At 47.4% G+C, this 230,686-nt stretch carries 199 protein-coding genes, 1 tRNA gene and 1 riboswitch (2 of these 201 running past the window's edge); of the genes, 158 read left to right on the forward strand and 42 right to left on the reverse strand.

The genetic code is table 11. The features are described 5' to 3' along the window. On the reverse strand, nt 1-762 hold the 5' portion of the coding sequence (locus MKY28_RS01155; RefSeq protein ID WP_047841308.1) for an MFS transporter. It extends 414 nt beyond the left edge of the window; 762 of the gene's 1,176 nt are visible here — the first part of the coding sequence; its start codon is at nt 760-762; its stop codon lies off the left edge, out of view. 190 nt (nt 763-952) lie between these two features. Here MKY28_RS01155 and MKY28_RS01160 point away from each other — a divergent pair, with 190 nt between their 5' ends. From MKY28_RS01160 to MKY28_RS01210, 11 genes are all read left to right on the forward strand, one after another. After that, nucleotides 953-1,435, forward strand: a complete 483-nt coding sequence (locus MKY28_RS01160; protein WP_174806458.1) for an ATPase — start codon at nt 953-955, stop codon at nt 1,433-1,435. An 18-nt stretch (nt 1,436-1,453) separates the two neighbouring features. Further along, nucleotides 1,454-2,599 carry a transglutaminase domain-containing protein gene (locus tag MKY28_RS01165; protein WP_253503187.1) on the forward strand — a complete coding sequence of 382 codons (1,146 nt, stop codon included), beginning with the start codon at nt 1,454-1,456 and terminating at the stop codon, nt 2,597-2,599. A 105-nt stretch (nt 2,600-2,704) separates the two neighbouring features. Beyond that, a complete protein-coding gene (locus MKY28_RS01170) occupies nt 2,705-4,741 on the forward strand; it encodes a peptidoglycan D,D-transpeptidase FtsI family protein (protein WP_076328974.1) in 2,037 nt (678 codons plus the stop codon). 395 nt (nt 4,742-5,136) lie between these two features. Then, the gene (locus MKY28_RS01175) at nt 5,137-7,086 is read left to right on the forward strand and encodes a peptidoglycan D,D-transpeptidase FtsI family protein (protein ID WP_340934473.1); all 1,950 of its coding nucleotides are present in this window, start codon (nt 5,137-5,139) and stop codon (nt 7,084-7,086) included. Nucleotides 7,087-7,322: 236 nt separating this feature from the next. Further along, entirely contained in the window at nt 7,323-8,267 is a 945-nt protein-coding gene (locus tag MKY28_RS01180; protein WP_340934476.1) for a metal ABC transporter solute-binding protein, Zn/Mn family, read from the forward strand. A gap of 30 nt (nt 8,268-8,297) precedes the next feature. Next, entirely contained in the window at nt 8,298-9,119 is an 822-nt protein-coding gene (locus tag MKY28_RS01185) for a metal ABC transporter ATP-binding protein (RefSeq protein WP_235193917.1), read from the forward strand. A 3-nt stretch (nt 9,120-9,122) separates the two neighbouring features. Then, nucleotides 9,123-10,082: a metal ABC transporter permease gene (locus tag MKY28_RS01190; RefSeq protein ID WP_017692397.1), complete on the forward strand. Its 960-nt coding sequence runs from the start codon at nt 9,123-9,125 to the stop codon at nt 10,080-10,082. Continuing rightward, complete coding sequence (locus MKY28_RS01195; RefSeq protein ID WP_340934481.1) at nt 10,082-10,954, forward strand: metal ABC transporter permease; 873 nt, start codon at nt 10,082-10,084, stop codon at nt 10,952-10,954. The genes MKY28_RS01190 and MKY28_RS01195 overlap by 1 nt, the downstream gene beginning before the upstream one ends. 689 nt (nt 10,955-11,643) lie before the next feature. Next, nucleotides 11,644-12,393 (forward strand): Cof-type HAD-IIB family hydrolase, encoded by a 750-nt coding sequence (locus tag MKY28_RS01200; protein ID WP_047841303.1) that lies wholly within the window; start codon nt 11,644-11,646, stop codon nt 12,391-12,393. Between the two features lie 54 nt (nt 12,394-12,447). After that, entirely contained in the window at nt 12,448-12,888 is a 441-nt protein-coding gene (locus MKY28_RS01205) for a DUF456 domain-containing protein (protein ID WP_047841365.1), read from the forward strand. 61 nt (nt 12,889-12,949) lie between these two features. After that, on the forward strand, nt 12,950-14,578 hold the full coding sequence (locus MKY28_RS01210; protein ID WP_340934484.1) for a putative polysaccharide biosynthesis protein: 1,629 nt from the start codon (nt 12,950-12,952) through the stop codon (nt 14,576-14,578). Nucleotides 14,579-14,777: 199 nt separating this feature from the next. Here MKY28_RS01210 and MKY28_RS01215 read toward each other — a convergent pair whose 3' ends face one another. Next, the gene (locus MKY28_RS01215; protein WP_340934486.1) at nt 14,778-16,064 is read right to left on the reverse strand and encodes a DUF2515 family protein; all 1,287 of its coding nucleotides are present in this window, start codon (nt 16,062-16,064) and stop codon (nt 14,778-14,780) included. Between the two features lie 142 nt (nt 16,065-16,206). Here MKY28_RS01215 and MKY28_RS01220 point away from each other — a divergent pair, with 142 nt between their 5' ends. From MKY28_RS01220 to MKY28_RS01245, 6 genes are all read left to right on the forward strand, one after another. Beyond that, nucleotides 16,207-16,551, forward strand: a complete 345-nt coding sequence (locus MKY28_RS01220) for a thioredoxin family protein (protein ID WP_017692403.1) — start codon at nt 16,207-16,209, stop codon at nt 16,549-16,551. Nucleotides 16,552-16,850: 299 nt separating this feature from the next. Beyond that, nucleotides 16,851-17,789 carry a COX15/CtaA family protein gene (locus MKY28_RS01225; RefSeq protein WP_036605745.1) on the forward strand — a complete coding sequence of 313 codons (939 nt, stop codon included), beginning with the start codon at nt 16,851-16,853 and terminating at the stop codon, nt 17,787-17,789. A gap of 165 nt (nt 17,790-17,954) precedes the next feature. Then, the gene (locus tag MKY28_RS01230; RefSeq protein WP_340028399.1) at nt 17,955-18,671 is read left to right on the forward strand and encodes a Cthe_2314 family HEPN domain-containing protein; all 717 of its coding nucleotides are present in this window, start codon (nt 17,955-17,957) and stop codon (nt 18,669-18,671) included. Between the two features lie 129 nt (nt 18,672-18,800). Further along, nucleotides 18,801-18,942: riboswitch (SAM riboswitch) on the forward strand. A gap of 126 nt (nt 18,943-19,068) precedes the next feature. Continuing rightward, entirely contained in the window at nt 19,069-20,103 is a 1,035-nt protein-coding gene (locus MKY28_RS01235) for a methionine ABC transporter ATP-binding protein (RefSeq protein WP_340934490.1), read from the forward strand. Next, nucleotides 20,104-20,763 carry a methionine ABC transporter permease gene (locus tag MKY28_RS01240; protein WP_036673326.1) on the forward strand — a complete coding sequence of 220 codons (660 nt, stop codon included), beginning with the start codon at nt 20,104-20,106 and terminating at the stop codon, nt 20,761-20,763. It begins immediately after the preceding gene. A gap of 74 nt (nt 20,764-20,837) precedes the next feature. Further along, the gene (locus MKY28_RS01245) at nt 20,838-21,677 is read left to right on the forward strand and encodes a MetQ/NlpA family ABC transporter substrate-binding protein (protein WP_036605748.1); all 840 of its coding nucleotides are present in this window, start codon (nt 20,838-20,840) and stop codon (nt 21,675-21,677) included. 118 nt (nt 21,678-21,795) lie between these two features. On the opposite strand, the gene MKY28_RS01250 is transcribed toward MKY28_RS01245, so the two are convergent. Then, entirely contained in the window at nt 21,796-22,704 is a 909-nt protein-coding gene (locus MKY28_RS01250; protein ID WP_340934491.1) for a DUF2167 domain-containing protein, read from the reverse strand. Nucleotides 22,705-22,813: 109 nt separating this feature from the next. Between MKY28_RS01250 and MKY28_RS01255 the strand changes: the two genes are divergently transcribed. Next, nucleotides 22,814-23,593 (forward strand): SDR family oxidoreductase, encoded by a 780-nt coding sequence (locus MKY28_RS01255; protein ID WP_076328983.1) that lies wholly within the window; start codon nt 22,814-22,816, stop codon nt 23,591-23,593. A 138-nt stretch (nt 23,594-23,731) separates the two neighbouring features. Here the strand turns inward: MKY28_RS01255 and MKY28_RS01260 are convergent, their stop codons facing one another. Beyond that, entirely contained in the window at nt 23,732-23,977 is a 246-nt protein-coding gene (locus MKY28_RS01260) for a NifU family protein (protein ID WP_017692412.1), read from the reverse strand. A 78-nt stretch (nt 23,978-24,055) separates the two neighbouring features. Here MKY28_RS01260 and MKY28_RS01265 point away from each other — a divergent pair, with 78 nt between their 5' ends. Then, nucleotides 24,056-24,310 carry a YuzB family protein gene (locus MKY28_RS01265; protein WP_076328984.1) on the forward strand — a complete coding sequence of 85 codons (255 nt, stop codon included), beginning with the start codon at nt 24,056-24,058 and terminating at the stop codon, nt 24,308-24,310. Here MKY28_RS01265 and MKY28_RS01270 read toward each other — a convergent pair. Both MKY28_RS01270 and mqnE read right to left on the reverse strand, forming a co-directional pair. After that, nucleotides 24,307-25,368: an NAD(P)/FAD-dependent oxidoreductase gene (locus MKY28_RS01270; RefSeq protein WP_036605751.1), complete on the reverse strand. Its 1,062-nt coding sequence runs from the start codon at nt 25,366-25,368 to the stop codon at nt 24,307-24,309. The two genes, MKY28_RS01265 and MKY28_RS01270, sit on opposite strands and share 4 nt — an antisense overlap. Nucleotides 25,369-25,602: 234 nt before the next feature. Further along, complete coding sequence (gene mqnE, locus MKY28_RS01275; RefSeq protein ID WP_036605752.1) at nt 25,603-26,709, reverse strand: aminofutalosine synthase MqnE; 1,107 nt, start codon at nt 26,707-26,709, stop codon at nt 25,603-25,605. A gap of 630 nt (nt 26,710-27,339) precedes the next feature. Here mqnE and MKY28_RS01280 point away from each other — a divergent pair. The 9 genes from MKY28_RS01280 to MKY28_RS01320 all read left to right on the forward strand — a co-directional run bounded on the left by MKY28_RS01280 (nt 27,340) and on the right by MKY28_RS01320 (nt 33,856). Continuing rightward, on the forward strand, nt 27,340-27,696 hold the full coding sequence (locus MKY28_RS01280; protein ID WP_036605753.1) for a HesB/IscA family protein: 357 nt from the start codon (nt 27,340-27,342) through the stop codon (nt 27,694-27,696). 225 nt (nt 27,697-27,921) lie between these two features. After that, nucleotides 27,922-28,563 carry an NAD(P)-dependent oxidoreductase gene (locus MKY28_RS01285; protein WP_047841293.1) on the forward strand — a complete coding sequence of 214 codons (642 nt, stop codon included), beginning with the start codon at nt 27,922-27,924 and terminating at the stop codon, nt 28,561-28,563. Between the two features lie 285 nt (nt 28,564-28,848). Continuing rightward, the gene (locus MKY28_RS01290; protein ID WP_340934496.1) at nt 28,849-29,214 is read left to right on the forward strand and encodes a hypothetical protein; all 366 of its coding nucleotides are present in this window, start codon (nt 28,849-28,851) and stop codon (nt 29,212-29,214) included. Between the two features lie 99 nt (nt 29,215-29,313). After that, nucleotides 29,314-29,859: a 2'-5' RNA ligase family protein gene (locus MKY28_RS01295; protein ID WP_339195418.1), complete on the forward strand. Its 546-nt coding sequence runs from the start codon at nt 29,314-29,316 to the stop codon at nt 29,857-29,859. Nucleotides 29,860-30,005: 146 nt separating this feature from the next. Continuing rightward, nucleotides 30,006-30,527 (forward strand): hypothetical protein, encoded by a 522-nt coding sequence (locus MKY28_RS01300; protein WP_340934499.1) that lies wholly within the window; start codon nt 30,006-30,008, stop codon nt 30,525-30,527. Between the two features lie 129 nt (nt 30,528-30,656). After that, nucleotides 30,657-31,541, forward strand: a complete 885-nt coding sequence (locus MKY28_RS01305) for an AraC family transcriptional regulator (RefSeq protein WP_340934500.1) — start codon at nt 30,657-30,659, stop codon at nt 31,539-31,541. A 173-nt stretch (nt 31,542-31,714) separates the two neighbouring features. Continuing rightward, nucleotides 31,715-32,293, forward strand: coding sequence for a hypothetical protein (locus tag MKY28_RS01310; protein ID WP_340934502.1), 579 nt, complete (start codon nt 31,715-31,717; stop codon nt 32,291-32,293). A gap of 150 nt (nt 32,294-32,443) precedes the next feature. Next, a complete protein-coding gene (gene rarD / locus MKY28_RS01315; protein WP_340934503.1) occupies nt 32,444-33,322 on the forward strand; it encodes an EamA family transporter RarD in 879 nt (292 codons plus the stop codon). A 192-nt stretch (nt 33,323-33,514) separates the two neighbouring features. Next, complete coding sequence (locus tag MKY28_RS01320; RefSeq protein ID WP_340934505.1) at nt 33,515-33,856, forward strand: hypothetical protein; 342 nt, start codon at nt 33,515-33,517, stop codon at nt 33,854-33,856. A gap of 9 nt (nt 33,857-33,865) precedes the next feature. On the opposite strand, the gene MKY28_RS01325 is transcribed toward MKY28_RS01320, so the two are convergent. The 3 genes from MKY28_RS01325 to MKY28_RS01335 all read right to left on the reverse strand — a co-directional run bounded on the left by MKY28_RS01325 (nt 33,866) and on the right by MKY28_RS01335 (nt 36,554). After that, on the reverse strand, nt 33,866-34,321 hold the full coding sequence (locus tag MKY28_RS01325; RefSeq protein ID WP_076253233.1) for a hypothetical protein: 456 nt from the start codon (nt 34,319-34,321) through the stop codon (nt 33,866-33,868). Between the two features lie 608 nt (nt 34,322-34,929). Next, on the reverse strand, nt 34,930-35,979 hold the full coding sequence (locus MKY28_RS01330) for a glycoside hydrolase family 53 protein (RefSeq protein WP_445670879.1): 1,050 nt from the start codon (nt 35,977-35,979) through the stop codon (nt 34,930-34,932). A 347-nt stretch (nt 35,980-36,326) separates the two neighbouring features. Then, entirely contained in the window at nt 36,327-36,554 is a 228-nt protein-coding gene (locus tag MKY28_RS01335) for a hypothetical protein (protein WP_017692425.1), read from the reverse strand. A gap of 248 nt (nt 36,555-36,802) precedes the next feature. Between MKY28_RS01335 and ppk1 the strand changes: the two genes are divergently transcribed. Then, nucleotides 36,803-38,884 carry a polyphosphate kinase 1 gene (ppk1, locus tag MKY28_RS01340; protein WP_340934509.1) on the forward strand — a complete coding sequence of 694 codons (2,082 nt, stop codon included), beginning with the start codon at nt 36,803-36,805 and terminating at the stop codon, nt 38,882-38,884. On the opposite strand, the gene MKY28_RS01345 is transcribed toward ppk1, so the two are convergent. Then, nucleotides 38,844-40,373 (reverse strand): Ppx/GppA phosphatase family protein, encoded by a 1,530-nt coding sequence (locus MKY28_RS01345; RefSeq protein WP_047841288.1) that lies wholly within the window; start codon nt 40,371-40,373, stop codon nt 38,844-38,846. The genes ppk1 and MKY28_RS01345 overlap by 41 nt on opposite strands. A 26-nt stretch (nt 40,374-40,399) precedes the next feature. Then, on the reverse strand, nt 40,400-40,654 hold the full coding sequence (locus tag MKY28_RS01350; protein WP_017692428.1) for a hypothetical protein: 255 nt from the start codon (nt 40,652-40,654) through the stop codon (nt 40,400-40,402). Nucleotides 40,655-40,892: 238 nt separating this feature from the next. Here MKY28_RS01350 and MKY28_RS01355 point away from each other — a divergent pair, with 238 nt between their 5' ends. After that, nucleotides 40,893-41,552 (forward strand): YheC/YheD family protein, encoded by a 660-nt coding sequence (locus MKY28_RS01355; RefSeq protein WP_076253234.1) that lies wholly within the window; start codon nt 40,893-40,895, stop codon nt 41,550-41,552. 355 nt (nt 41,553-41,907) lie between these two features. Beyond that, on the forward strand, nt 41,908-42,051 hold the full coding sequence (locus MKY28_RS01360; protein ID WP_017692430.1) for a sporulation histidine kinase inhibitor Sda: 144 nt from the start codon (nt 41,908-41,910) through the stop codon (nt 42,049-42,051). A gap of 21 nt (nt 42,052-42,072) precedes the next feature. Here the strand turns inward: MKY28_RS01360 and MKY28_RS01365 are convergent, their stop codons facing one another. Then, nucleotides 42,073-42,324 carry a hypothetical protein gene (locus MKY28_RS01365; RefSeq protein WP_076319806.1) on the reverse strand — a complete coding sequence of 84 codons (252 nt, stop codon included), beginning with the start codon at nt 42,322-42,324 and terminating at the stop codon, nt 42,073-42,075. A 76-nt stretch (nt 42,325-42,400) separates the two neighbouring features. Continuing rightward, entirely contained in the window at nt 42,401-43,375 is a 975-nt protein-coding gene (locus MKY28_RS01370; protein WP_207765610.1) for an NAD(P)/FAD-dependent oxidoreductase, read from the reverse strand. Nucleotides 43,376-44,029: 654 nt separating this feature from the next. Here MKY28_RS01370 and MKY28_RS01375 point away from each other — a divergent pair. Then, nucleotides 44,030-45,223, forward strand: a complete 1,194-nt coding sequence (locus MKY28_RS01375) for an NAD(P)/FAD-dependent oxidoreductase (RefSeq protein WP_036605766.1) — start codon at nt 44,030-44,032, stop codon at nt 45,221-45,223. Beyond that, the gene (locus MKY28_RS01380; RefSeq protein ID WP_036605767.1) at nt 45,220-45,474 is read left to right on the forward strand and encodes a hypothetical protein; all 255 of its coding nucleotides are present in this window, start codon (nt 45,220-45,222) and stop codon (nt 45,472-45,474) included. The genes MKY28_RS01375 and MKY28_RS01380 overlap by 4 nt, the downstream gene beginning before the upstream one ends. Before the next feature lie 334 nt (nt 45,475-45,808). On the opposite strand, the gene hemQ is transcribed toward MKY28_RS01380, so the two are convergent. Continuing rightward, nucleotides 45,809-46,555, reverse strand: coding sequence for a hydrogen peroxide-dependent heme synthase (gene hemQ / locus MKY28_RS01385; RefSeq protein ID WP_036605768.1), 747 nt, complete (start codon nt 46,553-46,555; stop codon nt 45,809-45,811). Between the two features lie 451 nt (nt 46,556-47,006). Here hemQ and MKY28_RS01390 point away from each other — a divergent pair, with 451 nt between their 5' ends. Beyond that, nucleotides 47,007-47,300 carry a YuiB family protein gene (locus MKY28_RS01390; RefSeq protein ID WP_036673352.1) on the forward strand — a complete coding sequence of 98 codons (294 nt, stop codon included), beginning with the start codon at nt 47,007-47,009 and terminating at the stop codon, nt 47,298-47,300. A gap of 384 nt (nt 47,301-47,684) precedes the next feature. After that, nucleotides 47,685-49,220 (forward strand): helicase DnaB, encoded by a 1,536-nt coding sequence (locus MKY28_RS01395; RefSeq protein WP_036605770.1) that lies wholly within the window; start codon nt 47,685-47,687, stop codon nt 49,218-49,220. Between the two features lie 230 nt (nt 49,221-49,450). Here the strand turns inward: MKY28_RS01395 and MKY28_RS01400 are convergent, their stop codons facing one another. Together MKY28_RS01400 and MKY28_RS01405 are read right to left on the reverse strand one after the other, a co-directional pair. Beyond that, a complete protein-coding gene (locus tag MKY28_RS01400) occupies nt 49,451-51,097 on the reverse strand; it encodes an RNA polymerase sigma factor (RefSeq protein WP_076319804.1) in 1,647 nt (548 codons plus the stop codon). A 616-nt stretch (nt 51,098-51,713) separates the two neighbouring features. Then, nucleotides 51,714-52,199, reverse strand: a complete 486-nt coding sequence (locus MKY28_RS01405; protein WP_076319803.1) for a hypothetical protein — start codon at nt 52,197-52,199, stop codon at nt 51,714-51,716. Between the two features lie 292 nt (nt 52,200-52,491). Here MKY28_RS01405 and MKY28_RS01410 point away from each other — a divergent pair, with 292 nt between their 5' ends. Continuing rightward, a complete protein-coding gene (locus MKY28_RS01410) occupies nt 52,492-54,069 on the forward strand; it encodes a class I adenylate-forming enzyme family protein (RefSeq protein ID WP_076319802.1) in 1,578 nt (525 codons plus the stop codon). A gap of 145 nt (nt 54,070-54,214) precedes the next feature. Here MKY28_RS01410 and MKY28_RS01415 read toward each other — a convergent pair whose 3' ends face one another. Next, a complete protein-coding gene (locus tag MKY28_RS01415; protein WP_340018457.1) occupies nt 54,215-57,037 on the reverse strand; it encodes an endo-beta-N-acetylglucosaminidase in 2,823 nt (940 codons plus the stop codon). A gap of 212 nt (nt 57,038-57,249) precedes the next feature. Between MKY28_RS01415 and MKY28_RS01420 the strand changes: the two genes are divergently transcribed. Both MKY28_RS01420 and MKY28_RS01425 read left to right on the forward strand, forming a co-directional pair. After that, nucleotides 57,250-59,079 (forward strand): sensor histidine kinase, encoded by a 1,830-nt coding sequence (locus MKY28_RS01420; protein ID WP_445255452.1) that lies wholly within the window; start codon nt 57,250-57,252, stop codon nt 59,077-59,079. A gap of 1 nt (nt 59,080) precedes the next feature. Continuing rightward, entirely contained in the window at nt 59,081-60,595 is a 1,515-nt protein-coding gene (locus MKY28_RS01425) for a response regulator transcription factor (protein ID WP_340018456.1), read from the forward strand. Here MKY28_RS01425 and MKY28_RS01430 read toward each other — a convergent pair. Further along, a complete protein-coding gene (locus MKY28_RS01430; RefSeq protein WP_340934514.1) occupies nt 60,566-60,706 on the reverse strand; it encodes a hypothetical protein in 141 nt (46 codons plus the stop codon). The two genes, MKY28_RS01425 and MKY28_RS01430, sit on opposite strands and share 30 nt — an antisense overlap. 170 nt (nt 60,707-60,876) lie before the next feature. Between MKY28_RS01430 and MKY28_RS01435 the strand changes: the two genes are divergently transcribed. The 9 genes from MKY28_RS01435 (at nt 60,877) to dnaI (ending at nt 78,661) form a co-directional block, all read left to right on the forward strand. Beyond that, nucleotides 60,877-62,349 carry an ABC transporter substrate-binding protein gene (locus MKY28_RS01435; protein ID WP_340934515.1) on the forward strand — a complete coding sequence of 491 codons (1,473 nt, stop codon included), beginning with the start codon at nt 60,877-60,879 and terminating at the stop codon, nt 62,347-62,349. Between the two features lie 77 nt (nt 62,350-62,426). Next, complete coding sequence (locus MKY28_RS01440; protein WP_036605780.1) at nt 62,427-63,356, forward strand: ABC transporter permease; 930 nt, start codon at nt 62,427-62,429, stop codon at nt 63,354-63,356. A gap of 23 nt (nt 63,357-63,379) precedes the next feature. Next, the gene (locus MKY28_RS01445; protein WP_340018455.1) at nt 63,380-64,300 is read left to right on the forward strand and encodes a carbohydrate ABC transporter permease; all 921 of its coding nucleotides are present in this window, start codon (nt 63,380-63,382) and stop codon (nt 64,298-64,300) included. 36 nt (nt 64,301-64,336) lie between these two features. After that, a complete protein-coding gene (locus MKY28_RS01450) occupies nt 64,337-66,691 on the forward strand; it encodes a glycoside hydrolase family 3 N-terminal domain-containing protein (protein WP_340934517.1) in 2,355 nt (784 codons plus the stop codon). Nucleotides 66,692-66,695: 4 nt separating this feature from the next. Next, entirely contained in the window at nt 66,696-69,902 is a 3,207-nt protein-coding gene (locus MKY28_RS01455; RefSeq protein WP_340934519.1) for an alpha-mannosidase, read from the forward strand. Nucleotides 69,903-70,159: 257 nt separating this feature from the next. Continuing rightward, nucleotides 70,160-71,479 carry a glycoside hydrolase family 125 protein gene (locus MKY28_RS01460; RefSeq protein ID WP_340934520.1) on the forward strand — a complete coding sequence of 440 codons (1,320 nt, stop codon included), beginning with the start codon at nt 70,160-70,162 and terminating at the stop codon, nt 71,477-71,479. Beyond that, on the forward strand, nt 71,476-74,655 hold the full coding sequence (locus tag MKY28_RS01465) for a beta-galactosidase (RefSeq protein ID WP_340934521.1): 3,180 nt from the start codon (nt 71,476-71,478) through the stop codon (nt 74,653-74,655). Before MKY28_RS01460 ends, MKY28_RS01465 begins: the two co-directional genes overlap by 4 nt. Next, entirely contained in the window at nt 74,652-77,447 is a 2,796-nt protein-coding gene (locus MKY28_RS01470; protein WP_036605786.1) for an alpha-mannosidase, read from the forward strand. The genes MKY28_RS01465 and MKY28_RS01470 overlap by 4 nt, the downstream gene beginning before the upstream one ends. A 263-nt stretch (nt 77,448-77,710) precedes the next feature. After that, nucleotides 77,711-78,661, forward strand: coding sequence for a primosomal protein DnaI (dnaI, locus tag MKY28_RS01475; protein WP_036605787.1), 951 nt, complete (start codon nt 77,711-77,713; stop codon nt 78,659-78,661). 180 nt (nt 78,662-78,841) lie between these two features. On the opposite strand, the gene MKY28_RS01480 is transcribed toward dnaI, so the two are convergent. After that, nucleotides 78,842-78,997 carry a hypothetical protein gene (locus tag MKY28_RS01480; RefSeq protein ID WP_017692450.1) on the reverse strand — a complete coding sequence of 52 codons (156 nt, stop codon included), beginning with the start codon at nt 78,995-78,997 and terminating at the stop codon, nt 78,842-78,844. A 266-nt stretch (nt 78,998-79,263) separates the two neighbouring features. Here MKY28_RS01480 and trxA point away from each other — a divergent pair, with 266 nt between their 5' ends. Both trxA and uvrC read left to right on the forward strand, forming a co-directional pair. Then, nucleotides 79,264-79,581, forward strand: coding sequence for a thioredoxin (gene trxA / locus MKY28_RS01485; protein WP_036605788.1), 318 nt, complete (start codon nt 79,264-79,266; stop codon nt 79,579-79,581). Nucleotides 79,582-80,056: 475 nt separating this feature from the next. After that, nucleotides 80,057-82,144, forward strand: a complete 2,088-nt coding sequence (gene uvrC, locus MKY28_RS01490) for an excinuclease ABC subunit UvrC (RefSeq protein ID WP_036605789.1) — start codon at nt 80,057-80,059, stop codon at nt 82,142-82,144. Here the strand turns inward: uvrC and MKY28_RS01495 are convergent. Continuing rightward, entirely contained in the window at nt 82,113-83,810 is a 1,698-nt protein-coding gene (locus MKY28_RS01495) for a CPBP family intramembrane glutamic endopeptidase (protein ID WP_315370502.1), read from the reverse strand. The genes uvrC and MKY28_RS01495 overlap by 32 nt on opposite strands. 521 nt (nt 83,811-84,331) lie before the next feature. Here MKY28_RS01495 and MKY28_RS01500 point away from each other — a divergent pair. Together MKY28_RS01500 and MKY28_RS01505 are read left to right on the forward strand one after the other, a co-directional pair. Further along, a complete protein-coding gene (locus MKY28_RS01500; protein WP_076329071.1) occupies nt 84,332-85,651 on the forward strand; it encodes a TrkH family potassium uptake protein in 1,320 nt (439 codons plus the stop codon). Between the two features lie 54 nt (nt 85,652-85,705). Beyond that, complete coding sequence (locus MKY28_RS01505) at nt 85,706-86,377, forward strand: potassium channel family protein (protein ID WP_017692455.1); 672 nt, start codon at nt 85,706-85,708, stop codon at nt 86,375-86,377. Between the two features lie 54 nt (nt 86,378-86,431). On the opposite strand, the gene MKY28_RS01510 is transcribed toward MKY28_RS01505, so the two are convergent. Continuing rightward, entirely contained in the window at nt 86,432-87,361 is a 930-nt protein-coding gene (locus MKY28_RS01510) for a LysR family transcriptional regulator (protein WP_036673385.1), read from the reverse strand. Nucleotides 87,362-87,656: 295 nt separating this feature from the next. Here MKY28_RS01510 and MKY28_RS01515 point away from each other — a divergent pair, with 295 nt between their 5' ends. From MKY28_RS01515 to MKY28_RS01540, 6 genes are all read left to right on the forward strand, one after another. Then, the gene (locus MKY28_RS01515) at nt 87,657-88,325 is read left to right on the forward strand and encodes a succinate dehydrogenase cytochrome b558 subunit (RefSeq protein ID WP_036605792.1); all 669 of its coding nucleotides are present in this window, start codon (nt 87,657-87,659) and stop codon (nt 88,323-88,325) included. Between the two features lie 43 nt (nt 88,326-88,368). Then, complete coding sequence (gene sdhA / locus MKY28_RS01520; protein WP_036605793.1) at nt 88,369-90,111, forward strand: succinate dehydrogenase flavoprotein subunit; 1,743 nt, start codon at nt 88,369-88,371, stop codon at nt 90,109-90,111. A 535-nt stretch (nt 90,112-90,646) separates the two neighbouring features. Next, entirely contained in the window at nt 90,647-91,411 is a 765-nt protein-coding gene (gene sdhB, locus MKY28_RS01525) for a succinate dehydrogenase iron-sulfur subunit (protein WP_036605794.1), read from the forward strand. A 175-nt stretch (nt 91,412-91,586) separates the two neighbouring features. Then, entirely contained in the window at nt 91,587-92,561 is a 975-nt protein-coding gene (locus tag MKY28_RS01530; RefSeq protein ID WP_340018448.1) for a metallophosphoesterase, read from the forward strand. A gap of 57 nt (nt 92,562-92,618) precedes the next feature. Beyond that, nucleotides 92,619-93,350 (forward strand): metallophosphoesterase family protein, encoded by a 732-nt coding sequence (locus MKY28_RS01535; protein ID WP_340018447.1) that lies wholly within the window; start codon nt 92,619-92,621, stop codon nt 93,348-93,350. A 168-nt stretch (nt 93,351-93,518) separates the two neighbouring features. After that, entirely contained in the window at nt 93,519-94,151 is a 633-nt protein-coding gene (locus tag MKY28_RS01540; protein WP_053061418.1) for a GNAT family N-acetyltransferase, read from the forward strand. Between the two features lie 473 nt (nt 94,152-94,624). Here MKY28_RS01540 and MKY28_RS01545 read toward each other — a convergent pair whose 3' ends face one another. After that, nucleotides 94,625-95,434 carry a histidinol-phosphatase gene (locus MKY28_RS01545; protein WP_338706964.1) on the reverse strand — a complete coding sequence of 270 codons (810 nt, stop codon included), beginning with the start codon at nt 95,432-95,434 and terminating at the stop codon, nt 94,625-94,627. 30 nt (nt 95,435-95,464) lie between these two features. Beyond that, on the reverse strand, nt 95,465-96,367 hold the full coding sequence (locus MKY28_RS01550) for a LysR family transcriptional regulator (protein WP_036605798.1): 903 nt from the start codon (nt 96,365-96,367) through the stop codon (nt 95,465-95,467). A 457-nt stretch (nt 96,368-96,824) separates the two neighbouring features. On the opposite strand from MKY28_RS01550, the gene MKY28_RS01555 reads away from it, so the two are divergent. The 5 genes from MKY28_RS01555 (at nt 96,825) to MKY28_RS01575 (ending at nt 101,699) form a co-directional block, all read left to right on the forward strand. Further along, nucleotides 96,825-97,283 (forward strand): chemotaxis protein CheX, encoded by a 459-nt coding sequence (locus MKY28_RS01555; RefSeq protein WP_340018446.1) that lies wholly within the window; start codon nt 96,825-96,827, stop codon nt 97,281-97,283. A 56-nt stretch (nt 97,284-97,339) separates the two neighbouring features. After that, nucleotides 97,340-98,113 carry an SDR family NAD(P)-dependent oxidoreductase gene (locus MKY28_RS01560; RefSeq protein ID WP_047841269.1) on the forward strand — a complete coding sequence of 258 codons (774 nt, stop codon included), beginning with the start codon at nt 97,340-97,342 and terminating at the stop codon, nt 98,111-98,113. A 212-nt stretch (nt 98,114-98,325) separates the two neighbouring features. Beyond that, a complete protein-coding gene (locus MKY28_RS01565) occupies nt 98,326-99,699 on the forward strand; it encodes a DEAD/DEAH box helicase (protein ID WP_047841268.1) in 1,374 nt (457 codons plus the stop codon). Nucleotides 99,700-99,726: 27 nt separating this feature from the next. After that, nucleotides 99,727-100,479 (forward strand): ABC transporter ATP-binding protein, encoded by a 753-nt coding sequence (locus MKY28_RS01570; RefSeq protein WP_036605802.1) that lies wholly within the window; start codon nt 99,727-99,729, stop codon nt 100,477-100,479. A gap of 2 nt (nt 100,480-100,481) precedes the next feature. Beyond that, nucleotides 100,482-101,699, forward strand: coding sequence for an ABC transporter permease (locus MKY28_RS01575; RefSeq protein WP_340018445.1), 1,218 nt, complete (start codon nt 100,482-100,484; stop codon nt 101,697-101,699). Between the two features lie 169 nt (nt 101,700-101,868). Here MKY28_RS01575 and MKY28_RS01580 read toward each other — a convergent pair whose 3' ends face one another. The 3 genes from MKY28_RS01580 to MKY28_RS01590 form a co-directional block, all read right to left on the reverse strand. Then, complete coding sequence (locus MKY28_RS01580) at nt 101,869-101,997, reverse strand: hypothetical protein (protein ID WP_017692471.1); 129 nt, start codon at nt 101,995-101,997, stop codon at nt 101,869-101,871. A 217-nt stretch (nt 101,998-102,214) separates the two neighbouring features. Next, on the reverse strand, nt 102,215-103,513 hold the full coding sequence (locus MKY28_RS01585) for an aminotransferase class I/II-fold pyridoxal phosphate-dependent enzyme (protein ID WP_036673403.1): 1,299 nt from the start codon (nt 103,511-103,513) through the stop codon (nt 102,215-102,217). A gap of 178 nt (nt 103,514-103,691) precedes the next feature. After that, nucleotides 103,692-104,309, reverse strand: a complete 618-nt coding sequence (locus MKY28_RS01590) for a pyridoxamine 5'-phosphate oxidase family protein (protein WP_221820993.1) — start codon at nt 104,307-104,309, stop codon at nt 103,692-103,694. Nucleotides 104,310-104,482: 173 nt separating this feature from the next. Between MKY28_RS01590 and pdxR the strand changes: the two genes are divergently transcribed. Further along, nucleotides 104,483-105,922 carry a MocR-like pyridoxine biosynthesis transcription factor PdxR gene (gene pdxR / locus MKY28_RS01595; protein ID WP_340934528.1) on the forward strand — a complete coding sequence of 480 codons (1,440 nt, stop codon included), beginning with the start codon at nt 104,483-104,485 and terminating at the stop codon, nt 105,920-105,922. 178 nt (nt 105,923-106,100) lie between these two features. Next, entirely contained in the window at nt 106,101-106,886 is a 786-nt protein-coding gene (locus tag MKY28_RS01600) for an AraC family transcriptional regulator (protein ID WP_036605807.1), read from the forward strand. Between the two features lie 347 nt (nt 106,887-107,233). Here MKY28_RS01600 and asd read toward each other — a convergent pair whose 3' ends face one another. Both asd and MKY28_RS01610 read right to left on the reverse strand, forming a co-directional pair. Beyond that, entirely contained in the window at nt 107,234-108,025 is a 792-nt protein-coding gene (asd, locus tag MKY28_RS01605) for an archaetidylserine decarboxylase (RefSeq protein WP_036605808.1), read from the reverse strand. Between the two features lie 85 nt (nt 108,026-108,110). After that, entirely contained in the window at nt 108,111-109,241 is a 1,131-nt protein-coding gene (locus MKY28_RS01610) for a YheC/YheD family endospore coat-associated protein (RefSeq protein ID WP_340934529.1), read from the reverse strand. 515 nt (nt 109,242-109,756) lie between these two features. On the opposite strand from MKY28_RS01610, the gene MKY28_RS01615 reads away from it, so the two are divergent. Beyond that, nucleotides 109,757-114,970, forward strand: coding sequence for a WIAG-tail domain (locus MKY28_RS01615; protein ID WP_340934530.1), 5,214 nt, complete (start codon nt 109,757-109,759; stop codon nt 114,968-114,970). A gap of 170 nt (nt 114,971-115,140) precedes the next feature. On the opposite strand, the gene MKY28_RS01620 is transcribed toward MKY28_RS01615, so the two are convergent. Further along, nucleotides 115,141-116,706 carry a M4 family metallopeptidase gene (locus MKY28_RS01620; RefSeq protein WP_047841259.1) on the reverse strand — a complete coding sequence of 522 codons (1,566 nt, stop codon included), beginning with the start codon at nt 116,704-116,706 and terminating at the stop codon, nt 115,141-115,143. Between the two features lie 758 nt (nt 116,707-117,464). On the opposite strand from MKY28_RS01620, the gene MKY28_RS01625 reads away from it, so the two are divergent. From MKY28_RS01625 to MKY28_RS01770, 30 genes are all read left to right on the forward strand, one after another. Next, nucleotides 117,465-118,430: a glycosyltransferase family 2 protein gene (locus tag MKY28_RS01625; RefSeq protein ID WP_235193921.1), complete on the forward strand. Its 966-nt coding sequence runs from the start codon at nt 117,465-117,467 to the stop codon at nt 118,428-118,430. 41 nt (nt 118,431-118,471) lie between these two features. Continuing rightward, entirely contained in the window at nt 118,472-119,584 is a 1,113-nt protein-coding gene (locus MKY28_RS01630; protein WP_340934533.1) for a glycosyltransferase family A protein, read from the forward strand. After that, complete coding sequence (locus MKY28_RS01635) at nt 119,584-120,357, forward strand: glycosyltransferase family 2 protein (RefSeq protein ID WP_340934535.1); 774 nt, start codon at nt 119,584-119,586, stop codon at nt 120,355-120,357. Before MKY28_RS01630 ends, MKY28_RS01635 begins: the two co-directional genes overlap by 1 nt. After that, nucleotides 120,354-121,085 carry a sugar phosphate nucleotidyltransferase gene (locus MKY28_RS01640; RefSeq protein WP_036605812.1) on the forward strand — a complete coding sequence of 244 codons (732 nt, stop codon included), beginning with the start codon at nt 120,354-120,356 and terminating at the stop codon, nt 121,083-121,085. Before MKY28_RS01635 ends, MKY28_RS01640 begins: the two co-directional genes overlap by 4 nt. Before the next feature lie 866 nt (nt 121,086-121,951). Beyond that, nucleotides 121,952-122,599, forward strand: a complete 648-nt coding sequence (locus MKY28_RS01645) for a GT-D fold domain-containing protein (RefSeq protein ID WP_340387463.1) — start codon at nt 121,952-121,954, stop codon at nt 122,597-122,599. Nucleotides 122,600-122,664: 65 nt separating this feature from the next. Beyond that, nucleotides 122,665-124,392: a glycosyltransferase family 2 protein gene (locus MKY28_RS01650; protein ID WP_340934537.1), complete on the forward strand. Its 1,728-nt coding sequence runs from the start codon at nt 122,665-122,667 to the stop codon at nt 124,390-124,392. A gap of 352 nt (nt 124,393-124,744) precedes the next feature. Continuing rightward, nucleotides 124,745-125,023, forward strand: a complete 279-nt coding sequence (locus MKY28_RS01655) for a glutaredoxin family protein (protein WP_036605813.1) — start codon at nt 124,745-124,747, stop codon at nt 125,021-125,023. Between the two features lie 323 nt (nt 125,024-125,346). After that, nucleotides 125,347-126,690 (forward strand): LLM class flavin-dependent oxidoreductase, encoded by a 1,344-nt coding sequence (locus MKY28_RS01660; protein ID WP_340934539.1) that lies wholly within the window; start codon nt 125,347-125,349, stop codon nt 126,688-126,690. Between the two features lie 172 nt (nt 126,691-126,862). Then, on the forward strand, nt 126,863-128,506 hold the full coding sequence (locus MKY28_RS01665; RefSeq protein WP_340934541.1) for an ABC transporter substrate-binding protein: 1,644 nt from the start codon (nt 126,863-126,865) through the stop codon (nt 128,504-128,506). Nucleotides 128,507-128,547: 41 nt separating this feature from the next. Continuing rightward, complete coding sequence (locus MKY28_RS01670) at nt 128,548-129,480, forward strand: ABC transporter permease (RefSeq protein ID WP_340934543.1); 933 nt, start codon at nt 128,548-128,550, stop codon at nt 129,478-129,480. 60 nt (nt 129,481-129,540) lie between these two features. Continuing rightward, entirely contained in the window at nt 129,541-130,458 is a 918-nt protein-coding gene (locus MKY28_RS01675; protein WP_253503051.1) for an ABC transporter permease, read from the forward strand. Between the two features lie 123 nt (nt 130,459-130,581). After that, nucleotides 130,582-131,130, forward strand: coding sequence for an NADPH-dependent FMN reductase (ssuE, locus tag MKY28_RS01680; RefSeq protein ID WP_100529736.1), 549 nt, complete (start codon nt 130,582-130,584; stop codon nt 131,128-131,130). Between the two features lie 69 nt (nt 131,131-131,199). Then, nucleotides 131,200-132,072 carry a LysR family transcriptional regulator gene (locus tag MKY28_RS01685; RefSeq protein WP_076253264.1) on the forward strand — a complete coding sequence of 291 codons (873 nt, stop codon included), beginning with the start codon at nt 131,200-131,202 and terminating at the stop codon, nt 132,070-132,072. 54 nt (nt 132,073-132,126) lie between these two features. Beyond that, nucleotides 132,127-133,188, forward strand: a complete 1,062-nt coding sequence (locus MKY28_RS01690) for an LLM class flavin-dependent oxidoreductase (RefSeq protein ID WP_100529735.1) — start codon at nt 132,127-132,129, stop codon at nt 133,186-133,188. 50 nt (nt 133,189-133,238) lie between these two features. Beyond that, nucleotides 133,239-134,465 (forward strand): amidohydrolase, encoded by a 1,227-nt coding sequence (locus tag MKY28_RS01695; protein WP_340934548.1) that lies wholly within the window; start codon nt 133,239-133,241, stop codon nt 134,463-134,465. 332 nt (nt 134,466-134,797) lie between these two features. Further along, nucleotides 134,798-135,658: a diaminopimelate epimerase gene (locus MKY28_RS01700; RefSeq protein ID WP_340934550.1), complete on the forward strand. Its 861-nt coding sequence runs from the start codon at nt 134,798-134,800 to the stop codon at nt 135,656-135,658. A 43-nt stretch (nt 135,659-135,701) separates the two neighbouring features. Further along, the gene (locus MKY28_RS01705) at nt 135,702-136,499 is read left to right on the forward strand and encodes an SAM-dependent methyltransferase (protein WP_340934552.1); all 798 of its coding nucleotides are present in this window, start codon (nt 135,702-135,704) and stop codon (nt 136,497-136,499) included. A gap of 56 nt (nt 136,500-136,555) precedes the next feature. After that, on the forward strand, nt 136,556-137,851 hold the full coding sequence (locus MKY28_RS01710) for an opine metallophore biosynthesis dehydrogenase (protein ID WP_340934554.1): 1,296 nt from the start codon (nt 136,556-136,558) through the stop codon (nt 137,849-137,851). 226 nt (nt 137,852-138,077) lie between these two features. Then, a complete protein-coding gene (gene cntA / locus MKY28_RS01715) occupies nt 138,078-139,706 on the forward strand; it encodes a staphylopine-dependent metal ABC transporter substrate-binding lipoprotein (RefSeq protein ID WP_340934557.1) in 1,629 nt (542 codons plus the stop codon). A gap of 13 nt (nt 139,707-139,719) precedes the next feature. Further along, nucleotides 139,720-140,652 carry a nickel/cobalt ABC transporter permease gene (gene opp1B / locus MKY28_RS01720; protein WP_340934558.1) on the forward strand — a complete coding sequence of 311 codons (933 nt, stop codon included), beginning with the start codon at nt 139,720-139,722 and terminating at the stop codon, nt 140,650-140,652. Beyond that, the gene (gene cntC, locus MKY28_RS01725; RefSeq protein WP_340934561.1) at nt 140,652-141,548 is read left to right on the forward strand and encodes a staphylopine uptake ABC transporter permease subunit CntC; all 897 of its coding nucleotides are present in this window, start codon (nt 140,652-140,654) and stop codon (nt 141,546-141,548) included. The genes opp1B and cntC overlap by 1 nt, the downstream gene beginning before the upstream one ends. After that, complete coding sequence (gene cntD / locus MKY28_RS01730; protein WP_340934563.1) at nt 141,529-142,338, forward strand: staphylopine uptake ABC transporter ATP-binding protein CntD; 810 nt, start codon at nt 141,529-141,531, stop codon at nt 142,336-142,338. The genes cntC and cntD overlap by 20 nt, the downstream gene beginning before the upstream one ends. Further along, complete coding sequence (locus MKY28_RS01735) at nt 142,339-143,091, forward strand: ABC transporter ATP-binding protein (RefSeq protein ID WP_340934565.1); 753 nt, start codon at nt 142,339-142,341, stop codon at nt 143,089-143,091. It begins immediately after the preceding gene. Nucleotides 143,092-143,105: 14 nt separating this feature from the next. Further along, the gene (gene cntE / locus MKY28_RS01740; protein WP_340934567.1) at nt 143,106-144,299 is read left to right on the forward strand and encodes a staphylopine family metallophore export MFS transporter CntE; all 1,194 of its coding nucleotides are present in this window, start codon (nt 143,106-143,108) and stop codon (nt 144,297-144,299) included. Further along, nucleotides 144,296-145,561, forward strand: coding sequence for a staphylopine family metallophore export MFS transporter CntE (cntE, locus tag MKY28_RS01745; RefSeq protein WP_340934568.1), 1,266 nt, complete (start codon nt 144,296-144,298; stop codon nt 145,559-145,561). Before cntE (MKY28_RS01740) ends, cntE (MKY28_RS01745) begins: the two co-directional genes overlap by 4 nt. 235 nt (nt 145,562-145,796) lie before the next feature. Next, nucleotides 145,797-146,993 (forward strand): GTP-binding protein, encoded by a 1,197-nt coding sequence (locus MKY28_RS01750; RefSeq protein WP_127547089.1) that lies wholly within the window; start codon nt 145,797-145,799, stop codon nt 146,991-146,993. A gap of 53 nt (nt 146,994-147,046) precedes the next feature. Continuing rightward, on the forward strand, nt 147,047-147,316 hold the full coding sequence (gene rpsN, locus MKY28_RS01755; RefSeq protein WP_036605831.1) for a 30S ribosomal protein S14: 270 nt from the start codon (nt 147,047-147,049) through the stop codon (nt 147,314-147,316). Nucleotides 147,317-147,430: 114 nt separating this feature from the next. Continuing rightward, nucleotides 147,431-147,766, forward strand: a complete 336-nt coding sequence (locus MKY28_RS01760; RefSeq protein ID WP_076253275.1) for a DUF3024 domain-containing protein — start codon at nt 147,431-147,433, stop codon at nt 147,764-147,766. A 280-nt stretch (nt 147,767-148,046) separates the two neighbouring features. Continuing rightward, nucleotides 148,047-148,523, forward strand: a complete 477-nt coding sequence (locus MKY28_RS01765) for a DUF2975 domain-containing protein (RefSeq protein WP_340934571.1) — start codon at nt 148,047-148,049, stop codon at nt 148,521-148,523. Between the two features lie 9 nt (nt 148,524-148,532). Further along, the gene (locus MKY28_RS01770) at nt 148,533-148,766 is read left to right on the forward strand and encodes a helix-turn-helix domain-containing protein (protein WP_036605834.1); all 234 of its coding nucleotides are present in this window, start codon (nt 148,533-148,535) and stop codon (nt 148,764-148,766) included. Between the two features lie 79 nt (nt 148,767-148,845). Here the strand turns inward: MKY28_RS01770 and MKY28_RS01775 are convergent, their stop codons facing one another. Continuing rightward, entirely contained in the window at nt 148,846-149,697 is an 852-nt protein-coding gene (locus tag MKY28_RS01775) for a helix-turn-helix transcriptional regulator (protein ID WP_083669919.1), read from the reverse strand. A 181-nt stretch (nt 149,698-149,878) separates the two neighbouring features. Between MKY28_RS01775 and MKY28_RS01780 the strand changes: the two genes are divergently transcribed. Continuing rightward, a complete protein-coding gene (locus MKY28_RS01780) occupies nt 149,879-151,951 on the forward strand; it encodes a beta-galactosidase (RefSeq protein WP_340934574.1) in 2,073 nt (690 codons plus the stop codon). Between the two features lie 144 nt (nt 151,952-152,095). On the opposite strand, the gene MKY28_RS01785 is transcribed toward MKY28_RS01780, so the two are convergent. After that, nucleotides 152,096-153,139 (reverse strand): helix-turn-helix transcriptional regulator, encoded by a 1,044-nt coding sequence (locus MKY28_RS01785; RefSeq protein ID WP_339195279.1) that lies wholly within the window; start codon nt 153,137-153,139, stop codon nt 152,096-152,098. Between the two features lie 237 nt (nt 153,140-153,376). Here MKY28_RS01785 and modA point away from each other — a divergent pair, with 237 nt between their 5' ends. The 21 genes from modA to MKY28_RS01890 all read left to right on the forward strand — a co-directional run bounded on the left by modA (nt 153,377) and on the right by MKY28_RS01890 (nt 170,908). Continuing rightward, nucleotides 153,377-154,249 carry a molybdate ABC transporter substrate-binding protein gene (modA, locus tag MKY28_RS01790; RefSeq protein ID WP_047841236.1) on the forward strand — a complete coding sequence of 291 codons (873 nt, stop codon included), beginning with the start codon at nt 153,377-153,379 and terminating at the stop codon, nt 154,247-154,249. After that, on the forward strand, nt 154,246-154,932 hold the full coding sequence (gene modB / locus MKY28_RS01795; protein ID WP_340934577.1) for a molybdate ABC transporter permease subunit: 687 nt from the start codon (nt 154,246-154,248) through the stop codon (nt 154,930-154,932). Before modA ends, modB begins: the two co-directional genes overlap by 4 nt. Nucleotides 154,933-155,205: 273 nt before the next feature. Next, entirely contained in the window at nt 155,206-155,538 is a 333-nt protein-coding gene (locus MKY28_RS01800; RefSeq protein ID WP_017692504.1) for a hypothetical protein, read from the forward strand. Between the two features lie 315 nt (nt 155,539-155,853). Beyond that, on the forward strand, nt 155,854-156,675 hold the full coding sequence (locus tag MKY28_RS01805; protein WP_036673581.1) for a transporter substrate-binding domain-containing protein: 822 nt from the start codon (nt 155,854-155,856) through the stop codon (nt 156,673-156,675). Nucleotides 156,676-156,698: 23 nt separating this feature from the next. After that, nucleotides 156,699-157,436: an amino acid ABC transporter permease gene (locus MKY28_RS01810; RefSeq protein WP_340934579.1), complete on the forward strand. Its 738-nt coding sequence runs from the start codon at nt 156,699-156,701 to the stop codon at nt 157,434-157,436. 32 nt (nt 157,437-157,468) lie between these two features. After that, complete coding sequence (locus MKY28_RS01815) at nt 157,469-158,179, forward strand: amino acid ABC transporter permease (protein WP_076319761.1); 711 nt, start codon at nt 157,469-157,471, stop codon at nt 158,177-158,179. Next, the gene (locus MKY28_RS01820; protein ID WP_340934581.1) at nt 158,176-158,928 is read left to right on the forward strand and encodes an amino acid ABC transporter ATP-binding protein; all 753 of its coding nucleotides are present in this window, start codon (nt 158,176-158,178) and stop codon (nt 158,926-158,928) included. Before MKY28_RS01815 ends, MKY28_RS01820 begins: the two co-directional genes overlap by 4 nt. A gap of 121 nt (nt 158,929-159,049) precedes the next feature. Continuing rightward, nucleotides 159,050-159,337 (forward strand): hypothetical protein, encoded by a 288-nt coding sequence (locus tag MKY28_RS01825; protein WP_017692509.1) that lies wholly within the window; start codon nt 159,050-159,052, stop codon nt 159,335-159,337. A 23-nt stretch (nt 159,338-159,360) separates the two neighbouring features. Beyond that, nucleotides 159,361-159,702, forward strand: coding sequence for a hypothetical protein (locus MKY28_RS01830; protein ID WP_017692510.1), 342 nt, complete (start codon nt 159,361-159,363; stop codon nt 159,700-159,702). Continuing rightward, nucleotides 159,699-159,998, forward strand: a complete 300-nt coding sequence (locus MKY28_RS01835) for a hypothetical protein (RefSeq protein ID WP_340934582.1) — start codon at nt 159,699-159,701, stop codon at nt 159,996-159,998. Before MKY28_RS01830 ends, MKY28_RS01835 begins: the two co-directional genes overlap by 4 nt. A gap of 1 nt (nt 159,999) precedes the next feature. Beyond that, entirely contained in the window at nt 160,000-160,341 is a 342-nt protein-coding gene (locus MKY28_RS01840) for a hypothetical protein (protein WP_051446920.1), read from the forward strand. A 441-nt stretch (nt 160,342-160,782) separates the two neighbouring features. Further along, nucleotides 160,783-161,877 (forward strand): CgeB family protein, encoded by a 1,095-nt coding sequence (locus tag MKY28_RS01845; RefSeq protein ID WP_340934584.1) that lies wholly within the window; start codon nt 160,783-160,785, stop codon nt 161,875-161,877. Nucleotides 161,878-161,937: 60 nt separating this feature from the next. After that, nucleotides 161,938-163,077, forward strand: coding sequence for a CgeB family protein (locus tag MKY28_RS01850; RefSeq protein WP_076319759.1), 1,140 nt, complete (start codon nt 161,938-161,940; stop codon nt 163,075-163,077). 45 nt (nt 163,078-163,122) lie between these two features. After that, entirely contained in the window at nt 163,123-164,769 is a 1,647-nt protein-coding gene (locus tag MKY28_RS01855) for a glycosyltransferase (RefSeq protein ID WP_340934586.1), read from the forward strand. 14 nt (nt 164,770-164,783) lie between these two features. Then, nucleotides 164,784-165,875, forward strand: coding sequence for a non-hydrolyzing UDP-N-acetylglucosamine 2-epimerase (wecB, locus tag MKY28_RS01860; RefSeq protein ID WP_036605946.1), 1,092 nt, complete (start codon nt 164,784-164,786; stop codon nt 165,873-165,875). After that, a complete protein-coding gene (locus MKY28_RS01865) occupies nt 165,868-166,854 on the forward strand; it encodes a polysaccharide biosynthesis protein (RefSeq protein WP_017692517.1) in 987 nt (328 codons plus the stop codon). The genes wecB and MKY28_RS01865 overlap by 8 nt, the downstream gene beginning before the upstream one ends. Further along, nucleotides 166,851-167,678: a dTDP-4-dehydrorhamnose reductase family protein gene (locus tag MKY28_RS01870; protein ID WP_036605842.1), complete on the forward strand. Its 828-nt coding sequence runs from the start codon at nt 166,851-166,853 to the stop codon at nt 167,676-167,678. The genes MKY28_RS01865 and MKY28_RS01870 overlap by 4 nt, the downstream gene beginning before the upstream one ends. After that, a complete protein-coding gene (locus MKY28_RS01875; protein WP_340934588.1) occupies nt 167,660-168,601 on the forward strand; it encodes an NAD-dependent epimerase/dehydratase family protein in 942 nt (313 codons plus the stop codon). Before MKY28_RS01870 ends, MKY28_RS01875 begins: the two co-directional genes overlap by 19 nt. After that, nucleotides 168,598-169,314 carry a glycosyltransferase gene (locus tag MKY28_RS01880; RefSeq protein WP_340934590.1) on the forward strand — a complete coding sequence of 239 codons (717 nt, stop codon included), beginning with the start codon at nt 168,598-168,600 and terminating at the stop codon, nt 169,312-169,314. Before MKY28_RS01875 ends, MKY28_RS01880 begins: the two co-directional genes overlap by 4 nt. A 96-nt stretch (nt 169,315-169,410) precedes the next feature. Next, nucleotides 169,411-170,127, forward strand: a complete 717-nt coding sequence (locus MKY28_RS01885) for a glycosyltransferase (protein WP_047841229.1) — start codon at nt 169,411-169,413, stop codon at nt 170,125-170,127. Nucleotides 170,128-170,377: 250 nt separating this feature from the next. Next, nucleotides 170,378-170,908: a GNAT family N-acetyltransferase gene (locus MKY28_RS01890; protein WP_340934592.1), complete on the forward strand. Its 531-nt coding sequence runs from the start codon at nt 170,378-170,380 to the stop codon at nt 170,906-170,908. A 144-nt stretch (nt 170,909-171,052) separates the two neighbouring features. Here the strand turns inward: MKY28_RS01890 and MKY28_RS01895 are convergent, their stop codons facing one another. Both MKY28_RS01895 and MKY28_RS01900 read right to left on the reverse strand, forming a co-directional pair. Continuing rightward, nucleotides 171,053-171,223 (reverse strand): hypothetical protein, encoded by a 171-nt coding sequence (locus MKY28_RS01895; RefSeq protein WP_179086550.1) that lies wholly within the window; start codon nt 171,221-171,223, stop codon nt 171,053-171,055. After that, complete coding sequence (locus MKY28_RS01900) at nt 171,220-172,458, reverse strand: glycosyltransferase family 4 protein (RefSeq protein WP_340934594.1); 1,239 nt, start codon at nt 172,456-172,458, stop codon at nt 171,220-171,222. Before MKY28_RS01900 ends, MKY28_RS01895 begins: the two co-directional genes overlap by 4 nt. A 186-nt stretch (nt 172,459-172,644) precedes the next feature. Between MKY28_RS01900 and MKY28_RS01905 the strand changes: the two genes are divergently transcribed. Next, on the forward strand, nt 172,645-173,004 hold the full coding sequence (locus tag MKY28_RS01905) for a hypothetical protein (RefSeq protein ID WP_036673468.1): 360 nt from the start codon (nt 172,645-172,647) through the stop codon (nt 173,002-173,004). Between the two features lie 218 nt (nt 173,005-173,222). Continuing rightward, nucleotides 173,223-174,752, forward strand: a complete 1,530-nt coding sequence (locus tag MKY28_RS01910; protein ID WP_340934598.1) for a DHA2 family efflux MFS transporter permease subunit — start codon at nt 173,223-173,225, stop codon at nt 174,750-174,752. Nucleotides 174,753-174,817: 65 nt separating this feature from the next. Here MKY28_RS01910 and MKY28_RS01915 read toward each other — a convergent pair whose 3' ends face one another. After that, nucleotides 174,818-175,891: a glycosyltransferase family 4 protein gene (locus MKY28_RS01915; protein WP_340018413.1), complete on the reverse strand. Its 1,074-nt coding sequence runs from the start codon at nt 175,889-175,891 to the stop codon at nt 174,818-174,820. 473 nt (nt 175,892-176,364) lie between these two features. Between MKY28_RS01915 and MKY28_RS01920 the strand changes: the two genes are divergently transcribed. The 9 genes from MKY28_RS01920 to MKY28_RS01960 all read left to right on the forward strand — a co-directional run bounded on the left by MKY28_RS01920 (nt 176,365) and on the right by MKY28_RS01960 (nt 184,942). After that, nucleotides 176,365-177,498, forward strand: a complete 1,134-nt coding sequence (locus tag MKY28_RS01920; protein ID WP_340937798.1) for an ABC transporter ATP-binding protein — start codon at nt 176,365-176,367, stop codon at nt 177,496-177,498. Continuing rightward, entirely contained in the window at nt 177,495-178,211 is a 717-nt protein-coding gene (locus MKY28_RS01925) for an ABC transporter permease subunit (RefSeq protein ID WP_017692528.1), read from the forward strand. The genes MKY28_RS01920 and MKY28_RS01925 overlap by 4 nt, the downstream gene beginning before the upstream one ends. A gap of 4 nt (nt 178,212-178,215) precedes the next feature. Next, nucleotides 178,216-179,610, forward strand: a complete 1,395-nt coding sequence (locus MKY28_RS01930; protein WP_340934600.1) for a GldG family protein — start codon at nt 178,216-178,218, stop codon at nt 179,608-179,610. After that, nucleotides 179,607-180,623 (forward strand): DUF4340 domain-containing protein, encoded by a 1,017-nt coding sequence (locus MKY28_RS01935; protein WP_340934602.1) that lies wholly within the window; start codon nt 179,607-179,609, stop codon nt 180,621-180,623. Before MKY28_RS01930 ends, MKY28_RS01935 begins: the two co-directional genes overlap by 4 nt. 275 nt (nt 180,624-180,898) lie before the next feature. Next, the gene (locus MKY28_RS01940) at nt 180,899-181,888 is read left to right on the forward strand and encodes a YhcN/YlaJ family sporulation lipoprotein (protein WP_051449926.1); all 990 of its coding nucleotides are present in this window, start codon (nt 180,899-180,901) and stop codon (nt 181,886-181,888) included. A gap of 357 nt (nt 181,889-182,245) precedes the next feature. Then, nucleotides 182,246-182,854: a type IV toxin-antitoxin system AbiEi family antitoxin domain-containing protein gene (locus MKY28_RS01945; RefSeq protein ID WP_340934605.1), complete on the forward strand. Its 609-nt coding sequence runs from the start codon at nt 182,246-182,248 to the stop codon at nt 182,852-182,854. Beyond that, a complete protein-coding gene (locus MKY28_RS01950) occupies nt 182,854-183,774 on the forward strand; it encodes a nucleotidyl transferase AbiEii/AbiGii toxin family protein (RefSeq protein ID WP_340934607.1) in 921 nt (306 codons plus the stop codon). The genes MKY28_RS01945 and MKY28_RS01950 overlap by 1 nt, the downstream gene beginning before the upstream one ends. Before the next feature lie 172 nt (nt 183,775-183,946). Further along, a complete protein-coding gene (locus tag MKY28_RS01955) occupies nt 183,947-184,171 on the forward strand; it encodes a helix-turn-helix domain-containing protein (RefSeq protein WP_017692532.1) in 225 nt (74 codons plus the stop codon). A gap of 231 nt (nt 184,172-184,402) precedes the next feature. Further along, nucleotides 184,403-184,942 (forward strand): DUF4303 domain-containing protein, encoded by a 540-nt coding sequence (locus tag MKY28_RS01960; protein WP_340934609.1) that lies wholly within the window; start codon nt 184,403-184,405, stop codon nt 184,940-184,942. A gap of 242 nt (nt 184,943-185,184) precedes the next feature. Here MKY28_RS01960 and MKY28_RS01965 read toward each other — a convergent pair whose 3' ends face one another. Next, nucleotides 185,185-185,436 (reverse strand): hypothetical protein, encoded by a 252-nt coding sequence (locus MKY28_RS01965; RefSeq protein ID WP_243391337.1) that lies wholly within the window; start codon nt 185,434-185,436, stop codon nt 185,185-185,187. 209 nt (nt 185,437-185,645) lie between these two features. Here MKY28_RS01965 and MKY28_RS01970 point away from each other — a divergent pair, with 209 nt between their 5' ends. From MKY28_RS01970 to MKY28_RS01985, 4 genes are all read left to right on the forward strand, one after another. Further along, nucleotides 185,646-186,509, forward strand: a complete 864-nt coding sequence (locus tag MKY28_RS01970; RefSeq protein ID WP_100527773.1) for a MurR/RpiR family transcriptional regulator — start codon at nt 185,646-185,648, stop codon at nt 186,507-186,509. Between the two features lie 9 nt (nt 186,510-186,518). Further along, nucleotides 186,519-187,247: a glucosamine-6-phosphate deaminase gene (gene nagB, locus MKY28_RS01975; RefSeq protein ID WP_340937800.1), complete on the forward strand. Its 729-nt coding sequence runs from the start codon at nt 186,519-186,521 to the stop codon at nt 187,245-187,247. Continuing rightward, nucleotides 187,244-188,464: an N-acetylglucosamine-6-phosphate deacetylase gene (nagA, locus tag MKY28_RS01980; RefSeq protein ID WP_340934612.1), complete on the forward strand. Its 1,221-nt coding sequence runs from the start codon at nt 187,244-187,246 to the stop codon at nt 188,462-188,464. The genes nagB and nagA overlap by 4 nt, the downstream gene beginning before the upstream one ends. A gap of 164 nt (nt 188,465-188,628) precedes the next feature. Beyond that, complete coding sequence (locus MKY28_RS01985) at nt 188,629-189,000, forward strand: hypothetical protein (RefSeq protein ID WP_101314274.1); 372 nt, start codon at nt 188,629-188,631, stop codon at nt 188,998-189,000. 606 nt (nt 189,001-189,606) lie between these two features. Here MKY28_RS01985 and MKY28_RS01990 read toward each other — a convergent pair. The 3 genes from MKY28_RS01990 to MKY28_RS02000 all read right to left on the reverse strand — a co-directional run bounded on the left by MKY28_RS01990 (nt 189,607) and on the right by MKY28_RS02000 (nt 194,381). Continuing rightward, on the reverse strand, nt 189,607-191,193 hold the full coding sequence (locus MKY28_RS01990; RefSeq protein ID WP_340934613.1) for an oleate hydratase: 1,587 nt from the start codon (nt 191,191-191,193) through the stop codon (nt 189,607-189,609). 156 nt (nt 191,194-191,349) lie between these two features. Continuing rightward, complete coding sequence (locus MKY28_RS01995; protein WP_340934615.1) at nt 191,350-192,057, reverse strand: TetR-like C-terminal domain-containing protein; 708 nt, start codon at nt 192,055-192,057, stop codon at nt 191,350-191,352. 968 nt (nt 192,058-193,025) lie between these two features. Continuing rightward, on the reverse strand, nt 193,026-194,381 hold the full coding sequence (locus MKY28_RS02000; RefSeq protein WP_340934617.1) for a dipeptidase: 1,356 nt from the start codon (nt 194,379-194,381) through the stop codon (nt 193,026-193,028). Nucleotides 194,382-194,596: 215 nt separating this feature from the next. On the opposite strand from MKY28_RS02000, the gene MKY28_RS02005 reads away from it, so the two are divergent. The 7 genes from MKY28_RS02005 (at nt 194,597) to MKY28_RS02035 (ending at nt 207,356) form a co-directional block, all read left to right on the forward strand. Continuing rightward, nucleotides 194,597-197,002 (forward strand): AraC family transcriptional regulator, encoded by a 2,406-nt coding sequence (locus MKY28_RS02005; protein ID WP_340934619.1) that lies wholly within the window; start codon nt 194,597-194,599, stop codon nt 197,000-197,002. Nucleotides 197,003-197,349: 347 nt separating this feature from the next. Continuing rightward, nucleotides 197,350-198,264 (forward strand): ABC transporter permease, encoded by a 915-nt coding sequence (locus tag MKY28_RS02010; protein ID WP_340030256.1) that lies wholly within the window; start codon nt 197,350-197,352, stop codon nt 198,262-198,264. A gap of 12 nt (nt 198,265-198,276) precedes the next feature. Continuing rightward, nucleotides 198,277-199,164 carry a carbohydrate ABC transporter permease gene (locus MKY28_RS02015; protein WP_017692544.1) on the forward strand — a complete coding sequence of 296 codons (888 nt, stop codon included), beginning with the start codon at nt 198,277-198,279 and terminating at the stop codon, nt 199,162-199,164. Nucleotides 199,165-199,182: 18 nt separating this feature from the next. Beyond that, complete coding sequence (locus MKY28_RS02020; RefSeq protein WP_340028509.1) at nt 199,183-200,688, forward strand: extracellular solute-binding protein; 1,506 nt, start codon at nt 199,183-199,185, stop codon at nt 200,686-200,688. A 239-nt stretch (nt 200,689-200,927) separates the two neighbouring features. Further along, nucleotides 200,928-204,269: a glycosyl hydrolase gene (locus tag MKY28_RS02025; protein WP_340028510.1), complete on the forward strand. Its 3,342-nt coding sequence runs from the start codon at nt 200,928-200,930 to the stop codon at nt 204,267-204,269. Nucleotides 204,270-204,299: 30 nt separating this feature from the next. Next, nucleotides 204,300-205,121 carry a polysaccharide deacetylase family protein gene (locus MKY28_RS02030; RefSeq protein ID WP_340028511.1) on the forward strand — a complete coding sequence of 274 codons (822 nt, stop codon included), beginning with the start codon at nt 204,300-204,302 and terminating at the stop codon, nt 205,119-205,121. A 90-nt stretch (nt 205,122-205,211) separates the two neighbouring features. Then, nucleotides 205,212-207,356 (forward strand): glycoside hydrolase family 88/105 protein, encoded by a 2,145-nt coding sequence (locus MKY28_RS02035; RefSeq protein WP_340028512.1) that lies wholly within the window; start codon nt 205,212-205,214, stop codon nt 207,354-207,356. A 190-nt stretch (nt 207,357-207,546) separates the two neighbouring features. On the opposite strand, the gene MKY28_RS02040 is transcribed toward MKY28_RS02035, so the two are convergent. After that, nucleotides 207,547-208,422 (reverse strand): DUF72 domain-containing protein, encoded by an 876-nt coding sequence (locus tag MKY28_RS02040; RefSeq protein WP_340028513.1) that lies wholly within the window; start codon nt 208,420-208,422, stop codon nt 207,547-207,549. Between the two features lie 232 nt (nt 208,423-208,654). Between MKY28_RS02040 and MKY28_RS02045 the strand changes: the two genes are divergently transcribed. From MKY28_RS02045 to MKY28_RS02065, 5 genes are all read left to right on the forward strand, one after another. Then, nucleotides 208,655-209,398 carry a class I SAM-dependent methyltransferase gene (locus MKY28_RS02045; RefSeq protein ID WP_340028514.1) on the forward strand — a complete coding sequence of 248 codons (744 nt, stop codon included), beginning with the start codon at nt 208,655-208,657 and terminating at the stop codon, nt 209,396-209,398. 27 nt (nt 209,399-209,425) lie between these two features. Then, on the forward strand, nt 209,426-210,409 hold the full coding sequence (locus tag MKY28_RS02050; RefSeq protein ID WP_340028515.1) for an MBL fold metallo-hydrolase: 984 nt from the start codon (nt 209,426-209,428) through the stop codon (nt 210,407-210,409). Between the two features lie 198 nt (nt 210,410-210,607). Next, complete coding sequence (locus MKY28_RS02055) at nt 210,608-211,024, forward strand: hypothetical protein (RefSeq protein WP_036605873.1); 417 nt, start codon at nt 210,608-210,610, stop codon at nt 211,022-211,024. Beyond that, on the forward strand, nt 211,021-212,064 hold the full coding sequence (locus MKY28_RS02060) for an FAD:protein FMN transferase (protein WP_340028516.1): 1,044 nt from the start codon (nt 211,021-211,023) through the stop codon (nt 212,062-212,064). Before MKY28_RS02055 ends, MKY28_RS02060 begins: the two co-directional genes overlap by 4 nt. A 36-nt stretch (nt 212,065-212,100) precedes the next feature. Next, entirely contained in the window at nt 212,101-212,754 is a 654-nt protein-coding gene (locus MKY28_RS02065; RefSeq protein WP_340934631.1) for a ferric reductase-like transmembrane domain-containing protein, read from the forward strand. Nucleotides 212,755-212,914: 160 nt separating this feature from the next. Here the strand turns inward: MKY28_RS02065 and MKY28_RS02070 are convergent, their stop codons facing one another. After that, entirely contained in the window at nt 212,915-213,481 is a 567-nt protein-coding gene (locus tag MKY28_RS02070) for a phosphatidylglycerophosphatase A family protein (protein WP_017692570.1), read from the reverse strand. 272 nt (nt 213,482-213,753) lie between these two features. Between MKY28_RS02070 and MKY28_RS02075 the strand changes: the two genes are divergently transcribed. The 9 genes from MKY28_RS02075 to MKY28_RS02115 all read left to right on the forward strand — a co-directional run bounded on the left by MKY28_RS02075 (nt 213,754) and on the right by MKY28_RS02115 (nt 223,954). Further along, entirely contained in the window at nt 213,754-214,809 is a 1,056-nt protein-coding gene (locus MKY28_RS02075; RefSeq protein ID WP_340934633.1) for a GerMN domain-containing protein, read from the forward strand. A gap of 118 nt (nt 214,810-214,927) precedes the next feature. Then, the gene (gene rph / locus MKY28_RS02080; protein WP_017692572.1) at nt 214,928-215,683 is read left to right on the forward strand and encodes a ribonuclease PH; all 756 of its coding nucleotides are present in this window, start codon (nt 214,928-214,930) and stop codon (nt 215,681-215,683) included. A 1-nt stretch (nt 215,684) separates the two neighbouring features. Continuing rightward, the gene (locus MKY28_RS02085; RefSeq protein WP_017692573.1) at nt 215,685-216,308 is read left to right on the forward strand and encodes an XTP/dITP diphosphatase; all 624 of its coding nucleotides are present in this window, start codon (nt 215,685-215,687) and stop codon (nt 216,306-216,308) included. Between the two features lie 350 nt (nt 216,309-216,658). Beyond that, entirely contained in the window at nt 216,659-217,501 is an 843-nt protein-coding gene (locus MKY28_RS02090) for an STM4015 family protein (RefSeq protein WP_100527760.1), read from the forward strand. A gap of 21 nt (nt 217,502-217,522) precedes the next feature. Next, entirely contained in the window at nt 217,523-218,773 is a 1,251-nt protein-coding gene (locus MKY28_RS02095; RefSeq protein WP_340934642.1) for an STM4014 family protein, read from the forward strand. Next, nucleotides 218,766-219,551, forward strand: a complete 786-nt coding sequence (locus MKY28_RS02100; RefSeq protein WP_074096266.1) for an STM4013/SEN3800 family hydrolase — start codon at nt 218,766-218,768, stop codon at nt 219,549-219,551. The genes MKY28_RS02095 and MKY28_RS02100 overlap by 8 nt, the downstream gene beginning before the upstream one ends. A 47-nt stretch (nt 219,552-219,598) precedes the next feature. After that, complete coding sequence (locus MKY28_RS02105) at nt 219,599-220,987, forward strand: STM4012 family radical SAM protein (RefSeq protein ID WP_340934644.1); 1,389 nt, start codon at nt 219,599-219,601, stop codon at nt 220,985-220,987. Further along, nucleotides 220,984-221,844, forward strand: a complete 861-nt coding sequence (locus MKY28_RS02110) for an STM4011 family radical SAM protein (RefSeq protein WP_340934645.1) — start codon at nt 220,984-220,986, stop codon at nt 221,842-221,844. Before MKY28_RS02105 ends, MKY28_RS02110 begins: the two co-directional genes overlap by 4 nt. Nucleotides 221,845-222,256: 412 nt before the next feature. Then, on the forward strand, nt 222,257-223,954 hold the full coding sequence (locus tag MKY28_RS02115; RefSeq protein ID WP_340934646.1) for a methyl-accepting chemotaxis protein: 1,698 nt from the start codon (nt 222,257-222,259) through the stop codon (nt 223,952-223,954). A gap of 147 nt (nt 223,955-224,101) precedes the next feature. Here the strand turns inward: MKY28_RS02115 and asnB are convergent, their stop codons facing one another. Beyond that, nucleotides 224,102-225,946: an asparagine synthase (glutamine-hydrolyzing) gene (asnB, locus tag MKY28_RS02120; protein ID WP_036673522.1), complete on the reverse strand. Its 1,845-nt coding sequence runs from the start codon at nt 225,944-225,946 to the stop codon at nt 224,102-224,104. Between the two features lie 192 nt (nt 225,947-226,138). Here asnB and MKY28_RS02125 point away from each other — a divergent pair, with 192 nt between their 5' ends. Beyond that, nucleotides 226,139-226,438, forward strand: a complete 300-nt coding sequence (locus MKY28_RS02125; protein ID WP_017692581.1) for a hypothetical protein — start codon at nt 226,139-226,141, stop codon at nt 226,436-226,438. A gap of 31 nt (nt 226,439-226,469) precedes the next feature. Continuing rightward, nucleotides 226,470-226,826, forward strand: a complete 357-nt coding sequence (locus MKY28_RS02130) for a hypothetical protein (protein WP_076211283.1) — start codon at nt 226,470-226,472, stop codon at nt 226,824-226,826. Nucleotides 226,827-226,997: 171 nt separating this feature from the next. Here MKY28_RS02130 and MKY28_RS02135 read toward each other — a convergent pair whose 3' ends face one another. Continuing rightward, nucleotides 226,998-227,291: a DUF4870 domain-containing protein gene (locus tag MKY28_RS02135; RefSeq protein WP_339185932.1), complete on the reverse strand. Its 294-nt coding sequence runs from the start codon at nt 227,289-227,291 to the stop codon at nt 226,998-227,000. 292 nt (nt 227,292-227,583) lie between these two features. Here MKY28_RS02135 and MKY28_RS02140 point away from each other — a divergent pair. The 3 genes from MKY28_RS02140 to MKY28_RS02150 all read left to right on the forward strand — a co-directional run. Continuing rightward, nucleotides 227,584-227,657: transfer RNA gene (locus MKY28_RS02140), tRNA-Arg, on the forward strand. A 201-nt stretch (nt 227,658-227,858) separates the two neighbouring features. Beyond that, complete coding sequence (locus MKY28_RS02145; RefSeq protein WP_340934650.1) at nt 227,859-228,644, forward strand: class I SAM-dependent methyltransferase; 786 nt, start codon at nt 227,859-227,861, stop codon at nt 228,642-228,644. A gap of 381 nt (nt 228,645-229,025) precedes the next feature. Continuing rightward, nucleotides 229,026-230,686: the start of a S8 family serine peptidase gene (locus MKY28_RS02150; RefSeq protein ID WP_340934653.1), read on the forward strand. The gene runs 2,299 nt beyond the window's last position; the window shows 1,661 of its 3,960 coding nt (coding positions 1-1,661); its start codon is at nt 229,026-229,028; its stop codon lies off the right edge, out of view.

A 230,686-nucleotide genomic window follows, 5' to 3' on the forward strand; every position in this document is an offset into this window, starting at 1 on the left:
CCCAATACTTATTATAGAGAACAGCAGTCCGGTAGACATGATGGACGATTGTCCTCCGCCCCGCAGGGGTAATTCGAAGAAGAGAATCCCTTGGGCACAGGCAATCACCAGAGGCAAGGCAAAGTATCGCCAGGACACCGGCAGGAATGCGCTTGTGGCATCTGCTGGTGAAGCGTCAGGTTTAGCAGGTTCAGTTACTCTCTCCTGCTGTTTGACGATACCACGGGGCATCGTCATGAAAGCAATGACACCTGTGAGAATAAGCAGATAGCCCAAACCTGAGAATGTAGCAGAGAATCCCATGGAACCCACAATGATCGCACCGGCTGCTGGTGATACGACAGATGCAAGGGTATGCACTACCCCATGACCCGACATATACTTCCCCTGTTTCACCGGATCGCTGGATAACTGTGCAAGCAAAGCGAGACATGCAGGAGACAGGAAGGCCAGTACAAAACCGCTGATGGAACGCAGCGCCAGCAGTTGCCATGGTGTCTGGACATAGGCTTGTAAGAGCAGGATGAATCCTGCACCGAGCAGACTGAATACAATGTAGCGGCGACTGCCATGTTTATCGATTTGTGTTCCAGCAATCAGATTGCCAGGAAGATGTGTTAAGGAATAGATGCCCATCATCCAGCCAATGAAAGTAGGGGCGGCTCCCAGCGAGATGGCAAAAGGGGTCAAAATGGGATACTGGGCGTGCAAATCAAATACGGCAAGGAACAAAAACAGGTATAGCCAGATGGCCGTTTTCACATAAGCCCCTCCTTGTTAAGCGATGCATGTTCAAACTACAGGTCTTGAACGTGTTCCCCGTTCTCCCGGCAGAACCTCATGGTACTACTTGTACGCCCGGCGGGACGAACTTAGACCGTTTATTTTTAAGGGAGAGGGCTTAGCTGACAGCAGCTTCGGAAATCATGTATAATATTCGGGAGTGTTACGAATGAATTCTAATACGGAAGGTGTAGTCATGAACATAGAAGTAATCAAAGAGTTTGTGATGCAGAACTGGCTGGTGATCGTGGTTGCATTGATCATATTGTTCTTTGTTCTAAATGTGGTCAAAACCGTATTGAAATGGGCGATTGCCATCATCATTATTGCGGCTCTACTGATATACAGCGGCATCTCCATTGATCAGATCAAACAGACAGTGACAGACGTACAATCCAGCACGATGGACACATTGAAGAAGGAAGCAACCAGCATGATGCTTAAGGAGGCTTCCAAAGCGAAATACGTCAAAGGACAGGATGGAGCGTTCACCATCACAAGTCCCAATGTGGAGATTAAAGGCAGAACTCAATCGGATAAAGTTGATGTGACCTTCCGCGGAATTTCACTTGGCGAATGGAAACTCGACAATGAAACTATACGTACGTTTGTCGAACAGGCACAGGAGAACAAAACAGCACCAGCATCGTAGTAAAGGGGGAATCGGTACGTGCTGCAGAATTGGCTGGACAGCCTGAAGGAATTGAATGGCATCACGATTATGCTGTTGCTGATTGTGGCTGCTTCATTATTGCAGGGTTGGTCCAGAGGGGCTTCACGTTCAGCAGGCAGACTCTTTGGGTTCCTGATGGATGGCATTATGGCGGTCATTGGTATTCTGTTGTCGATCGGTTTAACGTTGTGGCTTGCGCCATATGTACAGCAGTGGCTGTCTGAGTATGCTTCAGCCATGCCTAACCGTGAGTTGAACCGGTGGGAACAGATGTATTATACGTTGGTTACGGCGATTGCAGATTTTCCGCTGATGCGGTTCGCTGTATTATTTGTACTTAGCTATGGACTCATCCGACTGATTCTCGGGTTTCTCTCTTCATTTATTTTTAGCAGCAGGCAGAGGTCAGCCGAGGAAAGTGCGCCTAAAGGTATGTTTAGTCGCTTGACGGGTGCATTCATTGGCACGATCATAGGCTCCGTCCGCGGAATGATTGTCATCGCAGTTTTGTTCATGATTGTCAGTCTTTACCCTGGAAGCATGTTCAGCCGATATGTGGAAGCATCCCCGATCTATATGCAAGGGGCCAAATCGGTTATCGAACCGTTGTCTGGCACGTTCATCAAGGACAAGCTACCCGTCTTTACGCAGGCTGTGCAGAAGGAACTGGGCGGCATCCTGCAACGCAAATATGAAGTCATCGACCACAATATTCCGACGGACATTGAATCAGCAGCGAGTGAGATTGTCAAAGGCCAATCGACAGATAAAGCCAAAGCAAGAGCGCTATACGACTGGGTAGGTTCACGTATTCAGTATGACTATGGTAAAGTGGATGACTATGAGCAAAAGGGCATATGGCATGAACAAAATCCACAGAATACATTTGATACACGCAAAGGCGTATGTATTGATTATGCCCGTCTTTACGCCGTGATGGCCCGTTCACAAGGACTTGAAGTCAAAGTTGTTACTGGACTTGGTTATAACGGCCAGGGAGGGTACGGTCCGCATGCGTGGAATGAGGTGTATTTGAGTGATTCCGAGAGCTGGGTTCCGCTTGACCCGACATGGGCGATCAGTGGAGACTGGTTTAATCCTCCGAATTTTGCCGACACCCATCTAAAGGATCAATCAGCTTAGCAATACAACGGACATGGGTCCGGAATATGACGACGTTGCCAGGTTATCATGCCGCGAAGAACCAGTTTGAGCGGTATGCATCAAGTCATGAAAGAGGTAGGATGGATGAAAAAACATTCCAATGAGAAGGATGAACTTACGGACAAACGGCGCTTCAGTTACCGAATGAACGTATTTTTCTTCGCTTCCTTTGTTATTTTTAGCGTTATTATTGTACGCTTGGCCTTTTTGCAATTCGTGGAGGGCCCTGAACTTAGTCAGGAAGAAGCAAGTAACATTACCAAGGATGTACCACTTCCTCCTGTGAGAGGCACGATCTATGATTCTACAGGTGAGGTGAAGTTGGCTTACTCCAAGCCCATTCAGTCTCTCTACCTGACACTTTATAAAAACTATGGGGATGTTGATGGGAAACCAAGTCCTAACATAGGGGAAGTGCAGGATATTGCAACCCGGTTGCATGATGTGTTTGAACAGTACAAGCTGAAGGATTCAGAGTCACTTACAGTGGAGAAAATTATTGAAGAGATGGACTTGAACTCCCGTAAAGCGAACGGTTTTATGCCGCGTCTGATCAAGAGTGATCTGTCCGAGGAAGAAGTTGCTTATTTCCTACAGCACAAGGACGAGTTCAAAGGTATTCAGATCGTCGAGGAGAGTGTGCGATTCTACGATCCGGATACGGTAGCGGTTCAGACCATCGGTTATCTGAAGAAGTTCAGAAGTTCGAAGTCCTTGAACAAATACAAAGAGGTGGATGAGGCCAATAAAACGCAAACGGATCCGGGCCTGGTGTATACAGAGAATGAATTTGTAGGCTTTGATGGACTGGAACTGCAATATCAGGATGCTCTCCGCGGCAAAAGCGGATATACATCCGTTGATGTTGATTTGCGTAATTTGCCTGAAGGTGTAGCAGGTTCTACCCCGCCGCAGAAAGGTTACGACCTGATTTCCAGCATTAACAAGAACGTTCAGGTGAAAACAGAACAGGCCATTCTGGATCAGTTGAGTTGGCTTCATAGGAATCAGGTTTCCGGTCGATTGCATCCAAATGCCAAGACCGGGTTTGCGGTTGCGATGGAAGTGGATACGGGGAAAATCGTATCTGCTGCCAGTATGCCTGATTATGATACCAACATCTGGAGAACAGGCAGTATCACAAATGATCAGTATGATGATATCAAATATGTGTATCAAAATGGTACGATTCGTTCATTCCCTCCGGATGACTCTAAAAAGCGAGCTGAATCGATCGTGCTACTCGGTTCCACCATCAAACCGCTTAGTGTCTTGATTGGTTTAAAAGAAGGTTTCTTCACTACCAATACGGTTTATTCGGATAGAGGTTCAACGACCTTTGGTGGGGACAATCGCAGAGTGCAGAACTCATCAGGGCATGTGTATGGTGCAATGTATCCTCGTGATGCGATTCGTCATTCCTCGAACGTATTCATGATTGATGAGATCGGGAAGAAGATGTACTCAAAATACGGTGCGACCGGAATTGACAAATGGGATGAATACATGAAGCAGTTCGGCCTTGGGGTATCTACAGGGGTTGATCTGCCGAATGAATTCCTGGGCATACGGGATTACATGAACGACACGGAAAGCTCGCTGACTCGTCTCGTGTATGGTTCCTTTGGACAGCAGGGAAAATACACAACCATGCAGTTAGCACAGTACACGACAATGCTGGCGAACAAAGGAAAGCGGATGGAGCCACAATTGGTTAGAGAGTTCCGGGATTCGGAAGGCAACGTGGTCGAGAAAGTAAAACCGAAGGTACTCAGCACGGTGGAGTTTAACGATGCCTACTGGAATGAAGTACAACGAGGCATGGCAACCGAGGTATCTGCATTTAGCGGATTCCCTTATGACTTTGCTAGAAAAACAGGAACATCGACACAGGTAGTAGGCGGTAAACTGGTGGATAACGGTGTATTTATCGCCTATGCACCACGTAATAATCCAAAGCTTGCTGTCGCTGTGGTTATCCCCGAAGGGGGCTTTGGATCGAGCAGTGCGGCTCCGGTTGCACGTGCGATCTTCGATGCCTATGACGAGGAATTCGGTCTCGACGGTGTACCGAAAAAGGACAAAAATAAAGATTCAGATTCGGAATCAGGCACACAGTAATGTGAGGCATTGGTTACAGAGGGGACCCTTCGGGGGTCCTCTTTTTGTTTTTACGTGGAGAATGGATCGAGGAAGTGAACTAATTAGTTGCATTAATATGTAACCATATGAGCTGTACCACGTTTATATAAGGGAAGGGTAAACGCGATCTGGAGAGCGGGACAACGTTGATATGTCAGTGTTTACATTGGAATCGGTAGATGGGGTAGTGTAACGGTTCTGTTTACGAAAATGTAACCAAATATTGAAAGACGTGACAGCTAACCTTTGGTAGACTTGGTTGAGAAAGGATTAAATATCGGATTGAACACGTTCACAAGACGGATTAAATATTTTATTTTTATAGAGGAACGGGAGAGGCTTAAAACATGTTTAACCGATTGAGGAAGAAACCCATGACTGAGGAAGATACACCCGTCAACAAGCCTTCCACCGCAAGGCTGAATCTGTTTTTTTTCGCGGCATTTGTCATATTCAGTATCCTTATTTTCAGATTAGCCTTTGTGCAGTTTGTGGAGGGTCCTGAACTGACGTATATGGAAACGAGTCGTAATACCAAAGACATTCCACTCGCACCTGTTCGTGGTCCCATCTATGATGCGACAGGGGAAGTCGCGCTCGCTTATTCCGAACCTGTACAGTCCCTGTATGTGCTGTTATATGAGGATTATCGGAATGATGAACGTAGACAGGAAGCAGAGGAACTGGCTCATGATCTGGCGGCTGTGTTTAAGCAGTTTAATCCAGGGGACAAGGAGCAGCCGGACGGGGAAGAGATCATCAAACGATTGGATCTGGATTACCAGAAAACGTTTGGGTATGTGCCGAGGCTTGTGAAGTCGGATCTATCGACCAAAGAAATTGCCTTTTTCATGGAGAAAAAAGCGGAATATCCGGGCGTTATGGTGCTGGAAGAAAACATAAGAAAATATGACCCGGATGGTGTAGCCGTTCAGGTTGTGGGTTACACAAGAGAGTTCAAACGGGCACCAGATTCCATTGCCAAATATAAGGCCATCCGTGAGGGGGCAAGTACCCAGCGTGATCCTGGTCTTGTGTACCATGAAGAAGAGAAGGTTGGCTTCGATGGGCTGGAGCTTCAATACCAGGAAGAACTCCGTGGACGAAGCGGATATCAGTCCATTGATATTGACGCACGTAATCTCCCAGATGGGACGATGTTACAAACACCACCGGAGAAAGGCTACAGTCTGGTCTCCACCATTAACAAGGAAATTCAGATGGCCGCACAAGAAGCAATAACGGACGAATTGCGCAGACTCCCTAAGGCAATTACCGGATACGCAGTAGCCATGGAAGTGGATACGGGGAATGTGGTGGCTATGGCGAGTATGCCGGATTATGATCCGAACGATTGGGATTATGACAAAATCAAATATGTGTTCCGGAATGGAACCACCGAGTCGTTCCCACCGAATGATGCCAAGCCTAGTCGGGCCGAATCTGTTATACTTCTTGGATCAGTAATCAAACCGCTAAGTGTGCTTATTGGATTAAAAGAGGGATTATTTACAGCAGGACAGACCTATCATGATCAGGGATATGCGGTTTTGGGGAAAGACGGACGACAAGTGAAGAACTCGCATTCTGCTTATAATGGTTCTATCACGGCGAGAAGAGCGATTGAGAAATCCTCCAATGCCTTCATGATTGATATGGTGGGGAAACGTTTGTTAAGTAAATATGGCTCAGAGAAAGGTATCGATGTCTGGCATAAACACATGCAGGAATTTGGCTTGGGTGTGTCCACTGGTGTAGATCTGCCTAATGAATTTCTGGGTAGGCTAGAATATACTAATGAAGACGAATCAGCTCTAACACGTTTGGCATTTGCCTCCTTTGGACAACAAGCCAAGTACACCACGATGCAACTCGCCCAATACACGACCATGCTTGCTAATAAGGGCAAACGGATGGAACCACATCTGGTGAAGGAAATCCGTGACGCGGACGGCAATGTGGTGAAAGAGATCAAACCTAAGGTGCTCAATGAAGTTGATTTTGCCGATGCTCACTGGAATGAAGTTCACAAAGGTATGGTTACCAAAGTAAGTTCATTTGACGGTTTCCCCTACGATTATGCACGGAAAACAGGAACATCAGAGCAGGGGACAGGACCGAACAAAAAAGAGAATGGTGTCTTTATTGCCTTTGCACCAAGAGATAATCCGAAGCTTGCTGTCGCTGTTGTTGTACCGGAAGGTGGATTCGGGTCAGTCAGTGCTTCACCAATAGCACGAAAAATTTTCGATGCATATGATGAAGTGTATGGTCTCGATGGAACGCCGAAAGGTAAGAAAGACGAAGGGAAAGACAACGAGTAATACAAAAGAACGTCTCGGAAGTTAGCTCTTTTACCATCGTGACCGAAAGGTTTATGAAGTGAATTAAATATATTTGGACAGGCAGGGGAAATAATCCCTTGCCTTTTTTTTTGGCTTCGGATAAAATTTGCACAAGGGAAACATTATTAGTCTTGATTAAAACTTAATACCTTGTACAACAAAATTAGATGTAGACAAGTATTTTAGGAGAGGGAAAGGGGTCGGTTGAATTGTTAATGGTGAAAATGAGGAGTATTCAGAGGGGGGTCATTACGCTAGCGGCTCTGGTTCTGGTTGTTGTACTTACGGCATGTTCCAGTGATGCAGAGACGAGCAGTGGTGGCAAGTTACAAGTAACCGCTACAACGGGAATGATCGCTGACGTAGCACGTGAGGTAGGCGGGGCATATGTTGATGTTACCGGGCTAATGGGCCCGGGCGTTGATCCCCACTTGTACAAGGCATCCCAAGGTGATATTCGTAAGCTGGAACAAGCAAAAGTCATTTTCTATAATGGACTGCACCTTGAAGGCAAAATGACAGACATTTTGGAGAAAATGTCCTCAAGCAAGCTGGTTACTGCTGTTACAGAGACTATTCCAGTTGAGGAGTTACACTCAGGCAAAGATACAGGCGGCACCGAATATGATCCACACGTCTGGTTTAACGTCAGCCACTGGATGCACGCGGCAGAAGCCGTACGCGATACGCTCGTGGAGGCGGACCCGGACCATGCTGAAGAGTACAAGGCTCAGGCAGAGGCGTATCTGGCGAAGCTCGAAGTACTGGATGCCGAGGTGCGTGAGAAGATTCTGGAGATTCCGGAAGCAAGCCGGGTATTGGTTACGGCGCATGATGCATTTGGATATTTCGGTCAGGCTTATGGCATGAAAGTGATGGGGCTTCAGGGCATCAGTACTGCAGCCGAATACGGCGCAAAAGATGTTAGCGAACTGCGGGATTATCTCGTAGATAACCATATCAAAGCAGTATTTGTTGAATCGAGTGTGCCTGCAAAAGCGATGGAAGCCATCATTGCCGGAGCAGCTCAAAAAGGACATACGGTCAGCATTGGCGGAGAACTGTTCTCGGATGCCATGGGGGCTGAGGGAACGGAAGAAGGCACATACATCGGTATGATTCGCCACAATGTTGAGACGATTGTAGAAGCACTGAAATAATGAATCACATGAAGAGAGGAGTACAGGATTATGGAAGATACAACTTTATTGAAACAAACTCCTACGAAACTGAACAATAGCCACTTGCAGGGAACGCAGCCAACATCGGCTCCTCTTAGTGTGAGGGATCTGGCTGTTGCGTATCACAAAAAGCCGGTGCTTAGCAGCGTATCCTTCGATATCCCAGAAGGACAACTCATCGGAATCCTCGGACCGAATGGCGCAGGGAAATCAACACTAATCAAAGCCGTTCTGGGACTGGTACCGAAGATGCATGGAGAGGTACGGATCTTCGGACAATCGTACAGGGAACAACGTCGCCGCATCGGTTATGTGCCCCAACGGGAATCGGTGGACTGGGATTTTCCAACGCATGCACTCGATGTGGTGATGATGGGACGGTATGGTCATCTAGGATGGTTCCGTCGTCCGGGGAAAAAGGAGCGAGACCTGGCGGCACACTGCCTGGAGCAAGTCGGCATGGGTGATTACATGTACCGCCAGATCAGTCAGCTGTCCGGTGGACAGCAGCAGCGTGTCTTTCTGGCGCGGGCACTCGTGCAAGACGCGGATCTGTATTTCATGGATGAGCCATTTGCAGGTGTCGATGCCACCACGGAGAAAGCGATCATTTCGCTTTTGGAACAGTTGAAGAAACAAGGCAAGACCGTACTGGTTGTTCACCATGATCTGGCGACAGTCGAGGAATACTTCGACCATGTGCTGCTGCTCAATGGACGACTGGTGGCAGGTGGGCCGACAAGTGAAGTATTTGTACCGGATACACTGCAAGAGACGTACGGAGGCCGGATTGCGATGATCGGAAGCCGGACGGAGAAAGGCCAGGTGTAGTGCATGTGGAACTGGATCGTTGCCATCTTATCTGACCCCAATACACGTTGGATATTGCTTGGCTGTCTGTTGTTAGGATTCAGTAGCGGAATTATTGGCTCCTTCACCTTTCTTCGTAAACAGAGCCTGATGGGGGACACCCTTGCTCATGCTGCTCTGCCTGGGATCTGTATTGCATTTATGTTGACGGAAACGAAGTCGGTCGGATTATTCCTGTTCGGTGCTCTGGTGGCTGGCATTGTTGCTACCTTCGGAATCTCGTGGATTACGCGCTACTCCCGAATCAAGCAGGATGCGGCGATGGGAATTGTGCTGACCGTATTTTTCGGGGTTGGTGTAGTGATGCTGACGCGCATCCAGCATGGGGCGAGCGGAAGTCAAAGCGGACTCGATAAATATTTGTTTGGGCAGGCGGCATCCATGGTCATGACGGATGTGTATGTCATGGGTGGCGTATGTCTCGTATTACTGATTGCCTGTCTTGCCTGGTTCAAGGAATTCAAACTGGTGAGTTTTGACCCGGGATTTGCACGTGGTATGGGACTGCCAGTTGCCATGTTGGAGCAGCTCATCCTGCTCTTAACGGTAATCGCGGTGGTGGCCGGAATACAAGCCGTTGGTGTCGTGCTTGTTGCGGCCTTGCTGGTAACCCCAGCAGCAGCGGCACGTTGCTGGACCGACTCACTCGCACTGATGGTGGTATTGGCTGGCATATTTGGTGCATTGAGTGGTGCAACAGGGACTATCTTCAGTACGCTTGTACCTAATCTGCCGACAGGACCTGTAACCGTTCTTGCGGCTACGGTGTTGTTTGCCGGGTCAGCCTTACTGGCTCCGCGTCGTGGATTATTAGCTCGACGTTTGCGTAGTATTCAGGCAAAATCGGCGTATATGCGTGAAGAGCGGGCTACACTCCAGACTCTCGCCACACAACGAAATCAGCAGGAACGGGGGGAGATGTAATGGCAACGTTTTGGATTATCTTAACGGCCGTATTGGTTTCTTCCGCCTGCGCCATCCTCGGTTGTTTTCTGATTCTGCGGCGAATGGCTCTGGTCGGTGATGCGATCAGCCATGCGGTCCTCCCTGGTATTGCGATTGCTTTCCTGTGGAGTGGTTCCAGAGATTCGTTATGGATGCTACTTGGTGCAACGGTGTTTGGACTACTGACGGTGTTCTTCATACAGAGTTTACAGGCGGGTGGACTCTCGTCTGATGCCTCGATCGGAATTGTGTTCACAGCACTCTTCGCAGTAGGGGTCATTCTGATTAGTCTGAACGCCCAGCATATTGATCTGGATCTGGATTGTGTCTTGTTTGGTGAGATCGCTTATGTACAGTGGGATACGCTAACCCTTGGGGGTACGGATGTCGGGCCGAGGGCGGTCTGGATGCTAGGTATCACTTTACTAGTCATCCTCGTCGTCATTGGGCTGTTCTACAAACAGTTCAAGCTATGTGCCTTCGATCCGGCGCTGGCTGCGGCCTGCGGCATTCCAGTAGTGTTGTTCCACTATCTGCTCATGGGACTCGTTTCGATGACGTCCGTAGCTTCATTTGAAAGTGTTGGTTCGATTCTCGTTGTGGGCATGTTGATTGTACCTGCGGCAACGGCTTACCTGCTCACAGATCGTCTGGGCAAAATGATTCTGTATGCCGTCCTAATCGGAGCAGCATCCTCGGTTGGAGGTTACATCATGGCATACGCCCTGGATGCTTCCATTGCGGGCTGTATGGTAGCTGTTGCTGGAATTCTGTTTGTTCTTGCACTGCTGCTGTCACCGAAACATGGCATCGTACTCCGTTACGCTCGTCGCAAATTCGCGGCAAGGTAATGGAAGTTTAAGTAGATAACAGGTGAATAAACAAAATTTTAAGAAGCCGTCTGCATCGCAGGCGGTTTTTGCGTGTCTGGTCGTATTACTTTTACAAGGGCAACCGGATATAAGATATACAATATAAATTGATAATGTAGCGTCATCTTGCCGATTACGGGTTATTTTGTTGCATACAGATGATCTGTGGTAAAATGTCGTTAGCTGTGACGTCCGGAGCGTCCGTTGTTACGGGTGCCGGGCGATCTTGTTGTGAAAGAATGTTTAAAATAGATAAAGAGAACCTTTAAGTTGAACTGCAGAACCATTGTGGAACGGAGAGGGCAGAAAGGATCTAGAGAAGGGAAATTTGTTTATGAATTTTCTTTCTTGAAGATAGGTGTTATGAGGTCTAAATACACAGGTGATGTAGTGAAGGGGGCGGAATCGATCTGAAGAAGCGATAGCGTTCGCCTTTGTCTCCGAATTTCTAACCTTTAAGAAGAGAGAATCTAGAAAATTTGGAGACAACAGCGATCGGAAGACGATCCGTACACGTAACGGTTACCTCGTATAATCTCAACACACTAAAGAAAAAGGTAATTCTAAAACAAAGATACTACGACTCGAAAGGTTTTCTGCCCGCGTAGTGCCTGAATGGATATCCATGAGTTCAACTTGGAGAGAGACAACCTAGGAGGAAATACTGTATGAGTGAACTGAAATACAAATTGCTTGCATTGGATATGGATGGAACATTACTTAACGATAATCATGAAATTACACAGGAGACCGCCAAGTGGATTCAAATTGCCATTCGTCGGGGTGTACATGTGTGCCTTTCCACAGGAAGAGCCGTATTCCACGCCATGCCTTATGCGGTCCAGCTTGGGCTGGAGACACCGATGGTTACTGTTAATGGTAGTGAGGTCTGGAAAGCCCCGCATGACCTGCATATGCGTCATCTGATGGACCCGGCATTGATTCGCAAAATGCAGGAAATTGGTGAGAAATATAACAGCTGGTACTGGGCATACTCCGTGGAAGAACTCTTCAATCGTGACCGCTGGACGGACAATATTGAAGGTCTGGAATGGTTGAAATTCGGCTTCAATACGGAAGTGGATGAAGTGCGTCACCAGATCATGATGGAACTGCAACAAATGGGTGGTCTGCAAATGACCAACTCCTCACCCGTTAATATTGAGATCAACCCTGCCGGCGTATCCAAAGCCAGTGGTGTAGCTGAAGTCTGCAAGCTGCTGGGCATCGAGATGTCCGAAGTTGTTGCTGTCGGAGACAGTTTGAATGATCTGGCTGTCATTGAGGCCGTGGGTCTTGGTGTAGCGATGGGTAATGCGCAGGAGCAGGTGAAGGAAGCGGCTGATCTGATCGTAGCGAGTAACAATGAAGACGGCATCGTCGAAGTGATCCGTGAACATATTTTGAAGGGGGAGTAACCTTTGCTCGCAACCGTTGCCTGGATTTTAATTGTGCTGCTGTTTGCAGTGGGGATGGCTGGAACAGTATATCCCATACTGCCTGGTGCTGTAGCGATTTTCTTCGCGTTTCTGGTCTACGGCTGGTTCTTCAGCTTTGATCCGTTTGGTGTGTGGTTCTGGATCATTCAGATTCTGATTGTTGTTGTGTTGTTTGTGGCTGATTATGTCGTCAGTGCATGGGGCGTGAAGAAGTTCGGTGGCTCCAAGTTATCAACAACGCTGAGTACCATTGGTGTTATCATTGGCCCATTTGTCATTCCGGCATTTGGACTGGTGCTGGGACCATTTATCGGTGCATTTATCGGGGAACTGATCGGAGGGTCTTCACCTTCCAAAGCGTCGAAAGTTGGATTTGGTTCCGTTGTGGGGCTATTTACGAGTACTGTGATGAAAATTATTTTGCAAATCGTCATGATTGTTCTCTTTATTATCTGGGTGGTAAGATTCGCCTAAACGTTCAGGATTAGCTTCAACGGGATGCACGTCCGGTGTGGAGGAAAGAAGGGGAATTCGTTTGTCTAAGAAAGAAACATTCATTAGGGGTACGCTCATTCTGGCGGCCGCTGCGCTGATCGCAAGAGTACTCGGATTGGTCCAACGGGTGCCGCTGGAGCATATCCTCGGCGATATCGGTAACGCATCGTTTACCATCTCCAATACGGTATATTTAATGCTGTTAACTGTAGCAACGGCGGGCATACCGAGTACACTTAGTAAAATGGTATCGGAACGTTATGCGCTCGGACGCGCGAGTGAAGCCCAACAGATCTACCGTGCAGCCCTGATCTTTGCCGCTGTGGCCGGGGTAGTCATGTCTGCTTTGTTGTGGTTCGCGGCACCTTATTATGCTACGTATGTGTCCAAAGTACCGGAGTCGGTCAGCGCCATTCGCGCCTTGGCTCCAGCGTTACTACTTTTCCCGGCTATTGCGATGATGCGTGGATATTTCCAAGGACGCGGCAACATGACAGCGGGTGGTATTTCACAGATTGTGGAACAGTTCGCCCGTGTAGGTACAGCCGTTATCGTGGCTTATGTCATGCTGCAATGGAATTATGATGACCAGACGATTGCTGCGGGTGCTTCATTTGGTGGGGTATTAGGAAGTGTGGGTGCCTTTGGTGTCATGCTGTACTTCACCTTGAAGCTGCGTCGTAGCGACCGTGCGGCCCAATTGAATTACGAGCGTGCAGAGCAGTTACCGATGCGAGGTATCTACAGTGATATCTTCAAGCTGTCTATTCCAATTGTACTGTCTTCACTTGCGGTGCCAGCCATTAACTTCATCGATTCATCCCTTGTGGTACCACTGCTTAGTGGTCAGATCGGGCTCGAAGAAGCGACAGGCGTCCTTGCGATCCTCGGGGCGAAGGCCCAAAGTATTGCGGGGATTCCTCCGATTCTGGCTATCGCTTTGAGTCAATCGTTGGTGCCTGTCATTTCAGCAGCATTTGCCCGCAAGGATGAAGCGCATCTGAAGAGTCAGGTTACACTTGCGTTGCGCATTTCGATTCTTACAGGTATGCCGATTGTCATTGCACTTTGTGCGGCAGCGTATTCTGTTAACGGATTGCTGTTTACCAATCTGGATGGAACGCCGATCATTGCCTTGTTAACATTCGGTACCATTTTCCAGATTACGATGATGACCACCAACTCTATTTTACTCGGGGTAGGGAAACCGCGGATTACGATGATCAGTGTCGCAGCAGGTGTTGTGATCAAACTGATCGCAAGTCTGATTCTGGCGCCGATCTTCGGCATTTACGGCATCATTATTGCAACGGCCCTCTGCTTCTTGGTCATCACGTACCTGAATCTGCGGGTCCTTCGCAAAATCGTTGATTTCTCCATCATGGGAGATCGTTGGAAAGGATTTATCATTACAGTGTTGCTTGCAGCAGGTGTAGGATTTGCAACGAACTGGATTGGCAATACGATCTTTGGACTGTTCCTGCCAGCGCGTGTATCCTTCTTGCTTACCTGCCTTGTGGTTGGTTTGCTTGTTGTGGTGGTGTATCTGGTTCTCATGGTTGTGCTGCGTGTACTGCGCAAGGACGAGCTGGGCAGTTACCCCCGTATTCTGCAAAAAATTCTTCGTCCACTTATGCGTCTTCAACGTGGAGCTGGGCAAAGAGGTTAAACATGCAAGGAGCATCATTCATGCTCCAATATTTTGTGAAAATAGGATACAAGCTCTGTCTGCTGTTAAGCGGACAGGGCTTTTTGTATAGTTAGGGAATGCTAAGCGACTGAACTCGACATTAGCCCCGCAAGTGAGGATTAGCGGTACATCGGGTATCACATCATCCGTCTTTGCCGACTCTATGTGTCCTTTAGCATTAGTGTGTGATGGCTTTAGCATCATGAGCCAGTGCTGTTTTCAGCATGCCATACCGGTGTTCGTGACTCATCTCAAACAGCCATGGGCGACGCGGTGCCGTCAGATAACCGAGACTATCCCGAGTCTGAAGCCAGTCATGTCTGGTAATCGGTTCATAAGGCGTGTCCCCCCATACGGAGAGCAGTTCCGGACTATATAATCGTTGCCCTTCTGGAAGCCATTCCTCATCCAGTAACGCCTGAGCGTATAATGTATGTTCACCCGCCTCGTCTTCACGATTGGTAAACAGGTCAGGCCAATATTCAGCGCGCGAGCCACGATGGGGAACCAAACGTGCGAACTCCAACACTTGTGTGTGTACTTGCTCCACGCCAAACAACAGAGCATATAGGCCTTTGCCAAACATGATTCGCTCATCCAGTTTGCCAAAATGTTCAATGACGCGTCCTGCGAGTCCTGCTCCCCGTCCAAGAGGAAAGACGATATGATTCAGACCGGCCAGATTATGCAGATGGAATGCGGGTCTGGATAGTACCTCTTTTTGAAAATAAGGATGCTGCACCACCCGGCTCTCGATATAGTTCTGCTCATTAATAATTAATGCCACACTTAGCAGTGAACTGCATCGTTCCAGCCAAAAGCGTTCCCAAAACGGCGTCATAAACGTCGATACGTGAAAGTGCGACAAGAGATGGAAACAGCTACGTCCGATCCGGCGACTGTTCATATACAGCAGAAGCTGTGGATATGCATCCTGGAAAATGAGTGCATTGCACCGCTCCAGCAGCCGATACATATGCTCGCGATCGCTTTGATTTTGTAGATTATGCATTAAGTCACCCTGAAGATCTGTCATGTGATATCCGCCGTTGCGAGAGACCATATGGGCCAGTAGTGCCCAATGCAGTTCGGGATATTGCTCATAACATTCCAGATAAGCTGCCGTGCGAGTAATATTACTCCGATTGTGCTCTTGAGTCAGTGTCTTAATCTCTTCCAGAATGATGCAATCTTCTTCGCAGACGAGTGCGCTTTGAACCTGGTCCGTGCGTGCAAAAGATTTGTTGCTGGCAGGTAACAAACGCTCCACCTCAGACTGTAAGGCAGCTGCCGTATCTGTATCCCACTCGATGTCACGCAAAGGGTGACGAAGCTGTGCAGAAGCTTGCCATGCAGCCTGTTTGCCACGCCAGATTTCCCGGGCAGCACCCGGAATGGAACGGACCATCTGCAGGAGGGACCCGTGATGTTGTTCGCTGGAAGAATCGGTTCTGGTGGAAGTCATGATGTGACATCCTTTCATGATGTTCTGGGTTTAATTTCACAGACCATGTGGTTTATTCTAAGTATGCGCTGATTATTTGACTTCCACTCGCCAATTTGCTTCACTTAGGGTAAGACAAGGTACAGAAAGGGAGATGAACCGAATGGAACAGATTACTTCCAAACCGGCTTTTGATGTAGCCATCCAATCCCCACGTTTGACGATTGCAGTATTCAAGGCAGACTGGTGTGGTGACTGCAAATACATCGATCCGTTTATGCCTGAGGTTGAAGAGAAATATGCACGTGAACTGACCTTAATTGAGGTCGACGTGGATCAGGTTGGAACTGTTAGTGAAGAGCAGAATATTCTTGGCATTCCGAGCTTTGTGGCGTATACAGATGGCCGCGAACTCGTACGGTATGTGAACAAGCTGCGCAAGTCGAGAGAAGAGATTGAGCAGTTCCTGGATCGCGCAGTTGAGGTGTACAACACGATCCATAAATGATAATAAAAGTATGACAGGTTCATGTTGTAAAAGGGTATAATAAAAAGAACGCCATTTCTCTTGAAATAGGGAAATGGCGTTTGTGTGTTCGACACGTTCTATGTAAGAAACGTTTCTGTACATATCCCAAATGACCTGTGGGTCATTATTTCACCAGACGTTAACATTTTGTCACAAAGCGCGACGTCAATGAACATTTTATCCGGTATAATGAATTTAGTTGTGAAATAAGTGTCAAAGTACCGAAACAAGCGGAGAATATTCTTCGCCATCTTAAACCAACAGCGGGTGAGAAAAAATTGAAACACTTAACTTTGTTTAAATGGTTAACCGTATTAACCTGTCTTGTCATGTTTCTGGCCACTTTTGGTGGAGGCATCGTAACCAAAACGGAATCAGGCCTTGGCTGTGGAACAGAATGGCCTTTATGTAACGGAAAACTCGTTCCCGCACATACTGTGGCTTCACTCATTGAATATTCCCATCGCGCTGTAAGTGCACTGGCTGGACTGTTGTCCATTGCCTCGTTTGTTGCTTTTCTGCGGTTTGGCAAGTCACGCCGTGACCTGCAATTGTTTTCTTTCTTAACTCTGGTATTTGTTATCGTCCAGGGAATCATGGGGGCTTTTGCCGTTGTCTTCTCCCAATCTTCAGCAGTCATGGCACTGCATTTTGGTTTTGCACTGATTGCTTTTGCGAGTTCTCTAATGATGGCGCTGGGCATAAGGCAGGAGGCCAAAGATGGCGGATTGGAGCGCCTGAATAAATACCCTCGGGTTAGCAAAAAATTCAGGAATCTGGTCTGGTTCTCCACCATTTACACATATCTCGTGGTATACACAGGTGCATTTGTGAGTCACACGGATTCTGCCGGTGGATGTTCTGGATTTCCTCTTTGTAACGGTCAGATTATTCCTGAGCTTTCGGGTGGGGTAGCGGTTGCTTTTGCTCACCGTGCAGCAGCTGCGTCGCTCGTGATTGTTATCGCAATCCTGGGTCATTTCGCTTACCGTAATCATCCGGACAACAAGGAAATGCGTACTCTGGGTGTGGTATCCGTTGTTCTTATTCTGATGCAAGTAGTCATTGGTATTTTCATGATGGTGACAATGAACCGTCCGGAAGTATACATGTTCGTAGCTCTTGCTCATATGCTGGATATCGCCATATTGTTCGGAGTCTTAACGTATATGAGTTTCCTGGTGTACAAGCTACATCGCCCGGCTAATCGTTTTTAAATATGAAAGTCCACCATCCAGTGATGTACATCATTGGACAGGTGGACTTTGTTTGATGTCAGAGGGATCAGGGCAACCTATGGCAAGCAGCAATTACACGGAATGGATGATGTGTTACGTTTACGGTGATGAATTCTTGTTGATTTGGAAAAGAGGAGGTTAGATATGCTGCGAACGTTGTTGGGGGAAAAGCCACGTATAAACGAAGGTAAATTGAAGGCAGCGATGGACGCAATGGCGCATACGCTTGAGCTATTTCAACGACAAATGCATGTGGACCATGATCCCACGCATGACTATCGGAAACTGTATGTGTGGACTCAGGGACTCATCTCCTCACTGGATGAACTGGAGCAAAGCTGTTTCGCTGCTGCTCATTTTCGTAAAAAGGTCGTTGCAGGATCAACGGATGATATGACGCCGACTGAAAAAGCCGAGTATGCTCGGTATGTGTATTTCTACAAAGATGGCTTTATCCGCTGCTTTGCCATTCTGGATAAAGTCGGCACGGTATTAAATGAAATATTCCAGTTGAATACTTCAAATACCAAAGCGCATTTTTCTTATTTTACGGTGTTAAGGCAGTTCGACTATGCGAGGGAACATCATGATCTTGCGTTGCTATTAATACAGATCAAGGACTCTTATCGTGAACCGATGAGCAAGCTGCGCAAACGACGTAATATGGAAATTCACTACATGAACTCAGAAATGCACGATGACCTGTGGCAGTTACATCAGACCTTGCAAGGTAAAGTGAAATTGGAGGATCTGAATCAGCATGTGCAGGAAATGCGTCAGGGCGTCGATATGGTCTGTGAAACGTTAACAGCCTCTTATAGTTATATCAATAAAATATGGAAAAGAAATAATTCCCTTTGACAAATCGGAATACTTGGAATATACTGAGTTTCAATCGAATGTTACACGGATATAATTGATATTTCAAAAGTTACGTTCACATTATAAAGCATAAACTACATGAACTTATAAAATCCTACAACAACATATTTCTTATCGAGAGCGGCGGAGGGACAGGCCCGATGAAGCCCGGCAACCGATTTGTAACGACATGATACATGTATCATTCGTTATAGATGTTAGGTGCTAATTCCTACAAAATGGTGCAAGACACGATTTTGGCAGATGAGAAGGTATATTCTTTCACGTGAAGAGCCCTCTTTGTATCTGCAAAGGGCTCTTTTTTTGTACTTTAAGGGGAGTTTTCCTTTAGATCGGGTAAAGATACATGTAGGTGGTTGGAAAGGGGCAAGTGCGATTGATTGAATTAAAAGGTTTAACGAAAACGTACGGCAAAGGGAAAAAATCTACAACAGCGTTATCCGAGCTGAATTTGAGCATCCAAAAGGGTGAAATCTACGGTGTGATTGGCCATTCTGGAGCGGGCAAAAGCACATTGATTCGCTGCATTAATTTGCTGGAACGGCCTACGGAGGGTGAGGTATGGGTCGACGGAATCAACTTGACTGAACTGAGCAAAACCGAATTGCAGCAACAGAGACGCAAGATCGGGATGATTTTTCAACACTTTAATCTGTTATCTTCGGCAACGGTATATGACAATGTAGCTTTTCCACTAAAGCTTGTGAATACACCCAAGGAAGCTATTGATCGCAAAGTGAAGGAAATGCTCGCACTGGTTGGTCTGGAGCACCATAGCAGCAAATATCCGGCTCAATTATCGGGTGGACAGAAACAACGTGTAGGGATTGCGAGAGCACTTGCAAGTGATCCAAATGTACTTCTCTGTGATGAGGCTACTTCGGCACTTGATCCGCAGACGACAAATTCAATCCTGAAGTTATTGCTCGACATTAATGAAAAGTACAACCTTACGATTGTGCTGATCACACATGAGATGCATGTCATTCAGAACATCTGTGACAAGGTGGCTGTCATTCATCAAGGTGGCATTGTGGAACAAGGACCTGTAACAGACGTGTTCCTGAAGCCGCAGCATGCGATTACGCGGGACTTCATGATGCGTGACCATGAAGCTGGACTTGCTCTGGAAGAGACCGCTCTGGCAAATGCAGGCGTTGAATTGCAGGCAGGTGCTGCTTCCAAACTTGTGAAGATATCCTTTCTGGGTAACAAAACGTATGAAGCGATTTTGTCTAGAACGGTACGTAAAACAGGCGTGGATTTTGCCATCCTGCAAGGTACAATCTCTACGATCAAACAGGTTCCTTATGGGCAGCTGACCGTTCGGTTCGAGGGTGATTCAAATGCGATTGATCGGACGATATCAGAATTAACCGCTGAGGGACTTGATGTGGAGGTGCTTCGTTAGATGGATTTTTCAACCGTACGTTGGGAAGAGGTTGGTAAAGCTTCCATAGAGACACTGCAAATTTTGGGTGTATCAGGCTTGTTTACCGTTATCTTAGGTTTACCGCTCGGAGTACTGCTGTTCATGACAGCCCGATCTGCTTCGATTAAGTCACGGGCAGTGTACACTATACTATCCCTGATTGTGAATATTTTGCGCTCAGTCCCATTTATCATATTGATTGTTGCTCTTATTCCATTCACTCGTATACTCGTCGGTACAGCTACGGGGGTGCTCGGCGTTATACCTCCTTTGGTGATTTCAGCAGCTCCTTATTTTGCTCGATTGGTGGAGACGACGTTGCGAGAAGTTGATCGTGGTGTCATTGAAGCGGCACAGTCGATGGGTGCATCGACCGGACAGATTGTAAGACGGGTGTTACTGCCTGAGGCACTGCCTGGACTGCTTGCTGGTATAACGATCACCATTGTTACGCTTGTCTCCTATACGGCGATGGCGGGCATGGTTGGCGGTGGAGGTCTGGGAACACTGGCAATCAACTATGGATACTTCCGTTATCAAAATGAAATTATGATCATATCCGTAGTGTCGATGATCATTCTAGTGCAAATTCTCCAGATGGCTGGAGATCGCTTGGTTACATTTTTCACCAGGAAATAACACATAGATAACATGATGGATATGCATTAATGCAGATGCCACATGACAAAATGATTAGAGAAGGGGTTTTACACATGAAAAAATGGTCTTTTGCTCTACTTAGTCTTATGTTGATTGCGGTTCTCGCAGCTTGCGGAAACAACAAGGACGCCGATAGCGGCGCAGACAATTCAGCAGGTGCACCTCGTACAGTTGAATTGAAAGTTGGAGCTTCACCTACACCACACGCAGAGATTCTGGAAAGCATCAAGCCTGAACTGGAAGCACAAGGTATCCGTCTGCAAGTCGTTACGTTCAATGACTATGTACAACCCAATCAGCAACTTGCTGATAAAAAATTGGATGCGAACTTCTTCCAGCACCAGCCTTATCTGGACACAGAGAATAAAGAACGTGGATTCAACCTCGTTTCTGTAACACCTGTTCATGTTGAACCTTTTGGTGGATACTCCAAGAAGATTAAGTCTTTGGATGAATTGGCTGATGGAGCAAAAGTAGCAATTCCAAATGACCCATCCAATGGTGGACGTGCACTGTTGTTGCTTGCGAAGGAAGGTATCATTACGCTGAAAGACAACACGAATATTACATCTACGATTCAAGACATCACAGCCAATCCGAAGAACCTGGATATCATTGAGCTGGATGCAGCCATGATGCCTCGTCAATTGGATGAAGCGGATCTGGTATTCATCAACGCTAACTATGCGCTCGAAGCGAACCTGAATCCGGCGAATGATGCTTTGCTGATCGAAGATCTGCAAGGTAACCCATACGCAAACATCCTCGTTTCCCGTGAGGACAACAAGGATGCAGATGCAATCCAAAAACTGGCTGCTGCTTTGCACTCCGAAGAAGTGAAAACATTCATCAAAGAACGTTATAAAGGTGCAGTTGAACCTGCAACTGAATAATTCACGATATGTATGATATGATGTGAAGCTATTAAGAATAAGCCGTATATCTCTTCTGAAGAGATATACGGCTTATTTTATGTTTCCTAATCTGTGCTGACGTGGGGATCAACACAAGTCAGAGTTTTTCCGGTTTATCCGCGTTGGATGGATGCCCAGATTGGCGGTAGTAGGATAATTCATTCTGATCAGCATACTGCTGTTCATCGGCTTCTTGCAGGTACGTCCTCTCGGAGGGAGAGAGTTTCTCTTCTTCTCCGTGTGAGCTTTTGATTTTGTATCTGATCCAACCGATCAGCCCAAGGACGACAACCAGGATCAAGGCCCATCCTTTTTTAAGCAAAAGAAGAGCACTAAATTTCTGGGAAGCCGTGTACCCGATCCCGCCCATCAGAAGACTGTTGAGCCCTATGGTGGATGTTTTGTCAGTCGAAGCATTGTACTCCTCATAGGTGTATCCTGCATTGATGCTAAGCTTATGAAGTACGGTTTCCTCGAATGCCTGACGGCTCTGTTGAAAGTTGGCCGTATCTGTAACCAGAATGGCTGTGATGTATCCTTCGCGTGTCAGGAGTTTTACATTGTAATTGACCATGGCTTGCTGATCAGCATTCTTGAAACCAAGGGAGTAAACCAACTGGTGTTTGGTACTGTCATATGCCGGTTCGATTTCCCACCCCGTTATGTACGTTCTATATTCAGGATCAAGTTCTCTGTTATCTTCTTCTGTGCCTCGGATATAACTGCTTAACAGTTCTTCGGCATTCAAATTTTGATCGTCATCGTGGATGTGACCTGTCTTCACGTACTCGAACACTACATACCACGAGCCGAATTCGCTATTGCTGGTTAGGCTTCCGATTTCATTCCCGTTAGGCTTTCCATCACTGTTAAGTATCGATCGTTGGGTATTGGGCTTATCCAGATAGGAATGGCTTTCAGGGACTTCCAGGGTGACCTTACCGTCCAAAGAGACAGATGCTGGTCCAGTAATCCAATCGTACTCATCAGTTGCTTGCTCAGTCAAAATATATTTGGAATCAAAGGTGGATAATCCCTTGTGGATAAGCGAGTTGTAGGAGGACGATAAATCTTTTATACTGGATAGTGACTGCTCTTTGAAGAGGGGGATGAACGTGAAGGGAAAGATTGCCCTCATAACGGGAAGTGCCAAAGGTCTTGGTAAAATGACGGCCCTCAGTCTGGCAGATCAAGGGTGCCATATTGCCCTGAACTATGTACACAGCAGAACAGAAGCTGAGGCTTTAAAGGCTCAGATTATAGCCAAGGGTGTGCGGTGCATTGCCATCCAGGCTGATATATCCAAGGTGGAAGATATCTCTTCATTGGTTGAGCAGGTGGAAGGTAACCTTGGCAGCATTGATATTTTGGTGAATAACGCAGGTCCATTTGTCCGTGAACGACGATTATTTGCGGATTATTCTGAAGCTGAGGTCCAGATGCTTGTGCAAGGAAATCTGTTGGGACCGATGTTACTGGATCAACGTGTATTGCCAGAGATGAGACGCAAGCAATGGGGACGCATTATCCATTTTGGCTTCAGTCATGCTGGAGAAGCGAGATCTTGGCCTCATCGCGCCGTATATGCGGCTGCCAAGGTGGGTCTGGTTTCGTTCACAAAGACACTCGCGGTTGAAGAAGCCCCGTATGGAATTACGGTTAACATGGTATGTCCAGGTGACATTCGTGGTGCGAACAAAGAGAAAACGATTGATGAAATGGCAGGCATCATCGACGAGGAAACACCAAGAGGGCGTCCAGGCAGCGGTGAAGATATTGCACGAGTGATTACGTATCTGTGTCTTGATCATTCCGATTTTATAACAGGCAACATTATGGATGTATCTGGAGGACTTGATCCGATTCGTCCGACTATACAGCGCGAGGATACTTAAAAGGTGAATTGAAGGATTGTACGTGGAAACGGGTCAAGGTGACTGTGAACATGGACTCTCTGCATATGCACACAAAAAAAGAGCCCTCCGCTTCATGCGAAGCGAAAGGCTCTTGAGGTTTATTTCGTGAAGGATTGATTAGAATACTTGTACGACTTCTTGTACACCCTCAACTTCTTCGAGAAGGGCACGTTCAATCCCGGCTTTTAAGGTAATGGTGGAGCTTGGGCAACTGCCGCAGGCACCGACCAGTTTCAGCTTAATAATGCCGTCTTCCACGTCGACCAGTTCCACGTCACCGCCATCGCGTTGCAGAAACGGACGAAGTTTGTCAAGCACATCAATTACTTCATCATACATGGTGCTTTGTGCGTTTTCGCTCATTTTTTTCAACTCCTTTCCCCTATATTATATTACAAATGGCCACAAATTAAAATGGTCAAACAAAGCAGGTGAACCTATATGAGACCGATTATTGAATTTTGTGCCAATAATATGCATTTTGGCACAGATGAAGTCATGGATCAACTGGAAGAAAATCCAGACTATGACGTGATTGAATACGGCTGCCTCACCAACTGCGGCCAATGTTCTATGACTCCATTTGCACTGGTGAATGGCGAAGTTGTCATCACGGACAAAGTGGAAGATCTATATAACGCCATTCTGGCCAAAATTGGCGAAGCCGATGCCTGGGACGAGCTCGATCTCGACTAACCGAGATGGCGCTTGGACATCCAGAGCACACCACTTTTCAAAATACGAGGTACACGTCCCATCATGGACGTTTTGCCCATCAGCCCAAACCCAGACTTCTTGCCGAGTGCACCCAGTGTGCCACGAAGCTTGAGTGGATGTGGATTGGGCTTTTCGCCTTTCCAGAGGGCATGCTGAATATGGGCGATCTGCTCACCCTGTACTTCCGCAGCTTGACCACTAGGTGCATAAGGTACACTGGCACAGTCACCAACGACATACACATCGGTATATTCCGGGATTTGGTAGTATTCATTCAAGACGACACGTCCTTGAGGGTCTTTGGTTACGTCCAGATCCTGTACCACTTTTACTGGCTGAATGCCTGCAGTCCATACGACAGCATCTGTTAGAATCTGTTCATCCCGGTTATAGATGGCATTAGGTTCAACGCGTGAAATGGCGATATGCCCGCGTGTCTCTACCTGATGTTCGTTGAACCATTCATGCACATACACGGATAGACGTTGCGGGAAAGCGGATAATACACGTTCACCACGATCCAAAATGCTGATGTTCAGATCCGGTCTGCTCTCACGAAGTTCGGCTGCTATCTCGACACCACTTAATCCGCCACCTACGATATGCACATTGCCATAGGCTTTGACTTCATTAAGGCGCAGGTAGGTCTCGCGTGTTTTGCTAAAGCTCTGAATGGTACAGCTGTAGTCTTCGGCGCCTGGCGTGTTGTGGAAACGGTCTGTACAACCAAGTCCAATGACAAGCTTGTCGTACACGAGCGGGTCTTGGCCTTCAAATTCAATCTGACGCTGTTCCAGGTCAATCGAAGTAACTTCTCCATAACGGTAAGTGACTTTATCGCTCACTGGAAATTGGATACGCAGGTCATAATCAGATACGGTTCCTGCTGCGAGTGCGTAATATTCTGTCTTTAATCCCTGAAAGGGGCTGCGGTCCACCAAAATAATTTGTGTATCGGATGGAATTTTACCTTCCAGAAGTTCCTTGATGATGGTGAGGCCGCCATAACCGCCTCCAAGAATGACGAAATTTTTCATGACTCGGCTTCCTTTCTGCATCAGTCCCACTGAAATGGGGCTGTAAACTGTGGAGCAGCTATGCAATAACATAGCTGCTCCTTTTGTTATGATTTGAATAATTGAAAAGTAGACATTGAAAATTGAAGATATTATTCAGCAGTTTGCACCACTCGAATTCAAACGTCTCCCTATAATGAAAGCTGCGTTCTGGAGTGGTGCTGGTGCAATATTGGTTGTGAATGGAATTATATCCTATTCGTACACTTGAATTTCATTGTAGAACGTATCACGTTCTACCGGAATACGTCCTGCACCTTTAATGAGCCATATGAGCTCTTTACGTGTAAGGCCTTCAGGTGTGAGTGCACCTGCCGCATGACTAATCCGTTCGCGAACGATTGTGCCGTGTGCATCCGAAGCACCAAATCCAAGAGCAACTTGAGCCAGCTGTGGGCCGATGTTAATGAAGTATGCTTTGATATGATCGATGTTATCCAGCATCAGACGGCTGATCGCAATTGTTTTGAGATCCTCATAAGCCGAGTTACGACGCATAATGCTTGCGTTTTTACTTTTTGGCTGCATGGAAAGCGGGATAAAGACCATGAATCCGTTGGTCTCGTCTTGCAATTCACGGATCTGCACCATATGGTTGACGCGGTCCTCATAGGATTCAATTGATCCATACAGCATCGTTGTATGGGTACGCATGCCCAGGTTATGAGCAGTACGGTGCACCTCAAGATAACGATCCACGTTCGCTTTGTCTACACGCATTTTTTTGCGATATTCATCCGACAGAATCTCAGCGCCGCCACCAGTCAATGTTTTCAAACCTGCTTTTTGCAGCTCTTGCAGGACTTCTCTGATACTGAGTCCGCTAATCCGGGTGAAGAAATCAATCTCGGCTGCCGTGTAGGCTTTCAGCGTAACATCCGGATATTTCTCGTTTAAAGCACGCAGGGAATCGACATAATACTGAAAAGGAACATGGTTGTTATGTCCGCCTACGATATGGAACTCACGTACGCCTGGATGAATATGCTGTTCCACATAATCGATCATTTCCTGACCGGATAATGTATAGGAGCCTTCTTCACCCTGGTCTTTGCGGAAATTACAAAAAGCGCAGTGGGCTTCGCATACGTTCGTAAAATAAAGACTCATGTTTTCGATGAAATATACTTTCTTACCATTTTTCCGCAAGTTGGCCTCATTGGCCAGCTGGCCCAAAGTCAGCAGATCATCTGTTTCATACAGATATACGCCGTCTTCTACGTTCAGCCTTACGCCGTTCTGCACTTTCTCAACGATTTCAGCCATTCTTTTGTCTGTGAACGGTGTTACCAATGTAGACATACTGTTTCCTCCTGTTCTTAACCGGATTTGAGTTGTGTGTAGGATCTGCATACAGAACTACATAGCAAAGATGCGGTCAACTGCCGCCTTCTTATATGGACTAACTCTTATTTACCCGGTGCAGCGTGTGCTGCGTACGTAAAGCTAATTTTTTCATTAAAGTGAGTCTTGTGACTCTATATGCATTGGGGACTGCGGACAGTCTCGAAATGTGAAAAAAATTACAACTCTATATATGATCGTCACCTGAATAAGTCATGGCAAAATATCGACATTTCAGTGCGACCACCTATTCATTATAAACCTCGTGTCGCGGGGGTTCAATACACTGGGAAGAAAAAGGAGTAGAGGGGGAACGCGGAAAGAGGCAAACATGACTTGAGACCCTTGACGGGGTGGAGTATAATTTAAAGAAGAGTTAATGAAAGGTAGTTCAAAAAGTCCGCTTTTGATTACGAAGGATGCCTAGCGGCATCTCAGCGTCGAATATGGGATTCAGCCGAAATGTCCGTTGCTCACGTAGTTTTGCCTACGCTCCGCTACTCCATTTCTATCTTCATCCCATCTTCTTGGTACTGAAAAGCGCCCTTTTTGAACATGATTTTATATGAAAAAGGAGAGTGACCTGGCATGATTAACATCAGCGAAACGGCTGCTGACAGATTGAAAGAGATGCTTGCACAGCAAGAGACACCTGGTATGTTCCTGCGTCTTGGCGTAGCACCGGGCGGTTGCACCGGATTTTCGTACGCCATGGGCTTTGACGATAAAGAGTCCGATGAGGACCTGTATATGGATATTCAGAGCATGAAGGTTGTAGTCGAGAAGGAAAACCTGAAGTATCTGGATGGTCTCGAAATTGATTTTGAAGAGTCCGGTATGACGGGTGGGTTCACCATCCATAATCCGAACGCGGTAGCCACTTGTGGCTGTGGATCTTCTTTCCGTACGAAGGAAGACGCGGGTGTGCCTGATAAGGATTGTTAAGAAACTGAGTTGTACAGCGGTTTCCCGATTCTGTTTTGAAATAAGCAGTTTGCAATCCCTTTAATAGATAGCCTCTGAATTGTATCCGTTTAGCACGGGCATGATATCAGGGGCTTTTTTGCGTGTACTGATTGTGCATGGTTGACAAACTAAGTTGTAACAACTATAGTTACAATATAAAGTTCAAACATAAACAATATCGATAATTACAAAGGAGAGATCATGATGAACATTGCAATCATTGGTGCAACAGGCAAAGCAGGAAGTGTAATTTTGAAAGAAGCAGCAGACAGAGGGCATAAAGTAACGGCAATCGTTCGTAATGCATCCAAATTGGAAGATAAAAGCCTGAATACGCTGGAGAAAGATGTATTTGATCTTACAGCTGAAGATGTTAAAGCGTTTGATGTGGTTGTAAATGCATTTGGTGCCCCAGCGGGTAAAGAAAACCTGCATGTGGAAGTAGGACAAGCGTTGATCAACATCCTGAAGGATGCACCAAACACTCGTCTGATCGTGGTGGGTGGAGCAGGAAGCCTGTTCACAGACGAGTCCAAAACATTGCGTGTCTTTGAATCCCCAGGATTCCCGGATGCTTACAAAGCAACTGCAACGAACCAAGGCCAAAACTTGCAGGATCTGCAAGCATCTTCGGGTATTCAATGGACATTCCTGAGCCCAGCTGGATTCTTCAATCCGGAAGGCGTACGCACGGGCAAATACCAAGCGGGCAACGATGTTATTCTCGTGAACAGTGAAGGAAACAGCTACATCAGCTATGCAGACTATGCGATTGCTTTGGTTGATGAGATCGAGAATCCACAACACAAAAACGAGCGCTTTACCGTTGTTGGTGAAGTGAAGTAACACTTTTAAATGATAATATGGAACATACAAACGGACGCTGATCTCCACAGATCGGTGTCCGTTTTTTTATGTTATCGAAGAGGGATGTTCTGCAATAACGTTAGACAGGTTAGATGATTATCGTTCAACTTCCAACTACTCCTTTGAATCTATGTTATATTATTCTAAAGATGGGAAGGAAATGTGATTATGTGAGAACCATCATCTCTTCATTGGAATTGCTGCGAGTTCAAAAGTATAAGGGAGTGAACAGTTGTGAAGATGTATTCCAAAGGAGTTATACTATTGATCTTTGCGGTTTTTATGATTAGTGTATCGAGTGGTTCAGGGTTATCCCAATATACAAACGTTAAAAATAAGATGAATCAATTTCACATCACTTCTTTTTATCCGAAAAATAAGAATGGACAGACATATGGTTCTGCCGCATATGCGACTTCTCCAGAAACGGAACCTGATTTAATCTTGGCTACTGGTGTGGATGGTACAGACGGATATCTGCTGAAAAAAGAGATGGATGGCGAGCAACCCAAAACACCTGAAGAAGCTATTGCGATACAGAACAGCAGATCACCAGATGGTCGTGATATTCCACTGTATGACAAGGATGGTGAAACCGTAATCGGTGTGTTTCATGTTGGAGGAAAGTGAAACGTTACTGAAATGAACACCATTCGGCAGTTGATCAAAAGGGTCGGCTGCTTTTTGATTTTAAGCTTTATTTAGTTTGGTAAAGGACGTGAAGGTAATATGAAATACTTCATTGGAATTACCCCTCCAGATGATTATAAAGAAAAGATTGTGGCATTTCGTGATCGTTGGGCAAGTAATCGTCTTAATGATGTAGTCGAGCCTCATATCACTGTAAAAGCGCAGGGTGGTCTTACCGTTGATCTTCATTGGTTAGAAAGTGTGAGACAGACATGCTCTTTAATGCCAAGTTTTCAATTATCATTATCAGAACCGGGATCGTTTGGAAGTGCTGTTACATTTCTTAGTGTTGAAACGAGCAATATCATTGAGTTACATCGAAATTTGGTAAAAGCGATTTCTCCATCACAAGAACTTTTAGACCGTTACTTTGAAATGGATAAATATCATCCTCATTTAACCTTGGGGCAAACCTATTGGGGTATGAACGAGACTGAGATAGAAGAAATGAAGCTCTTAACAATTAAGGAATTGGCTCCTTTTCCAACCTTTGCTGTCAATTATGTACACGTATATAAAGAAGTTGAACTGAATAAATACGTACCATTTGAAGACATCCAATTGGGAACTGAAAAAGAGAAGTGATTCAAATAACAGGACAATAAAACAAGGAAACTCCTGATCAAAGGAATTGGCTGTTTCCTTGTTTATGTAATGGCAGAATAACGCAACTAGTTAATGAACGAATCGTCAAAATGATGAATATACTTCTGCACATTGGAGGGAACTTGATGTATTTTAAACCTATCCGTATTGTAATGGGGCTAGTTTTTTTTATCATTGCTGGGTGCAATAACGAGGTCACGATGATGGGTACAGATGAACTCACGATTACAGGTGATCAAAAGACTGCCACAGAATATGTTAAGGCAAAAGGTTATAAAATTTCTTCGTACGATGGTCAAGTTCAGAAATACACTCTAAACAAAGACAAACTACTCTACGGGATAACGGAAACGATACCATATAGACAGACCTGGGGGGTTCAAAAAGTAGAACCCGAACAGTATTTCGGGATGGAAATATCGGTATATAGCTTTACAGTAACAAACCATCCTCTGGGAACGTTTAACGATAGTAAATCCAAAGTTTCAATATTACTTTGTGAAGGCAAAGTTATAGGGGGGACATCCTTCCCAAATGCAGCAATGGATGGGGCACCATATTCGTTGGATGGAAAAACATTGGAAGAAGTAACGGGAAAAAGTTTTCAAAATTGGAGTGAAGAATGGAAAAGGAAATACGACACTTAAAAATTCAAAGCTAACGGAAAGGATATTTACAACATATATCTTTCCGACGGGTACGAAACTTAATTGCGCACAAATAGTTGCGATACGAAAACCTAACGAAACTATACTTTTGTTGAGAGGAGGGATGAGATGGATTGGCTTATGAGGATGAATCGGGCATTGGATTATATTGAAATGAACTTGGTCGGCGAGATCGAGTTGAAGGAAATTGCTCAATGTGCTTATTGTTCTTCACATCAGTTTCAGAGAATGTTCTCGTTCATTACCAATGTTCCACTTGCGGAATATATACGAAGAAGACGGCTGACTCTCGCTGCAATTGAATTGCAGAATAGTGATAGGAGAGTTGTTGATATTGCCATAAAGTATGGGTATGAATCACCGGTATCATTCGCAAGAGCTTTTCAATCATTGCATGGTGTTAATCCAGCGATGGCTCGTGAAGAAGGGACTGCCCTCAAAGCCTATCCTCGGCTTTCCTTCCTTATTTCAATTAAAGGGGAAGAGCCTATGAACTATCGTATCGAAACAAAAGAAAGCTTTGAAATATTTGGAATAGAGAAAGTGTTCCAATTAAATGGGGTAGAGACACCAGCAGAATTATGGAAGCAAAGCCACGAAAATGGCGATGTTGAAAGACTTGCTACAAATGCCGGTGATCTACCAAACTCTTTGAATTCGAATTATCATAAAGTGCATGCTGTGTGTAGCTACAAAAAAACTGGGGAAGATACTTTCCCATACATGTTGGGTGTATTTAAAGGTGAAACAAGTAAACCCGATGGTTACACAAGTATAACGATACCAGCACATACGTGGGCGATCTTTTCCTCTGATCCCTTTACATGGGATAAATTCGATGCAACCATTGAAACCTTATATAGACGATTCTTTTCTGAATGGCTTCCTACTACAGGATATGAACAGGTCGACGGAATGGAATTTGAAATTACTGGAGTTAAAGATGGACTGAATTTTGTTGAGTTATGGTTTGCTGTAAGAAAAATATCTTAGTTTTATTTCTTTTAGATTAGTCTTGAATAATAACTTAATAAAGACAAATGGAGCAAACAATTGTGTCCGATTGGTTGCTTCTTTGTTCATTCACCTAATGGCCAGGAAAAATGCAACATTTTTCCTGTTAAACAGGTCAATAAAGATGTACCAATTAACATTATGAGAAGAAGGTGGAAAAACTGAAGCTTCGTATAATCACGTTAATTTTTTTTATATCTACCGTGTTCTTTATCTCAAATGCACAAGATGTTAACGCTTTGTCATGTGTTGAATCGGGAAGCCCCCAAGAAGAGTTAGAAATATATGATGGAGCTGTATATGGTGAAGTAAAGCAAGTAAAGGTAGACTTGAAGCAAGAGGGGTTTACGGGAACCAAAGAGAAAATCAGATATATTTTAGTGGAAGTTGAGAGGAGTTGGAATACTGAAGTTGACTCTCAACTAATTATCGCAACCAACTTCACATGGGGATTTGATTTCAAGGAAGGTAACAAATACTTAATATACTTTAGCGAAGTGGATGGTGAATTAAGTAGTAGTCCGTGCAGTTCAACCATCGAAATGAACAATATTAATCAAGCAACTGAACTATTCGGGGAAGGCTTTCCACCAAAACAACAAGTAAACTTAGAACACAAAATGTGGTTTATGTTTGAGCAAGATATTGATTTGTTTATCGTAGGTGTGGTCGTATTTGCGGCGATCTTTACCTTCATCATGAGAGTAAGAAAGAAAAAGCACAAAGTATAATTTGGTAGCGCTAAACGGGGAATTTTGCTCAAACAAAAAGTCATTTGAACTAGGCATGGATTCCTGTATGACCTATTACCCCCTTTACTTAAAAGAGGATCGAGGCGTATAATCCGTTGAGATATCAGAGCAATAAGAGGGGATACAGTTATGAATAGTGGATTAATCAACGCGATCATTGCGTATATCATGTGGGGAGTTCTCCCGCTGTATTGGAAGTTGTTTGAAAATGTACCGGCAGGCGAGATTTTATCGCACCGGGTTGTCTGGTCATTTGTCTTTATGGGGATTTTCGTTGCCGTCCAACGTCGTTGGAGTGACATGAAGCGCATTCTGACCAGTCGTTCGACCCTGCTGTCCCTTACCGCGAGTGGGCTGCTAATAGCTATTAACTGGCTTATCTTCATTTGGGCGGTTAATAACGGTCATGTCGTTGAGACAAGTCTGGGCTATTATTTGAACCCGTTGCTGAACGTGTTACTGGCAGTTGTCTTCCTTCATGAAAAGCCAAACCATGGACAGTGGCTCGCGATTGCCATCGCTGGTGTCGCGGTGCTTATCATCGCTATCGACTACGGACGTTTCCCATGGGTTGCGATCTCATTGGCCGTGTCATTTGGCTTGTACGGTCTAGCGAAGAAGAAGATCAAGCAAGACGCTTCTGTGGGTTTATTTTCGGAGACAGCTGTAGTTCTGCCCGTCGCACTCGGCTACTGGATCTACTTGGCCGTTGTAGGAAAAGCAACGGCATGGACGTTGCCTGCACCGATGTTCTTCGAACTGCTGCTTTCCGGTGTGGTGACGGCGCTGCCACTGCTGTTCTTTGCACGGGCGGCTGCCCGAATGTCATTGTCCACACTAGGCTTTGTGCAGTATATTGGGCCAACAATCATGCTGATCCTGAGTGTGTTTGTGTTCAAGGAAACGGTCTCGCCAGTTCTGCTTGTTGGTTTCGCACTCATCTGGACAGCGCTCATCGTATACGCTGCCGCAACGATACGTGCTACGAGACTCGCTAAGGTAAGCTGAACAGAGGTATCTTAATCGTTATAAATGCCCTTTCTGCCAATGAGGTGGAGAGGGCAATTTTTTGTTTGTGGGGAGCGATAGGTCGATAAAAACTAAAAAGGAAGGCTGATCAACGTTATGGTAAAATACAGGAGTAGTAATCAAAAATAGTAACCAAAAAGAGTAATAGAAAAACGAGGAGGCGACAGATATATGATGGTTAATAACCGTTACCGCAAACGTGATCCATTCTTTGTAAAGAATGCTGTAGTTCAGATACTATTTCAGTTTGCAGTTTCAGCGATAATCGGTAGTATATATGGGTTCATGATGGTCAACGAGACGATAGGTGGATATATTAATAAACTATTACCGAGCACGGATGGTCCGGATCTTCATTTATATCTGCCCGTGGTGATAACGGTGTTCATCTACTCGTGTTTAATTCAGAAGAGACAACGGATTTTACTAGAAAAAATCTCATTTAGTTTTCTCCATATTTTGGTTGCCCTGCTAGGCTGTATTTCTTCAGTTGTTGTGTTATTGGTGATCTAATCCAAATCCCTACGTATCCACACCTTCAGCCCCATCAACTGCATCGATGATACCGACAGCGAGTGTTGTTACCGCAGCAGCAGCTAAAAGATTCTTGGCACCAAGCTTCACTCTGTCCTTATCTTCCTCTTTCATGCCCACCACAACATCTTTACCGCTGTTATATACATACTTGGCTGATATCGCTACACCTTTTGCAGTATTGGTTACAGCACCTCCAATATCGGCAAGCCCCGCGTCTATGGCGGTATCATCTTTTCGAATTGCACCACTGGCAAGATCATATGTGCCACTAGCCAGTTGTCCAACGGTTTTGCCTGTATTAATCGTTGCTTTCTCTACGCCGTTTCCGATTTCTTTGATAAAGGGGCTTCCTGCGATCTCACCAACAACCCTCACGCTGCCGCCCAACACTTTTCCTGTAACTTCCCCAGCTAACTGACCTAGCCCTTTTAAAAAACTCATGCTTATGCCTCCTCTCCTATAAAAAGTTGATCCTATGTGTTATCTCAATAAACTTATTATATTCATATGTAAGCCAAAAGAACATCAGTCTCCAGCCCGAGTGGTGCACCCCTCCTCAATTGATCGCGACACGCTTTAGAAGTGCCTCATAGAGCAGCAACGTAGTGGAGGGGGCGGAATCGATTCTGAAGAAGCGAAGCGTTCGCCTTTATCCCCGGATTTTCCCCTTATCAGGGGAATTCATAAAAATCTGGGGATAACAGCGATCATAAGAACGATCCGCCCCCGGAACGCCGACCACGCTGCCCCCTCAACGCACTTCATCACCAAAAGGCGCTAATCCCCCCGGGAACAGCGCCTCAAGCTCTTGTTTTACTTTACTACTTACCATTTGACTACCCACGGTTTTAGAAGTGCCTCATAGAGCAGCAACGTAGTGGAGGGGGCGGAATCGATTCTGAAGAAGCGAAGCGTTCGCCTTTATCCCCGGATTTTCCCCCAATAAGGGGAATTCATAAAAATCTGGGGATAACAGCGATCATAAGAACGATCCGCCACCGGAACGCCACCACGCTGCCCCCCAAAGCCCGCACTTCTACCCAACGTACCTAGTCAATAAATCCTTCCATGACAACAGTTGGCATCATATTCGACTGCCAAGCGCCCTTACCATATCCACTGTTATAACCTGGTGTAGCCTGAGGCTCCCAGTAGAATACACCTTTACCTTTGCCATTTGGCAGATTGCGGATTTGGTTTTTCATCGCAGCAACAAAACTTTTACCAGCGGCTGCCTGGTTATTGTCCATGCCAATTTCGGAGATGATGATCTCTTTACCATAACGGTTAATCATATCCTTGGCGTTGTTTACCGTATTTGTCACAGCAGTATTCCAGCCGGAAGCTGAAGGATAGAGGGACATGGCGATCATGTCAAAGTTAGCTCCGTTATTAATCAGACCACCAATATTCCATACATAGAGGGCGTTATCATCTCCACCTGCCAGATGCACAATGGTTTTGGTGCCGCTGCTCAGGGACTTCACTGCGTTATGGCCTGTGTTCACCAGCCACGCATAGTTTTTCATGTTGGTGGATGCTTTGCCATCTTCCCATAACATACCGTTGCTTGTTTCATTACCGATCTGTACCCAGTCAGGGGTAACGCCTTTGCTTTGCATCGCCGTCATAACTTCACGAGTGTGGTTCCATACCGCATCCATGAGCTGTTGGAACGTATAGTTTTTCCAGGCAGCAGGTTTGGTTTGCTGACCAGGGTCTGCCCAGGAATCGCTGTAGTGCAGGGTAAGCATCACACCCATGCCAGCATTCTTGGCACGTTGTGCGAGTGCAGCCGCACGATCCTTATTCATGTAACCGTTCCCATAATCATTCGAAGGATTAACGAATACCCGAATGCGAACGGAATTGATTTGATAGTCTTTTTTCAAAATATCAATGATGTCGCGCTGTACGCCGTTTTTATCTTTCCATTTGTAACCTTGGGCTTCCATTCCGGGAACCCAACTGATGTCAGCTCCTTTCGCGAAATTTGGTGCTGCGCTGGCATGCTGACCTGCGGGCAACATGATGGAGGTGAATAACAAAACAAAAACCAACATGATGGATGTCTTGAAACCCCTTACATTTTTGAACATTACAAGATGCCTCCTCGGATTTAAGTTGAGTTGCATCCTAATTATAGCCATCCTGGTTTGCTCTACTAAAGGGTCCATTTCCAATATTTTGGGTGTTTTCTCAACCTCTCTACAGAAAAAGAGAAAACAAAAAGCCGTCCGAAGACGGCTTTTCTACCCGTGGCGCTTTTTGAAACATTGATCCGTATCCCGCGCCTCCACCAGACTCTTTTAATTTGAGCTAGTGGATCGGGTAAGGGACACGTTCAACATGACATTAGAAATGTTGACGCACCTCCTTTCCTTGTGGCAAGAGTATACAACACCTTGTTTCGAAAAGCTAGTCTTTTTTACGTATTTATGCAAAATTATTTTTCAGTCTGGAACATCGTGATATCTCGTGCATAATGGCTCTTGGTTCCGTCATTGTTTCGAATGCGCACACTGTCTTCACTGATCCGCTCCACAATGCCACAACCGACCTCGCAATAGACGCCAGCCGGGTCTTCCTGCCATGCGCTTACCATACATTGGGATAATGCAGCCGTGAAAAACTCTATATTTTTTTGTAACGTTCTAGGTTTGTTGGATTTCATTATATACTCCTTTGATCAACTATATTTGGAATGAGAACAAGCAACCGGACCAAATCACACTGTACTTCACTTTACTCTGTCTATTGACCTTTGTAAAGGGATGGAAAAAGTTGCGGCCATGAGGTATCATTTACATAAATTTTACGTAGCGTTTACACTGCGCTGACGCTTGATGTTGATTACGAATAGTACAATTATATGAGAACTTCTAACCAAGAATAGATATGCAACACATTCGGAGGCCATACATGCATAGAGACGTCAAAACAGGTAACTACGTTAATCGTGATTTGAGTTGGGTTGAATTTAATCGGCGCGTACTTCAGGAGGCCCAGGATCCAACAACGCCTCTGCTGGAACGCATGAGATTTCTCGGCATTGTCGCTAGTAATCTGGACGAGTTCGTCAGTGTAAGGGTGGCAGAGACAAAAGAGAAGATCAAGGCCGGATTCACGCAAAAAGATTTTACAGGATACACGCCTTCGGGATTGTACCGCAGATTGATCAAACGAACCGGGACTATGGTCGCCGAACAGTATAAAACGTATCGTGAACTCATCCGTCTACTCGCCAAAAAAGGCGTGAACATTCAGGAATATACAGATCTTAATGTGACACAGCAGCGCGCAATGGACCAGTACTTTCATGAAATTATTTTTCCGGTACTCACACCGATGGCGATTGACCAGAGTCGTCCGTTCCCACTGGTACACAACAAGTCTGTTTATCTGTCCGTGATGTTACAGAAGGAAGGGGAGCAAGAGGGCGAGCCGTTTATGGCTATTGTTCAGGTACCTTCCAATCTGCCGCGGGTAGTTCAGGCTCCCATTCGGGCAAATAGCAAAAAGAAAACATTTATACTGATTGAAGACCTTATCAAACATCATATCCATACGCTCTTCAGCGGATATATCTCGCTTGCTGCACAGGAATTCCGAGTGACCCGTAATGCGGATCTGTTCATTAATGAAGAAGAAGCGGAAGATCTGCTTGAGGCTATTGAAAAAGAATTGCGCCGCAGACGCCGCGGGGCTCCTGTACGACTGGAAGTGTGCAAGGATTTTCGTCCGGATGCCTTATTGGAATTGCAGGATGAATTTGATATTCAGGACCCGGTATATGAAATTGATGGACCACTTGATCTGAGTTTTCTGGCGGGATTCGTGGATAGCCTGGAAAGTTTCTCACATCTGAAATACAGTCCGGTGAAGCCAGTCTACCCACTGGAGTTTCTGCCAAGAGAAAGTCATTTTGAGCTGCTACGCAAACGCGATGTACTGGTGCATCATCCGTACGAATCGTTTGAACCAGTCACTGATTTTATATTGGAGGCTTCGGAAGATCCAAGAGTTCTGGCCATCAAGATGACATTATATCGGGTCAATGGCGATTCACGCCTTATTCCGGCACTTGCACTTGCCGCTGAGAGTGGTAAGCAGGTCACGGTGGTGGTGGAACTGAAAGCCCGGTTTGATGAAGAGCGCAACATTGCTTGGGCCCGTAAGCTGGAGAAGGCCGGATGTCACGTGGTATATGGACTGGTTGGACTGAAGACCCATGCCAAAATCATTCTTGTCGTACGCAGGGAACAGCAGGGGCTGAGACGTTATGTCCATGTAGGAACCGGTAACTATAATGAGAGTACAGCCAAAGTGTATACGGACGTAGGACTGTTCACCTCTAATCCGATTATTGGGGAAGATGCATCCGAATTGTTCAATGAGATTACCGGATACTCCGGTCCGAAGGCATTGCAGGCGTTCCGCGTAGCTCCAGATGGTATGAAGGATGAGCTGTTTGCGCTGATTCGTAGAGAAACGGAGCATGCGTTGAAAGGCAAACCTGCCAGAATCATTGCCAAGATCAACTCCTTATCCCATCAGGAAATGATTGATGAATTGTACGAGGCTTCTCAAGCCGGCGTGCAGATCGATCTGATTGTGCGTGGGGTATGTTGTCTGCGTCCGGGGGTAGAGGGGCTCAGTGAGAATATTCGGGTCATTAGCATTGTGGATCGTTTTCTGGAGCATTCACGGTTGTTTTATTTTGAAAATAGCGGCAACCCGGATGTATTCATCTCCAGTGCAGACTGGATGACACGTAATCTGAATCGAAGAATTGAACTGATGTGTCCTGTATTTGATCCAGAGCTGAAAAAGATGCTAGTGGATATCCTTAATCTGTCCCTTATGGATAATGTCAAAGCCAGACAACTTATGCCTGGTGGCAATTATGTATTTGTAGAAAATGAAAAGCCCCCGCTGAGAAGTCAGACGGAGGCCATGGGTATTATCCCTTGGAAGCCTGCTGAATGGAGTGCGTTAACGTAACTCCCCAGGCTTCCTTCAGATCCTTGACGGCCTCTTCCAGGCCATCAAGTTCCAGTAACGGCTCAGCTGTACAGGTGAATTGCACCTGCAGCGAGTCGTTTTCTTTTGTTGCTTTGATCGCAGCGATGCTCTCGGATCGATTGATGGCTTCAGCTACGCGCAGCAGAGAGCCTAAACGATGAGCATGCCGCTCATCCGAGTTTTTCAGAATGTCCCGGTGCTTATTCAGCAGCTGGGGCGTTCTTTTTTTGGGATGATAATCAGCTGCACTGGCACTTAGAATGGTCTCTCGATGAGAAAGTCCATAAATGCTCGAATTCATAATCCAATAGGCCGAGTGCTGTGTATAACGGAAATAGTTAATCTGTTTACCTGCCATGTGCAGCATGGAGGATGCATACAGGATTCGGGCATCTGCTTGATCAGGAGGGGTACCTTGTAATGCCGTATACAGGGTAACCATATCCTGATGAATCCGTTGCAGACGTTTCTCTGGAATAGGCGGACCAAAATGGATAAAGTTGCGGATACTGTCCTTCAGCGCGTCTGGAACGACCGGCTGACCTCCAGCCATGTAATCACGCAACAACCCGTCTCGTAGACCCGCGCCACTAACCACATAACGATCTCCCTGTATTATCTGGAAGACAGTTCGTAGGATCAGTACGCCGGGCACAATGATGTCAGCGCGATCTTTGGCGAGCCCAGGTACCTTTTTGCGCTGTGCCGAGGTGAGATGTGGTAAGGAGCGAGCGATATTCTCCATCGCTTCCTCACTGATCTCATAATGATGGCTGACAGGCAAAGAATACTGGGTACGCTTCTGTTCCACTTTGGCGAGTGTACGCATTGTGCCGCCAAGTCCGATGAGTGGCAGACCAGGATGCTCACGAATCCAATCCTGTCCACGGAGAGCCTCAGTGACTTCGTTGCATAATGCATTTGCATTCTCCTCAGTCCACTGATCTTCGCCCCCGTAACGGGCATGTGAATTCACAGCACCAATAGGGAGGGAGATGCTATGTAACCTTTTCCGATCCCGAAAGACCGTGATCTCTGTGCTGCCGCCTCCAATATCCACGACGTAACCGTCTGCCAGATCAATGGATTGAGTGACACCAAGGAACCCATAATAGGCCTCCCGATCTCCCGATACACATTCAATGGTAAGCCCCGTCTCGGTCTCCAGCCATTCGATAATCTCCAGGACATTGCTTGCATTACGAATAGCTGCGGTAGCTGCTGCGCGAATCAGTTTGGTCTGGTACGCTTCACAGGTCGCTTTGAATTGACTCAAGATGGTGATGGCTTTATCCAGAGAATGGCGCAGAATGGTTCCATCGGACTCAACAACGCTGCTCAGACGAGCGGCATATTTGTCTTCATGAATGATGCGATAGGCTTCGTCCTGATCCAGTTCATAGATAACTAGACGAATGGAGTTCGAGCCGATATCAATAATTCCTAAGGTTTCATTAGTACGTGTCATAAGCATCTCCTTCTACAGAGGTTCAACTACCCGAAGTGAAGAAGGGCAGCCATGGCTTCCGGTGAACCCGGCGGTGTGGCAGAGAAGGGCGTAGTTAACATAACAACAATGATAAAGACGATGAAACAGGCAAATATAAGACAACTCACGGCAAAGCCGCGATTACGCTTTTGCATAAACAGTCGAATACCTGTGACAAAGAGAAGTACCGTAACAGCTACCAGAACGATCGACATTGCAAAATAGGCTACGCCATAAAGTGATTTGAAAAATGCTTCCATTTGTTCTTAACGCTCCTTAGATCCTCATATTTAAGCCCTTCCAAGCCATTCCTTAGTAGCATACGACAGATTGACTTGTTTGAAAAGTAAACCGGGCGCTTGTTCCCGTTTCCGCCATCACCCCTGGGACAGGTTACATGGAAAAGGGGCCTTTGCCGTGGACAGACATCCAAGAAAGCAAGGCTTCTGTTGAGTATGTATAAGGAAGGACTATTGTTTCAAGGAAGGAGATCAACCCATGTCGAGACAACTTGCAAGCAAATGGCGGAAGACAGCGGCTCTGATGAAATACCCGGTAGCTGCTGTCCATATCCCACAGACCAAGGCATTCAACTCGGGTAATCTGCTGCAAATGCTCAGTCGTTATGGAATGGTGTATGTCAAACCTATTGTAGGAGGCGGAGGTTACGGTGTTATCCGGGTATCGGCCAGCGGTGGGGCTTATCGATACACCCATATGAAAACGACCCGTTCTTTCGCCAGTTTCAGCCAGATGTATCGCTCTCTGGTGCGTGTAAAGGCTAGACGCAAGTACTTGATCCAGCAAGGCATTCATCTGGCAACAATTCAAGGGAGACCTGTTGATTACAGAGTCAAAGTTGTCAAAACCCAACGAGGCTGGGTATTCCGTTCATTAGTAGGGCGACTCGCTCGTCCCGGACTCTGTGTGACAAATCTGAGCAAGGGTGGCACCATGTTATCAGGAAGGCGAGCTCTTGGTTTATCCCTGCCACATATATCCGGTCGGCACAAACGCCGGGAGATGCGTTCACTTACACTGACATGTACGTACATTATGGAAAGTCAGTTCCCTGGTGTAGGTCAGCTTGGATTTGATTATGGACTGGATTATTCAGGCAAGATCTGGATTCTGGAAGTGAATACCAGACCCCAATAGAAAATGAATGGGAAAACTCAAGAAAATTCAAGAAAAACCGATAATATATAAAAGAAAACGGTATGAAAACCGTTTGAAATTTTACATTACCGGGTAATTTACTCGCAACAAGTCTTGAAACTATGAATTTATTCCAAAAAAAATACGCTGATAAACGTTCTGACAGTAGTACAAACTCCCTGTGCATAAATATTGTCCACACTATACACGTTGATTACTCTACATTTTTTCCAATTATCAACAAACTATGCACAGGATTTCCACATATCGTTGTGGATAACAAGAACGCTTGTTCTCTATATGAATCTCTGATATGATAGTTTTGAGGAAAAAAAAGGAAAGGTTGTGGCGGGAAATGGCTATGTTATCCGATGAGATGTTGTTGGATTCCTACCATAAAGCGATTGAGTTGAATCTCGAACGAGATTTCATCGCACTGCTGTTGGCAGAAATCCATAAGCGCAAACTGGGTACCGACGTATCTGCCATTCTTCACTAGAGATCCTCATTGCAGGCAATGTTACAGGTTTCCGGACAAGTCCCATAGTGAGACTGGCCATGGCGTGCTCGTCTGACAATGGTGACAGTACATCACATGATTGCAAACGTTTTCGACTTCGTCTGCCGTGTCAGAGGAAGTTTGGAATACGTAGGGGCTGTATGGTCCGGTGTAATCATCCAATTTGCCGCATTCTAACAGTCCCTGAAGGCAGTGGGGGCAAGCCTGCTCCGGTACAACCAGACCGTTACACAGCGGGCATATATAAGACAAGGGTATCCCTCCTGATATGGATTCACTCAGGAGTAAGATACCCTTTTTTGTATCAATATATGTTATTTCAGCAAAACTAGCGTTTCATGTTACTGCTGTGTCCTGGGGACAATTTGGCATCCGGATCGAAGTATACCTTCGCATTGTTGACGGCTGTTGGAGCTTCGCCGAATCCGACAGCGATCAGCTTCAGTTTACCCGGATATGTTGTGATATCTCCGGCAGCGAAGATTCCTGGAATGGATGTTTCCATGCGGGAATCAACAACGATGGAGTTGCTGTCAATTTCGATACCCCACTCGGCAATCGGTCCGAGAGAAGAGACAAATCCGAAGTTAACGATCACGTCATCTACTTCGATTTCCTGAGTTTCTTTGGTTTTCACATGAGAAAGGGTTACCTTGGTAATCGTGTCATCCCCATGAAGTTCCGTGATTTCGGTCGGTGTAACGACATTCACCTTGGAATTCATCAGGTTTTCGACACTGTGCTCATGTGCACGGAACTTGTCCCGGCGATGGATCAGTGTCACTTGCTCAGCGATAGGCTCCAGCATGAGTGCCCAGTCTACCGCGGAGTCACCGCCGCCACTGATCAGTACTTTTTTGCCAGCGAAGGCATTCAGATCACTGATGAAGTAGTGCAGGTTGCTCTTCTCGAACTTGGCAGCACCTTCAAGCTCCAGGCGACGTGGTTCGAATGCACCTACACCAGCTGTAATAATGACGGCTTTGGCATGATATTCATTCTCATCCGTCTTCACGACGAAATGTTGCTCATCCTTTTTCTCCACCGATACAACCTTTTCTTCAAGGCGGATGTTCGGGTTAAAATGATTCATTTGCTCAACCAGGTTATTCACCAGTTCCTGAGCTGTTACTTTCGGGAATCCGGCTACATCATAGATGTATTTCTCCGGGTAAAGAGCGGCAAGTTGTCCCCCAAGCTGTGGCATACTTTCAACCAGTGTAACGGATGCCTGACGCATCCCACCATAAAACGCGGCGAACAGACCCGCAGGGCCTCCACCGATAATAAGTAAATCAGTCATATCATGACTGGAATTTTGTGCAGTCAAGAATCAACAACACCTTTCATATTTTAATAGGTAGTTAACAGAAAGAATGTGCAGGCTACGGATCGTAACCGGCATGGGTGCTGAACTGTCTTTCCTATTATAAACGGTGTATTCAGGGTTGCAAAGTTAGCGGCGTCACGAAACTGGGAACAATTGATGAAGATCAGATGAGAATAGGATGAAATTGGAAATGAAAGGTTATGAAAAATAACAAAAAAAACCTTGATCTTTACTAGAAATACAGATATCCTTGACCTGTACTATGTGTTTTTTTGTCTAATTTAGAGTCAATATGTAATATGAAGACAGATCCCGTGTTTTGTAGAATCTTGTGGTTAATTTCACAACTTGAAACGATAACTTGCGTGCAAACGTATCAATTTCATAAACCCTTTAGTTGCTTCAATCAAGTCTAGATATAGATCAAAACGGTGCGATATGTCGATATCTAGTTTCATAAAATCCATTTTTAGTGAGTTATGAAATTGATGCAAACGTTTAAATAAATTCGCGAAGTTAACATTTGTCGTCATAATGGGCAAGACCTCATCAATATTTGTAAGTATGTGCATTTTGCATCTCACCCAAGATCGGGCTGATGCAAGTGAAACCGGAAGGGGTATAGACATGAGCAGTATTCCCAAAATCGTCATCCTCGGCGCGGGCTATGGCGGGATTCTGACAGCCCAGCGGCTGCAGAAGGAATTGAACTATAACGAGGCCGACGTCACACTGGTGAATCGGCATGATTATCATTATATTACTACACATCTACATATGCCGGCAGCCGGCACGGATACCATTGAGCATGCAAGAGTGCCCATTTCCAAGCTGATTGATGAGTTCAAGATTGATCTGGTCAAGTCTTCCGTGAAGGAGATTCGTCTGCAGGATCGGAAGATTATTCTGGAGGACGGCACGTTATCCTATGATTATCTGATTATTGGACTAGGCGGAGAACCTGAGACCTTCGGGATTCCGGGGATGCTCGATCACGCGATGACAATCCGCAGCATTAACTCGGTCAGACTGATTCGAGAACACATCGAATATCAATTTGCGATGTACAAAAACGATAACAAACGAAATCGTATTCGGTTTGTCGTAGGTGGAGCGGGTTTCAGTGGTGTTGAATTCGTAGCTGAACTTGCAGATCGTATTCCACAGCTGTGCAAGGAGTTCGACGTGAATCCGAAACATGTGCACATCTATAATGTAGAGGCAGCGCCTTCGGCCTTGCCTGGATTTGACCCGGAATTGGTAGAACATGCAATGAATGTGCTCAAGAAAAAGGGTGTTACTTTCAAAATTGGTGTTCCAATCAAGCAATGTCTCCCGGACGGGGTTATTGTGGGTGAAGGTGAAAAGCTCGATGCAGCTACAGTCGTATGGACCGGCGGTATTCGCGGTAACTCACTGCTTGAACAGGCAGGTCTTGAAGTGATGCGAGGACGTGTGAAAGTAGACGACTACTTGCGTGCTCCAGGGCATGAGCATGTCTATGTCATTGGTGATAATTCACTTGTCTTCAACGCGGAAGGACGGCCTTATCCGCCAACAGCCCAGATTGCGATGCAGCAGGGTGTGAACTGCGCTAAGAACGTCGTGGCATCCATTCGCAAGAAACAGCCACAACCTTTTGTATTTACGAGCAAAGGCACGGTTGCATCACTTGGTAAAGGTGAAGCTATTGCCGTTGTGGGCGGCAAGAAATACAAGGGCTGGAAAGCGGCTCAGTTGAAGAAGCTGGTAGATCTGCGTTATCTGTTCATCATTGGTGGTATTCCGCTAGTCCTGAAGAAAGGGCGGTTTTTTGGATGAGACATTGCAGTGTTCAGGTCCGGGGACTATTAACACGTGAAGAGCTGGATCGTTACAACGCCCTGATGCAGGTCGGTGGTTATCTCGAGGAACAGGATCAGTATGATCTGGCCTACATCGTGCAGAAAGAAGTGGATATTCTCATTATGCCTGCGATTGAGCGGCTTAAAGAGAAGGGGCGTGACCGTGATCGGGCCACAGCCGAGTTCCTCGAATCGCTGAAAGCGGTAGATGATGAGGACGAGGATTAGAGACGATATAAGTTGAACTAAAGATGTTTACACATACACTTCAATGACAGAATAACCTTCCAATCGCTGTTATCCCCAGATTTTTTTGATTCCCTTTTGTTAAAGGGAAAATCCGGTGATAGCGTATGCTTCCGATGTAGCTTTCTTTCAGAAAGCTTGTAGCTTCGCTTTTTCAGGTTTTTTCTGTCCTTTCCGTTTTTGTGTAAATAAATAGTTCAAACAATATAGATCTAAATCAAGCTTGAGGTAGTAGAATATAGATAGATAATAAAGCACCGCAGACAGTATCCTTTACAGGAGATGTCGCGGTGCTTTATTGTGCTTTGTGCTGTTTCTACAGCTTAAGCATGTCTTCCAGTGTTCCTTCGTTCAACAGACTTCCCACATAGAACGAACCGAATTCGCCATAACGGGCGCTAACTTCATCGAAACGCATCTCATAGACGAGTTTTTTGAACTGAAGTGCGTCATCCGCAAATAGCGTAACGCCCCATTCCCAATCGTCGAAACCGACAGAGCCGGTAATGATCTGTTTTACTTTACCCGCATAGCTGCGGCCAATCATGCCGTGACTGCGCATCATGGTGCGACGCTCGTCCATGGACAGCATGTACCAGTTGTCATTCAGCTCACGTTTTTTGTTCATCGGATAGAAGCAGATGTATTGCCGTTGTGGCAGAACAGGTTTCAGACGGGCGATAATATCCGGATTCTGCATCGGGTCTTCGCCTTCTTTGCCAAGATAGTTGCTCAGTTCCACTACACTGACGTAGGAATACGACTTAGTTGTGTATTGGGCAAACATCGTTTTGTTAAACGCGTTCTCAACAGCCTTCAGATCTTCCAGCGTTTCACGCAGGTGCATCATGACGAGGTCTGCTTTTTGACCTACAACCGTATATACAACGGTACTTCCTTTGGATGAATCCTCGACTTCTTTCCATTCTTTCCAGAATTCCTGAAGCTCGTCCAGTGCTACAGCGCGTTCTTCATCATCTGCTGCTTTCCAGGCGGCCCAGTTAATCGAGCGAAAATCATGCAGGGCATACCAGCCCTCCAGTGTTGATGCGGCTTCGTTCATTGGTTGTGTTCCTCCTGCAAGGTATATTTCCAAATCCCTATAAGAGGTTGTTCAAAAAGTCCGCTTTTGATTACGAATCATGCCTGGTGGCATCATCAGCATCGAATATGGCATTCAGCCGAAATAAGTGGGAGCCTTACGAAGTATGTTTCCTTAGGAAACATTGTAGCTGCTCACGTAGCTCTATCTACGCTCCGCTACTCCATTTCTAACTTCATTTCATCTTCTCGGTACTGAAAACCAGTCTTTTTGAATACGCACTATAAGGGACGGGTGATTGCTTTATCGTTTACATTGTATCCCAACATGAAGCAGAAGGGCAAATGAACAGAGTATAAATATAGGGAAATTTGTCCAGAAAGTTCGTTGCTTCGCCACATTTTTTGCGGTACACTAACTACTATCCAGAAGTGAAACCTGAATGTGTGAAAGAAGAGGTGAATGTCGCCCGATGCAATTTATACCTGTGTTGGTATTGATGGTATTATTTTTCGTTATGATGTTTGGTATCGGTTTCATTCTGAACATGCTGATGAAGACAACTTGGTTTCCTTCCTATCTGTTCATTATTGTAATTCTGCCTATTGTTGTGTACTCTCTATGGGATCAGTCGTCATCTCTGATGTCACATCTGGGTTCTTTCCAGCTTGTAGACTATATGACGGGCATCGCTGGACTGGCTGGTGCGATAATCAGTGGCTGGACGATCCAGAAGTTGCGTTTGGGTGGGTACAGAATGTTTTAGATTGTTGGAAAGAGGCAACACATGCCACTGTAATCGCGTGAAAGTCTTGTCTTTGTCGTAAACGCTTACGAGTACAAAGGGAAGGCTTTTTTGCTATTCATTTATATTAGAAGGATTATTGTACACTTGTACTTCATATACATCTGGAGAACATTCTCTTTAGATATTCCCTTGTATTCTGCGGCTACAGCTTTTATAGTATTCTAGCGGCTCTCGACATTTTATTTTAGAAATTTGCTGAATTCGGCGAAAACGTGAATGATGTCGACCTAGGACGAAACGGAACGAGAACAGGCCATCTTTTTACCTGTTTTTGAGCATTTGAGGATCAGACATTTATGATAGAATAGATAAACATACTTTTGGGGAGAAGGAGATCAGGCTATGCGCATGAAGAATCTGCACCATTATACTGAACATCATCGCTACTGCGTATACAGGGAGTTTGGACTTAGCGCCCTGGATGACCGTATGCTTACAGGAGCATATCAGCCCATGGTAGGTGCTTTTGCGGTTGGCTTGTATCGGCTGTTGTTTCAGCATCTTCCCGGTGAACAGGTCGGTTATTCGCCGCTTGAACAGCAACGGAGGCTGTTCATGACGCTTGGCTTGGAGCCAAGTGAGAAAGGGCGCAAATATTTGTTAGAGCAGACATCCAAGCTTGAGGCAGTGGGGCTACTTCAGACATCACGTCTATATATACCGGAAAATGATGATTACATCTACGAATATGAGCTGCAACCGCCGCTCTCTCCGGCAGAGTTTTTCCGGACACAGCATTTGACACTGCTGCTTCGTGACAAGATTGGTAAATTCGCAGTTCTTTCCCTGCGTTCCGGTTTCTCGGCAGTGGAAAATGGGGACGCACCTTATCCGGCAGCCAATAAAGAGAATATTTCCGTTCCCTTTTACGATATATTTGAATTGAATACCCATGTAATTGATTACGAGTTGGAGCAAGCATTGTCGGAAGTATCAACTACGGCCCAACGGACAGGCACGAATGATGCAGCGGAAGAAAATAGTTTGAACTATGCCGACATTATTTTGCGTTTCCCGCGGGAGTCCGTCAATCGCCGTCATGTAGAACAGCTGCGGTTCGACCATGAACAACTAGGCATTGTAAATTATGTAGTGAACAAGTTCAACCTCAGTGTGCAGGATGTATGCCGACTGCTGGACGAAGATGATATCTTCAGTCCGCAGGGCCAGCTGATTTTGGATGATCTCCAGCATAAGGCGAGCATGCAGTTCAGGCAGACGAAGAAGCGTCATGAGCAACAGACCGTACAGGCGGCCAAGGTCGTGGCGCTGAGACAGCATATGGAGGAGCCAGAGCGGAAAGAAGACTCCGGTGAACCACCTGTTGAGCATGGAGTGCAGATGGAATATTACGTCGAAGTACCTCCGCAATTTATGACCAAGTGTGATATTCATCAATACAATATGATGTTGCGTAATGAGCCATACACACGTCTGTTGCAGACATTTTTCCCGGGTGCAGTACCAGACAATCTGATCGATATATTTGAGAAAATTGATCTGAGCTACAAGTTGCCTGGTGAAGTCATCAATGTATTGATTCATTATTTGATGGCATTGCTTGTATCCGGCGGCGAGCAGCGGATTAACCGTAACTTCGTTGAGGCGATCGCCTCCAACATGTTGCTCAAGCAGGTGAACTCTTACGAGAAAGCTGTTCAATATATTCGTGATCAGGCCAAGGTCAAAGGCAAACAGGCTGCTGGTGCAGCTGGAACCCGTACCCGTACATACGGCAAAGGAACCAAAGCCAAGCCCGAAATTCCGATTGTACAAGACATAAGCACCGATGGAGACGCCGTATCCGAGGAAGAGTTCGAAGAGATGATGCGATTTGCCCAGCAGATGCAGGCGAGTAAGCAAAAAGGCACTTCTTAAATATTTTTAATAAAGCCAAAAAGACGAGTCCTCCGATTAATGGAGACTCGCCTTTTTGCTATATAAGTTGAACTGAAGAAACGTATTTTACGTTTAATCATTTCCATACGTTCAGGAGGGGGCCGTGTGAAATAGCGATGTCCTAATCACTTCGTTGGACAGACAGAGTTTTGTGTAAAAACGGCCACCATCCGGGAACGGCTATTCTTCGTATACATTTCTGAACTGACTTACTTGACCGGCCCCATCCAGGTTGAAATCGTCTTCTGCTGGTGCGGCAACGGCGGTTTTAACTTCCCGTTATCGATCAAATGCTTCAAAATATAAGCGACAAGCCGGCCTCCGCCGGTGTTGCCTCTCACCATGTAAGCAAGCTGCGGCTCCAAATGCTTCGGCTGATTTTGCAGGAACAGGTTGAGCATTTTGTCGTAGAGCTTGCCGACAGCAGGCGCATACAGAGCGGACAAATCCGGCATTGCTTTGTTCAACCGATCCAACGTTTGCGGAGAGTCCATCCAGACCGCATTGAACTTGTACCCCTCCTTCGTCTTGCGGATGTACCCCTTCTCCAGCAGGAACGAATATTGCTCAGCGTTCTCTTCGTTGTCGGGCAGTTCCCCTTGTTGGAACGCATGACAAATCTCGACATTCCGATATTCCAGCAAACGCCAATCCATCTGGCGGTCGCTCCAGTACGTATTGAATTGCCACAAGTATAAAGGAGAGTCTTCGACGTAGCGGAGCGACGGACCGAAGGTGACGTAACTACTCATATCAAAACCCGGATCGGCATAGTGGCTCCGATTTAACGCCGCATAGGCAATATATTGACCTCCGTCCTTTCGCATTGGTGCGACCGCATCGAAGTTTTCGCCAGCCGGCATGCTCCGCCAAGATTGCTCCTCGATGTTCTTGGGCAGCAAGGTCCAGAGCAGGAAATTATAGTCGCCGTCCGGAACGTAAACTCCGCTATCCTCGACTTGCCGGCGAACTTCCATTATTGCGTCGAAATGAACATCGGCCACTTCGGCGGCGCAATCTTGCCAGAATTGATGACCAGCTACGGCTAACTCGAAGAGGTCCCAGACGATGGTATTGCTTTGATATTTGCCGGGAGAGGTTTGGATGAGAAAATTGTAATCGGCCAGGTGCCGGACTTCGCCTTCCAGCAAAGACGGCGGCATTCCGAGCTCCTCCGCGATTTGATGTACGGTACGCGCCTTATGATAAGCCGCGTAAACGATATTTTGCGCCAAGGCGCGTCCAAGAAAATCGTTGGTTTCGCCCAGGCTGCCGGCCGAACCGGAATGGCCCATTTCCCCCATGCTGACCGGATTGACACTTAAAGTTCCTGTTGCACGCATACGTTTCATCCCTTTCCGTAACTTCTTTTTGGCCTCGCTCAAATGCCACTTCACCGTGTTGACAGGAATGTTCAGAGCAATCGCGATATCGCCGATTTTAAGCTCGTCGTAGTAATGCATGACCACGATCCGGCGATGGATGTCGGACAGAAACGCGACTTCTCGGCGGAGCTCGCGGTAAGCTTCGGTTACCAGCAACCGGTCAAGCGGTTCCCGAGAAGGGGCGGCCGACAGTTCGGACATGCCGTTGATTTCGATCGCTTGGGGAGCGTGTGCACGCTTTTTCAACCAATTCACCCAAGTGTATCGAGCAACCGTCCAGACGTAAGCGTCAAGGCTTCTAATGTCCCGCACCCCAGAGAAGGATTTCAACAACTGCAGCATAATCTCCTGAGCCAGATCCTCCGCCTCGGCCCGCTGCTTGACCCGGTTTAATGCAAAACCGAAAATCGGTTTGACATAGCTCCGAATTGCTTCCGCTGCTTCTTTTCCGTTTTTACCAATTGAATCCATCTTTTGCCTCCATAGTTGCATCTGTAATTCCTGACAATTATATAGTGTGCCAGGCGAAATAAAGGTTGGGATTATTTTTTTAAAATTTGGACGTCCTAACGGATCGCTCATACATGTATAATTACAAACATCAACATCATGAGTAGGTTATTTAAATGGTTAAAGAGACGTTATGAACTTTTTGTTAAACGAGATGAAGATTACTTTAGATGTAAAGGTCTCACTTTTAGTATATAAAGATACTTCTTTTCCGTTCAACTATGGGAGGATACAAACTAGGAGCACGAGCCGAAGTTCTTCTTCGGGTACTTGGGGTACTCCTTCGTTCCGTAGTTAACCAGGAGTGGTCTCGATTAATTATTCAAACGCATAATTGAAATTCATTATACTAACGAGAAACGTTAGCTTAATGCTCAAAGAATCGACGTAATCAACTGCGGTTTAGAACTAACGGATGACAATAGGGATCGTGCAAAAATGCTAACAATCCTTATTGGTATACCTTTAGGGGGGATGTACTCCAGAAAATACGGACAAAAAAAAGCCCAAAAGGGCTACTTCGATAATTGTCATAGTAAACTTTTCCTAGTACTCTCACTGGAAAAAAATTATATCCTTAACTTTCCCTTGTAGGAGTATGAGTAGCAACTTTCCATTTACCTTCCTCATAGGTTAAAGTTATTTTTGCAGAGAGCGACCCCTCATTGGCACGATACTTACTGACCTCTATGGCAATGTTATTATCTGATTGCTTCTCCTGCTTTTCAATTTTCAGTAAAATCCCTTTTAGCGTATTATCAGACCGTTCAGACAGTCCTTCTTCAATCAATTCTTCATAGGTTAGGTTATAAATTTTTACGTTATATTTGCTGTGAAGGTAATCGTCAATGCTTTTCTTATCAGAATCCTTTAATGAAATTCCTTTATCAAAATCCAATGAGATATACTCCATGTTTTCATTAAGAGCCGTATCTGTTGAAATTAACTCCTCCAACGCCATACGATAAGGTTCACCTGGTTCATTCTGCTGGCTAGAGCCAGTAACACCACCTGCGCAAGCTGATAGTAAAAATAACGCTACAACACTGAAAATAAAATGCATTGTCTGTACTTTTATGACAATCCCCTCCTGGGTACTCGTTTCCTAAATAAACGTAATGATAAACAGAAATGTTGTATTTCAGTTTAGAAAGAAGCCAAATTTGATCTGCCTAATTAAGCTAGCAAGTAGGTTAACGGCAAGGATCGTCTGTGAGCAGAACTGTAATATCAGGAGAATTTATGGTTTTAATAGAGGATAATGATTACTTATTATTCCAGATATATGCTACTCTCTTTTTATTCCATAGTTTTCTTAACGGAGAAATGGAAATTTAAATGTTGGGGGTAATTGCTTGCTTCTATCCGAACGATTGCCAATTGCAGCAAGTCTGTACCCTGAGGAACCTGCGTTAATGAGACATGGGCAAACGATGAGTTATGGGGAGCTTTACGGTCTGGTTGAAAGATTCAGTCATACCCTGTATGTTGAAGGACTCCGGGCCGGTGATCGTATTGCCCTTTTAGGTGATCCAGATCCCCAGCTTGTTGTTGCGTTTTATGCAGCAGTTGGGATCGGCGCTATACCACTCGTTCCTTCTCCTATGCTAACAGTACCTGAACTCGCTGCCATATTTCAGGATGCAGAACCACATATGGTTATTCATGATGACCAACATGCTAAAGTAGCTATTGCCACGGTAAAGCTTCTTGGGTATTGTCCAAAACTGTTCACGATAGACGAAGAAGGGACGAATAGCAGTTCGCTCGCTGCTCTTTTACAGCAGGAACCTGCGTTCTCTCCAAAAGACCATTCCAAACGAAGTTTAGACGATACGGCAGTCCTGATTTATACGGGTGGGACAACTGGTCGGCCAAAAGGGGTCATGCATTCGCATCGTGGTATGGCTGCTTGGAATCAACTTACGCCTTCTGCAGGCTTCGGTCATGATCTCAAGCGTCGTGTGTTAGTGCTCAACTTATCCCATCTGGTAGGTCAGTTCCAGCTGTGGGCGACCATGGCTGCCGGAGGCTGTCTTGTATTTCTAGACGAATACCCGGCGGATGTACACCGCATTATGGAAGCTATTGAACGTGATCAGATTACACAACTCAGCACAGTAGGCCAACTGCTTCGTGATCTTACCCGCGAGGCATCCGTAGGAGGTAGAAACTTGAAGAGTCTATCGCTTATTGGCTGCGGAGGGTCCATTATTTCCCCGGATACACTACAGGAGGTTGTATCGCAATTTCCTGAAGTTATCATTGTGAACAACTACTCACAAGCGGAATGTGGAATGTCCATAAGCCGCCTTTTTCCTGCTCAGCATATGGGCGATCCCCATCGCCTTCGATCCGTAGGTCGTCCTGCTGACTTGGCTGCCCAAGGTGAGCAGGCCTTCGAAGTTCGGATATTAGATACGGACGGAAGTGAGACAGTTACGGGCGAGGCTGGAGAAATCGTTGTTCGAGGTCAACAGACCATGCTGGGGTATTGGCGCCAGTTGGAGGCTACTGCCGAGACCATGTCCGATGGTTGGATTCGAACTGGGGATGTCGGTTGTCTGGATGCCGAAGGTTACCTTTATGTGTTTGATCGCTTGAAGGATATGATTATTGTGGACGGTTCCAATGTGTTCTGTGCCGAAGTGGAGCATGTTATTGTGAGCCATGAGTCGGTAAGCGAGGCGGCCATAATCGGACATCCTCTTCCTGACGAAGGCGAGGAACTTGTCGCTTTCATCGTGTTACAGGATGGTGAAAGTATGGATCTGACGCAGGTGCGGGCGTTTTGTGAGCCACACCTTGCTCCGTACAAATGGCCGACTCAACTGTTCATTGTGGATACTTTGCCGAGAACAGCCGTGGATAAAATAGATAAAAAGCAGTTGCGCAAGCATCTATCCTCAATTTCATCCGAAGGACTATGCTAACGGGAATGCTGTTTAATAGCTGTTGGGTTGAATATTTATTGTTAGATCAACAAAAACAGCCCTTCAACTTCCTTTTGGAAGTGAAGGGCTGTACGTTTTTATCTCAACTGTTATGCAGACGAGAACAAAAAAATACTTTGCAGTATTATCTCAAAATCGTAGCGGCCTGATTGCCTGCATAATCCTCAATGACCAGCTTCAATGAGCTGTTGCTGGACGCTGGCGTGAAGGTCAGTTCACTCAGCTTTGTTCTTCCCCGAATGATATACGGGAATTTTTGCGATACGTAAGTGACTCCGAACTCGCGTGGCACCCCATTTTCATATACATAGATCTTGTACCAGTCCTCCAGATCCGGGAGGGCCAATGTGTACTTTCCATCTTTTACCGTGACCTTTTCCTTGACGTATGGTGTAATCTGAAGATCTGCGAGCTGTCCGGTATGGGTTACCGGGTTCTGCCCGCCAATGGCGATGTTCAGCACGTAATGCTCACCGTTGGTCGGAAGTCCGGTCAGGACGGCAGATTGTTTTCCTTTTTTGACCTGAAGCGACTTGGTGAAAGGCTCTTTTGTGTATTCTGTTTCTAGTGTGAGTTGAATAGACTCGTTGCCTTTTCCTTTGTCTTTATTTTTATCCTTGTCCTTATCCGTATTCTTATCTTTATCTTTGCCTGAATCTTTCGCTTTCTTCGGGTTTTTCCAGCTTACAATAGCATCGCCATTCTTTTTGAATTTCACATCAATATCCTGAACGGCTGCATTCAGATCGTAAGGCAGGACGGTTGCTTCACTTTCGGTACCATCTGCACCAACCGCACGGATAGACAGTTCACCAGATGGCTGTTTTAGTGATTTGATATAAAAAGTGGAATCATACACGCCGCCTACATAGGCGCCATTTTCATATAAATTGTATTGTTTGACCTCTGAATAGTCCTTCATGTCCCATGCAACAACCAGTTCATCGGTGCTGGTCAGTGCTTTGGCAATATGGAATCCGGTCGGTGCATCCGGTACAGCCGCTGAACCGTCGGAAATGCGGATCTCGCCAATGTTCATCTGGTAATTCTCAATTGCTTTGCCATTCGGGTCAAAAGATAATCCCATAGCGGCAATGGTTTTGCCTTGATAGGCACTCAAATCCAGCGAAGTTGTCTTCCAGCCTTCTGTATGCTGGCCTACATTAGGCACATTTACGTTGACCACGTTGGATGGATCATCTTCGAAGATCAACCCAACATGCAGGGAGGAAGCGTCACTAGTCGACGGTTTGTTATACGTCAGTTCCAGTTTCGATTGCCCGTTGACGGACAGGTCGGTCTTGTACAGGCGCAGGAAGTTCTCCGCGTTCAGTGTGCCGTTCACCACGAGAGAGCTGCCGCCATTAAACGCGCCAATGGAGTCATAGTTGTACCTTGCGCCTTTCTCATAAGAGGGACCATAGTCAAAATCAACACTGAGCTTGTCGCCTTCACTATCCATCCACCATTGCCAAGTGACAGGGATATCCTGAATGTTGATATTGGACCATTCTTTATCGTTCGAGACAGCACCGTCTTCATAATATTTCAGGCCGTGGCCCGTATTGAAGTTGGTCGCAAAATTGGAGCCGTTGATGACGGATCGCTCGGTAAGATAAGCGGCGATTCCATCCCAATTTGCACCGGAAGCATACATATCCGACAGATCGGCAGACGCATTACGACGTGCATCTGTCGGGTCTTGATTTGGACCAGACCACCAGGCACGATCACGTACAAAGGTCATCCACTGGTAATCATCTTCCGCACGATGATTGGTGCTGCCATCGCCCATCTCTTCATCCAGAGCGTTGTGGGTGAAGTCGGCACCTAATGTCGCGATGCTGTTCATGGGTTGACCGTTCTCATCCAGGTTATGGCGCAGGTCATAGGATTGCTTCCAGCGGCCGAATTTGTCATGTCCACCTTCGACACCAGCAAATACGGTTTCCAGTGGATCCAGTCCCAGGCTAAGGGCATGATCACGGGAGTCGCGGAGCATCTTGTGGTTCCACACATAGTTCAGGAAGATGGAATCCGAGACTCTGCCGAGAACGGAATCTTGTACAAAGGGGCTGTTGAGCCCATTGAATTGGTTCTGGTATTGAATTTTGCCTGTTGTATTGATGGTGGAATCATACCACTGAACGTACAGGCCTTTATCTCTTAGATATTTCATGAATTTCTTGTAGGATGCGATATCTTCAGGGGCTACACCCCGGGCAACTTCTTCCTGATTGAAGAAATATCCATCATAGTTGTAGTATTCTGCCATCTCGGCCAATTTCTCGGCCACAGGAAAATTACCGTTTTCATCCTGGATCAGCATTTGTTTATAGGTTTGTGGGCCACGGTCATTGTCCGAGAAAAAGATGTTAGCAATGGACTTAACGCCGTTCTTGTGGGCTGCATTGGTGTAGGCCGGATTCGGAATGTTCAAAATGCCAAACTCGAAGTATTTCTCCGTCCACTCTTTACTCGGATCGTACAGCTCCTCAGGTACTCCCGCAGAGGCCATGCCGTGCCAATAGCTGTAGTAGTCTGTATATTGCCAATAATTAAATAGATACTGGCTGAATTCATTGGTATAAGGTGTGCTATCGAAGAATGCATTGCCGTAATCGCCACTCATTGTGAATAACTGGGTGTCCGGACTAAGCTCAGGATAAGCCTGTGTGGCAGCGAACGCTTCATTACGGGGCTGCAAGGGAACATGGGCACGAAGTAAATCGCCATGGATATCACTTTCCGGTGTCCAGTTCAGAATCTGGGCCGAGGTGTATCCATGTTGATAGGGCTGATTCACCCCTTTGGCACTTTCACCGGTGTAAGGGAGCGTGTCTCCGGCATAAACGGATGATGCAACAACTTGTCCAAGCAGAGCCGTAGTCAGGACCATGGCGGTTACCTTGGGTATGATGCCTTTTGCTTTGAGTTTGCGTGTCATGCTGTTCCTCCTTCAAGTGGAATGAATGTAAGGTATTCTTTTACACAAAGCTAAACTTATGGTTAACGATAGTGGATGAAAGCGTTTTTAAATAGGGTGAAATTAAAGAAACACAGATATAAACTAAAGAAAAGTTGCAGGTGACAAGTTAATGTCAGAAGCCTGATGGTATAATTCAAGTCAGGAAAACAGCATCGGAGGGAACATGCGAATTGAAAATTGTTAGCGTTTACAATAATTTCTTCAAAAATAATATGTTTATGAAAATGCTCCTGATTTTCTCGATGATATCCATTGTCACGATTATTACATTGTCTTATATCATCTTCCTGTCGGTGTCCGACTCCACGATTCGCCGGGAACTGGCGATCCAGAAAGCGGCGATGGAACATGTGGATCGGTACATTCATCAGCAGTATGAATCGGTACAAAACATGGTGAGGGATATGCATCAGAATGAGGCGCTGTCCGCCAACATTACTTATCTGATGAATCATTCGTACGCTGAATATGTTCAGCACATGACGAATGGATATTACGCCAATCAGGACGATTATTCGGCCGATGTGTTGAAACATTTTCAGAACATTATGGATCGCAATTCGCAGATTAATCAACTCATGTTATATAGCGCTGAGCAGCAGGATCTGTCTACCTTCAATCAACACAAGCAGTTCCGCAAGCTGGACGCGAATGTAGCTCATTCCTATATTCCGGACGTGATGGCGATGGAAACACCCAATATCAGTGCACCCAATTACTGGATACGCAAAGAGATTAATCAATGGGACCCTGCGCTCTACTCCATCCGTGTACCAATTAACAATACACAGACTCTTCGGAATCTGGGCCAATTTCTTGTCTTCTTTGACTCGGAGGGAATCGGTAACGCGCTGGATAACTACGAGAGTAATCTCAAGGGAGAAATCGTGGTGTTATCGGCGAAAGGGACAGTGTTATTTGACTCCAACAATCATTATTACGGGAAGAAGTACCCCTACGTGAATGTGGCCGATTCCCTGTTTGATCAGACGGATATGGATTCAATGAAAAAGGAGCAGAACATGTACGTGAACAAGTTTGTCTCCGCGGATCAGGGTTATGTGGTCATTGGCACCGTTCCGGTAGAAGAGATGGCTGAAACCTATGCGGGCATTCGCAATACCATTATCTCGATCAGTATTGTGTGTATTCTGTTTGCCGTGCTGGTTCCGGCGTTTTTCATTATTAACTTTGCCAAACGAACCCGTCGAATTATTCGCTTCACCCAAAAAGTGAAATATGGCAACTTAACGGCTCGCATCGACGATCCGCGTGATGATGAACTGGGGCAGATCTCACATAGCTTCAACGATATGTTGGACGAGCTGAATCTGTACATTGAACGGGTCTACAAAGCCGAGATCAAACAGAAGGAGACCGAGCTGGTCGCATTACAGGCGCGTATCAACCCTCATTTTCTCTACAATACGCTTGAAGTGATTCGGATGAGGGCCATATCCCAGGGGGCGAGAGATGTCGGCGAGATGATCTATAGTTTATCCGTATTGTTCAAGAGCCTGGTACAGCAAAAGAAAAATTATACGCTGAAGGATGAGATGGAAGCTTGCCGCTTGTATCTGGAATTATTCCGAATCCGCTACAAGGATATTTTCATATATACGATCCAGATCGATGCTGCATATTATCAACACCCTGTGGTCAAACTTTCGCTGCAACCCATCATTGAGAATTATGTCGTACACGGCATTCAGACAGAACGTTCGGATAACCGATTATCGATTGTTGTGGAAGAGACAGATGATGTGGTGCAAGTGGAAGTCAAAGATAATGGCAAAGGCATTGATCCGGCACGCCTGACGGAAATCCTTGAAGAACTGGAACGTCCTGAAGAGTCTGGTCAGATGTTTGGGCTGCGCAGTGTCCATAGTCGATTGCGCTTCCTGTATGGGCCAGAGTTCGGTATCACCATAGAGAGCACCCTCGGAGAAGGAACACGAATCAGGGTGCGTTATCCACATTCAGAAGGGACAGGTGTGTAATATGTACAAGGTGTTTATTGTGGACGATGAGCCATTCATCATTGAAGGTTTATACGATATTGTGGATTGGTCTTCATTTGGTATGGAAATTGTGAGCCATGCAGGTAATGGGCAAGCAGCGTTACAGGCGCTCTCTTCTCAGCCTGTGGACATTCTGATTACGGATATATCCATGCCACTCATGAATGGTCTCGATCTGATTCGGGAAGCAAGGCGAGTGCAACCTGAGCTTAAGGTCATTATCCTCAGTGGTTTCAATGAGTTCGAATATCTGAAGGAAGGCATGCAATTGGGGATCGAAAACTATCTGCTCAAACCGATTAATGTAGAGGAACTGGAATCCACGCTGAGCAACACGGCGTCCAAGCTAGATCATACGGTATCACCTCAAGCCGATGATGCGTATGGCATCCAGATTCTGAAAGATAACATTCTTCATCGATGGCTTACGGGACAGATTGCAGCTACTGAATTTGAAGAACGTGCCCAGTTCATGAACCTTTCGCTGGATGCACCGGACGTTGCTGTGGCCATTCTGCGTGACAAAGGGCAAGTACCCGGCATGTTTGAACGTGTAGAAGAGATGCTGAGAGACAGACGCCATCTGAACGTATTTCATGATATCGATGGAGACATCGTCATTATTGCTAACATTCAGGGTACGAGTGACGAGGAACAGAAGTTGATGGATGGTCTGCAGGCAATATCTGATGAGATAACCGTAACCCATCCGGCGGCACGCATTGGAGCAGGCAGATTGATGAAAGGGTTATACCATGCGCCGACCAGTTATGCCGAGGCCAAAAAAGCACTCCAGTATGTGATGATTTATCCCGACCTTAAAGTCATCGATCATGCCATGCTGGAAAGGTGCGGAAATTCAACGGCGACCTTTTTCATTGAATGGAGGGAGTATGCCAAACTCATTCTATCCCGCAATACAGAACAACTTGCCGACCGGATTCGCATGGATTTTGAACAGCATCGCGATGGGCTTACACCTGGGGAGTTACAGAATACCGCACTGGAAGTTGTGATTCGCTTCAAGATGGAACTGGAGAGCATCAAACACTCGGATGAGTCTGCCATATACCAACAAGGGCTTCAACTTGTACTGGACAGTGGTACTTTTGATGAACTCGTGCGGGCGCTTCAGCAGGTTGGGTCGCAGACGATCCAATCCCTATTGCAGGATCTGAAAAATCCAATTGTAAACCAAGTGCTTCAGCATATCGACAAACACTACGCAGAAGAGCTCTCCTTGAAGCTATTGGGTGCCCACTATCATCTGCATCCGGTGTATTTGGGACAATTGTTCCATAAGGAGACCGGGGAGACGTTTGCCGAATATATCAACAAATACCGGATTGAACGTGCGAAGGAGCAACTACGCAATTCCAATCTGAAGGTACATGAGATCGCCCGAAATGTAGGGTATTGGGAGACGGGGTATTTCTATAAACAGTTCCGCAAATATGTAGGGATTTCACCGACTGATTTCAAGGTGTTTGGTTAATTCGGTGACGGGTAGATCCAACCATGCGGACAGAGAGCCAAGAGACATATCGGGAACAGGAATGGCATGGTAGAAAATCATGGCATACGTTACCCGGCATGTCTCTTTCATGTAAGCGATTTATTTAAATAGGTACAAAATAGATGCCCAAGGAAGATTTCTCTTTAATTTGTACCTCGAAAACTTAAGTTTATCTTCTTTTTGTAAATGCTTTCATTCGATAAGGTTAAAGCAGTTAGTAAGTAGAGCCTAAGGGAACACGAAAAGGGAGGATCAAAGAAATGAGTAAACAAAGAAAACGCTTCTCACTCGTTCTTGCATTGTTAATGGCCGTTACACTTGTTCTTAGTGCCTGTGGAGGAAGCAAAGATGCTTCAGAATCCGGGGGAGCTGGAGATGACGCGGTAGAGTTGATCTGGTATACCATTGGTACCCCTCAGAAAGACGTCAATAAAGTGATGGAAGAAGTGAGCAAGTATACCAAAGAGAAAATTAATGCCACGGTAACGATGAAGATGGTTGACTGGGGTGACTACCCGCAGAAGATGCAGGTTAACGTAGCATCCGGTGAGCCAATGGACATTCTGTTCACTTCTTCTGGTGGATTCGATTATGTACAAAATGCCAGAAAAGGTGCATTCCTTGAACTGGATGACCTGCTTGCTGAATACGGTCAGGATCTTACCAAGACCATTGATCCTGCGTTCCTCAGCGGTTCCAAAGTAGATGGACACAATTACGGAATTCCAGCCAACAAAGAGCTGCCACAACAAGAGGTATGGCGCTTTAACCAAATGCTGGTTGATAAATACAAGCTGGACATCTCTGGCGTTCGTACGTTAGAAAGTCTGGAGCCTCTGCTCAAAACAATTAAGGAAAACGAGGCGAGTGTAACACCATTTGCCATGGATAAAAACTATGTTCCTTACGTGCCTTATGACTATGTCATTCAGAATCTGCCAATGGCAATCAAGCTGGATACAACAGACTATAAGCTTGTAAACATACTGGAAACACCTGAAATGAAAGAAGCACTTACCACGATGCACAAATACTACAAGGCTGGTTATGTATCGGCAGAAGCGGCAACAACAGGTTCCACGAACGACCTGACAACATCGGGCAACTGGTTCCTGGATCGTGCACAGACTCAGCCACTCGCGGACAATCAATGGTCTGCAAGTTACGGTTATCAAGTCGTTTCAACACCTGCAAGTGAAGCAATTATAACGAATACATCTGTACAAGGTTCCATCATGGCCATCTCGGCCAACTCGGAATATCCGGAGAAAGCGATGGAATTCCTGAACCTGCTCAATACAGATCCTGTGCTGCGTAATATGGTGGACTCCGGTATTGAGGGCACACACTACAAAAAAGTGGATGACACACATATGGAAAATCTGCCTGAATCGAAAAACTACGATATGCCTTCATACTCCCTTGGGAACAACATGCTGCTCTATCTGAACAGCAATGACCCGGATAACAAATGGGATGAGTTCAAGAAGTTTAACGCTGAAGGTGTCAATTCCCCGATCCTCAGCTTTAACTTTGATGCAAGCAATGTATCGTCCGAACTGACGGCGGTACAGAACGTGAAAGAGCAATATTGGGCAGCACTGATGACAGGTACACTGGACCCGGCAGCCAATCTGGATCAAGTGATTGAGAAGTTCAATCAAGCCGGACTGGAGAAAGTAATGGCTGAAGCCCAAAGCCAGCTGGATGCCTGGAGAGCGGAAAACAAGTAACAGTACATCGTAAGGATCGGGCGGCTGCTTATCGCGTCCGGTCCTTTTTCATTCAAGCCTGAAGGAGGATCTCCACAATGACTACATTTTTGAAAAACCTGATTAGAAACCGAGTCATGTTGCTCATGGTGCTACCAGGCGCCATCTGGTTCTTCTTCTTCTCCTACTTACCACTTGTGGGCACAGTGGCTGCTTTCAAAGAATACCGATTCAGCCGTGAAGGGTTCTGGGCAAGTCTGATGAAGAGTGAATGGGTTGGCTGGGACAATTTCAAATTCCTGTTCAGCACAAGTGACGCATGGCTCATTACACGCAACACCCTCTTTTATAACATCGCCATTATCTTCCTGGGACTGGTATTTGCTGTGGCATTGGCAATCCTGCTCTCGGAACTAGTGAATAAACGACTCGCCAAACTGTATCAAACCGGTATGTTTCTGCCGTATTTTCTATCCTGGGTTATCGTTGGTTACTTCGCATTCAGCTTCTTGAGCATGGATCGCGGGATGTTGAATCAGATTATCGGCTGGTTTGGGATGGAACCAATTCAATGGTACTCCGAGGCGAAATATTGGCCGTATATTCTGGTATTCGTAGCGCTATGGAAAACCATAGGTTATAGCAGCGTTGTCTATCTGGCTTCCATACTGGGGATTGATAAATCACTGTATGAAGCAGCCATGATTGATGGAGCAAGCAAATGGCAGCAGATTCGCAATATTACGATTCCGTTGCTGTCGCCCATCATCACGATTATGACCTTGCTGGCCGTAGGCCGCATTTTCTATGCCGACTTTGGACTCTTTTATCAGGTGCCAAGGGATTCGGGTACGCTTTATTCCGTGACCAATGTTATTGATACGTATGTATATCGAGGTTTGAAAACTAGTGGTGAGATCGGCATGAGTACAGCAGCGGGATTGTATCAATCCGTGGTGGGCTTTGTGCTTGTTATTATCTCCAACTATGTTGTTCGCAAAGTAGATAAAGACAGCAGCCTATTCTAGGACAGGGAAAGGAGTGAACCACTATGGCTCAAGCAGGGCTTGTTAAAAAACGCGACTTCCACCACGTATCCAACGGCTGGAACGTGATCATGAACATCATCGCAGGTCTATTCGCTCTGATCTGTGTATTTCCTTTTATATTTGTAGTCATCATCTCGTTTACAGACGAGAAAGCACTGGCCCGTGATGGGTATCGTCTGATTCCGGCAGAATGGAGTCTCGCGGCATATCAGTTTGTCTGGCAGAGTGGGGACACGCTGCTGCGGGCGTATGGAGTTACCATCTTGGTGACGGTACTTGGTACCATCATCAGTCTGATTCTCATGTCGCTGTATGCGTATGCGGTTTCCCGCAAGAGCTTCAGATATCGGAGATTTTTCTCCATCTTTGCAATTCTTACCATGCTGTTCAACGGCGGGATGATTCCAACCTATATGGTCGTATCCCAGCTGCTTGGAATGAAAGATACGTTATGGGCACTGATTCTGCCGCTGGCGATGAACGCCTTCTATATTATGATCCTGCGTACATTCTACTCCACCAGTGTACCGGATGCAGTCATTGAATCGGCGAAGATTGATGGCGCCGGTGAGTTCTATACCTTTATGAAAATCGTGGTTCCACTTTCCTTGCCGGGACTGGCAACCATCGGGTTGTTCAGTACACTCGGTTACTGGAATGATTGGTTCAATGCGCTGTTATATATCGATAATCCGAATCTGGTACCGCTGCAATCCATGCTGATGCGGATTGAGTCGAGCATCCAGTTTATCCAGCAGAACTCTGCTAACAGTTCGATGAGTCTGGCAGCCATGCAGTCCATTCCGCAGGATACGTCCCGAATGGCGATGGTTGTGCTTGCTACGTTGCCGATTATATTCGCCTATCCGTTCTTCCAGCGTTATTTCGTACAGGGTCTGACGGTGGGCGCGGTCAAAGAATAACCGGATCACGTTATAGGATTGGAGAGATGCAGATTGATGACTTATAAGGACCAAAGCAAATCCTTAGAGGAACGGGTACAACACCTGCTTAGCCTGATGACTACGGAAGAAAAGGTAGGTCAACTTACGCAGCCATTTGGCTGGCAGACATATACGAATGATCAAGGGAACATCACGTTAAACGAATCCTTTAAACAGCAAGTGGAAAATGGGGGCGTCGGCTCCCTCTATGGTGCACTTCGCGCAGATCCGTGGACGGGCGTTACGCTGGAAAATGGACTATCCGCCAGAGAAGGCGCTGAGGCGGTCAATCTGATTCAACGTTATGCAATAGAACATTCCAGACTGGGGATTCCCATTCTGATCGGGGAAGAGTGCTCGCATGGTCATATGGCTATTGACGGAACGGTCTATCCTGTCCCTCTTTTACTGGGGAGCACCTGGAATGTGGATCTGTATCGGGAGATGTGCCGGGCAGTAGCACGGGAGACACGTGCTCAAGGTGGTGCGGTCACCTATTCTCCGGTACTGGATGTTGTGCGTGATCCGCGCTGGGGACGTACGGAGGAATGTTTCGGTGAAGATCCGTTTCTCATTGGAGAGCTGGCAGTTGCTTCCGTAGAAGGGCTTCAGGGTGAAAGTCTTGACCGTGGAGATACAGTAGCGGCAACGCTGAAACATTTTGTTGGTTATGGCAGCTCAGAAGGCGGACGTAATGCAGGGCCTGTACATATGGGCTGGCGCGAGCTGCTGGAAGTGGATCTCTATCCATTCCGCAAAGCGGTGGAAGCGGGCGCTGCGTCGATCATGCCAGCATATAACGAAATTGATGGCACGCCTTGCACCGTGAATACGGAATTGCTGGAAGATGTTTTGCGTAAGGATTGGGGCTTTGACGGTCTGGTCATTACGGATTGTGGTGCGATCAACATGCTGGCAAGTGGGCATGATGTGGCGGCAGATGGAATGGAAGCTTCCGTACAGGCGATTGAGGCAGGCATCGATATGGAAATGTCCGGTGAGATGTTTGGGCAATATCTGGTGCAGGCGGTGGCAGAAGGCAAGCTTGATATGCAGGTTCTGGATCAGGCTACCTCTCGCGTGCTGGCGTTGAAGTTCAGACTGGGCTTATTCGAACAGCCTTATGTGGATGCCGATCGGGCAGCAGAAGTAATTGGAAGTGAAGCGCATATTCAACTGGCACGCCAGTTGGCTGCGGAAGGGGTTGTACTTCTCAAAAATGAGGCTGACACGTTACCTCTCTCGTTAGCAAATGTGGGCCGGATTGCCGTGATCGGCCCAAATGCGGATCAGGCCTACAATCAACTGGGCGATTACACATCTCCGCAACCGAAGTCGAAAGTGGCGACGGTACTGGATGGGATTCGCATTAAGCTGGCTAATCATGTGGATGGGCAAACGGAGAAGAGTTCTGTTGGTGCTTTGACTGGTGACAGCAGTACAGATCAGGTTCTTTATGCACCAGGCTGCCGGATCAAAGGTGATTCGAAAGAAGGATTCGAGCGTGCGATCGAAGTTGCCAGTCAAGCGGATACGGTCATTATGGTGGTTGGCGGCTCCAGTGCACGTGACTTTGGAGAAGGAACAATTGATCTGAAGACGGGGGCTTCCAATGTGTCGGATAACTCATGGAATGATATGGAGTGTGGCGAAGGGATCGACCGGATGACGTTGGGTCTTGCCGGAGTACAGTTGGAACTTATTCAGGAGATTCACAAGCTCGGCAAGAAGCTTGTCGTTGTTTACATTAATGGTCGTCCCATCACTGAACCTTGGGTGGATGAACATGCCGATGCAATTCTGGAGGCGTGGTATCCGGGTCAAGAGGGCGGTCGTGCCATTGCAGATATTTTATTCGGTGATGTGAATCCGTCAGGCAAATTGACGATCTCCATTCCGAAGCATGTCGGCCAATTACCGATCTATTATAACGGCAAACGTTCCCGAGGCAAACGTTACCTCGAAGAGGATCTGGAGCCACGTTATGCATTTGGATACGGACTGAGTTATACCACATATGAGTACAGTGAACCGCAGCTGAGTGCTGCATCTATGACAACTGATGATTCAGTTACGGTATCGGTGAACGTGACCAACACCGGCCGTTATGCAGGTGCAGAAGTTGTACAGATGTACATCTCTGACGTGGTCAGCTCACTAACTCGTCCGGCCAAGGAACTGAAGGGGTTTGCAAAAGTGAACCTGGAGCCGGGAGAGACACAGACCGTGGAATTCCACATCGGGGCCGAGCAGCTGCAGTATATTGGTCGTGATTTGAAGCCTGTCGTTGAACCGGGACAATTCCATATTCATATCGGCAGCAGCGTAAACGATACGCAAATAGCGGAACTGACCGTAAGGGAGGCGTAAGACGTTGGAACGTATCAGACGATTTATTCGCGAGTTGTCCGAACATCAGTGGCTGGAGCAATTACAGCTACGCAACTGGGACATTACCCGCGCTTATTATAATGTGCCAGGACAGTATGAGGATCAGGGTGAGTACCCCGAAGGGCAAGATTTTGAGCGTTTTCCGAGCAAACAGGGAACGACTTATTTTTTCAGAACACGTTTGGAGATTCCTGCTACATGGCAGCAAACACCTTATGGGCTTGTATTTGAGACAGGCGGAGAAGGCTTGCTTCGGGTAAATGGGAACTCTTATCAGGGCCTTGACCGCAATCATACCTACGTCACGCTTGATCCATCCAAAGTCGGAAACGCTCCAGAACTGGAGATCGAGATGTTTGATCCGGTACCTGAACCTGTAGACCCGTTGAATCAACAGGCGGTTATTCAGCCGCCAATCACATCAATTACGAGCTTGCTGGTGAGACCCAATGAAGCGGTTCGTAGTTTGATGTATACCGTCATTATTGTCCGTGATTCGGCTGTGTTGCTACCGGAAAGTGACTTTCGGCGGGTTCGCCTGTTAGAACTGGTGTATCGTGCGATGGATCAATTTGTAGGCATGTCAGCAGAAGAGATTGAGCAGGGAGAGGGTATTCGTCAGATTGAGAATAATCTGAAGCATCATGTGCGTGAGATTGGCGGAAACGCGGAAGGTCTGGAGCATATGGTGGGACAGTCCCATATTGATATTGCCTGGCTGTGGCCTGTACGTGAGACGGTACGCAAAACGAGTCGTACTTTCTCCACCGTGGATGCACTCATGAATGAATATCCGGACTATGTTTATTCCCAGAGCCAACCCTTACTATATGCGTTTCTGAAGGAGCATGATCCCGAGCTGTACGCACGGGTGAAGCAGCGGATTGTAGAAGGCCGCTGGGAACTGGTTGGCGGCATGTGGGTTGAGCCGGATCTGAACATCCCAAGCGGGGAGTCCCTGATTCGCCAGATGTTATATGGTCAGCGTTTCTATATGGAGGAGTTTGGCAAGACATCACAGATTGAATGGTTGCCGGATACGTTTGGGTATTGTGCCTCCCTGCCACAGATTTTGAAGCATGGCAATGTGGAATATTTCATGACAACAAAGCTCGGATGGAATGACACAAATGTGTTTCCATACGATCTCTTCCATTGGGTGGGTATTGACGGCACACCGATCCTGTCCTACCTCAATCATGGGGTTAACGAACACACACTGCCGAAGGACATTCATGATCACTGGCAGTCCTACCGTGAGAAAGCAGCACATCCGGAGCACATGCTTCTATACGGACACGGAGATGGCGGCGGTGGCGTAACACGCGAGATGCTGGAGTATGTGGATCGCGCAGACCTGATGGTTGGACAGCCTGCGAGCCGATATAGCACAGCTGGAGCTTTCTTTGCCGGAATTGAAAAGGAGCAACCTGTACTTCCGAAGTGGCATGGCGATCTGTATCTGGAGTTACATCGGGGAACCTACACGACCCATGCGCGCAATAAGCGCAACAACCGGAAAGCGGAGGTTCTGTATCGAGAAGCTGAGCTGTGGAATACACTCGCTCTGCCAGATATGGAGGCAGATGCAGAAGCTGAAGTGCGTTTAGCACTGCATGAAGGCTGGAAATTAATTTTGCTGAATCAATTCCACGATATTATACCGGGCTCGGCAATTACGGAGTCCTACGTCACTTCGAATGAGGAATATGTACAGGTATTTGAATTGGGCAGAACCGGACTGGATCAAGGCATTGCTGCATTGACAACGGGTATCAACACAGATGGACCGGAAGGTTCAGTAGCCTATGTTGTATTCAACAGCCTGGGCTGGAAACGGAGTGCAGTCGTTCAACTTCCTGTTCAGGATGGCTTGGATCGCTACGGCATCGATGAAAAAGGCCAGCGCTTGCGGATGGATCGGGAGGATGGCAACATGTCTATTTTCGTGACAGACATTCCGGCGTTTGGATATAAAACGATTTGGCTGGTACCGGAAAATACAAGGGAAACGAATGTACGGGAAATGAAGAACCTTGCCGCACAAACAACCTTTAATGATACATGGGATACTGCCTTTTATCATGTGCAGTTCAACGAACGTGGGGAGATCACCCGTCTGTGGGATAAAACCGCAGAGCGTGAGATGCTGAAGCCGGGTGAACGAGGCAATCAACTTCACTTCTTCCACGATCGTCCAACGCTCTGGGATGCATGGGATATCGACAGTCGTTATGAGGAACAGATTGCTGGCGAAGTGGAACTGTTGGAGAAAAAGCTGGTGCTTGCGGGTTCAACGAAAGATGTCCTGCGCTTCCGCTGGAAGCTACATCAATCGGAAATCACACAAGATATCGTCTTTTATCATGACTCACGGCGAATTGACTTCCAAACACAGGTTAACTGGAACGAAAATCACAAACTTCTGAAAGTTGGTTTCCCGATTGATGTGGTGACCTCCAAGGCTACGTTTGAGATTCCATTTGGCGCACTGGAACGCCCAACACATCGCAACACAAGCTGGGAACAAGCCCAGTATGAAGTCTGTGGACATCGCTTTGCAGATGTATCCGAACATGGATACGGCGTGAGTCTGCTCAATGATTGCAAATACGGGTACGACGTGCAGGGAAGCACTATTCGTTTGTCCTTGCTGCGTGCTCCAAAATGGCCTGATCGCACAGCCGATCTGGGAGAACATGAATTCACCTATTCCCTGTATCCACACGACGGAGACTGGAGAAACGCACACACCGTACGTCAGGCCGCCGAGTTAAATCATGAGGTGACGGTACAGCAGGTGAACCAAGTGCAACAAAAGGGTCAGATACAACAAGAGCACCAGATAGAGCAGGTACAGCCAAGCACAGGGACTGGAGTCGATCTAATTGCAGATACAACTGCAATTGAGGCACCTGTAAGTCCAGCAACAGGCTCCTGGATTAACTTTAATAGTAATCACGTCATTCTCGATACGGTCAAAATGGCAGAGGATGGGCACGGAACAGTCCTTCGTTTCTATGAATCATCAGGCAAACGCGAAAACATCACATTGCAATGGCCACATGCCTTTGAGCAAGCCTATCACTCCAACGCGCTCGAAGAACCGGTCCAACCACTGGCCCATACCAATGGCCAGATTACACTATCTTTTAAACCTTACCAAATACAAACCGTGCTACTGCGGTAAACCTTTTTGAAATATTTCGAGCTATATATGTCCAGCTCTTTATTCACACGTTAACGGAGAGGACAGAAATAACCAGAAGAAGCGAAGCGTTCGCCTTTATCCCCAGATTTTACCCTTTAGAAAAGGGAAACAAAAAAAATCTGGGGATAACAGCGATCGGAAGGTTATTCTGTCATCGTAGTGGTCTAGTGTGAATGTTCTCAGCTTGATCTTGTATAGCTACACCATTCAATTTGTTTAAGGAGTTGCACTCATCCATGGAACAGTTCAGATTACCCAAAATACCCATGCCACCTGTTGCTTTGCCACAATCCATTCAGGCCGTGCTCGAAGAAGCAGAACAGAAACTGGCTCACCGACCAAAACTGCTTCAATTATTCAAAAACTGCTTCCCCAACACTATAGAAACAACAACCAAGTTGATGGAGGACGGTACGACTTTTGTTATCACAGGAGATATTCCGGCTTCCTGGCTGCGTGATTCCGTGGAGCAGGTAGTACATTACATTCCGTTTGCAAAAGAAGACGAGGACCTGCAACGCATTATTGGTGGGCTGATCAAACGTCATATCCAGTATGTTCACATCGATCCATATGCCAATGCCTTCAATGAGACTGCTAACGACTGGCATTGGAACACCACGGACGAAACCGAGATGTCGCCTTGGGTGTGGGAACGCAAATTCGAGATTGATTCATTATGTTTCGTTGTACGCCTGGCCTATTTATATTGGAAGGAAACCGAGCTGACCGACATTTTTGATTCAAGCTTCAAAGCAGCGATGCGTAAAATTGTGGACCTGTTCAAAGTCGAACAGCATCACATGGAACAATCTCCATATCGCTTTACTCGTAATAACGGCATCCCAACAGATTCCCTGCGCAATCACGGAAAAGGTATGCCAGTCAACTACACGGGTATGATCTGGTCCGGTTTCCGTTCCAGTGATGATGCGTGTGATTTCCACTACAATATCCCTGGCAACATGTTCGCGGTTGTAGCTCTGCGCCAAATGCAGGAGTTTGCCGAGTGGGTGTTCCGGGATATGGAACTTTTGCAGGAATTGAAGGATCTGGAGCAGGACGTGGATCACGGCATTCAGTTGTACGGGATTTATCGTCATCCGGAATTTGGACCGATCTATGCGTACGAGACGGACGGTTATGGCAACCACTGTCTCATGGACGATGCGGGTACACCAGGACTCATGTCCATTCCATATCTGGGTTACGTCACAGCAGATGATCCGATCTACCAGAATACGCGCCGTTTTGCCCTGAGCAAAGAGAACCCGTTCTATTATGAGGGCAAGGTTGCCAAAGGGATCGGAAGTCCGCACACCCCACCAGATTACATCTGGCATATGGGATTGTCCATGCAAGGACTGACTGCGCAGTCTGCCGAGGAGAAACTGGAGATTATTCGCATGCTCGAAGCGACAGATGCAGATACAGGTTATATGCATGAAGGCTTCCACGCCGATGATCCAACGATGTTTACACGAAAATGGTTTGCATGGTCCAACAGTCTGTTCTCCCAGTTGGTCTATAAATCCATGAAGGATGGCCTGTTATGAGTATGCAACCTAATGATAAAAAGCTGATTATCTTCGCTGATCCTGCGTTTCCAATGGAAGGTGCTTCTCCAACTCATGAGGCTCTGAATACATGGAAAGCAGTTGAAGAGATCACCGTTGTAAACGCCGAAGAACTTGCAGAGGTTTTGAAGACCACAGCTGGTGAAGGATGTCTGGTCAATCTGCACGCACCCTATTTCCCCAAATCCGCTTGGACGGAGATTGCAGCTTATTTGCATCAGGGAGGAAGCCTGATCAGTGTGGGGGGCGCACCCTTCGAACGTCCGGTTCGATATGAAAATGGGGCATGGGTTGTAGAGTCCGAGCAGACCGCGTATCATCAGGAACTCTATATTCATGAGGCACTGAACGTATCTTCTGCCAATGTGCAATCGTACACTTCATCCGAACAGATCCCGCTTCTCACTGGGAAAGAGGGGCTGTTCGAGAAGGCAGATACATGGAATTTGGTTCCACATACAACCAAAACAAGTGATCTGCCCCACCAGATGGGGTCATCAGGACCGATGAGTACGCAGATTTATCCATTGCTTCGTGGCATGAGTAAAGACGGGCGCAGTGTCGCCGCTCCGGTCGTTCTGTGGGAAAACTCGCGCGGGACTTTCGTAGGTTCACGCTGGATGTTTGTACATCTGCCGCTGACCACCTCATTCTGGACGCAGGATGGCGCTGCCGAGATTGTGAAATGGGCGCAATTCTGTGCGCAAGGTGTAACCGAGTTATCCCTCAAAACGAATTATGCTTCGTATGAGCCAGATGAGCGGGCTGTACTCACACTTCAAGGCCAGATTTTACAGCGAGCAGGCAACAGACTTACCGAGTCCGAGCTGTGGGCATTCGACATAACAGTCGAGCATGAGAATCGCACAAGTGGCACGACGGAGAAGGTATGGAGCCATCGACTGGAGATGGAACTTTCTGGTGAGCAGCGTTTCGAACGTATACTTCTCCCGGTTTCCATTAAGAGTGGGCTGTATCGGATCATATGCCACGCGCAGGCTCCTGACGGTGAAGTTCGAATCTTGCGTCAAGGCTTCTGGGGACAGGATGCTGCACTGCTGGCAGAAGGGGAAGTGATTACCCGCAGCAGGGATTATTTTGTAAAAGACGGACGTCCTCTCCCTGTTGTGGGTATGACCTACATGACCTCCGATGTGGCACGGAAATTTTTATTTCTGCCCAATGCGGATGTCTGGGATCGAGACATGGCTCAGATGGCAAAAGCCGGCATCAACTGGATTCGGACGGGAATCTGGACCGCCTATCGCAACATGATGCAGGTGGACGGACATATGGCAGAGGATGTGCTTCGTGCCATTGATGCATTTATTTTAACGGCGAAACGGCATGGCTTACAGGTCACGTTCACCTTCTTCTCCTTTACACCGGAGACATGGGAAGGAACGAATCCGTATCTGGACCCGCAGAGTGTCGAAGCACAGAAACGTTTCATCCGCAGCATCGTCAGTCGTCACACGCATACAACCCATGTGGACTGGGATCTGATTAATGAGCCATCCATGTTTGATCCGGTGCGCATCTTCTCAGCTGGCCCGCGCTCAGCGAGAGATTCGTATGAACAGCAGGCTTATATCGCTTGGCTCCAACAGCGTCATGAGACGATTGAGGCGTTGCAGGAGGCATGGAACATGTCACCGAAGCAGCTTCCGAATTTTGCAGCCGCGGTGATTCCGGAGGCGGAAGAGATTAACTTTGATGTACAGGACATGCACAAGGCCAAAAAGGGAACACGCTGGCTCGATTACTGTCTCTTCTCTATGGAGATGCACAATGTTTGGGCAAGAGAGCTTGTAGGTACGATCAAAGACCTGGTTCCCGATCATCTGGTTACCGTGGGACAGGACGAAGCCCTTGGTGCACAGCGTCCTTCTCCGTTCTTCTATGAACGTGAGGTGGATTATACAACCGTGCATTCCTGGTGGTTAAACGATGATCTGATATGGGATGGCATTTTCGCTAAAACGCCACATAAACCAAATCTCATTCAGGAGACGGGCATCATGTATGTGGAAACCCCGGATGGGAGAGCCAAACGTACGGAAGAAGAGCTTCGTGGTATTCTCGAACGCAAGTACGCCTATGCGTTCTCGACAGGCGGCGCAGGAGCGGTGCAATGGATCTGGAACACCAACTTTTATATGGATAATGCCAATGAGTCTCATATCGGAGCCCTTCGTGCAGATGGTACGGAGAAACCCGAGGCGGATGTGTCTTATGATTTTGGCCGATTCATGCATGGCATTCGTGATCTCTTTGAAGACCGCGAGCTGGAGGATATTGCAGTCGTGTTCCCGTATTCCAATGACTTCTCCAACCGTGCCCTGGCCTATGATGCCACAACAAAGCTGACTCGTGTAATGTCCTATGATCTGAAATTGCCATTCCGTGCGTTATCCGAATATCATCTGGAAGCTTTGGAGCAGCAGCCACCGAAACTGATCATCGTACCGAGTCCGCATAATATGGACAGCGATGCACTTCAACAATTGCTCACGTTTGCGGAGAAGACAGGTACAAGTCTGCTCATCACTGGACCACTGGGACTGGATGCATACTGGAAGGCAACTGACCGGGCAGATCATATTGTAGGCAAACGCAGTCTGGGTAACGTGCAGCGGGAAGAACTGCTGAATATTAATGGCGTGAATCACCGTGTGACCTATGGACGGCGTCGTATCGCCGAGGTGGCAAAGGAGACGTTGCTTCATGGGGATAAAGGTACAGCAGATGAAGTAACCGTTTTGCCTTTGGGTAAAGGGAAATTAATCTGGACTCCACTGCCACTCGAGTTAAATGGACGGGACGAGCCACTTGCTGAATTGTATCGTTATGCAACCGAGATTTCGGGCATCGAACAGGAGTTGGAATGGATATCTGGCGGAGATATCGCAGGGATCTATGGCCGGAAGCTGAGTTTTCCAAAAGGAAATCTGTATGTATTTGTATCGGAATTTGCCTTGAACCATGAAGTTCACGTGAGAGATCAACGTACAGGTGTATCGTACTCGTTCCAATTGGAGAAAAATCGTTCGGTGTTATTTGCCACGGATGCTTCCGGAAAGCTGATTGCGGTGTATCGCCCTGATGAGGTTGAGATTGTACAACAAGAGGAAAGAGGTGGCATAACGCAATGATCAAACGGACAAACAAGTCGAAGAGAGCACATATTATTTCGCATACCCACTGGGATCGGGAATGGTACTTGCCGTATGAGAAGCATCATATGAGTCTTATTCAGCTCGTCGATTCACTGTTGGATCAGCTTGATGAGGGATCGGACTATAAAAGCTTTTATTTGGATGGACAAACGATTATTATCGATGATTATCTTCAGGTTCGCCCGGAGCAGAAGGAAAGACTGGAGAAGCATATCCGCAATGGGCGGATTGTGATTGGACCATGGTACATTTTGCAGGATGCGTTTCTGACGAGTGGAGAAGCCAATGTGCGCAACATGCAGGTTGGACATAAGGACGCCAAACGTTACGGCACCCCTTCGAAAATTGGTTACTTTCCCGATACATTTGGATTGGTCGGACAGACTCCGCAGCTGATGCAACAATCAGGCATTGATAATGTGTTTTTTGGACGTGGTGTGAAGCCTACCGGATTTAATAATACGGTATCGGATGCCGGATATGAATCAAGCTTCTCGGAGCTGATGTGGGAAGGACCAGACGGATCAAAAGTACTCGGCGTATTGTTTGCCAACTGGTACTCCAACGGAAATGAAGTTCCAGTAGACGAGGAATCGGCCCGCAAGTTCTGGGAAACCAAGCTTGCAGATGCCGAGAAATATGCATCGACCAATGAGTTGTTGTACATGAACGGATGTGATCATCAACCAATTCAGCGAGATCTGCCAGAAGCGATTCGCATGGCTGAACAATTACATCCCGATATCGAGTTCATTCACTCCAACTTTCCGGATTATCTGGAAGCTTTGAGAGCATCGTCTGAACATGAACTGTCCACGGTCAAAGGCGAATTGCGCAGTCAGCGTACCGATGGCTGGGGAACTCTGGTGAACACCGCCTCGGCTCGTGTGTATCTGAAACAGATGAACCAGCTGGGCCAGACTATGCTGGAAAAAGTGGCTGAACCCCTGGCATCCTACGCCTATCTGCTTGGACATGCCTATCCACATGATCAACTGACGTATGCCTGGAAAACGCTGATGCAAAATCATCCGCATGACAGCATCTGTGGATGCAGTGTGGATGAGGTGCATCGCGAGATGGTGACACGGTTTGATAAGAGCCGTCATGTAGCAGAGGCTTTAATTGAAGAGAGCACCAGCCAGATTACTACAGCTGTCGATACCTCCATATTTGAGCGTTACGGCGAGCAGGCTCGACCTGTTGTGGTATTTAATACAACGGGTTGGGAACGCAGCGGTGTAGTTCAGATGGAACTGGACGCGGCTCGGTTGTATTTCCGGGATGGACATACATTGGAGGAAATGGCGGCACAGATGAAAGCCGTTGACCTGTCAGATCGCATACTGGTAGATGAAGATGGTAACCACATTCCATGTACGGTGGAGGATCTGGGTCTGCAATTTGGCTATGATTTGCCGGATGATCGCTTCCGCCAGCCGTATAGCTGTCGGCGCGTTCGTATTCGTTTTGAAACAGAGAATGTAGCTGCATTTGGCCTGAAAACCTATGCATTGGTCAACGTTGCGGATGATGCTGAGAGTGGTACTCCGTCGAAAACGACTACGTTGTTGCGTGGTGAACGTGGCATGGAAAATCAACATATGATCGTCACGATTGCAGACAACGGTTCATTCACACTCACAGATAAACGAACAGGTCGGACTTATAAGGACCTTGGGGTGTACGAAAATGTGGGTGATATCGGTAATGAATACATGTTCAAGCAACCAGAGAATGAAGTGGCGCGAACAACACACGAGCTTCAGGCCGAGATTCGGGTCCTTGAGGATACATCATACTCTGCCTCGTTCGAAGTTATTCATCATTGGGAAATACCGGAGTCAGCGGATGAGATGCTGGATCAGGAACAGCGAGAACTGATTTATTATCCACATCGCAAAGCCCAGCGTTCAACTAAAATGATTCCGCTCCAGATTCGTACAGTGATATCACTGAGTCGTAATGGAAAAGGAGTACAAATGGAAACAACCTTCAACAATCAGGCGAAGGATCATCGGGTGCGTGCTCTTTTCCCAACGGATCTTGTATCTGCTGTTCATCATGTGGATTCCATGTTCGAAATTGCAACGCGTGATAACAAGCCTGCACCGGAGTGGCAAAATCCAAGCAATACACAGCATCAACAGAATTTTGTGGATGTGAGTGAAAAAGAGGCGGGATTGGTCGTAGCCAATCTGGGTCTGAATGAATATGAAGTCCTTCAAGATGGACGTAACACCATCGCCGTAACGCTGCTTCGTGCTGTGGGCGAACTCGGAGACTGGGGTTTGTTCCCGACACCGGAAGCACAATGCCTTGGTGAACATACATTTCAGATCGAGATCATTCCGCATGATGGAAATGGTGCAGCATCAGGTGCATATATTGAGGCGTATCAGTTCCAGGTTCCTTGGACGCTGGCACAAACCGAAGTACACACGGGTTATCTGACACCTAACAACACACCGTTTGCATGGCAAGGGGAAGGATTGGCGTTTTCTTCACTCAAGGTAAATGAGGATTCCGGCGATGTCATGCTACGCTGGTTCAATATGACCACCGACTCTGCCACGTTGAAGCTTGCAACATCACAAGCGAATCCGCAGCCATTCGAAACGGCATACAAAAGCAACATCCTGGAGGAAGAGGGCGAAATACTTCATCTTAACAGCATAGAAGAGGCATCAACATTATCATTTGCCACCAAGGAATGGAACATACAGACAGATTCATGCGAGATCGTTACTGTCGGCTTGCGCCGCTGATCAAAGTTGTTTAAAGAGTCGAAAAACAGACTTTTGAACACACACTAAAAGGTACAGGACTGCAAGTGTACTATAAACTAGGCATTACGTACGGTGGCAGAAGGGTTACGCTATTTACCAGATCTATGAGTTGAGTTATTGGTTGTTTTTCTATAGAATGAACAGTAGAATTGCAAATGATCGAAAGTTCCTATGCCATCAAGATGGTCAGGGGTACACTTCATTGTTCATTCTATATTGAAACATTAAGGGGGCTTGAAGCCATGGAATCCTTGGGAGGACTGCTTCAGCAGCTGAACCCTGCCTTTCGTGAGCAATCGCGGCGGATTGCGGCGGAATTGATGGAAAATCCGTATGTACGTGAATTCCGCGCAGGTCATCCTGAACTGCAAGATGCACAGCTCATGACCGATCTGAGCAAGCTGTTTCAGTACGCCAAAGACTCTAAGAACTGTGCGAATTGCCCAGGACTCGACAACTGCCCTAACGATTTTCAGGGCCACTTTTGCAAACTGGAAGTAGAACATTTTAACGGTAAACCCGAAATCATAGATATAAAAGCACCTTGTTCCAAACATATCGCCCGGCAAAATGAACATATTATTAAGCAACGCATTCGCAGTTTCTATGTGGACGAGCGTGCGCTCAGTGCCGGATACAACGATGTGGAGATTATGGGCAAGGATCGGATGCGTGCTCCGGCAGTGAATCAGGTGCTTCGGTATATTAGCGAGACCAAGGAGAACGGATTATCTCCGCAAGGACTGTTTCTGGAAGGAACATTCGGGACGGGCAAGACGTTTCTGATGTGTTACCTGTTGCATGAACTGGCGGTTGCAGGCCACACGGGTGTCATTATTTATATGCCTGACTTTGTGGAGGATCTGAAATCCATGATCAGTGAAGGGCAGAAGCTGAAGGAAATGACGGATATTTTGAAAAGTTGTGATCTGCTCATCTTTGATGATATCGGGGCAGAGAATCTGAACCCTTGGGTTCGGGATCATGTGATGGGGTCCATTTTGAACTATCGGATGAATCGCAAACCAACGTTCTATACGTCCAATTACAATCTGGATGGGCTAGAGAAACATCTTAGTTTCACCAATCGGGACGGCGAGGAAATGAATAAAGGCCAGCGTCTCATGGACCGGATTCGTCCATTTGTGGATGTTATCTCCGTTCGGGGTGAGAATCAGCGCGGTAAACGTTAAACCGATCTAATTGAACCAAAAGGTTCTGGACAAGGTTAATCTTCAAATTATCGGTGGAGCTTACGATTTAGAAGCTGAGCTGATTGTAATCAAAAGCTAAAGTAGTCCCAAAAAAAGCCTGGCTTTCGCATTGTCGCGAAAACCGGGCTTTTCTGGTCCTGCGTGAGACCTGTGAGTGTCCTATTCGGTGAGGAATTTGAAGATAACCATACCGAAAAAGATCACTGTCATCAGGCCAGCCATGCCGGCAACACCCGCGATCAGATCAAATAGATCGTTGCGGGGTTCCTCGTTCACATGTTCACGCGGGTCGCTGATCCGCACATTTGCATCCATGTTATTGCCTCCTTATGGGGAAACAGCTTGCCCGTATGGGAGGGGCTGAAACCCGGAGTAATTTTAGTATACTTGGAAAAGAAAGCGTTTGTAAAGATTTTGCAGTTAGTATGCTACATCCTGTAATTGTGAAGATTTGATGTTGGGAAGATGAACATTGCAGCGTTCAATTCACAAGTTTGACGTACCTGTGTTATACTGGAAGTGTCGTTCACGACGTTACAGGTTAAAATAAAACCGTAAGTATATATAAGGAGGACAATTTCATGGCTATTGTTAACGTATCCGATCAATCCTTCAACGCTGAAGTAGAAGGCGAAGGAACGGTTCTTGTTGATTTCTGGGCGCCTTGGTGTGGTCCTTGTAAAATGCTCGCTCCAATCCTGGAAGAGCTGTCCACAGAAGTTGGCGATGCAGTGAAAATTGCTAAAGTTAACGTGGATGAAAATCCGGAATCAGCTTCCCGCTTTGGCGTAATGAGCATTCCAACTTTGATCTTCTTCAAAGACGGTCAACCGGTAGATAAAGTGGTTGGTCTGAACTCGAAAGATGCGCTCAAAGGAATTATCGAAAAACACCAATAATTTACAGGTTTACACATACGCCTCCGGTTTACATGCCGGGGGCGTTTTGCGTCGAATACCTTTATATAGGACAATATAAAGTAAAAATATTTTTTACACTTGAATGTAGAGTACAGAACCGATCTGGAGAAGCTAAGTGCTCGCGTTTATCCCGGATTCATCTCTGATATATAGTTGGAACTAATTATTTACACAGTAACGGAGAGGACAGAAAAAACCTGAAAAAGCGAAGCGTGCCCCTTTATCAACAGATTTTTCCCTTGAGAAAAAGGGAATGAAAAAAATCTGGGGATAACAGGGATTGGAAGGTTGTTCTGTCATCGTAGTGTCAGTGTGAATTATCTTTAGTTTCTTCTTATAAAAAAAGGTGACTCAGAGACAATCCGATAACGGATTGGAAGACGGTACTGTAATCAGAATGGCTTAGTGTAACCTTTTATTTATACTTTCTTCGGGAAGGAGGATTCACCGAATTATGGATCAATTCATCAATGATTTGCAGGATCAGGAGAAGGCATTGGAGCAGATTCGCCACAAGCTCGCTTTGCTGCCAGACATGTCTGGATGTTACCTGATGAAGAACAGTGAAGGCACCATTATCTATGTTGGTAAGGCTAAAGTGTTGAAGAACCGCGTACGCTCTTATTTTATCGGCAGTCATAACGGAAAGACCCAGCGTCTGGTGTCTGAAATTCGTGATTTCGAATATATCGTGACGGGCAGTAACATGGAAGCACTCATTCTGGAGTGTAACCTGATCAAGAAACATATGCCGCGGTACAACGTGTTGCTTAAGGATGACAAGACATTCCCATATCTTAAAATTACAAATGAAAAGCACCCCCGGCTGGAAGTAACCCGGCGTGTGCTGAAAGATAAAGCCAAATATTTCGGACCTTATCCGAACTCGTATGCGGCACACCAAACGAAAAAATTGCTCGATCGCATGTATCCACTGCGCAAATGTGGTGTAATGCCCAAAGAAGTGTGCCTGTACTATCACATGGGACAGTGTCTTGCCCCTTGTGTGAAGGAAGTTGAGAAGGAGCAGTACGACCAGATTTCCCAAGAGATTGGTTCATTTCTGAGCGGTGGTCACGAAGAGATCAAGAAGGATTTGCAGCGTAAGATGCAAGAGGCTGCGGAGGATCTTTATTTTGAACGTGCCAAGGAGCTGCGCGATCAGGTAATCGCCATTGATGCGATGATGGAAAAACAGAAAATTACGATGGCCGATGCCAGAGACCGTGATGTATTTGGTTTTGCCATTGATAAAGGCTGGATGTGTGTCCAGATTCTATATATGCGTCAGGGTAAAATGATTGAACGTCACGTATCAACCTTCCCGTTTTACGGTGAGGCGTATAGTGACTTCATGTCCTATGTAACACAGTATTACAGCGATAATCCGGCATTGCCACAAGAAATTTTGTTGCCGGAAATGCCCAAGGATCTTGCAACAGATAATGATAGTGTTGATACGGGTTCTGATACTGATGGATCGGTACCTGCCGCAGTTACGGTAGAGTTCGATCAGGCGGGACAAGTGGAGCATAGTAACGCTTCCCAGCCACTGGTTGCTGAGACTCGTGCAACTTACGGAGCTTCCGCTGAGGCAGAAGGTGAACAACCTGACAGTATGCAAGAGGATGCTCTAATAATGGATACAACTACTTCAACTGAAAAGCTTCCATCAGGACTGGAAGACCCAACTCAGGTTGCTGCTGCTTTACAGGAGTGGTTGGAGATCAAAGTGCTCATTCCGCAACGTGGATTGAAACGCCAGATGATCACGATGGCTGTGGATAACGCACGTGTGGCATTGGAAGAGAAGTTCCGTTTGATTGAGCGAAATGAAGAACGTACATCCAAAGCTGCCGAAGGACTGGGACGTTTTATTGGATTGGATCAGCTTCACCGTATTGAAGCGTTTGATAACTCGAACATTCAGGGTACAAACCCGGTATCTGCCATGATCGTATTTACCGATGGTAAACCGGATAAGAAGGAATATCGGAAGTACAAGGTCCGTTCGGTTGAAGGGCCGGATGATTATGAAACGATGAGAGAGGTCATCCGTCGCCGTTACGAACGGGTATTAAAAGAAAACCTGACCCAGCCTGACCTGATTGTGGTTGATGGTGGTAAAGGACAGATCTCGGCTGCGGTCGATATTTTGGAAAATGAGCTGGGGCTGTTTATTCCGGTATGTGGTCTGGTGAAGGATGCGAAGCATAAGACTTCGCAGTTGATGATCGGTAATCCACCGGAAGTCATCTCCCTGCCACGGGATAGTCAGGAATTTTACTTGTTGCAGCGGATACAGGAAGAGGTCCACCGTTTTGCGATCTCGTTCCACCGGGAACAGCGTGGCAAATCGATGGTCACGTCACGTTTGGATGCCATTCCGGGTATTGGAGAGAAGCGGCGTAAGTTGTTGTTGAAGCATTTTGGCTCTTTGCGCAAAATAAAAGAGGCCAGCGTTGAAGACTTCCGGCCTCTATCTATTGGTGACAAACTGGCAAATCAGATTATTGCAGCACTTCGGGATGAGGAGTCGTAACATACGGCTTCTCTTTTTGTTTTGGATTGAATTTGTAGACCACATATCCAACAATGGCCGGGAGTACAATCCAGAAGAGTCCGGCTGTCATATTCAGGGCATCACCCATAAAGACCAAGCTGAGTCCCATCAGCAAGCTGTCGAAGATCACATGGGCGAATACAACGGCAATGAAGCCGTGACGTAGCATGATCAGACTGAACAGCAATCCAATCACCATCAGCTCAATGGGACGGGTGATTACTGGATAGATCGGATACAATGTGTGTCCAAGTGCCCAAATGATGGTTGGAATCAGACAGGCAATAAACGTGTTACGCACAATCTTTTGCATCATGCGAATGCCGAACAGTCGATAAACAGTTTCTTCACCAATACCGGCCATCCAGGCCATGATCGGGAAGAGCCAGGCATAGGTCATATTAAAAGTAGATTGATCTGCTGACGTCGTTGACCATGTGCCGATGCTTCGCTCCAGAATGAAGAACAGGATGGATTGCACACCCAGTAGAATGAATGCCCACAGGTAACCAGCAACCATGCTGTGAAGTACATATTTTCCATATCCGGGTTCTTTGGCACGAGGCCATGGGTTCAGACCTATTTTGCGCCACATGCCGTCACCAGCAACAAGGGACAGATAGATGGTTGCACTCATGACCAGTGTAATTCCCGCCTGCATTAACATCAGGAACGCTAACATGAAGCTGGAGAGCCCTTGTGCCTGAAAGAGTGGTATCATGTTCAGCGTACCAATTACCGAAGCTGCGAAATACACCAGCGAGAGGATGATCCCGCGTTTGAAAGACGTATGTGCTCGGGTCAGAATGCTATAGATGATTGCCAGCACGCCCAGAACAAAGGTCAGGAATGCATAACCGCCATAAGTCATCCAATTGGCTTGGCGCGTTTGATCTTTCACATAATCAGTATGGGATTCCGGGACAGAGAATCCAGGATCGAAGGATCGTACCGCACCCTCTTCAAACGTAAAATTCAATTCAAGCTTAGAGTCTCCAATGGCTTTTTCAGAATCCACATACTTCAGTCCCGCTTCACCATCGCGAGTCTCCAGTTGAAGTGCCGGCACTTCATAACCGAATTCGGTCAGAACGCCAGCCGCGAGCTGTTGTTTCTCGTCCAGAGATATATTGCCTTCAGCAAGTACTTGCGATGTGGTCACTCGTCCACTAACCTGCTCCGCCTCAATGGCGGTATAGAGTGAAGAAGGCAGTTCCCGTTTGAAGCCGACGACTTTTCCTGTTTTCATATGTACGTCAACATTAAGATAACCGCCCTTGTCTTGATCAGGCAAACGAACGCGGAATACATCGTAAGGATAGCTTGTTTCCCATTTCTGGTTATAGGTATCAAGTTGTTTGGTTTTGGCCATATATCCGTAGATATCGGAATGTGTCTGGTAGGTGACCAGGGTTTTTGCATCATCATTTGGCAGTGTATAGTCATTCACAGAAGCTGCGAATGATCGTGCGGATTGCTTCGCCTGCTCCTTGGTTATGAAGGACGTAGACGAAATTTCTGTCGTTTGCGATGAGGTAGCAGGAAAGATCTGAAATACAAAAAATAGAATCAGGCCAATCGCCGCAAGCAACCCCAGCCGCTTGAAGTTAGCCTTGAGTTGCAAAGGCTGCCCTAAGGGATTCATGTAATGGTGTTCCTCCTTTATTGATAGAGGTAGTTCAAAAAGTTTCTATCTTCATCCCATCTTCTTGGTACTGAAAACCGCCCTTTTTGAACACGCACTAATATGGATATTAAAGTTAACATAGCACAGGCCAAGCACCGAATGCCAATGATGTAACGAAAACAGGTGTAAATCCTTGAAAATGAATGAAAAGGACCGAAAGAATCTGATCCATCCGTCGCCATATCTGAGTTCTTCCCTTTTTGGCTGAATTCGATCCGATTTCCACAAAAAACGTTTTGTCTACAAACGTCGCAGCGCTTATAATTTTGAAACAAATGTGCAATGATTCGCATGTCTTTCGCCCAACAAGGGAACGAATAGGATATATTCCAACTTCATTATATATGTCGTTTTAAACTGAATCATACTTGTTTAACGTTTGGCAACAGCATTTCAAATGAAGAAGGCTCCACGGGTGTGGAGTTATTTTCATTTTAGAAGAGGTGGAAGATACTCAAGTGAAACTGAATGTGCAATGGATGCGATTATCGCCACCCCGTATTCTTGTGTTAGGGTTTGCTGGCATTATATTGGTAGGCACACTGTTGTTAATGCTTCCGGCATCCAACCGTAACGGTGACAGTCTTGCATTTATTGATGCGCTCTTTACAGCAACTTCGGCTGTTTGTGTCACTGGTCTGGTTGTGGTCGATACAGGGACTCATTTCTCGGTGCTGGGTCAGGTTGTAATCGCGATTCTGATTCAGATTGGCGGACTGGGCTTTATGACAATGTCCACATTGGTTGCCATTGCGTTCAAACGGCGGATCTCGCTCAGGGAAAGGTTGATTCTACAGGAAGCGATGAACCAGAGCACGATGGAGGGCATCGTCCGGCTGATCCGTAAAGTTGTGATCTACTCACTCATTATCGAAGGCATATGTGGCACACTGTTTGCCATCCGCTGGTCGTTCGACATGCCAGTCGGACAGGCGATCTATTACGGCTATTGGCATGCGATCTCGATGTTCAACAATGCGGGCTTTGATATGTTTGGGGATTTCCGCAGTTTGACCGGTTATGTGTATGACCCGTTGGTTAATTTTACAGCAATGTTCCTGATTGTCTCTGGTGGTATCGGTTTTGTGGTGTTGTCAGACCTGGTGGATTACCGCAAAACGCGGAAGCTGTCTCTGCACTCCAAAGTTGTACTGTTAATGACTGGATTGTTAATTGTGTTTGGTGCACTTGTCATTTTCGTATTTGAATTCAGCAATCCACGGACACTGGGTGGCCTGAACTGGGGTGGCAAAATTCTCGGTTCATTCTTCCAGTCCGTTACGCCGCGAACAGCAGGAGCCAATACGGTAGATATTGCCGGGCTGAGACAGGCAACACAGTTCTTTATGATCATTCTGATGTTCATTGGTGCTTCGCCGGGTTCTACCGGAGGCGGGATCAAAACAACGACATTTATGATTATGGCTGGAGCGGTCATCGCCATGATGCGTGGACGTGAAGATATCGTGTTTTTCCGCTATCGGCTTGTACAGGAACGGATTTTCAAGGCGCTTACCATTACATTGCTGGCGCTTTTGTTCATCATAGCTGTAACGATGGCACTGAGTACCACAGAAGACGCCAGTTTTATGATGATCTTATTTGAAACGACATCGGCCTTTGGTACTGTAGGATTATCGCTTGGACTAACGCTGAAGTTGACTACATTGGGCAAACTCCTGATTTGTTTTACGATGTTTGCTGGAAGGCTTGGACCGATTACATTAGCGTATGCACTTGGGCAGAAAAAGGGTAAAGAGTTATACAGGTATCCGGAAGGCAAAATGATTATTGGATAAATCTATTTTTAGTGAGTTTTGAAATTGATTTGGATAAGGGGTTCGTGAAGAACAATGAAAACACAGCAGTTTGCGGTGATTGGGCTTGGGCGGTTTGGCTCCAGTCTGGCACAGGAATTAATGGAACTCGGCTACGAGGTACTCGGGATCGATAAAAATGAAGAAGTCGTCGAAGACATTAGTGAATTGGTCACCCATGCCGTTGTAGCCGATGCCACAGATGAGGAAGTGCTACGCTCCCTGGGTATTCGAAATTTTGACTGCTGTATCGTTGCTATCGGGGATGATATTCAGACGAGCATTCTCACCGCGATTCTGTTAAAAGAGCTGGGCGTCAAGACGGTCGTGGCCAAGGCCATATCCGTCCTTCACGGACGCGCATTGGATAAACTGGGGATTGATCGTGTCGTTTATCCTGAGCGGGATATGGGCATTCGGGTTGCCCACCAGCTGGTTACCCCGAACTTGCTGGATTACATTGAATTATCCAATGATTACAGTATTGTCGAGATGAAGGTTCCCGCCTGTCTGCACAACAAAACCCTTTCAACCCTGAATGCACGTGTACGTTTTGGTTGTAGCATTGTGGCGTTACAGAAAGAAGCTGGGGTCATTATCGCTCCGACGGCACTGGATTCGCTTCAAATGGGGGATATCATGGTCATTATTGGTAATAATGCAGATATCGACCGATTTGAAGAAGAGGTTATCAGCCAAGAGAGCTGATAATTATCATGTGTTAAATATGGAAGCCAGACGTTAGAGCCTGGCTGTTTCAGATCAAGGCAAAGGCGTCGTAGCCCTCCGTGAGGGCAATGGCGCCTTTGCTGTAAAGAGTGCAGCCGTCTCCTTGACCCATTGTCTGGAAGTCTCGCTGAGGTCCTCTTTTTCCCCATAGATCATACAAGTTGTTCTGCGGGTCTGCTGTAATTGAGGCAAATGAACAGAAACAAGATCATTGTCCGCGAGCAATTGTGGACGAAGATATGACTTGGGCAATAGAGCAGCAGCTTTGGCGGAAGGCAGAAGTCGGATGATCGCTTCGAAGGAATCAATCTCCATGCGAATATCCGGCATCACGGCACAGCGCTGGAAGAGGTCGTCCGTTAATTTGCGATACCAGGTGCCTTTGGAGAACGTGATCATCGGCAGATCCTGCAAATGCTCCATCCCGGCTTCCTTACCGGACAAGGGGTGTGTAAGCGGTACAACCAGTTCCAGGTGATCGTCAAAGAGCGGCACACAGTTAAGCCCCACTTCGCTGATGGAGGAGGCGACAATGCCTACATCGGCTTTTTTGTCACGCACAAACGAGACAATCTCATGTGTTTTACCCGTCAACAGTTTCAGTTCGGCATTTGGATGTTTCTCCATAAAGGCATTGACGAGAGGTGGTAACGTAGTTTGAAGCGTCGTCAGACTGGCTCCGAGTGTAATGGTGCTCTGTTCTTCGTCTTTATACTGGGCCAGCATAGTGAGGAACTTCTGTTGTTGCTGCTTCTGTTCTACAGCATAGGTATAGGTGAACTGGCCCACACTGGTTAACTCCAGCCGTTTGCCACGGCGGTGGAACAGGGCAACCCCGAGTTCATCCTCCAATTTGGCAATTTTGCGTGAAAGTGCGGGTTGGGACAAGTTCAGTAACTTGGATGCACGGTTGAGGCTGGACTGCTCCACGACCGCTGCAAATGCATTTAACTCCTCAAACATGAACAATAACCTCTTTTCCATGAATGTGATTCTTGCCCTTGCTCAATCGTTTTCCATGTTGTATAGCCTGTAAACCCAATGTTTCACTGCTTATACCTATAGGTTATAACATTTAATAATTATATTGCAATTCCCTTATAAGAAAAAAAGGAGTAACATGAACCGTGACACAAGTTGTTCACACCTGGGGAAAACGGAACAATTTGTCGAACCTTTTCATGGAAAAGGATTCGTGTCATGATAAGTGAAATCATTTATGAAAACGTTGTATTTAGCGAAAGGGGATCGACATTTTATGAAAGGGTTTTACTCCAGAAAGCTGCACTCCTTGCTTGGCGTCATTCCGCTCAGTTTGTTTTTTGTTGAGCATTTGGTGACGAACTTCACGGCAGTTGAAGGCGGCAAAGAAGCTTTTTACGGTGCCGTTGCATTTCTGAACGGTTTGCCTCTTGTTATTGTAATTGAGGCATTACTTATCTGGTTGCCGTTGTTCTATCACGGTGTTTATGGTCTTTACATTGCCTATCAGGCCAAGCCTAACGTTGGGCGTTACGGTAATGAGCGCAACTGGCGCTACACGTTACAGAGGGTAAGCGGTATTATTACGTTTGTATTCGTCATCTGGCACGTATGGGAGACGCGAGTACAGATTGCGCTGGGTAATGTATCCCATGAAGAGATTGGCGGCGTTATACATGATGCGGTGACGAATCCGATAACCTTTGCGATATATATGATCAGTGTGGTTGCGGCGTCATATCACTTTGCCAATGGTCTGTGGTCGTTCCTCGTTAGCTGGGGAATTACAGTTGGTCCGCGTGCGCAACGTGTATCCTCTTACGTATGTATGAGCTTGTTCGCTATTGTTTCCATCATGTTTATTGCTTCACTATTTGCTTTCCGGAGCATTGATTTCCAGACAGCTACTTCGATGATTGACGCAGTAAAAACAGTTCTAATTTAAGCATTTAGCGTATAAATGCTGACTTATAAGGGAGTGAACAGCAATGGCATCAACGAATGTAATTATTGTGGGCGGCGGTCTCGCGGGATTGATGGCGGCGATCAAATCGGCTGAAGCCGGAGTCCATGTTCATTTATTTTCACTGGTTCCTGTTAAACGATCCCACTCTGTATGCGCACAAGGCGGCATTAACGGAGCGGTAAATACCAAGGGTGAGGGTGACTCCCCATGGGTACACTTTGACGATACGGTATACGGCGGTGACTTCCTTGCGAACCAACCTCCTGTTAAAGCGATGTGCGAAGCAGCACCTGGCATCATTCACTTGATGGACCGTATGGGCGTAATGTTCAACCGGACACCGGAAGGTTTGCTTGATTTCCGTCGTTTCGGGGGAACGAAGCATCACCGTACGGCATTTGCCGGAGCGACAACAGGACAACAATTGCTCTACGCATTAGACGAGCAGGTACGTCGCTGGGAAGCAGCTGGCCTGGTTACGAAATATGAGAACTGGGAGTTCCTGCAGGCAGTTTTGGATGATGAAGGCGTATGTCGCGGGATCGTGGCTCAGGATCTGAAAACGATGAAGGTACAGACCTTCCCGGCAGAAGCGGTTATTCTGGCGAGTGGTGGCCCGGGGATCATCTTCGGTAAAACGACCAACTCTGTAATTAACACAGGTACAGCAGCAAGTGCGGTGTATCAGCAAGGTGTAAATTACGCAAACGGGGAGTTCATTCAGATTCACCCAACAGCCATTCCAGGGGATGACAAGCTACGTCTCATGTCTGAATCCGCGCGTGGTGAAGGTGGACGGATCTGGACGTACAAAGACGGAAAACCTTGGTACTTCCTTGAAGAAAAATATCCATCCTACGGTAACCTTGTTCCACGTGATATCGCGACTCGTGAAATCTTCAGCGTCTGCGTGGATATGGGTCTGGGTGTGAACGGCGAGAACATGGTTTATCTCGATCTGTCGCACAAAGATCCGAAGGAACTGGATGTTAAACTCGGCGGAATCATTGAGATCTATGAGAAGTTCATGGGTGATGACCCGCGTAAAATCCCAATGAAAATCTTCCCGGCAGTCCATTATTCCATGGGCGGCATGTGGGTAGATTACAACCAAATGACTAACATTCCGGGGCTGTTCGCAGCTGGTGAATGTGAATATCAATACCATGGTGCGAACCGTCTGGGTGCAAACTCATTGGTATCTGCGATCTATGGTGGTATGGTGGCTGGACCAAAAGCGGCTGAATATATCAAAGGACTCAAAAAGTCGTCCGCTGATATCCCATCTTCCGTATTTGAGAAACACACCAAACAACAAAGCGACAAGTACGAAGGCATCTTGAAAATGCAGGGCACGGAAAATGCCTATGTCATTCATAAAGAGCTTGGCGAGTGGATGACAGCCAATATGACGGTTGTGCGCTACAACGACAAGCTTGAAGCCACGATTGGCAAGATCAAGGAATTGAAAGAGCGTTATGGCAAAATCAACATGTATGATAGCTCTGGTTGGAATAACCCGAGCGCAGCATTCACTCGCCAACTGTGGAACATGATTGAACTGGCAGAAGCAATGACTCTCGGTGCTCTACTCCGTAACGAAAGCCGCGGCGCGCATTACAAACCGGATTTCACGGAACGTAATGATGAAGAGTTCCTGAAAACGACCATCGCAAGCTGGTCGAAGGAAGGCCCGAAAATCTCGTACGAGCCAGTAGACGTATCCTTGATCCCACCACGTATCCGGGATTACTCCAAGGATTAAATATCACGGATTTATTTATAAAGTTAAATATTAAGCACCTGAACGAAGAGGCAGGACAACTTTGGAGAAGCAAAGCTTCTTCAAAGTTACTGCCATCAAAGTGAAGGAAAGACCCAGAAGAAGCAAAGCCCTAGCGATGCTTCAGAACTTCAATACTGCCTCCAGCATGAATGGAGTGCAGTTTTCCAGCAAAGTTACCCAGTGCACGACATAGCGGAAGAAGCGGAAATACCCAGAAGAAGCAAAGCGCCTTAGCGATGCTTCAGAACTTCAATACTGCCCATCCAGCATGAATGGAGTGCAGTTTCCAGCAAAGTGACCCTGTGTGCACGACGTAGCGGAGGAAGCGGAAATGCCCAGAAGAAGCGAAGCGCTCGCCTTTATCACCGGATTTTAACCCTGGAAAAGGTTGATCAAAAAAATCCGGGGATAACAGCGATCAGAGGGGCATTCCGCTGACGAAGCGTCTCCCGTGCACCAAACCATTTTGCGCATCAGCAATACAATCATCGTCACCAGAGGAGGGGACTACGATATGGCGGAACAAGCTACAGCCAACAAAACCGTCAAGTTTATCATCACCCGTCAGGATAGCCCGGAGTCATCTTCGTACAACGAAGAATTTGAGCTTCCGTACCGTCCCAACATGAATGTGATCAGCGCCCTGATGGAGATTCAGCGGAACCCGGTCAATACAGATGGCAAATCCATTGCTCCCGTGTGCTGGGATTCCAACTGTCTCGAAGAAGTCTGCGGTGCCTGCTCCATGGTCATCAACGGCAAGCCACGTCAAGCATGTGCAGCCCTGATCGACAAGCTCGAACAGCCTGTTCGTATCGAACCGATGAAGACATTCCCAGTGGTTCGTGACTTGGTCATCGACCGTAGCCGGATGTTTAGCGCCCTGAAACGAGTAAAAGCATGGATTCCGATCGATGGTACCTATGACCTCGGTCCAGGTCCACGGATGCCTGAGAAGAAGCGTCAGTGGGCATATGAGCTGTCCAAATGCATGACATGTGGTGTATGTCTGGAGGCATGCCCGAACGTCAATGAGAAAACAGACTTTATCGGTCCAGCAGCACTGTCTCAAGTGCGTCTGTTCAACGCTCACCCAACAGGGGAGATGAACGCCGACGATCGTCTGGAAGCGTTGATGGAAGACGGAGGCATCGAGGGCTGTGGTAACTCACAGAACTGTGTGCAATCCTGTCCAAAAGGCATTCCACTGACAACCTCCATTGCCGAAATGAACAAACAAACGACCAAGCATATGTTCAAACGCTGGTTGGGTGTATAATCTCGTCATAACATGTGCAGAAGTGTAATCTGCAACTTAGAAGAAGTCGTGATCCCGTGCAGCAACATGCCGGAGATCCCGGCTTCTTTTTGTAATGAAGCAGAGGAACCGGGCTACCCATGCAGAATATGATATACTAAGGGGATGGATTAAGAGCGTAGAAGGAGGGGGAGATATGGCAGAGACACCGCGTCAGGGCAGCAACAACTCGCCGTCCCAGCGCTCGCACAAAGCATCAGGTGCAGAAGAGTCTGTGTTTCCTGGGGAAGAAAAGGATCATGATCCCTCTCGCCGAAGTTTCTTATTGCGCATGGTTTTGATGACAGCGGGTGCCAGTTTGCTTACAGGAGGTTATGCCTGGTTATGGGAACCGCGTCGTCTGGAGATCAAGCAAGTAGAGCTGAAACTTCCGAAGTTTCCAAAGGCATTTGAGGGTTTGCGTGTAGTTCAGTTCAGCGATGCCCATCTTGGTTTTCATACCGGGGTGAAAGAGCTGAAGAAGCTGGCAGCAACGATTGAGGAGCAGCGACCGGACTTGATTTGTTTTACCGGAGACATCGTCGAGAGGGAAGCAGAGCCGATGCGTGAATGTATTCCGGTACTCGCCTCCATGCAAGCGAAGTATGGCAAATATGCTGTTTTGGGGAATCATGATTATCGGGGTGGACAGCAGAATGAAGTGACAACCATGTTCCGTGAAGCGGGATTCACTTTGTTACGGAACGAACATGTGGTGATTGAACAAGGGGGCGAACGTCTGGCTATAGCTGGTCTGGATGACGCACTTACAGGCAGGCCTGATCCTGCCCAAGCCATCAAGGGTTTGGATCATGATGTGTGGAAATTGTTACTTATGCATGAACCGGATTATGCCGATATTGCCACTCCCTATGGTTTCGGATTACAACTTTCCGGTCATAGCCATGGTGGACAGGTACGTTTTCCTTGGATCGGGGCACTGACAACTCCGCGAGGTTCACACAAGTATGTTCAAGGGTTGTATTACACGGATGTCCAGGGGGTATATTACACCACCCAGACACAGATGCCGGTGTATGTGAATCGTGGTTTTGGCATGACTCAACTGCCCATTCGTTTTCTGTGCAGACCAGAATTAACGGTGTTTGAGCTTAAAGGATCAACCACATAAAAGAATATAAGATGAATTTAAAACATAAAGGGTTGAACATGAATGGAGGTTATCCAGATGGAAAGAATTGCGATTGTATCCGACATTCATGGCAACATGACTGCCTGGGAAGCAGTGTTAAAAGATATCCGAAGTCGTGGCGTGGAGCGAATCTTTTGTCTTGGTGACCTCGTGGGCAAGGGGCCAGAACCGGTACAGGTTGTGGATCAGGTGAGAGCGACGTGCGAACTTGTTATCCGTGGCAATTGGGATGAACTGGTTGCGGTTAACCAAGACAACGAGAACTTTACGTGGCAAGCAGAGCGGCTGGGTGAGGAACGATTGGCGTACTTGGCGGGCCTGCCCTTCAGTCATCAATTTCAACTGAGCGGTCGCACCATCCGTCTGGTCCATGCTTCACCTCAAAGTGTATACCATCGTGTACAGCCGTGGGACGCGATGGAAAAGAGGTTGGCAATGTTTGATCCTCCGGCTGATGAGCCTGAGCAAGGTGTTGCAGATGTTGTAGGTTATGGGGATGTGCATAACGCATACTTGCAGTATATGAACGGCAAGTTACTGTTTAATGCAGGCAGTGTTGGTAATCCACTCGATCTTCCCCAAGCTTCCTACTGTATTCTGGAGGGTGAAGACAGCAACGATAACAATCCCCCGTTCAATGTTCAATTCGTGCGGGTGCCTTATGATATTGAGCGAGAAGTACAGGTTGCACAGTCGGCGAATGTTCCTGCATTGGATTTCTATATTCGTGAGATTCGTACGGGTATCTATCGCGGGCTGCAGGAGTAGTCAGCATCTGGACCTTTTAGCGTGATGAATTGAATGATGCAATATATTAATACTAAAATGCGAATACTAAAGTTCGTGGATCAGTTCAAATGGTATTACGCCGGATCATCATCAGAGCATGCTTGTCTTACCGGACTAGAGCCCGTTTAGGCAAAAGGAGCGATTGTCATGCTTACCCGAAAAATGCTGGTTCAAGGTCTGCCGGCTTTGTGGACAGAGCGTCTTGTCCTGCGATCATTACGTCAAAGTGATTACAGCACATTATCGGAACTCTTTTCCGATCCTCAAGTCATAAGATATGTGAATAGGGGAAGCCAGCCCACGCCAATCCGAGCGAGACGGTTATTGAACCAGATACGGAGCAGCAGCGCCAAGCTGGATTCGTTACATTATGGGATCTGCTGGAGAGGCAAGGAACAAGTTATTGGGATCACCTCATTCCAGCACTGGAATGATCAGAATGGTACCGCACAGATTGGTTATATCCTGAACAGGTCCTGTTGGGGCAGGGGTGTGGCTACCGAGGCGGTACAGCGGCTGCTGCAGTTTGGATTTGACGATCTTCATCTGGGGAGGGTGGAGGCACGTTGTTATGAGGCCAATGTATCTTCACAACGGGTGCTAAGCAAAATAGGGATGTCCTATGAGCGGAGTCTTCCCTCGTTCGGACTGAATGATGAGGATGACGAGGGATCAGAATCCCTGATGGATGTTAAAGTGTATAGCATGTATCGGGAACAATACGTACGCCCGCTTCAGGAAAAAGACCTGCAAACCCTGGTATCTGACAAGCCGCAATGACATAGAGTAAGAGTAGCCAAACGTGAATGAATCGAACTTCAATCATTTGTTACACAATTGAAATATAGCTGCAATTGAACTCTAACAGACAGGGGGTAAACTTATCTCATGACCCCCTTTTTGATAATAGATAATGCTGTTGGGACCCGCGCGAGCGGGTTCATTTTTTTTGTCCATATAAGTTAACTGTGGAATATTTACACTGGCCACTCCGATGACAGAATAACTTTCCGATCGCTGTTATACCCGGATTTTTTTGATTCCCATATTTTAGAAGGGGAAATCCGGGGATAGCGTATGCTTCCGATGCAGCTTTCTTTCAGAAAGCTTTTAGGCGACCGCTTCGCTTCTTCACGTTATTTCTGTCCTCTCCGTTATCGTGTAAAATATAATTATATTTCCTTATATAGGGCAATAAAAGGCCCCCACGGCGTGAACAAGCGCGCTGTGGGGGCCTTTGTGTTTGCTATTTTTTACAGTGGTACAACCTGCATCTGTTTCTGCTTGAAGTATACCCAGTCGGTGAATCCGATCTCCTTGAGACGTGTACGAACGTCATCCAGCTCGTCTGCAACCCGCTGTGGTTTATGAGCATCCGATCCAAATGTCACCTTCACTCCATAATGATGGGCGCGTTCCAGAATGGCATCCGAGGGATACCAGCCACCGCTGAGTTTGGTTTTGCCAGATGTGTTAATTTCGATCGCTACGTTGGATTCTGCAATGACCTGCAACGTTTCATCAATGGCCTGATCAGCGATAATATCGGAGAAAGGTGGATAGTTTCCTTTCATCGCATCAATATGTCCAAGAATCTGGAACATACCGCTGCGAGCCGATTCCCGAATTAATGAATAATAGCTTTCTTTCACTTCAACTTTGCGAGCATTGCTTAGGCCATTCCACCGGGTTTTGTTGAAGATACTCACATCCTCGGTATGATGAACTGAACCAATAATATAGTCAAAAGGATACTGTCCCAGTGTGGTACGGTACAATTCTGCATGAACAGGGAAGTAGTCGGATTCAATGCCGAGCAGCACATCGATTTTACCAGCGTACTCTTCTTTCAAAGCAAGGACTTCTTCCACATAATGCTGCAATTCCGACTTGCCCATTGCGATCCGGGGAAATGCCTGCTCAAGCTCACTGCCAAAGTACGGCGTATGATCCGAGATACCGATGGCCTGAAGTCCTGCCTTAATACCTGCCTCTATATAATCGCGGATGTTGCCGTCTGCGTGACCACAACGAAAATGATGTGTATGAAGATCAAATTTCATATGGAATCCTTCCTTTCTCATGGCTCATTGTCATTCTGAACTGATGAATTGGGTTTCCGGCATACCTTTGAGGTCACTTATGAATTGTTGCATTGCTGAGTTAAGGTATCGACTGGACTTATAGATGACACCAACAGGGTGACTGACCTCCAGCTCACTTAAGGGTATCATTCGCAATGTACCTTGACGCAACTCATGCGCAACAGATTGTTTGGAGATGACAGCTGCCCCGAGATCAATCTCGACCATCCGTTTCACTTCTTCGCTGCTCGACAACTCCATTACAATGTTAGGTTCAATATTATGTTTCTTGAAGATAGTTTCCGTAAACCTTCGTCCTACGGTATCAGGGGACAGCAGAATCAATGGTGTACTCCGGAGCACATCCACTGCAGCATGTTTTTTCTTTGCCAGCGGATGGGAAGGAGATACCACGAGTTCAAATGTGTCATAGTAGAGCACAGATGTATTCAGGTTGGGATTACGCTCCGTGAGATAACCGATACCAATATCAACCAGACCATTTTCGACCTGGGTATAGATCTGTGATGAAGGAAGGGACTGGATACTGGTTTTGATCAGCGGGAATTGATCTTGGAAATAGGATAACACCCTTGGCAAGATCTGAATAGCAATGGAAGTTGTTGTGCCTAATACGATACGTCCCTGAGGCGTTTCATCAAGATCGGACAATTTTTGTTTCAACTCATCAACGATGTCGAGCATCCGTTCAGCGTGCTCCAGGAATACCTGTCCACGGTCTGTCAGGGTAACAGGTTGGTTCCGATCCACAAGAACGGTGCTGAATTCGTCCTCCAGACTTTTGATCTGGGCCGAGACGGCAGGCTGGGTCAGGTTCAGAAGTTCTCCCGCTTTGCGGAAGCTCATCGTTTTGGAAATGGTAATTAGTGTCTCCAGTTGGCTTATGTTCATAGGTGACCTCCTTGCAGGCAAAATTTCTTGATTATGTAGTGTTTAGTGTGATGTAATCCCGTAACTGGTTATTGTTCCGTTATCTTAAATTATAGGTGATTCAGGACAGCAGAGCAATGAAGGTGATTATCAGGATCAAAAGTAGTTCAAGAGACTGTGAAAAAAACGCGAATACAAGAATTTGATTTTTTTTACAGTTGCGAGAAAGCAGTAATAAAGTCCTAAATGCCCTTTGCCACGCACGATGATCGAAATGCTTTCTTCAAAAGAAGTGAAAAGCGCTGTTTATTCGCTAGAATCAGCTATAAACATTTGCCCCACGGATGACGATAAATTATAGTACACATGGTTTAACGAATTCTTAATGAATTCTTGTACGTGATAAAGTATAATAAATTTAATGAATATGGGACTTTTGGTGTGTGACCAATAACCCAGTGCGAGGGGGACATAGACAGTGAAAGCGGAAGTGATTAATCCTTTCCTGGAATCGGCACGGAACGTATTCGAACAGCTCATCCAGGTTTCGCCTTCCACCGGGAGTCTTGGCGTGAAAAATGTAGAGTACATTGCAGACCATGTCTGGATCGTGATCGGAATGACCGGACAACTTAGCGGAAACATTGTATTTGGAATTAATGAACAAGTTGCATTGAAAATTGTATCTGCGATGATGGGTGGTTTTGTCATTACAGAAATGGATGAAATGAGCAAAAGTGCGATTTCCGAACTGGGGAATATGATCAGTGGTAACGCCAGCACGATCCTGTCAAACCAGGGTGTTGTGGTCGATATTACACCTCCACAAGTGATGAAGTCCGAATATCTGACTACATTTAGTGCAACGAAAGCACTGAGTATTCCTTTACTGATGGACGGCATTGGTGAGATGGATATTCAGGTCATGATCTCGTAGAATAGAACCATACGCCTCAAAAGGCAATATGTGTTCAATACGGGAGGACATCACGGATGCTGAAAGATCAGGTAGTGTTTATCACAGGTGCATCGAGTGGTATCGGTGCGCTGTGTGCGCAGATGCTGATAGAAGAAGGAGCCATCCCAATTCTGGCTGCCCGTTCACGGGACAAGCTGGAAGAGATTGGTGCCTCGCTGAAAGGGCCGCATGAATTACTCACACTTGATGTTACGGATAGTGAGCAGGTTCAGGCAGCTGTGGATGCGATATTGCATAAATACGGACGAATCGACATTTTGCTGAACAATGCAGGTTACGGGAAATTCGCAGCGATGACAGAGATGTCTGTACAGGAATTCGATGAGATGATGGACGTTAATTACATGGGCATTGTACGTTGCACCAAAGCAGTGCTTCCACAAATGCTGGAACGTGGCAAAGGTCAGATTGTGAACGTGGCCTCCATGGCTGGCAAAATCGGTACAGCCAAATCCGCTTCCTATACGGCTACGAAACATGCTGTCCTCGGATTTAGTAATGCGCTGCGTCAAGAGCTTCGCAAGACTGGCGTCATGGTGACAACGATTAATCCGGGTCCGATTGATACACCATTTTTCCATCGGGCTGACCCTTCTGGCAATTATGTGAATAATGTACGCTGGATGATGTTGAAACCGGAAGACGTTGCGGGTCATATGATTCGGGCGATGAAAAAGCGCAAGGAAGAAGTGAATCTGCCAAGACTTGCTTCTGCTGGCATATGGCTGTACCAGCTATTTCCTCGTCTTGCAGATCGATTGTCGCACGGTGTAATGAATCAGAAGTAAATGTGATACGAGGCATCATATACGGAATGAAAGAAAGGCTCCGCCGAGGGGCTTTTCTTTTTTTTGGCGTGTATACATACAATTCTGGAATAAGATTTGGTACACGGGCTTTTTTCGCATATAATGAAAGGTAATGTGATGACAGGCTTCGGTTTATATCCGTACAAGCAAGGCTAGCATCAAAATGAATAAATTTAAAAGGATGGACATACATGACGAATCAAACATTTGCTTCAATTGGCGTGGAACAGGATCTGGAGGCCGTTTTGGCGAAACATGGCATTAACGAACCTTCACCTGTACAGGCTCAGACGATCCCGGTTATTTTGGAAGGCCGAGATGTCGTATCCAAATCCCAGACGGGAACAGGAAAAACGCTGGCATATCTGCTGCCACTGTTACAATCCATCAAAATGGATATCAAAGGTACGCAGAAACTCATTATTGCACCTACGCAAGAGCTGGCGATGCAAATTGTACGTGAAGCGCAGCGTTATGCGGAAGAACGTAAGATTGGCGTATTGGGTCTAATTGGAGGCGCAGCGGCTAAACGTCAGATCGAGAAGTTGCGTGAGCATCCACAATTGGTTGTGGGTACACCGGGACGACTGAAGGAATTGATTACACTCAAAAAACTGAAAATGCACAACGTCTCTACGATTGTTATCGATGAAGCAGACCAAGTGTTCCAACTTGGCGGCGTAAGTGACGTGAACTTTGTACTTAAGAGCGCATTGCGGGACCGTCAGCTGATCTTCCTGTCAGCAACCATTGATGAGCATACAGCTGGACTCGCAAAGCGTGAGATGAAAGAGCCTGTGCAGATCGGAATTGAACCGGATCGAGCTACGGCTGCGGGCCTTGAGCATTATTATTTTGTAGAAGAAAACCGTAACAAAATTGACATGCTGCGTCGTCTGGTTAGACAGTACAATCCGGATCGGGCAATCGTATTTGTGAATGCAACCGAAGATATTGGTGAAGTTGAAGCAAAAATGAATCATCTGGGCTTGTCCGCTGCTGCGCTGTATGGAGATGCTGACAAAGTGACCCGCAGTAACGTATTGTCTGCCTTCCGTAATGGCAAACTTCAGTTGCTGATTGCCAGCGAAGTGGCTGCCAGAGGACTGGATATCGAAGGTTTGCCAATGGTCATTAACTATGACCCTGCCTTTGACTCGGAGCACTATGTTCACCGTGCAGGTCGTACAGGCCGGATGGGACGCTCGGGTATCGTTTTGTCCATTGTGGATGAAACACAGATCTTTATTATGCGTAAATTCGCACGCGAACTTGGAATCGAACTGTCAGAACGTGTACTCTTTGGCGGTAAAGTACTGGAGGCTGACCCGCGTCCGGACACGCGGCCTGAGGGACATTCGTTCTCCAGAAAACCAGGACAATCCAGAGATCGCAAACCAGGTCAGGGCAATCGTAATGGGGGAACCCGAGCTACAATCTCCAATTCGCGTCCAGCAGGTAGCAAACCAACGGGTAATACAGGCCGCACGGAGCGCGACCAGGATCGTAAAAACAAAGGAGCACCCAAGTGGAGTAAAGATAAAACGCCACGCTCCGAAGAATAGAATCTGACGAAAGGGGTGCAGGGATAGATGGAAAACGTTCAATCGCCTGTTCTGCAAATCAGCGGGTTAAGCGGAGGTTATAGTGCCAAACGGCCCGTCCTTCACGGCATCGATCTGGAAGTTGGACGTGGAGAGATGGTCGGACTAATCGGCTTAAACGGTGCTGGCAAAAGCACAACCATGAAACATATCCTCGGCTTGATGACCCCTCAACAGGGCGAAGTGCGAGTGATGGGCAAGAAGCGGGACGAGGATGCGCAGATCTACCAATCGGCTATGGCATTTGTACCGGAATCACCTGAACTGTATGATGAGATGACGGTGATGGAGCACCTGGAGTTTACGGCAAGAGCGTACAATGTGTCGGAGGCTGATTTCAAACAACGTACGGAGAAACTGTTGGAACTGTTCCGTATGAATGAGAAAAGTACAAGTCTGTCGACCCACCTGTCTAAGGGGATGCGGCAAAAGGTCATGATTATGTGTGCTTTTGTGGCCGGACCACCACTGTACATCATTGATGAGCCTTTCCTGGGATTGGACCCGCTGGGTATTCGCTCTTTGCTTGATTTTATGCTGGAGATGAAAGCTTCAGGATCATCCATCCTGCTCAGTTCACACATTCTGTCCACGATTGAAAATTACTGTGACCGTTTTATCGTTCTGCACCGTGGGCAGGTTATTGCTCAAGGTACGCTGAATGAACTGCGCTCCCAATTCGGGGAATCGGATGCCACGCTGGAGCACATGTTCTATTCCCTCGTACAAGGCAGGGATTGAGCATGGATCTCAAGCAGCTATGGAAGCAAAGACGCACAGGATTCTGGAACGGAATTCTTCCTTATCTGGGTTATGTGATCCAGAGCGGTGTAGCTATGGTTTTTTTATTTCTCGTCATTGCGTTCTCCGCCTGGTATACATCGTTTGTCCAGAACATTCCGGCGGAATTTCCGATTCGCTGGGTTGCATTGCTGCTGCTGGCACCACTAGTGCTGTTTAGCAGTTATCGTACATATCTGCTTCCGGCAGATATTGTGTTCCTGCGACCACAGGAATACCGGATGCAGGAGTATTTGAAGAACAGCTTTGCCCGGGGCATCATCTATAAAACTCTGGGCTTGCTGCTTGTATTTGTTACACTGTGGCCGCTCTATGTCAGAGCAGATCTGGATGCACGGCCATTTGGCTGGTTCATCGTATTCCTGTTGCTGTGGAAAGGGTTGTCCAGTTATGGAGCGTGGCAAGAGCTAAGAATGGTTCAGGTCGGTGCGGCAAGAGGATATCGTCTCTTGCGATGGGCTCTGGCAGTGCTGGCGGTTGGCGCATGGCTGTGGCAGCCACCGCAGCGCAGCGTCTGGTTCCTGCTGTTGCTGGCTGTTGTCTACATCGTCGCCTTGCGTATACCGGTGAAACATCGGGTAGCGTGGGAACGACTGATCCAGGTAGAGCAGGGTCAGGCTGGCAGGGTTATGCGTACGCTTGGCTGGTTTGTGGATGTACCTTCATCCGGACAGAAAGTAAGTTCGCGTCGCTGGCTTAGCAAATTGGGGAGCGGTCTTCCCTGGAATGCAGGGAAAGCTTACCGTTACTTGATAACCAAAACGTTTATTCGAACCGAAGTGTTTTCAATCGTGTTACGCTTAATTGTACTGGGCATGTTACTATCCTGGTGGACAGCAGGCAGCTACTTTGGTGTCGGGGTGTATCTGTTCTTCCTGTTGCTTGCAGGTGTTCAGTTAGGTGCGCTGCGTCGCAGTCATAGTGAATCGTTCTGGATTATGATCTATCCAATCTCGGGTGAGAGTCGTCGTTCTCAGGTGTTGGGATTCATATTCCATCTACATGCACTGGCTGCGTTACTCATGTGGCTGCCTATGCTGGCTGCCGGAGCAAGCGGACTGACTGTCACCGGAGTAGCACTTATTTTGGGTATACTGGTGATTGTGATCATGCGGCGTTCGCAAGGTAACAAGTGGTTGAAGGAAGAAGAGGACGAGTAAACGATCGGACACCTGACCAACTCGGATTATTACATTGGGCTCATCAGTGAGAGGTACAAAAGATAACAAAAGAAGGGTATTCCGGGCTGTGTCCCGGTATACCCTTCTTTGTGCTGTAATGGAATCATGCAATCAGATCACTTGGTTCTCGCGTAAGTGTGTATTGGTACTAACAGAGGAACGATTTAGTGATAATCACGAGCAAGATGAACAGAACGAGAATGGCACCTGTGTTTGTAAATCCTCCGCCGTAACCGCCGCATCCATAACCGCCTCTTGTATCTTCAACTCCAGACATGGTCATTCCCCTTTCAAGTGGTTGTTTGGCACGCCCTTGCGTACATCGTATATTATGTGCCATGGGGGTAGGCTGATTGGGCCGATGCCCGGTAAAGCCAGAAATTAAAGCTTTTGGGCTGATAAAACACAAAAGAACCCTTCGTATATTCAGTGACATGAAGCGTCGCCGTTATACAAAGGGTTCTTATAACATTCAGGGTACAGGTCTGTGTTAACTAAGTCGTCCGCAGATCCTGAACTCCACGATAGATGGTTTCATACAGATCTTCCAACCCGGATTCTTCAATACAGGAGAAGGCGATTCGAAGATCCGATTCACCCAGCGCGATTGTACCCACACCATATTTGTGCAGCAAATGGCTTCGAAGTTCTTCAGCGCCAACTTCTTTCAGCTTCAGGCACATGAAGTAACCGGAGTTGAACGGATAATAGTCCCATGCATCTCCATACTTGCCGCTATCGAGAATGGCTTTTACCTTATTGGCGCGGCCTTTCATAATCTCGAACTTCTCCTGTTTCTGTGCTTCAAACTCCGGTGCTTTGAGCGCATCCAGCACAAAAGTCTGGGAAGGATGCGGGCCACTGGAGATCGTTGCCCGGATAATACCAAGTGTTTTTTGTTCCAATGCATGCAGAACGGCTGCATCTTCATGAGCATACGTAATGAATCCAACGCGGAAGCCCCATACAAACTCCTCCTTGGTTGCACCATCCACTTTTACAGTCAACACACGTGGATGAATGTTGGCAAGTTTGCCAAACAGGGATTCATGAATGGAATCTTCGAAGAACAGTCCAAAGTACGCATCATCTGTTACAGCAACCACGTTAACGCCGGCTTCAGCTGCCTGAAGAATCGTGTTCACAATGGCATCTGCTTCTTCGGCTCCAGGCGTATAACCTGTTGGGTTATTCGGGAAGTTGAGCAGAACGATCGCTTTACCTTTGTCCTTTTGATCAAGCAAAGCCTGAAGCAGACCCTCACTGTTGAAGTTCAACTGATCATCGAACAGGGGATAATGAACCAACTGGCCATGACGACGAATTCCGAAGGTCAGCTCGTAATTTTCCCAGTTTTTATCCGGATATATGACAGCGTCCCCTTCATCGGCGAACAGGTCGGCTACGATACTTAGTCCATGGGTTAATGCATTGGTTACAATTGGATTGCCAAACGTTTTGCCTTCCAGAGAAGGTGTTTCCTTCAGCATCTTGTCTCTCCAAACGGTCCGCAATTCAGGTTTGCCTGCAGGTGGAGCGTAAGGATACAGATCCTTTGGTTGGAATGCAGACAGCTTCTCCTGAATAACCTGAAGATGCATCGGCACACCACCCTCCAGGGCGATACCAATCGTGGCATTATGGGTCTTGGCCAAGCTTGCTGCTTCAGCAGATTGACTCAAAATCCCCTCTTTAGGAAAATAAATTTCTTTGCCAAGCTGTGACAGCATGGAGTAGACGTGACTGCTGCCTGTCTGAATACTTTCGTTCAACTGTTCAGCCAGTGGATTCATTCTTTTCATCCTTCCAAGTCTTTGTGATTCAACTGCCTAACATTATATCACCTTGACATGCCCCCGTCACGGAAATTACGCAATATGACAGTTATATCACTTTACCGCGTTGTTGCAGAGGGTTTTCGGGTGGGTTATCGTTGTATTCGACCTTGGAGTAATCCTCAAGAAATGAAACTTATTGCTGATGAAATGGACAGTATTTCCGCATCATTTCAGCAGTTTCGGCATCTCTTCCTTCATTGCGCTGTTCCAGTTCACCACTGATATGATCGAATCGTTCACTCGAGAGGTTTTGTCCAAATTTAAACTTGGCGCTGATCCGTTCAGGACTAATTCGGACTACGGCTACAGCTTTGAGGTTTCCTGTGTAACGCGAGTCAGTAGCGTCAATGGGTACATATCCGCCTTGCGGCTGGAGTTTTTCCATAAATCGTTGCAGTACCTTACCTTTGATGTCCAGATCTTTAACCGGTTCAGCCTGACCAAAGGCCATGACACTTTTGAAGAAAGAAGTTGCCGGACAAGCCAGCTCAGGATCACTGAAATAGGATGGAATCAGGGAGAACTCTTCAGCTACTGTGAAACTGACCGACGAATCCTGTTTGATCTGTTTCATCTTCTCACCAGCCAGACTGCCGTGGAAGTAAAAGCAACCGTCCATATATACAAAATTCAGCGGTGTAACCCGTGGTTGTCCGTCCGGGCTGACCGTTCCCAGAAACCCGAAGGAGCACTGATCCAGAAATGCGGTAATTTCCTGTTCTTCATCTACTGTGAATTCTTTCCGTCTCATGTGTAATCCCCCATCATTGAATGTGTAATAGAACGCCATATCTTATGGATAACCATAGTTCATACATTGACAATGAAATAGATCCAATTTACATTCACTTTAGTAGGCCAATTAGTCAGGGATCACAGATGAAGACAAATGAAGAGAGGTGCATGATGGAATTGTGGCTGCCGATGGATACCTATGAACTTCAGCATCGATACAAGTATGAGGCACTGTACCATGCGTTACGTGATGCCATTCATGCAGGCACATTGGTGGGAGGCACGCGGCTTCCTTCCACCCGTGAGTTGGCAAGGCAATATGAGATGTCACGTGGTTCGGTAGCTCAGGTATACGACATGCTGCTTGCGGATGGTTATGTCCATGCACATCGGGGAAGAGGTACATTTGTCACCGAAACATTATCCACTCAGGAAAATGAAAAACAGGAAGCCGTTCTCAAGTTGTCTCCCTGGGGCGAACGAGTACAGAGGTTGAATACGCAACATGAAATCCTGCGGACTCAGATGTCTTCACCGAAGCCGTCCGTCATTAATTTTCAAATGCAGCGCATGCCTGCAGAACATTTCCCGTTAGGGGAGTGGAAGAGTGCACTCGCTGCGGTTCATCGCAGTGGTTGGCGAGAATCAAGCGGTGTAGCCGGTGATCCGGAGCTGCGTGAGGCCATCGCCTCCCATCTCAGATGGACACGTGGTATCCAGGCTGAACCCTCTCAGATTGTATTGTTCAGTGGTTCAATGCAAGGCATCACCCTGCTATCTCAACTGCTGATTACGGAGAATACAGCAGTTGTATTGGAGAATCCGGGTTATCCAGGCATCGCCCATGCCGTCAAGTCCTGTGGTGGGCATATCATCCCGGCAGAGGTGGATGCCGCAGGCATTATTCCTCAGCCTTGGGAGGCACAGACGTTATTTGTCACCCCTACCCGGCAGTTTCCAACAGGGGCCGTGCTGGGATTGGACAGAAGACGTGCCTTGCTTGCTTGGGCCACGAAGCGGAATGCGGTCATCATTGAAGATGATTATGACAGTGAATTCCGATGGGGTGGAAGGCCTATTGAACCCCTCAAAGTGCTTGATCGTGAACAGCGCGTCATCTATGTTGGTTCATTCTCACAAACGATGGTTGCTTCGTTTCGACTTGGCTACGCCGTACTGCCACCTGGTCTGGTAGAACCTCTGCTTGCCGCCAAGGCGTTGTATGAACCGGTACCTCCGGCGCTGTTAGAGCAGCGCGCACTGGCAAAATTTATGACCAGAGGAGGTTACCTGAGGCACTTACGACGGTTAACCCGGTTATATGGGGAACGGCATGATTTTTTTGTCCGAGAGATGGAACTACAGTTGCCGGAGGCATTCACGATGCAGCTTGGTGATGCAGGACTGCATATCTACGCTACCTGGAATGGCGATGTGGACAGTTATCAGCGATTTAAAAAGCTTGCTCAGGAGGATGGCATACTGTTCCGTGATGCAGAGCGATATCGGCTGACTTCAGGTCATCCGGCGGCCTGTTTTGCTTTTGCACATCTGGAGAAAGAAGAGATGACAGAGGGAATCCGGCGAATGCGGCTAGCCTGGGAGAAGTGCACATTTTCGTTTCGGTGAATTCCGCTGTATAATGGGATAAGACATTTCGCTCCTGTAGGGGCAGAGATTATATATGAGCAAGTTGTATTTAATCATGCAAGATACTGAAATACATATGGCCTGGATTGAAGAAGTGAGATTCAGATCAGAATGATGCCATATGCAGAGAGATTAACTATCAAGGGGGAGTGGCGACATGCTGCAGGCATCGCCGTCATCATTTGTTATTTTGCCCGCTGTCGCCAAAATTGTCTGTGAACCGGGCTGGAAGTGGCAGAAACGGGAAAAACCGATGCAAAACTATGATTTATTTTATGTATGGAGTGGTGAAGGAACGCTTGTATTGAATGACCAGTCGTATGAAGTTGGCAAGGGGAGTTGTTTTTTGTTCAGGCCAGGAGATCATCCTACTGCAACACATAATAAGCAAAAACCGTTGGTACTTACGTATATTCACTTTGATGTGGACGTGCCTGTTGCTGACGTTCCCCAGTCCTATCGCGAGGTACAGGAAACGGTGGAGTTTGAGCATTTGCTGGCACGTTATGTAAGACTGTTCTTATCGGATGTGTACGGACGTGATGAAGAGAGCCGATTGATTCTGAAACAATTGATGATTCATCTGCTGCGTGCCGATACGGAAGAACCTGTGGAGAAAAAGGTAAGTAACCAGTTGTCCGATGTGATCCAGGAGGTCGCCAATTATGTGCGTCAGCATCCGGGGATTACGCATCGGGTGGAAGATCTGGCTGCGCGGGCTGGCTTATCGCCCCGATACTTCTCGATCAAGTTCAAGGAACTGGTGGGATCATCGGTGCAATCTTATATTATCCGCATGCGTATTGAACGGGCGGAACATCTGCTGGTGCATACCGGCATGAATGTGACCGAAGTGGCGGATGCTCTGGGCTACCGGGATATTTTCTTCTTCAGTCGTCAATTCAAGCAGTATACCGGCAAAAGCCCGTCCGAGATTCGTTAAAATTCTGATGAGAAAAACAGGACACCGTTTCAAGTCTGGAACGCAAGGGTAATTATCTAGCATTCCAGATGACCAAAAGGGGGAACTTGTGATGAACGGAAAACGTCGGGTCCGCAACCGGGGATGCTCTACGAAGGGATGCAATATTTTCCGGAACCGTCTGCGTCGCTTCAAACCGGCAGAGGACTTGCAAGATGTGTGGTTTTGAGGAGAACTCAGCAGACCAATAACGACGGAGCGAAGCTTCGTATTGCATGTATATATGGATGAATATGAATTCATAAAGAGGATGGCGCAATACCTGGTTACAGGTGCTGCGCCATCCTCTTTATTTGCGTATGGACTCATTAGTTCTTCGGTTTCAAACGACCAAGCAATGCACCCATTTTGACCGAATCGCCTGGCTGTAAGCCCGGGTTTGGTTCGAATGTGCCACTCTGCGTCAGCAGAACAACGGTGGAACCGAATTCAAAATAGGCCAGATCATCGCCTTGTGCCCAGGTACTTATGTCCGTATCAGCATATTGTATGCTACTCACGTTCATCGCACCTACTTTGACAACCGCCACTTCACCGTAATCATGTGCGATATACGTAATGAGTCGTTCGTTTCGACTAAGCACGGATCTCATATGGGTCAGGCCAAAGTCATTCACGGGATAAACTTTGCCTTTGATGTGTTCGCTCTCTATTTTGCGGCCGCTGACAGGTGCATGAATGCGGTGATAGTCGCGAGGGCTGAGATAGAGGACGAACCCGTACCCGTGCTTGTACTTCTCCAGATGGGGAGAATGGTTTAATAATTCAGCAAGTGTATAATTTTGTCCCTTAACATTCAGGAGTGTCCCTGCAGATATTGGACCAGCTGCCGTAATCTTGGCATCTACCGGGCTGATCAGTGCATGCTCTGAAAGTTCCAACGGGCGCATGCCCGGCTTTAATTTGCGGGTAAAGAAATCGTTCAGTGAACGGTATTCCTTCCAGTCTTTCTCGGCCTCCTGAACAGGGATGTCGTAGGTCCGGACAAAATAAGGGATAAATGCCTTACTTCCCCGGCTTTTGGAGAAGGCTCCCACAGTCCGGGAGATCCATTTGCGCGAAGAAAGCTCGGTCATTAATCGCAACAGCGTTTTTGCCATGAATATCCCCCTTAGGGTTAATGCGAACTTCAAGGCCGGCAAGACCGGCCGTTCTGCATAATATTGACACAGAATGCACACGAAATCAATATAGTCTCCTATCGTATGTCTGCGGTTGTCTCGGAATTCTCGAATTCTGTTCCAGCAGCAGACGCCCATAAGCCATCGGTTTGCTGTACGTTGCCTTCCAGTGTTCCGACATTCCCGCCTTGCGAAAACCGTAACGCTGATCCCGTCCATTGCATTCAATAAAATAGATCTGGCCGCTGCGCGTTATCCCGAGATCAAGACCCAGATCAGCCAGATGTGGCAGACTGGCCGACAGGTTCTGAGCAATTCGAAGTGCAACGAGTCCGATTCTGTATTCCAGTCGAGCCAGGTCGAAGCCAGATTCTCCTAATCCAAGAGCCTCTGCGAGCTTCATGACTTTACCGCCCTGGGCGATATTGCTGACAAACGTATGGGCAGGAGCCGCTTTGGCAAACATGCCTGTTATTCCCCAAAGACCATCGCTGCCCCGTTGTACAGATACCCGCAAATCTACCGGCCTGCCCTCATAACGTACCAGTGGGATACGCTCTTCAATGAGGTAGGCATGGCGAAAGATCCGCCTTAGGGTGGCGGAAGGAAGCTGTCCTTTGCTCAACCGGAAGGTAGCCCACCCTTTGCGTGCAGCCTTCGTCTCACAGGTTAGTTTCCACTGTCCATCTCGCTCAAAGACTCGCATAATCCCATGACCGATGCTACCGCTGCATGGTTTGATGACGAGGTCATCATATTGTTCCATCATATACGCCAGAGACTCTGGCGTAGCTTTGACTGCACGGGGCAGGTGTTCTCGCAAGGCGAGGTCCTGATGAAGCATGTCATGAATGTGATCTTTACGGTACCGGTTGCGAACGTTGAATACCTGAATACCCTGCAACATCAGCTTGGTGATCTGATGCTGTTCCGTCCGGCGAAGCTGGAGTGAGCGGTTATGAATGACGGAGGGCAGTGGCATGCGCTCGCGAACATATCTGCCTTCTTTTTTAACATAGGCAAGACATGTTTTTTGATCGGAATCGATATCTTCCAGCCGCAAAAAGCAGGGAGTTAATCCATAACTGGCCGCTGCCTGTTCATAATTCGCGAGTGATTCCTGACCGGTCCTTCCGGCCGGTATCCCCCGGTACATGCGTGAATCGAACATAATGCCGATCGTTTCTTGGAGCATGACCGTTCCTCCTTCGATGTTATCGCGACCATGGATCGTCCATTCATGGAATGCCGGCCTGTCACCGCATGGCTCAGACATCGCGATAACGCAGACCGGTGTGTAAGATGCATCGCCAAGCACTAGTGCTTGCTCAGGGCGTGTCTAAAACTCTGAAGGAAGCAGGTTTTGCCGAATCTTCGTTCCAAGCAAGGAAGTTTTCCGCAGGCGTGCCGGGGCACGGCTAGGGAAAGTGACACAGCAGGGGGCGAAAAGACGGTGAAAGATGCACTTCAGCGAGTTTTCAGACACGACCTAGATATAATATCCTATGACATGACTGGAACGGGGGCGTGGACAGCCGCCTTTCCTCTGCAGCCCTGACACGCCTATTTCCACGAAGATCATCGAACCTTCCTGTCTTGACGCCTGTACATTCGTGCTCTGGAATCCGCAAAAGTCATAAATGAAGTGGCAGATGCCCATATGGAAGCATATGATGCCGGAGACGAACGTTAGAGGAAGGAGCAAGCTGCATGAGTAAAAATGGAAAAAAGAAGGTTCCGACGCCGAAACTGCGGCATGTGAGCCCGAAATACAAGGAATTGGAACTGACTGATCGCCGGGCAGACAAGATGAACTCAGGTTTCACTGTGAATAGGGAAGAACGTTTGAATACGAATAAAAGGGATTCGAGAGCTGTTCAGGAGTCGGAAGAATTCCTATTCGACTCAATGGAGCTACCTTCTTCAACAAATGAGCTGGAAGAGTTGGAGATCGAAGCCGAAATCAAGCCGGAACCCGTAGAGTCTGATAGCAAGGAAATCGAGACAGAAGACAGCTCGGATAAGCAGATTCAGGTTAGCAGTGTGGCTCCGCTTGTTCTGGAAGAAGAGGTGGGTATCATCAAACAAGAAACAACAAACAAGGACCGGCTGCAGATCCTGAACCAGAACCAGATGCCGGGTCATACCGGACATTACATCTACACGGACGACTTGAGTGAATTTGCTGTTACGGAGAGCAAGTTGGCTCCTTTCTCTGTAGATGCCTCCAAGCTGAAACCGGATGCGGTCGGCAGTGAAGCATTGCAGGATTATGCGGTGACCAGCATTCACATTGCAGACGGGGCCATTGTTTCAGCAAAACTTGCGGAAGCGTCTGTATCTGAGGAGCACCTGATTGACGGTTCTGTGTCTGGTCACAAAATACGAAATGCTTCTATTGCAGGCGAGAAAATCAGAGATGGCAGTATTACTTCTCAGAAGCTTGGCAACCAGGCCATCGATTCGGCCAAAATTGCCGACGGCTCCATCAGCACAAGACATCTCAGCCGCATGCTGGTAACGGAAGAATTAATCAAGAATCATGCCGTAACTGGAGACAAGATCGCGATTAGCGGGGTGGATACAAGGCATCTCACGGGAGGAGCTGTGAATACCTCCAAACTGGCTGACGATGCAGTGACTACAACCAAAATTCGTGAAGCTGCTGTCACAGGCAGCAAAATCGAAGAACACTCCATCGAGTCTCACCATATTCAGGCAGGTGCTGTTAAACAGACACATCTGGCAGAAGGGTCTGTCGGTCGTTCACAACTATTAAATGGAAGTATTGGAAGTGACCAGATAGAGGATGGATCCATACAAACAAGACATTTAGCTGAGGGTTCATTAAGTGGAAGACATCTACTGGACGGTTCAATCGGTTCAAGCCAGATTCGAGCTCATTCCGTTGGCAAGGAGCAGATTGGCAATGGAGAAGTGGGCAGTGAGCATTTGACAGAAGGTGCAGTAACCAGTAGCAAACTGGCAGACCAGTCTGTCGGAACAGCAAAATTGCTGGAGCAGTCCATTACGGCATCCAAGATCTCTGATCAGAGCGTCATTTCTTCCAAAATTGCGGATGAAGCCGTACAGGGTAAACATCTTGCCAAAGGGTCCATTCGTGCGGAACACATTGCAAATCGGGGAATTACGCCGGTACATGTGGACAATTCCGCAATTCACTCTATTCACATTGCAAGTGGAAGCATCGAGGCAGCTCATCTATCTGCCGGAAGTGTGTCCGGAGACGCTCTTGCAGACGACGTGGTGTGTGAGCGGCATCTTGCAGAGTCGGCCGTGGGTACGTATGAATTGCAGGATGCTGCCGTTACAGACGTTAAACTCGCGGATGGAAGTGTGACAACAGAAAAGCTTGGAACGGCATCGGTGAGTAGCAGAGCGCTTGCCCCGGGAAGTGTTATATCCTCGCATCTTGCGAGTGGTGGAGTCACAGGGACACATCTGGCTCCAGGCAGCGTGGGTTCCGAGGCCCTGAGACCTTATGCAGTGAAATCGGAACACTTGACAGAACATGCCGTAGGTGTACCTCATCTTCAGCCGGGTAGTGTTGAAACGGATGCGATTGCACGGGCTGCGGTCACCACAGACAAACTGGCTATTGATAGTGTAACTTCAGCCCAGCTGGCTGGCGGGTCCATTTTTCCGCCTCATCTAACAGATCATGCGGTTACCTCCCCCAAGCTTTCACCAGAGAGTGTTGCAACAGATAAACTGGCGGATTTTGCTGTCACATCAGCTAAACTGGCAGACGGCAGCGTGACTTCTTCCAAGATTATGGCAGAGAGTATTAACGCCAAACATATTCCAGCAGGAACCATTCGCGGATATCACCTGAAGCAGCATGCCGTTTCCCTGGAACATTTGTCGGAAGAAATACGCTCGCCCGAGTTATTCGCTGATGGCAGTATTACCGGCAACAAACTTCGGCATGGCTCCATAAGTGCGGACCATTTGACAGCAGACTCGGTATCCGGGACAGAACTGCAACAGGCTGCTGTAGGTAGCGAGCACTTGCAGCCATCCGTTGTACAATCCGTCCATCTGGCTGAAGGCAGCGTGAAATCTGACCATTTGGGGACTCAAGTAGTGAGCTCACAGCATCTGAAGCCAGACATCATTCATGAGGAGCATATTGCTGAACAGGTGGTCACATCGCATCACTTGGCACCTGGATCTGTCGAAACAGACCATCTGGCACCTTTATCCATTACAGCGGCTCACCTTCAGCCAGGTTTGATCAGTGGTTTGCATCTTCAGGCAGAGTCAACAAGTGCTGTTCATCTGCAGCAAGGAGCTGTGCATTCCCGTCATATTCAAGATGGTGAAATTCTTCCTCATCATATTCATGAACGCAGCATCGGAACGTCTCATCTGGAAGAAGAAGCGGTAAGTACGATTATTTTGCAGGATGAATCTGTGACACGCTCCAAACTAGCGACTGGTAGTGTGGATGGCAGCAAATTAGCTGCAGGAACCGTATCGGATACTCACCTTGCCAATGAAAGTGTGCAAACCCGTCATATCCAAGAAGGCGCAATCCTTGCTGATCATATTCAAGAGTGCAGTATTGGCTCAGTTCATCTGGATGAGGAGTCTGTAAGTGCGGTTCATTTGCAAAATGGATCTGTAACAAGTGCCAAACTGGCGGATGGCAGTATCAATGGCAGCAAATTGCTTGAAGGAACCGTATCGGGGATTCATATTGCGTCCGAAAGTGTGCAAACCGGGCATATTCAGGCAGGGGCCATTCATGCTGACCATATTCAGGAGCGGAGCATCGGCACAACCCATCTGGAGGAGGAAGCAGTAAGTGCGATTCACCTGCAAAATGGGTCTGTCATCAGTGCCAAACTGGCCGACGGCAGTGTAACCGGCAGCAAGTTGATCGAAGATGCGGTGTCGGGAATCCATATCGCCTCTGAAAGTGTGCAATCCCGCCATATCCAGGCAGGAGTAATCCTTGCTGACCATATTCAGGAGCACAGCATTGGCATGCTTCACTTGGAACAGGAAGCAGTAAGTGCCATTCATCTGCAAAATGGATCTGTAACAAGTACCAAGTTGGCCGACGGCAGTGTAACCGGCAGCAAGTTGCTTGAAGGAGCAGTATCAGATATCCACATTGCAGACGATAGTGTGCAATCCCGTAAGATTCAGGCAGGAGCCATTCATGCTGATCATATTCAAGAGCGGAGCATCGGCACAGCACATTTGGAAGAGGAGTCGGTAAGTGCCATTCATTTGCAAAATGGATCTGTAACGAGTGCCAAACTGGCGGATGGCAGTATAACTGGCAGCAAGTTACTCGAAGGTACGGTATCCGGGATTCATATCGCATCGGAAAGTGTGCAATCCGGGCATATTCAGGCAGGAGCTATTCATGCTGGTCATATACAGGAGCGAAGCATAGGCACAGCCCATCTGGAAGAGGAAGCCGTAAGTGCGGTTCATCTGCAAAATGGGTCCGTCACAAGTGCCAAATTGGCTGACAGTAGCATTAGCGGCAGCAAATTGCTCGAAGATACTGTATTGGGGAGCCATATCGCGTCGGAAAGTGTGCAAACTCGTCATATCCAGGCAGGAGCGATCCTTGCTGATCATATTCAGGAGCATAGCATTGGTACGTCCCATCTGGAGGAGGAAGCAATAAGTGCGGTTCATCTGCAAAATGGGTCTGTAACAAGTGCCAAACTGGCCGATGGCAGTGTGAGCAGCAGCAAACTGCTTGAAGATGCGGTGTCGGATGTCCATATTGCCAATGGAAGTGTGCAATCCCGTCATATCCAAGAGAGAGCCATACATGCTGACCATATTCAAGAGCGAAGCATTGGGATATCCCACCTCAAAGCGGAATCGGTAAGTTCGATTCATCTGCACAATGGTTCCATAACAAGTGCCAAAATGGCTGACGGCAGTGTAAACGGTAATAAATTGCTTGAAGGTGCGGTATCGGCTATCCACATAGCAGACAAAAGTGTGCAAACTCGTCATATTCAGGATGGAACCATTCTTGCTGATCATATTCAAGAACGCAGTATTCGCACAACTCATCTGGAAGAGGAAGCAGTAAGCGGGGTTCATCTACAAAATGGGTCTGTCACCAGTGCCAAATTGGCCGATGGCAGCGTGAACGGCAGCAAACTGAGTGAGCAGAGTATTACCTCTAATCATTTGAATGCGGGGATTGTAGGTCCAGCGCATCTGAGCGAAGAGATATGGAATGCGATCCGTCAGTTCAGCGGAGAAACGCTGGAGCAACTGGCAGCTATCAAAAGACAAGAGGGATTGCTTCAACCACAAAATGAAGGTGTACAGCAATCACAGCAGGTAATCGTCGAGGCATTACCGGGTGCTGGTCTGGAGCAACAACAAGAGCTGGTATCCCAAACAGATCAGCTTGGCGAACTACCGGCAGCTTTGTTCACAACTGAGCAGGCAGTGCAGGAAGATCAGGGAGATCAGGCTCAGCAACCACAGCTTGAACGGTCACAGGAGATCGTTGGAACTACGGAGTTTATGTTAAGTGAACAATCGATTAAACAGGAGCATCTCTGTGATGATGCCGTGGGCAGCAGCCAGCTGCAATCGGGGGCAGTTCAAGCCAAACATCTGGCCTTCCAGCCCGTTCGCAGCGTAAGCAAACAACCGGTTGTACAACAATTCGGGATGGAAGCTTTTGTACTGCCAGAGAGTGAAGTATGCACAGAGGTAACTGTTGTTTTTGAAGAATCATTTGCTTCAGAACATTATGTGATTGTGGGCATGAGTAATGATCGGGGATTCCAGATTTCCCTGCTGTCGCAGAGTGAGGATGAAGCGGTTCTTGAAGTGTCACGTACGGCAGATTGCAAGCATACGTACGGATTGTTGTCATGGATTGCTGCGGGACCTTCGCAAGGATAGTGCAGGATTGTATCCGTAATAAACAAATGACAAAAGCGGTGTCCAGAGTTGTCCGGGACACCGCTTTTGATTGATATCAGCTTAATCCGTTCGGACGGTGAGGGGTGTCTGAACGTTTTGTTACCATTAGGATGAGTACATTATAAGTTCAATTACAATAAAATAAGATTTTACAGGCCTACAGCTTGATACGCTTTGGTAATAGCAGTAGCTTCAGCGGAAGTTGCTCCGTACAGATCTTTGGCTGCTTGAATGGTAGCTGTTTTGGCAGCGGCAAATTTGGACGTTGGTGTCAGGTAGTTCACCAGTGTGCTGTAGAAAATCTGGATCGCTTTATCCCGACCGATTCCGGTAACAGTCACACCATTATGTGTTCCGCCTTGAGCAGCAAGGAAATAGGCTTTATTGATGATACCACTGTTGATATGGACACCGCCGTTGTCCTGTGAGCCTGTGTAGCGATCGCTGTATTTGTCAGGTTGACCATACAATGTAGGGTTGGAGAGGGAGCGCAGCGCATCTCCTGGAGTGTTAGGTGTGTAGATATCATCACCGAGCAGCCAGTTTTTGCTTTGGATCGTATTACCGAAAATATCGGCAAAGGCTTCATTGAGTGCACCTGGTTCATTGCGATATTCCAGATTGGCTGTATATTCAATAACACCATGCGTCAATTCATGGCCCACAACATCCAGATCACCAGACAGGGATCGGAACATCGTTCCATCTCCGTCACCAAAGACAATCTGTGCCCCGTTCCAGAAGGCGTTATTGTAATTGGAACCGTAGTGCACGGTTGATCTGATCAACAATCCGTTACCATTAATACCGTTACGGTTGAATTTGTTTTTGTAGAAATCATACGTAGCAGCCGCATGAGCGTGAGCATCTACACCTGCACGATCGGTCCATACATTATCCGAATCCGTGAGCAAGCTACCAGGCAGTGAGGAGCCATTGTTCGCCGTGTACGTTTGGATGCCATTGCCGCGAGTGGTGTCTTTCAGTTGGAAGGTGCTGCCGGATTGAGTGGTTGTCAGGGTTTTGGTATCACCGAGTACACCTGTACCTGTTCCAGTAGCGAAGTTAATGAGGTCAAACTGGGATACGATACTGCCATCCACTGCGTTAATGAAATATTTGGTCCGTAGAGGGGCAGGTTCCAGTACGTTTACTTCCGTAATGTAAACCAGATATGTCTGACCATCTTCTTCATGATGATAGATGTTCAATTCAGCTTGAGGTGTGATTTCCGCGGCACCAAGCTCTCCAATCCGGGAGGTTGCTTCTTCGGTTGCAATACGGATCGCGTCTTCTCCGCTGATCTCGGCTACACCATCATTCGGAATGGCCTGCTCTTCAATCGGTGGAAGATCGCCAAGTGCGGAGCTCACGGCTCCGGTTTTGTCCAGGTGGACCGTCTGTTCTGCACCATAAACCGGGATACCTTTAATATACTGTTTCAGGCGGAAGTGTCTTACGCCAGATGTATCTGTGTTTCTTTTGACAATTTTGAGCTGGGATTTCACATCGGAATTCAGAAATTGTTCCTGCTGTCCAAGATAATTAAAGATAGTGTCATCTGTTCCACTGTTCAATGGAATACCCTCCTCAGAGGCATAAGGGGCCTGAAGTGGAATGGATTGATCAGACACTGGAGCTGCAGTAGCAGAGGATACGGAAGCGAGCAAAAGAGCTCCTCCAAGAATTGTTGGCATAACTTTGGCAAATTTCATAGTAAACTCTCCCATTCTTAAACTTATTTTTGGTTGGAAAATGTTCATGCCAGTCTCGGTTGGAATTCCGTCTGCAACTTGGGCAGCGCGGAGCGTGGGGCTAGACCTGAAGCGTGGAATGAGACAAGAAACGATTGGAACAAAATCGGCTTGGCCTTAGCTCGGGAAGTGTTAAGCACGACACCAAACAAAAGGATAACCGTTTATTCAGTTCAACCCGAAGGTTTAATCGTCTATTGTGTTCCTCTTTCAGAAAGCCGGGGGTTGTCCAATTGCGCAGGTAGAAGATACGTTCACGGAAAACTGGGGTGTTCAATCCGGGTTTGCGTAAATGACAAAGGCAGTGTGTTCTGAACGGCATCACTCCTCTCAAGAGTAGAATGTATCTGCTTAACAAGTTCTGTGAATGAGGTCATAATCTAATCAACCTAAGGTCAATAAATTGATTTAAAAAATATAGGGGAACTTATGTTCACCACAAGGTTATTTTTGTAAATAAAACTGCTTGGAACGTATATTATCACAATGTAAAACTTTGGAAAAGATACAATTTTAGATTTTTGTTAAATTTGTGTCTGAAGTAGGGGAGAGGTAGCGTTTTTCACATATTTTGACGTATTTTGTCTAAAAGAAAGGCCTGTACCCTCGTGTTCACAGGGAGAACCTGCTTAGTGCAAGGACAAACGCCGTTTCCACTGCTCCACGAATACATAGAATAACGTGTACTCCCTTGGCATGCCGATGATCGAATGCGGGAGGTGAAACTGTTGCGCAAAACCCGTACCACAGCACGTTATGCAACCCGATCCAATGTGACACGAAGAAAAACAGTGCTGAAGAAACGAAGATGGAAGTCTGGACACAAAAAGGGTACAAAGGCCTATACGTTCGTTATTCCATCCAAACAGCTGATGTTACAGGCTAAGGATGGAGGAGAGAATGGAGCGGAAAATGGCATGAGTGATGCTCCTTCACACAGAGATGTTTCTCAGGGACCGATGCTCTCGGTCATTATCCCTGCTATGAATGAGGAGAAAAGGATTGGTGCAGTTGTCCGTGAAGCGCTGCGGATATGCCGTGATGCTGAAGTGCTTGTCGTTGTGAATGGTTCAACAGACGGTACGGCAAACGCAGCCAAACGGGCTGGAGCACGAGTGCTCACGTATGCCGAAGCACTGGGGCATGATGGAGGACGAAAAGTAGGCGCAGCGGAGGCGCGCGGTCAGGTATTGTTATTTACTGATGCAGATATCGCAATTCCCGCAGAGCACCTTGCACCTTACGTGAAGGCTGTGCTGAAGGGAACGGATGTGGCGCTTAACGACTACCATGGGCCGGTCACTCATCATCCCGTTCATCCGGTAGTGGAGGCCAAACACATGTTGAACAGCATACTCGCAAGATCCGATCTCCGGGGGGCATCCATGACAGCAATTCCACATGCAATAAGCCGAAAAGGGCTTGAGGTCATGGGGATATCCTCACTGGAAGTTCCGCCACTCGCACAAGCGAAGGCAGTGATCGGAGGACTTCGGGTACGCGCTGTTCATCACGTACCTGTGGGTAGAATGAATGCAGTACGAATCAAGAAGCGAAGCGGACCTGATCTGCTAAGTCAAGTGGTACTGAATGATCATATGGCAGCGATTAAGTGGATTACGGATACGCTCGGTCCCCGCGGAGGTTATACCGATCTGCAACGTGTTCGCAACCTGGCGAGGTAAGCATGTCGCATCGGATGATGCAGCATGCTGGAGGTGAGGAAATGAAGGGACGTTCAGGGGTTGTCCGCCGCAGGCGGACAACAAGTAGACCAACGACAGCAGGAAGAACAGTAATGAACAAGCGTCATAGGAACAAGAAACATGTAGATATTCAAAAAAAAAGAAGAAGCCGAGCAAAGTCTGGCCCAGTAAATCTGCACTTGATGTGGAAAGCGGGGCAAGTTGCAGGAAGCGAGGCAAAGGCAAACAACACAGTATCAGAAGAACATGCACGTCTCGTATGGAATGCACACGCGGTGAACGTTGCGGAGCTAAGCAATTTCGAGCTAGCTCTGAAGGCAGGTAAGGCATTTATGCAAGGTTATGCTCAGGCCTCGGGACATTCATTCCAGATCGTGCCACTACCTCTTCGTCATTCGGCTGCTGCCATTGTCTGTGCCTGTAATGAAGAACACACACTGGGGCAGGTGTTATTGCAACTAAAGCGGTTGCCTCTGACGGATATTATTGTGGTACTGAATGGAACGACAGATGACAGTTTGAAGCAGGTACTAAGGCAGCCGGGACTTACAGTAATCTATGAACCGGATCGGGCAGGACATGATGTGGGCCGGGCACTTGGAGCCAAGATGACGGACGCGGAGACGGTACTTTTTGTGGATGGAGATATGGTCGTCTCGGCTGAACAGCTTGCACCCTTTCTGTTCGCGGTTGATCGGGGACAGGATGTGGCGTTGAATAATCTGACGTCTTTGCTGCCTGCGTTTGCAGGCCAGGATGAGGTAAGCCGGATCAAAGCATATCTGAACCGTACATTAGGCAGGGCAGATCTTGGTTCCAATTCCATGACAGCCGTGCCTCATGCATTGTCTCGTCGTATGATTCAGACCGTGAAGCCAGCATCACTGGCCGTTCCACCTAAGGCACAAAGTCTAGCTATTCAGCATGGAATGAACGTCTCGGCACCAAGTCAGGTGGATGTTATTCGTTCCAATCGGTTGCGTCCTGGTAACACGGGAAGTGGGAATGATGTCGCCAAATTGATCATCGGAGATCATCTGGAGGCACTGGCTACATTGCTGGGTACAGGTTGGAATCCAGCCCAGGAACATACACTCTCCCGTGTAGAAGTCGCTTACAGGAGGAACGCCTAATGACACTGACGAGTATGATTATCCCAACTTACAATGGGCTGGATCTGATCAGGCCCTGCATCGATGCCATACGTCAATACTCGGGCGATCCTGCGTCATATGAAATTATCGTGGTAGATAACGGTTCGACGGATGGAACGGCTGAATATTGTGCGCTGGAGCGAATTCGATTTGTAAGGTTCCCGGACAATCGGGGGTTTCCGGCAGCGTGTAACGCTGGACTTCGTGCAGCTTGCGGGGATGAGTTGTTGCTGTTGAACAATGATGTTACGGTCACGCCCCGTTGGCTGGAGAACCTGCGAACGGCTCTGTACAGTGACGCAAGTATTGGGATCACGGGTCCTGTTACGAATTATGCAAGCGGCATCCAGCAGATTAAACTACAGTTTCGGGATATGGAACATTTTCAGGAGTTGGCCAATTCCAATAATGTTGTGGATTCTTCAAGGTGGAAGGAAGTACGCCGGATCGTCGGTCTGTGCATGCTGATGAAACGAGATGTGGTGGAATCGGTTGGACTGCTTGACGAGGCATATTCTCCGGGACACTATGAGGATGACGATTATTGTTATAGAGCAAGATTGCAGGGATACCGCCTGCTGGTATGTGGAGATGTTCTCGTGCACCATCAGGGAAGTGCCAGCTTCCAGAAGACAGATCCGGTAGCGTGGAAACAGCTGCTTGAGCGTAATCGTTCGATTTTTATGAACAAATGGCATGTCGATCCGCTTGAATATATGGACATATCCGATGAAGGAGGGAACGTGGAATGAAAGGTGTAATTCTTGCCGGCGGAACAGGAACTAGACTGTATCCGCTGACCCGGCTCATTAACAAACATCTGCTTCCAGTCGGTAAACATCCGATGATTATGTATGGCATCGACAGGCTCCGCCAGGCAGGCATTGATGAACTATTGATTGTGATCAACAAACATTCCGCCGGGTTATATACAGAGTATCTTGGTGGCGGAGCAGATCATGGGGTCAAGTTGACTTATCGCATTCAGGAAAAGGCAGGCGGGATTGCGGAAGCATTGGATCTGGCAACTTCTTTTATTCTTCCTGGCGAAAAATTCGTTGTGCTTCTCGGTGATAATCTCTTCAGCGATGATCTGAAGCCTTATGTGGACCGTTACATGCAGCAACCTGCTGGTACAGCGCGAGTTCTACTCAAAGAGGTGGATGATGCACGACGTTACGGGGTGCCTGTTTTTGATCCAAAGCATCCTGAGCGAATCTCGTATATTGAGGAGAAGCCAAGCCAGCCGAAAACCTCTTATTGTGTGACGGGCATATACATGTATGATGATCATGTATTTAACCTGATTCGCAACATTGCGCCGTCTGCGCGCGGAGAACTTGAAATTACGGATGTGAATAATCACTACGCGTCTGCTGGCGGACTGGAATACGACATTTTGCAGAAATACTGGAGTGATGCAGGTACATTTGAATCGCTCCAGGAAGCAGCTGTCCGTATGAAAGGACAATTACCCTAAAATATATGCGACTGATGCTGCCGCTGTGCGGTGCCCCATGGGAGCAGAACACTCTGCGCCGGAGCTGGAAGGATGCTCCGGCGCTTTGCGCAGCGACAATCCTCGTGCATGCCAAAGGAGGGAATGGCGTGAGAGTAGTGACACGCACCGGGGCCGCTAAGGCCTCCGTGTCGGGTAAGCCCCGGGGCATCCACCCGGCCGTATTTATGGGCAGTGGCACTCCGGCAGCAACAGATACAGGGTCTGCTGGAGTCAGAGGTGTGAAGTCAGGGAAACGGAGTACCCTGACCAAAGCGGGTACATCTGCCGGCGCATCGCATAAGGCTGCTGCAAGGAAAGCCAGCAGCACAGGCAGTGCTGTTGGCAGAGCAGCAAGAGCCAGCCGCACCGGCAAAGGCAAAGCCGGCCTGCGCCGGGCCACTGCTGGGCGCAGGCCGGCATCAGCGCGGGGCCGGCGTGCCGCTGCCCGCGCCAAGCAGCGCACGGCGATGCGCCGTGCGCCCATGCCAGCACCGCAAGCCAGCACGCCACAGGCGATGCCTGCCAGCGGTGCTGGCCCCGCCCCGCGCCAGGCGACACACCCGAAGGGTGTCGCCCCCGCAGGGCGGGGAGGCGCTGCCGGCGCGAAGGCGGGCAGCGCGAAGGGCTTGCCGCCTCCGCCCGCGGAGCACGCAGTGCAGGCGGAGGCTGTGCCCGGCGGCTACGCCGAGGGCTACCGCGACGGCGTATTCGCCGGCGGGGAGGCGCTGGTGGCGCAGCACATCCCGCCGGATCACATTCTGCCTGCCGTGGCGGCGGCAGATCTGATCGCGGCGGGATTCCGCCAATACGCGCCCAGCCTGGCCCGGCTGTCCAGCCCGCATGAGATGGCTGGACACATCACGGCGGCGCTGGATGCGCAGCGCCCCTTGTCTGTCGTTCGCCTCGGAGATGGCGAACTGCTCACGCTGGCAGCCGATACGGTGCTGCCAGGTCAGGAAGTGCAGGAGCTGGCACCGTTTCTGCCCTATGCAGGGGTGCCATGCTCAACCCCCGACATCCGCGCGATGCTTGCGGAAGCCATACAGGCCGCCGACTGGGTTGGCGTGCCGATCTCGCGGGCACCGACATTCCAGGGGCTGTTATTCCCGGTATTGCGCCACTTCGGGATCGACTGGTCCCGGCTGAAATTGACCAGTTCCACGATCAATTACAGTCTGCATCAGTCCGGTCTGGTGTTGCCCTTGCTGCAAGGACGGCGGGTTCTGCTCATAGGCAGCCAGGCACCAGAGCTTGCGGCACTGCTGCATAGCAGAGGGATTCATGTCACAGGCATCATTGGTTCTGTGGCAGGAGTCATGGATATTCCGAGGGTGATGCAGCAAACCGCAGAACATGCTTTTGATATCGCGTTGGTGGCGGCGGGAATTCCGGCGGTCATTCTGTGTCGGCGAATTGCAGGTGAGCTCGGCAAGGTTGCTCTGGATTTTGGACATTTGGCTGACAAACTGGTAACAGGAGAGCTTCAACTCTAGTGGACGTCCGGGGGCTGGTTATGTGCGTGTTGGCCTCACGGACAAGTGGAAATGGAGGGAGCAACATGAGCACACCCGATCAACAGCGCGGGGAAGAACGTCATAGCCGCAGCAACAAGGTTAAGGCTCGAAACGTAGTCCGTCGAAAGGGTCACAGTCATCTGAACATCATTCCAAATATCAGCACTCGCAGTGACAACAGCCGCAGTGAAAACAACAGGAATGGCAGCATAAGCAACGAAAAAAAAGCGGCCCGGCGTGCCACACAACACGATGTCTCGCGATCTGACATGGCAGTCCTACATGCAGCAGGTCGTCGCTCAATACGTAAATCCAGACGTAAAGGCAAAAGCAGGCGCACACCCAAAGGCGCCAGGCTCTACAAACAGGGGTATACCAGAGGATACAACGAAGGTGTCCGCCAGGGACAGAACTCGTTTGGTCTTGTTTTTGAAGGAGTTAGCATCATTATCCCCACGTACAATCAGCGGGAGTATGTGCTGAAATGTGTGTCCAGTATCGAAAAGCATACCCCTGCTCCCTACGAAATCATTGTCGTGGATAATGCCTCAAAGGATGGAACTGCCGAGGCGATGCTCCGCAAAGGCGGCATGGTGAGGGTGGCTGCCCTGGATAAGAACCGGGGGTTTGCAGGAGGTGTCAATCATGGACTGATGATGGCGAGAGGACGACATATCATCGTGCTGAACAACGATACGCTCGTTACTCCGGGCTGGCTGGATAACATGATGACTTGTCTTGCCAGTGATTCGAAGATTGGTGTGGTGGGTCCGGTGACCAACTATATTGGCGGGGATCAGCAGATTGAGGTTCCGTACCGTGAGGTAGAAGAGATGTGGTCTTTTGCCGTCACACATAATCGTCCGGATGCAGACAAACATCGAATAACCGATCGCCTGGTCGGATTCTGCTGGTTGTTCTCACGGGAGCTGCTGGAACGGGTAGGTTATCTGGACGAAGGGTACGCGGTGGGCAATTTCGAAGATGACGACTGGATCATCCGGGTGAAGCTGGCAGGATACCAGCTTGCGGTAGCCGGGGATGCTTTTATCCACCACTTCGGAAGTGTCAGTATGAAAGCCTTGGGTGAGCAAGACTTTGCTGTAGTGAATAAGGATAACGAGCAGTTTTATAGCCAAAAGTGGGGAGATCCCCATGCGCTGGTTGCCGAAACCTCCCGCTTGGCTAGACAACAAACCTCTGGTACCCCATCCGGTCAACAAGAGGAGGGTGATACAAACCCAACGGATCCGCGTCAGCGAATCTCAACGCAGGGCAGCCAAGATCCAGCATTACAGTTCAGACACAGTTATGACTTCTACCCGGAAGGTTCGTTCCTGTCCGATGCCAAAGGAGATGTCTATACTTTAACCGGCGGTCGGCGGCGGAAGCTGAATATCCCTGTACCGCGTGGAATATCTCCTGTTCAGGTTGCCAAACCGGACCTGCTCGCCATTCCTGCCGGAGAAGCACTGATATCAGCGGGGGACGTGCAAGGATGGCCGAGGGAATCACAACAGGTGCATACGACAGCGGTTCATGGTTCTCACAATGGCTGGGCAGAAGGAAGTATTGTTGCCGCAGTGGATGCACCCGAGATTCGATATCAGATCAGCGGAGACAAGCGGAGAAGATTTGTTTCGGTCTATGCGGCAGAACGTTGGGGTGTACATTCTGGGCATATTATCAGCGTGTCTGCGGACCAACTGAATGCGATGGAAGAAGGCTGGCCCATTATCGCCCCACCTCAGCTCTTGAACCCCGATCTGTAATGTCAGGCGATCTGTTTATGCGAATCAGCAGCATGATGCGGAATGGAAAATGTAGCGGTACCCTGTGTAATCGCTCTGATTCATTCCGCATCCGAATATTACATATGAGTTGGTAGCTAGACTACTGAAGCAGTGCGATTCATTCCTGTAAAATAAGCCATCTTTCAAATTTATAATTTAATCTTTCTATTTGGTTATAGGTTTATTCTATTAGCAGATCCATTGACGCAGGAAGGGCACAGGAGTACATTTAGAGCCATAATTCTTATTTAACAGATGGGAATTAAAGGTCTAGGGCGTTCATATTCAATCGCACAGATCTTGATCTTAAAACTAATCAGGAGGTATGTCGATGTCATCATCAACCAAAAAAGTCGTGCTGTGGAGCAAAACAGGCTGTCATTTCTGCGGGGAAGTGAAAGCATTTCTGACAGAGCGAAACCAGCCTTTTGAGAACATTGAAGTGCAGGGCAATGACGTGCTGCGTGATGTGCTTGAAGCAAAATATGGCATTCGGCATGTACCTGTCATTGAAGTGGGAGGGGACGGCAAGTTTGAAGCCTTGCTGGAACCTGATCTGGAGAAGCTGGCTGAACTTCTGGCACGAGCGGACGAAGCGGCAGCAGTCTAACGGGAGTTGATATATACCTTTGGAGCAAGCCGTTCCGGTTGCTGCATGATGCAAGATCGCATTTGTACAGCAGCCGGAACGTTCAATAAGTTATAGCTCTCTTGGGATGTAAATGGTCTTATTTACATCTTCAATGTTCATATAGAAAAAATCTATTAGTCACGCTGTTGACCCTTTTACGGGGCAGTGATAAGATTTGTGGAATTAAAACAAACCAAACTCATAGGAATAGTTAACTTTTAAGTTATTTCGCATACGTAATCAGTTCAGTTGGCCCTTGATCATTCTTTTGAAGATTCTAATCCAAGGAAGGCGGAGTGCATATGACAGCGAAACGCAGTTTGAAATTTGGAGCCATTATTCATGGGGTTGGAGGAAGCAACACCACATGGAGACACCCGGAGGTTCTGTCGGATGCCAGCGTTAACTTTGGATTCTACAAACGTCAGGCACTGAAAGCGGAGGAAGGCAAGTTCGATCTGGTCTTTATCGCAGACGGTCTGTATATTACCGAGAAATCCATTCCGCATTTCCTCAATCGCTTCGAACCAATCAGTATCCTCTCCGCTTTGGCTGCCGTTACTTCACATATTGGACTGGTAGGCACCCTCTCGACATCCTATAGTGATCCGTTCACCGTAGCCAGACAGTTCGGTTCCCTCGATCAGATCAGTGATGGCCGTGCAGGCTGGAACGTCGTGACTTCTCCGCTGGAAGGTACAGCGAAGAACTATAGCAAGAGCAGTCACCCTTCGCATCCGGAACGTTATCGCATTGCCGCGGAATATTTACAGGTAACCAAAGGGTTGTGGGACTCTTGGGAAGATGATGCCTTTGTGAGAGACAAAGAGAGCGGTGTATTCTTCGATCCATCCAAGCTGCACACGCTTAATCATGAAGGAGAGTTTTTCTCCGTACAAGGTCCGCTCAATATTGCCCGTTCACGGCAAGGACAGCCGGTGATTTTCCAGGCAGGTTCATCGGAAGATGGCAAAACGCTGGCGGCGCAAGAAGCGGATGCTGTCTTTACCGGACACGATACGATTGAAGATGCACAGGCATTTTATAAGGATGTGAAAACACGAGCGGCTTCCTATGGACGTTCTTCACAGGATATTGTTATTCTGCCAGGCATCAATCCTATTGTTGGACGGACGGAAGAGGAAGCGGAACAGAAGTATCAGGAGATCGCAAGCCTGGTTACCATTGATAAAGCGCTGGATTATCTGGGACGTTTCTTCGAACACCATGATTTCTCCCAATATCCGCTGGATGAACCGTTCCCGGAGCTGAATGGCATTGGAAGCAACAGCTTCCGCAGTGGAACTGACAAGATCAAGAAGGATGCCAAAGAGCAAGGATTGACCTTGCGTGAAGTGGCTCTGCGGGCAGCAACACCGCGCAGCAAATTCCTGGGCACACCGGAGCAGGTTGCTGACAAGATTCAGGAATGGTTCGAGACGGAAGCGGCGGATGGTTTCATTATTGCTTCGGAGCTGCCAAGTGGATTGTCTGATTTTGTGGAACTGGTTGTTCCGATTCTGCAAGAACGCGGTCTGTATCGTACGGACTATGAATACGATACATTGCGAGGTAACCTTGGGGTACAGATTCCGGTTAACCGTTATACGGCTGCGAAGAAGCAAGTTGTATCTGATTTGGCATAACGGATAGGGAGCGTACGAGCCTCTGATTTTGTCTGGCTGTTTTCTCCAACCGGTAATGAAATCAATTACTGCGTTTCGTACTACTTTAAAACCGACTTAACTCATAGGATATATCGCGTATTGGTATAAACATCAATTTAATGACACCTGTATACACAGAGGGGGAAGCGATATGAACAGGTCTATCTCATGGATGAAATATATGGCATTGGCAGGAGTATTGGTGATGGTATTATCCGGTTGCGGAGCGGCGGGAGGCAGCACGAACAGTATGGCACAGGCATCAGGCGGGGGGCAGGCCGGGCAAGCCGAAGGAGGCAACCTGACTTTTGCACTCGCCACTTCACCGGATACACTGGACCCTCATCGCAGTGGGCTTGCTGTAACGGTACGCGCCATCCGAACGATCTACGACAATCTGGTCGTGCAGCTGCCTGATGGTTCTATCAAACCTTGGCTCGCCACGGAATGGAGCGTATCCGAGGATGGCAAGAGTTATACGTTCAAGCTGCGTGAAGGCGTGAAATTCCACGATGGCACACCGTTTAATGCGGAAGCCGTGAAATACAATCTGGACCGGGTGATTGATCCGGCCACCAAAGCTGCCAATTCTCTGGCCCTGATTAGACCCTATAGCTCCTCCGAAGTCATTGATGAATATACCATCAAGGTAAATCTGGAATCACCATCGCAAGCCTTTCTCGGCAATTTGAGCCAGGCGCTGCTGGGGATCGTCTCCCCTACGGCTGCCCAAAAATATGGCGACCAGTTGGGTAAAAATCCGGTGGGAACAGGTCCGTATACCTTTGTGAAATGGGATGAAAATGCGGATATCGTCGTTGCCAAAAACAAGGATTACAACTGGGGACCTGAGACGGTTGAAAATAAAGCCGCGCCCCATGTGGATACGATCACATTCAAGATTGTACCGGAAGAAGCAACGCGTATCGGAAGTGTACAGAGTAGTCAGGTACTCGCTGCCGAGACGGTTCCACCGCAAAATATCGCTGCATTAAAAAACGATCCGAACCAGCAATTGTTACAGGCCAATACGGTTGGACTGCCGTACACACTCTTTTTCAATCTGCGCAAAGCGCCTTGGGATGATGTGAAAGTAAGGCAGGCAATACAATCCGCTGTAGATGTGGAATCGATTGTCAAAACATTGTATCTGGGTAACTACGAACGTGCGTGGTCCGCACTGTCTCCTGGAATCCTGGGTTATGATGCATCGCTGGAAGGAAGCATCAACCCGGACATCAACAAAGCCAATCAACTGCTCGATGAACAAGGCTGGGTGAAAGGCGCTGATGGAATTCGTTCCAAAGACGGCCAGAAACTGACCCTGCGGTATGTCGATGGTTCGCCCAATCGGGAGAAACGCAATGACATCGCTGCCATTATCCAGCAACAGTTGAAACAGGTTGGCATTGCGGTTGAAGTGGAAATTACAAAAGACGTAGCAACGGTCATCTATCAGAACTGGGATTATGATCTCTATGGCAACAGTCAGGTCAATTCTGATCCCAATGCCTTGTACGCTTTCTACCATACGAGTGCAGAGGGCGAGCGTCCCACATTGTCCGGTTTGTCTGATCCAAAGATCGATGAACTGTTAGAGCAGGGAGCGGTCGAGACGGATCCTGATAAACGTGTTCAGATCTACAATCAAATCCAGCAATACCTGATTGAGCAAGCGGTAATTCTGCCAATCTATGTATTCCCGTATACCGTCGCTGCATCCAAAAAGGTCGAAGGCATCAAGTTTGATTCATTAGGTTATCCACTCTTTAACGACGTCCGCATTCAGCCCTAACATGAACGGCCAATCCAGATTGAGGAAGGAGATATCCCGGTATGGTTCAAACGATACTGTCACGACTCGCAACATCGCTTCTGGTTATTTTCGGAGCTTCGGTGCTGGTGTACTGCATCATGTATCTTCTGCCGGGTGATCCGGTTCTGCTCATGCTGGACCCGTCCTCGGCTACCCCGGAGATGATCGAGAATCTGCGGGTTCAGCTTGGACTGGATCAACCGTTTTACATCCAGTTTGCGAACTATTTCGGTGATATGCTGCGTGGGGATTTCGGTAAATCAATGATCAATTCCGATTCAGTTCTGCCAAAAATACTGGAACATTTTCCAGCCACACTGGCTTTGACCGCACTCAGCTCAATCATTGCCATCACGATTGGGATTACACTTGGTGTATTGTCTGCAATTCATCGCAATGGCGTGATTGATTTTGTCGCCCGGCTCGTTGGACTGTTTGGCATCTCGATGCCAACCTTCTGGACGGGGATTCTGCTCATCCTGTTATTTTCAGTACAGCTTGGCTGGTTCCCGGCGATGGGTTCCGACGGATTCAGCTCACTGGTTCTTCCGGCAGCTACGCTGGGTCTCGTGGGTGCAGGGTTTATCGTACGGATGGTGCGGAACAGCATGCTGGAAGTCATCAATGAACCGTTTATCGTGGCATTACGGGCCAAAGGACTTTCGGAGCGTGCAATCATGTATAGCCATGCACTGCGTAATGCGCTTATTCCTGCTGTAACGGTAATCGGCATGTTGATCGGTGATCTGCTTGCGGGAACCGTTGTGGTGGAGACCGTCTTCTCCAGACAGGGAATCGGCCGAATTATTGCGGATGCGCTAATGGCCAAGGATCTGCCAGTGGTGCAAGGCGTTGTTTTCTTTACATCCATTATCTATGTGGTCTTGAACCTGCTGGTGGATATCTCGTATTCGTACATTGATCCCCGGGTTCGGCGTGCAGTCCGCACATAATATTGGATGGAACAGTCAGAAGTGTCCTGACACGGAGTATGAAAGGAGGAGTTGTTGCTCATGAGCATGAAACCTTTGGCTGGTGACAAAAAAGCATGGGCCGGCAGTGTAGGACGTATCCATCTGTGGAATCGCCGCCCTTGGCGTTATCGCGTCTCATTCGCGGTATCCCGATTATTCTTTTATGCAGCATTGCTGGTGGTGGTGTTTACCGTGGCATGTGCAATTGTACCGGGCTGGATTGCGCCCTATGATCCAACTCAGATGATGACGGATGCCATTCTGCAGGCTCCTTCTGCTGCGCATCTGTTCGGGACGGACTACTTTGGCAGGGATATCTTCAGTGTGGTTGTGCATGGAAGCAGGGATTCGCTGCTCATTGGATTTGCTTCTGTTCTTGTGGGCGGTATTGTCGGTAGTGCTCTTGGTATTATCTCCGGTTATGCCGGAGGAATTGTTGATACCGTCACGATGCGGGCTGTCGATATTCTGATGGCTGTACCCGGCGTGCTCCTTGCATTGTCTGTTGCAGCTGCTCTCGGGCCAGGACTGATGAACATTGCACTGGCTGTTGCGGTTTCCTCCATTCCGGGCTACGCACGGGTGATGCGTGGGCAGGTCATATCAGTTAAAGGTCTGCCTTTCATTACAGCGACACGTTCACTGGGCGGTTCCAATGCACGTATTTTCTGGAAACATGTACTGCCACATTCATTGTCACCCCTGCTGGTCATGGCTACGCTGGGCGTAGGGACATCAATTCTTACGGGCTCCGGACTCAGTTTTCTGGGACTTGGGGTGTTGAAGGAAATACCGGATTGGGGCGCATTGCTCTCGCAAGGTAGAGGGTATCTGACGGTTGCCTGGTGGATCTGTACGTTCCCGGGTCTGGCGATCACGTTGTTTGTACTGGCGGTTAATCTGATTGGAGACGATATTCGCGATCGGCTGGACCCCAAAGTAAAAGGAGCGGCTTGACCGCTATTCCAAAATATAAGAATTTATAAGTTTCACCCTATCCATTTTTATATTTCACTGCGAAACGGTAGCTGTGCCACCAGAGGACGGCGACAGCCGTTTACGCTTGAGGAGGAGATATTCATGTCACATGTTGTCATTATTGCAGGATCACCTTCCAAAAGTTCGCGTTTGACAGGTCTGACGGATTACAGCAGCCAAAAATTAACGGAGGCAGGCATCACTGTTGAAGTCATTCATGTTGTGGACCTGCCCGCTGAGGATCTGGTGCAAGCCCGGTTTGACAGCTCATTCATTCGTGATGCACTCGCTGTCGTGGAAGCGGCGGATGCAGTTATTGTGGCTACACCGGTATACAAGGCATCGTACTCGGGAGTGCTCAAGCTTTTCCTGGATCTGATTCCGCAAGAAGGGTTGCGGGGCAAGTTGACACTTCCGCTCGTTATCGGTGGCTCTATAGCTCATCTGCTCGCCATTGATTATGCATTGAAACCTGTTCTGGCAGCCCTTGGTGGAAGACATATCTTGGGTGGCGTGTATGCTGTGGATCAGGGAATTGAGCGATTGGATGATGGAAAATTTGTACTCTCGGCAGATGTGACTACACGTTTGGATCGCTCGCTGGATGAATTGATATTGACACTGGAAAAGGATGGGATTACGATATCATAAAACCAAGTAAGTATATTGGATAAATCAATATAAGATCAAACGTCTGCGGACGTGGATACGGAGGCGCTCATGAATATTGAGAATATTGAAGCATTTGTATATATCAATCATTATGGAAGCTTCAATAAGGCTGCCGAAGTACTCTTCTTGTCCCAACCTTCGGTCACAGCTCGCATTCAGTCACTGGAAAGGGAGCTGGGCTGCAAGTTGTTTGATCGGCTTGGCAAACAAATTGTGCTGACAGAGGAAGGCCGTAAATTCCTGCCATATGCGCAGCAAGTGCTGCAAGTGATTCAGAAGGGCAAGCAGAAGATTCAGCAACGGCGATCAACACCGGATGCTCTTCGACTCGGTAGTACAGTATCGGTATCCAACTATGTCATTCCCGATTTTTTACCCAAGATCAAGGAAGCTTACCCCGAAATTAATATCAAATTGACGACAGCAACGACGGATCAGCTGATTGCCAAACTGCTTGGTCAGGAGATCGATCTTGCTTTTGTGCGCAAGGTCATGCATCCTGCGATCCGTACGGTTGCTTTTTATGAAGATCCGATCCAGCTCTATGTGTACAAAGGGCATCCATTCATTGAGAGCGGGCATGTCAGCATGGAAGCCATCCGGAATGAGCAACTGGTCTTTTTTGAATGTGGTTCACTGGACTGGCTTCGCATTCACCGGGCTTTCGACTCGCTGGAACATCCGCCGAATATTACATACCATGTTGATAATTCGGAGACGGCGAAGAAACTGGTTATGCAAGGGGCAGGCATTGCCTTTCTCCCAGGACTTACGGTGAAGAAGGAAGTGCAAAATCAGGAGCTGTTCCCCATTCAGGTACATGAGGTAGCAGGTGTATCGTTGCAGATCAGCGTCGTTACTTTAAAGGAAGAATATTCGCCATTGGCAGAGCCCTTCGGGGAACTGCTGCGGAAGTTATAGATTGTTTGTAAGATTCAAGAACAGCGGTTCAGCACAATCAAGGAGGAGAAGGATATGAGTATTCGTGTTGGCATTTTGGATCAGACTCCCATCTATGAAGGGGAAACGGCGGTGGATGCTTTTCGGCATACGATTGAGCTGGCACAGCGGGCAGAGCAGCTTGGATTCCATCGATTCTGGGTGTCGGAGCACCATGATTCAGGGCATGTTGCAGGTTCCTCCCCAGAGGTACTCATCTCCCACTTGCTTGCGCATACAAAGCGGATTCGGCTGGGGTCTGGCGGAGTAATGCTCCAGCATTATAGTCCATACAAAGTCGCCGAGAATTTCAATATCCTCGCCGCGCTCGGACCAGGAAGAGTTGACCTGGGAATCGGTCGTGCACCAGGCGGGTTACCACGTTCGACACAGGCGTTGCAGGAAGGTATTCAGGAAGCCGCATCTCTTCAAGAGAAAATTGTTCAGGTGAAACGATACATCCACAATGAGTCGCTTGAAGATCAGTCGCATCCACTTGCAGGTCTCAGTGCTTCGCCTGTGTCGGATATTCCAGCGGAGCTGTACGTACTTGGAGCAAGTGTCGATAGTGCAGGTATGGCTGCGGAACTGGGACTCCCATATGTCTTTTCACTGTTCATTAACAGTAATATAGAGGTAGCGCTTGAAGCGATCCGTGTATATCGTGAACAATTTGATCGTTCCCAGGGACGAGAGCCCTACGCTGCACTGGCCATATCGTTAATTGTGGCCGAGAGTGAGGAGGAAGCGGAAGGACTTGCGAGCGAGCATATGCTGGTGAAGATCCATCTGGAGAGTGGGAAAGTACTCACTGTCGGTTCTGTGGAACAGGCGGAAGAATTCGGCCGTCAATCAAACGAAACCTATCGGATCGAGATTTTGGAGCCAAGTGTGACCAGGGGTACGAAGGAAAGCGTAGGTCAGGCGTTGCTGAAGTTCCAGCAGGAATTTGCTGTGGAAGAGTTCATTGTGACTACAGCTACACGGGACTTTACCAAGCGAATTCGTTCATTCGAATTGTTGCGTGAGATTCTGGCAGAGCAGGGACTGAGTGAATTTGCACTGGAATCCAAGGAACAGGAAGCTGCAATCGGATAGAATTAGGCAGTTAATATAGCAGTAAATATATACGAATGGGAGGCCATGTGATGAAAAGTGATCTGGAACAGCCCAAGCAGCATTCTGAGCAACAAGTACAGGGCCCCGAGCATGAACTTCATGGTGAACGGGCGGAAGAATTTGCGGAACGTTTAATCACCATTCGGCGACATCTGCATCGTAACCCGGAATTGTCCGGCGAGGAAAAGGAGACGACAGCTGCCATTCGCAGTTGGCTGGAAGAGGAAGGCGTCCGTATTGCAGACGAATATGCGCTGCGGACAGGGCTTGTCGCTGAAGTGGGTCAAGGGGACGGTCCTGTTGTCGCCCTAAGAGCAGATATTGATGCGCTGCCCATTCAGGAAGAGACAAAGCTGGAATTTGCCTCCCAGGTAGATGGAAAGATGCACGCATGCGGACATGACGCACACACGGCAATTCTGATCGGTGCTGCACGATTACTGAAACAGCGCGAGTTCATCCTACCGGGAAAAGTACGGTTGATATTCCAGCCATCAGAGGAAAAAGCAACGGGTGCTCGGCAAGTGATCCAGAGCGGCGCATTATCCGATGTTCGGGCCGTATTTGGGTTGCATAACAAGCCTGATCTCCAGGTAGGTACGGTGGGCATTCGGGAAGGCGCATTGATGGCAGCAGCAGACGGTTTTGTTGTCAAAGTGGAAGGTGTAGGCACCCATGCAGCTGTGCCTGAAGCCGGCATTGATCCAATTGTGGTTGCCGCACATATTGTTACGGCATTACAGGCCATTGTGAGCCGCAATGTGGGAGCACAGGAGAGTGCTGTAATCAGTGTCACCAAGCTCCACAGTGGCACAGCCTGGAACGTTATTCCGGATGAAGCGATCCTTGATGGCACAGTGCGTACCTTTGATGAGAAAGTGCGTGCACGGATTCGCGAACGTTTCAATCAGGTAGTCGCCGGTGTGGCGGCAGCCTATGGCACACGGGCTACGGTCCGTTGGATTCAGGGACCACCTGCCGTGGTCAACGATGAAGCTCTGGCATCTGCGGCGGAGCAAGTTGCAAGTCAGATTGGGCTGAATAGCATCAGACCGCTGCCTTCTCCGGCAGGAGAGGACTTCTCTTTTTATCAAAAAGAAGTTCCCGGCCTGTTCCTCTTCCTGGGCACCTCTGGCCCGCATGAGTGGCATCACCCTGGCTTTGATGTGGATGAACGGGCTCTGTCGCTGGGAGCACATCTTCTGGCTGCACTGGCTGAGAAAGCACTGCACAATGTGCAAGCACATCAAGCGTGATGAGTACAGTGAATCACTGGATCATATCCAGATCGAAACGGTTCCGTTCGACGGCAACCGTTTTTCGTATTCCCTTTTTTAGTGAGAGCGAGGTAGGAACGACGATTCGTTGGATTTAATCAGATGGTGTAATTATAGCTAGGGCTGGCGCAGAAGCGTCAGCTCTGTTTGGGTTTTCTTACAGGAGGTGCAGCTAAAGGTATTATGAAATTTTATTTTTTTAAATGGAAATATTTGTTGACGCTCCCCAAAAGGATGTGCTATATTTTTCTCGACCTTTAATCGTAATAATTACTATTAGATAAAAAAGAAGAACAGGAGTAGTCGCTGCGATGAAACAGGAGATCGATTTTATCAAGTTCAGTCCCACTCAAAACATGACGATTCTGGTTAAAACGGATCATGCAGCAGAGAAATACAATCATATTGCAACTCGTCTAATGTCGTATGATAACGTTTACGCTGAACAAGTGGGATTCATCGAACCAACGAGGATACCGGAAGCTGTGGCCCGCCTGGAAATGGCCGGAGGAGAGTTCTGTGGCAATGCCTGTATGGCACTTGCAGCACACCACGCATCTGAAGCAGGATTGGCACAACAGGAATCTATGGACATTGTGCTGGAGGTTTCCGGAACCGATCAGTTGATCATGTGCCATGTGAAGAAACAGCAGAACGAATATGACTGCCAGGTGACCATGCCGATACCAAAGCAGATTGAGCAGCGAACAATCCGGTACGAAGGCATCGAACTCGATATGGTGATCATCCGGTACGCTGAATTCATCCATATCGTGATTGAAGTCGATGACTTCGACGATACGATGAAGAAGAGGGCACAGACCCTTGCAAGATTACTGGGATTAACCCTGGGAGATAAGCTGATCGGTATCTTGTTATATCAATCACACTTGGAAGAAATGGCCCCACTCATCTATGTTCCGGAGCTGGATAGTCTGATCTGGGAGAGAGGGTGTGGCTCGGGTACGGCCTCCGTGGGAGCGTATCTCGCATGGAGCCAGCAGAGGCAGATTACGCAGTACATCAAGCAGCCTGGTGGTGCGATCAAAGTGGCGGCCCAGTGGAATGGCGCAGAACTTGAGAGTATTACGATTGAGGGATCTGTTGGCATCGTGGCTCAGGGCAAAGCCTTCATAGATGCTCCAGCAGAATGGAGCGTTGTAAACGCATGAGGTACATGATACATGATCGAGACAACGTATAGGGGGAAAAGAAATGATCACATTGGTCCATTTTCAGACATGTTTGAGTGAATTTGCAGAGAAATTCGATAAGCTCGCGAGCAAGTATGATCATACGATTCTGCATAGTTCGGAGCTGGAGGCTGTGATCAATGACTACTCCCGCTTTGTGACCGATCAGGAGAATAAGGCAGCCTGGGAACAGTTGGAGCATTCCGAGCTGGAAGAACTGGATTTGCTTGTATGGCAGTTAAGAAATAAATCCGCCCAGTGTGTGGCGATCATGGAGAAATATCGTGCATTAAAGTTAGAAAACGGGGATGTTCAGATTGCCGATTATTTCAAAAATATAGAAGAGTGTATCGATAAAGAATTTGGCAGCTTCCATGTCACCTCCGATTCCAACGTATTGTTGGTAGGCTCCGGTTCATTCCCAATGACACCATTACTCATCGCCAAGCGAACAGGTGCACAGGTTGTTGGGATCGATATTGATGAAGAGTCCATTACACTCGGGCGAAAAGTGGTGGAGACACTGGGCACGGCAGGCTTGAAGATTCGATTGGAGTCAACCTTGCTGGAAAATCTGGAGTATACCAGGGAAGCAACCCATATCATTTTCAGCTCTACGGTGGCCCCTAAATATGAGCTGCTTGATCAACTGCATGCCCTGACGAATGCACAGGTGGTTGTAGCCATGAGATACGGTGATCAGTTGAAGTCCTTGTTCAATTATCCCATGAGAGCGACGGATAGCAGCAAGTGGAAGCTGGTGGATACGATCCTGCGCCCGGATGATGTGTTTGATATTGCGTTGTATCAAAAAGCATAGGTATGCAAGTGCGTCCAAATGGATTACAGATTGAACTTTGAATTAAGGAGGCTTATATGAGCAATCTTCAGCGAATTCTGTTACTTGGAACCGGGCCTGCATCCATTCAGCTTGCGGTTACACTCAAAGATCATCTCAATTGCTGTATAGGCATTGTGGGGAGAGCATCGGTTCGTTCAGCGTCCGTATTCGCAGCCCTCGAACAGAGCAATGGGCGTATTCAGGTCAGCATTCAAAATGAGAAACATCAGCCACTCGCAGGTGAGTGTTTCATTGATCATGTGTTCAAGGGATATGACACCATTGAGGGGGAATGGGATACACTCATTTTGGCGGTTACCACCGATGCTTATATCGATGTGTTGGAACAAATGAAAAATGAATTCATCAAACAACTGAAATGTATCATTTTGATTTCTCCAACGTTTGGGTCGAATCGACTCGTGACCCATTATATGAGAGAGCGGAGTGCAGCGCCGGAAGTGATCAGTTTCTCTACCTACCTCGGAGATACCCGTTGGATGCACGAACATCCGTCGAATCATGTGATTACTACAGGGGTGAAGAAAAAGGTCTATATCGGTTCCACTCGTTACCCGTCTGAACAGGTCAGCAAGCTATGCCAAGTGTATGAGCGTTTGGGTATTACGCTGGAAGTGATGCGATCCCCACTGGAGGCGGAAACGAGAAATATCTCGTTGTACGTGCATCCACCCTTGTTCATGAATGAATTCTCATTAGAAGCCATTTTTGGAGCATCGAATATTCAGAAATACGTATACAAGATGTATCCTGAAGGTCCGATTACACAAGTTTTGATACGGGAAATGCGGGCACAGTGGCAGGAGATTATGAATATTACGGACCGACTTGATATTCAGGGAGTGAACCTGCTTCAGTTCATGACGGATGACAACTATCCGGTTCGATTAGAGAGTATATCACGCCAGGATATCGAGAATTTCAATCAGCTGCAGGTCATTCATCAAGAGTATTTATTATACATACGGTACACCTCCTTATTGATTGATCCACTCTCGGAACCCGATTCGGCAGGGAAATATTTTGACTTTTCAGCAGTCCCATTCCGTCAAACGTTCATGAACCGCGAAGGAGAACTGGACATCCCCCGTATGCCCAAGGAAGATTACTACCGCATCAAAATCATTCAGGGCATAGCCAGACACCTCGATGTGAGCTGTCCAACCATTGATCAATTTATCGCCAGGTATGAGGCGAAGATTCAGGAAGTGGCTGACGCAAACCCGGATCAGCGCTTGTCCAGCGCCTTTTCAATCCAATCCTTTGAAGAGGATATCCGCATGATTTGCACCGGACTTTCAAGGGTCTAATTACATCTCAAATTAATCAAGTTGAACCTGATGTTTACATCATAACGGAGAGTGCGGAACCAATCTGAAGAAGCGAAGCGGTCGCCTTTATCCCCGGATTTTCTCTTTGGAAAAGAGAATCAAAAAAATCTGGGGATAACAGCGATCGGAAGATGGTACTGCAATCGGAGTGGTCCGATGTAACCTACAAGGTCTGCTTGTAACTTAATCATCAGGAGGAAATGTTGTGAAAAAGGGTCTTACTTTTACATCTATATTATTGCTGGTGTCTGCCATTGCGCTGCTCGCCGGATGCGCTCAGAACACAACAGAGAAAGAGAGCGCCCAAACGGAGCCTGCCAATAGCCAGGTGCAGACGGAGCTTATCTATGCTTCTGCCAAAGATATTAATGATATGAACCCTCATCTGTATACAGGTTCCATGCCTGCGCAAGGGATGGTATATGAGTCTCTGGTGGAAAACACACCTGACGGAATCAAGCCATTGCTGGCTGAATCATGGGATATTTCCGAGGATGGCAAGACTTATACCTTTCATCTGCGACAAGATGTGAAATTCCATGATGGAGAGCCGTTCAACGCAGAGGCGGTTAAACAAAATATCGATGCCGTTCAGGCCAATGCCGAAAAACATGCCTGGATCAAGCTGTCTACCAAAATCATAAGTGTAAAAGTTATCGATGAGTATACGGTGGAGTTGGTGCTGTCGGAAGCCTATTATCCGGCACTGGTGGAATTGTCCATGACAAGACCTTACGTCTTCATATCACCCAAGGATTTCAAAGATGGCGGAACCAAAGACGGAGTAAGTGGTTTCCACGGCACAGGACCTTACAAGCTTACAGCTCATAAAGTTGAAGAGAATGCCACGTTTGAAGCTAATGAAGACTATTGGGGTGGTGCACCTGCAATCAAGAAGATCACATCCAAGGTTCTTCCCGCAGGTGAAACAACATTCCTGGCATTGCAAAAGGGAGAGATCAACTTTGTGTTCACCGATGACCGGGGAGCAGATAGTATCGATGTCGAAGCCATGGACCAATTGGCTGAATCCGGTGGTTATCAAGTGGTCCGAAGTGAAGCGATGAATACCAATATGATCGTAGCCAATAGCAGTCGCCAGAATAGTCCGGTTCAGGAAACGGCAGTGCGGGAAGCGCTATGGGTGGGCATTGATAGGGAAACGATCAGTAAAGATATTTTCAACGGAACACAGACTGTAGCGGACACGCTATTTTCAGCCAATGTCAATTACGCCAAAGTGGACCTGAAGAAACGGGAGTATGATCCGGAAATGGCTAAAAATCTTCTGGAGCAAGCTGGCTGGACATTGGCAGACGGTAAAGGGGTGAGAACGAAGAACGGTCAGCCTTTAGCCATGAAATTATACTATGACAGCAACTCGTCTTCACAGAAAATACAGGCCGAATTGATCCAGTATTCCGTGAAAGAATTGGGAATTCAGCTTGAAATCGTGGGCGAAGAATCCACTTCCATTGCGAATCGGAGAGCCACCGGGGAATATGATCTGCTCTTTAATCAAACCTGGGGACTGGCCTATGATCCACAGAGTACCATTGCAGCATTTACATCAGATTCGGCATACAAGCATACAACAAGCGGAATTGCCGAAGCAGATGAATTGTACAAGAAAATCGATGCGGTCATGATCTCCACGGGTGAGGCTTCACGCCAATCCCTGTATGCCGACATTATGAAGATCGTCCATGATGAAGCAGTCTTCATCCCGATTACCAACGGGCGTGTCACCATAGTCGCTCCCGAGAATCTTAATGGAATCTCATTCAAGCAGACCCAATATGAACTGCCATTTGAAAAAATGAATTTTAAATAGAGCGGAGATGGATATGGGAAGTTATATCTTCAAAAGGATTATGTTAGCGATCCCTTTACTGATTATCATTTCATTTATAACGTTTGTTCTGATTAATCTATCTCCCTTGGACCCGGCGATTGTTGTGTTACAGGCACAGGAAGTTCCGCAGATCACAGAGGAATTAATTGCCCAGACCAACAAGGCATTGGGGTTCGATCAGCCGTTCATGATCCAGTATGTGAACTGGATTATGGCTGTTGTGCAGTTGGACTTTGGCAATTCTTATGTATCTGGTGAACCCGTATGGTCATTGATGGGGCCGGCTTTTATGAACACATTGAAGTTGACGCTTGTCTCATCGGTATTTATTATTGCGCTGTCCATTCTGCTGGGAGTGATCTGTGCCATGAGAGAAGGCAAGCTGCTGGATCGATCGGTCAGAGGCGTATCATTTTTCCTTACCGCCATGCCATCCTACTGGCTTGCAGCCATGATGATCTGGTATTTTTCCGTCAAGCTGGATCTGCTACCTACCAGTGGTATGGACTCATATCGAAGCTACATTCTTCCGGTGATTGTGATCACGGTCAGTTATACAGGCATTTATTTCCGAACGGTTCGAAGTTCCATGCTGAGCAATATGAATGAGGACTATGTATTATATGCACGGGCAAGTGGTCTGAGTGAGAAGAAAGTTACCCTGCATATTCTGAGAAATTCATTACAGGTGGCCGTGTCCATCTTTTGCATGGCGATCCCGATCGTGTTGGGCAGTACGGTGGTCATCGAAAATGTATTTGCCTGGCCGGGGCTCGGTAGGCTCAGCGTGAAATCCATATTAAGCAGGGATTTTCCGATTATTCAGGCGTATGTTCTGATGTTGGCTGTCACCTTTGTGTTGTTTAACACGTTATCCGACATCATTAATGCGGCGATGAATCCCCGGTTGAGAAAGGAATTCTGATGCGAATATTGAAAAATCTGCGCAAAGACAAGCTTGCGTTGACCTCTTTGGTGGTGATTATCGTCACGATTATGGCGGGCGTACTGGCTCCGCTTATTGCGCCGCATGATCCTGGACAAGTGAACATGAAGCTTCGGTATGCCTCCTCATCCTGGGATTATCTATTAGGCAATGATCATCTGGGTAGATGTGTATTATCTCGGCTTATCTATGGCATCCGTCCAAGTGTGTTATGGGTTCTGTTTGCGCTTAGTCTATCTGTTCTGATCGGGGCCATTGTTGGATTCATCGCAGGTTACTTTAAGGGGAAAGTGGATGCGTGGATCATGAGAGTCTGTGACATTATGCTGTCTTTTCCCGGATACGTGATGACACTAGCGGTGGTTGGCATTTTGGGTGCAGGACTGGAGAACATTTTGATTGCCTTTGTGTGGATGAAATGGGCCTGGTTTGCCCGTGTTATTCGCACATCTGTGATGCAATTCTCTGATATGGATTATGTAAAATTCGCTAAAGCCTCCGGCACACCCAATCTGAGAATCATAACCAAACATATTGTTCCGGTTACCTTTGCCGATATCGCCGTCATTGCCAGTGGCTCCATGTGTTCAATGATGTTGCAGATCTCCGGCCTTTCCTTTCTGGGGCTTGGCATTCAGGCTCCGCATGCGGAGTGGGGCATGATGCTCAATGAGGCGAGGGAAGTCATGTTCTCCAAACCTGAATTGATGTTGGCACCGGGCCTGGCCATTGTGGTGGTCGTGTCTGCTTTTAATTTTCTATCGGATGCCCTTCAAGTGGCTCTGGACCCCAAATTGATGACCTCTCAAGGTAAGTCTGACAAGTCTTACGAAAGTGAGGTGAGAAAGACGGCTTATGAATATAGTCGAGGTTGAACATTTGAAAGTCTGGGACACCAATACAGGTAAAGTGATCATTCATGACAGTTCATTTGAAGTTAAGCAGGGAAGCTGTATGGCCATCGTGGGGGAAAGTGGTAGCGGGAAGTCCGTTACGTGCAGGGCTATCATGCGACTGAACAAGCCATGGATTCGCCAATCGGGCAGGATGTTATTTCAGGGCGAAGACCTGAACCAGCTTTCGGAACCGGAGATGCGGCGTAAGCGGGGCAAGCATCTATGTATGATTTTGCAGAATGGCATGAGTGCATTTGATCCTTCCTGTGTCATTGGTGTTCATATTCGGGAGACGCTTCAGCAGCATTTTGGCTGGAATACCCGCGAGAGTGAACGGAAAATCATCAATGCCATGGAAAGCGTCATGCTCAGACATCCGCGCGAGATTTTGAATCAATATCCACATCAGCTGTCCGGTGGGATGCTGCAACGAATCATGATTGCTCTGGCGTTGGTGCTTGAGCCTGATCTGATTATTGCGGATGAGCCAACAACGGCGCTGGATACGATCTCTCAATATGAAGTAGTGGAGCAATTGATTCAATTACGCGAACGCATGGGCTGTTCCATGATGTTCATCTCCCATGATCTCGGCGTTGTTCAGAAGATTGCAGATGACGTGATGGTCATGAAAGACGGAATCATCGTAGAGCGCGGCAGCATGCATTCTGTTTTGACAGAGCCGGAGCATGCTTATACGCAGTATCTGGTCTCTACCCGGTTGGAGCTGAGCAATCATTTTAAGGCGTTGATGCAGGAGGACTTATAGATGCTAAAGGTGGAGGGTATCGAAAAATCATATAACCAAGGCGGACTGTTCTCCAAGCACAAACAACAAGTTTTGAAACAAGTTACCTTTGAATGCCAGCAGGGCGAGTGTCTCGGTATCATCGGTGAAAGCGGAAGCGGTAAATCGACGTTGGGCCGTCTGATTCTGGGCATTGAACGGCCGGATCGTGGAACGATCTCGCTGGATGGTAAAGACGTACAGGATCGACGTGTACGGATGGGAAACCTCAGCGCTGTTTTTCAAAACTATACATCCTCCATCAATCCATTTCTTACTGTGGAAACTGCCATTATGGAACCGATGCAAGCACAGCAAAAGCTGCGAAAGGATCAGGGTAACTCAGAGAAGGTAGATCTGTTGCTGAACCAAGTTGGGCTGGACCCTTCGTATAGATCCAAATATCCGCATGAACTATCCGGCGGTGAGGCTCAGAGAGTGTGCATTGCCAGGGCCATCTCGACAGCCCCAAAACTTATTGTGTTCGATGAAGCGATCAGTTCACTGGACGTGTCTGTTCAGATCCAGGTGTTGCAATTACTGAAAGAGCTGAAAGAAATCTATAAGCTGAGCTATGTCTTTATCACACATGATATACAGGCGGCAGCCTATATCTGTGACAGGGTAATCATTTTCAGAGAGGGACAGGTTGTAGAGATAGTTCCGACCAAGCAACTTAAGGACGTACAGTCCGACTATGCGAAGAAATTATTGAAGCATTTAATACCATTTTAGGGGGAACACCCATTGTGAGTGGAGCGATGTCTTGGCCTTTTCTGCGCTTGTACATACTGGTTCTTCTATATTTCAGTGCCAATGCCATTCTTAACGTGATCATCCCATTACAAGGGGAGTCCTTGGGTGCGAGCGGTACAACGATTGGACTGATCATGGGCGCTTATATGTTCACAACGATGTTCTTCAGACCCTGGGCAGGTCGGATTATTCAAAAGCACGGTCCGATCAAAATATTGCGTCTAATTCTGATTATCAATGGATTTGCGCTGATTTTATATACCTTTACGGGACTCGGAGGTTATTTGGTTGCTCGTATTTTGCAGGGGATATCGACAGCGTTTTTCTCCATGGCTTTGCAGATTGGCATTATTGATGCCCTTCCGGAGAAGGATCGCTCTCAGGGGATTTCGTATTATTCGCTGTTCAGTTATATACCAGGCATCGTGGGGCCAGTTATCGCATTAGGAATCTGGCAGACGGGTGGCATGGATTATTTTACAGTGGTTCTGATCGGCATTGCCGTCTGTACGGGTGTCTTCGGATATACCGCCAAAATGGAACCAAACAAGGAGCAACCTGCTGAGAATCTTTCGGAGCAGAACGTGAGCATGTTGGAATCCTTTGGTCAGTTGGTGAAGAATCCACATTTATTTCGTTGCAGTGTGTTAATGCTCGCCGCTTCGGTTGTATTTGGCGCGATTACCACCTTTATTCCGCTGTATGCGAGTCAAGTACCAGACGGGAATGCGGGTGTATATCTGATGCTTCAGGCAGGAACAGTGGTGCTCGCTCGAATTATGCTTCGAAAAAGGATTCCGTCCGATGGCAGTTGGCATTCTCCTTTCATCATGGGTACGATGTGTCTGCTCGCCGTTGCTGCGCAATGTGTCAGTTTTGCCGTGACAGGCGGGGTGGTCTTTTTCTATGTGGGCGCTGTATTCATGGGAATCGGTCAGGCGATCCTGTATCCGACACTTACGACCTATTTATCTTTTGTCTTGCCTAAGCTGAATCGGAACGTTCTGATCGGGTTATTTATTGCAATGGCGGATCTGGGTATTTCTCTGGGTGGTGTGATTATGGGACCCGTCGCTGACTTCTCTTCCTATTCATTTATGTACATGATGTGTGCTATCCTAGGAGCGGTAATGATCGTTTTTGCCTATGAACGGCGGAGACCCGTTACAGGTACATCTGTGAGTTGACTACCAGAAGAGAAAGTGGTGACGAACGTTTGAAGGCTTCAATGACGGCAACATCCAATGGGAAATTAAATCCGGTATCCTTTTCATTTATCCGGTTTTATATGCTGGCCTTTTTATTTTTTGCGGCAAATTCAGCTTTGACGATTATTCTGCCTTTGAGAAGTGAGGCCGCTGGATTAAATCAGGCTGAGATTGGTCTGATGATGGGGGCATATATGTTCACCTGTATGCTCTTGAGACCTTTTGCAGCGCAGTTGCTGGGTAAGCATGGGCCACTACGAGTGATGCAATGGTTATTGCTTTTGCATGCGGGCACGCTGCTGTTATTTGTTATTTTTGGTGTGGAGACGTATCTGTGGTTGCGAGCCCTGCAAGGTGTGGCTACGGCCTTTTTCTCCATGACGATGCAGGCAGGCATTGTGGAAAAGCTGGAGGACAAAGACCGGGCACAAGGGCTGTCCATGTACACCCTGTTTACGATGGTTCCTTCTCTGGTCATTCCGATTCTTGCTATACAAATCTGGGAAAATGCCAGTGATCTGGCGTTTACGTTGCTGATGATCGGACTGGCGGCTCTGCCACTTCTGATTGGATATAATGTGGATCTGCCGCGGAGTACCGTGCAGAACAAATCGTACACCTTGGGCGATATGTTTCGTTCATTCGGCGGCATCTGGCGCAGTACGCCACTGCTGATTAGCAGTGTGGTGATGTTGTTTGCGTCCTGCGTTTTTGGGGCGACAGCGACCTTTCTTCCCCTGTATATGGTATCCACCGGACTGGCGAGTGCAGGCGTATTTTTGACGATTCAGGGATTAGTTGTAATCCTGTGCAGGTTTATTTTGCGCAAAAAAATTCCGTCCGATGGTAGCTGGAATACCTGGCTGATGGCAGGGTTAATGCTATGTGCTGCACTGGGAACCCAGTTGCTCAGTCTAATGGAGACCATCGGGCCGCTAGTGTATTTATCCGCGGTGTTTAGCGGTTTTGCCCTGGCACTGTTGTACCCGACATTAACCACATATCTGTCTTTTGTGTTGCCTGCGGATTCCAGATATGTACTCATGGGGATCTTCATGTCCTCGTATGACCTCGGATTCTCTCTGGGTGGACTGGCGATGGGGCTCATTGTGCAAGTGAGTTCGTATTCGACCATGTTTATGATCTGCACCTTGCTCTCTGTTGCAGCGATGGTACTGGTGTTGGTGTTCAGGCAACGGATGGAAGCGGGCAATAAGGCCAGATCTGGGGTGACTATATAAATTGAACTAAAGAACATTTACAGAGGAGGTTTATGACTCACTTCTTGCCAAAACGTATCCTCAGGATGCGAAAGTGTAAGGGGCGGTCATCAGCCTTTTTTTGTTTTTTTGCAGGTTGAAATCAAAAATAGTTTGACAATGACCGTCTAACAGGATTATAGTCATTGTTGTTAATCGTAATAATTACTATTAAAGTCCGAATTACACAGACTGCACATATAAGGAGTGGATTTCTATGACACAAAAGCAAGTTCCGGTAACCGTACTGAGTGGTTACCTCGGTTCAGGGAAAACGACGGTTTTGAATCACGTGTTGAACAACAGACAAGGGCTTAAGGTTGCCGTAATCGTTAACGACATGAGTGAGGTCAATATTGATGCAGCGCTGGTTAAGGGGGAGGCAACCTTGTCTCGAACCGAAGAGAAGCTGGTGGAGTTGTCGAACGGCTGTATCTGCTGCACCTTGCGGGATGATCTGATGCAGGAGATTGAGAAGCTGGTGAACGAAGGCAAGTATGACTATATTTTGATCGAATCCACCGGCATCAGTGAACCTGTTCCAGTTGCACAGACCTTTACATATGCCGATGAAGAGTCGGGTATTGACCTGACTAGTCTGGCCCGATTGGATTGTTTGGTAACGGTAGTAGATGCCAATCGATTCTGGCATGATTTTGGATCAGGACAGAGTCTTCTGGATCGTAATCAGGCGACCGGAGATGAAGACACCCGTGACGTTGTAGACTTGTTGATTGATCAGATCGAAACCTGTGATGTGCTGCTGCTGAACAAATGTGATCTGGTCGATGACACCGAGCTGAACAAGCTCGAAGGTATCATCCGGAAGCTACAGCCTAACGCCAAGATCATTCGGACCGAGAATGGACAGGTGAATCCGTCCGAGATTCTAAATACAGGCCGCTTTGATTTTGAGAAAGTGAGCATGTCCGCTGGGTGGATTCAGGAGCTGGAGAAGGAGTCGCATACACCGGAAACCGAGGAATATGGTATTGGTTCCTTTGTATATCGCCGCAGAAAGCCGTTCCATCCTTCCCGTCTGGCTGAATTCATGAGTTACTGGCCGGAAGAAGTGGTACGTGCCAAAGGTTTGGTATGGCTTGCGGCTGAAGGGGATGTTGCTGCAAGCCTCAGTCAGGCAGGGCCATCCATCCAGTTCGGTCCTGCGGGACATTGGGTCGCTGCGTTGCCGGAAGCGGACAAAGAAGAGATTTTACGTAACGAGCCGGATGTTCTGGAGAAATGGGATGCCCAGTGGGGAGATCGTCAGACGGAGCTTGTCATGATTGGGATCGAAATGGAGCGTGCGAGCATTGAAGACGAGCTGGACCAGTGCCTGCTCAGTGATGAAGAAATGCTGGGAGACTGGGGCCATTTCGACAATCCACTGCCATGGCCTGTGGAAGCGGTATAACTCGGAAGTTGATGTTCTAAACATAAATTTAATGGATAAAGGAGCTGTAATTCATGGCTAAAAAATCTAAAGTGGTACGTGAGAAGCAACGTCAGGCGATCGTGGCAAAATATGCGGACCTGCGCCGGGAATTGAAGGAAAAAGGGGATTACGAGGCATTGCAGAAATTGCCGCGTAATGCATCTCCGACCAGACTAAAGAACCGTTGTGAAGTGACAGGTCGCCCGCGGGGTTATCTACGCAAGTTCAAGGTATCTCGAATTAAGTTCAGAGAACTGGCTCATCAAGGACAGATTCCTGGTGTAACAAAATCCAGCTGGTAAAATGATCAAGGGATGTAGCTGACCACCATTGCATGAAGGCAGGTTGTTGTGTGCTTGGAGCTGCATGTGGTGCGTAGAACAGAGGTGGTATTTTGCTGAAAGGATGTGCATCTCATGTTGGACTTGTTTACGTTACGAAGAATTCAGTCCGTAATGAACGGATATATTCACGAGAAGGTACCTGCGCCACTGCGTACGATGGTGAAGTTGACATATGAGATGAATGACAATGAATTGATCCTGACCGAAGAAAGACCCGCCGAGGAACGGTATCAATGGGATAAGATGCATATTGCCCGATTTTACTGGGAAGAAAATCAGTGGAAAGTGTATGCCAGAGATGAACAGAGCAGCTGGAATCCGGTAGATGTTATTACACCTTGTTCCGATTTTGAGAATGTGCTCGAGCAGGTGGAACGGGATGAGGCGGGACTGTTCTGGCGTACGTGAGCGAGATCGGTTAAGAGTATATTTCATTCGTGAAAATTAATGTTAACTCAGACAAATATGGCGTATATGCAACCGAGTTCGAAGCTAGCGAAACAGTGGCTAGCATCGGGCTTTTTTTTGTGTCCAAAAATCATTGAAGCAAAGAGGGGGGGCGATCTTTTGGTCTGCCTTCCTTAATGGGCAAAAGAATAAATAAAATCTGTTTTACAATAAAAATTTATTGTAAAACGATAAATATTATGATAAATTCATATCACTTAAAACAAGTGAGGTGCTTTTTGTGAAGCGAGGTACAACCATCTTTTTAAAATTGGCTGTGTTGCTTATTGGTGTTCCCATTCTTGCCTTATATATATTCGGCATACCTTGGTTAGCGAACAACCCGGTGAATCCGAATTATGCAGGTGCGCTATACCCCATAGTGATTATTATGTATGTGTCCGTTATTCCGTTTATCGTTGCACTGTACCAGGCATTCCGTCTGCTGAGCTACATCGACAAAAATGAAGCGTTCTCTCTAATGTCAGTGAAATCCTTAAAAACAATAAAATATTGTGCTATTGTAATCAGTAGTCTCTATTTTGTGATGTTGCCATTTGTTTATGTTGTAGCAGAGAAAGATGATGCCCCAGGCCTCATTCTTATGGGGATGGTTCCTGTTTTTGCTTCATTGGTCATTGCAGTATTTTCCGCTGTGCTCCAAAGATTGTTACAGGAAGCGATTGATATCAAATCAGAAAATGACCTAGTGGTCTGAGGTGAATATATGGCCATTATAATTAATATTGATGTGATGTTGGCAAAGCGGAAAATGACGGTTACCGAGCTTGCAGAGAGAGTTGAGATCACAATCGCCAATATTTCCATATTAAAAACAGGAAAAGCAAAAGCGATCCGTTTATCCACTCTGGATGCGATCTGTAAAGCACTGGATTGTCAGCCTGGAGATATATTGGAATATAAGGCTGATGAGGACGAAGATACAAATGAACTTATATAAAAAATGAGCAAGGAAGACTCTGCATGTTGTATGCAGAGTCTTTTTTTGCGTCAGCTTGATCAAGAAATACGTGCCGTACCTATAACGAATGATTGTGCATCATTCGAAATTGCATAGGCGTTACGTTTTCCTGGGTTTTAAAACAGCGGATGAAGTAGCTTGACTGTGAAAATCCCGTTTCCAGTGTAATTTGTTTAATGGAAAGGTTGGTTGTTGCGAGCAGCTGTTTCGCATGTAATAACCTGGATTCCAAGAGGAATTCCGGGAAAGAGATTCCAAACGTCTGACTGAACTTTCGGCTAAAGTATGTTGTACTGTATCCGGCAATTCCGGCAGCGTGGTCAAGTGTGATGTGCTCATTACTATGGGAACGAATATAATTCCCTGCTTCACGAATTCGCTCTGAAGTGTGATTTAACGAAACATTGATTTGGCTCGCTGCCGATTGCAATCGGGTCAGAAGCTCATATAATGTTGCTGCCACACTGTGCTCGTCCTCCACCTGATAGCCTCTGCCTAGCTCCAGCAATCGATCCATGAGCGCGGTAACCACCGGAAAGTTGGAACATTGAAACAGCCAGGGCTCGTCAACGCCTTTTCCATTTAACAGTTCTTCGAGACGAATACCGTAGAAGTGAATCCAACGAATACTCCAAGGGTCATCCAAATCTGAATAGTAGGTTTGTCTGAGACCGGGACCGTAGAGGAATCCCTGCCCTCGTGTTAGCTCATAACGAGTGGTTCCCGTGTCCAGGAATCCTTTACCTTCAAGTACAAGGTGCAAATTATAGCAATGATCCAAGTTGATATCTTTCGTTCGATATTCCCGATTCACATAATGTTTCGGAAAGTCACTGTACCCTCCAATAAAATCGGGAAAGCATACATGTCTGGGGAAAACCGGCTTGGGGAGAAAGATGTGTTCTTTCACGTGCATCCTCCATTTAAACGCAATATTTTTATGTAGTGAACTGAAATAGATTCAGCCTACTGTTATTTGAATCTTGGACAATGACAATATTTTATTATAAGTCGCATAATCTTGTCATTTATTATATGTGAAGGTTCCAATAGAATGGAGGCAATATGGCAGGTTAAGGGGGCAATTAAAGGTGGCAAAATCAATCCAAATGGATGAATTAAAAATGGGGGTCTGTTATTACCCTGAGCACTGGTCGGAAGCGTTGTGGGAGGACGATTTCCGTAGAATGAAAGAGATGAATATCACAGTTATTCGGATGGCTGAATTTGCATGGTCCATCTTTGAACCGGAAGAAGACCAGTTCGATTTTAGTTTTTTCCAGAAGGCACTGGATCTGGCGCATCAATACGGTTTAAGTGTTATTTTGGGAACACCTACTGCAACTCCACCAGCGTGGTTAACATCCAAATATCCTGAAGTATTAAACGCAAATAAGGACGGGGTGTTGTATCAACACGGCATGCGGCGTCATACCAACTACAGCAGCCCAATCTTCAGACAGCAATGTGAAAAAATCGTGCGCAATATGGTGATTGCCTATAAAGATCATCCGGCTCTTATTGGATGGCAGATCGATAATGAATTCAATTGTCATATGGATGTTTTTTATGCTGAGGCAGATCATGTCGCCTTCCGTGAATGGCTCAAGAATCGTTATGAATCGTTGGAGAATCTGAACCAGGCATGGGGGACTGTTTTTTGGAGTCAGACCTATACCGACTGGGCGCAAGTTCACCTTACCCGAAATATGGTCAGTCCATCGCCCAATCCTCACCTGGCACTAGATGAAAAGAGATTTATCTCAGCAAATACCATTTCATTTGCCAAACTTCAGGTGGACATCATTCGGGAACTGGACCCGGAACATTGGATCACAACAAACGGTACGTTTGGACACTTGGATAATCATGAAATGACAGAAAACCTGTTGGATTTCTTCTCCTATGATTCGTATCCGCAGTTTGCCACGATCTTCCCAGGGACAGACGATAACTCATTACAAGATCGGGCCTGGAGCATGAAACTGTCGAACGTACGTAACATGTCACCGAACTTCTGCGTCATGGAACAACAGTCTGGACCAGGAGGTTGGGTTGATAGTATAGGTATGGGTACGCCAAGACCGGGACAGATCCGATTATGGTCGTATCAATCTGTTCTTCACGGAACAGATCTACTCGTCTACTTCCGCTGGCGGACGGCAACATTTGGCACCGAGATGTACTGGCATGGCATCAATGATTACCATAATCAACCTAACAGAAGAGTACGCGAGGTTGCACAAGTAGGGGAAGAGTTTGCCAAGATCGGGCGTGTTATTGCGGGCACTACATATCAAGCCGATGTTGCGATCCTACAGGATTACGATAACATCTGGGATGGAGAGTTGGATGAGTGGCACGGCCCGCTTCAGCAACAGAGTGTACGCTCCTGGTATAAACAGCTCCAGTATCGTCATATTCCGACGGACATGGTTACACTGCAACCAACGACAACACTGGAAGAGTTATCCGATTATAAGGTGATCATCTATGCTCACCCGGCCATCATGACAGACGAGACAGCAGAACTTCTGCAAGCCTATGTCAGTCAAGGAGGCACTCTGTTTTTTGGTGCTCGCACCGGATATAAGGATCTCAGGGGGCATTGTTATATGAGACCGTTCCCTGGGGCTGTCGCTGAGTTGTGTGGTGTAACCGTAGAGGACTTTACCTTAATCAAAGGAACCGTTCCAGCAGCCAAACTGCAATGGAGTGGGGCGAGTGAGCGACTTCAGGAGGGAACGTCAACGGCTGGATTTAACGAAGTTCTTCATGTGGAGCATCCTGACGTACAGGTTGTGGCCGAGTATGCATCCGAATACTATGCAGGTAGTCCTGCATTGATCAAACGTACGGTAGGTCAGGGGCAAGTATGGTATTATGGAGCGGCTTACAATGAACCGGTCGTAGATGCTCTCCTGGATGAAATAGAGCTATCTTCACCTGTGGGTGACCTGGTAGAGGTACCGTCTGAAGTTGAGCTTGGTATCCGTTCTGGTAAGGATAAAGCTTATGTCTTTTTACTCAACTACTCGGATCAACAAGTCCCCATTAACCTTAAGAAGCAAGTAAAAGAGTTACTGTCAGGTACAACACTTCAGAATGAGATCAACATGCCCGCGTATGGTGTGTTCATTTTTGAGATCGATTTGCCACATTAAGCAATCCATTCATCGATATCATGCGTTATATATAGAAAGAAACACCAAAAACGCCTTGCAGCCCTTGCAAGGCGTTTTGTATATGCATGATGTAATGTTGAATACACGTTGAGCATGGGCTGTTATTGTCTACATTTGGTATACCTATGCTTCGTACAAAATCTCACCTGTCCGAGATACGTCATATCCCTCGAATGATTGCAGTTCCTGCCTGAACTCCGGCGATTGGAGAATTCGCAGTACAGATTCTGTCCAAGCTTCATTACCTTGCTTCCTCAGCATGACCAGATCATAACGTTCCTGAATGAGCGGGATAAAATCAACCTGTCCCACAAGTCGCGCAGCCTTCTCAATGCCAACTCCGACATCAGCTTCTCCTGAACTGACTTTGGCCGCCACGCCCATGTGGCTGGTTTCTTCGGTTTCATATCCGATCAGACCTGCTGCAGGAATTCCATGCAGTCGAAGTTGCTCATCCAGCAATACTCTCGCGCCAGAACCTATCTCCCGATTAGCTAGTCTCAGTTCAGGCTTGCTCAGATCGGTCCAATTCTGCAAGTTCTGTGGATTGCCACGCTGTACATATAGTCCGGCAGGACGTGACAGCAGGTTCACCACCACATAAGATCGTCCTGTCAGAATTTTGCGAATATACGGCAGATTATACTCACCGGTATCTCCGTCGAGCAGATGGGTGCTGACCAGATCGGACTCACCGCGATACATCGAGATAAGCCCATCCAGACTACCCATGAACGAACGTAACGGACGAATGTCCCGAGTTTGTTTTTCCATATGGCGCATTAGAATATCCAGACTGACATCCTGACCTGTTATGACCAGATGCCGTGGTACAGCAGTCATTGCATGAGCAGAACTCGCTGGAGTAATCGCATGCGCAGACCCAACGGGTGTAGTCGATTGTATGGAAGTACCCTGAAAATCACCCGGACTTGGCTGAGTCCCTGATTCCGAGGTCTGATGAGGAGTCGGGATACGCTGACCTGAGGACTGAAGTTGCTTGGAGCGACGTTTATATGCCTCCAGATCGGTTGCATCAATTCGCATTTGTTTACCCACACGGTATGCGACGAGGTCTCCTTTTTTGATCAGGTCATAGACCGTCAGTTTCGATATTTTGAGTAGCTTGGATATTTCTTCGGTTGTGTAGGATTGCTCCTCCGTCATAAGTGAAGATCCTCCTTCAAAGGTATAGAGCAATTATGGTTTTATTATGAATGTTTCTTGTACTATATCATTAATTGAGGGATGCCATAAACCTGAGAACACGCAATAAACGCATAGGACAGATAACAAAAATCAAATGTGATCTTAATCACCTTCCCATTTTTTTTGTCTTGTGTATAATTAGATATAATCAATTATAACTAGTTATATCTAAAGATAACGTTGGGAGAGAAATGAATGAGAAAGAGAATCGGATATGTGTTGGGAAGTATGTCACTGGGACTGGCTCTTGTATTGGCTGGTTGCGGCGCAAACACGGGCACTACGGATACATCCACAGGTGCAGAACAAACGACCTCAACGCCAGCGGCATCAGGTGAAAGTTCATCAGCAGGAAATAACGATCCGCAGGAAACGGTAGATCTGACAATCTCTGCGGCGGCCAGTCTGACCGATGCGATGAAAGAGATTGAAACCAATTATGAGCTAGCTAATCCTTATATAGAACTTAATTTTAACTTTGGGGCCTCGGGTGCCTTGCAACAGCAGATTGAACAGGGTGCCCCGGCTGATGTCTTTGTATCGGCGGCAACCAAAAATATGAATGCGCTAGTGGATGAAAACCTGATTGCATCGGGCGATCAGAAGAATCTGCTACAGAATTCACTGGTGGCCATAGTGCCAGCAGATGGGACCCACACAGTAACCAGTGAAACGGATCTCACCAGCGACTCCATCAAGACGGTAGCCATTGGGATTCCGGAAAGTGTTCCTGCGGGAACCTATGCCAAGGAAGCTCTGACCAATGCCAAGCTGTGGGATGAACTGGAAAGTAAGCTTGTGCAGGGGAAAGACGTTAGACAGGTTCTTCAATATGTAGAGACAGGTAATGCAGATGCAGGGTTTGTATATAAAACGGATGCTCTTACTTCGGATCAGGTGAAAATTGCGTTTGAGGTGGACAAGAACAGCTATACACCAGCCAACTATCCAATAGGCATTATTGAAGGAACCAAACACCGTACAGAGGCCGAACAATTTTATGCGTATTTACAAACCCCTGAAGTGCTCGATATCTTCGCGAAATACGGATTCACAATTCCGGAATGAATGTGAACGCCATAGACTGGTCCGTATTCTGGTCACCGGTGCGCCTATCGCTTCAGGTTGCGTTATTATCCAGCGTAGTGGCCACTGTGCTCGGAATTGCGATAGCCTGGAAGATGTCACGTTCTACATTTCGGGGAAAGATTCTGCTGGAAACGGCATTTATGCTGCCGTTAGTCCTTCCTCCGACGGTGGTTGGATTTCTGTTACTTGTCATACTTGGGCGTAAAAGTCTGTTTGGACAATGGATTGAAGCCATATTCTCCGCACCGGTTATTTTCACCTGGTGGGCTGCGGTGATTGCTTCGGTGGTGGTTGCTTTTCCACTGGTGTATCAGACGATGAAATCGGGATTCAGTGGTGTGGATCGTGATCTGGAAGATGCGGGTCGTTCGATTGGGGCGAATGAATGGCAGGTCTTTCGTTACATTTCCTTGCCGCTCGCAGGCAGAGCATTGATGACCGCCTTCATCCTGGGCTTTGCCCGGGCACTCGGCGAATTCGGAGCGACACTGATGATTGCAGGCAATATTCCGGGCAAAACGCAAACGGTACCCACGGCAATCTATGTCGCTGTAGATTCGGGCAATCAGACCATGGCTTGGGCATGGACTGTTTCCATTATTATCATCTCATTTCTCATGTTACTGATGACCAGACAGCAGCGAGATGGAAAAAATGACTAATTTGATATGTGTTAATATTATATATAAAATGATGAAAAATCAGTTTTGAGGAAAGAACTTTTTTCCTTAACGCGGATTTTTATTACCAATTTCATATGTACCAATATCAATATCCTGCCAAATTGGTCTTAATGGAAATGTAAAGCTGTTTTAACATAAAAAAATAAAAATTTTCCCGAAATTTAATCGTTCAGTACTCGCTTTCAGTGGGCTTGTTCCTGTAAGATAGAAGTAATGGATTCCAGCCAAGTACTGAAATAAGGAGAGACGACGATGAACACTAAATCTGATTGCGGCGTTTCGTTGCAAATTGATGACTATCTGGATCTTTTGCATTTTGCCATCCAAATTCAGGATCAGGAATGGCAACAATCCCTTATCCGCCAACTCAAAATATTTCAGACGGCGACGGAGCAGCAACGCACACCTGAAGAGGAACTATGGACACGGTTTGATTACATCAACAGCAAACTGACAGGTCTGTGCCACCAGATTCATGCCGCTCATTCCATGGACGAACGCAAGAAGTTCGAGGAACGGATCGGTCTCTTACAATTACAGCGAGTGGAAGTTGCACGTAAAATTAAATGGGCGAGTCGCAGATAGATGAGTAGTGTACACACCAAGTGATGCACCGCCAAAATGGTATAATCAGTGAGAGTCATACAAGAAGAAGCCATCCGCCAATCGATATGGGGGATGGCTTTTTCTTGTACTATAGAGAAGTCCTATAACCATATCAGGATGTCCTATTAGTTTAGTTATTGCCCTAAGATGACTTGTAATGATATTCTTTGTTCAACCTAATTCCGACTATACAAGTGAGAATGGTTTGTTAATAGGAAGAGGAATGGGAGTACACATCATATTTGCTGTGATAACAGCCTGTGGAGGAGATTGGGAATGGTTAAAAAACGGGGGATTCAAAAATTCCGGACAGCACTGCTGTTCATTACAATGCTGGCGGTACTGGCTGGATGCAGCACAGGAACTGCAAGCAATGATTCAGAATCTGCTTCGGCAGCAGGCGACACCAAAGTGAAAAAGATCATTGTAGGAACAGGTACACAGTTCCCAAATGTCTGCTTCATTGATGAGAATGGCAAGTTAACAGGTTATGATGTGGAACTGATCCGGGAGATCGACAAACGTTTGCCTGAGTACGAATTCGAATTCAGCACCATGGATTTCAAAAACCTGCTGCTGAGTCTGGAAACAAAAAAAATTGACCTGATCGCTCACCAGATGGAAGTGAATGATGAGAGACAGGCCAAGTTCCTGTTTAATGATGAAGCCTATAATATTTTTCCAAATAAAATTGTCGTAAGTCAGAAAAATGAGGAAGTAAAATCGATTGAGGATCTCAAAGGGAAAAAACTGATTGTTGGTGCCACAAGTAATGCGGCTGTACTCGCTGAGAAATGGAATGCAGCGAACGGCAACGGGATTGATATCGTTTATTCCGGAGCGGGTGAGGATACCATTACTCAGATTAAAACAGGCCGGGTGGATGCCACCATCAGCACGCAGTTTGCCATTGATTATCAGAATAAGGCGGTTGATGCTCAGTTGAAAACGGTAGGAGATGCCCTCTCCAACTCCAAAGTGTACTTTATTCTGAACAAAGATGAGCAGGAGCTCAAAACCAAAGTGGACGAAGCGCTCAAAGCGATCAAAGAAGATGGAACGTTAGGCAAACTGAGCACTGAGTGGCTTGGAGCTGACTATACGGTTGAAGAGTAGTCTGAGAAAGGTGTGCAGCGGTAATGGGAAAATCATTTGATCTGTCATTGGTTCTGGATTTCATCCCGGAACTGCTACGATATTTGCATATAACACTGATTGTACTGGGTGGTTCCATCGTGCTCGGACTGGTGGGCGGCGTGCTTCTGGCCGTTCCCCGGCTGTATCGGATTCCGGTACTAAGCCAGTTGGCCACCCTGTACGTCTCATTCATGCGGGGCACACCGATCCTGATCAAATTGTTCCTGGTGTATTACGGACTTCCCGAGTTGCTCAAACCCATTGGCATCGACCTGTCGAGAACCGACCCGTTGTTATTTGTCATTGTGACCTATGCGCTTAGTGACGCGGCATCCTTTGCCGAGATCTTTCGCGGAGCGGTGCGCAGTGTGGATAAAGGTCAGACGGAAGCAGCCTATGCTGCTGGTATGACCACAACCCAGTCTTTTCGGCGGATTGTTGTTCCGCAGGCACTGATTGTTGCTTTTCCGAACATGGCCAATACGTTAATCGGTTCATTAAAGGATACGTCTTTGGCCTTCTCCATTGGTGTCATGGATATGGTGGGCAGAGGGCAGACGTTAATTTCGGCTACATCGCACGCACTTGAAGTGTATATCAGTCTGTCTGTGGTCTATTATGTCATTGTCATTGTGCTCGAAAAAGGATTTGCCTTTGCAGAACGCAGACTCCAGCGTCATGAACGCAAGAGAGTCGTACACAAACCGGCAATTCGAGCCAAACGCCTGAAAGAGGTTTGAACTCTCACTGAAACGAATAGCGGGGTGAGCATATGTCGATTGATCTCCAGTTTATCTATACATCTTTTTTTCAAATCCTGAAGGCATTGCCACTGACACTTGTCATTACGATTGTTCCGTTGATTGCAGGGTTCGGAATCGGTCTGGCTACGGCTCTGATCCGTATCTATCGCGTGCGGTGGATTCACCGCATTGCTGAGTTCTACGTTTCATTCCTGCGTGGAACACCGATGTTGATGCATCTATTCCTCATCTATTACGGTATTCCGATGATTATCGATAAGCTGGCGGAACGTTACGGTTGGGCTTTCCAATCCTCGTCGATTCCAATTCTCGTATTTGTACTGATTGCTTTCTCGCTCACTGCGGGCGCTTATATGTCCGAGATTATCCGTTCAGGCATTCTTGCTGTGGATATCGGCCAGATGGAGGCGGCTCACGCTGTAGGCATGAGCACATTCCAGGCTTTAAGGCGCATCATCATCCCTCAAGCGATCGGGGCTGTATTGCCTAACCTGTGCAGTATGTTTGTTGGGTTCCTGCATGGATCAACACTTGCTTTTACCGTGTCTCAGATGGACATCCTCGGTAAAGCGGATGTGGTGGCATCCGTCAGTCTGAAGTTTCTGGAGGCCTTTATCGCCGCAGCGTTCATCTATTGGGGGCTGACCATCATTGCCGAGCGGATCACTGCTCTGCTTGAGCGTCGGGTTGCCGTGTACAGCAAAGGAGGCGTGTCATGATTACACTAACAAACATACACAAAACTTTTGGCAAGCAGGAAGTATTGAAGGGAATTGATCTGACCGTGGAACAGGGCGATGTCGTAGCGATCCTTGGACCGAGCGGATCAGGTAAAACAACGCTGCTGCGCTGTGTCAATTTTCTGGAACGTGCCGATGAGGGCGAGGTTCAGATCAGTGGATTAACCGTCGATTGCAAGCATGCACGCAAACATGACATTGTGCAGCTGAGACGAAAAACGGCGATGGTGTTCCAGCATTATAATCTGTTCAAACACAAGACGGTGCTGGATAACGTCACGGAAGGTTTAATTATTGCCCAGAAAATGTCCAAATCCGATTCCCGCACGCGTGCCTTGCGTGTGCTTGAACAAGTCGGACTGTCTGCCAAAATCAATGAGTATCCAAGTATGTTGTCAGGTGGACAACAGCAACGAGTGGGCATCGCCAGAGCATTGGCACTGAATCCCGAAGTGATTTTGTTTGATGAACCGACCTCGGCGCTGGACCCCGAGCTTGTGGGAGAAGTGTTGTCTGTCATCCGCTCCATTGCTCAAGAGGGGATCACCATGATTGTAGTCACCCATGAAATGGGGTTTGCCCGTGAGGTGGCAAATCGGGTTGTTTTCATGGATGGAGGTTCCGTTGTGGAGGAAGGAACCCCGGAAGAGGTGTTTGTACGTCCCAAGCAGGAACGTACTCGCCAATTCCTCAGTCGGTATTCTTCCGACTGGAGTTATGTCATCTGACGATATAGGCGCAAGCTGTAGTAACTGACGATCCCGGCCCGGCATATGCTGTAACAGGCAAATGCTGATAGGCCGGGTTTTTCTATGGGTGAAGCAGGCCGTGACGGTAAGGAGGAGGACCATGCAGAGTAAAATCGATGAAATCATCACACATATTGCACACTCTCACCAGCAGATCGCACGTGTGCTGGATGCCAAACGCCAAGTCGCTGTACGCATGTCTGAAATCATCAATCATTTGCCAGATATCGAACCGGAGTTGGATGGCGTTGACGGTCTGCTGGATAGCTCTGGGCAAATCAACAAAAGCATTATCTCTTACTTGGGGGGCCTTGCAGATCTGGAAGAGGCTGTAGCCGAAACGCTGACCCAAGTCATGCGGGAGATCGCGGTTCAAGAGGAAGAATAAGCCCGGAAGGCGGGTGAAGGAACATGAGTAGAGAACAGAGCCTCATTCTGATGCTGGACGCAGCAGCCAAAATGCAGTGGAATATTGCCCTGATCCTGGAGGCAAAAGCGATTGAGGCCGAGAAGGTACGGAACTGGACGCTGAATCATTTGAATGGGGATACCTTTCTGACGCATGGGGATCAGGTAGGCGAGCCGCTCAAGATGCATGATCAGCTGGTGGAATTGCTGGAAGGATTAACCCGGATGGAGACCGGACTGTGCAACAATCTCAAAGCGGTGATGGTGCAGAACGATAGCGAAGATGGCGGCGGTATGGACGGCGGCATGTTTGGCGGCATGGATCTGGGAGACATGGGAAAATGAGTCTGATGCGGCGTGAGCAGGAAGCCAAACTGGCGCTCATTGAATCCATTGCACACAGTCAGCAGGCGCTGGCACGCATTCTGGACAGTGTAGCCAGTATAACCGCTCATTCGGAAGTATCCGCCCGCAGTCTGGCCGAGAACATTCGTTTGCTGAGTCGCTATCAGGCAGAAATGTCTCGTATGGTTACGGGAATCAGGCTGGCCCGAATCCAGCATGGGGAGCCTGGCTTGCCGTGGCTCAAAGACCCCGGGTGTGCAATTCGTATCGTTCGGGACATACAGGAGGAATGTTGACATGTTAAAGAAGAAGAAAATACGACTGAGAACCAAAAGAGCTTTGTTAATCCGTGGAGCCCGTCTGCGCAAAATTCGCAAACTGCGTGCGCTCAGAGCCAAACGTGTTCTTCACAAACGTCCACTTAAAGGACGCAGTGCGTGGCTCAAAAAAAAGAAACGTGCGGTACGGCGGCACCGGAGTCCAAAGCCCGTACAACCAGTCGTCCCGGCTACCCCTACCGATCCGAACCCGGACGGTGCGTACAGTCAGGGATACAACGAGGCGTACAACGAGGGATTCAACGCGGGTTTCGCCAAGGGATTCGAGGACGGACATCAGCTGGCTTACAAAGCACAGTAACCGATTAGACCGGATTATTCCTGCATGGAATGATACCTACTAACAGTGCCAGTTCAAAAAGACCGGTTTTCAGTACCGAGAAGATGGGATGAAGCTAGAAATGGAGTAGCGGAGCGTAGGGAAGACTACGTGAGCAACGGACATTTCGGGTGAATTTCATATTCGATGTTGGTGATGCCGATAGGCATCCTTCGTAATCAAAAGCGGACTTTTTGAATATCCTCTAACAAATGATGTTAGCCCGGGGGGACAGATCCCTCCGGGTTATTTGCATCGCCGCAAAAGCGGACATGCCCGTACAGGCGGATGTGGAGGGCATGCGCCAATTTTGCGCCTTGCAGGACACCCGTCCATGATGCATCTGACCCCGAGGCATATCCTTTAGAGGGAAGACCAATCTCGGGGAGAGTCTGGAAGTGAGATCTCCTGAAGGAAGACAGGGTGAAGAATGTGGCAAAACGAAAGCACCGTCCGCTGACCGAAGCGGAAACGGCTTACCGCGGCGGATATGCAGAAGGCCGCAGATTCGGCGGCTGTCAAGCCATGATGGAGCGGGTGCAGATGTTTGAACCGACCTTGCGGGACATGAAGGTGTTATATATCCCGCAAGGATTCGATGCCATCGATGAAGGTGTCACCTTGGCTCTGCAGCAATCTGTACGTGAATGCGTTGTTGGATCGCCAGCAGCGATGTTGCAGGAAGCCAGTCAGCATCGGCCCGATGTGGTGCTCGTCATGAATGGTCTGCATGTATTTCCCGCAGATCATGTGGAGCAGGTGAATGGCATACGTGCACTCGGTATCCGAACTGCCGTGTGGTTTGTGGATGATCCGTATTTCACCGAAGATACAACGTCCCTTTGTCAGCATTATGATGTCGTGTTCACGCATGAAGAGGCCGCCGTACCCTTCTATCTGGGACATGGAGCGAACCAGGTCATCTATATGCCACTCGCGGTGAATCCAGGCATGTTTCAACCGCGGCGCGCCGCACCGCAGCATCAGCACGACATTTGTTTTATCGGTACCGGATTCTGGAACCGGATTGCCTTGTTTGATGAGCTGGCCCCTTTTCTAGCGGACAAAAAGGTATTCATTGCGGGTAGCCAGTGGAATCGGTTGACACGCTATGATGTACTAGGCCGTTTCATCCACGAAGGATGGATTGCTCCTGGAGAGACAGTAGATTATTACAATGGCGCCAAGATTGTCATTAACATTCACCGGACTTGCGAGAATGGGGAAGACAATCGCAATACACATCATCTTAAAGGTCACTCGATTAATCCACGCACGTATGAGATCAGCGCCTGCGGCACAATGCAGATTACGGATGCACGTGCAGATTTACCCCGTTATTATAAGCCGGGATATGACATCGAGACGTTCACCAACGCAGCAGAACTTCAGCGCAAAATCCACTATTATCTGAAGCATGAAGAAGAACGACAGGCGATGGCGTGGCGTGGACTTCTCACCACGATGAACCAGCATACATTCACTCGCCGGATCGGTCAGTTGCTGGAACATTTGTAATCCCCGTCTGAAGTGCAGCACCAACATGAACACTATCCCAAAAAATAAAGGAGTGGCGGTATGTCTCTCAAACACCGTAAAACTAAAAAGATTCATGCACCCGTACTAAGCCTGGCTGATCAAGCACGCAAAAATGGGCAACATGCCGGATATGACGCAGGTAAGGAAGAAGGATATCTGCGCGGTCGCGCCAACTATATTGTGAATTGTGCACAGGAACCGTTGCCTTTCCGACAGCTTCACGTGCTGTATGTATCCTCGGGTAAAGGCTTCCCTTACTCCCCGTTGGATGAGGCCATTATGGCCACGCTACAGGGTATGGTAGCTCAAGTAACCCTCTCTGATCCGCGTCAACCGATTTCTGAAATTGCGCTGCAGACGCGTCCTGATCTTGTGCTTGTGCTGGATGGAATGGATATCCCCATCGAGCATATCGATGCGATTCGCCAAGCGGGCATTCAGACGGCGATCTGGCTCACGGATGACCCGTACTATACAGATATGACGCTGGATATTGTGACACATTTTGACCATGTCTTCACGTTGGAACTGAACTGTATCGATCTATATCGACAAATCGGCTGCGCGTCCGTTCACTACCTCCCTTTTGCCGCATTTACTAATCATTACTTTCCGATTACAACTCCTTCCCCGTTAAAACGGGATGTCAGCTTTATCGGCTCGGCCTACTGGAACCGGGTATACTTCTTCAATCCGATCATGCCTCAGTTGATGTCACACAATACGGTATTTAACGGAATCTGGTGGGACCGTCTGCCTGACTATACTGCCTATGGCGAGAAGATTGAGCTCGGGCGCTGGATGAGTCCGCCGGAGACCAATGATGTGTACAATGGCACCAAAATTGTCATCAACCTGCATCGATCCCACGAAGATGATTCCGTCAATAATAATCACCTCAAAATTGCGCCAGCTTCACCAAACCCGAGAACGTTTGAAATTGCCGCGTCCACGACGCTACAGCTGACGGACGCCCGGGATGACATTGCGCGTTTCTACAAACCGGGTGTGGAGATTGAGACATATTCCTCGCCGCAGGAGTTACTCGACAAAGTGGAATATTATCTTACTCATGAAAAGGAACGCCGTGAGATTGCACTTCGTGGACTTGAACGTACACTGAAAGACCACACGTATGGCAAAAGAATTAATGAAATGTTAACCATCATATTCCCTTAATTCTGGCCGGGAGGAGGTGTGCACAGTACCCTGTATCGGATAATCGTGTACAGGGTCCGTGCGGCCATGGCAACGAAACCAAAGATGATGTTATTTTCACATGTGTGCAATACTCGCAGCATTACAGGTGCCGAGAAGCTGCTGCTTCATTTTATGAGAGAGATCGGTACGATCTTTGAATGTGTGCTCGTAGCCCCTCAGGAGGGGAAGCTTGCGGGGCTTGCGCGGAGATTCGGCATTCAGGTCAAAATATGCACTCTGCCGATGCTTCACGGTGTGTACACACCTTACCTGGGCATTGCAGATGATGCGGAGCATCTTCGCCATACACCAGCGTATCAGGAAGCAGTCTCCCTAATACGGGAGACTGCTCCCGATATAGTGTTAACGAACACCTGTGTTAATGTGATGCCGGCTGTAGCGGCAAAGTCCCTTCAGATTCCGATCATCTGGAAGATTACCGAGATTATTCATACAAATGAACATACAACCGAGGCGATCCAGATGATTGGTCGTTACGCGGATTGGATTATTGGTATATCCGAGACAGCGGTAGCCCCTTTCCAAGAAGCCGGCATGGGTGACAAAGTGACCATCATATCCCCAACTTGGGAACCCGCGTTACCAGCACCGGACCGCTGGGTTCATCTGCGCGAACGCAAGCGTAAGGAGCTCGGTTTCAAATCATCACAGAGCTGTATCGGTTATATTTCTTCATTTATATATGATGCCAAAGGGTTGAAACCTTTTGTGGATATGGCCTTGAGGATCTGTGAAACGCATTCGCGCTGTCGCTTCTGGATCATCGGGGCACCATCGGATAAAAAGTATTACGACGAGTGTGTATCACGGGTGAAAAAATCCGGGTATTCACGCCGGTTTACCTTCACCACATTTGAAGAGAACGTATCTCTGGCGTATACCGCGATGGATATCCTGGTCATCCCAAGCATGGTCAAAGAAGGATTTGGCATGACCGCACTGGAGGGTCTCTATTTTGCCAAACCGGTCATCGCTTTTGCTCAGGGTGGACTGAAGGAATTAATGGAATCCGTAGGCAGTGATGCATTTTTGGCCCCGCCGGGTGATACCGAAGCGCTTGTCACCTTGACAACAACCTTGCTGAATGATGCAGAGCTGGCCTCGAATACGGGGTGGCGTAATCGGACAGAAGCGGAAAGGCTCTACGGCGTTGAAACCTACCGAACGAAACTGCATACGATGGTGACACAGTGGTTATTGCGTTTTCCCGGATGGTTTGCTTATATCCAACCTCCGAATGGACCTGTGTATACCCATGGGGAGGGAGGACTGCGCACTGTACTGGTTCTGGAGCCGACTACGGTTCGGGCACTATTATTCCCACTGACAGTCATACAGGCGTTGCCACATTCCTCATTACCTCCAATCGCATTGGGTCACGATGCTCCTGTTGCCTCAGGTACTGTCCCGGCTGCAAAGCCGATTCAACAGAGGGGCAAAACGCGGAAACGTCGTCGCAAGCGACTTGCACCGCATTCTCGCCGAGACCGTGAGGGGCTGAAACGTACTTCCGGAACTGGCAGACGTAAGGGGAGAACCCGTACAACGAAGGGACCGCGTCCGCATATGGGGAAATCGGCTAGTCGCAGACGCAAATCTGCCAAAGCGGGACGTAGCCGAGCAGGGCGCAAGGGTTCCAATACAAGATGAAGGCAGGGATTACGATGAAGATCATGACGGTGCTGGGTACGAGACCTGAGATCATACGGCTCAGCCTGATCATCTCCAAGCTGGACCAGTACGCGTCCAAACATATTCTGGTGCATACGGGACAGAACTTCACGGAAAGTCTCAGCGGTCTCTTTTTCAAGGAAATGGGCCTGCGCGCACCGGATTACGTTCTTCAGGATGAAGCGGCCACTCTGGGACGACAGCTATCCTCGATGTTTACGCAGATGGAAGATCTGATTTTGCAGGAGAAACCCGATAAATTGCTGCTGCTCGGCGATACCAATAGCGCATTATGTGCAGTATTGGCTGAGCGCATGGGTGTTCCTGTTATTCATATGGAAGCAGGCAATCGTTGCTTTGACCTGGATGTGCCTGAGGAGAAAAATCGTAAGGTTATTGATGCCATCTCCACCGTTAATATGCCTTACACGGAACAGAGCAAGAAACATTTGGTCAGCGAAGGGGTACCAAGCAGGCGCATCGTGCTAACGGGCAATCCCATCTATGAAGTCATGCAGCACTACGACGCGCAAGTAAGTTCCAGCAAAATACTGAAGAAGCTCAAGCTGAAGTCTGGGCAATACTTCCTGGTTACTGCCCATCGAGCCGAGAATGTGGATCATGCCCCTCATTTGCTGGAGATTATGAAAGGGCTGAACCAGGTCGCAGAGGAACACGGGTTGCGTGTGATCTGCAGTATTCATCCGCGTACAGCAATCCGGATTGCGGAGCATCTGCATCTGGAGATGAACCCGCTGGTGGAGTTTCACGAGCCGTTTGGATTCTTCGACTTTGTAATGCTTGAACGTCATGCACGCTGTGCGCTTACGGATAGCGGTACCGTGCAGGAGGAGTGTTGCATTATGGGCGTGCCGACCGTAACGATGCGTCGAACTACCGAGCGGCCGGAAACGGTCGATTGCGGCAGCAATGTAGTCTCCGGTCTGGATGCCGCGCGCATCGCTGATTGCGTGAAAGTCATGACAAAGATGTCTAGCGACTGGGATTGCCCGCAAGGTTACAAAGCCACAGATGTATCCAGTAAAGTGGTTAAATTTCTGCTTGGAGGGAAAATGCATGTTTGAAAATAAGCGTATACTCGTGACTGGCGGTACGGGATCATGGGGTTATGAACTTGTGGCTCAACTACTGCCCCAGCAGCCCAAAGAAATTATTGTATATTCCCGGAACGAGTCTAGCCAAGTAGCTATGAGTCGTGAATTTGAAGACCCGCGTCTTCATTTCCGGATTGGAGATATTCGTGACAAGGACGCCTTGACGGCGGCTTGCCAGCATGTGGACTATGTATTTCATCTGGCTGCGCTCAAGCATGTTCCGGTGTGTGAAGACCAACCGTACGAAGCACTCAAAACCAACGTGATTGGTACACAGAACGTAATTGAGGCTGCTATTGAGAACAAGGTGGAAAAAGTAATCTATATCTCGACTGACAAAGCTGCCAATCCGTCCAACTTCTATGGCATGACAAAAGCGATCGGCGAGAAATTAATTGTATATGCAAACTTGTTACACAGCGATACCAAGTTTGTTACGGTACGGGGCGGGAATGTACTGGGAACAAACGGAAGTGTGGTACATCTGTTCAAGAATCAGATCCGCCAGAAAGGGCAGGTCTCCATCACGGATATGAGTATGACTCGATTCTTTCTTACGCTGAAGGACGCAATTACCTTGCTGTTCAAAGCTTCGGTGGAAAGTGTCGGTGGAGAGATCTTTGTCATGACAATGCCTACCTGCAAAATCGTTGATCTCGCGGAAGTACTGATTGAGGATTCCGGTGTGGAGAATGTGAGCATTGTGGAACGGGGCATTCGTCCAGGGGAGAAAATCCATGAAATATTGATGAGTGAATTCGAGAGCATGACCACCGTTGTTTACGATGAGCAGTACCTGGTTATTCTTCCTACCCTGGGCATACCGGGTCTGCGTGAACATTATACCAATTGTCCCCCGGTCTCCTTTAACAGTTTCAGTTCTGAACACCAACTCATGACCAAAGAGGAGATTCGTGAAATTCTGAAACGCGGAGGATTCTTGTCATGAAACTGCTGATACTTGGTGGAAACGGAATGGCCGGCCATATTTTGGTCGACTATTTCCGCCGTCAAGGTGTACACAGCGTCTTCTACACATCTCGGGATGTAACGGACCCCAATGGTCTGCTCCTGGATGTGAACGACAGCTTCATGGTTGATCGATTGGTAGAAGCTGTGCACCCGGATGTGATTATTAATGCTGTAGGTGTGTTGAACAACTTCGCAGATGAGGACAAAATTACTGCATATCATATTAACGGTTTTCTGCCACATCGTCTGCGGCGGGTTGCAGATACGATTGGTGCACGCCTGATTCATATCAGTACGGACTGTGTGTTTAGCGGAGAACGGGGAGCATATCGGGAAGATGATGTTACGGATGGGACTTCAGCTTACGCCATCACCAAAGCACTTGGCGAAGTTCAGGATGAAGGTCATCTGACGATCCGTACGTCCATCATTGGACCCGAGATTCGCCAGGGCGGCATTGGTCTGATGCAATGGTTTATGTCCAGCACAGGTGAAGTCGGGGGGTATACCCGCGTATTCTGGAACGGTGTGACCACACTTGAGCTGGCCAAATGGGTAGACCATTACCTGGCCTCATCGGTTAGTGGTCTGATCCACTTAGCTCATCCGGCACCTGTCAGCAAGCATGACCTGCTTGTATTGTTCAAGCAGACCTGGGATAAGCAGGATGTGACGATTGTGCGTGATGACAGTGTAGTGCAGGACCGTACGCTGGTGTCCACTCGCGAGGATGTGAAGACAGACCTGCCGGATTATTCTACAATGCTGAAGGAGTTGGCATTATGGATGGAGCAGAGCTGAGAGGCAAGAAAGTGCTGATTACAGGCGCCTCCGGTTTTACTGGGCGACATGCCGTATCTTATTTTGGGGAAGCGGGTGCAGTGGTTGCAGCGGTAGTCCGGAGGCCGGATGTGTATTCATTCGGAAAAGGTGCACAAGTCCATGTCTGTGATCTAAACGATAAACAGCAAGTACGTCATCTGATCGGCGAGGTGCAGCCCGACTATGTGCTGCATCTCGCTGGCAAAAATTCAGTGCCTGATTCGTGGTCTGATCCGCTACTGGTCCTGGAGACGAATGTGATGGCCGTGCTGTATCTGCTGGATGCGCTTCGCAGTTGTCCGACAGCACGAACCGTTATTGTAGGATCGCGGTTAAAATATACGCCGGAACCTGGCCGGATTCCCCAGCCTCCGCATCCATACAGTCTCAGTAAAGCGCTGGAAGAGATGGTGTCCTTGTCGTGGATGTCGCTCTTCGGACAACAGATCATGCTGGCGGAGCCAGGTAATCTGATTGGTGCGGGTCCTTCCACAGGCATCTGTTCACTGCTTGCACGCCATGTTGTTGCCTGTGAGCAGGCGGGCAAAACCGAGGCATTCCGTCTGTCCGGACGGGACAATACCCGTGACTTTCTGGATGTGAGGGATGCCGTCAGAGCGTATGCGACCCTCCTGGTACTCGGGTCCAGCGGTACAGTATACCCGGTGGTGTCTGGAGTTGAGCGCAGTCTTGGTGAAATTGCAGATCTGCTGTTATCCATGACAGAAGCGGAAGTTCCTGTTCGCTGGGATGGGGCATCTTCTGGTCCGGATGGTTCGGGGAAACAGGAGGAATTATCACTGCTGCGCAAGCTTGGCTGGCAGCCGATGATTCCATTTGCCACATCACTTCAGGATATCCTGAGTGATGTTCGTGTCCAGCAAGGGAGGACGACAAGTTGAATCCGAGAGTATCCATTGTCATTCCATTCTACAACTGTCCTTATGTGCCTCAGGCGATTCAGAGTGCGCTGAACCAGACGTATCCCGATGTGGAGATCGTTGTCGTGAATGACGGTTCAACCCGGCATGCAGAGTTGCTTCAACCCTATCTTCCTTATATTAATGTGCTCGGCAAAAGCAATGGCGGGACGGCGTCGGCACTTAATCATGGCATCCGCCATGCCTCTGGTGATTATGTAGCCTGGCTCAGTTCGGATGATTATCTGTATCCGGATAAAATTCGTTATCAGCTGGAGTTTATGCAGCGTGAGAATGTGCTCGTCTCCCATACCAACTTTCATTATATCAACGAGCATTCGGCGGTTACCAGAATGCATGGTGGGCCTGAACCGATGTTGGATATGGATTTACTACGACGGTTTGTTAACGGCAATCCGGTGAATGGCTGCACGGTCATGATTCGCAAGGATCTCTTTAGCGGAGTGGGGTTGTTCGATGAACTTCTTCCCTACACCCATGATCTGGATCTCTGGATGCGTATTGTACTGAACGGTCATCGGTTCCCATACCTGAATGAACCGCTTACTGCTTATCGGTGGCATGGTGGAATGGGATCGGTACGTCATGCGGATGTCATCGGCAGAGAGGCATCCATGGTATGGTCCAGATATCGGGAACCGTTGTTGCAGCGAATAGCGACGCTTGGCGGGTAGCGTAGGGAGGGCAGTTAAGAAAGCCAAAAGATGGCTGATTAACGCCCTCTTTGCGCAGCATTTTACCTAAGACAGTAAGAGGAGGGGAAGGCCCGAATGGAGCCAAAAGTATCGATCGTCATTCCTTTTTACAATTGTGCTTATATCGAGCAGGCTGTTCACAGTGCCATTCACCAGACGTATCCGCATATCGAGGTCATCGTGGTGGATGATGGGTCAACCGAGCACGTGGAGCGGCTACAGCCATTCATGGATTCCATCCGCTATATTCGCAAAGAAAACGGTGGAACCGCGACAGCATTAAATGAGGGCATCAAACATGCAACAGGGGATTACTTTGTCTGGCTCAGCTCAGATGATGTGATGCTGCTGGACCGGGTGGAGAAACAACTGACGTTTATGCGCGAGGTCAAGGCTTCATTCTGCCATGGTGCCTACCATTATGTGAATGAGAAGAGTGAATGGTTGGATACGGTGCATCCGGAAGTGGGCAGTCGTCTGGAGATGTTGCAGGTACTGCTGGAAGGTTGTCCGATCAACGGCTGTACTGTCATGTTAGAGATGGCAGCATTTGAGCGGTTTGGACTGTTCGACACTGATTTTCGCTACACCCATGACTATGAGATGTGGATGAGGCTGTTTCCAATGTATGAGCTGTTCTACTACAATGAACCTCTGATGTGTTACCGATTGCATGAGTCGATGGGAACCAAACGTCACTTCAAGGCACTGGTTGCCGAGATGGAAAAAGTTCAAGAGAAGCATCGGCCTATTCTGTTTAACTTACTTCAGGTTGGCGGGTACTGGAAGTAGATGGATTTGGCAACGATGGCTGAAATGGAATAGGTGTTAAATGGACAGGAGAGCACCCTTATGAAGCACTTTTTAAGTGTTATAAGTGGAAGCTCTTTTTTTGCTCTATGGAGAGATACGTGGACACAAAGGGTGATTGATTGCTGAAGTCTCTGTATAATGAAATGATTCATACACGGAAGGGACTGGACTATGCGCAGATATCAATATCTTAAACCCAACTATTAATAAACTAATGGAGGTAAGAGTATTGATTACAGAGTTATACACAGAACGGTTATATTTGCGAAAAATGAACGTATCGGATGCGGCCAGCTTGTTTGAAATTTGGTCTGATCCGGATGTAACTAGATTTATGAATATCACTCATTTTACGGATGAAAATCAAGCTATAGCCATGATTAATCTTCTGAATGATCTTGCTCAGGAAAACAAGGCCATTCGGTTCTCTATCCTTGTGCAAGAGTCCAACGAAATCATAGGTTCATGTGGTTATAATGCACTGGATTTTGACAATCTCAAAGCAGAAATTGGGTATGACATTGCCAGATCACACTGGGGGAAAGGATATGCTACGGAAACGATCTCTTCTTTATTAGCTCATGCATTCTCGACTATGAAGCTGAATCGTATTGAGGCAAAGGTTGACCCCGATAATGTGAATTCTATCAAGCTATTGCAAAAGCTCAATTTCACATACGAAGGCACCCTCAGAGCATACGAGAGGGCAGGCGAAACGTTCAGTGATCTGAATATGTATTCCAAGTTGGTGACAGATTAGAGAGGTCTGGAATAGCGTGTTCTCGGTCCGTTAGAAAACATTTGAAGCGAGAAGGGGGTGTCCTCAGTCATTCATATGACAGATGGGACACCCCTTGTTTGATATTTCGGCATGTTATATAAAGACGGCATATCATTGGACAACTCAATCTTTTGAATTCATGATCACCATGGATGCAGGATCGGGAAATACATATCCTTTAGGCAGCTTTTTCATCAATTCATTCATTACAGCGTAATCCACGTTGATGTGAGGTGTGGACACTGGAGTCGAAAACCAGCGATTGTATAGATCACTTGGTACAAGTAACGTCATATCGTATGTCCTCCTCTGTAGATGGCTTCTTGGTAGACTTGAAATGTACGAAATCCCATCACTTCCAGTGAACGATTTTGTTCAGCCCAAGCTTTCGCCGCCGCCCCCACTGTTCTTCGGGTAACATCATCCTCAAGTAGTGCATCCAACAGTTCACGGAGCGAGTCGACATCCTGCGGAGGAACAACCCATCCCGTACGTCCAGGTTCAACCATCTCGGGCATGCCGGCTGTGCCACTGACGATAACAGGTACACCCGCCAGTTGCGCTTCAGTAACGGAGAACGGCTGGGTGTCCTGCAGACTGGGCTGGACATAGATATCTGCATGGCGCAGGAAGGAAGGAATATTGTCCAGCTTGCCCCAGAACACAACATCGGCTCCAATCCCCGTTGACGCGGCCTGTGAACGCAATTCATCGGTTAGATTGCCTTCTCCTGCGATCCAGCAGACCCAATCGGAACGTTTATTTTTCAGACTGGCTAAGGCCTTGATTAACACATGAACGCCCTTGATGTATTCAAGTCGTCCGGTAAAGGCAATGACTTTCTTGCCCGCAGGTGGTCGCTGGCGGAACTTCACAGCTGCTGAGGCACGGTAGGCTGGCAGATCTACAGCATAGGGAATCTGTCTGAACTTTGATTCAGGAACGGCAAGCTCTGTAAGCGTACTCTTGATCCAGTGGCTTGACACGAGAATGAGCTCGGACTGTGCTGCACTTCGCTCTTCCAATGAGAGAAAATAACGCCCACGCTTGGATTGCAAATATGAAGGGAGAGTAAGCTGTGGGTTGGAATTTTGAGCATCGTAAAAGGCTTCGCGTGCAAGAGCGCCATGATAGCTTGTAACCAGTGGGATATTGCGGTTCAAGATGCGTTTTATGGCTACGGCAGCTACCGGATCTTGCGCATGAATAACGTCATAGTCCTCCACCCCCAGATAAGCGGCTGCCATCTCGAAGGCATATCTATTCAGTTCATAATAAGCGAGAAGAGGATCAGCAGTGAATTGTGGCAGATCAGTCGGATTGAGTTTGGCTTGCAGCATGGGCCACACCTTATCCTTGGAGAAAGCGCGGTTCAGATTACGAACATATACTTCGTTATTGGCACCATTTGTGCCCATGATATCAACCTCTACACCAAGTGCGATTAACCTGTCGGCCAGTTGTTTAACATATGTCCATATGCCTCCCATATGTGTAAGCTCCCAATACGTAACGAGCAGAACTTTCATAGCTACCTCCTTGTCACGGCCTGCACCGGCCGAGCTTCTATCCTTTTATTCTATGAAAAAAGAGGACCGGAAGGTCGGGCATTTCCGTGTAATTGGTCGAAAATGGGTGAATGCAAATGGCAATGGACGAGAGGAAGCATATCCTATGTACAGGAAGGTTCGTGTGCTCCGAAGGAGGGATCTACAGTGGCGGTATATTTACTTGAGATTCATGAGAATCTGTTACAGACATTTGTTCCCGTCAAGTACATGGATGTGGAGTTGGCCTATGTGGGCGGCGAGGAAGGGACGGATGTATTTGTTGGTGGAGCCAGTATTCACGGAGAACTGTATCGACACCTTTTTCACCTAACGTCAAATTCGGGGGGAGCGGGCGGTAATCAGGTCATTCATAATCTGGATGTGTCATCCGAGCCTTATGAACTGAGGATCATCAGCAACAGTTCTTCACCGAAGCATCTGGTTATTCGAATATATTGCAGAAGTATTCACGGTCAGACATTGGGCATACTGTCAGAATATCAGATGATGAAGGTTGCAGATTGATATGGACATCATTGCATAATCATGATTAACCAACGTGTGGAGCAGGGAAGGTGCCTGTTCCATTTTTTTGTGGTGCATCCATAGTAGAATTGTCTGAAAAAATAGCTTGACAGCAAAGGTATTTTCATTAGAATTAGGTCAGTATTAAACGAAAGTTTAAAACGACGATTTAAAACGATAGTTTGAAATCAGTCGTCAATATAGGCTGAGTGAGACGCATGGCTAAGCCTGCGATCTACTGGCTGGAAAAGAGTGTGGAGAACGTGAAAGAACAAACAGCAGTACCCCAGGAGCCGGCAGAGTTTTCGCTTAAAGCCATTATACTGCCACTCCTGGCAATTATCGTCGGAATGATTATGGTTATTCTGGACAGCACGGTGGTGAACGTGGCCATTCCAAATCTGGTTCAATATTTTGAGACGGATCTTAAAACGATCCAATGGACGGTTACGGGTTACACCTTGGCTTTGTCTGCAGTTATTCCACTGGCAGGCTGGTTAACGGACCGTTTTGGTGCCAAAAGAGTATTCCTGTTCACCATTGCCATGTTTACCTTGGGTTCAGTGTTATGCTCGATCGCTCAATCACCTGAGCAATTAATCATTTACCGTATCATTCAAGGCCTTGGTGGAGGTATGGTTGCTCCTATTGGTATGGCGATGGTCTTTCGTCTGGCTCCGCCTGAGCGAAGAGGTTCCATCATGGGGATGCTGGGAATTCCCATGCTGCTTGCCCCCGCATTGGGTCCGGTGTTGTCCGGGTGGTTTATTGAATCACTGAGCTGGCACTGGATCTTCCTGATTAACTTGCCCATTGGTATTGCAGCTTTCATTCTATGTATCAAGTTTTTGCCGGATACAGATCGTGGACGCACACCTGCACTGGATCTGCTCGGCATGATTCTGGCGCCAATTGCGTTCTCGATGCTGGCTTACGGTGTGAGTGAGGGTGGAACGAGCTGGACGTCTGCAACAACTTTGACGGGTGTCATTGTGGGTGGTGTAGCGCTCATTTTGTTCATTATTGTGGAGCTTCGTCATCAAAATCCATTGCTCGAACTCCGGGTATTCAAATCTTCTGATTTCTCACGGGGAATTATTCTCGCATGGGTGTCACAAGTGGCGCTGTTCGGTGCGATGATCCTGATCCCGCTTTATTTGCAGCAGATCAAAGGTTACACTGCACTGGAAACAGGATTGATTCTACTGCCACAGGCATTGGCTTCCGGAGTGGGTATGCCGCTTGGAGGTCGATTGTTTGATAAAATCGGTGCTAGACCTCTTGCCTTCGTGGGTCTGGGTATTATCTCGGGAGCATTGTTTATTCTGTCCTCCATCACGGCAGAGACAGGTCTTGGCCTGATTATAACGGCTCTGGTCATGATGGGTCTGGGTATGGGCTTGTCCATGATGCCACTCAATACGCATGTATTAAATGCTGCACCGCGTAAGTTGGTTGGACGGGTGACACCGCTCACGGCGGCTGCACAGCAAGTGGTCGTGTCCTTTGCGGTTGCAGGGCTTACAGGCTTCCTGACTTCAAGAATCGCAGACAATACAACGAGTACAGAGCCGACCGCTATCGTGCATGGTTTGGTGGCTGGTTTCAATGATACGTTCTTCCTGGCCGCTTGTATTGCATTGTTCGGATGTTTGCTCAGTCTGATTCTGCGGAAACCAAAACCGATGCCGAAAGAAGAACTTCAAAATGGCGACAAGCCTGATCCCGCGATGATGATGGGACACTAAGACTCTATAAAAACCATACTAAGGCAGTTCAGAGAAATTTTGCTGAACTGCCTTTTTTGCTATGCTCAATGGAAAATTCGCAGTGCTGTCATCATTTCACGGAAAGAAATGGCATATCGATCTGGTGAAAAAGACAAGCTCATATGCTGTCTGCCCTGAATACGAATATACTCACGCAGTTTCTTGTTTTTCATGAGGTCCTTTGCTTCGGCTACAGCGGCCTCTACATTTCCAATCGGATAAAACTTACCAGTCTTATTATGTGTGATAAATGAACGCACACCGTCCGAATCCGTACTGAGTACAGGGCAGCCACAAGAGATGGCTTCAGCGACGGCATAACCGAATCCTTCAAGCAGGGAAGTGGATAACATGATGCCCCCTGAAGCCGCGATCATGGAATAGTAGGTAGGCATCTGAGAATGGGGAACATTGATAAAGATGCCAATCTTATCTTCAAGCCCGTATTCTGCCAGCATGTGCCGGAACATGACTTCATCTTCTGGATTAGCCAAAGTTGGATCGTGGAATAACCATAGTCTGGCTTCCGGATTTTTTTTGACGATTTCACTCGATATGATTAGATATTCACGCCAGTTTTTGTTGTGTTCAAGTCGTCCTACCCAAGCCAGCACCGGATAGGGTGGGGTATCCACCAAGATTGGTGCGAAGGTGTCTGTATCCAGCATATTGGGAATAACAAACCGATGAAGCCAAGGACAGATATGAATGAACATATCCAGCAGGTGGTCTGTGGGAGGTATAACGGCAGCATCACAATGAGCTTGGAGGTATGGGACACCCATCTGTATCGTTTCCAGAGCTTGATCGCGTGCTCCGAGTCCCTGCGCTTCAAAAATAATTCGTCCGGTATAACCAAGTCCTCTCAAGCGGCCAGGCATAGCGATGTCTGAAGTGGCAATGATGGCATCATAATGATGAGTATGGATGATATGATGGATATCCTCGTCACTGGACGCGGTGAAAATGGGTGTATCACTGTTGTTCTGCAATCCCGAGCCTGTGCTGAGATACAATAGGTGCGCTTCAATGCCATGGCGTTTCAGAACAGCGGTGCGCAGTCGATTTAACGTATCCACGCCACCGCTCGGAACATAAAACGTGAATAATACTTTCACACGATTCACCCTCTGACTTTTGGTCAGGAGCACATTCTCCTGTACTCTATGTTACGTTGGCTTTAAGCGCAGGGTGTGGGTGTTGGTTAGAATGTTCACATTTTGGACAAAAATTTTTAAGCTGTCTTTTAAGTGTCATTAAGCTGAGGCTAGGATAGCTCCCGTAAGATACAAGGAACTTCCCGTGCCCATCATCTATTACATAAGTTCAACGTATCATTTACACGATAACGGAGAGGGCAGAAATAACTTGAAGAAGCGAAGCGTTCGCCTAAAAGCTTTCTGAAAAGAAAGCTACATCGGAAGCATACGCTATCTCCGGATTTTTCCTTCTGAGAAGTAATCAAAAAAATCTGGGGATAACAGTGATCGGAAGGTTATTCTGCCATCGGAGTGCAAGTGTAAATATTTTCAGTTGAATTTATATAACGAACGATGCTGCACGGGTATTTTAACGGGAAAGGATGAATGATGTGCTCGAAGTGAAACAGGTCAGCAAAGTCTACGAAGGGCAACGCGGCGTACATCAACTGGATTTCACCATGGAACGTGGTGAGATTGTTGGCTTTCTCGGGCCCAATGGTGCCGGAAAAACAACAACGATGCGTATGATTACGGGTTATGTGCATCCAACCGCGGGTTCCATTATGGTGGATGGAATGTCGGTGCATGAGCAGGGTCAGCGTGTTCGTTCCAAGATTGGGTATCTGCCTGAAACTCCGCCACTCTATCCGGATATGACCGTGCAGTCCTATTTTAAATTCGTAGCCAATTTGCGAGATGTCCCGGCACGTGAGGTTAAGCTGCGGGTCAGTGAGATGGTTAGCAGACTGGGACTTCAGGGTCGGGAAAGACAAATGGTACGTGGGTTATCCAAAGGATACAAACAACGCCTTGGGCTGGCAGGAGCCATTATTCACAAGCCAGATCTGCTGGTTCTGGATGAGCCCACATCGGGCCTTGATCCAAATCAGATTATCGAGATCAGAGATCTGATTCGAGAACTGGGGGAGAACCATACGGTGCTGCTCAGTACGCATATTTTGCCTGAAGTGAGCACGCTCTGTAATCGAATGTTGATCATCAATCAGGGACAGCTCGTGTTGGATGGTTCACCTCAGCATTTCGGATCAGCAATGGGGGATCAGTTCAAGGTATCGATTGAAGTGAAGGCCACTGCGGAGCAATTACATAATGTGCTGACACCATGGGAGAAGGTGCGGAGTGAAGTCATTCAAGCATCATATGTGAATACCAGCAAAGATACTTCACTTACTTCAGATTCAGCGGATACGGTTAAAATGCTGCTTTCTGGAGAAAACTCGGAAGATTTCCGGGAGGAGCTGTTCTACCTTTTGTCAGGTGCAGGATTACCGATACTGGAGATGAAGAAGGAGAACCTGAGCCTGGAGCAAATCTTCCTGAAGCTGACCACAACCGAGGCAACAGACACAGACGCAAATTCGGCAGATGTGGATAAGGTTGCTGGGGCAGAGATGGATCAGGACGTAACTTCGGACATCGACTCGTCGAGTATATCGGGAACATCAGTTAGTACATCAGCCGATACTTCGCCCCAAGCTCACAAAGGGGAGGACTCCAAATGAGACGAATGATGGCGGTATGCAATAAAGAGCTGCAAGCTTATTTTCTGTCACCAACGTCCTATTTTGCTTTTGCCGTGTATGTACTGATGACCAGTCTACTGTTCTATTCAAGCTTTGTATATTACCAGCCAAGTATTGTCGATTATCGTCTCGTGTTGGGCGATACGTTGTCCATGCTGCTGTTTGTCGTGCCATTGTTAACGATGCGACTGGTTGCAGAGGAATTTAGACAGGGAACGGATGAATTGTTGCTGACTTCTCCGGCACGTGTAACAGAAATTATTTTTGGCAAATATCTTGCTTCACTGGCCATTCTGGTCGTGCTCATCCTGTGCAGTCTGGTGTACCCTTTCATCATGTCATTCTATGGGACATTGGATATGACGACGGTATGGATGTCTGCGCTGGGGTTATTTTTCCTGGGCGGAAGTATGATGGCGATTGGACTGTTCGCTTCTACATTATCCCAGCATCAGATGGTGTCTGCGGTGGCGGGTTTTATTATTTTGCTCGTTTTGTGGATGCTTGATTCATTCGCAGGCAATACAGGTTCTGCTTTGCAACAGTGGCTGGACCCATTTGCCTTGACCAACCGGTTCGACAGCTTCATGAAAGGTGTGCTTAGTGGGCCGGATATCTTGTATTATGTCACCCTTTCGGGTGTGTTTCTGCTGTTAAGCATTCAAATTGTGGAACGGAAGCGGTGGAGGTGAGAAGATGAAAAAATGGTTAAGTCATACCAACAGTACCGTGCTGTCCGTAGCGGTGATTGGCATCTTTATTTTGCTAACACTGTTCCTGAATTCACTTGGCGGCTTCCAGCTGGATCTGACCTCGAACAAACAATACACATTGTCTGACCAGTCTCTTACTGCGATCAAAAATGTGAAGGATGACGTCAACATTCTGGTGTTAACGGTCGAAAATGCCAACAACACCGTCCTGAACCGTGAGGTCACGGATATGGTCGAGGAATACACGAAACGTAACAGCAAGTTGAAAATAAAACAATATAATCTGACGCAGGAACCTGCGCTTGCATCCAAATACGGCATAACAGGCAGCTCCATTGTGCTGGAGCAGGGAGATCAACACAAAGTGATTGATATCGCCAGTCTGTTCACCGCGACAGGTGACGGAAGTGACGGATCATATCAGTTCACAGGTGAGGAAAAACTTACGCAGGCGCTCATGAATATGTCATCCACGGAGATGCACAAAATGGTCTTTTTGACTGGACATGAAGAGCTGAGTCTCGCTCAGATGACTACGCTGCAATCCTCCTTGGAACAAAATAATGTGCAGACGGAAGAGTTGCAGCTGAATCAAGCCGGAAAGGTTCCGGAAGATGCAGATGTGCTCGCCATTATTGGCCCACAACGTGATCTCAGTGATACCGAAATGAAAGCCATTCGCACGTATCTGAGTAATGGAGGCAAGCTGTTATTATCCCTCGGATTTGTAGAAGATATGAAATCCAGTTGGAAAAACATCGATGGCCTCATGGCCGACTATGGCGTCGTTGATGAGCATGCGGTCATGGTGGATAATCAGCAAGCCAGTACGATGGGGCCACTCTGGGTGGTACCGGAGTATGGTACACATGCAATTACGGACAAACTCGCTGCGAGCCAATTGTATCCGATGTTGTCGCTGTCGATTGCGTTGACCAGCAAAGAACAGGATAAATATACCCTTTCACCGTTAATTCATTCTTCGAATGACAGTTATGGGGAGACAAATATCGGCGGTTTATTGCAGAATGAAACAACCAATGATGCCGAAGAGGACATTCAGGGACCCGTTGAATTAGGGTATGCAGCCGATACAACGGATGGCAAACCGAAGGCGGTTATTCTGGGCTCGTCCATTTTCATGCAGGATTCGGAAATTGCGAATGGCGGCAATCGGGACTTTATTTTGAATACGGTAAACTATTTGAGTGAGAAAGAAAATGGATTGACGATTCGCCCACGGGTACAAGCCGGGTATGAGACGGCATACCTGAATGCCGAGCAAGCCAGAACGATTTTCTTCGTGGCTATTGTAGCATTCCCACTTATCTTTGTTATCATCGGTGTACTCTTATGGTGGAGGCGTAGACGAGTATGAGAAAATGGGTTCCAACGATTCTGGTGGTCATCGTACTAATTGTGGGCTGGGTGTACGCGGCCAGTCAAAATTATTTTCGGGAAGAAGAAGCGGTTCAAGCCAAGTTGCTTGGTATTCAATCCGGGGATGTTCAATCTATTACAATACATGACACAACGGAGGAGACATCCGATGTAGCAGCAACTTCGACTTTAACGCTTGAAAATGGCGTATGGCAGATGGTTGAGCCAAAAGCCTATCCTCTGAACGGTTACAGTGTAAGCAGCTGGCTGGATGCTCTGAGTGGTGCAAATCAGGAACTGGTGGTAGAAGAAGAACCAACGGATCTGGATAAGTACGGATTAGGAACAGATGCTACACGTATGGATATCAAACTCAAAGATAATCGGGAGATCAAACTGGCTATTGGCGGCCAGCTTCCAGCAGATGATGCACGTTATGTGCGTGTTGATTCGGGCCCTGTGGTTGCCGTGCAGACAGAGGCGATTACCAGCATAGCTTTGTCTCGTCGTGATTTGTTGGACACTACACCTTTTAACATGGATGAGACAAATGTTGGGTCTCTGGAGTGGGAAGGTGAAGCAGCTACCTGGATGTTAACATCGACATCAGAGAACGATGCAGCAGAGCAGAGCTGGACACTTAATGGAAAAACGATTGAAGCCACAGATGCCGTATCTCTTATCGGCAAAATCAAAAATCTGTCGACAGCAGATGATGTGCTTAAAGCGTCTGAGCTGAAGAATTCGGTTCCACGATTCACCCTGTCTGTTGAACAGACAGTCAATGGGCAACAAGTTCGAGATGTGTATCGGGGACTTACGGTGCCATCCGAACCGGATCAGATCTGGGTTATTACGCCGGATGGTCAATGGGCATATGGCATGGATACGACAAGTCTAACGGAAGCCGAGAAATTCCCGGATACAATTAAAGCATCTACAACTTCTTCAGAAGAGTCATCGAGTTCTCCAAAGGACGAAACGACTTCCTCATCAACAGACGGGAAATGAGCGGGGCGGAGGATAAGTGATATTGTTGCGTTGAGATGCAAATATTATTTCCAGGCAGTGCTGCGAACTAGCAGCACTGTTTTTTTATTTTATTGGTGGAGCCCTTGAAGCCCTCACTGTTCAGAGATCAAAAATTCAAAGACCAATAAACAAAGACCAAAACCAGAAAACCTGAATCTACAGGGTAAGGTACCATATCCTTTCAGCATATCGGTACGTACAGAAGCGCATCCTATCTTTGTGACCAAAACCAACAAACATTGGAGGATGAGTACATGCCAGCAGTCAAAAAGGCAACAGCTATTACGTTATCATTATCTACTGCAATCTTTGTAATGGCCGGTTTGACAGGTTGTGGCACGAATCGGGATACCAACAATATGCATACGCAAAGTGTTCGTCAGCAAGCCAACGGCATTAACCGTTATGGTGTGGAAACAAATGGCATGGATGGCATCCGTGCGAAAAGTTATCGCATGCACAATGTTACTGACCTGAAATCCAGCGAAGAGCTGGCAAAACGTATCACGGAGATGAAGGAAGTAAAATCCGCCCGTGTCATGTTAACGGATCGTAATGCTTATGTCGCGGTTCGTTTAGCAGATGGTCATGCAGGCAAGTTGGAGAGCAAGTCCAATGGTCGTACGAGCATGCTGAATGGAACGATGCGTAATCATGCCAGTGATACCATGCGTGGAGGCAACATGAATCACGATATGGGTGGTATGCGTGTGAATGGCGGTACGGGCACAATGTCTCCGTACAGCACTAGCGGAATTGCTCCAGGACTGAACACAAATTCGGCAACGGACCGCAGCCATATGGGGAATGACCGCAGCATCTATGGAACCATGGGCACAGGCGCCGTTGGCATGATGCGTGGTCTGACAAACAGCGGCAAAGCACGTGGGACAGACGATGGGCATTATGGTATGAAAAGTGAAGGACAACGTGTAGATAGCACGGACGATAACACATCAGCTGAGATTAAGGGTAAGATTTCAGCCAAAATCAAACAGTTTGCACCAAACATCGAGAATGTATATGTATCAGCCAATCCGGATTTTGTGGAGCATGTCGAGAACTATGCCACAGATATTCGTAACGGTAAGCCCGTTAGTGGCATGATCGATACGTTCCAATCGATGGTGGAGCGCATTTTCCCAACGAACGGAACAGATACGAATAACCGTGATGGCATCCTTGACGATGGCCTGATGAACCGTAATCACAACGGTGGTGTTATGAATCGAATGAATCGGTAGTTTTTTGACATGAACAAGTGTGCCTTTGCGCAGATGGTAACATCTGCTGCAGGGGCATGTTTGTCTTACATAATCTCAACAGGATTCACTTTGAATGTTTCTTCAATAAATTCAGAATATTTGTCTTCCATATAGACTAAATAGACTAACGAAATGAAGTACCATCTAATATTCTTGCGCTCCTAAAAGAATTATATTCTGCTCTTACGTCTAAGTGCAGAGTTTTTAGTGAATAATAAAGGGGATTGAAATTAGGGTGTGGAATAGTTATGTATTAGAATGAACTTGGAAAGAAAATTCTGAACAGATCCAGATAAGGCAAGAAATGCACGCGCAAATGTGAATGGTGGTGAGTGTATGAACGAGAAAATTGTAGTTGCTGCAATGCGAGTATTTGAAGAACAGCATGGTTTTGCTCGAACAAAAGATTTTATAGAAGCGGGCGTATCCCCTTACTACATAAAAAAACTGGAGTCCGCTGGTGAAATTGAACGGGTAAAACAGGGGATTTACCGACAGTCTGGTCAATTTAATGAACCGCCCCATGAAATGGTTGAGGTATCCAAACTTGTTCCCAAAGGAGTTATATGTCTTCTCTCTGCGCTCTCCTTCTATGAACTGACAACTTACAATCCATGGGAATATCAGATTGCTATTCATCGTGGCGGTAAAAAGCCAAAGCTTCCAGACTATCCTCCTATTAAAGTAATCTATTTGGCAGATGCTCAATACAAAATCGGAATTGATGAAGTCTGTATCGATGGCTCGGCAGTTAAAATTTATGATCGTGAGAAAACAATTTGTGATATGGTGAGGTATCGTGAGAAGATTGGAATTGATTTGATGAAGGAAGGGCTGAGGAATTACCTTCAATCCCCCTACAAGAATATAACAAGGCTTGTCTCCTACGCTGATAAGCTACGAATTCGAACGGTTTTGCAAAAGTATCTGGAGGTGCTGATCTGATGAGTGAAATTAAAAATATCCCCGCCTCTGTTTCTGAACGTTTGAAAAATATAGCAAAAAAATCAGGAAAAGCATTTGATACCTTGCTGTTGCTTTATTTTCAGGAGCGATTCTTATATCGTTTATCCATTTCTGAGTACAGGGATAAATTCATTTTAAAGGGCGGGTTGTTTCTGTTCTCACAAACTCGATTCAAGGCACGTCCAACCAAAGACGTTGATTTTCTCGCCAGACAGATTGCTAATGAACTGGATTTATTAAGAGAGTCGTTTGTCTCCATTTGCTCAATAGCGGTTCCTACGGATGGTATTGCATTTCAGTTGGATGAACTGACAACGGAGAGAATTAAAGAAGATGCTGATTATGAGGGAGTAAGAATTAAAGTAACTGCTCTTTTAGGGCGGATGAGAAAAAGTTTGCAGTTTGATATCGGATTTGGTGATGTGGTGGTCCCGAAGCCCCAGCTTATTGAATATCCTGTTCTCCTGGATATGACAGCACCACAAGTTCAAGCCTACTCGAGGGAATCCGTCATTTCAGAAAAATTTGAAGCCATGATCACATTATCTGTGATGAATAGTCGGATGAAGGATTTTTATGATATTTATACGCTGTTAACAACGAACAACTTTGATGGTCGAATCCTTCACGAGGCAGTGTCCGAAACCTTCCAACAACGGGGCACAATATTTGAAAAAGAGCATCCTCTGTTTCATGAAGAATTTGCTGAAAATGAAGGTCGGACAAAACAGTGGCAGGCTTTTCTGCGTCGTTTAGGGGTTGAAGAACAACTTGCATTTCAGGATGTGATGGATGCTCTTGTTTCTTTTCTTGAACCTGTTTATCATTCAATAATTGATGAGAAAGAGTTTTTTAAGCGTTGGAGTTATACCGAAAGGGCTTGGAAGAACAATAACTGATTAATACATAATTTTTTGAACTATGCACCAACTATTTTAGAGGGATGTATGCAAATTACTGCCCATTTTTCTTATAAAACTGAACCAACGCCCTTGACCTGACATAAGATGAGTTGACTGTATCCCCTTAACCTTGTTACACCAACACAACCCGAGCAAGGAGGGGTGAACATTGAAGGGTATCGATCATAAAAGCAAATTTTTGTTGACCCACCGTGAACGCGAAGTATTCGAATTACTGGTTCAAGACAAAACAACGCGTGACATCGCAGGGCAGTTATTCATCAGCGAGAAAACGGTGCGTAACCATATTTCGAATGTGATGCAGAAACTCAATGTTAAGGGTCGTTCGCAGGCAGTTGTCGAGCTGATTAAGCTTGGAGAACTGAAGATTTAGTTGCGAATTACAGTTAGGATTAAGTAGCAGCATGAAAGCCTTTCTCTATTCTTTGTCATGAAGAATGGGGCAAGGCTTTTTTGCTGTGCTGGATCATGAATTTAAGAAAGATCCGAAACGTAGCATCGCTTGTTTTCATTATTTTAGTAGACCATAATGATTACATATATGAAACAGATAAGGTAGTAAGTAAGGCTTGAAATTGAAACAATGGTAGAAAGGATGATCTAAATGGACCTTTTCTTAAATGAATTTGAAGACCATTTTCGTGCGGGTTTTCTGCCCGATCTAGAACAAACGCTGGCTAAGGTTCAGGATGAGGAAGTATATGCTTGTGCATTTGGAACGGACAGTGATTGGGTAACGCTGTTCATGGCGGTAAGTACAGAGGAATCCCTGACTAGGCATATTACCAATATGAAGGAACAGGGGTTGTGCGACAGCGAGCAGGACGAGATCTATTACAGATGGGGCTGCTCCGAATATCAATATGGCGAGGATACGCACTTTAACTACATCAGCCGATTTTTGTATGCAACAGAAGATGTCCAGAAGTATAAGGATGAGATCATTCGAATCATTGCGAAAGTTGTGAATGAGACAGCAGATGACGTTTTCGCCCGATATGGACAAACCAAAGCAGATATTACGTTCTTCGTTTCTCTCACAGATGACGATCTGGCGGAGGAGATTGAGAATCAATCGGTTCATCAAATGACTGTCCCCAGCTTAGCCAGTAAGTTCTTAAAACGATATGATGGCATCAATTAGAACGAGCTAACTTAGTTAAATTGAATCAAAATGAATTGAATCGTTGTACCGCGAAAGTCTTTCCTATTCTTTATCCAAAGAAGGGAAGAGGCTTTTTTTGTTTTAGCGTGAAAAAATGAAACAACCGAATCCATAATAGTTTATCACTTATAGATTTCTATTCATTTGAATGAAACTTCTCCATCTTTTCTTCGAAAAAGACTGATAAAAGAGCTGCTCCAATTCCTCGAACTCTGCTTCGTTCAGATGAAGATGGAGTTCTTTTTCGCAATTTTGGCGGCAGGCTGGGAAGAAGATTTTCGGCCTCCGGCTTTTCGTTTGATCGGAATATGAAATTGCAGCAGGTCTTCGAGCTGATTCCAGCCTTCCCAACTCAGCCGACCTCCGCGTTTCCAGTCGATAGCATAGAGGGCATAATAGGCGTGTCCTTCTGTTTGTTTGGAAGCCATAATCCAGATGGAAGGAATGAGCTTTTCCTGTTGTCTTCGATTCATTAGAATTGCACCCCTCTCGATTCTCAATATAAAGGACATCAACTATGCGTATCAAGCAGGTGAGGGTCTATACACGCTCAGATCATTGCAAAAGTCATGTTAAATTCCTCTTGATTTGCAGGATCGTCTTGATTAGAATAAAGTTATAAAAATGATTTTCTTAATTTATTAAAAATAAATAAAAATAATTTTCATAAAGCGAGGTCCTCATGGCAGCCATATTACGTGCGTTGCAGCAAGAACTGAATAACCTTCCGGCTCAGGAGCGACGTATTGCCGAAGTCATTATGCAATCTCCATCGGACATTCCCGGCTGGACGATTAGTCATCTGGCAGAGCGGAGTGGCACAAGTGCGGCGACGGTAACCCGCTTTTGCAAGTCGTTTCATTTCAAAGGTTTTCCCGATTTCAAAATGAAACTCGCCGCAGAATTGTCCCACGCATCCGATGAAACGGCGTATCAGGATATTGTAGCGGGCAATTCCCTATCCAAAATTGTTGAAGCTATCGAAGCCAACCACCTCGCGTCTATTGCAGATACCACCCGTTTGCTGGATTTGGGCAGATTGGAGCAAGCCGTTCAATTATTGTGCCAGGCTCGCCGCATCGACCTGTACGGTGTGGCCACCTCTTCGATTGTTACACAGGATTTCTATCAGAAACTGGTGCGGATCGGCAAGAGCTGTACGGCTTTCTCCGACTCACACATGCAGATTACATCCGCATCTTCGCTCGCCGAGGGAGATGTGGCGATGGCCGTATCCTATTCAGGCGAAACACCAGAGACCATCGATGCCCTGCATTGTGCCAAACAGGCCGGAGCTTCTACGATTTCACTGACTTCCTATGGCAGTAACAAGCTTGCAACTGTATCCGATATCCCACTCTTTACGTCCTCTCTGGAAGAAGGCATGAGGCGTGGAGATATGGCTTCCCGTATTGCACTCCTGCATGTGGTCGATATTTTGTTCACAGGCATGGTAAGTGCCGACTTTGACCGTTTTATCCCCAGACTGGAACAATCCTATCACAATGTGCAATCTTATCGAGTCCAACACAACGGAGGTGCCTGACAGATGAAGATGAATATACGCATTTTTGAAAATGAAGAAGATTTGAACGCCACAGGTGCTGGCCTCATTGCCAGCTTGTTGCAGACCAAACCACGGGCTGTATTGGGGCTTGCTACAGGAAGTTCTCCTGTAGGCATATATAAACAGCTTATCACGTTATATCAGAAGGGGCTTGTCAGCTTTTCACAGGCTTCTTCTTTTAATCTGGATGAGTATGTTGGACTTCCAACAGAACATCGCGAAAGTTACCGCAGTTTTATGAATGAACAATTATTCAATCATATCGATGTAGATATTGCTAGAACGCAAGTGCCTGATGGTCAGGCTGCAGATCTGGAACAGGAATGTAATTCCTATGAACAACGGCTGGACGATCGTGGACCGGTAGACCTTCAACTGTTGGGTATTGGACATAATGGTCATATTGGCTTCAATGAACCGGGAACTGAACTTACAGGACGAACGCATGTCGTGGATCTGAAAGACGAGACGCGAAAGGCAAACGCACGCTTCTTTGAAAGCATTGATGAAGTTCCGGCTCAGGCGATTACAATGGGTGTCGGTACCATTTTGAAAGCCAAACAGATTCTGCTCATTGCCCGTGGCGAGGAAAAAGCCGAGATTATCCGCGAAGCTTTTATGGGGCCAATCACAACTGCCTGTCCTGCATCGCTTTTGCAATGTCATCCAAATGTGGTGGTATTGCTGGACCGTGCGGCAGGGAGGCTGGTGAGATGACCGAGGAGAATAGCCATGTTAGCTGGGGCCAGCGTGATGAAAATATTTCTCTTCTTCGGGGCAAGCTGCTCCTTGCAGATGAAATACTGGAAGACGGTGTAATAGCCTGGAGGGATGGGGAAATCCTTTATGCCGGGATACCGGAAGGTCTTCCTGAACGGATTCGAAGCGAGGCTTTGCCGCTGTCAGTACCGGAATGTGGTCTCATTGTGCCTGGATTCATTGATATCCATGTGCATGGTGGGAACGGAGAAGACTTTATGGACGCAAGCCCGGAGGTGTTGGACAAGATCACTTCTTTTCATAGTACACAGGGCACAACAGCGATGCTTGCGACTTCCATGACGGCTCCGAAAGAGCGCCTGGACAGCGTACTTGCCGAAGTCGACCGCTATCGTTCGAGTGAAATGCCCTATGCACAGCTTGAGGGTATGCACTTGGAAGGTCCGTTTTTTAGTCCGAAATGGCCTGGAGCGCAAAATCCGGAACACATCATTCTGCCTGATGTATCTTGGCTCGAAGCATGGGAGAAGCAATATCCTGGCCTGATCCGTCAAGTTACATTGGCACCGGAACGTGAAGGCGCGCTGAAAGTCATTTCATGGCTACGAAAACAACGGATTACAGCCGCACTTGGTCACACGGATGCGACCTATGAAGAGGTGGAGCGGGCAGTGGATGCCGGACTGCATCATGCAGTACATACGTTCAATGCCATGACACCGCTGCATCACCGGCTGCCGGGTGCTGCAGGAGCCGTGCTGAGTGATTCACGCATCAGTGCCGAGGTGATTGCCGACGGCATTCATGTTCACCCTGCGGCGATATCAATCCTCGCTCAGCTGAAGCAACATAATGATCAACTCGTGTTGATTACAGATGCCATGTCTGCTGCGGGATTGGATGATGGGGAGTACAAAATCGGCGACCTGCCCGTAATTGTGAAGCATGGCGAGGCCAGACTGAAGGACGGCGGCGCACTGGCGGGAAGCACGCTGACAATGATTCGCGGTTTCCGTTACCTGATACAGGAAGTGGGCTTGAGTCTGAACGCTGCATCAAAAGCAGCAAGTATGACCCCGGCACGCCTGCTGGGTATTGATCATCGGACAGGTTCCCTGGCTCAAGGCAAGCAGGCAGATATCGTTTTGCTGAATGCGGAGTTGGATATTGAGGGTGTGTGGGTGAAGGGCAGACGGATAGGAGAGTCATATTAGATTTAGAAAATTAGTATCGTGCTAATAACTCTCCTTTGTGATGCATCGGTCTTCGGAGTTAAAACTTGGCTTTTATCTGTGTAGAGGCAACACCTTGCGCAATATGTTAAAATAGATCTCAAAAAGACGGGATCTGCGGATCACGCATAACGGAGGCGTGAAACATGGAACGTAACGCTATGCTCGAACATGATCCGTTCATCACAGTGTTGGCGGAGAAGTTGCACATACACGGATATTATGCCTTTTATGGCGAGCATTACAATGAGACCGATATGGAGCTGTACCGCAGGCATCTGTTCACATCATTCAGCAACATCGTATGGGTAGAGCTGGATTCACGCAAAAAGTATATGATTGTCGATCATCGTGGACGCAACACAGTCATGAAACTGATCGAGGGTATGCTGAATACACGTAGAACGCTGCGAGCAAATCAGGCAATGGCAGGTACGGACACCTCTGGAGTCCAGCAGGAGATCGCACATTTATCCAAGCTAGTGCACATGCTGAAGTTCACAACATTCCGCACTTAAGCGAAGTGTGATATGTAGGCTGTAATAAGCAGCGTGAGTAGTGCTAACGAATCTGTGAAGCCTTATTCCAATGATTTGGCAGTCATAGAAAATGTAACGAATCTCAGACACGCTATTTAATGCAATTTAACGATATTTCGTTACTTAAACATGTCTAAAGCGCAAATAAGATGTCTACGATTCGTTAGATTTTCAAACCTGCGAAATTTCAAGTAATAAGGTTTGTGAGGTTCTTTAGACGACAGTTGGCAATCTCGATGAAAGCTATGGGTTGGACTTAGATAGTACACGAGTAAACGAAAGAGAGAGTCCTGTCATAGCTGACGGAACTCTCTCTATTTTCTTTATACAACGACTAATCAGTTCAGCAACAACCATATTCACTCATTATCTCGTTCAACGGGGATGCAAGCTTCTGAAGCTAACTCATGTAGTAACTCATATCTTACTAACTTGGCACAATCCATAGAATTAAGATAACAAAGCTTCCTAAAGATCACAAAGTTACTCACCGAATTCTATAGATATCTCCAAAGATCTATCCCCATCCACAGATCCATCCAACATTTTTCATTCATCTAATGTCTGAATCCTCATGAAAAGTGGTCATCTAAACGAAGTCACAAAACTACTGAACAGCGTCCGAACATCATACTGATACTTATTGATCGGCTCAATTGGCCGGTTCTCTCCGAGAAGAGTGTAGACGGCGATCCGTGCTGCCCGGACCGAATATTCTTCCGTGAATACCACGTCATCGGGAATCTCGCAGAATTGGCTGATGAAGGCCAGGTTGGTGGACTCTTCAGGTACAACCTTCGGTCTGTCGCTGTTTAGTCTAGGCATGAATTGCGCTGTAATGTATGGCATCATGCAAGGAATGCAGTTGGCGGTAGCCATGATGTCCTCTTGATGTTCCTGAAAATGAAGATGGCCGATCAACTCCTGCATAATCTCTTCCCCTGTACAGTCGCACATTCTTTTCTTCACGTAATCGCCCACGTTATCCGGGTATAATCCGTATCCCCAGAATACGTTGACATGCTCCGGCTGACCGCGGAAGTGCGGCTGGAAGGCGAGAACGACAGACATGAACCAGCTGGAATCCTTGAAAGTAACCAGAGCACCGGTACCTGCCCGGTTGCGTGTGAATTTCTCCATCAGATCAAAGAAGACCGAATCCTGGAAGGTGACCGTAAACGATTCCCATTTGGACTCATCCACATGATCATTAAATGAAGAAGGATTGCCCAGCAACGGTTTCTTGGCGGCAATGTTCTCCCACAGCTTCCATGAGCTGCCCTTGCCGTTCAGTTTCGGTGCGGAAGTCATGGAGCCGATATCGGCCCCTTCGGTCATCGAACCGTTTGTGACAATGACGAGATCACCTTCGAGGATGTCAATGACTTCCTCTTCACCTCCCCTGAGCACATGCATCCGACTTACCGTAATGCCGTCTCCGTCTTTGAAATCCAGATCGGTAACCGTACATTTCAGCGTGAAATCAACGCCAAACGGTTCCAGGTAGTTATGCAATGGCAGGATAATCGAGTCATATTGGTTGAACGGTGTGCGGGTGACACCTTCCAGCGTTTGAATTCTTGGGAATTCGTGAAAAAAGCGAAGCATGTATCTTTTGAATTCCACGGCGCTATGCCAAGGCTGGAAAGCGAAGGTGGTCGCCCACATATACCAGAAGTTTGTTTTGAAAAAATGAGGGCCAAACCAGTCGTTGATTCGCAATTTACCCAGCGTGTCTTCAGAAGTAATAATCAGTTTGCCCATCGCCAACCGGTCCGCCATATCAAAACCCATGGAGAGCACATCTTCGACCTTGCCGTCACGGTTGATGAGCCGCGCATTGGAATGTGTGGGATTGGCATCGTCAAATTCGGTGATTTCCTGTCGGACAGATATGCCCGGACGGTCGATGGAAGGGATGGAAGCCAGCAACTCCCACAGATTCTCATAGGCCTCGTCATTGAGCATCCGTCCGCCGCGGATGATATATCCTTGATCGGGATTACCAGCACCGTCATTGCTGCCGCCGAGAATCGGCATTTCTTCGATAATGTGAATATGTTCTCCGGGAAAGTCACAATCTCTAACCAGATAAGCTGCACCCGCCAAAGATGCAATGCCGCCGCCTACAAAATAGACCTGTTTATTACCATGTTCTTTCTTCACGATCATTCGCCTCCAAAAGTTACTGTAATCACATCCCTAATGTAAACCTTGCAGGTTCCGTAAGGTATGATCAAAAGAAAGGGAGTGTCTAATTTTTGGTCACTTTTGGAAAAGTGTCTAAAACCTAGGCTTAGATCACATGTGAAAAAAAGCCGCGCATCCTTAAGTGGATGGCAGCTTGTTCTCATACCTGTGCAGTGCCCTCAGGACATTGCCTTCGATTAGCTCACTAAGCTTCTCAATAATCTGTTTTGGCGGTTCTTGCATATCGCCTCTCATCCATTGAATGATCAGCCCAGTGAAGGCCAGAGTATAGAAGTTGGCAACGAACTCTTTGTCTTCTCCGCGGACCTTAATCCCGCAGGCGAGTTCATCAATAACACCCATGATCAGATCATGGGTTACTTCATAGAGGTATACATCCAGATGGGTACGCCCGAGCGAGTCGAGTGTGTTGCAGCAGAACGTTTTGTTGTTCTCGATGTAACAAAAGATTTTATAGAATCCGTCCGTCCATGTGCTGTAGCTTCGGTACTCCGTAAGACTCTCCACCGCTTCAGTCTGATAGATCCACCCAAGCAGCGCGTAAATATCCTGAAAATGATAATAAAAGGTTTGCCGGTTCACTCCGCAATTCTCCACCAGATGTTTGACCGTAATCTTGTTCAATGGAGTATGCTCCATCAGTGATTTAAGCGAGTGAGCCAGCGCATTTTTGGTCAGGTGAGAAGCAGACACAACATTCACCTCATCATTTTGGATTAGCTTGCCGGGGCGCAACAGCACGTAAACAGCTACGTGGCAAAGCCCCGCGCCGAAGTCGCTAAGCACAAACAAGTCAAAACGCAGGAATCCCGCAAGATTCTCCATCCACAAATACCCCTGTAGCTATCAACCATGTAGCTATCAACATCTTCGTTACACTATCCGCAACATACTCGATAAGGGTGCATTCTAAATATCAATCGATTCAAATAAACATCTAAGGCCTTCGCTTGAGTTATCTCATCACAACTCCTTAAAAGTTAGCCGTCGTCTAAAACCAGTCACAATAAAGTAGCCCAGTCAGGGTAAAAGCTGAAACCTAGTGAAGGATACCGATCAATCTAAAAAAACGGCCGATAAGCCGTCGCGTATGTTATCTCCCATACACTAAACCATTAAAACTGAGACTACGTCTATAAAATCAGTCATAGGCACAACGATAACGAAATGATCGAGAAAAAATCGAAAAAGTGTTCAGTAGCCCATCGTTAAGGTAATCTATCACACTAACCCATCAAAGTGAGACCCAATCCTTCGAAGCAGCCGCGATAAGGCTACAACGTAACGATCGCGACAAAATCCAAAGAAACGGCCTATAAGGTCACCATGTTGTTAGCTCTAATACACTAACCCATTTAAAAGTAAGTCTTCATCGTCTCCATCATAAAAAGCAGCCATCAAAAAAACTACAATTTCACCAAAGAAACAAGAAACAAGAAACAAGAACCCAAGAACCAAAGAACCCAAGAACCCAAGAACCAAGAAACAAAATCAAAAAAACAAAAAAACAAAATAAATCAAAAAAACGACCCGAAGGCCGTCCTTTTGTTCTCCTAATTACACTAGCCATTCAATAGTTAGCTCAATCCTAAAATCAGTCATGCGAGAAGCTGCAACGTAGTGAAGGGGACGAAATCGATTCTGAAGAAGCGGAGCGTTCGCCTTTATCGTCGGATTTTACCCTTTGAGAAGGGGAATCCAAAAAAATCCGACGATAACAGCGATCTAAAGAACGATTCGGCCCCGGAACGTCCACTCAGCACGCTCTCATGATCTGGTTTTAAACACGATGATTACAAACTCTTCAGAAATTGAACAATCGTCAACAACCCTTTATCAAAGTTCTCCAGGTTGAAGTGCTCATTCGGTGCATGTAAGTTCTCATCCGGCAAGCCAAAGCCCATCATGACAGCAGGGATTTCGAGTACACGTGAGAGCTTCTCCACAATCGGAATGGAGCCGCCATCTTTGGTAAAGAGGGCACGAACGCCATACACGTGCTCATACGCATCTGCCGCTTTTTGCAGAATTGGATTGGAAGGATCGGTGTTGAAAGCAAAAGCTTTTTCGATCTGTTTCACATGCAGCGTTGCACCTGGTTGAACGTGAGCACGCAGATGTGCTTCGATACGATCCAATACATGCTGTGGATCTTGATCCGCGACAAGGCGGCATGTAATTTTGGCATGAGCTTCCTTCGGAATAACCGTTTTGCTGCCTTCGCCCTGGAAACCACCCCATACGCCGTTCAATTCCAATGTTGGACGAGCGCCAACACGTTCCACGAACGAGTAACCTTCTTCGCCGTACAATTGCTCCAGCCCGAGGTCTTGACGAAGCTGTTCTTCATTGAAGCCCTGTTTCACAAATTCTTCTCTCATCTCAGGAGACAGTGGCAGAACGCCGTCGTAGAAACCATCTACACTCACACGACCTTGCTCATCATGCAACGAAGCGAGCAGGGATACAAGTGAGTGCAGTGCGTTAGGTACACCACCACCAAATGAACCGGAGTGCAAGTCGGTATTGGCTGTGTTCAGATCCACGTGAAGCGAGCAGAGGCCACGCAGGCCAGTGGAGATTGCCGGTTTTCCTTTTTCAAGCAGGGACGTATCCGAGATCAGTACCATGTCTGCACGCAGCTTGTCTGTATGTTCATGCAGATAGATGGGCAGGTTCGGGCTGGAGATTTCCTCTTCGCCTTCGATACAGAACTTGATATTAACTGGAAGTTCCTTGTTTTCGGCGAGAATGGCTTCTACTGCCTTGATATGTAGGAAAATCTGTCCTTTATCATCCGTTGCACCACGGGCATACAGCTTGCCATCACGAACGGTCGGTTCAAAAGGAGGTGTCTCCCACAGGTTAAGCGGATCAACAGGTTGTACATCATAGTGTCCATAGATCAGAGCCGTTGGTTTGCCGGGTGCATGCAGGTGATCTGCATAGACAATTGGATGTCCAGCCGTTTGAATGACCTCTACGTTTTCCATGCCTGCACGTGTGAGCGCATCTGCTGCCCATTGTGCTGCACGATTAATATCCTCTTTATGCTCTGAAATGGCAGAGATACTTGGAATGGACAACCATTCATTCAGTTCTGCCAGGTGTTTTTCTCTATTTTGTTCAAAATAAGTCTGTTCTTTCATTAAAAAGGCCTCCTTCATGTTTGCTATATCTCATTGTAATCCATTTTGTCATGTTAATAAAACATTGGTTAAAAAAATGATCGGTTACAGATCGTTTCATTCACCTGAGGATTGTGCGTATAATACAAGAAAAGGATTTCATCCATATATTCTCAGGGGAGTTGAGGAAGTTTCCATGACAGTCAGACTCGATGCAAGCAGGCAGGTGAGCAGCGATGGAACCGACTAGGAGCGATCGAATATTTGGCAGATTCAAGCGGTTATCCGATTTGAAGGCTGGAAGGCATAAAGGACGATTTTATCGAAACAGCCTCATGCTTATTTTACTCATTGCCAGCATTCCCGGACTAATCACAGGTATCGTCATGTATCAACAGGTTGTTGGCCGGATGGAAACCGAGTTCAATCAGATGCACCAGAACCAGATTGAGAACCGGGCACGTAATGTGGATGACCAGCTGGCTTATCTGGAGATGAACTTATCCCATTGGGCTTTTGAACCGAGGTTTGGCAATGCACTGCGAACGTTGGATTTTGTATATTATTTCAATGAAACGCAGGAGATTGTGACTACCTTATACGTATTACAAGGTTCTCATCCACTGATCAAGTCAGCACAGCTGTATTTGCAGGAACCGAAGCCAATCTTGTTTAATCGGGATTATACCGAATTGAACGATGAAGCCAAAGTACAAGCCTATGATCGATACCTTTCCATGGGGAACCACGTGTACTGGACAGATTGGGTTTCCAGCATCAACAGTGATACCGAACCTTCGACCAACGATAGTCCACTGCATACGGATGCAGGCAATGCACTTGTTCTAGTACATAAGATACCGGGGGAGAGCATTAATCCGTTTGGTGCACTGATCATCACGCTGGATAACGAGAAAGTCGCCAGTTTATTGAAAACGCTTACTCCGTATGACGAAGGTTTAACGTTCCTTATGGATCAGGAAGGAAACACACTGGTTACCGGGAATCCGGGAACGGCGGGAGAGACTTCTGCTTTTGAGCAGCAGCTAAAAGAAGAAGTAGCCCTGCATGCGGACAGCCGCTCATTCCTGTTCCGATATGAGGATCAGACCTATTCTGTCTCATACGGTTCATTGAGCCGGATCGATTCAGACTGGACTTACGTCTCCGCAGCACCTTTGACCTCAGTCACTTCGCCAGTCAAACTGGTATCCAAAATCATCGTCATTGCGAGTGCAGGCAGTCTCATCCTGGGATTGTTGTTATCCTGGTTTGCTTCCCGCCGCATCTATTCGCCTGTAGCACGGATGCTGCATCTGCTTACGCCTGGCAGAAACGAAACAACACTAACGGATGCCAAGCTGGACGAGTTTAAGCTGCTGGAGCAACAGTGGAACGAACTGACCTCCCGCAATGTCACGGCACATCGCCAATTGCAGGAGCAACTTCCCCATCTGCGCGACAGTTTTGTCTTACAACTTGTACAGGGGCATCTATACGCCTATAACGAGCAGGATCTCCAGCAACGCATGCGTCATCTCGGATTTGAGTTGGAGGGCCAGCAGTTTTTGCTGGTGCAGATGTATTATACGGGGTATGAGCAGCTGCAAGGCAGATTTGGAAGCCAGGACACGGGATTAGTCACCTTTGCAGCAGTGAATATTACACAGGAAGTTGCGAAAAATTATTTCAGGCAGATCAGTGTCATGAACTTTCATGACCTGTCTTCCGCCATGCTTGTGATCGCTCCCCAGGACGAACCTGTGAAGTCACAAGCGCTGTTATGGGGACGGGAACTGGTGGAGGTCATTGGACGTACGCTCAAAATGAAGGTGACCTTGATGGTCAGTCGCCCGGCAGCTTCACTACAGGAACTGCCCGGACGATTCGTCGAGATGGAACAGGCCGTGGCTTATCGCAGTGTGGAGGAAGGAAGTCAGATTCTCGATCTGGAGGATGAGGCGTGTTTCAGCAAAAATGAAGCAGCTTCCTATCCGCTTGGGCTGGAAAGGGAATTGTTACAGGCGGTCAGGCTGGGCAAACAAGCCGAAGCGGAACGTGTGCTGGAACAATTCATGAGTGAGATTACGCGGACGGGCAGTACCGAATTTCAGGTGCAACAGATGATGCTTCAATTGCTTGGCAGCATTCAGCACATGATGCTGCAAACGGGTGTCACACCTTATAAGCTGTTTGGTGGTTACAACATGTATGAGCAACTATCCGGTATTCGTGAACCTGTACAGATGAAGCAATGGATGATGAATGAGGTACTCATACCTTATATACAAGAGGTTGAGGTACGATCGCAGGAACCGCTGAAACTGGTGGTGGAACGAACGATGTTGTATATCGATACACATTACCGCAGCGACATTTCGCTGGAGAATTGTGCTGACGAGGAGCAGATGACACCCTATGCACTGAGTAAGGCTTTCAAACAGGTATCGGGCATCAACTTTATTGATTATCTGACACGTGTGAGAATGGATGCGGCGAAGCAATTGTTACGGGAGACAACGATGAAAATTAATGATGTTGCGGCGGCTGTGGGATATCAGCATAGTTATTTTAATCGGATCTTCAAGAAACAGGAGGGAGTTACCCCGAGTCAGTATCGCGATCAATGGTTTGGACAATAACCTTTTATATCTTTGTCATTTCAGACCGGCATTCGGCTTTAGCGGATGCCGGTTGTTTCTTTTTTTACCGTGATACAAGGAAGGATAAACCCGCAAAAATGTACAATTCTACCTGCTACGTTATATGCAATTTCTTGTGAAAATGGCGTTATAGCGGGCTTTTCGGCCATCATGTCGTAGCAATGCAAAAAATGAAGGTTGCCGGAAACCAGGCGTCTGTATAGTCTGAATAACAGGTTAATTGATAACGCTTACATATTTGAGGGAGGGGAGACATGATGAACGGGAAGACGGACTGGAATACCAACGGCACTGCAACCACCCAAGCGGATAGGGCCACAAGGCCCATGAGACGAGAGTCCAATTGGAAAAGGCAGATCAAACGAAACAAGTGGTTATATGTGCTTGTGCTTCCCGGCTTTTTGTACTTTGTCATCTTTAAATACTTGCCCATGTGGGGGATCATCATTGCCTTTCAGGACTACCAGCCTTTCCTGGGCATCTGGGAGAGTAACTGGGTGGGGCTAGAGAACTTTACGAACTTTTTCTCCAATCCGGACTTCTTCCGACTATTACGTAATACGCTGGTCCTTGCCCTGTATGATCTCATCTTTTTTTTCCCGGCACCAATCATTATCGCTTTGTTATTAAATGAAATTCGGGTCGCTTTCTTCAAAAGAACGATTCAAACGCTGGTCTATGTCCCCCATTTTGTATCCATGGTGATTATCGCCAGTATCACGTACGTGTTTCTGACCCCGCAAGGCGGGGTGTTATACGACCTGATCGCCTGGATTACAGGCAAGCCTATTGATGTACTCTCCAGTCCGGGTTCGTTCCGTCCGCTCATTATTGTTCAGATGATGTGGAAGGAGATGGGATGGGGAACAATCATTTTCCTGGCAGCCCTTGCAGGTGTCGATACGGAGCAGTATGAAGCTTCTATTGTAGACGGCGCAGGACGGTTACGGCGGATGTGGCATATCACGCTTCCCGCGATTCGCACGACTATTGTCATTTTGCTCATTCTCAGACTGGGGAACTTCCTCGATACCGGATTTGAGCAGATCTATCTAATGACCAACTCTCTCAACCGGGATGTCGCAGACGTCTTTGATACGTATGTGTACACGGTGGGGATCACGCAAGGTGCATTCAGTTACAGTACCGCTGTTGGACTATTCAAGTCTGTGGTGGGGATCATTCTGGTGCTTGGCAGTAATAAACTTGCGAAAAAATTCGGTCACCCCGGAATTTATTAAGGAGGAGCGCCCATGAACAGCCGTCTATACAACAGCCCTGCCGGCAAGGTATTTGATATCTTCAATTACGTCATGCTGGGGATTCTGGGCATATTAACCGTCCTTCCGTTCCTGTATATTATAGGGAATTCTTTCGCAACGGAAGCCGAGATCACCGAACGCAGTTTTTTCCTCATCCCGAAGGTATTTTCCTTTAGTGCATATGAGTATATTTTTTCCTCGTCCACGATCTTTCGCAGCATTGGTGTTTCCATCTTCATCACGGTGGCAGGGACACTGGTCAATCTGTTCTTCACACTAACGATGGCCTATCCACTATCCAGAAGTGACTTCTGGGGTCGTAACGTCATGATGAACATGGTGATTTTCTCGATGTTATTTGGCGGTGGCATGATTCCAACGTATCTCGTCATTCGTGGACTGGGACTGCTCGATTCTTACTGGGCCCTTATGCTTCCTGGCGCGATCAGCGCTTTTAACTTAATAGTTGTCAAAAACTTTTTTCAGCAAATGCCGCCCGGGCTGGAGGAAGCGGCCCGCATCGACGGCTGTTCGGATTTAGGCGTGCTGTGGCGAATCGTTCTGCCTTTATCCAAACCGGTCATTGCCACGTTTGCCTTGTTCTACGCCGTAGGCCACTGGAACAATTTTTTCTCGGCACTGCTGTACATTTCCGACAGTGACAAATGGCCGCTGCAAGTCATGCTGAGACAGATCGTGTTACTTTCGCAAGCCAGTGTCGGAGATATGGCTAATATGGACCCCAATTTTGTGCAGCCACCAGAGCAGTCAATTAAAATGGCGGTGATCGTTGTAGGTACCATTCCGATTTTGCTGGTGTATCCGTTTTTGCAGAAGCATTTTGCCAAAGGTGTCATGTTAGGTTCAATCAAAGGCTAAAGCCAAGGGGGAGAACGTATGGGACAAAAAACGGGATTCAAAAAAGGTGCACTGCTACTCTCTGCGTCACTGGTACTTAGTACGATCTTAGGAGCATGCTCCACGGATAAAACAGGTTCAGGAACCGCTGCGGGTGGCACCGACGAAATTACCATTATGCTTCCGAACTTTGAAGCGGAGAATCCGCCAGAGAACAGCCCGGTCATCCAGAAGCTTGAGGAATTGACCAAGGTGGATGTGAACTTGCAGTGGGTGCCGAGCAGCTCGTATGAAGACAAATTCAACATCACACTGGCCTCGGGAAAGCTGCCTCAGATTATGGTGGTGTTAGGGAAGTCTCCAAGTTTCATTAATGCGGCCCGAACCGGAGCATTCTGGGAGCTTGGTCCTTATCTGAAAGATTATCCGAATCTGAGTCAACTGAATGAAATCATCACCAACAATGCATCAATCGATGGCAAAACCTATGGGATCTACCGGGCACGGGCCCTGGGACGTAATGGGGTTACAATCCGCAAAGATTGGCTGGAGAATCTGGGGCTCGAAGAGCCGAAGACGATTGATGAATTTTACAATGTATTAAAAGCTTTCACGAAGGATGATCCGGACGGTAACGGTAAGGATGATACGTACGGTCTGGTTGCCAGCAAATTCACGGGCCCGTGGGATAACATGCAGGTATGGTTCGGTGCGCCCAACAAATGGGGAGATGATGGCAGCGGAGGCCTGATCCCGGCGCATGAGACACCAGAATACATGGAAGCCCTGAAATTTTTCCGTCAAATCTATAGCGAAGGTCTGGTGAACAAGGACTTTGCCGTGATGGATGCAACGAAACTGCCTGATCCATTTGTGAATGGTCAAGCCGGTGTCATGGTGGATGTAGCAGATAATGCGCAGCGCATGGATCAGAAAATACTCGATAAAGACCCTAATGCGACAGGACGTGTGGATGTGCTGCAAGCGATGGAAGGTCCAAAGGGATTGCGTGATATGCCAACGTCCGGTTACTCAGGCCTGATTGCCATTTCCAAAAGCAGTGTCAAAACGGAAGAAGACCTGAAGAAGGTACTGAGCTTTCTGGATCAGCTGAATGAACCGGAGTTGCAGGCATTGTTGTACAACGGACTGGAAGGCAAGCAGTATGAGAAAAAAGAAGACTACATCATACCGAGCACTGACAAGCTTGCGCTCCGCGACCTGCAGGGTTTAAATCAGATTTTGATGTTTGTACCGGAAGACAGAACGCTTCGTGTCCAACAGACACCTGTCCGTGAAAAGGTTGCACAGGTGCAGAAAGCCAACGAAGAGATTGTCATTGCCAATCCTGGCGAACCGCTGATCTCTGATGTTTACGCTCAGAAAGGACCGCAGCTGGACAATATCATTAACGATGCGCGAATCAAATATATCGTAGGTCAGATTGATGAGAAAGGATTCGAAGATGCTGTTGCCCTGTGGAAGAATAACGGCGGAGACGATTATGTCAAAGAAGTCAATGAATTGTACGCTGCACTGAAGTAGTCTTATAAGCCAAAGCCCGGTAGCCGTGCCTTCAGTGTAGGGGAAACAGCCGGGCTTTCCTTATCGCTGTAATGGCTTGATTCGCGAACAAAATTTCATCCAACTTTCTGGAAATTATGACTTCCTGAATATGGTTTTTGATGTATAATCAAAACAAAACAAACCTATATGAACTGAAATGAACGTTATTGGTAAAGCTGGACACCACACACTCTTGGACACGCAGGGAGGAAGGCAACATGTGGAACGGGGATGCTTTTGAAAATCCCGAGGCGCAGTACAGGGTCCATCCCTTTTGGTTCTGGAACGGGGATATGGAAGAAGAACAGATTAAGCGGCAAGTGGCTGAGATGGCGGCGCAAGGTGTAGGTGGATTCTTCATCTGTCCACGTCAGGGACTGCAAATTCCCTATCTGTCGGAAGCGTGGTTTGATAAGGTGCGGATTGCAGTGGAAGCGGCGGCTGCTCACGGCATGCAAGTATGGTTATATGACGAATATCCATATCCAAGCGGGATGGCTGGTGGGGAAGTGACCCTTGATTTTCCTGAAGCGAAGCAGCGACAGCTCGTGCATCATCAGTTGGTGGCTCAGGGCGGAGAAGCTGTGGATCTGGAGTTGCCGTGGGGACGAGTCTTGGTTGCCAAGGCGATTCCCAAGGATGAACAGGGCAAACGGTTGTGGCATGAATCCATTGACTTGCGCAGCAAAATCGGCAATATCCAGACCGATCAGGTGTATCAGGAGACCGGACTCACATCGTATAACCGCAAGCGGTTCTTCACCTACCGAACAGCGTTCCGCTTGTTGTGGGATGTTCCCCCAGGTGATTGGGAGTTGATTATATTTCAAGAAATGGAGATCGACGATTTCAAATATTACGGCAACTTTGTTGATCCTTGCCACAAGGAAGCGATGAGTCGTTTTATTGAACTGACACATGAGCGTTATAAGTCAGCGGTTGGAGATCAATTTGAAAGCGTAATCAAAGGCATGTTCTCGGATGAGATTGCACCGCTGGGTCGTATCCCATGGTCACACCAGCTTCCCCGTTATTTCAGCGAGCGTTGTGGATATAGTCTGATCGATTCGCTACCGGCCCTGTTATATGGCGATGTTCCGGACGCGCACCGGATTCGGTATGACTACTATCAGTCACTGCATCTGCTTCTCAGGGAGTCCTATCACAAACAGGTGCATGATTGGTGTGAGGAAGCAGGAATCCAGTACGCAGCAGAGGTGCCTGGCGTACGGATGACCACCCAGTTGTTTAGCCATATGCCAGGCGGTGATTCGGCCCATGAGAAAATCGGACGATCCTTATCGTGGATTCTGGAACGATATGGCCAAAAGATGCGTGACAATCCCAAGATGGTCAGTTCGCTTGCCCGGCAATTGGGCCGAAGCCGCAATCTGATTGAATGTTTTCATAGTGTAGGCTGGTCGATGACGCTACAAGATGCGAAATGGATGATTGATCGAATGGCCGCCATGGGCACTAATTTTTATAATTTTCACGCCTTTTTCTATACGATTGGTGGGCTTGCGAAGCATGACGCACCACCGTCTCAATTTTTGCAGAATCCCTACTGGAAGCATTTCCGGCAGTTAGGGGATTACACCGGACGTTTGAGCTATCTCATGAGCACCGGAGCAGCAGATATTCGTATTGCTGTGCTTGACCCAACGACGACATTCTGGAGTCTGATGGGTAATCCGCTGCATGGATTTGAGTATAGCGGCGAGGACGAAGCAGAACGGGTGCAACTGGAGCGTCTGACGAAGGACTGGATGCGGATCACGACACATCTGCTCGAAAACAGACGTGACTATGATCACCTTGATCCCGAATTGTTGGCTGAAGCTGACTTAACGGATGGCATCATTCAGATCGGCGTTGCCCGTTATGACGTACTGATTCTGCCACCGATGCTGAATCTGGAGGCCGCGGCCTGGGAACAGGTGAAGCGATTTGTTCGGCAGGGAGGAACTGTTATTTCTGTTGGGATGTCTCCGCATATTGCGATTCAGCCGGGAAGTCCGGAGGGGGAGGAAGCTGCCCAGTTCTTTGGTGCGGGTGAGCAGCCGCAAGAGGTGTACTGGGGCCGTAACGTGACAACAGATCACGATAACCGTGAAACCATGTGGCATCAGGGTGAGGGGAATGCCTATTTTCTACCCGCAGGAACGGGGCAGGGAGATGACTTTTCGCTCGAGCTAATCTCTCTCCTGCTCGATCAGGTATTGCCGGAACCCATCTGCTGGATCATGGAGGAGGAAAGCGCCTCCCTGCTGATGCATACCCGTCAATTGTCGTCTGGGGAGCATATGGTTTTTTTGACCAATCAGGAGGGTCAGGACCTGAAGGGTCAATTGAAGCTGGTCGCCAGACAGTTGTGGGATGGAACGAAGCTGACAGAGGGTGCTTGTCTGGTGGCAGAACGACTTGATCTGGAGACAGGGCAGCTTCAGACATTGCCGTATACGAGTAGTGGTGGGGAATGGTGCATTTCACTAACACTGGCGCCTTATGAAGCGCATGCTGTTCGTCTTACTTTACAACCTGCGAAGGAAGAGGCATTAACAACGAAGTTGGATGTAACAGACAAAACGGGTTCGACGTTCGTAACGGATGTTTCGGTAGGGGCCAATCTGGCCCATAAGATCATGGTCCCTTCAGAAGGGCCATGGCGACTGGAAACGGTGCAGCCTAACATTTTGCGAATGGGACAATTCCATCTTCAGGCTTCCAATGTTAATGGTGTGATTCTGGAAAGCCAGCATGTAGCTGTAAAACCGTTTATTGATCAGGCGGCAGAATTATCGGAGCAGCAGCATCTGCCAGTCCAGTTTAATCAGGTATTTGGCACACCGAAAAAAGCATCCTTAGCCTATCCCATCGAATGTCGATATACGACTACATTTGAGCTAAGAACGGCATTGCCTGCATGTTTGTTATTTATGGACAGAGCGGCGATTTCGGGCACTTGGTCGATGGAGATTAATGGGCAACCACTTGGAAAAGAACAGTTTGATCCAATTGAAATCACCGATCACAATAATATCGCTTGTGATATCACGGAGTTGTTGCACAGCGGTCTCAACGAAATGACGGTGATTGTGCAGGTAACGAAAGATGAGGATGGCATCGTGGATCCCTTGTATCTACAGGGAAGATTCGGCGTGGAGTTCCATCATGAAGGCATGGTTTCGCTTGTGCGGGAATCGGATACGGCCCTTTGTATCGGACCTGAACCGCAGCCGCTGTATCCCCATTTTGCCGGGGAAATGAGTTATAAACGTACTTTCTGGCTGGGTGAGCCAGGGGAAGATATTACCTCGTTTGAACTGGAATTTAGCGATTGGCGTGTGCAGGATGTGACGGAAGTGCGGGTGAACGGACATAGTCTGGGTGTGAGATGCTGGTCTCCGTATCGTTGGAAGGGAGAGACCTCCTGGTTGCGTCCGGGAGACAACGACATTGAAGTGCGGATTACCAACACATTGATCGGCCTGCTGGAAGGTACGTATTTTGATTCGGAACATCATCAATTACAGGATGCAGGTCATGTACCCGTTTGAAGAATTAGGATAAAGGAGTGGAAGTAAGGGATGGGACATCGTATTCAGTTTGACCGTTATCCAGGTGGTGTGATGAAAGCGTTAACGCTCAGTTATGACGATGGAGTGGTGCATGATCGCAGACTGGTGGAAATCTGTAATCGGTATGGTCTACGAGGAACCTTTAATCTGAACTCCGATACCCTGGGTAATTCAGGCCGCATTGAGGCTGGGGAAGTCGCTGAACTTTATACGGGGCATGAAGTAGCCGTTCACACGGTTACTCACCCTACGCTGCCTTATGTTCCGAATGAACTATTGACCGAAGAGATTATGGAGGACCGAAAAGCATTGGAGCAGCTTGTTGGTTATCCGGTACGAGGCATGGCTTATCCCAATGGAGGGTACGACCGGGCGTTAAGTACAAAGCTGGAGTGGCTTGGCATTGATTATGCCCGTACCGTTAAATCACATGGCAGATACACGTTGCCAGATCGGCCGCTTGAATGGCATCCGACGTGTCATCATAACCATGATCTGGCGGGGCATGCCAAACGTTTTATCCAACATTCCAAAACAGGTACGCCACTATTACTCTACGTCTGGGGTCACAGTTATGAGTTCAATGACAACGACAACTGGGAGATCATCGAACAGTTTGGTGAGCAGATTGGCGGCAGGGACGATATCTGGTATGCCACGAACATCGAAGTGATTGCCTATTGGAAAGCGGTGCAACGATTGGAGTGTTCAGCAGATCGCTCCATCATCCATAATCCGTCTGCCATCCCGGTTTGGTTCACCGCAGATCAGCAGGTTGTTGAAGTGCAGGGCGGAGAGACATTGCGGCTAAGCGAACGAATCAAGGTATAGGGAAGGGAGCTGACGATCATTCGTTATTTTCATGAGAACGAGGCGATTGCAGGCAAGGTATACGATTCAATTCCGGATATATTAACTACGGTGGCTCAGCGTTATATTGGCGATCATCCGAAAAATTCCTTTTTGTTCAGAGCTTATCATCAGGGAGGTTTTCGCAGGCTAGGGGACTATCGTTACAACCTGAATCTGAATGAGAAATGCGTTGGGGCGCATGCAGGGCAGTACGTGTATGTATGGGGCAAGTTATGGAGCGAGCAGAATACAACGTTAAATACGGGCTTGAACTGTTATAGTCCGGTGACGATTTCCGTGAACGGTGAAGAGGTATTCAAGTCTGAGCTGTTGCAGGAATTATTTCCCGAGCGAAGAACCCAGATTCCGATTTCCGTGAACTATGGCTGGAATGATGTATTGCTGTGTTTTGTCAAAACAGAAGTGGGATTCGGCGGTATCTACGGAACAGCCTCGTTCAAAAATTTCCCGCTGCACTTCCTCACTCCTGGGGCAGATCGTCAGGGTCAGGAGGGCTGGTTATATTCGGAACCCGTCGATGAACCTGTAGTATCTCTTCCTCGTGACGGCATGACGGAAGAAGAAACAGGTCTTACCTGGTATCCGCGCAAGGGTTGGACAGATGATGAGCAGGGCGCAGGTTCATTTGCCCGGATCTTTGGGACAGAACAGCCCGCTGTGGCCTACGCATGGTCCAGATTGGATGTAACTTTGCCAGAAACATCACCAGTTATTTTAAAAGGCCGTCATGATGGAGCTTTGACTCTGTATGTGGATGGTACTGAAGTATACTCTGCTGGAAGCAGCGGTAATTTCCACGTTGAACTCCCGCGCCGTTACGGTTCTTCAGATCTGGTTGCAAAAGGTGAAATCCAGGGACTTGGTGGATCATGGGGATTCACTTTGGAAGATACCGAGCGCTCGGATTCCAAAGGCTGGAGACTGAAATCGCCTCATCCGGTTGCGGGATGCTCTGACCCCTGGCTGTACACGGGTGTGTTTGCTCTCGGTGCTGAGCCATCCCACGCCGACATCGTGCGAACAGATACCGTATTTGATGATGGCGCACAAGGTGTGTATTGGCGGGTAGATCTTCCCGACACCCATGTTCGTCCTTACCTGGAAAATACACATTACGGAAAGTGGAATTATCCGCTTGGCGTTACCCTGCTTGGACTGCTACAGACGGGACAGGAATTGGGACGGGATGATTACATTCAGTATGTGCGGCAACATATTGAACTGAGTACTTCATTTGATCGCTATGGTCTGTGGGATCGGGAAGGGTACGGTGCGGCAGGGATTAATAATCAGTTGTCTGCCATCGACAGTCTGGATGATTGCGGTTCGTTTGGATCTACACTGCTCGCTGCGATGGAGTTGGGCGATATTCGTGGGGGAAGAGATACTGCGGATCGGATTGCGGGCTACATTACGGATGAGCAGGAACGTTTGGAGGATGGTGCCTTTTACCGGGTTCGCGGCAGTGGAGAGATGCGTCAGGAAACGATGTGGTGTGATGACTTGTACATGAGTACACCTTTTCTGATGCGTTACGGTCAGTTAACAGGCGATGGGACGTACTGGGATGATGCGGTTAATCAGTTCCTGATGTTCCGTAAATACCTCTATCTTCCCGAACAACAGATCATGTCCCATGTGTATGATTTTGTGCGTGGTCGGGCGACAGGTATTCCATGGGGACGGGGGAACGGCTGGGTGCTATTTTCATTAACCGAATTGTTATCCATCCTGCCACATGATCATGTGAAACGGTCGGAACTATTACGGTTCTATCGTGATTTAAGTGAAGGTTATCTGGCGCTGCAAGGGGAAAATGGACTATGGCATCAGGTGCTGAACCGCCCAGATTCGTATGAAGAAACCTCCTGCACATCCATGTTCATCTACGCTTATGCCCGTGGTATTCGGGAAGGCTGGCTGGAACAGCCAGAGCCTTATTTGGAGGCAGTACGCAAAGGATGGCACGGCATGACACGTTTGTCGATTGACTATAAAGGCAATATATACGGGGTATGCCGGGGTTCCGGGTACTCGTTTACCGCCTTGTATTATCGCGATGATTTGGGATGGAATCTGAACGATACCCATGGGATCGGCATTGTGCTCTTGGCAGGCATTGAAGCGCATAAAATGAACCAGCAGCTCCGTGAGGCGCATATCGATTCTTCGGTTACAGCCGCGCAGCGCTGATGTTTGACACAACGAAACGAATGTATGTGGATAGCCTTCTATAGATAGATTACCAGCTAAAGAAAGCGGCAAAGCCCTCGGGCTTGCCGCTTTTAGTTTGTTTCCAATTTCGAATCCGCTCTGCATAATAGCAATGATAAATACACTTACCTTCACCCAATAATATGAATAACTCCGTTTCTAGCACGTATTAAAATAGCTCCAGCTGCTCCGGTCCTTCTTCCTTCTCCGGTTCAGAACGGTCAGGGAAAGGCTTCACCGGCTGATCCAGCAGGTCCATCATCATCTGGGCATTCGCCGCTGCATCGCCACCGGAGTTGTTGTTGAAAATAACATAGACATCCTTGCTCTGCTCCTGCAATTGCTCCAGATATCCTTTCCACTCCAACAATTCTTCCTTGTTGTAACGGTATAAATAACGGGTCTCGCGCCAATTGGGCGCACCATTCTGATGCCACCCGGACACATTGCGTCCGTGCATACGCACCAGCGTCATCTCGGAATCCGTCGCCTGTGGCACGATGGGGATAGAACCTAGACCTGCCTGAGGTTCGTCACAGACGCTGTGAATCCAGCCTTGCTCTTTCAGGAACGAAAGCGTCCGCTCGCGCATGTCACCTTCATACCAGCTACGATGACGGAATTCGAGGGCACACGGAATACCCTCCATTCTCAGTTTCACTTCACGAAGCTCTTTCACGTTGTCTTTATTGCACTCAAACCAAGGCGGATATTGAAACAAGGCTGCCTGCATCTTGCCGGCTTCAATGACCGGTTCCAGTGATTCCCGAAAAGCCTTATACATCTCCGACGTGCTGGTGAAGTATGGTTTGCCTCGCAGATGTCCGGTCATTCCCTGATAGGCTTTGATGATAAAAGCAAAGGATTCGGGCGTCTCTGCAACCCACCGTGCCATTCGATCCCGCGGCTGAACGGCGTAGAAAGAACTATCCACCTCCACGGTGGAGAAGTACTGTCCGTATAGACTGAGCTTGTCTTTGGCTTTGGTACGGTTTGGATAGAGATCTTCCTGATCCCCCCATCCGGTAAGTCCGATGTGAATCATAAGAACACCTCCTGTTGCTTTTTGAACAACCTCTTATAATTAACCGATTTGCAGGCATATGTCTAACATTATATCGTGTGCATTTTGGCTCTTCAATGTTGGAAAATCACTGGAATTTTTTGAGTTTGCAGAATAAAGACGTTACAATAAATTAAAGCTAGTGGAAATGATCAGGCCTGTACATAGCGTACTACAGATAGAGAGCCAGTGACCAAGTGGAGGGCGAGAATGGATGACGGAATGGTATGAAAAGAGTTTTGGAGAAGATTATCTGTTCGTATACAAGCACCGGGATGTGCAGGGTGCCCATCAGGAAGTACATAAAATGATCAATTGGTTGAAGCTTGAGCCCAATGCTGAAGTATTGGATCTATGCTGCGGTATGGGACGTCACTCCATGGCACTTGCTGATGCAGGATTGCGAGTGACCGGAGTTGATCTGTCCGATGTGCTTCTACGTGAAGCGCGCCTAATGGACACCGAACACCGAGTATCTTGGTGTCACGCAGACATGCGTGAACTGCCGCTGAAAGGTGGCTTCGACGCTGTAGTCAATCTGTTCACATCGTTTGGTTATTTTCTGGAGGACGGAGAACAACTGAAAGTATTACGTGCCATTCATCGCATGCTTCGCCCAGGTGGCAGCTATATTATTGATTTTATGAATACAGCTTATGTAACTAGTCATCTGGTGCAACACTCCGTTCGAGAGGATGAAGGACAGCGTATTGAGGAGTATCGCAAGATTGAGGAAGGGTTTGTGCAAAAGGAAATTCGCATTACGGATACCACATCCGGACATGAACCGCGGGTATATCAGGAACGTGTGAAGTTGTACACACGGGAACAACTGAGTCAGATGTTAAGTGCCGCCGGACTCCGGGTAGATCAGGTACATGGCGGCTATGACGAAGAGAAATATGACGAGCAGACTTCTCCGCGCATGATTTTTGTTGGTCGTCGTCCTGTGGAGTGAACAGAGACAGTTTGGAAGGGGGATAACATGAAGCGCACAGAAGAGATGTCCATGACAGAGGGCATACACCGGGTCAAGATCAGCATGACGTTTCCCTTACGATGGGTGAACAGTTATGTCTTATCAGAATCGGATGGGAAGATAACTATTATAGATCCGGGACCGCGTAATTCGGAAACAGAACAGGAGTGGAGTGAAGCGCTGGCAGATCTCGGCCTGACCTTTAGCGATATTCGTCAAATTGTACTCACCCACCATCACCCCGATCATCTTGGGTTGTCGGGTTGGATGCAACAGATAACGGGGGCACCCGTTCGAATGTCCACACGCTCCCGCCAAGAGGCCGATTATATGTGGGGATCTGATTCACGCATCAATACAATATTACCTGATTATTATGGTCGTCATGGTATGCCGGAAGACAATACTGAGCAGATACATGAACATATGAAGGCATTTACTTCGCAGATCACACCACTTCCGAAGGTGACACCCATTGAAGATGGCGAGTGGCTTAATATGGGCGGGAAACGTTGGGTTGCTGTGGAGACGGGTGGACATGCCCCAGGCCATTTATCCTTTTATGCGCCGGAGTCCATGGAGATTCTGTGCGGAGATGCAGTTTTGCCACAGATTTCACCGAATATTAGTCTGCAACCCGGCAGTGACCCTCAGCCATTATTATCTTATATGGAAGGATTGCAACGTCTCGGGGAGCTGAATGTCAAACAGGCGTATCCAGGGCATCGGAATCCTTTTGCCCAGTTCACCGAACGGACAGTTCAATTGCTGGCTCATCACGAGGAACGTCTTCAGAAGATGACGGAACGAATTCAGGAGTCACCGGCGAATGCTTATGACATCTGTGTGCACATGTTTGGCAATCGGCTGGGTACCCATCAACTGCGGTTTGCCATGAGTGAGACGTTAGCCCATTTGCAGGAGTTAATTCGACGCGAACTAGTGAAGCAAGAGCAGCAACCGGATGGCACGTTCTATTTTCAAATCTAAACGGAATGATGATATCGAAATGAAATGATAATACTATCTTATATAGAGGCTCGGGACAGGAAATCCACCTGTTCTGGGCCTTTTTAGCCTCTCTTAACGGTTCATTCATCTATTTTTAAGCCAGCGCGCCTATGATACATCTATGAACTTCGCTAGGGCGTGTCTTAAGACACACCCTAAAGAAAGCAGGGAAGAGCGATGACCAGAAGAAAACGGAATCAATGGAGAAAATGGCAAGCTTCAGCGGCAGCAACGTTGACTGTGGCTGCACTTTTTCAATATGTAAGAACTTCGGATGCCTTTGATGTGGCCTATGCAGCAGCAAATGGCACAGATACAAGCGTTACTGCTTCAAGCCAAGTGGATACGCATGATGATGTGATGGATGAATGGATCAACAGTACAACGGACAGCAACAACTGGAACACGCAGGACAATGACAATAATGATAGTCAATATAATGGAACATCCGATAGCACACAAGCAGCTCGGCCAGATCAGAGCTCGAGTAACGAGGGGAATTATTCAGATTCTCAGCGTATCGGGCAAAATAACCAGGGTACAGACTCCGGATACAGCAGTGGCAACTATCAGTCACGTACAGGTGCATCATGAGCCGCACGGAGCAAGTTGCTCGTCCGCTCCGATTTCAATTCCGTGCGATGAACACGGATGTTGAAGTGCAACTGTCCGCTGGGCGGGAAGAAGCTGAACATGCAGCAACCGTGGTGAAGAATTGGTTTGAGACGCAGGAGCAACGCTTCAGCCGATTTGTTGCAGACAGTGAACTGAATCGTTTGAATGCTTCAACCGGATGGATGCCCATCTCCGCTGCGATGGATGAAGTTTTGAGTTTGGCCTATGGATATATTGGCCTGACCGAAGGGATTTTTCAACCGGGTATCTCGCAGGCTCTTCAGGCTTCAGGATACGATCTAAGCTTCGAGAAGGTGCAGCAACGACAATTGAAACGTCCATTAATTGAACGCATATTGCGAACGAGAACACCTGAATCATTAGGCTGGATGGAAGATCGACATGACCACAGCCGTCCGAGCTGGATTCAGCGGGAAGGTAGCCGGATGGTTCATCTGGACCCCGGAGCTGAGTTGGACTTAGGAGGCATTGTTAAGGGCTGGGCAGTAGAGCGTATCGCAGACTGGTTGAAGCGAACATTGCATATTCCAGCGGGTTTGATTAACGCGGGTGGAGATATTCAAGTATGGGGTTCACCAGACCATTCCCAATGGACCTTGCAAGTAGCAGATCCTTTGCAGAATCAGGGTGCTATGTCGGGAGCGATCCGTTTACAGCGAGGAGCTGTTGCCACTTCGGGTATTTCCCGCAGACAATGGCAGAATACGGATGGAAGCTTTGCACATCACCTCATTGACCCCCGGACGATGGAGCCGGCAGATACGGACGTATTGCAGTGTACCGTTCTGGGACAGCATGCTTCGCAATGCGAGATCATTGCCAAGACGGTATGCATTCTGGGGAGTGCCGAAGCCGTGGGCTGGTTAAACCGACATTACGATCGGCATGACGTCCTGTGGATGACACGGGATGGGAGTAATTATTTTAGAGGGAATACGGATACGCTTGCTGAGCACTGGCCCGGTTTTGATCCGGATCATCGCTTCAGTCTATTATAAACGAGGACAAGTCTAACAGATATGGGGGAGCCGGTTATGGCACAATGGATTGTAGATTACCTGCCAACGTGGAATATCATTCGAATTAGTGGAATTGCTGCTTATGTGTTGCTCTTTGCCGGTGTGTTTCTGGGTATTGCGCAAGGGATGGGTATGGCCAAAGGCAAACCAAAAGCAGCCATGTTCAAATGGCATACCCGAACGACCTGGCTCGCCTTCGGACTTGGACTCGTGCACGCATTAACGTTATATATTGATCATTACAGCCCATTTACCTGGGGAGAACTTCTGATTCCTTTTACCGCCTCCGTACATCCGATCGGCAGTGGTCTGGGAACGTTAGCCTTCTACGGATTAGTGATTGTCCTGTTATCCAGTGATCTGCGGAACAAGCTGGGCCGTAAATGGTGGTTCATGTTCCACATGTTGTCCTATCCGGTGTTCATTGGTCTGCTGGTTCACGGCATGGTTACCGGAACGGATTCTGGCAACATCATCATGCGGATGATATATGTATTTACCGGACTCAGCATTCTCGGTATCACGGTGTTACGTGGCATGTTGCGAGAGCGCAAAGGCCCGGAAATCACGATTGGACCGAAACGGGTAACATCTGGTTCACCTTCCGAGCAGAATTGGGTTGAAGGTTTTGGTTTGGTGGGAACGGTACGACCTAAACATCTGAAATAATAACATATGGATGATCAAAAAGTATCTTACACATGCAAAAAAGCGGCCATCTGGCCGCTTTTTCCATGAACAGTTATTTTATTGAACAGTTATTTCACGAAGCATCCATACACATGTCCAATGTTCCACATAGCTTCAGGTATGAAACGAGTTACGCACATTATACGGCGTCATCACTAACAGGTTTTTCTCCCAGTGCTTCTTCAAGCTCGGATTGTTTGCGATGGGCGATCCGACTGCTCGCTGCTGATGCAATCGCACCGACAATATCATCGAAGAACGTGTGGACAGGGCCCAGGCTCTTGTCATTCAGTCGTTCAAGCACCCCTGGTTTCAGCTTGTCCACATAACCATAATTCGTAAATCCAATACTGCCATATACATTGACGATGGAGAATGCCAAAATCTCATCCACGCCATACAATCCTTCATCGTTCTCAATCATCTCCTGCAAAGGAGATATGAGCTGCCCCTGTTCTGCCAGAATATCAAGCTGAATTCCGGTCAAAACAGCATTCTGTACCTCACGTTTACGGAGAACCATCTCCACATTTTCGATACATTCTTCCATCGTAAGACCTGGATAATATTTTTGCTGCAATAACATGACCAGTTCTGCGATCTCAGGGATCGTGACGCCCCGCTTATGCAGCCATTCCCTTGTGGCCTCCGCCACCTTGCGGCTATTCAGGCTGTAAGGGATTTTTTCTTGCTCAGGATGTTCCATGGGCGATTCCTCCTCTGAAGTTAGCAATGTCCCTACTCTTGCTTCCTAATACGTTATTAACCTGGTTTACGTTTCTTTAAGATAATAAAATTATAAGTTTCAGTGAAGTTGAACAATTCGATTAACACATGAAAAATTTCAGCTAAAAACGGTCTGCCTTCCGTGAAAGTGCGTTGATAGACATTTTTCTTATTATCTTTTAGTTATTTTTTGGACAAAGGCTCGTATACATGGTAGTACAAACTGTAAAAATGATGAGGGGGAACGTGATCATGAGAAAGATCCATTCTTTGCGTACGGTATCGGCAGCAGCGCTGCTGAGTATTCCTATGGTATTGTCAGGCTGCGGCATGTTTGGAGCACAGTCTTCCGAAGCTGTTGATCCACCACCGCCCATCCAGGAAGCAGCTATGATTCAAGCGGCCGAAGGGAATGGAGCACTCGCAATGCTCCCGTTAACGACGGTATATCTGCAAGACCAGCAGGGGCTGCTCGCTCCGGTATCCCTGACACTTCCTTCTGGAACAGACGCAAGCAGTCCAAAGACAGCTCTGGATACACTTGTCACAGGCGGGGCCTATGCGGGTATGCTGCCTGAAGGATTCCATGGCGTTCTCCCGCAGGGAACGGTTGTGCAGAATGTAACGATTCACGCGGATGACAAGCTGGCGGTTGTTGAGTTCTCGGGTAATTTTGCCAAGTATGATGCAAAGGAAGAACGGAAAATGCTAGAAGCTGTCACGTGGACATTGACGGGAACACCTGATGTGGAGAATGTGCAGATCTGGGTGGATGGCAAAAAGTTAACACAAATGCCTGTGAACAGCACGCCGTTGCCTGAACCGCTGAATCGGGCTGTGGGAATCAATCTGGATCTGGGTGATACGTTTGTGACCAACAGCAGCCCGGTAACGGTCTATTTCTCCGCTGCTTCGCCAGCAGGCATCCAATATTATGTTCCGGTTACACGTCTGGTTACACCTGGTGAAGATCGGGTGCAGGCAGCATTGAACGAACTGATCAAAGGACCTGACAAAGGTGGAGAACTGGAAGAGGTTATGACAGGCGGAACCGAGCTGCAATCGGTCAAAACAGCAGAGGATGGTACGGTAACGGTTGCCTTGAAAGATGATATGTTTGCCGAAGGGGATATCGTGCCAAGCGAGCTGTTACAGTCTGTCGTATTAACCACTGCGGAGAATACAGCCAGCAAGGATGCCAAAGTACAGATCGAGTGGAACGGCCAAAAAACGGTCATGGGTGACGACAACAGGGATTACAGTGCGCCGGTTTCCAAGCCTGAATATATCAACGAAATTCCGATTTAAAGACCAAGGAATGCTTAAGGATGCTTTTAACCGAACTCTTTGGTAAAATATAAGGGATTCGTAAAAGTGTGAATAAGTTCAACATTACAGGATGCTTAAGTCGTAGGAGGCAGAAAATATGAGATCAAACGGACGAACCAGCGAACAGCTGCGCCCGCTGAATTTAACAGTGAACACGAATAAATACGCCGAGGGCTCTGTACTGATTGAAGTTGGAGATACAAAGGTGATCTGTACAGCTACAGTAGAGGAACGTGTACCTCCCTTTATGAAAGGGCAGGGTAAAGGCTGGGTAACAGCTGAATATTCCATGTTGCCACGTGCAACACATACCCGGAACCAACGTGAAGCCAATCGTGGCAAATTAACTGGACGCACCATGGAAATCCAGCGTCTGATTGGTCGGGCACTGCGCTCGGTAGTTAATCTGCAGGCTCTTGGTGAGCGTACGATTACCTTGGACTGTGATGTTATTCAAGCTGACGGAGGCACACGCACAACGTCCATAACCGGTGCGTTTGTAGCGCTGGCGCTTGCCGTGAACAAGATCTCCCAACAGCACAAACTGCAAGTGTTCCCGATTACGGATTTCATTGCCGCAGTAAGTGTGGGTGTTGTGGGTGAACAGCCTGTACTGGATCTGAACTATGATGAAGATTCCAAAGCCAAGGTAGACATGAATCTGGTGATGACAGGTGGCGGTAAATACGTCGAGCTTCAGGGAACAGGTGAGGAAGCACCATTTGATCGCCGTGAGCTGAACGCCATGTTGGAACTGGGCGAACAGGGAATTCTGGAAATGATCGAGCGTCAAAAAGAAGTGCTTGGACCGATTGCGCTCAAGATCGGCGCGCGTGGATTAGGGGAAGCCTAAGATGAGTTTGGACAGCCCAATCCTCATTGTTGCAACCCGCAATGCGGGTAAAGTCCGTGAATTCGCTCATGCTTTCGCACCGCTTGGCAAAGAGGTTAAGAGCATGTTTGACTATCCGGAGCTGCCGGATGTCGTAGAAGATGGCGTAACGTTTGCGGAGAATGCCTGGAAGAAAGCCAAAGCGGTTGGTGATGCGCTTGGTTTGCCCGTTCTGGCAGATGATTCAGGTTTATGTGTAGACCTGTTGGATGGTGAGCCGGGAGTATATTCAGCGAGATATGCAGGCGAAGGAGCAACGGATGCACAGAATAATGCGAAGTTGCTGGAGACGCTGGAATCGTTGAAATCCGGTGAGGACACCGAGCAGCCGCTACTAAGTCCGGCTCGTTTCGTTTGTGCGCTGGTCCTGTACGATCCGACAACAGGTGATAAGTATGAATCAGAAGGCACTGCGGAAGGCTGGATTACGGCTCAAGCTGCAGGTGCTGGCGGTTTTGGATATGACCCACTCTTCTATGTACCTGAATACGAGATGACGATGGCAGAGCTGACGCTTGAGCAAAAGCAAGCGATTAGTCACCGTGGTCATGCGCTGAGAGCGCTTGTATCCAGACTTGAAGGCTAAGACTAAATGAAACATCTTGATTTAACTTCATGATATGTGAACATCAAAGCGTTAATGGAAGGACAGAAGCATTCCGATGGGATGCTTCATCCGCCATTAACGCTTTTTCTATGAAATGAAGTATTTGATCGGGTTTGGTGAAGGTCCATCCATATACCTAATTGAAGATAGCTATTTCTGCGACTACACATCAGAACGTATGTTCTTGTACCTACATGAGAAATGGTTTACATTGCACGATTGGGAATCTCATTGGGACTGGAGTTGGAAGAAGTTGCAAGCCTTGTGTGGTATGGGTTAACATTCAAACTAACGAATCACTTATGAACCTTAAACGGAGGGATCTACTCATGCAAGAAGTGAAGCTTGTTGTATCTTACGATGATTATGAGGACGGCATTCGTATGGAAAAGTTAATTAAGGAACTGGCAGCTAAACCGGAGGCTCGCTCATTGGAAAGTCTGGTCATCGGAGATTGGGGACAGGCTTATGAAAATTCGCCTGATGAGTTTATGGGTACGCTCGTCGAGTCTGCTCCAAGCTTTCCGTCATTGAAGAAACTGTTTATTGGAGATATGGGATTCGAAGAATGTGAAGTATCGTGGATTATCCAGACAAATCTCACACCACTGTTAGGTGCTTTTCCAGAATTAAAATCATTCTCTGTAATGGGCAGTAGCGGCCTCAGTCTGGAACCACTCCAGCATGCCAAGCTTGAAGAATTGATTATTATTTGTGGTGGTCTCCCGAAAGAAGTGTTATCTTCAATCACCCATGCCAAGTTGCCTGAATTGCGTAAACTGGAACTGTACCTGGGTGTGGATAATTATGGTTTCAATGGATCACTTGAAGATGTGCTTCCTTTGCTAGAAAAAGGATTGTTTCCAAAGCTGGTTTACTTGGGTCTGAAAGACAGTGAAATTCAGGATGAGATTGCCAAAGTAGCAGCTGAAGCACCTATTTTGGATCAACTTGAAGTACTGGATCTATCGCAAGGAACGTTGTCCGATGAAGGGGCTGAGGCGTTGCTTGCCAGTGACAAGATCAAGAAACTGAAACATCTTGATCTAAGTTACCATTACATGACCAATGAAATGATCAGTCGCTGGAACCGATCGGGTATATCTGTAGATGTTAGCGACCAGCAACAGAGTGATGAGGATGACTGGCGCTATCCATCGTTAACGGAATAGTCGATGTCAGGTGTAAAGGAAATGAATGAAAGCCTGCATCAACCGATAGATGTACCTGATTTAACGCAAGATCAGCCCTTTTTATTGATCGGAAACCCTGATAACCGACGAACACAAGGGCTGCAAGAGGCTAGGCATAGATTGGGTTTGAAACCTGCGGTTGTACTGCCATATGCTCAATTGCTCCAGAATTGGAGACACGGACGAACCATCGCTGATACAGTAGATTCCAATCTGCCCGTACCCCTGATTCGAATAGATGCTCCTGGAGAGGATTGGGAAGTGGAACGTGAACTACTGTTCCTTGGGGCTATGGACGATACGTCAACATTAACGGGTGGAATGGGTACAGAAGTATTTCCCGCAGAACAGGCGCTTGCGCTGGAACAGGAGTGGGGAAGAATCTACGCTCCTGCCCAGTGGTTCCGTGGCTGGAAAGCATGTCTGGATCGAATCGGCCATGTAGCTCGGGAAATGTGGCCTGAAGTCCGATTCATGAATGATCCCGCCGATATCCAATTGATGTTTGACAAGAGAACATGTCAGCAGCATCTATCTTCACATGGAGTTGATGTACCTCCGGCGCTTCCATCTTCGCAGCCAATCCGCAATTATATGGACCTGCGTAGCTCAATGAAGGCTGCCGAGATGCATCGTGTGTTTGTGAAGCTTGCGTACGGCTCTGGGGCTTCAGGAGTTGTTGCCTATCAAGTCAATCCTCGAACGGGTGATGAAATCGCTGTAACAACGATGGGGATGGAACAAAGACAGGGCAAGACGATTTTCTTCAATGAAGGACGTCTACGCAAGTATACCCGCAGTGAAGAGATTGCTACGCTGATGAACTGGTTATGTGCAGAAGGTGCACAGATTGAACGATGGATGCCAAAAGCCACGCTTGATCAGCGGGCCTATGATATTCGCCAACTGGTTGCAGGTGGACAGGCAGGTCACGCGATTATGCGGCTGAGCCGTACCCCGATTACCAATCTGCATCTGCGCAATGAGCGTATGCTGCCTGCTGAAGCAGGCCTGGATGAACAGCGGATGTCGCTGGTACGGTTGGCAGCGCAAGCAGCCATGTCTACATTTCCCAACTCGTGGTCAGCCGGGATTGATGTGATGCTTACTAGTGGTTCGAATCCGCGTGCCTATGTGCTGGATGTGAATCCATTTGGAGATCTATTATACAGGGTTGAGCATCATGGCCTCGGAACCTATGAGTGGGAAATGGAACTTTTACGAAAGGAGGAGCCTATTCAACATGCCTGATATGAACACCATTGTGGGCTCCCATGATCTGTTAATGATTACGCTGGATACGTTACGCTATGACGTAGCCAAGCTGGAAGAGGAGAATTGTCCTAATCTGTGTGGTTCGGGTCCGTGGGAGAAACGTCATACCCCAGGCAGTTTTACATATGCGGCACACCATGCTTTTTTTGGTGGTTTTATGCCGACTCCTGCCAATACAGATAAGGCATCTCATGTAAGGCTATTTCATTCCCGAAATACTGGGCTCAAAACACATCCGCACACCTGGCTGTTTGATACACCGGATATCGTATCCGGGTTCGCAGCTGAAGGTTACCGTACCATCTGTATTGGCGGCGTCATCTTTTTTACGAAAAAAAACCCGCTTGCAAAAGTATTGCCCGGCTATTTCCAACAGAGCTACTGGCGAATGAACTTTGGGGTAACCAACCCCAAATCAACAGAGCATCAGGTACAGCATGCATTAAAGTTGCTTGAACAGACAGCGCCGGATGAAAAGATATTTATGTTTTTGAACGTGTCTGCCATTCATGGACCCAATCGTTACTTTGTAGAAGGAGCGAAGGAGGACTCGGTGGAGACTCAACGTGCTGCACTTCGATATGTAGATGAGGCTCTTGGACCATTGTTCGAGGCGATGCGAAAACGCGCCCGGCCTGCGTATTGCCTGGCTTTTTCCGATCATGGTACAGCTTACGGTGAAGACGGGTATCAAGGACACCGGCTTGCGCATGATGTCGTCTGGACGGTGCCTTACCGTGAATTTTTAGTATAGAATGTATTGATCTTATGAGGACAACAACCGGAGACAGGAGGAAACCGATGGAGAAACATATACAACATACAACAACAGGCCATTCCACACAGTCCGGATCCGATAAAGCTACAAGTCTCAGTGAAGTACTGGCGTTCCCTTATCGTTCTTACTTATACTCGTACCCACACAAGACCGCCTATCGGGAGCTTGATCCACCACTGCCACTAGGGCCACTGTGGGAACGAGAGAATACCGATACGTATTTTTTATATATGCATATTCCCTTTTGTGCTGCTCGTTGCGGATTCTGTAATCTGTTCACACTGCCGGATCGACGGGATGATACGCATGAACGCTATGTAGATGCGCTGGAACGTCAGGCGAAGCAGTGGGCACCAATTACATCTCGAAGACCGTATTCGCGGTTTGCGATTGGTGGGGGAACGCCTACATTATTAAATGAGGTTCAGTTGAATCGTCTGTTTGATATTGCTGAACATGTGATGGGGCTGGACCCTGCGCAAGCATCGATTTCGGTGGAAACGTCGCCGGATACCGTTACGGAAGCCAAGCTGGCCATCATGAAGGAACGAAGTGTGGATCGTGTCAGTATGGGCATCCAGAGTTTTATTGAAGCTGAAGCATCTGCCATCTATCGTCCACAAAAACCGCAGGAAGTTGAACGAGCGCTTGAGAAGCTTACTCGGTATGATTTCCCATTGTTAAATCTGGATCTGATCTATGGTTTGCCGGGTCAAACGGTGGAATCGTGGATCTATTCATTGGAAAGAGTTCTGGCTTACGAACCGGGCGAAATTTTTATCTATCCCTTGTATACACGGGAAAATACAATCGTGAAGCCTGATGATATTCGCCGTCAGGGACCGGACATACGGATGGAACTGTATAAAGCTGCACGTGAGACTTTAAAAAGTAAAGGTTATGTTCAATATTCGATGCGCAGATTTGCCAAAGAACAGTCGTCCTCGAAAGCACTTCTGCCATACAGCTGTCAGGAGGAGGGCATGGTTGGTCTGGGGTGTGGCGCACGCTCTTATACGAGTGAAGTACATTATGCTTCGAAGTATGGCGTGAGTTACAAGGCCACACAGAGCATCATTGCCGATTATGTGGCAACTGAGCGCTACGATGTGGCGGATTATGGCATCGTGTTAAGCCGTGAGGAACAGAGACGGCGCTTTATTCTGAAAGCCTTGCTGCATCGCGAGGGATTGACACTGTCTGACTACCAACAGCGCTTTGGTACCGATGTGATGTCCGACTATATCTGGTTGGCTGAACTGTTGACAGAGGGCATGGCGGAGTTGGAGAGTGATGAGGACAAGCAGGTGCTGCGTCTGACAGAAGAAGGACTAGGTTACTCCGATGCGATTGGAGATTGGCTTATATCTGCCGAAATTCGTGAACAGATGGAAGGGTTTGTTTTCTCATGAGAGCGACTTTGTATTATCGGGGGAAGTTGTCTTCCTGTAATTACGACTGTCCATACTGCCCTTTTAGCAAAACCGTGGATTCCAAAGAGACGTTGGAAGTGGATGAACAACAATTGCGTCAATTTGTGAATTGGGTCAGGGAGCAAGAGAGTGCTGGGCATCAATTTTCGATTTTCTTCAATCCCTATGGTGAAGCTTTGGTGCGTCGGTGGTACCGGGAAGCGATGGTTGAGCTGTCACATATGCCACATGTGGATAAAGTTGCAATTCAAACTAACCTGTCCGTCAAGCTGGATTGGGCGAGGGAGCTGGATGCGAGCAAAGCAGCCTTTTGGGCGACGTATCATCCTCGTGAGACAAAAGAGGCTTCTTTTGTTAAACAATGTCTGACCTTGCGTCAGATGGGACTTGCTTTTAGTGTCGGTACTGTCGGACTCCGTAGTGCTTTCCCCGCAATTGAGTCCATGAGACAGGCTTTGCCGGATGATGTGTATATGTGGGTTAATGCCTTCAAAGATCGGCCCAAGTATTACACGCCGGAAGAGATTCAGTTTTTACGTGGGCTTGATCCGCTTTTTGAAGGTAATCTGCAGGATTATGAGAGCTTGGGCAAACGATGTGCTGCCGGTTCGGAAGTATTTTATATACAGGGGTCCGGGCATGTGAAGAGATGTTACAAGGATCGACGAATCATTGGACATCTATATCGCGATGGTTTGCAGGCTTTGTCTGAGGATCGGCCCTGTCGCATGAAAAAATGTGGCTGTTACATCGGTTATATCCATATGGAGGATTCCCCGTTCAGGGAAACGTTTGGCAGCGGGCTGCTTGAACGAAATCCGGTATTGATTCGTTGACCGGCATTTCATATTTAGCTATTCCACTGGGGAGCTGGAATAGGTTTATTCGTTTCTAAACCACATATCAGCGTAACTTCAAACGCATCTTTTAGTATAGGCAGGATCAGACCTTTGGTTTGGACTTGCCTTCTGGAAGGTGTTTTTTTTGTTTTACCGGACTAGAGTTAGTGTTTGTGTTCTTTATTAAAAGGGCCTTGACAATTTTGAAAAATAATATTTTTAAGTTTATGATTCAAATTTTATATTTTATGGGTTAGTATGAATAGGAAAAAAGACCCTGTTATGAATAGTATTTGTACATATAATCGCGAATTATATTTTTAATTGGGTCTAAAGTCTCAATTTAATTGAAAGGAGGGTGGATGTAGGAAGTATCATGCACGTTATCTGAACTTTCGGGGGAGTACACATGAAAAAAATCTCAATTAGCCGTAAATTACTTATGGGTTTCTCATCTGTGCTGTTATTATTGGTGGCTATAACGGTTATAACATATACGCAGTTTATAGCCGTTGAGAAAACGTATACAGAATTAATTAATGATAGAACAAGCAAACTATTACTCATTAAAAATATGTCGATTGATCTTAAATCACAGCAGATTGCTTTGAGAAATTATATTCTGGAAGACAGTGCGGAGAACGAACAGGCATTTAATAAAGCTTATGAAGATTACATAGCATTAAATGAAGAATTAAAATCATCAGTTTCAAGTTCAAAGATGAAAGATTACCTTTCACGATCGGATGAAGCGATGAGCCAATATTATGAACTTGCGCAACAGATTATGACATTGACAAGACAGGGGAATAACAGTGAAATCTCAAGATTACTGAAGGATACAGCCCCAAGTCTGATCTCTGAATTTGAAGGCATTGTGGAAGGTATGGAAACGCATCAACAAGATGCCATGAACTCAGGCGTTGTGGAGGCTAATCTTCAGATTGTGCAGGTCCTTAGGTGGATTGCAATTATTGGAGTGGCTTCTCTTCTAATCGGGGCACTTGTGGCGTATGTCATTGGCAGAATGATATCCTTGCCTGTTGCTGCTATTGCCCAATCCGCGAGCCGGATTGCAGACGGAGATCTGACTGGTGAGCCTATTGTGGTCCGTAACAAGGATGAGATTGGTGATCTCGCCCAAGCCTTTAACATCATGTCTGCAAATTTGCGTACACTCATTCATCAGGTAGGAGACAGTGCAGAACGGGTAGCTGCCTCTTCAGAGGAGTTGACTGCAAGCACCGAACAGACAGCAACCGCCACAGAGCAAGTGGCCATCACAATGGGTGAGATTGCAACAGGTATGGATACACAGGTTCGAATGGCGAGTGATGGATTCCAGACGATGAATGAGTTAACGACAGGCTTTCAACAAGTTACGGAGAACACACTCCATATGTCTGAAGAAGCTACCAAAGTCTCCGTAAAAACAATATCGGGTAGCGAGTCAGTTCAGTCTGCGATAGGTCAAATGAATTCTATACAAGGGACGGTGTCGAATCTGTCGGTCGTGATCCAGGAACTGAGCAGACACTCTCAGGATATTGTGAAAATGGTGGACAGCATCTCGGAAATATCAGCACAGACGAATCTCCTATCCCTTAATGCTGCTATTGAGGCTGCACGAGCTGGCGAACAGGGAAGAGGGTTTCAGGTTGTTGCTACAGAGGTTCGGAAGCTGTCTGAGCAGTCTGCGCTTTCTGCTAATCAAATTGTTCCATTGGTGGCATCGATTGAGAAGGGAATGCGAAATGCTGCTGAATCTATGGTGGTTGTATCCGCAGAGGTTCAAGAGGGGATTACACTTGTTCACCAGGCGGGAGCCACATTTGATGAAATTCGTGAGGCGGTTGGGGGCGTAGCGGGGCAAACCCAGGAAGTCTCTGCTTCAATTGAGCAAATGTCAACAGGGGTAGAACAGATTAATAGGTCTATGAAAACAATCATGGAAGTGACCGAAACGGGGGCCGCCGGAACAGAAGAAGTGAGTGCATCTTCTGAGGAGCAGTTGTCTGCGATGCAGGAGATTGCTTCCGCAGCCAATGATCTCTCCTTGATGGCAGAACAGTTGCAACAGACCGTCAGTCGTTTCAAAGTGCAATAAATTGAACTGAGTGGAATGTGGATGAAGAACGAGCGCATACGTACAGAGATTCTTATAAAAAAGTAATAAAAGGGTGTCCAAACACAGTAGTTACTGTTTGGGCACCCTTAAATAATTCATCATGTTGAATCAATACATAACATGATCTTAACGAATAGCGACTTTATATGTCCGCAACCAGGTATTGATCTGAGTCAGATATGCAAATAACTGTGGCCCAGACATTAACTGTCCGAACCAGGGAAGATTGGAAGCTGCATCTGGTGAAGACGCAAGATTCCGGATCTGAGTTTTGTCGATCAAAGGCAAAATCGGCGAAGTGGGATCATCCAGGATATCAAGTACCTGCTGTTTGACCGCGGCCAGATATTGCGGATTATGTGTTTTCGGATACGGACTCTTTTTGCGATATAACACATCGTCAGGCAGGACACCTTCGAGTGCTTTACGCAGAATACCTTTTTCCCGTCCGCCCGTTATTTTCATTTCCCAAGGGATGTTAAACACATACTGGATCAGACGATGGTCACAGTAAGGTACCCGCACTTCCAGTCCTGCCCCCATGCTCATCCGGTCTTTGCGATCCAGAAGTGTAGGCATGAAACGTGTAATATTCAGGTAGGACATCACCCGCATTTGTGCAGCTTTACCTGTTTCCCCATCCAACAGAGGCACTTCAGCCACTGCATCCGAATAGCGGTCTGCCAAATAATCGAGTGGCCGAATCCATTCCCGAATATCCGGGGATAACAACGCTGCTCGCATATCAGGTGCTACAGACCACGGAAACGTACCGGAGTTCAGCATATCTTCTCGATGGAACCAGGGGTAACCGCCAAACACTTCATCCGCTGCTTCGCCTGAAATGGCAACGGTGGCCCCTTTTTTGATTTCTTTACAGAACAAATAGAGCGAGGAGTCTACATCTGCCATACCTGGCAGATCCCTGACTAACATGGCCTGTGTCAGTGCATGAATCAGTTCTCCGTTCTCAATCTCAATCCAGTGATGGTCGGTCTTGAGTTCATCCACCATTCGCTTAATCCAGGGTCCATCTGCACCCGGCTGAAAGGAATGCGCCTGGAAATGCTTGGCGTTATCCACATAATCGACAGAATACGTACTGATTTGGCCTTGCCCGGTTCGCTTGTAATAATCCACGGCTAATGCAGACAAGGCGCTGGAGTCCAGTCCTCCTGATAAAAGAGAGCATACTGGAACATCCGAAGCCAACTGGCGCTCCAGTGTATCTTGCAAGAGAGAGCGTACCTCTGCTGCCGTCTCTTCCAGGTTATGTTCGTGGTTCTGGCTTTCCAGTTTCCAGTAGGCATAGGTTCGGATACCGTTTCGGTTATAGATCAGCGCGTGCGCAGGCTTGAGTTCGCTCAGTGAAGAGTATACGCCGTGTCCTGGTGTCCGTGCAGGCCCTACGATAAATACTTCGGCCAATCCTTCCGGGCCAACAGCGGCTTCCACATCAGGGTGAATAAGCAGAGCTTTGGGCTCTGAACCAAATACGAGAGTGTCTTTGTTATTACTGTAGAACAGAGGTTTCACGCCAAGGCGATCTCTTGCGATAAAAACCTGTTCGCGTCCCCCATCCCATATGGCAAAAGCAAAAATACCGTTAAACCGGTCAACACATGCCGGTCCCCACTCAATATAAGAGGCGAGCAACACTTCCGTATCACATTGCGTGCGGAACTGATGCCCCCGCTGGAGCAATTCCTTTTTCAACTCGGGTGCATTGTATAGTTCTCCGTTATACACGACGGTATAGGAGGTATCTCCCTGTAACGCATGCATGGGCTGTGCGCCGTTCTCGGGGTCCATTACACTAAGACGCCGATGTCCAAAGGCACAAGGATTGGAGATCCATGTACCTGAAGCGTCGGGCCCCCGGTTCGACAAGCTATCCGTCATACGGACCAGCAGCTCTGATTCCTGGGTCAAATCCCGATTCCACTGTATGAAGCCGGTAATACCGCACATGGTTTGTTCATCCTTTCTTGGTCGAGTCATTCATCCGTATGGCTGCTTAGTTACTGGCAACCAGCAAATGTTGTCTTTTCGTCAGAGGTCGTAACAAATATATGCCGAAAGCAGGCATAAAATGTCTGTCCTCTTCGGAAACTAGTTCTAGGGACAACGGCCTCAACATGCCTGTGAAGGAGAGAACATGCAATGGACAGTATGAAGTATTATGTGTCTGTCATGGGCCGCTCCGTTATTCCGGATCCGTCGGTAACATCATATGAATGGATCATTCAGGCAACGCCGCAGGAAGCGGAGCAATTACTGGGACTGCTGAGCCTCATGCAGGAAAAGGAGGAAGAGGCCTTTCCTGGCATGGTATTCCCATGGCCAGATACACCGGAGGAGTCCGTAAACCGAGCTTATGAAACGGTATTACAACAGGTGTATCGAGAGATTTACCGATTGGGCACACCAGAGACACGATACCAGATTGAACAAAGTACATGATAAGCACAAAGGAAAAGGAGCGCGATGACGAATGTATGCCATTCAAGATGCCAAAATACGCAGATTAACCGAGGTGGATGGATTGTCTTGTGCAGAGGTTGAAGTGCAGCCTGGAAATGCCGGAGATCCGTCGTTACTTGTATACGTGGCCTCAACACAGCCCGGAAATTCGCTGGAAGTTGTTCGGATTGTACGCAATCACTCCGATTCGGCGATCGACTGGTATAACAATAATATGCATACTGCGTTTGAAGAGGCGACAGATACCGCATTTGAGAACAGCGAAGGTATGACAGTCGAAGAAGATAAGGCTCGGTTTCAAAGTGAATTGTTTGCCTTTGGTTTGCTTGGTCCAACACTTCAGCGTTATCTGATCGGGCAGGCTTAACAGGTAACGCTCCAGCAACACATGTGGCGATAGTGGGATAGAGTTCGATGTTGAGCTATATGTAGATGTGACCTGTTGCTGGTTGCTCTGACTGTATCTGTAACTGGAAAAACCCGCCGTTGTTGAACGGCGGGTTTTGTTATGCGATGGTCAGATCAGGTGGAGATGTGATCAAGCATACTCGCGCAGCACTTGAATCCCTTTAACCACATTGTACACAAAGCTTAATCCGTAAATCACAAAGAATAGAATGACAAACCCGACGGCGGAACCCAGACTATGCGCAGTTACGAAGAAATAAAATAACGGAATGGCAGCGAGAAAGGGGAATACATGTGAGAATAAGGCGCGTTTCGCATGTCCCTCAATGTAATCATCCTTGGCAAGAATCCATATAATGATCGGAAACAGGAACGGGGCAAAGAAAATACTGAAATAGGATAGGGCTGATAAAAGCTGTCTCATGACGATTCTCTCCTTCAATGGATCATTGAAATGTATGTATGCAAAAGATTACCCAGCAATTCTGACATTGAAAATGTCTGATGTTAATCTTACTCTAAATGTCCCAATCTCCTCAATATAACCTGGTTCAAGCTATCATATTCTCAAAGGGGCTGGAGTATGAGAATAACACCGAAAAGTACATATTTGAGCCCGCATTTAAGTATAATTATTAATTTTTTTATAAAACTATTGAAAAATATAGAAATCAGAGTATAATGAGAACCGCGCCGAAAATTTATTATACATATTTGTCTCAGTAGCTCAGCTGGATAGAGCAACGCCCTTCTAAGGCGTCGGTCGGGGGTTCGAATCCCTCCTGGGACGTAAAAAAAGAAGAAGCTTCCTTCGGGAAGCTTCTTGTTTTTCGTTCAGGGGAAGAGAACCCTCCAATGGTTCGTTGGAGCATCCGCTTCGTTAGCGCTTTTATTGGTTATACCTATAAACAATATAGAATTTATATATTTAAATAATAAATAATTCTATGCCACAATGAGGATATCAATAACGAAAGCGACGGTGGTATCCATGAAATCATTAAATCAATGGCAACCAGATGAGTATGACAACAAACTGGCTTTTGTGTCCGGATACGGCAAAAATCTGATCTCGTGGCTTCAACCCCAAAAAGGGGAATACATTCTTGATCTGGGTTGCGGGACGGGGGATTTGACGCATGAAATTTCTCTGGCCGAAGCTGAAGTTATTGGTATGGATGCATCGACGGACATGATTCGCCGTGCGAGGAAGAAATTCCCTGAACTTGAGTTCGTGGAAGGAGACGGTCATCAGTTTGAGACGAATAGACTATATGATGCCGTCTTCTCCAATGCAGCCCTGCACTGGATGCGAAGCCCGCGATTAGTGGTGGATAGTATATGGAAATCGTTGAAGCCCGGAGGGCGTTTTGTAGCAGAATTTGGTGGTAAAGGGAACGTGCAGACCATTGTGAATGCATTAGAGCAGGTTATGGAGCGAAACACGGGCATTCGTGCATCGGAACGCAATCCTTGGTATTTTCCTTCGATCGGAGAATATAGCCATATTTTAGAGCAAAGTGGATTTATGGTGCGTCATGCCTATCACTATGACCGTCCTACCAGACTGGCAGATGGTGAGCAGGGTATAGTAGGCTGGTTGGCTCATTTTGGAGGCGACTATTTTGCAGGTCTCAGTCATGAAGAGATACAACAAATATGCCATGAAACCAGTCAAATCGTGATGCCTCACCTTTGGAAAGAAGATGCGATGTATGCCGATTACAAGCGCCTGCGTATTGAAGCCGTGAAGCCAGAATCAAGTAGAATTTTGTGACATGTAGCAATTTTTATCGATGTTAAACGAATTATCGTGATTCTTTGTATACTAATTACGCTTCCCCTATACACCAAGAGCCTCTTTCGGATAAAGAGGCTCTTGGTCTTTTTTTGATGCATTATTTTAAAAATGAAATATTCAAACGACAAATAATTACAAATGGATATTTTTATCATACTCAAGACCCATATAAGTAATTTCTATATCATATTTGTAAGTAATTAGAAGGAAAATGTGGTATTTTGATAGAATAATTTACCAAGGGTCAATCTTCTTGCAGAAAGGCGGTGAAATTGGAGTGTGTATTGCAGTACGCACAAACACAGCAGGAACCCATCATTTGGTGACGTATTCACATTTAAAAGGAGGGGCAAAGCCTTGAGTAAACGATTGATATCGACGTTATTAAGTGTTCTGATGGTCTTTTCCATTATTCTCCCCGCGGCTGGAGCCGCTCCCACAGATTCAGTTATTCAGCTTGACAACTTACCCAGTACAGCCGAAGCCAAACAATGGAGAGAGATTCTTGCAGGACGGGAAGCAAAACTTGCCGCAGATCCATTTTTGGATAAAAGCTTGGAAGGTCTGGGTGGCGAGAACACCCGAGTGATCGTTGAGCTTTCCAATAAACCTGTTGCAGTAGCGCAAGGTGAATCAACCCTCTCCGGAAAATCTTTTACCTCCTCTATGGAAACAAAGGCTGTGACTCAAGTTGAGCAACAACAACAGTCATTTGTACATAGCCTCACTCAGAAGAAAATCAAACATGAAGTATTGGAAGAATATGCATATGCCCTGAATGGTGTAGCGATTGAGCTTAAAGGAAACCAGGTGGGACAATTGCTTCAAATACCTGGCGTGGTCAGCGTATATCCTGACCTTGAAGTTACAATAGCGCCAGAGACAGATGAAGTGAACCCATACATGAAAGACACAGCGCCTTTTATTGGTGCACCTGAAGTATGGGATCTGGGTTACAAAGGAAATGGCATTAAAGTCGGAGTCATTGATACAGGGATTGACTATGAACATCCTAATTTGCAGGATGCTTACAAAGGCGGATGGGACTTTGTTGGAAACGACAATGATCCGTATGAAGCGACATATCAAGAATGGAAAGCTTCGGGTGAACCTGAGTTCAATGCTACTGGAAGCGCCTATTACACATCTCACGGTACGCACGTAGCGGGTACCGTTGCTGCTCGCGAAGCAGGGGACTACGGTATTGTTGGTGTGGCTCCTGAAGCAGATATCTATGCTTACCGTGTACTTGGACCGTATGGTAGTGGTCAAACCTCATGGGTACTCGGCGGAATTGATCGTTCTGTTCAAGATGGCATGGACGTAATTAATCTCTCGTTAGGTAACGCCGCCAACGACCCGAGTTATATTACTTCGGTTGCCCTGAACAATGCGATGTTGTCTGGTGTGACAGCGGTTGTAGCAAGTGGTAACAGTGGACCTAACCGTTATACACTCGGTTCTCCGGGTGCGTCTGCAATGGCCATTACGGTAGGTAACTCTACAGGACCTAGCCAGCTGATTACAGCCGATACTCACTTCTGGATTGGTGAGGAAGGCGAAGAGGCACAACCTGAACAACAACCGGTGCCAGAGGTTGAACAATCTCCTGAACTGGGTACGGCACCTGGAACAGAAGAGCCTGAAGGTTCAGAGCAAGATGTACCCGCAACTGCTGATGAGGAAAGTGCATCGGCTGTGGAGGACACAGTTTCTAACGAAGCTGAAGTTCCGAATGTAGAAGAGGTTACAACAGAAGAGAATACTCCATCTGCATCACCTTCTGCACCTGTTGAAGCTTCTCCTGAAGCTACTCCTGTGGAAGAAGAGTCTGTAATTGCTCCGACTGAAGCTCCACTGGCTATTACAGAGTCGGTTTACCGTCTGGATCTGATGGGATGGAGCCTGTCAGCAGACCCTGAAACTGTTTTGACAGGGAAATATGAGCTTGAATATGGAGCACTGGGTAAGCCAACTGATTTTGAAGGTAAGGATCTTACAGGTAAAGTGGCATTAAT

It is taken from the genome of Paenibacillus sp. FSL R5-0473 (assembly GCF_038004565.1).
GTDB lineage: Bacteria > Bacillota > Bacilli > Paenibacillales > Paenibacillaceae > Paenibacillus > Paenibacillus amylolyticus.

Coding starts and splice junctions, on each gene's coding strand:
- MKY28_RS01160 (WP_174806458.1), top strand. CDS start 953: ATGAATTCTAATACGGAAGGTGTAGTCATGAACATAGAAGTAATCAAA.
- MKY28_RS01170 (WP_076328974.1), top strand. CDS start 2,705: ATGAAAAAACATTCCAATGAGAAGGATGAACTTACGGACAAACGGCGC.
- MKY28_RS01175 (WP_340934473.1), top strand. CDS start 5,137: ATGACTGAGGAAGATACACCCGTCAACAAGCCTTCCACCGCAAGGCTG.
- MKY28_RS01180 (WP_340934476.1), top strand. CDS start 7,323: ATGGTGAAAATGAGGAGTATTCAGAGGGGGGTCATTACGCTAGCGGCT.
- MKY28_RS01185 (WP_235193917.1), top strand. CDS start 8,298: ATGGAAGATACAACTTTATTGAAACAAACTCCTACGAAACTGAACAAT.
- MKY28_RS01190 (WP_017692397.1), top strand. CDS start 9,123: ATGTGGAACTGGATCGTTGCCATCTTATCTGACCCCAATACACGTTGG.
- MKY28_RS01195 (WP_340934481.1), top strand. CDS start 10,082: ATGGCAACGTTTTGGATTATCTTAACGGCCGTATTGGTTTCTTCCGCC.
- MKY28_RS01200 (WP_047841303.1), top strand. CDS start 11,644: ATGAGTGAACTGAAATACAAATTGCTTGCATTGGATATGGATGGAACA.
- MKY28_RS01205 (WP_047841365.1), top strand. CDS start 12,448: ATGGCTGGAACAGTATATCCCATACTGCCTGGTGCTGTAGCGATTTTC.
- MKY28_RS01215 (WP_340934486.1), bottom strand. CDS start 16,064: ATGACTTCCACCAGAACCGATTCTTCCAGCGAACAACATCACGGGTCC.
- MKY28_RS01220 (WP_017692403.1), top strand. CDS start 16,207: ATGGAACAGATTACTTCCAAACCGGCTTTTGATGTAGCCATCCAATCC.
- MKY28_RS01230 (WP_340028399.1), top strand. CDS start 17,955: ATGCTGCGAACGTTGTTGGGGGAAAAGCCACGTATAAACGAAGGTAAA.
- MKY28_RS01240 (WP_036673326.1), top strand. CDS start 20,104: ATGGATTTTTCAACCGTACGTTGGGAAGAGGTTGGTAAAGCTTCCATA.
- MKY28_RS01245 (WP_036605748.1), top strand. CDS start 20,838: ATGAAAAAATGGTCTTTTGCTCTACTTAGTCTTATGTTGATTGCGGTT.
- MKY28_RS01260 (WP_017692412.1), bottom strand. CDS start 23,977: ATGAGCGAAAACGCACAAAGCACCATGTATGATGAAGTAATTGATGTG.
- MKY28_RS01265 (WP_076328984.1), top strand. CDS start 24,056: ATGAGACCGATTATTGAATTTTGTGCCAATAATATGCATTTTGGCACA.
- MKY28_RS01270 (WP_036605751.1), bottom strand. CDS start 25,368: ATGAAAAATTTCGTCATTCTTGGAGGCGGTTATGGCGGCCTCACCATC.
- mqnE (WP_036605752.1), bottom strand. CDS start 26,709: ATGTCTACATTGGTAACACCGTTCACAGACAAAAGAATGGCTGAAATC.
- MKY28_RS01280 (WP_036605753.1), top strand. CDS start 27,340: ATGATTAACATCAGCGAAACGGCTGCTGACAGATTGAAAGAGATGCTT.
- MKY28_RS01285 (WP_047841293.1), top strand. CDS start 27,922: ATGAACATTGCAATCATTGGTGCAACAGGCAAAGCAGGAAGTGTAATT.
- MKY28_RS01295 (WP_339195418.1), top strand. CDS start 29,314: ATGAAATACTTCATTGGAATTACCCCTCCAGATGATTATAAAGAAAAG.
- MKY28_RS01300 (WP_340934499.1), top strand. CDS start 30,006: ATGTATTTTAAACCTATCCGTATTGTAATGGGGCTAGTTTTTTTTATC.
- MKY28_RS01305 (WP_340934500.1), top strand. CDS start 30,657: ATGGATTGGCTTATGAGGATGAATCGGGCATTGGATTATATTGAAATG.
- rarD (WP_340934503.1), top strand. CDS start 32,444: ATGAATAGTGGATTAATCAACGCGATCATTGCGTATATCATGTGGGGA.
- MKY28_RS01320 (WP_340934505.1), top strand. CDS start 33,515: ATGATGGTTAATAACCGTTACCGCAAACGTGATCCATTCTTTGTAAAG.
- MKY28_RS01325 (WP_076253233.1), bottom strand. CDS start 34,321: ATGAGTTTTTTAAAAGGGCTAGGTCAGTTAGCTGGGGAAGTTACAGGA.
- MKY28_RS01330 (WP_445670879.1), bottom strand. CDS start 35,979: ATGTTCAAAAATGTAAGGGGTTTCAAGACATCCATCATGTTGGTTTTT.
- MKY28_RS01335 (WP_017692425.1), bottom strand. CDS start 36,554: ATGAAATCCAACAAACCTAGAACGTTACAAAAAAATATAGAGTTTTTC.
- ppk1 (WP_340934509.1), top strand. CDS start 36,803: ATGCATAGAGACGTCAAAACAGGTAACTACGTTAATCGTGATTTGAGT.
- MKY28_RS01345 (WP_047841288.1), bottom strand. CDS start 40,373: ATGACACGTACTAATGAAACCTTAGGAATTATTGATATCGGCTCGAAC.
- MKY28_RS01350 (WP_017692428.1), bottom strand. CDS start 40,654: ATGGAAGCATTTTTCAAATCACTTTATGGCGTAGCCTATTTTGCAATG.
- MKY28_RS01355 (WP_076253234.1), top strand. CDS start 40,893: ATGTCGAGACAACTTGCAAGCAAATGGCGGAAGACAGCGGCTCTGATG.
- MKY28_RS01360 (WP_017692430.1), top strand. CDS start 41,908: ATGGCTATGTTATCCGATGAGATGTTGTTGGATTCCTACCATAAAGCG.
- MKY28_RS01370 (WP_207765610.1), bottom strand. CDS start 43,375: ATGACTGATTTACTTATTATCGGTGGAGGCCCTGCGGGTCTGTTCGCC.
- MKY28_RS01375 (WP_036605766.1), top strand. CDS start 44,030: ATGAGCAGTATTCCCAAAATCGTCATCCTCGGCGCGGGCTATGGCGGG.
- MKY28_RS01380 (WP_036605767.1), top strand. CDS start 45,220: ATGAGACATTGCAGTGTTCAGGTCCGGGGACTATTAACACGTGAAGAG.
- hemQ (WP_036605768.1), bottom strand. CDS start 46,555: ATGAACGAAGCCGCATCAACACTGGAGGGCTGGTATGCCCTGCATGAT.
- MKY28_RS01390 (WP_036673352.1), top strand. CDS start 47,007: ATGCAATTTATACCTGTGTTGGTATTGATGGTATTATTTTTCGTTATG.
- MKY28_RS01395 (WP_036605770.1), top strand. CDS start 47,685: ATGCGCATGAAGAATCTGCACCATTATACTGAACATCATCGCTACTGC.
- MKY28_RS01400 (WP_076319804.1), bottom strand. CDS start 51,097: ATGGATTCAATTGGTAAAAACGGAAAAGAAGCAGCGGAAGCAATTCGG.
- MKY28_RS01405 (WP_076319803.1), bottom strand. CDS start 52,199: ATGCATTTTATTTTCAGTGTTGTAGCGTTATTTTTACTATCAGCTTGC.
- MKY28_RS01415 (WP_340018457.1), bottom strand. CDS start 57,037: ATGACACGCAAACTCAAAGCAAAAGGCATCATACCCAAGGTAACCGCC.
- MKY28_RS01425 (WP_340018456.1), top strand. CDS start 59,081: ATGTACAAGGTGTTTATTGTGGACGATGAGCCATTCATCATTGAAGGT.
- MKY28_RS01430 (WP_340934514.1), bottom strand. CDS start 60,706: ATGAAAGAGACATGCCGGGTAACGTATGCCATGATTTTCTACCATGCC.
- MKY28_RS01435 (WP_340934515.1), top strand. CDS start 60,877: ATGAGTAAACAAAGAAAACGCTTCTCACTCGTTCTTGCATTGTTAATG.
- MKY28_RS01440 (WP_036605780.1), top strand. CDS start 62,427: ATGACTACATTTTTGAAAAACCTGATTAGAAACCGAGTCATGTTGCTC.
- MKY28_RS01445 (WP_340018455.1), top strand. CDS start 63,380: ATGGCTCAAGCAGGGCTTGTTAAAAAACGCGACTTCCACCACGTATCC.
- MKY28_RS01450 (WP_340934517.1), top strand. CDS start 64,337: ATGACTTATAAGGACCAAAGCAAATCCTTAGAGGAACGGGTACAACAC.
- MKY28_RS01460 (WP_340934520.1), top strand. CDS start 70,160: ATGGAACAGTTCAGATTACCCAAAATACCCATGCCACCTGTTGCTTTG.
- MKY28_RS01465 (WP_340934521.1), top strand. CDS start 71,476: ATGAGTATGCAACCTAATGATAAAAAGCTGATTATCTTCGCTGATCCT.
- MKY28_RS01470 (WP_036605786.1), top strand. CDS start 74,652: ATGATCAAACGGACAAACAAGTCGAAGAGAGCACATATTATTTCGCAT.
- dnaI (WP_036605787.1), top strand. CDS start 77,711: ATGGAATCCTTGGGAGGACTGCTTCAGCAGCTGAACCCTGCCTTTCGT.
- MKY28_RS01480 (WP_017692450.1), bottom strand. CDS start 78,997: ATGGATGCAAATGTGCGGATCAGCGACCCGCGTGAACATGTGAACGAG.
- trxA (WP_036605788.1), top strand. CDS start 79,264: ATGGCTATTGTTAACGTATCCGATCAATCCTTCAACGCTGAAGTAGAA.
- uvrC (WP_036605789.1), top strand. CDS start 80,057: ATGGATCAATTCATCAATGATTTGCAGGATCAGGAGAAGGCATTGGAG.
- MKY28_RS01495 (WP_315370502.1), bottom strand. CDS start 83,810: ATGAATCCCTTAGGGCAGCCTTTGCAACTCAAGGCTAACTTCAAGCGG.
- MKY28_RS01500 (WP_076329071.1), top strand. CDS start 84,332: ATGCGATTATCGCCACCCCGTATTCTTGTGTTAGGGTTTGCTGGCATT.
- MKY28_RS01505 (WP_017692455.1), top strand. CDS start 85,706: ATGAAAACACAGCAGTTTGCGGTGATTGGGCTTGGGCGGTTTGGCTCC.
- MKY28_RS01510 (WP_036673385.1), bottom strand. CDS start 87,361: ATGTTTGAGGAGTTAAATGCATTTGCAGCGGTCGTGGAGCAGTCCAGC.
- MKY28_RS01515 (WP_036605792.1), top strand. CDS start 87,657: ATGAAAGGGTTTTACTCCAGAAAGCTGCACTCCTTGCTTGGCGTCATT.
- sdhA (WP_036605793.1), top strand. CDS start 88,369: ATGGCATCAACGAATGTAATTATTGTGGGCGGCGGTCTCGCGGGATTG.
- sdhB (WP_036605794.1), top strand. CDS start 90,647: ATGGCGGAACAAGCTACAGCCAACAAAACCGTCAAGTTTATCATCACC.
- MKY28_RS01530 (WP_340018448.1), top strand. CDS start 91,587: ATGGCAGAGACACCGCGTCAGGGCAGCAACAACTCGCCGTCCCAGCGC.
- MKY28_RS01535 (WP_340018447.1), top strand. CDS start 92,619: ATGGAAAGAATTGCGATTGTATCCGACATTCATGGCAACATGACTGCC.
- MKY28_RS01540 (WP_053061418.1), top strand. CDS start 93,519: ATGCTTACCCGAAAAATGCTGGTTCAAGGTCTGCCGGCTTTGTGGACA.
- MKY28_RS01545 (WP_338706964.1), bottom strand. CDS start 95,434: ATGAAATTTGATCTTCATACACATCATTTTCGTTGTGGTCACGCAGAC.
- MKY28_RS01550 (WP_036605798.1), bottom strand. CDS start 96,367: ATGAACATAAGCCAACTGGAGACACTAATTACCATTTCCAAAACGATG.
- MKY28_RS01560 (WP_047841269.1), top strand. CDS start 97,340: ATGCTGAAAGATCAGGTAGTGTTTATCACAGGTGCATCGAGTGGTATC.
- MKY28_RS01565 (WP_047841268.1), top strand. CDS start 98,326: ATGACGAATCAAACATTTGCTTCAATTGGCGTGGAACAGGATCTGGAG.
- MKY28_RS01570 (WP_036605802.1), top strand. CDS start 99,727: ATGGAAAACGTTCAATCGCCTGTTCTGCAAATCAGCGGGTTAAGCGGA.
- MKY28_RS01575 (WP_340018445.1), top strand. CDS start 100,482: ATGGATCTCAAGCAGCTATGGAAGCAAAGACGCACAGGATTCTGGAAC.
- MKY28_RS01580 (WP_017692471.1), bottom strand. CDS start 101,997: ATGTCTGGAGTTGAAGATACAAGAGGCGGTTATGGATGCGGCGGTTAC.
- MKY28_RS01585 (WP_036673403.1), bottom strand. CDS start 103,513: ATGAATCCACTGGCTGAACAGTTGAACGAAAGTATTCAGACAGGCAGC.
- MKY28_RS01590 (WP_221820993.1), bottom strand. CDS start 104,309: ATGAGACGGAAAGAATTCACAGTAGATGAAGAACAGGAAATTACCGCA.
- pdxR (WP_340934528.1), top strand. CDS start 104,483: ATGGATACCTATGAACTTCAGCATCGATACAAGTATGAGGCACTGTAC.
- MKY28_RS01600 (WP_036605807.1), top strand. CDS start 106,101: ATGCTGCAGGCATCGCCGTCATCATTTGTTATTTTGCCCGCTGTCGCC.
- asd (WP_036605808.1), bottom strand. CDS start 108,025: ATGGCAAAAACGCTGTTGCGATTAATGACCGAGCTTTCTTCGCGCAAA.
- MKY28_RS01610 (WP_340934529.1), bottom strand. CDS start 109,241: ATGCTCCAAGAAACGATCGGCATTATGTTCGATTCACGCATGTACCGG.
- MKY28_RS01615 (WP_340934530.1), top strand. CDS start 109,757: ATGAGTAAAAATGGAAAAAAGAAGGTTCCGACGCCGAAACTGCGGCAT.
- MKY28_RS01620 (WP_047841259.1), bottom strand. CDS start 116,706: ATGAAATTTGCCAAAGTTATGCCAACAATTCTTGGAGGAGCTCTTTTG.
- MKY28_RS01630 (WP_340934533.1), top strand. CDS start 118,472: ATGAAGGGACGTTCAGGGGTTGTCCGCCGCAGGCGGACAACAAGTAGA.
- MKY28_RS01635 (WP_340934535.1), top strand. CDS start 119,584: ATGACACTGACGAGTATGATTATCCCAACTTACAATGGGCTGGATCTG.
- MKY28_RS01640 (WP_036605812.1), top strand. CDS start 120,354: ATGAAAGGTGTAATTCTTGCCGGCGGAACAGGAACTAGACTGTATCCG.
- MKY28_RS01645 (WP_340387463.1), top strand. CDS start 121,952: ATGGCTGGACACATCACGGCGGCGCTGGATGCGCAGCGCCCCTTGTCT.
- MKY28_RS01650 (WP_340934537.1), top strand. CDS start 122,665: ATGAGCACACCCGATCAACAGCGCGGGGAAGAACGTCATAGCCGCAGC.
- MKY28_RS01655 (WP_036605813.1), top strand. CDS start 124,745: ATGTCATCATCAACCAAAAAAGTCGTGCTGTGGAGCAAAACAGGCTGT.
- MKY28_RS01660 (WP_340934539.1), top strand. CDS start 125,347: ATGACAGCGAAACGCAGTTTGAAATTTGGAGCCATTATTCATGGGGTT.
- MKY28_RS01665 (WP_340934541.1), top strand. CDS start 126,863: ATGAACAGGTCTATCTCATGGATGAAATATATGGCATTGGCAGGAGTA.
- MKY28_RS01670 (WP_340934543.1), top strand. CDS start 128,548: ATGGTTCAAACGATACTGTCACGACTCGCAACATCGCTTCTGGTTATT.
- MKY28_RS01675 (WP_253503051.1), top strand. CDS start 129,541: ATGAGCATGAAACCTTTGGCTGGTGACAAAAAAGCATGGGCCGGCAGT.
- ssuE (WP_100529736.1), top strand. CDS start 130,582: ATGTCACATGTTGTCATTATTGCAGGATCACCTTCCAAAAGTTCGCGT.
- MKY28_RS01685 (WP_076253264.1), top strand. CDS start 131,200: ATGAATATTGAGAATATTGAAGCATTTGTATATATCAATCATTATGGA.
- MKY28_RS01690 (WP_100529735.1), top strand. CDS start 132,127: ATGAGTATTCGTGTTGGCATTTTGGATCAGACTCCCATCTATGAAGGG.
- MKY28_RS01695 (WP_340934548.1), top strand. CDS start 133,239: ATGAAAAGTGATCTGGAACAGCCCAAGCAGCATTCTGAGCAACAAGTA.
- MKY28_RS01700 (WP_340934550.1), top strand. CDS start 134,798: ATGAAACAGGAGATCGATTTTATCAAGTTCAGTCCCACTCAAAACATG.
- MKY28_RS01705 (WP_340934552.1), top strand. CDS start 135,702: ATGATCACATTGGTCCATTTTCAGACATGTTTGAGTGAATTTGCAGAG.
- MKY28_RS01710 (WP_340934554.1), top strand. CDS start 136,556: ATGAGCAATCTTCAGCGAATTCTGTTACTTGGAACCGGGCCTGCATCC.
- opp1B (WP_340934558.1), top strand. CDS start 139,720: ATGGGAAGTTATATCTTCAAAAGGATTATGTTAGCGATCCCTTTACTG.
- cntC (WP_340934561.1), top strand. CDS start 140,652: ATGCGAATATTGAAAAATCTGCGCAAAGACAAGCTTGCGTTGACCTCT.
- cntD (WP_340934563.1), top strand. CDS start 141,529: ATGAATATAGTCGAGGTTGAACATTTGAAAGTCTGGGACACCAATACA.
- MKY28_RS01735 (WP_340934565.1), top strand. CDS start 142,339: ATGCTAAAGGTGGAGGGTATCGAAAAATCATATAACCAAGGCGGACTG.
- MKY28_RS01750 (WP_127547089.1), top strand. CDS start 145,797: ATGACACAAAAGCAAGTTCCGGTAACCGTACTGAGTGGTTACCTCGGT.
- rpsN (WP_036605831.1), top strand. CDS start 147,047: ATGGCTAAAAAATCTAAAGTGGTACGTGAGAAGCAACGTCAGGCGATC.
- MKY28_RS01760 (WP_076253275.1), top strand. CDS start 147,431: ATGTTGGACTTGTTTACGTTACGAAGAATTCAGTCCGTAATGAACGGA.
- MKY28_RS01770 (WP_036605834.1), top strand. CDS start 148,533: ATGGCCATTATAATTAATATTGATGTGATGTTGGCAAAGCGGAAAATG.
- MKY28_RS01785 (WP_339195279.1), bottom strand. CDS start 153,139: ATGACGGAGGAGCAATCCTACACAACCGAAGAAATATCCAAGCTACTC.
- modA (WP_047841236.1), top strand. CDS start 153,377: ATGAGAAAGAGAATCGGATATGTGTTGGGAAGTATGTCACTGGGACTG.
- modB (WP_340934577.1), top strand. CDS start 154,246: ATGAATGTGAACGCCATAGACTGGTCCGTATTCTGGTCACCGGTGCGC.
- MKY28_RS01800 (WP_017692504.1), top strand. CDS start 155,206: ATGAACACTAAATCTGATTGCGGCGTTTCGTTGCAAATTGATGACTAT.
- MKY28_RS01810 (WP_340934579.1), top strand. CDS start 156,699: ATGGGAAAATCATTTGATCTGTCATTGGTTCTGGATTTCATCCCGGAA.
- MKY28_RS01815 (WP_076319761.1), top strand. CDS start 157,469: ATGTCGATTGATCTCCAGTTTATCTATACATCTTTTTTTCAAATCCTG.
- MKY28_RS01820 (WP_340934581.1), top strand. CDS start 158,176: ATGATTACACTAACAAACATACACAAAACTTTTGGCAAGCAGGAAGTA.
- MKY28_RS01825 (WP_017692509.1), top strand. CDS start 159,050: ATGCAGAGTAAAATCGATGAAATCATCACACATATTGCACACTCTCAC.
- MKY28_RS01830 (WP_017692510.1), top strand. CDS start 159,361: ATGAGTAGAGAACAGAGCCTCATTCTGATGCTGGACGCAGCAGCCAAA.
- MKY28_RS01835 (WP_340934582.1), top strand. CDS start 159,699: ATGAGTCTGATGCGGCGTGAGCAGGAAGCCAAACTGGCGCTCATTGAA.
- MKY28_RS01840 (WP_051446920.1), top strand. CDS start 160,000: ATGTTAAAGAAGAAGAAAATACGACTGAGAACCAAAAGAGCTTTGTTA.
- MKY28_RS01850 (WP_076319759.1), top strand. CDS start 161,938: ATGTCTCTCAAACACCGTAAAACTAAAAAGATTCATGCACCCGTACTA.
- wecB (WP_036605946.1), top strand. CDS start 164,784: ATGAAGATCATGACGGTGCTGGGTACGAGACCTGAGATCATACGGCTC.
- MKY28_RS01865 (WP_017692517.1), top strand. CDS start 165,868: ATGTTTGAAAATAAGCGTATACTCGTGACTGGCGGTACGGGATCATGG.
- MKY28_RS01870 (WP_036605842.1), top strand. CDS start 166,851: ATGAAACTGCTGATACTTGGTGGAAACGGAATGGCCGGCCATATTTTG.
- MKY28_RS01875 (WP_340934588.1), top strand. CDS start 167,660: ATGGATGGAGCAGAGCTGAGAGGCAAGAAAGTGCTGATTACAGGCGCC.
- MKY28_RS01885 (WP_047841229.1), top strand. CDS start 169,411: ATGGAGCCAAAAGTATCGATCGTCATTCCTTTTTACAATTGTGCTTAT.
- MKY28_RS01895 (WP_179086550.1), bottom strand. CDS start 171,223: ATGACGTTACTTGTACCAAGTGATCTATACAATCGCTGGTTTTCGACT.
- MKY28_RS01900 (WP_340934594.1), bottom strand. CDS start 172,458: ATGAAAGTTCTGCTCGTTACGTATTGGGAGCTTACACATATGGGAGGC.
- MKY28_RS01910 (WP_340934598.1), top strand. CDS start 173,223: ATGGCTAAGCCTGCGATCTACTGGCTGGAAAAGAGTGTGGAGAACGTG.
- MKY28_RS01925 (WP_017692528.1), top strand. CDS start 177,495: ATGAGACGAATGATGGCGGTATGCAATAAAGAGCTGCAAGCTTATTTT.
- MKY28_RS01930 (WP_340934600.1), top strand. CDS start 178,216: ATGAAAAAATGGTTAAGTCATACCAACAGTACCGTGCTGTCCGTAGCG.
- MKY28_RS01935 (WP_340934602.1), top strand. CDS start 179,607: ATGAGAAAATGGGTTCCAACGATTCTGGTGGTCATCGTACTAATTGTG.
- MKY28_RS01940 (WP_051449926.1), top strand. CDS start 180,899: ATGCCAGCAGTCAAAAAGGCAACAGCTATTACGTTATCATTATCTACT.
- MKY28_RS01945 (WP_340934605.1), top strand. CDS start 182,246: ATGAACGAGAAAATTGTAGTTGCTGCAATGCGAGTATTTGAAGAACAG.
- MKY28_RS01950 (WP_340934607.1), top strand. CDS start 182,854: ATGAGTGAAATTAAAAATATCCCCGCCTCTGTTTCTGAACGTTTGAAA.
- MKY28_RS01960 (WP_340934609.1), top strand. CDS start 184,403: ATGGACCTTTTCTTAAATGAATTTGAAGACCATTTTCGTGCGGGTTTT.
- MKY28_RS01965 (WP_243391337.1), bottom strand. CDS start 185,436: ATGAATCGAAGACAACAGGAAAAGCTCATTCCTTCCATCTGGATTATG.
- MKY28_RS01970 (WP_100527773.1), top strand. CDS start 185,646: ATGGCAGCCATATTACGTGCGTTGCAGCAAGAACTGAATAACCTTCCG.
- nagB (WP_340937800.1), top strand. CDS start 186,519: ATGAATATACGCATTTTTGAAAATGAAGAAGATTTGAACGCCACAGGT.
- nagA (WP_340934612.1), top strand. CDS start 187,244: ATGACCGAGGAGAATAGCCATGTTAGCTGGGGCCAGCGTGATGAAAAT.
- MKY28_RS01985 (WP_101314274.1), top strand. CDS start 188,629: ATGGAACGTAACGCTATGCTCGAACATGATCCGTTCATCACAGTGTTG.
- MKY28_RS01990 (WP_340934613.1), bottom strand. CDS start 191,193: ATGATCGTGAAGAAAGAACATGGTAATAAACAGGTCTATTTTGTAGGC.
- MKY28_RS01995 (WP_340934615.1), bottom strand. CDS start 192,057: ATGGAGAATCTTGCGGGATTCCTGCGTTTTGACTTGTTTGTGCTTAGC.
- MKY28_RS02000 (WP_340934617.1), bottom strand. CDS start 194,381: ATGAAAGAACAGACTTATTTTGAACAAAATAGAGAAAAACACCTGGCA.
- MKY28_RS02005 (WP_340934619.1), top strand. CDS start 194,597: ATGGAACCGACTAGGAGCGATCGAATATTTGGCAGATTCAAGCGGTTA.
- MKY28_RS02010 (WP_340030256.1), top strand. CDS start 197,350: ATGAGACGAGAGTCCAATTGGAAAAGGCAGATCAAACGAAACAAGTGG.
- MKY28_RS02015 (WP_017692544.1), top strand. CDS start 198,277: ATGAACAGCCGTCTATACAACAGCCCTGCCGGCAAGGTATTTGATATC.
- MKY28_RS02020 (WP_340028509.1), top strand. CDS start 199,183: ATGGGACAAAAAACGGGATTCAAAAAAGGTGCACTGCTACTCTCTGCG.
- MKY28_RS02025 (WP_340028510.1), top strand. CDS start 200,928: ATGTGGAACGGGGATGCTTTTGAAAATCCCGAGGCGCAGTACAGGGTC.
- MKY28_RS02030 (WP_340028511.1), top strand. CDS start 204,300: ATGGGACATCGTATTCAGTTTGACCGTTATCCAGGTGGTGTGATGAAA.
- MKY28_RS02040 (WP_340028513.1), bottom strand. CDS start 208,422: ATGATTCACATCGGACTTACCGGATGGGGGGATCAGGAAGATCTCTAT.
- MKY28_RS02045 (WP_340028514.1), top strand. CDS start 208,655: ATGACGGAATGGTATGAAAAGAGTTTTGGAGAAGATTATCTGTTCGTA.
- MKY28_RS02050 (WP_340028515.1), top strand. CDS start 209,426: ATGAAGCGCACAGAAGAGATGTCCATGACAGAGGGCATACACCGGGTC.
- MKY28_RS02055 (WP_036605873.1), top strand. CDS start 210,608: ATGACCAGAAGAAAACGGAATCAATGGAGAAAATGGCAAGCTTCAGCG.
- MKY28_RS02060 (WP_340028516.1), top strand. CDS start 211,021: ATGAGCCGCACGGAGCAAGTTGCTCGTCCGCTCCGATTTCAATTCCGT.
- MKY28_RS02065 (WP_340934631.1), top strand. CDS start 212,101: ATGGCACAATGGATTGTAGATTACCTGCCAACGTGGAATATCATTCGA.
- MKY28_RS02070 (WP_017692570.1), bottom strand. CDS start 213,481: ATGGAACATCCTGAGCAAGAAAAAATCCCTTACAGCCTGAATAGCCGC.
- MKY28_RS02075 (WP_340934633.1), top strand. CDS start 213,754: ATGAGAAAGATCCATTCTTTGCGTACGGTATCGGCAGCAGCGCTGCTG.
- rph (WP_017692572.1), top strand. CDS start 214,928: ATGAGATCAAACGGACGAACCAGCGAACAGCTGCGCCCGCTGAATTTA.
- MKY28_RS02085 (WP_017692573.1), top strand. CDS start 215,685: ATGAGTTTGGACAGCCCAATCCTCATTGTTGCAACCCGCAATGCGGGT.
- MKY28_RS02090 (WP_100527760.1), top strand. CDS start 216,659: ATGCAAGAAGTGAAGCTTGTTGTATCTTACGATGATTATGAGGACGGC.
- MKY28_RS02095 (WP_340934642.1), top strand. CDS start 217,523: ATGAATGAAAGCCTGCATCAACCGATAGATGTACCTGATTTAACGCAA.
- MKY28_RS02100 (WP_074096266.1), top strand. CDS start 218,766: ATGCCTGATATGAACACCATTGTGGGCTCCCATGATCTGTTAATGATT.
- MKY28_RS02105 (WP_340934644.1), top strand. CDS start 219,599: ATGGAGAAACATATACAACATACAACAACAGGCCATTCCACACAGTCC.
- MKY28_RS02110 (WP_340934645.1), top strand. CDS start 220,984: ATGAGAGCGACTTTGTATTATCGGGGGAAGTTGTCTTCCTGTAATTAC.
- MKY28_RS02115 (WP_340934646.1), top strand. CDS start 222,257: ATGAAAAAAATCTCAATTAGCCGTAAATTACTTATGGGTTTCTCATCT.
- asnB (WP_036673522.1), bottom strand. CDS start 225,946: ATGTGCGGTATTACCGGCTTCATACAGTGGAATCGGGATTTGACCCAG.
- MKY28_RS02125 (WP_017692581.1), top strand. CDS start 226,139: ATGGACAGTATGAAGTATTATGTGTCTGTCATGGGCCGCTCCGTTATT.
- MKY28_RS02130 (WP_076211283.1), top strand. CDS start 226,470: ATGTATGCCATTCAAGATGCCAAAATACGCAGATTAACCGAGGTGGAT.
- MKY28_RS02135 (WP_339185932.1), bottom strand. CDS start 227,291: ATGAGACAGCTTTTATCAGCCCTATCCTATTTCAGTATTTTCTTTGCC.
- MKY28_RS02145 (WP_340934650.1), top strand. CDS start 227,859: ATGAAATCATTAAATCAATGGCAACCAGATGAGTATGACAACAAACTG.